At 72.6% G+C, this 166614-nt stretch carries 139 protein-coding genes, 1 tRNA gene and 2 pseudogenes; 78 read left to right on the top strand and 64 right to left on the bottom strand.

Features of this window, described 5'->3' with window-relative positions:
- Positions 1-145 precede the first annotated feature (145 nt).
- Entirely contained in the window at positions 146-1684 is a 1539-nt protein-coding gene (locus ACFYM0_RS05265) for a S8 family serine peptidase (RefSeq protein ID WP_388496712.1), read from the bottom strand.
- A gap of 225 nt (positions 1685-1909) precedes the next feature.
- Between ACFYM0_RS05265 and malX the strand changes: the two genes are divergently transcribed.
- The 5 genes from malX (at position 1910) to ACFYM0_RS05240 (ending at position 9091) form a co-directional block, all read left to right on the top strand.
- The gene (gene malX / locus ACFYM0_RS05260; RefSeq protein ID WP_388496709.1) at positions 1910-3517 is read left to right on the top strand and encodes a maltose/glucose-specific PTS transporter subunit IIBC; all 1608 of its coding nucleotides are present in this window, start codon (positions 1910-1912) and stop codon (positions 3515-3517) included.
- Between the two features lie 4 nt (positions 3518-3521).
- Entirely contained in the window at positions 3522-4745 is a 1224-nt protein-coding gene (locus ACFYM0_RS05255) for a MalY/PatB family protein (protein WP_388496706.1), read from the top strand.
- 419 nt (positions 4746-5164) lie between these two features.
- On the top strand, positions 5165-6031 hold the full coding sequence (locus ACFYM0_RS05250; protein ID WP_388496703.1) for a SigB/SigF/SigG family RNA polymerase sigma factor: 867 nt from the start codon (positions 5165-5167) through the stop codon (positions 6029-6031).
- A 181-nt stretch (positions 6032-6212) separates the two neighbouring features.
- Positions 6213-7286, top strand: coding sequence for a glycine betaine/L-proline ABC transporter ATP-binding protein (locus ACFYM0_RS05245; protein WP_388496700.1), 1074 nt, complete (start codon positions 6213-6215; stop codon positions 7284-7286).
- Positions 7286-9091, top strand: a complete 1806-nt coding sequence (locus ACFYM0_RS05240) for an ABC transporter permease/substrate binding protein (protein ID WP_388496698.1) — start codon at positions 7286-7288, stop codon at positions 9089-9091. The genes ACFYM0_RS05245 and ACFYM0_RS05240 overlap by 1 nt, the downstream gene beginning before the upstream one ends.
- 105 nt (positions 9092-9196) lie before the next feature.
- On the opposite strand, the gene ACFYM0_RS05235 is transcribed toward ACFYM0_RS05240, so the two are convergent.
- Positions 9197-11410 carry an MMPL family transporter gene (locus ACFYM0_RS05235; RefSeq protein WP_388496695.1) on the bottom strand — a complete coding sequence of 738 codons (2214 nt, stop codon included), beginning with the start codon at positions 11408-11410 and terminating at the stop codon, positions 9197-9199.
- Positions 11411-11621: 211 nt separating this feature from the next.
- Between ACFYM0_RS05235 and ACFYM0_RS05230 the strand changes: the two genes are divergently transcribed.
- The 3 genes from ACFYM0_RS05230 (at position 11622) to ACFYM0_RS05220 (ending at position 14041) form a co-directional block, all read left to right on the top strand.
- The gene (locus ACFYM0_RS05230) at positions 11622-12893 is read left to right on the top strand and encodes a sensor histidine kinase (protein WP_388496693.1); all 1272 of its coding nucleotides are present in this window, start codon (positions 11622-11624) and stop codon (positions 12891-12893) included.
- Positions 12890-13558 carry a response regulator gene (locus ACFYM0_RS05225; RefSeq protein ID WP_388496690.1) on the top strand — a complete coding sequence of 223 codons (669 nt, stop codon included), beginning with the start codon at positions 12890-12892 and terminating at the stop codon, positions 13556-13558. The genes ACFYM0_RS05230 and ACFYM0_RS05225 overlap by 4 nt, the downstream gene beginning before the upstream one ends.
- A 153-nt stretch (positions 13559-13711) precedes the next feature.
- Positions 13712-14041 (top strand): hypothetical protein, encoded by a 330-nt coding sequence (locus tag ACFYM0_RS05220; protein WP_388496688.1) that lies wholly within the window; start codon positions 13712-13714, stop codon positions 14039-14041.
- Positions 14042-14142: 101 nt separating this feature from the next.
- Here ACFYM0_RS05220 and ACFYM0_RS05215 read toward each other — a convergent pair whose 3' ends face one another.
- Complete coding sequence (locus ACFYM0_RS05215; RefSeq protein ID WP_388496685.1) at positions 14143-15477, bottom strand: chloride channel protein; 1335 nt, start codon at positions 15475-15477, stop codon at positions 14143-14145.
- 236 nt (positions 15478-15713) lie between these two features.
- Here ACFYM0_RS05215 and ACFYM0_RS05210 point away from each other — a divergent pair, with 236 nt between their 5' ends.
- The 4 genes from ACFYM0_RS05210 (at position 15714) to ACFYM0_RS05195 (ending at position 21602) form a co-directional block, all read left to right on the top strand.
- Positions 15714-18914 carry a TIM-barrel domain-containing protein gene (locus ACFYM0_RS05210; protein ID WP_388496683.1) on the top strand — a complete coding sequence of 1067 codons (3201 nt, stop codon included), beginning with the start codon at positions 15714-15716 and terminating at the stop codon, positions 18912-18914.
- Between the two features lie 204 nt (positions 18915-19118).
- Positions 19119-20030 carry an aminoglycoside phosphotransferase family protein gene (locus tag ACFYM0_RS05205; RefSeq protein ID WP_388496681.1) on the top strand — a complete coding sequence of 304 codons (912 nt, stop codon included), beginning with the start codon at positions 19119-19121 and terminating at the stop codon, positions 20028-20030.
- 108 nt (positions 20031-20138) lie between these two features.
- Complete coding sequence (locus ACFYM0_RS05200) at positions 20139-20543, top strand: hypothetical protein (RefSeq protein WP_388496678.1); 405 nt, start codon at positions 20139-20141, stop codon at positions 20541-20543.
- A gap of 144 nt (positions 20544-20687) precedes the next feature.
- Positions 20688-21602: a LysR family transcriptional regulator gene (locus ACFYM0_RS05195; RefSeq protein ID WP_388496675.1), complete on the top strand. Its 915-nt coding sequence runs from the start codon at positions 20688-20690 to the stop codon at positions 21600-21602.
- A 12-nt stretch (positions 21603-21614) separates the two neighbouring features.
- Here the strand turns inward: ACFYM0_RS05195 and ACFYM0_RS05190 are convergent.
- Both ACFYM0_RS05190 and ACFYM0_RS05185 read right to left on the bottom strand, forming a co-directional pair.
- Positions 21615-22856 (bottom strand): annotated as a pseudogene (locus tag ACFYM0_RS05190) (MFS transporter); the annotation flags it as partial.
- 38 nt (positions 22857-22894) lie between these two features.
- On the bottom strand, positions 22895-23500 hold the full coding sequence (locus ACFYM0_RS05185) for a TetR/AcrR family transcriptional regulator (protein WP_388496672.1): 606 nt from the start codon (positions 23498-23500) through the stop codon (positions 22895-22897).
- 113 nt (positions 23501-23613) lie between these two features.
- Here ACFYM0_RS05185 and ACFYM0_RS05180 point away from each other — a divergent pair, with 113 nt between their 5' ends.
- Positions 23614-23874 carry a DUF6158 family protein gene (locus ACFYM0_RS05180; RefSeq protein WP_388496669.1) on the top strand — a complete coding sequence of 87 codons (261 nt, stop codon included), beginning with the start codon at positions 23614-23616 and terminating at the stop codon, positions 23872-23874.
- 23 nt (positions 23875-23897) lie between these two features.
- On the opposite strand, the gene ACFYM0_RS05175 is transcribed toward ACFYM0_RS05180, so the two are convergent.
- Positions 23898-24077, bottom strand: coding sequence for a DUF6126 family protein (locus ACFYM0_RS05175; protein ID WP_388496667.1), 180 nt, complete (start codon positions 24075-24077; stop codon positions 23898-23900).
- A 104-nt stretch (positions 24078-24181) separates the two neighbouring features.
- Between ACFYM0_RS05175 and ACFYM0_RS05170 the strand changes: the two genes are divergently transcribed.
- On the top strand, positions 24182-24742 hold the full coding sequence (locus tag ACFYM0_RS05170) for a helix-turn-helix domain-containing protein (protein WP_327256818.1): 561 nt from the start codon (positions 24182-24184) through the stop codon (positions 24740-24742).
- Positions 24743-24801: 59 nt separating this feature from the next.
- Positions 24802-26325, top strand: a complete 1524-nt coding sequence (locus ACFYM0_RS05165) for an MFS transporter (RefSeq protein ID WP_388496664.1) — start codon at positions 24802-24804, stop codon at positions 26323-26325.
- A 50-nt stretch (positions 26326-26375) separates the two neighbouring features.
- Here the strand turns inward: ACFYM0_RS05165 and ACFYM0_RS05160 are convergent, their stop codons facing one another.
- The 3 genes from ACFYM0_RS05160 to ACFYM0_RS05150 are packed head-to-tail and all read right to left on the bottom strand — an operon-like array spanning position 26376 to position 29694.
- Positions 26376-27518, bottom strand: coding sequence for a serine hydrolase domain-containing protein (locus ACFYM0_RS05160; RefSeq protein WP_388496662.1), 1143 nt, complete (start codon positions 27516-27518; stop codon positions 26376-26378).
- Positions 27515-29182 (bottom strand): carboxylesterase/lipase family protein, encoded by a 1668-nt coding sequence (locus tag ACFYM0_RS05155; RefSeq protein WP_388496659.1) that lies wholly within the window; start codon positions 29180-29182, stop codon positions 27515-27517. Before ACFYM0_RS05155 ends, ACFYM0_RS05160 begins: the two co-directional genes overlap by 4 nt.
- Entirely contained in the window at positions 29182-29694 is a 513-nt protein-coding gene (locus ACFYM0_RS05150) for a DinB family protein (RefSeq protein ID WP_388496656.1), read from the bottom strand. Before ACFYM0_RS05150 ends, ACFYM0_RS05155 begins: the two co-directional genes overlap by 1 nt.
- Before the next feature lie 184 nt (positions 29695-29878).
- Here ACFYM0_RS05150 and ACFYM0_RS05145 point away from each other — a divergent pair, with 184 nt between their 5' ends.
- Both ACFYM0_RS05145 and ACFYM0_RS05140 read left to right on the top strand, forming a co-directional pair.
- Positions 29879-30919, top strand: coding sequence for a hypothetical protein (locus ACFYM0_RS05145; RefSeq protein WP_388496653.1), 1041 nt, complete (start codon positions 29879-29881; stop codon positions 30917-30919).
- 77 nt (positions 30920-30996) lie between these two features.
- Entirely contained in the window at positions 30997-32040 is a 1044-nt protein-coding gene (locus tag ACFYM0_RS05140; RefSeq protein ID WP_388496650.1) for a PHP domain-containing protein, read from the top strand.
- A gap of 41 nt (positions 32041-32081) precedes the next feature.
- Here ACFYM0_RS05140 and ACFYM0_RS05135 read toward each other — a convergent pair whose 3' ends face one another.
- Positions 32082-32837, bottom strand: coding sequence for a VOC family protein (locus ACFYM0_RS05135; RefSeq protein ID WP_388496753.1), 756 nt, complete (start codon positions 32835-32837; stop codon positions 32082-32084).
- A gap of 214 nt (positions 32838-33051) precedes the next feature.
- Here ACFYM0_RS05135 and ACFYM0_RS05130 point away from each other — a divergent pair, with 214 nt between their 5' ends.
- The 4 genes from ACFYM0_RS05130 to ACFYM0_RS05115 all read left to right on the top strand — a co-directional run bounded on the left by ACFYM0_RS05130 (position 33052) and on the right by ACFYM0_RS05115 (position 37115).
- On the top strand, positions 33052-34110 hold the full coding sequence (locus tag ACFYM0_RS05130; protein ID WP_388496647.1) for a GNAT family N-acetyltransferase: 1059 nt from the start codon (positions 33052-33054) through the stop codon (positions 34108-34110).
- A gap of 40 nt (positions 34111-34150) precedes the next feature.
- Positions 34151-35122 (top strand): isopenicillin N synthase family dioxygenase, encoded by a 972-nt coding sequence (locus ACFYM0_RS05125; protein ID WP_388496645.1) that lies wholly within the window; start codon positions 34151-34153, stop codon positions 35120-35122.
- A 115-nt stretch (positions 35123-35237) separates the two neighbouring features.
- Entirely contained in the window at positions 35238-35771 is a 534-nt protein-coding gene (locus ACFYM0_RS05120) for a GNAT family N-acetyltransferase (protein ID WP_388496643.1), read from the top strand.
- Between the two features lie 177 nt (positions 35772-35948).
- The gene (locus ACFYM0_RS05115) at positions 35949-37115 is read left to right on the top strand and encodes a hypothetical protein (protein ID WP_388496641.1); all 1167 of its coding nucleotides are present in this window, start codon (positions 35949-35951) and stop codon (positions 37113-37115) included.
- Positions 37116-37151: 36 nt separating this feature from the next.
- Here ACFYM0_RS05115 and ACFYM0_RS05110 read toward each other — a convergent pair whose 3' ends face one another.
- Entirely contained in the window at positions 37152-37913 is a 762-nt protein-coding gene (locus ACFYM0_RS05110; RefSeq protein WP_388496638.1) for a DUF1524 domain-containing protein, read from the bottom strand.
- Between the two features lie 205 nt (positions 37914-38118).
- Positions 38119-38652, bottom strand: a complete 534-nt coding sequence (locus ACFYM0_RS05105) for a hypothetical protein (RefSeq protein ID WP_388496635.1) — start codon at positions 38650-38652, stop codon at positions 38119-38121.
- 102 nt (positions 38653-38754) lie between these two features.
- Here ACFYM0_RS05105 and ACFYM0_RS05100 point away from each other — a divergent pair, with 102 nt between their 5' ends.
- From ACFYM0_RS05100 to ACFYM0_RS05080, 5 genes are all read left to right on the top strand, one after another.
- Positions 38755-39543 (top strand): hypothetical protein, encoded by a 789-nt coding sequence (locus ACFYM0_RS05100; protein WP_388496633.1) that lies wholly within the window; start codon positions 38755-38757, stop codon positions 39541-39543.
- Positions 39544-39623: 80 nt separating this feature from the next.
- Positions 39624-39953 (top strand): hypothetical protein, encoded by a 330-nt coding sequence (locus tag ACFYM0_RS05095; RefSeq protein ID WP_388496631.1) that lies wholly within the window; start codon positions 39624-39626, stop codon positions 39951-39953.
- Between the two features lie 104 nt (positions 39954-40057).
- Entirely contained in the window at positions 40058-41419 is a 1362-nt protein-coding gene (locus tag ACFYM0_RS05090; protein ID WP_388496629.1) for an FAD-dependent oxidoreductase, read from the top strand.
- Positions 41420-41666: 247 nt separating this feature from the next.
- Positions 41667-42332: a molybdopterin-dependent oxidoreductase gene (locus ACFYM0_RS05085; protein WP_388496752.1), complete on the top strand. Its 666-nt coding sequence runs from the start codon at positions 41667-41669 to the stop codon at positions 42330-42332.
- Between the two features lie 166 nt (positions 42333-42498).
- Positions 42499-43161 (top strand): cytochrome b/b6 domain-containing protein, encoded by a 663-nt coding sequence (locus ACFYM0_RS05080; RefSeq protein WP_388496750.1) that lies wholly within the window; start codon positions 42499-42501, stop codon positions 43159-43161.
- On the opposite strand, the gene ACFYM0_RS05075 is transcribed toward ACFYM0_RS05080, so the two are convergent.
- Positions 43124-43597: a MarR family winged helix-turn-helix transcriptional regulator gene (locus ACFYM0_RS05075; RefSeq protein WP_388496627.1), complete on the bottom strand. Its 474-nt coding sequence runs from the start codon at positions 43595-43597 to the stop codon at positions 43124-43126. The two genes, ACFYM0_RS05080 and ACFYM0_RS05075, sit on opposite strands and share 38 nt — an antisense overlap.
- Before the next feature lie 126 nt (positions 43598-43723).
- Here ACFYM0_RS05075 and ACFYM0_RS05070 point away from each other — a divergent pair, with 126 nt between their 5' ends.
- Positions 43724-44134 (top strand): organic hydroperoxide resistance protein, encoded by a 411-nt coding sequence (locus ACFYM0_RS05070; protein WP_327256835.1) that lies wholly within the window; start codon positions 43724-43726, stop codon positions 44132-44134.
- Positions 44135-44191: 57 nt separating this feature from the next.
- On the opposite strand, the gene alc is transcribed toward ACFYM0_RS05070, so the two are convergent.
- Positions 44192-45322 (bottom strand): allantoicase, encoded by a 1131-nt coding sequence (alc, locus tag ACFYM0_RS05065; protein WP_388496625.1) that lies wholly within the window; start codon positions 45320-45322, stop codon positions 44192-44194.
- Positions 45323-45579: 257 nt separating this feature from the next.
- Here alc and ACFYM0_RS05060 point away from each other — a divergent pair, with 257 nt between their 5' ends.
- Both ACFYM0_RS05060 and ACFYM0_RS05055 read left to right on the top strand, forming a co-directional pair.
- Positions 45580-46659 (top strand): hypothetical protein, encoded by a 1080-nt coding sequence (locus ACFYM0_RS05060; RefSeq protein ID WP_388496622.1) that lies wholly within the window; start codon positions 45580-45582, stop codon positions 46657-46659.
- Positions 46660-46703: 44 nt separating this feature from the next.
- Positions 46704-48452, top strand: coding sequence for an Ig-like domain-containing protein (locus ACFYM0_RS05055; protein ID WP_388496620.1), 1749 nt, complete (start codon positions 46704-46706; stop codon positions 48450-48452).
- A gap of 184 nt (positions 48453-48636) precedes the next feature.
- On the opposite strand, the gene ACFYM0_RS05050 is transcribed toward ACFYM0_RS05055, so the two are convergent.
- Positions 48637-49401, bottom strand: a complete 765-nt coding sequence (locus ACFYM0_RS05050; RefSeq protein ID WP_388496618.1) for a dienelactone hydrolase family protein — start codon at positions 49399-49401, stop codon at positions 48637-48639.
- 115 nt (positions 49402-49516) lie between these two features.
- Here ACFYM0_RS05050 and ACFYM0_RS05045 point away from each other — a divergent pair, with 115 nt between their 5' ends.
- Positions 49517-50710, top strand: coding sequence for a cytochrome P450 (locus ACFYM0_RS05045; RefSeq protein ID WP_388496616.1), 1194 nt, complete (start codon positions 49517-49519; stop codon positions 50708-50710).
- An 18-nt stretch (positions 50711-50728) separates the two neighbouring features.
- Here ACFYM0_RS05045 and ACFYM0_RS05040 read toward each other — a convergent pair whose 3' ends face one another.
- A complete protein-coding gene (locus ACFYM0_RS05040; RefSeq protein ID WP_388496614.1) occupies positions 50729-51331 on the bottom strand; it encodes a YdeI family protein in 603 nt (200 codons plus the stop codon).
- 117 nt (positions 51332-51448) lie between these two features.
- On the opposite strand from ACFYM0_RS05040, the gene ACFYM0_RS05035 reads away from it, so the two are divergent.
- On the top strand, positions 51449-51799 hold the full coding sequence (locus ACFYM0_RS05035) for a hypothetical protein (protein ID WP_388496613.1): 351 nt from the start codon (positions 51449-51451) through the stop codon (positions 51797-51799).
- 52 nt (positions 51800-51851) lie between these two features.
- On the opposite strand, the gene ACFYM0_RS05030 is transcribed toward ACFYM0_RS05035, so the two are convergent.
- The 7 genes from ACFYM0_RS05030 to ACFYM0_RS05000 form a co-directional block, all read right to left on the bottom strand.
- A complete protein-coding gene (locus tag ACFYM0_RS05030) occupies positions 51852-52037 on the bottom strand; it encodes a DUF6381 family protein (RefSeq protein ID WP_284717145.1) in 186 nt (61 codons plus the stop codon).
- A gap of 98 nt (positions 52038-52135) precedes the next feature.
- Entirely contained in the window at positions 52136-52708 is a 573-nt protein-coding gene (locus ACFYM0_RS05025) for an HPP family protein (RefSeq protein WP_388496611.1), read from the bottom strand.
- Positions 52709-52905: 197 nt separating this feature from the next.
- Positions 52906-53706, bottom strand: a complete 801-nt coding sequence (locus tag ACFYM0_RS05020) for an NPP1 family protein (RefSeq protein WP_388496609.1) — start codon at positions 53704-53706, stop codon at positions 52906-52908.
- 116 nt (positions 53707-53822) lie between these two features.
- Complete coding sequence (locus tag ACFYM0_RS05015; RefSeq protein WP_388496607.1) at positions 53823-55109, bottom strand: serine hydrolase domain-containing protein; 1287 nt, start codon at positions 55107-55109, stop codon at positions 53823-53825.
- A gap of 69 nt (positions 55110-55178) precedes the next feature.
- Positions 55179-56027: a C40 family peptidase gene (locus ACFYM0_RS05010; RefSeq protein WP_388496605.1), complete on the bottom strand. Its 849-nt coding sequence runs from the start codon at positions 56025-56027 to the stop codon at positions 55179-55181.
- Between the two features lie 425 nt (positions 56028-56452).
- Complete coding sequence (locus ACFYM0_RS05005) at positions 56453-60502, bottom strand: helix-turn-helix domain-containing protein (protein ID WP_388496602.1); 4050 nt, start codon at positions 60500-60502, stop codon at positions 56453-56455.
- 174 nt (positions 60503-60676) lie between these two features.
- Positions 60677-61048 (bottom strand): hypothetical protein, encoded by a 372-nt coding sequence (locus ACFYM0_RS05000; protein WP_388496599.1) that lies wholly within the window; start codon positions 61046-61048, stop codon positions 60677-60679.
- Between the two features lie 275 nt (positions 61049-61323).
- On the opposite strand from ACFYM0_RS05000, the gene ACFYM0_RS04995 reads away from it, so the two are divergent.
- A complete protein-coding gene (locus ACFYM0_RS04995; RefSeq protein WP_388496597.1) occupies positions 61324-62490 on the top strand; it encodes an AI-2E family transporter in 1167 nt (388 codons plus the stop codon).
- A 30-nt stretch (positions 62491-62520) separates the two neighbouring features.
- Here ACFYM0_RS04995 and ACFYM0_RS04990 read toward each other — a convergent pair whose 3' ends face one another.
- Positions 62521-63159: a helix-turn-helix domain-containing protein gene (locus ACFYM0_RS04990; RefSeq protein ID WP_388496594.1), complete on the bottom strand. Its 639-nt coding sequence runs from the start codon at positions 63157-63159 to the stop codon at positions 62521-62523.
- Positions 63160-63320: 161 nt separating this feature from the next.
- Here ACFYM0_RS04990 and ACFYM0_RS04985 point away from each other — a divergent pair, with 161 nt between their 5' ends.
- From ACFYM0_RS04985 to ACFYM0_RS04970, 4 genes are all read left to right on the top strand, one after another.
- Positions 63321-64451: an aryl-sulfate sulfotransferase gene (locus ACFYM0_RS04985; RefSeq protein ID WP_388496591.1), complete on the top strand. Its 1131-nt coding sequence runs from the start codon at positions 63321-63323 to the stop codon at positions 64449-64451.
- Positions 64448-65830: a uracil-xanthine permease family protein gene (locus tag ACFYM0_RS04980; protein ID WP_388496588.1), complete on the top strand. Its 1383-nt coding sequence runs from the start codon at positions 64448-64450 to the stop codon at positions 65828-65830. The genes ACFYM0_RS04985 and ACFYM0_RS04980 overlap by 4 nt, the downstream gene beginning before the upstream one ends.
- Positions 65831-65908: 78 nt before the next feature.
- Positions 65909-66814 (top strand): hypothetical protein, encoded by a 906-nt coding sequence (locus ACFYM0_RS04975; protein WP_388496585.1) that lies wholly within the window; start codon positions 65909-65911, stop codon positions 66812-66814.
- A 55-nt stretch (positions 66815-66869) separates the two neighbouring features.
- Positions 66870-67121 (top strand): hypothetical protein, encoded by a 252-nt coding sequence (locus tag ACFYM0_RS04970; RefSeq protein WP_388496582.1) that lies wholly within the window; start codon positions 66870-66872, stop codon positions 67119-67121.
- Between the two features lie 133 nt (positions 67122-67254).
- On the opposite strand, the gene ACFYM0_RS04965 is transcribed toward ACFYM0_RS04970, so the two are convergent.
- Positions 67255-67875: an L-threonylcarbamoyladenylate synthase gene (locus tag ACFYM0_RS04965; protein ID WP_388496580.1), complete on the bottom strand. Its 621-nt coding sequence runs from the start codon at positions 67873-67875 to the stop codon at positions 67255-67257.
- Positions 67876-67991: 116 nt separating this feature from the next.
- Positions 67992-69365 (bottom strand): cytochrome P450, encoded by a 1374-nt coding sequence (locus ACFYM0_RS04960; protein WP_388496578.1) that lies wholly within the window; start codon positions 69363-69365, stop codon positions 67992-67994.
- Between the two features lie 321 nt (positions 69366-69686).
- Between ACFYM0_RS04960 and ACFYM0_RS04955 the strand changes: the two genes are divergently transcribed.
- Entirely contained in the window at positions 69687-71411 is a 1725-nt protein-coding gene (locus ACFYM0_RS04955; protein ID WP_388496577.1) for a chloride channel protein, read from the top strand.
- A 72-nt stretch (positions 71412-71483) separates the two neighbouring features.
- Here the strand turns inward: ACFYM0_RS04955 and ACFYM0_RS04950 are convergent, their stop codons facing one another.
- The 3 genes from ACFYM0_RS04950 to ACFYM0_RS04940 form a co-directional block, all read right to left on the bottom strand.
- The gene (locus tag ACFYM0_RS04950) at positions 71484-72326 is read right to left on the bottom strand and encodes a hypothetical protein (protein ID WP_388496575.1); all 843 of its coding nucleotides are present in this window, start codon (positions 72324-72326) and stop codon (positions 71484-71486) included.
- Between the two features lie 38 nt (positions 72327-72364).
- Positions 72365-72976 (bottom strand): NIPSNAP family protein, encoded by a 612-nt coding sequence (locus ACFYM0_RS04945; protein WP_388496572.1) that lies wholly within the window; start codon positions 72974-72976, stop codon positions 72365-72367.
- Between the two features lie 77 nt (positions 72977-73053).
- Positions 73054-73752: an N-acetylmuramoyl-L-alanine amidase gene (locus ACFYM0_RS04940; RefSeq protein ID WP_388496569.1), complete on the bottom strand. Its 699-nt coding sequence runs from the start codon at positions 73750-73752 to the stop codon at positions 73054-73056.
- Positions 73753-75388: 1636 nt separating this feature from the next.
- On the opposite strand from ACFYM0_RS04940, the gene ACFYM0_RS04935 reads away from it, so the two are divergent.
- On the top strand, positions 75389-76750 hold the full coding sequence (locus tag ACFYM0_RS04935; RefSeq protein ID WP_388496566.1) for a D-alanyl-D-alanine carboxypeptidase family protein: 1362 nt from the start codon (positions 75389-75391) through the stop codon (positions 76748-76750).
- A 16-nt stretch (positions 76751-76766) separates the two neighbouring features.
- Here ACFYM0_RS04935 and ACFYM0_RS04930 read toward each other — a convergent pair whose 3' ends face one another.
- The 8 genes from ACFYM0_RS04930 to ACFYM0_RS04895 all read right to left on the bottom strand — a co-directional run bounded on the left by ACFYM0_RS04930 (position 76767) and on the right by ACFYM0_RS04895 (position 83089).
- Positions 76767-77864 (bottom strand): sensor histidine kinase, encoded by a 1098-nt coding sequence (locus ACFYM0_RS04930; protein WP_388496563.1) that lies wholly within the window; start codon positions 77862-77864, stop codon positions 76767-76769.
- Positions 77857-78552: a response regulator transcription factor gene (locus ACFYM0_RS04925; RefSeq protein ID WP_388496562.1), complete on the bottom strand. Its 696-nt coding sequence runs from the start codon at positions 78550-78552 to the stop codon at positions 77857-77859. The genes ACFYM0_RS04930 and ACFYM0_RS04925 overlap by 8 nt, the downstream gene beginning before the upstream one ends.
- 63 nt (positions 78553-78615) lie before the next feature.
- Positions 78616-79320: a VanZ family protein gene (locus ACFYM0_RS04920; protein ID WP_388496559.1), complete on the bottom strand. Its 705-nt coding sequence runs from the start codon at positions 79318-79320 to the stop codon at positions 78616-78618.
- Positions 79321-79509: 189 nt separating this feature from the next.
- Positions 79510-80466, bottom strand: coding sequence for an ADP-ribosylglycohydrolase family protein (locus tag ACFYM0_RS04915; protein WP_388496557.1), 957 nt, complete (start codon positions 80464-80466; stop codon positions 79510-79512).
- A gap of 128 nt (positions 80467-80594) precedes the next feature.
- A complete protein-coding gene (locus tag ACFYM0_RS04910; RefSeq protein ID WP_388496556.1) occupies positions 80595-81005 on the bottom strand; it encodes an SgcJ/EcaC family oxidoreductase in 411 nt (136 codons plus the stop codon).
- Positions 81006-81085: 80 nt separating this feature from the next.
- Positions 81086-81493 (bottom strand): MmpS family transport accessory protein, encoded by a 408-nt coding sequence (locus ACFYM0_RS04905; protein ID WP_388496554.1) that lies wholly within the window; start codon positions 81491-81493, stop codon positions 81086-81088.
- Between the two features lie 124 nt (positions 81494-81617).
- Positions 81618-82358, bottom strand: a complete 741-nt coding sequence (locus ACFYM0_RS04900) for an LmeA family phospholipid-binding protein (RefSeq protein ID WP_388496551.1) — start codon at positions 82356-82358, stop codon at positions 81618-81620.
- Entirely contained in the window at positions 82355-83089 is a 735-nt protein-coding gene (locus ACFYM0_RS04895; protein ID WP_388496549.1) for a TetR/AcrR family transcriptional regulator, read from the bottom strand. The genes ACFYM0_RS04900 and ACFYM0_RS04895 overlap by 4 nt, the downstream gene beginning before the upstream one ends.
- 114 nt (positions 83090-83203) lie before the next feature.
- Here ACFYM0_RS04895 and ACFYM0_RS04890 point away from each other — a divergent pair, with 114 nt between their 5' ends.
- From ACFYM0_RS04890 to ACFYM0_RS04855, 8 genes are all read left to right on the top strand, one after another.
- A complete protein-coding gene (locus tag ACFYM0_RS04890; protein ID WP_388496548.1) occupies positions 83204-85489 on the top strand; it encodes an MMPL family transporter in 2286 nt (761 codons plus the stop codon).
- A 7-nt stretch (positions 85490-85496) separates the two neighbouring features.
- Positions 85497-86222 carry a ribonuclease H gene (locus tag ACFYM0_RS04885; protein WP_388496545.1) on the top strand — a complete coding sequence of 242 codons (726 nt, stop codon included), beginning with the start codon at positions 85497-85499 and terminating at the stop codon, positions 86220-86222.
- Positions 86223-86332: 110 nt separating this feature from the next.
- Positions 86333-87466, top strand: a complete 1134-nt coding sequence (locus ACFYM0_RS04880; protein ID WP_388496542.1) for a substrate-binding domain-containing protein — start codon at positions 86333-86335, stop codon at positions 87464-87466.
- Positions 87467-87581: 115 nt separating this feature from the next.
- A complete protein-coding gene (locus ACFYM0_RS04875) occupies positions 87582-88892 on the top strand; it encodes an ABC transporter substrate-binding protein (protein ID WP_388496539.1) in 1311 nt (436 codons plus the stop codon).
- Between the two features lie 159 nt (positions 88893-89051).
- Positions 89052-89939, top strand: a complete 888-nt coding sequence (locus tag ACFYM0_RS04870; protein WP_388496749.1) for a carbohydrate ABC transporter permease — start codon at positions 89052-89054, stop codon at positions 89937-89939.
- Positions 89936-90895 (top strand): carbohydrate ABC transporter permease, encoded by a 960-nt coding sequence (locus tag ACFYM0_RS04865; protein WP_388496536.1) that lies wholly within the window; start codon positions 89936-89938, stop codon positions 90893-90895. Before ACFYM0_RS04870 ends, ACFYM0_RS04865 begins: the two co-directional genes overlap by 4 nt.
- A gap of 86 nt (positions 90896-90981) precedes the next feature.
- Positions 90982-91959, top strand: a complete 978-nt coding sequence (locus ACFYM0_RS04860) for a hydroxyacid dehydrogenase (RefSeq protein WP_388496748.1) — start codon at positions 90982-90984, stop codon at positions 91957-91959.
- An 81-nt stretch (positions 91960-92040) separates the two neighbouring features.
- Positions 92041-93273 carry an alpha-L-fucosidase gene (locus ACFYM0_RS04855; RefSeq protein WP_388496534.1) on the top strand — a complete coding sequence of 411 codons (1233 nt, stop codon included), beginning with the start codon at positions 92041-92043 and terminating at the stop codon, positions 93271-93273.
- Here the strand turns inward: ACFYM0_RS04855 and ACFYM0_RS04850 are convergent.
- The 6 genes from ACFYM0_RS04850 to ACFYM0_RS04825 all read right to left on the bottom strand — a co-directional run bounded on the left by ACFYM0_RS04850 (position 93266) and on the right by ACFYM0_RS04825 (position 101145).
- A complete protein-coding gene (locus ACFYM0_RS04850; RefSeq protein ID WP_388496531.1) occupies positions 93266-95608 on the bottom strand; it encodes a family 20 glycosylhydrolase in 2343 nt (780 codons plus the stop codon). The genes ACFYM0_RS04855 and ACFYM0_RS04850 overlap by 8 nt on opposite strands.
- 185 nt (positions 95609-95793) lie before the next feature.
- Complete coding sequence (locus tag ACFYM0_RS04845; protein ID WP_388496529.1) at positions 95794-96840, bottom strand: TolB family protein; 1047 nt, start codon at positions 96838-96840, stop codon at positions 95794-95796.
- Positions 96837-98189 (bottom strand): MFS transporter, encoded by a 1353-nt coding sequence (locus tag ACFYM0_RS04840; protein WP_388496526.1) that lies wholly within the window; start codon positions 98187-98189, stop codon positions 96837-96839. Before ACFYM0_RS04840 ends, ACFYM0_RS04845 begins: the two co-directional genes overlap by 4 nt.
- Positions 98189-99535, bottom strand: coding sequence for a discoidin domain-containing protein (locus ACFYM0_RS04835; RefSeq protein ID WP_388496523.1), 1347 nt, complete (start codon positions 99533-99535; stop codon positions 98189-98191). The genes ACFYM0_RS04840 and ACFYM0_RS04835 overlap by 1 nt, the downstream gene beginning before the upstream one ends.
- Positions 99536-99789: 254 nt before the next feature.
- On the bottom strand, positions 99790-100515 hold the full coding sequence (locus ACFYM0_RS04830) for a hypothetical protein (RefSeq protein WP_388496521.1): 726 nt from the start codon (positions 100513-100515) through the stop codon (positions 99790-99792).
- A 60-nt stretch (positions 100516-100575) separates the two neighbouring features.
- A complete protein-coding gene (locus ACFYM0_RS04825; protein WP_388496518.1) occupies positions 100576-101145 on the bottom strand; it encodes a DinB family protein in 570 nt (189 codons plus the stop codon).
- Positions 101146-101434: 289 nt separating this feature from the next.
- Here ACFYM0_RS04825 and rox point away from each other — a divergent pair, with 289 nt between their 5' ends.
- Positions 101435-102859 carry a rifampin monooxygenase gene (rox, locus tag ACFYM0_RS04820; protein WP_388496746.1) on the top strand — a complete coding sequence of 475 codons (1425 nt, stop codon included), beginning with the start codon at positions 101435-101437 and terminating at the stop codon, positions 102857-102859.
- A 22-nt stretch (positions 102860-102881) separates the two neighbouring features.
- Here the strand turns inward: rox and ACFYM0_RS04815 are convergent, their stop codons facing one another.
- Together ACFYM0_RS04815 and ACFYM0_RS04810 are read right to left on the bottom strand one after the other, a co-directional pair.
- On the bottom strand, positions 102882-103748 hold the full coding sequence (locus ACFYM0_RS04815; protein WP_388496516.1) for a hypothetical protein: 867 nt from the start codon (positions 103746-103748) through the stop codon (positions 102882-102884).
- A gap of 25 nt (positions 103749-103773) precedes the next feature.
- Positions 103774-104130: a hypothetical protein gene (locus ACFYM0_RS04810; protein WP_388496513.1), complete on the bottom strand. Its 357-nt coding sequence runs from the start codon at positions 104128-104130 to the stop codon at positions 103774-103776.
- Positions 104131-104667: 537 nt separating this feature from the next.
- Here ACFYM0_RS04810 and ACFYM0_RS04805 point away from each other — a divergent pair.
- The 5 genes and pseudogenes from ACFYM0_RS04805 (at position 104668) to ACFYM0_RS04785 (ending at position 111741) form a co-directional block, all read left to right on the top strand.
- Complete coding sequence (locus ACFYM0_RS04805) at positions 104668-104913, top strand: hypothetical protein (protein ID WP_388496512.1); 246 nt, start codon at positions 104668-104670, stop codon at positions 104911-104913.
- 50 nt (positions 104914-104963) lie between these two features.
- Entirely contained in the window at positions 104964-106073 is a 1110-nt protein-coding gene (locus ACFYM0_RS04800) for a zeta toxin family protein (protein WP_388496509.1), read from the top strand.
- 246 nt (positions 106074-106319) lie between these two features.
- Positions 106320-109736, top strand: a complete 3417-nt coding sequence (locus tag ACFYM0_RS04795; RefSeq protein WP_388496506.1) for a DNA polymerase III subunit alpha — start codon at positions 106320-106322, stop codon at positions 109734-109736.
- Positions 109733-110560 (top strand): annotated as a pseudogene (locus ACFYM0_RS04790) (hypothetical protein); the annotation flags it as partial. The gene ACFYM0_RS04795 and the pseudogene ACFYM0_RS04790, both read left to right, overlap by 4 nt.
- Before the next feature lie 413 nt (positions 110561-110973).
- Positions 110974-111741 (top strand): carbonic anhydrase, encoded by a 768-nt coding sequence (locus ACFYM0_RS04785; protein ID WP_388496503.1) that lies wholly within the window; start codon positions 110974-110976, stop codon positions 111739-111741.
- Positions 111742-111895: 154 nt separating this feature from the next.
- On the opposite strand, the gene ACFYM0_RS04780 is transcribed toward ACFYM0_RS04785, so the two are convergent.
- On the bottom strand, positions 111896-112141 hold the full coding sequence (locus tag ACFYM0_RS04780) for a hypothetical protein (RefSeq protein ID WP_388496500.1): 246 nt from the start codon (positions 112139-112141) through the stop codon (positions 111896-111898).
- 108 nt (positions 112142-112249) lie between these two features.
- Here ACFYM0_RS04780 and ACFYM0_RS04775 point away from each other — a divergent pair, with 108 nt between their 5' ends.
- From ACFYM0_RS04775 to ACFYM0_RS04760, 4 genes are all read left to right on the top strand, one after another.
- Positions 112250-114169: a HelD family protein gene (locus ACFYM0_RS04775; protein ID WP_388496498.1), complete on the top strand. Its 1920-nt coding sequence runs from the start codon at positions 112250-112252 to the stop codon at positions 114167-114169.
- Positions 114170-114563: 394 nt separating this feature from the next.
- The gene (locus ACFYM0_RS04770) at positions 114564-115853 is read left to right on the top strand and encodes a M14 family zinc carboxypeptidase (RefSeq protein ID WP_388496745.1); all 1290 of its coding nucleotides are present in this window, start codon (positions 114564-114566) and stop codon (positions 115851-115853) included.
- Positions 115854-116008: 155 nt separating this feature from the next.
- Positions 116009-116926, top strand: a complete 918-nt coding sequence (locus tag ACFYM0_RS04765) for a MurR/RpiR family transcriptional regulator (RefSeq protein WP_388496497.1) — start codon at positions 116009-116011, stop codon at positions 116924-116926.
- 449 nt (positions 116927-117375) lie between these two features.
- Positions 117376-117576, top strand: a complete 201-nt coding sequence (locus tag ACFYM0_RS04760; RefSeq protein ID WP_388496494.1) for a hypothetical protein — start codon at positions 117376-117378, stop codon at positions 117574-117576.
- Between the two features lie 60 nt (positions 117577-117636).
- Here ACFYM0_RS04760 and ACFYM0_RS04755 read toward each other — a convergent pair whose 3' ends face one another.
- Entirely contained in the window at positions 117637-118122 is a 486-nt protein-coding gene (locus tag ACFYM0_RS04755) for a peroxiredoxin (RefSeq protein ID WP_388496492.1), read from the bottom strand.
- Positions 118123-118249: 127 nt separating this feature from the next.
- Positions 118250-119815, bottom strand: a complete 1566-nt coding sequence (locus tag ACFYM0_RS04750; RefSeq protein ID WP_388496489.1) for an oleate hydratase — start codon at positions 119813-119815, stop codon at positions 118250-118252.
- Between the two features lie 194 nt (positions 119816-120009).
- Between ACFYM0_RS04750 and ACFYM0_RS04745 the strand changes: the two genes are divergently transcribed.
- From ACFYM0_RS04745 to ACFYM0_RS04705, 9 genes are all read left to right on the top strand, one after another.
- Positions 120010-121026 carry a LacI family DNA-binding transcriptional regulator gene (locus ACFYM0_RS04745; protein ID WP_388496487.1) on the top strand — a complete coding sequence of 339 codons (1017 nt, stop codon included), beginning with the start codon at positions 120010-120012 and terminating at the stop codon, positions 121024-121026.
- Between the two features lie 218 nt (positions 121027-121244).
- The gene (locus ACFYM0_RS04740; protein ID WP_388496484.1) at positions 121245-122603 is read left to right on the top strand and encodes an ABC transporter substrate-binding protein; all 1359 of its coding nucleotides are present in this window, start codon (positions 121245-121247) and stop codon (positions 122601-122603) included.
- A 1-nt stretch (position 122604) separates the two neighbouring features.
- Entirely contained in the window at positions 122605-123582 is a 978-nt protein-coding gene (locus ACFYM0_RS04735; RefSeq protein WP_388496482.1) for a carbohydrate ABC transporter permease, read from the top strand.
- A gap of 12 nt (positions 123583-123594) precedes the next feature.
- On the top strand, positions 123595-124485 hold the full coding sequence (locus ACFYM0_RS04730) for a carbohydrate ABC transporter permease (RefSeq protein WP_388496479.1): 891 nt from the start codon (positions 123595-123597) through the stop codon (positions 124483-124485).
- A 153-nt stretch (positions 124486-124638) separates the two neighbouring features.
- Positions 124639-127164: a CBM35 domain-containing protein gene (locus ACFYM0_RS04725; protein ID WP_388496477.1), complete on the top strand. Its 2526-nt coding sequence runs from the start codon at positions 124639-124641 to the stop codon at positions 127162-127164.
- 175 nt (positions 127165-127339) lie between these two features.
- Positions 127340-129010: a glycoside hydrolase family 13 protein gene (locus tag ACFYM0_RS04720; protein WP_388496474.1), complete on the top strand. Its 1671-nt coding sequence runs from the start codon at positions 127340-127342 to the stop codon at positions 129008-129010.
- 262 nt (positions 129011-129272) lie between these two features.
- Positions 129273-129572, top strand: a complete 300-nt coding sequence (locus tag ACFYM0_RS04715; RefSeq protein ID WP_388496472.1) for a hypothetical protein — start codon at positions 129273-129275, stop codon at positions 129570-129572.
- A 55-nt stretch (positions 129573-129627) separates the two neighbouring features.
- Positions 129628-130212, top strand: coding sequence for a TetR/AcrR family transcriptional regulator (locus ACFYM0_RS04710; protein WP_388496470.1), 585 nt, complete (start codon positions 129628-129630; stop codon positions 130210-130212).
- Positions 130213-130346: 134 nt separating this feature from the next.
- A complete protein-coding gene (locus ACFYM0_RS04705; protein WP_388496468.1) occupies positions 130347-131726 on the top strand; it encodes an MFS transporter in 1380 nt (459 codons plus the stop codon).
- Positions 131727-131789: 63 nt separating this feature from the next.
- On the opposite strand, the gene ACFYM0_RS04700 is transcribed toward ACFYM0_RS04705, so the two are convergent.
- Positions 131790-131863, bottom strand: a tRNA-Met gene (locus ACFYM0_RS04700).
- 348 nt (positions 131864-132211) lie between these two features.
- On the opposite strand from ACFYM0_RS04700, the gene ACFYM0_RS04695 reads away from it, so the two are divergent.
- The 3 genes from ACFYM0_RS04695 to ACFYM0_RS04685 all read left to right on the top strand — a co-directional run bounded on the left by ACFYM0_RS04695 (position 132212) and on the right by ACFYM0_RS04685 (position 134734).
- Positions 132212-132415, top strand: coding sequence for a cold-shock protein (locus tag ACFYM0_RS04695; protein ID WP_053678014.1), 204 nt, complete (start codon positions 132212-132214; stop codon positions 132413-132415).
- Positions 132416-132767: 352 nt separating this feature from the next.
- Complete coding sequence (locus ACFYM0_RS04690) at positions 132768-134360, top strand: DEAD/DEAH box helicase (protein WP_388496465.1); 1593 nt, start codon at positions 132768-132770, stop codon at positions 134358-134360.
- A gap of 62 nt (positions 134361-134422) precedes the next feature.
- A complete protein-coding gene (locus ACFYM0_RS04685; RefSeq protein WP_388496463.1) occupies positions 134423-134734 on the top strand; it encodes an SCO5918 family protein in 312 nt (103 codons plus the stop codon).
- 108 nt (positions 134735-134842) lie between these two features.
- On the opposite strand, the gene ACFYM0_RS04680 is transcribed toward ACFYM0_RS04685, so the two are convergent.
- The 4 genes from ACFYM0_RS04680 to ACFYM0_RS04665 form a co-directional block, all read right to left on the bottom strand.
- Positions 134843-135169, bottom strand: coding sequence for a hypothetical protein (locus tag ACFYM0_RS04680; RefSeq protein WP_388496461.1), 327 nt, complete (start codon positions 135167-135169; stop codon positions 134843-134845).
- A 108-nt stretch (positions 135170-135277) separates the two neighbouring features.
- Complete coding sequence (locus tag ACFYM0_RS04675) at positions 135278-136291, bottom strand: TolB-like translocation protein (protein WP_388496459.1); 1014 nt, start codon at positions 136289-136291, stop codon at positions 135278-135280.
- Entirely contained in the window at positions 136288-137667 is a 1380-nt protein-coding gene (locus ACFYM0_RS04670) for an MFS transporter (RefSeq protein ID WP_388496456.1), read from the bottom strand. Before ACFYM0_RS04670 ends, ACFYM0_RS04675 begins: the two co-directional genes overlap by 4 nt.
- A gap of 165 nt (positions 137668-137832) precedes the next feature.
- Positions 137833-138699, bottom strand: a complete 867-nt coding sequence (locus ACFYM0_RS04665; protein WP_388496453.1) for a glycosyltransferase — start codon at positions 138697-138699, stop codon at positions 137833-137835.
- Between the two features lie 418 nt (positions 138700-139117).
- On the opposite strand from ACFYM0_RS04665, the gene ACFYM0_RS04660 reads away from it, so the two are divergent.
- The 7 genes from ACFYM0_RS04660 to ACFYM0_RS04630 all read left to right on the top strand — a co-directional run bounded on the left by ACFYM0_RS04660 (position 139118) and on the right by ACFYM0_RS04630 (position 148785).
- Positions 139118-140224 (top strand): Gfo/Idh/MocA family protein, encoded by a 1107-nt coding sequence (locus ACFYM0_RS04660; protein ID WP_388496452.1) that lies wholly within the window; start codon positions 139118-139120, stop codon positions 140222-140224.
- 82 nt (positions 140225-140306) lie between these two features.
- On the top strand, positions 140307-141326 hold the full coding sequence (locus ACFYM0_RS04655) for an NAD-dependent epimerase/dehydratase family protein (RefSeq protein WP_388496449.1): 1020 nt from the start codon (positions 140307-140309) through the stop codon (positions 141324-141326).
- Positions 141323-142504: a DegT/DnrJ/EryC1/StrS family aminotransferase gene (locus ACFYM0_RS04650; RefSeq protein ID WP_388496447.1), complete on the top strand. Its 1182-nt coding sequence runs from the start codon at positions 141323-141325 to the stop codon at positions 142502-142504. The genes ACFYM0_RS04655 and ACFYM0_RS04650 overlap by 4 nt, the downstream gene beginning before the upstream one ends.
- Entirely contained in the window at positions 142501-143286 is a 786-nt protein-coding gene (locus tag ACFYM0_RS04645) for a NeuD/PglB/VioB family sugar acetyltransferase (protein ID WP_388496445.1), read from the top strand. Before ACFYM0_RS04650 ends, ACFYM0_RS04645 begins: the two co-directional genes overlap by 4 nt.
- Positions 143283-144398, top strand: a complete 1116-nt coding sequence (locus ACFYM0_RS04640) for a DegT/DnrJ/EryC1/StrS family aminotransferase (protein ID WP_388496442.1) — start codon at positions 143283-143285, stop codon at positions 144396-144398. The genes ACFYM0_RS04645 and ACFYM0_RS04640 overlap by 4 nt, the downstream gene beginning before the upstream one ends.
- Positions 144399-144442: 44 nt before the next feature.
- Positions 144443-147742: a DUF4082 domain-containing protein gene (locus tag ACFYM0_RS04635; protein WP_388496440.1), complete on the top strand. Its 3300-nt coding sequence runs from the start codon at positions 144443-144445 to the stop codon at positions 147740-147742.
- Positions 147739-148785 (top strand): glycosyltransferase family 2 protein, encoded by a 1047-nt coding sequence (locus tag ACFYM0_RS04630; protein WP_388496438.1) that lies wholly within the window; start codon positions 147739-147741, stop codon positions 148783-148785. Before ACFYM0_RS04635 ends, ACFYM0_RS04630 begins: the two co-directional genes overlap by 4 nt.
- 56 nt (positions 148786-148841) lie before the next feature.
- On the opposite strand, the gene ACFYM0_RS04625 is transcribed toward ACFYM0_RS04630, so the two are convergent.
- Complete coding sequence (locus tag ACFYM0_RS04625; RefSeq protein WP_388496436.1) at positions 148842-149537, bottom strand: hypothetical protein; 696 nt, start codon at positions 149535-149537, stop codon at positions 148842-148844.
- Between the two features lie 83 nt (positions 149538-149620).
- Here ACFYM0_RS04625 and ACFYM0_RS04620 point away from each other — a divergent pair, with 83 nt between their 5' ends.
- Both ACFYM0_RS04620 and ACFYM0_RS04615 read left to right on the top strand, forming a co-directional pair.
- Positions 149621-151666: an O-antigen ligase family protein gene (locus tag ACFYM0_RS04620; RefSeq protein WP_388496434.1), complete on the top strand. Its 2046-nt coding sequence runs from the start codon at positions 149621-149623 to the stop codon at positions 151664-151666.
- 11 nt (positions 151667-151677) lie between these two features.
- Positions 151678-152580: a glycosyltransferase gene (locus tag ACFYM0_RS04615; RefSeq protein WP_388496432.1), complete on the top strand. Its 903-nt coding sequence runs from the start codon at positions 151678-151680 to the stop codon at positions 152578-152580.
- Positions 152581-152590: 10 nt separating this feature from the next.
- Here ACFYM0_RS04615 and ACFYM0_RS04610 read toward each other — a convergent pair whose 3' ends face one another.
- From ACFYM0_RS04610 to ACFYM0_RS04570, 9 genes are all read right to left on the bottom strand, one after another.
- Positions 152591-153412, bottom strand: coding sequence for a glycosyltransferase family 2 protein (locus tag ACFYM0_RS04610; RefSeq protein WP_388496430.1), 822 nt, complete (start codon positions 153410-153412; stop codon positions 152591-152593).
- 18 nt (positions 153413-153430) lie between these two features.
- Positions 153431-154558 carry a hypothetical protein gene (locus tag ACFYM0_RS04605; RefSeq protein WP_388496428.1) on the bottom strand — a complete coding sequence of 376 codons (1128 nt, stop codon included), beginning with the start codon at positions 154556-154558 and terminating at the stop codon, positions 153431-153433.
- A 5-nt stretch (positions 154559-154563) separates the two neighbouring features.
- On the bottom strand, positions 154564-156090 hold the full coding sequence (locus ACFYM0_RS04600; RefSeq protein WP_388496426.1) for an oligosaccharide flippase family protein: 1527 nt from the start codon (positions 156088-156090) through the stop codon (positions 154564-154566).
- Complete coding sequence (locus ACFYM0_RS04595; protein ID WP_388496424.1) at positions 156087-156872, bottom strand: chain length determinant protein; 786 nt, start codon at positions 156870-156872, stop codon at positions 156087-156089. The genes ACFYM0_RS04600 and ACFYM0_RS04595 overlap by 4 nt, the downstream gene beginning before the upstream one ends.
- Before the next feature lie 93 nt (positions 156873-156965).
- Positions 156966-158093 carry a non-hydrolyzing UDP-N-acetylglucosamine 2-epimerase gene (wecB, locus tag ACFYM0_RS04590; RefSeq protein WP_388496423.1) on the bottom strand — a complete coding sequence of 376 codons (1128 nt, stop codon included), beginning with the start codon at positions 158091-158093 and terminating at the stop codon, positions 156966-156968.
- Between the two features lie 4 nt (positions 158094-158097).
- A complete protein-coding gene (locus ACFYM0_RS04585; protein WP_388496421.1) occupies positions 158098-159354 on the bottom strand; it encodes a nucleotide sugar dehydrogenase in 1257 nt (418 codons plus the stop codon).
- Entirely contained in the window at positions 159354-160133 is a 780-nt protein-coding gene (locus ACFYM0_RS04580; protein WP_388496419.1) for a WecB/TagA/CpsF family glycosyltransferase, read from the bottom strand. The genes ACFYM0_RS04585 and ACFYM0_RS04580 overlap by 1 nt, the downstream gene beginning before the upstream one ends.
- Positions 160130-161299: a hypothetical protein gene (locus ACFYM0_RS04575; protein ID WP_388496418.1), complete on the bottom strand. Its 1170-nt coding sequence runs from the start codon at positions 161297-161299 to the stop codon at positions 160130-160132. The genes ACFYM0_RS04580 and ACFYM0_RS04575 overlap by 4 nt, the downstream gene beginning before the upstream one ends.
- Before the next feature lie 434 nt (positions 161300-161733).
- Complete coding sequence (locus ACFYM0_RS04570; protein ID WP_388496416.1) at positions 161734-162333, bottom strand: acyltransferase; 600 nt, start codon at positions 162331-162333, stop codon at positions 161734-161736.
- A gap of 357 nt (positions 162334-162690) precedes the next feature.
- Here ACFYM0_RS04570 and ACFYM0_RS04565 point away from each other — a divergent pair, with 357 nt between their 5' ends.
- Positions 162691-164211 carry a cellulose binding domain-containing protein gene (locus ACFYM0_RS04565; protein ID WP_388496415.1) on the top strand — a complete coding sequence of 507 codons (1521 nt, stop codon included), beginning with the start codon at positions 162691-162693 and terminating at the stop codon, positions 164209-164211.
- 69 nt (positions 164212-164280) lie between these two features.
- Here ACFYM0_RS04565 and helR read toward each other — a convergent pair whose 3' ends face one another.
- Positions 164281-166482: an RNA polymerase recycling motor ATPase HelR gene (helR, locus tag ACFYM0_RS04560; RefSeq protein ID WP_388496413.1), complete on the bottom strand. Its 2202-nt coding sequence runs from the start codon at positions 166480-166482 to the stop codon at positions 164281-164283.
- Positions 166483-166614: the final 132 nt, after the last annotated feature.

Genomic DNA, 166614 nt, shown 5'->3' with positions numbered 1-166614 from the left:
AACCCCCCCCCCCCCCCCCCCCCCCCCCCCCCCCCCCCCCCCCCCCCCCCCCCCCCCCGCCCCCCGGGCCCCCGCCCCCCCCCCCCCCCCCCCCCCCCCCCCCCGCCGTCCTGCCGTTCGGAACCTGCCGTTCGGAACCTGCCCTTCAGAACCGCAGCGCCCACCAGTCCAGGTACCCGGTGTTCCCGGCGAAGGCGTCGAACACGCGCAGGCGCCACACTCCGTTCGCCGTCTCCGAGGAGGCATTGACCGTGTACAGAGCGACGAGGTCGCTCTCCCCCCAGTCGGTGTACTCGTCCTTGACCGGGTACACCGTCCCGTCGGGTGCGATGAGGTCGATCCGCAGGGTCCCGGAGTCCGGGTGCTTGACAGCCACCTCCACGTCCAGCTTGGAGGGGGCCTTGCCCTCGACCCCGCTGACCGTGATCGGGGACCTGATGGTCTTCAGGTCCCCGACCGCGTAGTCCTTGGTGTTGGACACCCGTTTGGTGACCACTCGGTTCGCCACGCTGCCCAGGTAGAGGGTGCGGTCCGGGGAGCCGGGACCGCGGTCGAGCACCGCCCCGGTGGTGGCCTTGGACTTCAGGTAGCTCGCCACCTGGGCCGGGGTGGCGGTGCGGTTGAGGGAGAGGTAGACCGCCGCCGCTCCCGCGACGTGCGGGGAGGCCATCGAGGTCCCCGACATCGAGGTGCTCCACTCGTCGTCCCAGTACACGGCCGAGGTGATGTTGTCGCCGGGGGCGAACAGATCCACCCCCGAACCGTAGTTGGAGTACGAGGACCGCGCGTCGTGGGTACCCACCGCCCCGACGGTGATCGCCTGGGAGACCCGGGCCGGCGAGTGGGTCGAGGCGTCCTTGTCCTGGTTGCCCGCGGCCACCGCGTAGGTGATGCCGGAGGCGATGGAGCCCCGCACGGCCGCGTCCAGGACGCTGTCGGGGTCACCGCCCAGGCTCATGTTCGCCACGGCCGGCTTCACCGCGTGCCGGGTCACCCAGTCGATGCCGGCGACCACCTGCTCGGTCGTGCCCTCCCCGTTCCAGTCGAGGACCCGGACGGCCACCACCTTGGCGCGCTTGGCCACCCCGAAGGTGGTGCCCGCGACCGTTCCGGCGACGTGCGTGCCGTGTCCGTGCAGGTCCTCGGCGACGTTGTCGTCGTCGATCGCGTCGTAGCCGTACCGGGCACGCCCGCCGAAGTCCTTGTGACTGATGTTGACTCCGGTGTCGATGACGTACGCGGTCACCCCCACGCCGGCCGAAGAGGCGTACGTGTAGGCGTTGTTCAGCGGCTGCCTGCGCTGGTCGATCCGGTCCAGGCCCCAGGACGGCGGGGTCGGCTGGGTGGTGTCGAGGCGAAGCTTCCGATTCTGTGCGACCGTCTGCACGGCCGGATCGGCGGCGAGCCGCCGGGCCTGGCGCTCGGTCATCCGCACGGAATAGCCGTTGACCGCCGCGTCGTACGTCCGGCCCACCTTGCCGCCGAACCGCTCGACGAGGGACCGGCCCCGGTCCGTACGGGAACCCGCGCGCGCCGGGTCCAGCAGGACGAGGTAGCTGTCGGCGACGGCTCCGGGCGCACCGGCGTACAGGACCTCGCCCTCCGGCGGGGCCGCGGCCGAGGCCCCGGTGTCCACACCGAGCGCGAGCGCCGAGGCGAGTGCAACTGCGGCTCCGTACCGCATTGATAAGCGTGATCGCATGATCATGAAATCAGACCCCCCTGAGTCGTCCGCTCAGAGTGCTGCGTTCACAAGCTCCGCACAAGAGGCCCGAGGAGGCTCCGCTCCAGAGCCTCCGCAGGAGGAATCGGGCCCTGTGGATTGGGGCCCTTCTCCTCTTAGTCCCACCCATTCACAGAACGGAATCTTTATGTGCGACCCCCTCCGAATCCGGACGAAAGATCCACCATGAAGAAGACGAAGGCAGCGCTCTGGGAATTCCTCCAGGGCCTGGGCAAGACCTTCATGCTGCCCGTGGCCCTCCTGGCCTTCTGCGGCATCATGCTCGGCGTCGGTTCCTCGCTCTCCAGCCCGGCCGTCCTGCAGAACCTCTCCTTCCTGGACAACGAACCCCTCCAGCTGGCCTTCACCTGGATGTCCAACACCGGACTGGTGGCCTTCAAGTTCCTTCCCGTGCTCTTCGCGATGGCGATTCCGCTGGGTCTGGCACGTGAGGACAAGGGCGTCGCCGCCTTCTCCGGTTTCGTCGGCTTCGCCTCGATGAACCTCGCCGTCAACTTCTTCCTCACCACGCGCGGCGTGGACTTCGCGGACAAGGGCGAAATCGCGCACTACGGCATCGCCGACGTGCTGGGCGTCAAGTCCATCGACACCGGACTGCTCGGCGCGGTCGCCGTCGGTGTGATCGTGGCCCTGCTGCACAAGCGCTACCGCACCCAGCAGATGCCCGACGCGCTCGCCTTCTTCGGCGGCCTGCGCTTCGTCCCGATCGTCGCCGCCCTGGCCATGAGTATCGTCGGGCTCCTCGTCCCGCTCGTCTGGCCCACCCTGGGAAGCTGGATCGCCTCCGTCGGCACGGGCATCGCGCACGCCGGAGTCTTCGGCCCCTTCTTCTTCGGCATGGGCGAGGTGCTGCTCCGCCCCATCGGCCTGCACCACATCCTGGTCGCACTGTTCCGCTTCACCGACGCCGGCGGCGCCGGGGTGGTCTGCGGGGAGAACGTCAGCGGCGCCCTGAACCTCTTCTACGCACAGCTGTCCTGCCCCACCCCCTCCGGTGCGGCGCACACCGCGACGCAGTTCCTGTCCCAGGGCAAGATGGCCGCGTACCTCGGCGGTCTGCCGGGCGCCGCGCTCGCCATGTACCACTGCGCCAAGCGCACGATGCGTCCGGAGATCAAGGCACTGCTCGTCTCCGGCGTCGTCGCCTGCGTGGTCGGCGGGGTCACCGAGCCGCTGGAGTTCCTCTTCCTGTTCATCGCGCCGTGGCTGTACCTGATCCACGCGGTCCTGGTGGGCCTCGGTTTCCTGGTCTCCGCCGTCATCGGCGTGTACATCGGCAACACCGACGGCAACATCATCGACCTGCTGGTCTTCGGAGTCCTCCAGGGCACGACCACCAAGTGGTACCTGGTCCCGGTGATCGCCGCGATCTGGTTCGCCGTCTACTACTTCCTCTTCCGCTGGGCGATCACCAGGTTCGACCTGAAGACCCCCGGACGCGAGGACGAGCCCACCGAACCCGCGGCCGCCGCCGCGGACACCGAGGCCGAGGCCGACGCGGACGCGCCCAAGGCCGAGCTGGTCGCAGGCAAGTACGACCCGGTCGCCATCCTCGGAGCCCTCGGCGGCCCGGCCAACATCCACGCACTCGACAACTGCATCACCCGCCTGAGGATGACCGTCGGCGACGCCGCGCTGCTGGACGACGCCCGGCTGAAGAAGCTCGGAGCCATCGCCGTGGTCCGGCTCGACGACCACAACGTGCAGGTCATCATCGGCCCCCAGGTCCAGTCCGTGAAGGACGCCATCGCCAAGCTCACCCCGGTCGGCTGACCCGATGGGCACCTACGACTTCGACGCACCGGTGGACCGGCACGGCACCTGGTGCACCCAGTGGGACTACGTCGAGGACCGCTTCGGCGCTCCTGACCTGCTCCCCTTCACCATCTCCGACATGGACTTCGAGACCGCTCCCGAGGTCCTCGCCGCCCTGCGCGGCCGACTGGAGCACGGCGTCCTCGGCTACTCCCGCTGGCGCCACGAGGACTTCCTCTCCGCCGTCCGGCACTGGTACGCGACCCGCTACGACACCCCCGTCGAGCAGGACCGCATCGCCTACGCCCCCGCCGTCCTCTACCAGGTCGGCCGGATCCTGGACCTGTGGTCATCGCCCGGCGACGGGGTCGTGGTCCACACCCCGGCCTACGACGCCTTCCCCCGCCTCCTCGCCGCGCGAGACCGGGACGTGCGCGGGGTCCCGCTCCACGACTGGGACCGTCTGGAGCGGGAGTTGGCCCGCCCCGACACCACCGTGCTGCTGCTCTGCTCCCCGCACAATCCCACCGGCCACGTGTGGAGCGGGGCAGAGCTGGAGCGGATGGCCGAGCTGTGCGAGCGCCACGGGGTCGCGGTGATCAGCGACGAGATCCACTCCGACCTCGCGCACACCCCGCACCGCCCCTGGGCACTGCACGGCCGCCCCGGCAGCCGCTGGGCCATCGTGACCTCCGCCTCGAAGTCCTTCAACATCCCCGCACTGACCGGCAGTTACGGCATCTTCGGCGACACGGAGTCCTGCGAGCGCTATCTCACCCTCCTCAAGGACGCCGACGGGCTGTCCTCCCCGGCGGTCCTCTCCGTCGCCGGACACATCGCCGCCTACCGCGAGGGCGGGCCCTGGCTCGACGCACTCAACGCCTACGTGGCGGACAACCTGCGCATGGTCGGCGACCGCCTCGCCGACGCCTTCCCCGAGCTGGACTGGCATCCGCCCCGGGCGGGCTACCTCGCCTGGATCGATCTCCGGCCCCTCGCAGTTCCCGACGAGGTGCTCCAACGTGAGCTGATTCATACCGAGAAGGTGGCGATCATGCCCGGAACCGCCTACGGGCCCGAAGGCGCGGGCTTCGTACGCCTCAACGCGGGCTGTCCGCGTTCCAAGGCCGAGGCCGGCATCGAGGCCTTGATCCGGGCGCTGCGCACCACCTCGGGATCCGCCTCCGGATCCGCCCCCGGGGCCGCTTCCGCCGACGCCACAGGGCCTGCGGAGGCAGGGAATTGACCGGACGGCCGAGGGGATCGCGGCCGGACGGCCGATGTGCGACCGGAACGGAGCCCCGCCGCAAATGGGGCACGGATCCGGCTGGTTGATCTAGGAGGAAGGGGACTGGGGAACGGATCCGGAACCGGCTAGGGTGAACGCCCATCAAGGTCATGCGCCGCAAGCCGACCAGCCCAAGGAGCGACCCCGTGCCGATGCCCACCCCGTTCTCCCATACCGCCGGCCCCCTTCCCGGTCCCCGGACCGGGCCCCTTCCCGGCTCCCTTCCCGGGCCCCGCACCGGTACCCGTCCCGGCCCCTGCGCCGGCCGGCCGGCCGGCTCCGCCCCGGGCCCAGCCTCCGGCAGAGCCCCGGACCCCGCCCGGGGCAGAGAGCCCGCGGGCACCGTGCTCCCGCCCCGGATCGCGGAGCCCCGCGAGGTGGCCCCAGCGGACGCGCGCGAGCTGACGCGGCACTTCTTCCGCAGGCTCCACGAGCTGGACGAGGGCACCCCCGAGTACCGGTACGTCCGCGAGACCCTCATCGAGATGAACATCTCGCTCGTCCGGTTCGCGATGCGCCCTTTCCGCGGCCGCGGCGACGGAGGTGACCTCGAGGACCTCCTCCAGGTCGGCACCATAGGCCTGATCAAGGCCATCGACCGGTTCGACCCGGCCCGCGAGGTGGAGTTCGCCTCCCTCGCCATGCCGTACATCACCGGCGAGATCAAGCGGCACTTCCGCGACACCAGTTGGGCGGTCCGCGTACCGCGCCGGCTCCAGGAAATGCGCATCGACCTGGCCAAGGCGAAGGAGGAGCTGACCGCGCTCCTCGACCACCCGCCGACGGTCGCCGACCTCGCCGCACACCTCTCGCTCACCGAGGAAGAGGTCATCGAGGGGCTCGTCGCGGCCAACGGCCACACCAGCGGCTCCCTCGACGCCCCGGGCTCCGAACACGCCGACGGCCGCACCGAGGGCCACAGCCTTGCCGAGACGATGGGGGCCGAGGAGCCGGCGCTGGAGCGCGTCGAGGACATCCAGACGCTGGCTCCGCTGCTGGAACGCCTCAGCGACCGCGAGCGCCGCATGCTGGCGATGCGCTTCGGCGAGGAGCTCACCCAGGCCCAGATCGGCGCCGCCCTCGGCATCTCGCAGATGCAGGTCTCGCGCCTCCTGACCCGGGTGCTCGCGCATCTGCGGGCCTCGATGCTCGCAGACCCGGAGCGGTCCGGAGCCGGTTCCCCGCAGCAAGCGGAATCCGGTTGCACGGGTGCAGCCGCGGGTGCGGGTGGCGACGCAGCGTAAGTGACATGACTCACTTCACCGTTTGCAGAGGTTAAGCAGGGGCAGGAGCGCTGCTGGAGCGGACCCGTCCGCCGGCCGACGACGGCCGGATCGCGGGTGACGGGCGGATCCCGTCGCGCTCCACGGCCCGCCGGCCGCACGCAACCGGTGGGCCGTCTCCGGTACGACCCTTGAGGTGTATGTGTCCACGCTCATAGCCGAGCATGTGTACAAGGTGTTCGGTAAAGGACCCGACAACGGTGAGGCGGTCGCGAAGGCGGTCCGCGCGCTCGAAAGCGGCGCGACCGACCGCGACGGGCTGCGCGCCGAGGGAACGACGGCGGCGGTGATCGACGCCTCGTTCCGCGTCGAGCCCGGCCAGATCTTCGTCGTGATGGGTCTGTCGGGCTCGGGCAAGTCCACCTTGCTGCGCATGCTCAACGGCCTGCTGGAGCCCACCGCGGGGCGCATCCTCTTCGACGGCGAGGACCTCACGGCCCTCTCCCCGGCCGGGCTGCGCCGCGTACGCTCCACCAAGATCAGCATGGTCTTCCAGCACTTCGCCCTCTTCCCGCACCGCGACGTGCTGGAGAACGCCGGCTACGGCCTCGAGGTCCAGGGCGTCCCCCGGGCCGAGCGCGACCGGAGGGCGGCCGAAGCGCTGGCCCTCTGCGGGCTCGGCGGTTGGGAGAAGTCCTGGCCCGACGAGCTCTCCGGCGGCATGCAGCAGCGCGTGGGCCTGGCCCGCGCCCTGGCCACCGACGCGGACCTGCTGCTGATGGACGAGTCCTTCAGCGCGCTCGACCCGCTGATCCGCCGCGACATGCAGGACCAGCTGCTCGAACTCCAGAAGAGCCTGGGCAAGACCATCGTGTTCATCACCCACGACCTCAACGAGGCCATGCGGCTCGGCGACTCCATCGCCGTCATGCGCGACGGCCGCATCGTCCAGCAGGGCACGGCCGAGGACATCCTCACCCGCCCCGCCGACGACTACGTCGCCTCGTTCATCCAGGACGTGGACCGTTCGCGGGTGCTGACGGCCGACGCCGTCATGACCGGGGACCCCGGAGGACGGCCGGACTGCGGCTGCCCCACCGTCTCCGCAGACACCCCGCTCGCCGACGTGTGCGCCGTCAGCGCCCGGGTCCCGCACGACGTCGCCGTCACCGCCGAGGACGGCTCCGTCGTCGGCTCCGTCCCGCAGGGCCGCCTCGTCGCCTTCATCGGCGACGAGCGACGCGCCCCGCTGGACTGCGCGGAGGTGGCTGCCTGATGCCCCGCCTGAACCTCGGTTCCTGGGTCGACAGCGGTGTCGACTTCCTCCAGAGCCACCTGTCCTGGTTGTTCGACGCCATCGCCGCGCTCGTCACCGGGCTCTACGACGGCATCGAAGCCGTCCTGTCCGCGCCGAACCCCCTGCTGCTGGCCGGCGTCCTCGCCGTCGCCGCCTGGTGGCTGCGCGGCCTGCTCGCCGCCCTGCTCGCCTTCGCCGGCTTCGCCCTGGTCGACTCCGTGGCCCTGTGGCCCGAGGCCATGTCCACGCTCGCACTGGTCCTCGTCGCCACCCTGGTCACGCTGGTCTTCGCGATCCCGCTGGGCATCTGGGCCTCGCGCTCCGACAAGGTCAGCGCCACGCTGAAGCCCGTCCTGGACTTCATGCAGACCATGCCGGCGATGGTCTACCTCATCCCCGGCATCATCTTCTTCGGGGTGGGCGTGGTGCCCGGCATCATCGCCACCATCATCTTCTCGCTGGCGCCCGGCGTCCGGATGACCGAGCTCGGCATCCGCCAGGTCGACGCCGAACTCGTCGAAGCCGCGGAAGCCTTCGGCACCACCCCGCGCGACACCCTCGTACGGGTCCAGCTCCCGCTGGCGCTGCCCACCATCATGGCGGGCATCAACCAGGTGATCATGCTCGGCCTGTCCATGGTGGTCATCGCCGGCATGGTCGGCGGCGGCGGCCTCGGCGGCGCCGTCTACCGGGCCATCGGAAGCGTGGACATCGGGCTCGGCTTCGAGGCCGGCATCTCCATCGTCATCCTCGCCATGTACCTGGACCGGATGACCGGGGCCCTGGGCCGCCAGGTCTCCCCGCTCGGCCGCCGCGCCCTCGCCAAGGCCCGCTCCGCCGCCACCGGCACCGCCAAGGTGTGGAGCCACCGCCCGCAGCCCGTCTTCGCCGTGGCCTCGGCCGTGGTGCTGTCCCTGGTCGCGGGTGGCCTCGGAATCTTCGGCGACTCCGGGAAGGCGCAGGTCAACGCCGTCGGCGGGGCCGGGGTCGAGAACATCGGCAAGGGCCGCAAGCTCAGCATCGGCTACATCCCGTGGGACGAGGGCATCGCCTCCACCTTCCTCTGGAAGGAGCTCCTCGAGCGCCGCGGGTACCAGGTCGAGGCCAAGCAGCTGGAACTCGGCGCGCTCTTCACCGGGCTCGCCGGGGGGCAGGTCGACTTCCAGACCGATGCCTGGCTGCCGACCACGCAGTCCGAGTACTGGAAGAAGTACGGCAACAAGCTCGACGACCTCGGCACCTGGTACGGACCGACCTCGATCGAGCTGGCCGTCCCGTCCTACATGAAGGACGTCAAGACCCTCGCCGACCTGAAGGGCAAGGCGGGGGAGTTCAAGGGCCGGATCATCGGCATCGAGCCCAGCGCGGGCGCGATGGGCCTCCTCAAGGACAAGGTGCTGCCGCAGTACGGGCTCGACGGTGAGTACAAGGTCGTCGACGGATCGACCCCTGGCATGCTCGCCGAGCTCAAGCGGGCCTATGAGAAGAAGGAGCCCGTCGCGGTCGTGCTCTGGTCGCCGCACTGGGCGTACGCCTCCTACGAGCTGACGAAGCTCGAGGATCCCCAGGGCGCCTGGGGCAAGGGAGACGGCATCCACAACGTCGCCCGCAAGGACTTCGCCGCCGACGAGCCGGAGGTCGCCCAGTGGCTGAGCTCCTTCAAGCTGACGGAGGCCCAGCTCACCGGTCTGGAGGCCAGGATCCAGGAATCGGGCAAGGGCAAGGAACAGCAGGCCGTCCGCGCCTGGCTGGCCGAGCACCCCGAGGTCGCCAAGCTGGCCTGAGCCTGACTCTGAGCCTGAGCGCCGACGCGAGTGTGCGGGGGCCGGTGCGCGAAGCCCGTTCTGCGGAGCTTCGCGCACCGGCCCCCGCACGGTTCGGCCGGCGGCTCAGCCGGTCATGATCCGCTCGGGCGCCCGGTGCCCGCCGCCGCCCGGCACCGAGGCCTCGGACGTCGGGCGCTGCCTGATCGGCCACCACAGGGACCAGCCCAGGAGCGAGGCCAGGGCCGGCACCAGCACGAGCGACAGCACGAAGGCGGAGAGCAGGATCCCGAGGCCCGTGGCGAAGCCGATCTGCTGCGTCGCGGAGCCCTGACTCGCGGCCAGGCTCCCGAAGGACAACGCCAGCACCAGGCCCGCGGTCGCGATGGCGGGCGCCGTGTGGCGCACGGCCCGGGCCACGGCCGCACGGGCCGGACCGGGCCGGTCCATCTCCTCCTTGATCCGGTCGGTGATCAGGATGTTGTAGTCGGTGCCCAGCGCGACCACGAACAGGAACAGCACCAGCGGCAGCGAGAAGTCCACGCCTGGCCGGCCCGCCGCGTGCTGGAACACCAGCGTCGAGGCACCCAGCGTGGCCGCGAAGCCCAGACCCACGGAAAGCATCAGGACCACCGGAGCGAGCAGGCTGCGCAGCAGCAGGAACAGGATCAGCGCGATCAGGGCCGCGGCCACCGGGAAGACCACCTTCAGGTCCTTGTCCACGGCGGACGCGATGTCGGAGAAGATCGCCGCGGTACCGCCGACATGTGCCTCGGTACCCTTCGGCCGGTGCGCGGCCACCGCGTCCCGGACCGGGCCGGAAACCAGGTCGCGGGCCTCCTGTCCGTGCGGATCCGCGGTCGGGAACACGTCGATGCGGGCCGCCCGGCGGTCCTCGCTCAGCACCGCCGGCGCCACCTGGCCCACTCCGGCGACCGAAGCCAGCGCGCGGGAGAGACCGCCGAGGCGCTCGGCCGTCAGCGCGCCCCCGTCGGTGGCGGTCACGAACACGCCGGCCGGATCCGACACCCCTGCGGGCAGCGCGCGGGCGATCTCGGCCGCCGTCGCCGCCGAAGCCGTGTGCTCCCCGCCCGCACTGCTCTGCCCGTAGTCCATCCGCATCCCGATCATCCCCGCGGCCAGTGCCCCCAGCAGGGCCACCGAGGCCAGCACCAGGGTCAGCGGCCGCCGTGCCACCAGGCCGCCCATCCGGGCGGCCACGCCCTCGCGCGGCCGGCGCTTCAGCGCCCGTGAGGGCCAGAACATCCTGCGGCCGGTGACCGCGAGAATGGCCGGCATCAGGGTCAGGCTGCCGAGCAGCATCACCAGCACGGACACGGCGATGGCCGGGCCCAGCACCCGGAACTGGCCGAAGGTGGCCACCGCGAGCGTGGCGAACGCGGCGACGATGGTCAGTGCCGCACAGGTGATCGCCGTACCGACCCGGCCGGCGACCTCGGCCGCCGCCGCCCGGCCCGACTGCTCAGGGTGCTTGCGCAGGTGCTCGCGGAAGCGGAAGAGCAGGAAGAGGAAGTAGTCGATGCCGATGCCCACCAGCACCACGCTGATCAACTGGGGCGTGGACGCGTCGAGTTCGATCCCGGTCAGCAGCGCGGTGCCGACCACGACCCCGGCCGCCGCCCCGCCGATGATGCTGACGGCGACCAGCGGCAGCAACGCCGCCAGAACGCTGCGGAACACCAGCACGTGCAGCAGTACGATCACCGCGAGCATTGCGGCGCCCACGATCTTCGACCGGGTCTCCTCCGCGTCGGCGGTGTCCACGGTGTCCGCGAGCCCGGCGGTGAACCCGGTCCGCAGGTCCGCCTCCGCGAAGGCGGCCCGGGTGTGGTCCCGGAAGGCCCGGTACAGGTCCTGCATCCCGGGATCCATGGGATTGCCGGTCAGCTCGACCGACAGCAGCCGGAAGCTCCGGTCGGGCGCCGTCATCGCCGGGCTGATCCGGGGCGCCTGGGAACGGTCCTGCACCAGGAAGGGCGGGGTGTCCTCGGGCTTCGGCATGGCGATCCGCTGCCGGGTAAGCTTCGCCGCCTCGGAGTCGATCCGCCGCTCGTCGGCGGCGGTCAGCGGCGCACCGTCGGCCCGGGCCACCAGCATGGTCAGCGGGTTGGCATCGGGCTTGACCCCGAAGTGCTCCTCGGCGACCTTCAGCGCGGCCGCCGAATCGTAGGAGGCCGGAAGGAACTCGCCGGTGCTCGTCTGCGTGGCGCGGAACACCAGCGCCTGGCCGAGGATCGTCAGGGCGATGCCCAGCACCGCCCAAAGGGCTATGACCTTCCATGGACTTCGGGTGGCGAAGGCGGTCAGGGCGCGGATCAAGGAGTCCTCCGTAACGGGGCGGCGGCCGGGGGTCCCCGGCCTGCTCACCAGCTCATCAGCGGGCGCACCCCGAAACGTCAGGTCCCGGGAGGAGCTCGCACCCGGGAGCAGGGGCCGGTGCGGGCCCCCGACCAGGACTCTGGTCCTGGTCGGCACTCCTCCTCGGGGCCCGCAGTCCGGAGACCACCCGATGGGAAGATGGAATATGCCGATGATCAGAACGGACCTGAGTCCGAAGGATGCCCGGGCCCTGAACGGGGCCCGGATCCTGCACGGGGCCCGGGCCCTGAACGGAGCACGGATCTCGAACCGGATCCAGGCACTGAACTGGACCCGCAACGACGCGCTCGTGGCCATCGGAGCCGCCGTCGTGGACCTGACCGGCTTTGCGCTCGCCGCCGCCGAGGCCGGCCGGCCCCTCACCGTGACCGCCGTCGCCCTGGTGGTCCTGGCCGCACCCTGCCTGCTGGCGCGGCGGGTCCGGCCGGTGGCGGTGCTCTGCGCCGTGCTCGCCCTCGGCGTGGCGCTGAACCTGATCACGGCACAGGGCCCGCACTTCTCCGCGGGAACCATCGTCGCGCTGTACTCCGTGGCCCGCGTGCGCGGCCCGGCGGTCACGGCGGCGGCCGCCCTGGCGGCCGTGCCGCTGACGGTGCTCGGCAGCAGCGGCTACGGGGGGATCAGCAGGTTCACGGGCCTGCTCGGCAACACGGTCGCCGTCCTCCTCGTCGTCGCCGCCGCGCAGCTGGTGCGCCGCTGGCAGCAGGAGACCGAGGCCAAGCGCACCCTGCTCGCCGAACGGGCCGTGGCCGAGGAGCGCCGCCGCATCGCCCGCGAACTCCACGACATCGTGGCCCACCACATCACCACCATGCAGCTGATGGCCGGCGGAGCGCGGGCCAACCTCGCGCGCGACCCGGAGGTGGCCCGCGAGGCCCTGGTCACCCTGGAGGGGTCCGGGCGGATGGCGCTGCGCGAGATGCGCCAGCTGCTCGACGTGCTCCGGGCCGGGGAGGAACCGGAACGCACCCCGCCGGCCCCGCAGCCCGGCACCGGCGACCTGGACCGGATCGTCGCCGAGGCCGGGCTCGGCGGCCTGGAGACCGGATTCACCGTGGACGGGCCGGTCCGCCCGCTGCCGCCGGCCCTCGGCCTGACGGTGTTCCGCATCGTGCAGGAGTCGCTGACCAACACCCGCAAGCACGCCGGGCAGCGGGCCCGGGCGCACGTACGGCTGACGTATCTCCCGGACGAGGTGACGGTGGAGGTCCGCGACGACGGTGCGGGGGACCGGCAGCCGCCTTCGCGGGCGGCATCGGGTTCCGGCTACGGTCTGATCGGAATGCGCGAACGGGTCGCCCTGCAGGGCGGCACCCTGGAGGCGGCCGCCCTGGACTGCGGTGGATTCCGGGTGGCGGCGCGCCTCCCGGCCCCACCTGGTCCGGACGCGCCCGGGGGAGAAGGAGAGGAAGAACGCGGATGATCCGTGTGCTCATTGCGGACGACCAGCCGCTCGTCCGGAGGGGCCTGGCCCTGATCCTGACCCCCGAGCCGGAGTTCGAGGTCGTCGGCGAGGCCGGGGACGGGGCCGAGGCGGTCGCCCTCGCGGAGCGGCTGCGGCCCGACGTGGTCGTCATGGACATCCGGATGCCGGTCCTGGACGGGGTCGGAGCCACCGGGGAACTGGCCCGGCTGCTGCCGCAGTGCCGGGTCCTGGCGCTGAGCACCTTCGACATGGACGAGTACGTGGTCGCCGCCCTGCGGGCCGGAGCCTACGGGTTCCTGCCCAAGGACGTCTCCCCGGAGGAGCTGACCGCCGCGATCCGCACCGTCCACACCGGCGAGGCGGCGGTGGCGCCGCGCCTGCTGACCCGGCTGATCTCCACGTATGTACGGGTCCCCGCGCGGCCCGTCAGGCGGACGGCGGAGGTTCCGGCCGAACTCACCCCCCGGGAGCGGGAGATCTGGCAGCTTCTGGCCACCGGACTGGACAACACGGAGATCGCCGCGGACCTGGACATCAGCGTCTCCACGGTCAAGAACCACATCACCGGCATCTTCGGCAAGCTGGGCGTCCGCGACCGGGCCCAGGCGGTCATCGCCGCGTACGAATCGGGCGTGGTGGAGGTCGCGGAAGGGACGCGCTGAGTGCCAAGTCCGCGGGGAGGGACGGGAGGAGCCCGGGGTGCACACCTCTGACCTGCCGGAACATCCCCGGAACACTGGAGGATTCACCCGTGCGCAAAGGGGCAGGTCCATGGCACAGTGCGATCAGTCCAACCGCACGACCAGGGAGTCTCCATGAGCGATCCGCACTCCACGCAGCTCGCGGCCGCCCCCGAGTACCGGGCCGAGCCCGGGCGGCTGAGCCCGTCGGGCCTGCCGAGCCCGGCCCGTCGGCTGAGCCCGGTGAGTGAGTCGAGCCCGGCGGGTCAGCCGGGTCAGCCGGGTCCGCTTCCGTGCTGCCCGGTGTGCGAGGAAGCCCCCGAACGCATCTCGTGGCGTCAGCGTCCCGGGCAGCCGGTGCTTCTGGTCTTCGATCCCTGCGGACATCGGCACGGCTCGCCGGCGGCGCCGGTCCTGGCCGTGAGCCCGCTGCCCGAGACGGGCCGGCGACGGGCCCTCGCCTGAGCCCGCCCGCCCACCGGACGAGCCCGCCGCCGTCCGTGCGGGGAACGCGGGTGTTGCCGTAGCCGATGGGCGGCCGATGGGCGGGGGAGCGCACCGCCGGCTCAGGCGTCGGCGGGGGCGGGCCGGAGGTGGGCCGGGTCCGCGGGGCGCTGGTGGTCGATCAGGGCGGAGGCCAGCAGGGCCGTCACCGCCGAGAGCACCAGCAGCGGCATCAGGGTGGGTGCCTCCTTGCCCAGCAGGGCGGCGGCCAGGACCACGCCGGTCACCGGGAGCCGGGTACCGGCCACCCCGGCCGCGCAGATGCCGGCCGCCAGGGCGGGGCCCATGCCGAATCCGGGGAGGCTGCCGAAAGCGATGCCGATCGCCGCCCCGATCATGATGGACGGGAAGATGGGACCACCCCGGAGGCTGCCCAGGGCGATGCTCCAGCCGATCAGCTTGAAGACCGAGAGGGCGATCAGCGCGCCCACCGCCCAGGACGAGGGCTCGGCGGCCAGCAGGCCGACGGTGTTCTGGCCGGACAGGGCCACCTCCTCGGGGGAGCGTCCGGTGATCAGCGCGTAGCCGGTGACACAGAGGCCGACGGCCACCGCGCACAGGACGATCCGCTGCGCGGAGGTACCCGTCCAGGCATGCACGCGCAGGCCCCCGGACTTGCCCAGGGCGACCAGGACGCCGATCAGGGCGGCCATCGGAATGCCCCACAGGAAGTCGCCGGCGTCGGGCAGGCCGACGGCGGGTTCCCGGGGGAGGGTGAGCGCGCCGATGCCCAGGCCGGTCCAGTGCCCGAAACCGGTGAAGACCAAAGCGCCCACCCCGCTGGCGACCAGGGCGGGCAGGATCAGCACGAGGATGCGGGCGCCCCCGGCCACGAGGGCGGCTCCCTCCAGCACCATCACCACCGGGATCAGCGGACTGCCGAAGATGGTGCTGATGGCGGCGGTGGATCCGGCCATGCCCAGCACCGTGGCCAGTTCGGGCTCGGCGGCGCGCTTGGCGGCGCGGATGCTGAGCAGGGCGAGGCCGCTGCCCATCGCCATCAGGGGTGCCTCGGGTCCCAGCATCACGCCGAGGGGCAGGCAGGCCAGCGCGGCCAGGACCACGCTCAGGGTCTCGCGGGGCATGGTCGGCGGGCCGCCGAAGCCGTAGGCGGGGACGTGTCCGCCGGCGCCGGCCATCCGCGTGATGATCGGCGCGGCGAGCAGTCCGGCGAGGGTGAGCGTCGGCAGGCCCCACCACCACGGGGGGCGGGCGTAGCCCAGCAGGTCGGGTGCGGTGTGCCAGACCCAGTGCTGGAGCTCGTGTTCGAGGCTGACGAAACCGAAGGCGAACAGCGAGACCGGGATGCCGATGAGCGCCGAGAGGACGAGCAATCGCAGGGTCCCGGGGGCGAGGAGGAGCTGACGGAGCGATGCGGGCTGTTGCGCCTGTGCCATGAGTGCGGGGCCCTCCAGAAACGTCCGTGGTTCGTCCCAGGGTCGGTGCGCGGGGCGCGTCGCGCAGGGCGGGTGGGCCATACGAGTGAGGGATCGCCATCCGGATGCATGCTCAAAGATGCTCGTTGACCAGCCATTCCGAGCATCTTCCTTCAAATGAGGTCTCCGGGCCGCTATGTTGCCCGGTGCATGCCAAAAGGTGTGTCCGCAGTCCGGACCGCACGAGGAGCCGCCCCATGAGACTCATCAGCATCCGCAGAAGCCCACGGCGGCGGCGCGCCCCGGCGGCCGCGCTGCTCGCCGCGGTCCTCGCCGTGGCCGGTCTGGCCACCGCCGGCCCCCTCTCCTCACCGGCCTCGGCGAGGGCCGCGGCGCCGGCCCCGGCCACGGCCGGCAACGCCACCGGCGTCACCCAGTCCGGGAGCACCTTCACGATCGCAACCTCCGGCGGGGCCAAGGCCCGGGTGGTCGTCGCCCGCGCCGACATCTTCCGGCTCTGGCTCTCACCCGACGGCACCTTCACCAGCGACCCGGCCGGCACCGACCTCGCCCCCACCACCGACTTCGGTCCCGTGAGCGCCGCCTGGACCGACGCGGGCACGTACTACAAGATCACCACCGGTTCCCTGTCCATCCGGGTCAACAAGACCCCCCTGCAGTTCTCCGTCTACCGTGCCGACAACTCCACCCTCGTCTGGCAGGAGACGCAGCCCACCTCCTGGACCAGCAGCCAGACCACCCAGTACCTCGCGCGCGGAACCGACGAGCAGTTCTACGGAACGGGCCTGCGCCTGGGCGAATGGGCGCTGCGCGGCAAGACCGTCCCGATCGCCGTCGACAACAAGTGGCGCGAGAACAACAACGCCAGCCCCGCGCCCTTCTACGTATCGACCAACAACTACGGCGTGATGCGCAACACCTGGGCCCCGGGCTCGTACGGTTTCAACGCCCCCACCACGCTCACCCATGACGAGAAGCGCTTCGACGCCTGGTACTTCACCGGCAATTCCCTCAAGACCGTCCTGGACGCCTACACCGACGTCAGCGGCAAACCCTTCATGGCCCCGGCGTGGGGCTTCGAACTCGGCAACGCCGACTGCTTCAACGCCTCCAACCCGGCCTACCAGGGCGATCACAACCGGCTCCGCCACCAGACCACCCCGGACGTCGTCGGCTACGCCACGGACGCCCGCGCCGCCGACATGCCCTCGGGCTGGTTCCTGCCCAACGACGGCTACGGCTGCGGCTACACCGCGCCCCTGAAGTCCACGGTCGACGCCCTGAAGGCCAAGGGCTTCCAGACCGGCCTGTGGACCTCGACGGGCCTCGGCAACATCAACGAGGAAGTGGGAACGGCCGGTTCCCGCGGTGTGAAGACCGACGTCGCCTGGATCGGCGGCGGTTACAAGACGGCATTCGCCGGTGTCCAGCAGGCCGTCGACGGCATCGAGAAGAACTCCGACGCCCGGCGCTACGTCTGGACCGTCGACGGCTGGGCCGGCACCCAGCGCAACGCCGTCGTCTGGACCGGTGACACCAACGGCACCTGGGACGACATGCGCTGGCACGTCCCCGCCATCACCGGCGCCGGCCTCTCGGGCCTCAACTACGCCACCGGCGACGTCGACGGCATCTTCGCCGGCAGCCCCAAGACGTACGCCCGCGACCTCCAGTGGAAGGCCTTCACTCCGGCCTTCATGACCATGTCCGGCTGGGGCGCGACCGGTCCGACCGCCGGCTACCAGGACAAGCAGCCCTGGCGGTTCGCGGAGCCGTACCTCTCGATCAACCGCAAGTACCTCCAGCTGAAGATGCGGCTGATGCCGTACCTGTACACGATGAGCCGGACCGCGCACGAGACCGGCGTCCCGAGCACCCGCGCGATGGTCCTGGAGTACCCCGAGGACCCGGTGGCGCGCGGCAACCTGACCAGCGGCCAGTTCATGGCCGGCGACTCCTTCCTCGTCGCGCCCGTGGTCTCCGACACCTCCGTGCGGGACGGCATCTACCTCCCGGCCGGCACCTGGACGGACTACTGGACGGGCAAGACCTACGCCGGACCGGGCTGGCTCAACGGTTACCAGGCGCCCCTCGACACCCTGCCCCTCTTCGTCAAGGGCGGCGCCATCGTTCCGATGTGGCCGCAGATGAACTACACGGGGGAGAAGCCCGTCTCCACCCTCACCTACGACATCCACCCGCGCGGCGCCACCTCCTTCAGCCTGTACGAGGACGACGGAATCACCCGGGCCCACCAGAGCGGAGCCTTCGCCCGCCAGCAGGTCGAGGTCACCGCCCCCGCCTCCGGCTCCGGCACGGTCAACGTGTCCGTCTCCGCCCCGGCCGGCAGCTACACCGGCAAACCGGCCTCGCGCGGCTACGAGTTCAGCCTCCACGTGGCCACCGCCCCCACCGCGCTCACCGTGGACGGCGCCGCCCTCACCCGGCTGACCGGCAAGGCCGCCTACGACGCTGCGGCGACGGGCTGGTTCTTCGACTCCGCCGACCGCGGCGGCATCCTGTGGATCAAGACGGGTACGAAGTCGGGCGCGTTCAGCGTCTCGGCGAGCGGCACCTCCGTCCCGGCCGCAGACCCCATCCCGGTCACCTCCAGCCCCGTCCCGCAGACGGCCTGGACCCTGGTCTCCGCCGACAGCCAGGAGACCGGCGGCGAGAACGGCGCCGCCCGCAACGCCTTCGACGGGAACACCGGAACCATCTGGCACACCGCCTGGTCCGGTTCCGCCCCCGCGCCGCTCCCGCACGAGATCCAGATCGACCTCGGCGCCCGCTACACCGCCGACGGCCTCGGCTACCTGCCCCGCCAGGACGGCGGGGTCAACGGCCGGATCGGCGGCTACGAGGTGTACGTCTCGGACACCACCACCGACTGGGGATCCCCGGTGGCCACCGGCACCTTCGCCGACACGGCGGCCGTCAAACAGGTCTCCCTCTCAGCGAAGGCCGGCCGCTACCTCCGGCTGAAGGCGCTGACCGAAGCGGGCGGCCGCGGTCCCTGGACCAGCGCCGCCGAGATCACCCTCACCGGCCGCCCGACCCCGCTGCCCGCGGCCGCCACTCTGGTCAACGGAGCCTCGGCCACGTGCATCGACCTGCCGGGCAGCGCCACCACCTCCGGGACCCAGCCCACCCTCTACAGCTGCCACGGCGGCCCCAACCAGCGCTGGACCCTGCAGGGCGACGGCCGGCTGACCGGCCTCGGCGGAGTCTGCCTGGACGCCGCCACCGCCAACGCCGTCGCGATCCAGACCTGCAACGGCAGTTCCGGCCAGAACTGGCAAACCGGACCGGACGGCAGCCTTCGCAACTCCGGACAGTGCCTGACCCCGGCCGGCTCCGCCACGGCCAACGGCACCAAACTCACCCGGGTCGCGTGCGCGACGACCGCGGCCCAGCGCTGGACCTTCACTCCCTGACCCCGCGGGCGCGCCCCCGCGACGTGCCCGGCATCCCAATGAGAGCCGCCTGACACCCCCCACAGAGCCCGGCCCGGCACCCAGCCGGGCCGGGCTCCGGCACGCCGGGGCACGGCCGTTACCGTGGAGGCCGCGATCCCCGCAGCTCGTACCCCGTCACTCGTACCCCGTCACTCGTACGTCGTACCTTTCAGGAAGGTGCTCATGCCCGCCGGGAAAATGCACGCCGACGAACCCGACATCGACACCGACCTCGTGCGCAGGCTGATCGCCGGGCAGTTCCCCCGATGGGCGGAGCTTGCGGTCGAGCGGGTCGACTCCGCCGGGACGTCCAACGCCATGTACCGGCTGGGCGGGGACCTGGTCGTACGGCTGCCGCGCACGCCCGGCGCGGCCGGCGACGTCGGCATGGAGCACGTCTGGCTGCCGCGGCTCGCCCCGGACCTGCCGGCCGCCGTCCCCGCCCCCATCGGCCTGGGGCGGCCCGCCGACGGCTATCCCTGGTCCTGGTCCGTCTTCGGCTGGGTCCCGGGCGAGAACCCCGTGCCCGGCCGGATCGCGGAGCCGGACCTCCTGGCCGAGGACCTGGCGGAGTTCATCTCCGCACTGCACCGGGCCGATCCGGCGGACGCTCCCGCCTCCTACCGCTGCGAGACCCTGGCGGACCGGGACGCCGCGACCCGTGCCGCGATCGCGGAACTGGGCGCGAGCGCAGACGCCGACGTCCCGGCCGGGGCGGTGACCGCCCTGTGGGAGGAGGCCCTGCGTGCCGGGCCCTGGTCCGGGCCGCCGGTGTGGATCCACGCCGACCTGCAACCGGGGAACCTGCTCCTCGCGGACGGAAAGCTCGCCGCCGTCATCGACTTCGGCTGCGCGGGCCTCGGCGAACCCGCCGTCGACCTGATCCCGGCCTGGTACGTCCTGCCGGCCGCGGCCCGCCCCGCCTTCCGGGCCGCCCTGGACGCCGACGACGCGATGTGGACGCGTGCCCGCGGCTGGGCCCTGTCGATCGCCCTCATGGAACTGAACTACTACAAGGAAACGAATCCGGTCATGGCGGCCATCGCCCGCCACGTCATCGGCGAACTCCTCGCGGCGGTCCCGGGGCCCGAATGACCGGAACGCGCACGAGACCGGGCGGGAATGACGGGAACGCGCACGATCCGACCGGCCGTTCGGCCGGGGTATGGATGGTTGTCGGTGCCGGTTGCGAGCATGGGTGGCATGACGCCTTTCCTTCTGACCGACATCGACCGCGCCGTCCGCAGCAGTTGGAGTGCGATGACGTGCACGCCCGAGTACCGCGACCGGTGGACCCGGGAGAACCCGGCCCGCGACCAGTGCGGTGTGACCGCCATGGTCCTCAACGACCTGCTGGGCGGCGAGCTGCTCCGCGGCGAGGTCCTCGTCGACGGCGAGCGCGTGGACTACCACTGGTGGAACCGCCTGGGCCTCGGCATAGAGATCGACCTCACCCGCGAGCAGTTCGGCCCGGAGGAGAAGATCACCGAGGGCATCGTCATGCCCCGCCCCCCGGAGGGCGAGTGGCGCCGACTGCGCACGGAGTACGAGCTCCTGCGCGACGAGGTGATGGCCAAGCTCACCGGCGCCGCGAAAGAGACGGCCTAGCCGCAGCGGGTCGGCACCCGGCCCCCGCCCTCGCGATGGCGGGGGCCGGGTTGCCGCCCTGGGCCGTGAACTGATCGTCGGGCAGCCGGACATCCAAGTCAATCCTCCGGATTTCTCGTAACCCCCAAGGGATAGCTTGGGGGTGTGACCCTCGACGATCTCCGTGTCTTCGTCGCCGTATGCCGGGCCGGCAGCCTCAGCGCCGTCGCCCGCGACCTCGGCCGCACCCAGTCCGCCGTCAGCCAGCACATCCGCCGTCTGGAGAAGGAAACCGGCACCGCGCTCCTCGAGCGCCACCCGCGCGGGGTCTCGCCCACCGCGGCCGGCCTGATCCTCCGGGCGGCCGCCGCCGACGCCATCGCCGGACTCGACGGAGCCCTGCGCCGGCTCGACGACCTCGTACGGGGCGACGGCGGATCGGTCCGCGTCACCACCGGGGCCACCACCGTCCGCCACTTCATGGCGGAGGCGATCGTCACCTTCCGGCGCGGCCACCCCCGGGTCAGCCTGGAATTCCAGACCGAGAACTCCAGCCGGAGCTGCTTCGAGGCCCTCTCGGCCGAGGACCTCGACCTCGCGTGGATCACCATCGGCGCCCCCGTGCGGGGCATCGAGCAACGCCCCGTCATGCGGCTGCCCTGGGTCCTGGCGGTCGGCGCCGACGACCCCCTCGCCGCCCGCTCCCGGCTGGAGCCGGCCGACCTCGGCGCCATCCGTCACATCAGGCTGCCGGAGAACTCCGCCTCCCGCGCCCAGCTCGACGCCGCCCTCGCCGAAGCCGGCGTCCGGATCAGCTCCGACACCAGCGCCGCCGACTGGGACACCGCCCTCCTCCTCGCCGAACTGGGCCTCGGCCACGCCGTCGTACCGGCGCTGCCCGGCTGGCAGGTACCCGGATCAACCGGACCGCTGCGCCTCGTTCCGGTCCCCGCCCTGCCGCCGCTCGCCGTCGGCTGGGCCGTCCGGCGCTGGTCCGCCCTCTCCCCGCTCGCCCGTGCCTTCGCCGACGAGGTGGCCCGCAGCTGCACGGCCCGCGCGACCGCCCCCGGCCCGCCGTGACGCGGGCGGTCGCTTCGACGGCATCCGTGACGACGGCAGTCGTGACGCGGGCAGCAGTCCTGCGGCGGCCAGCCCGGCCAGCGCCGCGACCGAAGCCCCGGTCCCCGCGGCCACCGCGATGCCGAGGGCGGGGCCGACGTTCATCGCCGTCTGCTTGAGCCCGCCCACCACCCCCGCGTGTCCGGCCGGGGCGTCCCCGACCACCGTCCCGGTGGCCGTCACCATCACCGCGGCGAAGCCCGCGCCGAGCACCCCGAACCCCCAGCCCGGCCCCAGTCCCGTGATTCCGAGCGCCACCAGTCCGGTTCCGGCCATCGCCGTCCCGCGGGCCCCGAACCGGCGCAGCAGGGCCCCCGCCACCGGTGCGCCGACGACCATGGCGGCCGTCATAGGCAGCACGCGCAGCCCGGTCGCGAGCGGATCGAGCCCCGCCGCGTCCTGGAGCGCGAAGCTGGCCCCGAACAGCGCCCCGGACAGTGCGGCGGAGACCACGGCCAGCAGTGCGACGGACGCGGTCACCGGTACGGAGCGGGCCACCGGGCGCGGCACCAGGGGCTGGGCGGAGCGGCGCTCGGACCGTACGAGCAGGGCCGTCAGCGCGGCCGCAGCGGCGAACCCGGCCAGGGTCCGGGGTCCCGACCAGCCGTGTTCCGGTACGCCGGCCAGCGCGTGGACCAGCACCGCGAGGGCCGTCGCGAGGAGGGCCGCGCCGCCCGGCCGGATCCGGCCGGGCTCGGTGGGCGGGGGCGCGGGGACCCGTACGAACAGGGCCGCCGCCGCGATCGCGAGGGCGGCGGGGACGTTCGCCACGAACACCGCGCGCCAGCCGAAGCGTTCGACCAGTACACCCCCGAGCAGGGGCCCGGCCGCCGCGGCCAGACCGATCGCCGCGGTCCGCACCGCTACCGGCCCGCCGATCCGCCCGGGCGGGTACGCGAGCCGCAGCAGGGCGAGCGTGGCCGGCTGGAGCAGTGCCCCGAACAGCCCCTGGGCCGCGCGCAGGGCGATCACCCAGCCGGCCCCGGGAGCGAGCGCGATGCCCGCCGAGGCCGCCGCGAAGCCGAGTACGCCGGTGAACAGCAGCCGGGTGTGCCCGTACCGGTCTCCCAGCCGCCCGGCGAGGACCAGGAAGGCGGCCACGCTCAGCAGGTACGCGCCGCTCGTCCACTGCACCTCGGCCAGACTCGCGCCGAGGTCCCGCCGCAGGCTGGGCTGCGCCATGAGCAGGACCGTCCCGTCGAGGGCGACGAGCATCGCGCCGGCCGCGCTGACGCAGAGCGCGAGCCGGGGCCTCACGGGCGGTGCCCCGGCAGATGGGCGTCGAGGGCGGCGTCGACCACCCGGTCGACGGAGGCCGCCGGATCGCCGTCGAGGGCCAGGGGCAGGCTGCCCCAGGCCCACAGCTGCGCCACGCCGTGCAGATTGGCCCAGAGCGCGGCCGCGGTGATGCGGGGGGCTTCGGCCGCCGCGCAGCGGGCGACCAGGGAGACGAGCAGCTCGAACAGCGGCAGTGTGGAGTCCCGGAGCCGGGCCCCCGGCGGCCCGTCCTGCCCGCCGCCGTCCAGCAGGTCGTGGCGGAACATCAGCTCGAACATGCCGCGGTGCTCCAGCGCGTAGCCGACGTACGCGCGCCCCAGTGCTCGCACCTGCCCGCGCGGATCGTCCGCACCCGGGCCGGCCATGGCGTCGGGGATGCGGGAGCCGAGCTCCTCGAAACCGCGCCGGGCGATGGCGGACAGCAGTGCGTGGTGGGTGGGGAAGTACCGCCGGGGCGCCCCGTGGGACACCCCGGCGCGGCGGGCGATCTCGCGCAGCCCGAGCGCGGCGGTCCCTTCGCTCGTCACGAGCTCCACCCCGACGTCGATCAGCCGCTCGCGCAGCCCGCTGTCCTGATCCATGGACACTGTCTACCACCGAGCCGTAGACAGTGTCTATCTCCCTTCCTCGGTGATGATGGGATGAGCGCGGCCGGGCGAGGCGCCCGGCCCGGCCGAGGGAGAGGTGACCTGCCATGGCGGAGCGCGAGGCCCGTGAGGCCGGGCCGTCGGCGGGCGGGCTCGAAGAGGGCCGCCTGATGAAGGAGCTCGAAGCCATCCACCGCACGCGTCACGAGACCCTGCTGCACGGATCGGACGACGCGCTGGTCACGCACACCCGGCGGATGGAGGAGCTGGAGCGCGAGTACGTGCGCCGCCACCCCGAACGCGCCCAGACCACCGGCCGCACCCGCTCCGGCGCGCGCGCCCGCACGGGAACGGAAGAACAGGGCTGAAGCCCCGGGGTGATGGGGGGGGCCTACTTCTCGGCGTGCTCGCCCAGGACGAACAGCAGCCAGACGAACCCCGCGAACAGGTGCGTGCCGGCGATGTAGAAGAACGCGCGCAGCAGCACGCCGTTCTCCTTCCACTTCTCGTACTTCGCCGCGGCGGCGGCGGAGCGCGCCCGCTCGGAATGCTCGTCCTGGTCCGTCATCACCCGAACAGCGTACGGGCGCGTCCGTGCGCCCGTCTGTGCCATTCATGAATCAGACTTGCTTCATGTGAGACAAATTTGTATCGTTTGATACGAAGGAGGATCGCATGATGAACCAAGAAGAGCTACTGGACGGCGCCGCACGCGTGCTCGCCGGCGATCACAGTGCCTCCATGGCGCACATCGCCGCGGGCATCGGGACCAGCCGCGCCACGCTCAGCCGCCGCTACGCCACCCGCGAGGCACTCCTCAAAGCCGTCGCCGTGCGGGCCATCGAGGTGGTCGACGGGTGCCTCGCCCCCGCCGACCTGCCCGGCGACGCCGACGGAGCGGAGTTCGACGCCGCGCTCGAGCGGCTCGTCACCGGGCTGCTGCCCGCCGCGCACCTGTACGGGTTCACCTCCCGCGACGCCACCGTGCTCGCCGACCCCGAGTTCCGGGCCGGGATCCAGCGCCAGGACCAACGGGCCCTCGCCTTCCTCGCACTCGGCCAGCGCCTCGGCCGGCTCCGCGTCGACCTGCCCGCGTACTGGATCTGGTACTCGCTCTGGGGGCTCCTCGACGCCGCCGCCGAGGGCGTCCGCGACGGCCACCTCGCCCGGCGCGACATCGGCCGGCTCGTCCTCGCCTCCTTCCTCAGCGGAACCCGGCCGTCCCCGGCGGCCTGAGCCCGCACCCCCGAACCCCTCCCGCGTACGACCGTGAAACAACCGTGAACGGAACCCCCATGCACACCCCCACGCAGGACCCGCGCCGCTGGATCGTGCTCGCGATCCTCTCCGGCAGTCTCCTGCTCATCTCGATGGACACCACGATCCTCAACGTGGCCTTCCCCTCGCTCGTCGGCGACCTCCAGCCGGGCGCCGTACAGCAGTTGTGGATCATCGACATCTACGCACTCGCCCTCTCCGGGCTGCTGGTCACCGCGGGCGCCCTCGGCGACCGCTGGGGCCGCAAGCGGCTGCTCATGGCGGGCTTCGGCATCTTCGCCCTCGCCTCGCTCATCGCCGTCTTCTCCACCGAGGCCTGGCACGTCATCGCGGCCCGCGCCCTCCTCGGCGTCGGCGGCGCCGCGATCATGCCCTCGACCCTGTCGATCCTGCGCAGCGTTTTCACCGACGCCAAGGAACGCGCCTTCGCCCTCGCCGTCTGGGCCGCCGTGTTCGGCGGCGGCATGGCCTTCGGCCCCGTCGTCGGCGGGCTGCTCGTCCAGGACTACGGCTGGCACTCCGCCTTCCTCCTCAACCTCCCCGTCGCCGCGGTCATCGTCGCGGCCGGCTTGCGCTACCTTCCCGAATCCCGCTCCCCGCGCTCCGCCGGAAAGTGGGACTGGACCGGCGTCGGCCAGTCGATCGTCGGCATGCTCGCCCTCGCGGGCGGCATCAAGCAGCTCGGCAAGAGCGGTGTCGCCGACCCGCTGCCCTGGGCCCTGCTGGTCCTCGCCGTCGTCGCGCTGACCCTGTTCGTCCGCCGCCAGCTCCGTGTGGACAACCCGCTGCTCCAGGTCCGGCTCTTCACCAAGCCCGCCTTCAGCGTGGCCGCCACCGCGATCTTCCTGCCCATGGTGGGCATGGGCGCGATCCTGTTCCTGGTCACCCAGTGGTTCCAGTACGGCCAGGGATACACCCCGCTGGAGGCGGGCCTGCGCCTGCTGCCCGCCCCGCTCGCGCTGATCTGCGCCTCGATGGTCGCCCCGACCCTCATGCAGCGCTTCGCGATCCGCCACGTGCTCGGCGGCGGCCTGGTGGTCCTCGCGACGGGCATGGCCCTGCCCTGGACCCTCCAGCAGTTCACCGGCCTCGGCTATCCCGCCTTCGCCGTCGCGCTGACCATCATGGGCGTGGGCGCGGGCATCGCGACCACCGTCGCCTCGGTCACCCTCATCTCCACGGCGCCGGCCGACCAGGTCTCCAGCGCCGCCGCCATCGAGGAGACCTGCTACGAACTCGGCTCGGCCATGGGCGTCGCCATCCTCGGCTCCACCGCCGCCACGCTCTACCGGGGCAACCTCCCGGCCCTGGACCTGGATTCCGCCACCCTGGCCGCCGTACGGGACTCCGTGGGCGAGGCCGCCCACACCGCCGAACTGCTCGGCGGCGGCGTCGGCCGGACCCTGCTCGAGGCCGCCTCGCAGGCCTACACCCTCGCGATCACCCCGGCGTTCCTGATGGCCGGCGTCCTCGCGATCGCCGCCGCGGCGACCACCTGGACGCTGATCCCGCGCGACCTGAGGCCGACCGAGAACCACTGAGGGGAGCAGGGAGCAGAGCAGCGAGCCAGGGGAGCGAGGGGCCGGCCGGCCTATGCGCCGGCCGCGTACGCCCACACCGCGCGCATCTGCGGCGACGGCGACGGGCCGGTGAGCTCCCGCTGGGTCAGCAGGATGGTGACGGACCCCGTCGCGGGGACGATGTGGGCGGCGGTGCCGGTGCCGCCGATCCAGCCGTAGCGGCCCGGCACGTTCCACGGGTCGGCCGGCGTGACGTCGACCGACCCGCCGAACCCCCAGCCCTGGCCTTCCAGGAACAGTTCGGCCCCGGCCCGCTGGGCCGGCGTCAGCCAGTCGGTGGTCATACGCCGCACCGAATCGGACGAGAGCAGCGGGCCGCCGCCGTCGAGCAGCATCAGGGCGAAGCGGCGCAAGTCGTCCGCAGTGGAGACGAGTCCGCCCGCACCGGACGGGAAGGCGGGCACGGCGCTCCACTGCCCGTCGGGGGCGTCCACGAGGTCGAGCCCGCCGTCCTCGGCGGGCCGGTACAAATGCGTGAACCGGCCCGACTGCCCCGCGGGCACGGCGAACCCGGTGTCGGGCATGTCCAGCGGCTCGAAGATCCGCTCCGCCAGGAACTCCGGCAGTGAGCACCCCGCCACCCGGGCGATCAGCACGCCCAGCACGTCCGAGCAGGTGTTGTACAGCCAGGCCTCGCCCGGCTGGCACAGCATCGGGATCCGGCCCAGCGCGGCCATCCACTCGTCCGGCCCCGCGACCTCCTGAGGCCGCGGAGGGCCCTGGCGCAGCTCGCCGAAGAGCGGTGCGACCGCCGGGAGCGAGAAGTCGGAGGGGAACCCCCACCCCGCGCGGAAGGTCATCAGATCGGCCACCGTCACCGGCCGCTTCGCCGGGACCACGTCGTCGACCGGGCTCGCCGGTGTCCGTACGGCCACCGGTGCGGCGATCTCCGGCAGCCAGGGGGCGACCGCGTCGGTGAGCGCGAACCGGCCGTCCTCCACCAGCATCATGACCGCCGCCGCGGTGACCGGTTTGGTGAGCGAGGCGATCCGGAAGATCGAGTCGCGGACCATCGGGGCATCGCCCCCGGCGTCCGCACCGCCCACGGCGGCCACTTCGGGCTCCCTGCCGTCGCCGCGGTCCACCAGGGCCACCGCCCCCGGCAGGGTCTTGTCGTCCACGTACGGCCGCAGGACGTCGGTCAAACCGGTCACGAGCCCGCCCTTTCGAGATCGAGAGTCCGTCCTGCGGAGTCCCACAGCCCGCAGTGGTGCCGGGCCGCCGCGTCCACGGGGCGGATGCCGCCCGAGGGCCCCGGCGCCAGGGACAGTACGGCGGGGGAGCGCGGCCACCACGGCCCCGTACCGGGGGCGTTCGGATCGCCGGTCGCCGCGAACCGGGTCCAATAGCCGCCCATGCGCTCCGCGAGCACCCGCTGCGCGGCACTCATCGGGAGCCCGGTGTCGAAGAGGTACGGCAGCTCGGACCCGTGCGAGGCCCCGTACGGGAAGCCCGCCACCGGCGGCAGCCCGGTGAAGTCCGGTGCGCGCCGGTCGTCGAACCCGTAGTCGTACGTCGGCACGTGCCGCGCCAGCGCACGGCTGTCCCGCAGCTGCGGGCAGACGAAGGAGGCGTCCGTCAGTGCGGCGGCGAAGGCAAGCGCGGGCGTCGGATGGGCCGTCACCGGATAGGCGGCCTCGACGAGTCCGGCCCGCGCCCCGAACACGGCACGCAGCCGGGACCGGTAGGCCTGCGGGTCGGCGACCGGGTAGGCGGCCAGGGTCTGCCCGAGGAAGATCCGCATCTCGTCGCGGGTCGATCCCTGCACCACCGGGACCCGGTGGAACTCCCCGCGCTCCAGGGCCCGCCGGGGCTCGGTGGGGAGCAACGGGGTGCCGTAGGACACCGCGGAGAACAGCGTCATGAGTTCGGGTGTCGCCAGGGCCTCGGGGGCGAGCCGGCGCAGGCACCCCAGTACCTCCGGGGCCTCTCGCCGCCCGCAGCCGAGCCGTGCCGCCGCGGCGGCCCCCAGGGCCACGGTGCGGTGCTCCGGCGCGAACGGCTCGTAGGCGGGCAGCGCGGGGAGCAGCGAGTGTGCCGGGACGGTGAGCGAGCAGGAACCGCTCTGCACGATCGCCCGGTGGAACAGGCCGGCCGAGGCGGGGGAAGTGAGGTGCAGGCAGACGCTCAGGGCGCCGGCGGACTCGCCGAACACGGTGACGTTGCCGGGATCCCCGCCGAAGCGGGCCGCGTTCGCACGCACCCAGCGCAGGGCCGCCTGCTGGTCGGCGAGCGCGAAGTCGGGGGCGCCGTGGAGTGCGGGATGCCCGAAGAGCCCGAAGACGCCCAGCCGGTAGTTGACCGTGACGACCACGGCCCCGCCCGCCGACGCCAGCCGGCCCGGCCGGTACAGGTCCCCGGCGCCGTTCATGAACCCGCCGCCGTGGAACCAGACCATGACGGGACGGCCGGGGGCGTCGGAGACCGCCGGAATCGGGGCCGCCGGATTCGGAGCGGCCGGCTTCGGGGCCGTGACGTTGAGGAACAGGCAGTCCTCCGAGCCGCTCTGGCCACCCGGTCCCACCGCGGGCAGCTGCACGCAACGCGCCCCGGGCGCACCGGCGTCCCGTACGCCCGACCAGCGTGCGGCGGGCTCCGGAAGCCGCCAGCGCAGCGGCCCCGTCGGCGGAGCGGCGTACGGGACGCCCTCGAAGGTGCGGTACCCTGCGGCCTCCCGCCCGCGCACCGCCCCCCGGTCGGTCTCGACGACGGGCCGTTCGGCAGTGCCGGGGCCGGAGGGCGGGGTGGCCGAGGCCGCGGCAGCCGGGGCGGCGGCCGTGAGGAGGAGGGCCAGCAGCAGGGCTCCCGCGGACGCCATCAGCGGCCCCTCGTCAGCACGCCCCGGACGAAGGCCGCCTGCCCCGCGTGCTGGAGGTCGTCGCCGATCACGCTGACCAGCCGCACCCCGAGGGTCACCGGCGGATCCCAGCGCTCGTCGACCACCCGGTCCAGGTCGGCGGCGGACAGCCCCCGCAGGAACCGCTCCGTCTGCGCGTGGACGGCGTCGAAGTAGCCCAGCAGCAGCTCACCCGAGTCGACCCGGACGGCGCCCACCTCGCGGGCGGTGTGCCCGTAGCCGGTCGATCCGGCCGGCAGCGCCAGCCCGAACCGCTCGTCCCAGCCCTGCGCGTCCCAGACCTGATCCCAGCCGGCCGCGTCCGCCACGTGGTCGTCCTGGATCCGGGTCAGGTGCCAGACGAGCCAGGTGATCGAGTTCGCACCCGGCTCGATCCGCGCATCGAGCTGTCCGGGCTCCAGCCCCTCCACGGCCTCGTGCACCACGCCCTGGATCCGGCCGAACGCGTCGGCCAGTACCTCCGTAGCCTTCATGCCCCCACCATGCCCACGGCGGGCGCCGACCGGGCCCGCGGCACCGCGGGGGACCCCCGTTTGCCCGCCCCGAATGGCGCAGCGCGGCCGGGTGCCGCTGAATGTAACAAAGCGTGCGCTTCCCATGACGCACGATGACCGGCGTGCGATGTGTAGACCCGCGCGTCGGCGAACGGAGCTTTCCATGAATGACCCGATCACGCTCGCCGCGACGGAGTACGAAGAACCGCGCCGGCTCCCCGACACCACGCCCGCCCGGCCGCCGGCCCACGGCACGGACGACCTCGACTTCGGTCCCGAGCCCGACTCCGAGCCCGACTTCGCGCCCGAGTCCGGGACCGCTCCCGGGGGCCGGGCCGGATCCGGGGCAGGGGCCGAACCAGGCCCGGACCCCGGCCCCCGGACCGCAGGAGCGACCGCCCGCACCGTCCTGGAGACCGCAGCCACGGGCCGGCCGGTCCGGGAGGTCACCGACCTGGTGAACCTCCTCAAGGAATCCGGACAGGTCCCCAACCCCGGACACACGGCGCTGCGCGCGGCCGCCGTGGCCCGGCCCGTCCACGAGGTCCGCGAGATGGTGACCCTGCTGGGGGAGCCTCCGCACGAGCGGGTCGAAACCGACATCGCGCTGCGGGCCGCCGCCCTCGGCCGGCCCATCGAGGACGTGGCCCTGCTCGTCAGCATCCTCGGCACGGGCGAACAGCCCCCGCAGCGCCGCCCCGAGCCGGCGGACCGGGTACGGATCCCCGACCGCGCACCCGCCCCGCAGGCCCAGGCCCCGGCGCGGGGCCCGTCCCCGACACCGGCCCGGGGCCCGGCACGGCCGGGCAAGGGCGCGCTGCGCCACATACTGCGCTGGCCGGTGGCGCTCGCACTGCTCCTCTGCGGTGCGCTGCACGTCCCCGGTGATCTGGCGGCCCTGGCCTCCGGCGACCCCGGCGGGCTGCTCGCCCTGGCCGTCACCCTGCTCTGCCTGACCGCCGGCGCCCTGCTGGCGGTACGGGACACGGCCGGCGCGTGGCGGGCCGGCGCCGTGATCGCGCTCGGCGTGGCCGGGCTCCACGTGGTCGGCGGAGTCACCGGATTCGACCCGCTCGGCGGCGCGGTCGGCGGCTCCCTGGAGTGGGCCGGCATCACGGCGGTGCTGAGCGCGGCGGCCGGCGCCGTACTCGCCGGCGTGGCCCTGCAGTACCGTCCGGCGGCCGATCCGGCCGACGGCGCCTGACCCGGCCGGAGAGGGGGCACGGGCACGGACCCGGGCCCCCTCTCCGCCCGTCGTCGTCTCGCGGAGGAGGACACGCGATGGACCCGGTGGCCGCGCTGGACCGGATCGCCTTCCTGCTGGAACGCGCCCAGGAACCGACCTACCGGGTCCAGGCCTTCCGTACGGCGGCCGCCGCCATCCGCAGGATGAGCGAGGGAGAACCGGCCGAGCGGGCCGCCGCGGGCACGCTCGAAGCGGTCAAGGGCATCGGCCCGAAAACCGCCCAGGTCGTCCGCGAAGCCCTCGGCGGAACGATCCCCGCGTACTTGCAGGGGCTGGAGGAGAAGGCCGCGGCCCACCCCGTGGGCCCGCCGCCCAGCCCCGCGGCCCTCGCCCTGCGCGCCGCCCTGCGCGGCGACTGCCATCTGCACTCCGACTGGTCGGACGGCGGCAGCCCCATCGAGGCGATGGCCCGTGCCGCGGCCGCCCTCGGACACGACTGGGCGGTGCTCACCGACCACTCGCCGCGCCTGACCGTGGCCCGGGGACTGTCCCCGGAGCGGCTGCGAGAGCAATTGCGCACGGTCGCCGAACTCAACGCGACCTGGGCCCCGTTCCGGCTGCTCACCGGCATCGAGTGCGACATCCTCGACGACGGCTCGCTGGACCAGGAGCCCGGACTCCTGGCCGAGGTGGACCTGGTGGTCGGCTCCGTCCACTCCAAGCTCCGGATGGACGCCCGCGCCATGACCCGGCGGATGGTCGCCGCCGTGCGCAACCCGCACCTCGACGTCCTCGGCCACTGCACCGGGCGGCTGGTGACGGGAAGGACCCGCCCGGAGTCGGAGTTCGACGCCGAGGCCGTCTTCGCGGCCTGCGCCGAATCGGGCGCCGCCGTGGAGGTCAACAGCCGGCCCGAGCGGCTGGACCCGCCGCGCCGGCTGCTGCGGCTGGCCGTGGCCGCGGGCACCCTCTTCGCGATCGACACCGACGCGCACGCCCCGGGACAGCTCGACTGGCAGACCCTCGGCTGCGAACGCGCCCTGGAATGCGGGGTGACGGCCGACCGGGTCGTCAACACGTGGTCCGAGGCCGAGCTCCTCGACTGGACCCGGACCCGCCGGACGCCGCGGCCCGGGTAGATCCGGCAGACCCGGTACGTAGGTCAGTCCCCTCAGTCCCCTCAGTCCCCGTCGGTCCCGTTGTCCGTCCGGGACGAGGTGAGGGTGAACAGCGCCCCGTCCGGATCGCGCAGCGACACCCACCGCTCGGTGGCGCTCGACCCGGGCTCGGACACCGTGCGGCCGCCCAGCGCGACCGCCGCCTCCACGGCCGGCTCCAGCGCGGGAACCCGGAAGTGCACGTGCCAGCGCGGCCGGGTGTACGGGCTGTAGGAACCCGGCTCCACGGGACCGCTGTCGAGGCGCGCCACCGGCTCCCCGTCCTGGCGCAGCACGACGCGGTCCTCCTCGTAGGCGACCTCGCAGCATCCGGCGCGGCCGGTGGCCCACTCCAGCACCTCCCCGTAGAAGATCGCCGACTCGAAGGCGTCCCGGGTGCGCAGCTCCAGCCAGGCCGGGGCATGTCCCGAACCGACCCGCCAGCCCGAGGAGACCTGCCCCTCCCAGATCCCGAACACCGCCCCGTCGCGGTCCGCCACCAGCGCCCCGCGGCCACCCGACTCGAAGGAGACCGGGCCGACCGCGATCGTGCCGCTGCGTTCCCGGACCCGGTCCACCGCCACGTCGGCGTCGTCGACCGCGAAGTACGGGGTCCAGGCCACGGCCATCGCCAGATCCCCGGCCAGTGCCCCGATCCCGGCGACCGGCATCCCGTCCAGCTCGGCCACCGAGAAGGCCTCGCCGAGCCGCGCGGGCCGGAACCGCCAGCCCGCGACCTCACCGTAGAACCGCTGCGCCGCGCCGAGATCCCGGGCCATCAGGCTCACCCAGCACGGCGCCCCGAAGACGTCCCTCGTCGAAATCTCCACCGTTTGCTCCGCCCTTCACCGGGGCGCGGTCAGCGCGCCGTCCCAGCACAAGCAGTAGCGCCCGGGCCCGGGCCGTGGCCCGCAGGCGCGCCACCGGGACCACCGGCCGTGCGGCAGGGATATCCCCTTGGCGGCACCTGTGCGGGAGCCTAGGGTGCCGCCCATGAGGATCATGAATCACCAGGACGTCGACGCGGCCGTGTCGCTCACCACGAGGGCGTTGCGGGACGTGGCGCACCTGGACTGGCAGGTTCCGGCCGCCGGCCTGGAGTGGAGCTGCCGCGACACCGCCGTCCACGTGGCCGAGGACTTCACGGCCTACGCCGCCCAGCTCACGGTGCGCGCGGCCGACGCGTACGTCCCTCTGGAGATACGGGCCGAGGAGGGGACCGGACCGGCCGGCCTCGTCGACATGATCGAGGCGTCCGGCGGGTTCCTGTCGGCAGCCGTGGCCCTCGCCGGACCCGGTGCCCGTGCGTGGCACCCGTACGGCGGCGCGGGCGCGGACGGCTTCGCGGCGATGGGCGTCGTCGAGACCCTGCTGCACACCCACGACATCCTCGGCGGACTCGGCGTCCACGACTGGGAGCCGGACCCCGCCCTCGCCGAAGGGGTCCTGGACCGGCTCTTCCCCCACGTCCCGCGCGGCCGCGCGGCCTGGCCGACCCTGCTCTGGGCGACGGGCCGGGGCGAACTCCCCGGCCTGGTCCGCCAGACGACCTGGCGCTGGTACACCGAACCCGTCGAGACCGAGCGCCTCCTGCTCTGCCCCATGTCCCCGGCGGTCGCGGCCGACCTGCAAGCCGGCGGGACCGGCGGCTTCGCCTGGGTCGAGGACGGACCCGCCGACGACACCCGGGACGCCGGGGGGATCGTGACGAGGGCGCGCGAAGCGGGGACCTACCGTGCGGGCTGGGGACCGTACGTCATCGTCCGCACGAGCGACCGCAGGGCCATCGGCGGCATGGGCTTCCATGCCGCCCCGGACGCGGACGGGCGCTCCGAGATCGGCTACGACCTCGTCCCCTCGGCACGCGGCAACGGCTACGCCACCGAGACCCTGAAGGCACTGTCGTCCTGGGCCTTCGGGCAACCGGGCTTCACCCGGCTGGACGCCACGACCGACGAGGACAACGCACCCTCCCAGGCGGTGCTGCGGCGGGCCGGTTTCACCGAGGCCGGTGCGGGGGAGGGCCTGGTCCGGTACGTCCTACGGGGCTGAGCGTTCCCGCCGCGCCCCCCGGCTCGGAAGCAGGTTCCGCATGGTGAGTTCCCAGGTCCCCGTGATCGATCTCGGCCCGTGGCGCTCCGGCGGGCCCGAGGCGCGCCGGCAGGTCGCCTCCCGCGTCGACGAGGCGCTCCAGGCGGCGGGGTTCCTGCTGGTCACCGGGCACGGAGTCGACCCGGAGCTGCCGGGGCGGATCCGGGAGGCGGCGCGGACCTTCTTCCGGCTCCCGGCCGCCGCCAAGGCCCCGTACGCCGTGCCGGTCGGCGGCCGCGGCTGGCTCGGCCCGGGCGCCGAGGCCAACAGCTACGCGGAGGGCGCGGCCTCCCCGCCCGACCTCAAGGAGTCGTGGTCCTTCGCGGCGGAGGAGCCGACCGGGAACGCCTCGGTGGACGCCGAATGGTTCCGGCCGAACGCGTGGCCGGCCGAAGTGCCCGCGCTGCACGGGCCGGTGACGGAGTACCTGTCGGCGATGCGGTCCCTCTCCGACGAGCTGCTGGAGCTGCTGGCGGCCGCACTCGGCCTGGAGACGGACCACTTCACCCGGCACACCCGCCACCCCACCTGGGGGTTCAACCTCAACTGGTACCCCGGCACCGAGCTCCTCGGCCCGCCGCTGCCCGGCCAGTTCCGCATCGGCGCGCACACCGACTTCGGCACCGTCACCGTCCTCGACCGGCAGCAGGGCGCGGGCGGACTCCAGATCCACACCGACGCCGAGGGCTGGCAGGACGCCCCGTACGATCCGGCCGCGCTCACCGTGAACATCGGAGACCTGATGGCGCGCTGGACGGGCGACCGCTGGCGGGCGGGTCGCCACCGGGTCCTGCCGCCGCCCGCGGACGCGCCCGCCGAGGAGCTGATCTCGCTCGTCTACTTCTACGAGTGCGATCCGCACACCCGCGTGGAATCCCTCCCGGTGCCGCTGGGCCGGATCGCGCACGCGCCGGTCGACTCGCACGTCCACCTGAGGGCGCAGCTCGACGCGATCACCGTTCCGGAGGGGTAGGGGAGGGACGCGGCGGGGCGGCCGAGGGGCGGCGGCGGGGTGCCGGCCGGGTGGCGGGAGAGCCCCGGGGGGACCCGATTACCCGATGTCCGGCGCGTTCGGCAGGATGGGACTCATGACCGAGATCCGTACCCCCCGCCTCCTCCTCCGCCGCTGGTCCGAGGACGACCTCGTCCCCCTGTCGGAGATCAACGCCGACCCCGAGGTGATGCGCTGGATCGGCGACGGCGAGACCCTCGGCCTGGAGGAGACCGCCGAAACCATCGAGCGGTGGGAGGACGAGTGGGACGAGGAGGGCTTCGGGATCTTCGCCGTGGAGCTGCTGGCCTCCGGCGAGCTGATCGGTGCCGTGGGACTCTCCATGCCGTGGTGGCTGCCCGAGGTACTGCCGGCGGCAGAGATCACCTGGCGGCTGGGCCGCTCCTACTGGGGCCAGGGCTACGGCTCCGAGGCCGCGCACGCCACCCTGGAGTTCGCCCTCCAGGAACGGGGCCTCGACCGGGTCGTCGCCATCAACCGGGCGGGCAACGACGAGTCCGAGAACGTGATCCGCAAGCTGGGGATGACCGCTGAGAAGGACATCAACCACCCGGAGACCCACGCGCTCCTCAACCTCCACGGCATCGACCTGACGGAGTACGAGGGCTGAGCGACCCGAGCCCCCGAGCCGGCCCGCCTGACCCGGCCCGTCCCCGCATCGACCGATCGGCCGACCCCGCTGTCGGCCGCCGGGCCGAGCGGCCGGGCGGCCCCGCGAGGCGAGGATGGGCACGGGGGAGCGGGCGCACCACCGGCCCCGCCCCCGGAACCGAGAGGGGCCCCGCCCATGCCGCAGCACGACCGCCCGCACCCGCGCCGCCGCGCACGGGGAACCCGAACCGCCTTCGCGGCCCTCGCCGGAGCCCTGCTGCTGGGGGCCTGCTCGAGTCCCGGCGCCCCGCCGGCCGCCGCCCCCGCGGCCTCCCCGCTCCCGACGGCCGCGACCACCCCGGGCGGCACCCTCCTGGTCGCCGACTTCGGGGCCGACACCGTCACCTTCGTGGACCCGGAGCGCGGCGCGGTCGGCTCGGTGCAGGTCGGCCGGGCCCCGTACGGCCTGGTGGTCGGCGCGGACGGCCGGGCCTGGGTGGCCACGGCCGAGGGAGTCGCCGTCGTGGACACGCGGTCGCGGACCCGGCAGGCCCTGATCCCGTACCGGACCACCGGCACCGGGCCGGTGACCGGCGGCGAGTACCGGGGCGGCGGCATGGGCATCGCGCTCTCGCCCGACGGCGCGCACGCGTACGCCGGGGTCAACGTGCCCGGGACCACCGGCGTCCTGGAGGTCATCGACACGGCGGAGAGGGAGGTCACGGAGGTGGTCCCGGTGGGCCGGCGCCCCTTCGACGTGGACGTCTCGCGCGACGGCACGGAGGTGTACGTCACCGGCCACGACTCCTTCGACGTCACGGTGGTCCCCGTCGGACCTGCCGGAACGGGCGGAAGCGCCGCACCGACGCGGCCGCGCCGCATCGAGGTCGCCCCGTACGGGACGGAGGGAGGCCTCGGCTCCTGGCTGAAGCCGCACTACGCCGTCGTACGGCCGGCGGACGGGATGCTGCTGCTCCCCTTCGAGGGCGAGCGGCTCGCGGTGGTCGATCCGAGGACGGGCCGCACCACGGTGGAGGAGATGACCGCCGACACCCACCAGCACGGGGCCACGGTCACGGCGGACGGCCGGCTGCTGGTGGTCGGGACCGGGGCGGTGGAACCGGGCAAGGGCAAGGGTCCCTCCCTCACGGTCCGGTCCGCGGACGGCTCGGAGCGGGTGTACCCGCTGGACGGGCCGCACGAGGACGTGGCTGTGTCCCGGGACGGGCGGACGGCCTACGTCACCGGGGGCTACACCCGCGACGGTTACTGGAACGGCATCACGGTCGTGGACCTCGACAGCGGGAACAGCCGCCGCCTCGCGGCGGGATCGCGGCCCCTGGGCATCGCGGTCCTGGAGTGAGCGGTCCTGGAGCGAGCGGTCCCGGAGCGAGCGGCGTCAGGCCGCGCAGGTGTCCAGCATGGTGGAGAGCATCTTCTTCTCGGGCCCGGTGACGGTCAGGCCGTACACGGACTTGACGGTGGTCCAGGCCCGCCCGTACTGGCACCAGGCCGTCTTCGACGGCGGCTGCCACAGGTCGGGACTCTGGTCGCCCTTCGACCGGTTCGACGAGGCGGTGACCGCAAGCAGTTGAGGGCGCGTCAGGTCGTTCGCGAAGGCCTTGCGCTTCGCGGCGTCCCAGCCGGCCGCACCGGAGCGCCAGCCTTCGGCGAGGGGCACCATGTGGTCGATGTCGATCTTCGAGGCCTCGGTCACGACCACTTCGTCGTACAGGCTCTTCCACGTCCCGGACACGGCCTTGCACTGGGAGTCCCGGGTGACGTTGGTGCCGTCCCGCTGGAGGATGACCTCGCGGGTGTCGCACTTGTCGCCCTGCTCCGCCCAGTGCGTGAACTTGTCCCGGCTGTAGCCGGACATGGTTCCCGGAGGCGCCACCTTCAGCGCGGCCAGCTGGGTGCGGGCCACGGAGACGCCGACCATGCCGGGGAGCACGTCGCCGGAGGGGGGCTTCCCGTCGGTGGGAGCGGTGGGCGAAGCGGGAGCGGTGGGACCGGCGGAGGCGGCTGACGTGGCGCCGCCCGGCTTCGGGTCGTCGCCGGGATCCGCCCCGGTCCCGCTCCCCGTCCCGGAACAGCCTGCGGCGGCCAGCAGCAGCACGGCCGCCAGTACCGCACCGGGCACACGTATCTGACGTCCCATGACCCCACCCCGAACCCCGCCGCACACTGTGTCCCCGGAAGACTACCCATGCGGGACGGGGCCCGAAGCCAGGCTCGTTGGCCCGGCGGGCGGCGAACGCTCCCCGGGCGCACGCCGGGTGACGTGCGGGGGCGGCCGCCGGAGGGGCGGCGCGGGCCGGCCGCCTGCGGTGCCTTGGCGGCGCGGGGCCGCGCCTGGCGGGGTTTCAGGCGCCGTGGGCGCGCAGCCACGCCTCCAGGGCGGCGAAGTCGGCGTCCCCGAGTCCGATCCGGGGGTCGACCCGGTGGAGGAGTGCCGGGCCGGGGTGGTGGGCGGACACCCATCGGCGGTCCGCGTCGCCGATCTCGTCGTCGACCCACGCGAACGCCCGGCCCGCGGCCCACGCGACGAGGCCGGCGGTCTTCCAGTGGGTGCCGCTCCCGACGTCCTCGGCGGAGGGCTCGGGCCAGTCCGCCACCGGCAGGTCCGGCAGCCCGAGCCGAGGGGCGACGCAGGTGTTGGCGTCGTCCATCCAGGTCGTGGCCCAGACGAGTTCGCACGGCAGACCGGCGAGCCGCGGCCCGAGTGCGGGATCGAGCCGGCCGAGGAGGGGGTGCGGGCCGGCTCCGGCCGGCACTCCGGGGGACTCGTGGACCGGGTAGCCCTGCGCGGACCCGAACGGGATGAGGGGTCCGTCCACGTCCAGGAAGAGGAGGGGCCGTGCCACGAGGGAGGCCGGGGGAGTCGGAGGGTTGTTCATGCGACACAGCGATACCAGGCCCCGGGACCTGCGCAAGCGGCGGCCCGGGAGGGAACCGAGGCCCGCGCGGAGCCCTCTACACGGCCAGAAGGGGGAGATGACATGACAACGACTGCGGTATCCCGGACCGGGCGGACCGCCCTGGCCGGGCTGGTGGTGCTCCTGTGCGCCGGACTCGCGGCCTGCGGCACCGTACGGGCCGGGGAGGCGGCCGGTCCCGCCGCTCCCACGGCGGCGCCCGGTCCTGAGCGTTGCGACCTGGACGGGACGGCGGGCACGGATGCCGGCGCGGGCGGCGCCACTACCGCGCCCGATATCCCGACGGAGGAGCAGACGGGCGGATCCGCGGGCCCGCCGACGGACGAGGAGACGGGCGGATACGCCGGTCCCCCGACCGATGAGGAGACGGGCGCGCCCGACCCGCCCACGGACGGGGAGACCGGGGGCGATGCCGGTCCCCCGACGGACCAGGAGACGGGCGGCCCCGCAGGTCCCCCAACCGATCAGGACACCGGCGCGCCCGACCCGCCCACGGACGGCACCTCCGCGCCCGGCGCCGCCACCAATGGCGCGGGTCCCTGCGGCGCGGCCGGGTGGTTCGACATGAGGCGGGACTTCGTCGCCTATTACGCGGAGCACCGCACCGACGAGGACACGTTCATCTCCGCCGACGGCATCGGCGACGTCCGCGTCCGCAAGGTGCGCGGGAGGGGCCTCGCGGAGGTGACCTTCACCACCCGCTCGGTGGGCAAGGGCCGCGGTGACGACGCCCGCAGATTGGTACGGGTCTTCTCGGCCTGGCGGCACGAGGTGTACGGGGGCACGGACGCGGGCACCGTCATGGTTCGTACGCGCGAGGAGTTCCCCGTGACCGTCACGGAGGACTGGTGAACCCGGTCCGGCCCGGCTCGGAACGCCCGCCCACGACGATCCCCACGATCCCCCGAACAGGAAGCAGAGGCAGAACCGCCGTGACCGACGACGCCGCCAACGAACCGCACGTCCCCTCCGACGCGGAGCGCGCGGCCCGCTCCCGGGTGCGCGAGCAGGCCACCGGCCTGACCCACCACCAGACCGAGGAGGCGATCGAGGCCGCCGAGGCCGCCGCCGTGGAAGCCGCGGGCGACCTGGAGAGCGCCGACGCCGCAACCCGCGCCGCCGTCGCGGAATGGCGGCGCATCACGGAGCTGCTCTTCGATCACGGAGGTCCGTACTCTCCCGATACGGATGCTTTCGTCCAGGGGCAGCTCACGGCCCGCGATCCCCACGCCTACCCCAATCAGGGCTTGGGGGAGCCATAAGGCCTGGTTATAGGGGCATAACCGGGGGGCGGGTGCCGGGTTAGGCTGCCCTTAGCTTAGGGTTCCCTTGATCGAGTCTTTCGCCGTTCGAAGGGAACCCAGCCATGCCTCGCCACCTGCGGGTAGCAATCGTCGGTGCCGGCCCCGCCGGCATCTACGCCGCCGACGCGCTGCTCAAGTCCGAGGCGGCCGTCGACCCGGGCGTGTCCATCGACATCTTCGAACGGATGCCGGCCCCCTTCGGTCTGATCCGCTACGGCGTGGCTCCCGACCACCCCCGCATCAAGGGCATCATCACCGCCCTGCACCAGGTGCTCGACAAGCCGCAGGTCCGCCTCTTCGGCAACGTCGACTACCCGAACGACATCAGCCTCGACGAGCTGCGCTCCTTCTACGACGCCGTGATCTTCTCCACCGGCGCCACCGCGGACCGCGCGCTCACCATCCCGGGCGTCGACCTCGACGGCTCCTACGGCGCCGCCGACTTCGTCTCCTGGTACGACGGCCACCCCGACGTGCCGCGCACCTGGCCGCTGGAGGCAGAGAAGGTCGCCGTCCTCGGCGTCGGCAACGTGGCCCTCGACGTGGCCCGGATCCTCGCCAAGACCGCCGAAGAGCTGCTGCCGACCGAGATACCGGCGAACGTCCACGACGGCCTCAAGGCCAACAAGGCCCTCGAAGTCCACGTCTTCGGCCGCCGCGGCCCCGCACAGGCCAAGTTCAGCCCGATGGAGCTGCGCGAGCTGGACCACTCACCGAACATCGAGGTCATCGTCAACCCCGAGGACATCGACTACGACGAGGGTTCGATCACCACCCGCCGCTCCAACAAGCAGGCGGACATGGTCGCCAAGACGCTGGAGAACTGGGCGATCCGCGACATAGGCGAGCGCCCGCACAAGCTCTTCCTGCACTTCTTCGAGTCGCCCACCGAGATCCTCGGCGAGGACGGCAAGGTCGTGGGCCTGCGCACCGAGCGCACCGAGCTCGACGGCACCGGCAACGTCAAGGGCACCGGCACGTTCACCGACTGGGACGTCCAGTCCGTCTACCGCGCCGTCGGCTACCTCTCCGACGAGCTGCCCAAGCTGCCGTGGGACGTCGACTCCGGCACGGTTCCGGACGAGGGCGGCCGCGTCATCGAAGCCGGCGCGCACCTGGCGTCCACGTACGTCACCGGCTGGATCCGCCGCGGTCCCATCGGCCTGATCGGCCACACCAAGGGCGACGCCAACGAGACCGTCGCGAACCTGCTCGCCGATCACGCGGACGGCCGCCTGCTGACGCCGGCCACTCCCGAGCCGGAGGCGGTCGAGACCTTCCTCACGGAGAAGGAGGTCCGCTTCACGACGTGGGAGGGCTGGTACAAGCTCGACGCCGCCGAGAAGGCGCTGGGCGAGCCGCAGGGCCGCGAGCGCGTGAAGCTCGTCGAGCGCGAGGACATGCTCAAGGCGAGCGGGGCGTAGTCCGGACCGTCGCAACCCGGCCGGTCCCGCGGAGCGCGGGCCCGGCCGGACCGCTGTGCGGGGGTGCGGGCGTTCGGGTGCGTCTTACGGAAGTCTGACGGGCGGTCGCGGACCCTGGCCGCAGGGGCGGTGCAGGTGGTCGAATCGGCACGTGAGCAGAGCAGATCAGCAAGCCGGTCCCGATCCCGACTCCGCGTCCGACCCCGACGGCCGCGGTGCCCCCGTGGGCCGGCGGCTGGTCCTCGGCATGGTGGGGGTCGGCGCCCTCGGCCTGGTCCTCGCGCCGCGGCTCCAGTCGGGGTTCGACGCCGTACTGGGCGCGGCCGCCGACAAGGACCCCACCGGGCTCACCGGACTACTGCCGGGCGGCGGCGGGTTCCGGTACTACTCGGTCGCCTCCTCGGTCCCCGAACGCGGTCCGGCCGACTACCGGCTGACCGTCGGCGGCCTGGTCGAGCGACCGGCCACGTACACGCTCGACGCGCTGCGGGCCCTGCCGCAGACCCGGATCGTCCGCGACGTCCAGTGCGTCACGGGCTGGCGGGTCCCAGAGACCCCCTTCGAGGGCGTCCCGCTCTTCCGGCTCCTGGACGCCGCCGGTGTCCACCCCGAGGCCCGCGCGATCCGTTTCACCTGCTTCGACGGCACCTACACCGAGAGCCTCACGCTGCCGCAGGCCCGGCGCGAGGACGTCATGGTCGCCCTGAACATGCAGGACAAGCCCCTCAGCCACGCCCACGGTGGTCCGGTCCGCCTCTACGCGGCTCCCATGTACTTCTACAAGTCGGCGAAATGGCTGTCGGGCATCACCCTCACCCGGGACGTGCAGCCCGGCTACTGGGAGAAACTCGGCTACGACGTCGACGCCTGGGTCGGCAAGTCGAACGGACGCGACGATGCCCCGACCGTCTGAAATCCCGGCCGGTTCCCCGGCCTCCGACGCGGAGCGGGCGGACGGCATCGACGGCACGGACGGCGTGAACGGCGTGAACGGCGTGAACGACGAAGGCGGCGTGAGCGGCGAGGGCGGCGTGAGCGGCGAGGGCGGCGTGAACGACACGGCCGAACGCCCCGCCCGCCTGGGCCGGTTCAGTCCCGCCGAACGGTTGGTGCACCTGGCCACCGCCGCCCTGACCGGGGTGTGTCTGGCGAGTGCCGCCTGCCTCTACCTGCCGCCCCTCGCCGAACTCGTGGGCCGCCGCCACCTCGTGGTCACCGTCCACGAGTGGTCCGGACTCCTGATCCCGGCCCCCACCCTGCTGGGGCTCGGCTCCCGGGCCTTCCGCGGGGACCTGCGCCGGCTCAACCGCTTCGGCCCGCACGATCGCACCTGGCTGCGCTCCGCCCTGCGCCGCGACCACCGGCCGGGCGCGCGCCCGGCGGGCAAGTTCAACGCCGGGCAGAAGCTCTACGCGAGCTGGAGCGCGGGGGCGGCCCTCGTGATGCTCGGCACCGGTCTGCTGATGTGGTTCACCGGGCTGGCCCCGCTGTCCTGGCGGACCGGGGCCACCTTCGTCCACGACTGGCTGGCCATCGCGCTGACCGTGGCCGTCGTGGGTCACGTCATGATGGCCCTCGGTGATCCGGAGGCCCGGCGCGGTATGCGGACGGGCTCGGTGGCCGCAGACTGGGCGCGGCGCGAGCACCCGCTGTGGCGTCCGCACGGATCCTCCGCCGCGCGGCCGGAACGCGCCCCTGCTCCGGCTACTCCGGCGGAACCGCCGCGTCCAGGGCGGCGGTGAGCCGCCGCAGGCGGTCCTGAAGCTCCTTGATCTCGCCGAGTTCGAAGCCGGTCGCGGCCGCGATGCGCCGGGGCACTTCGACGGCCCGGGCGCGCAGGGCCGTACCGGCCTCGGTGGGCCGTACGTGCACGGACCGTTCGTCGGCGGCGCTGCGCTCGCGCACGAGCAGGCCGGCCGCTTCCAGCCGCTTGAGGAGGGGGGAGAGCGTGCCCGAGTCGAGTCGCAGGTGCTGCCCGAGCTGTTTGACCGGCATCTCCCCGTGTTCCCACAGCACCAGCATCACCAGGTATTGGGGATAGGTCAGCCCGAGGTCCTTCAGGACGACGCGGTAGAGCCCGCCGAAGGCGCGGTTCGCGGCGCCGAGCGCGAAGCAGATCTGGCCGTCGAGGCGCAGGAAGTCCCGGTCGGGGAGGGCGTCGGTCTGTTGCTCGGTCATGGGGGCAAGTGTACCCGCGGTCCCATGTCGGCAACTGAATTGTGCACAACTTAATTGTGTGCCATATTGATGGAGCGAGGCCGTCGGTCGACGGCCCGCCTCCGCCCCGTGAGAGGAACCCCCGAGATGGACGCGATCTACACCGCTGTCGCCACCGCCAACGGCCGCGAAGGCCGCGCCGTCAGCTCCGACGGCCAGATCGACCTGGCGCTGGCCATGCCGCCGGCCCTCGGTGGCAGTGGCCTGGGCACCAACCCCGAGCAGCTCTTCGCCGCCGGGTACGCCGCCTGCTTCGCCAGTGCCCTCGGGCTGGTCGGCCGCCAGGCCAAGGTCGACACCAGTGAGATCTCGGTGACCTCGGAGGTCTCCATCGGCAAGGACGGAGCGGGCTTCGGGCTGGCCGTCGTCCTGCGCGTGGAACTCCCCGAGAACCTGATGGGCGAGACCGGCACCCTGCTGGTCAAGCAGGCGCACGAGGTCTGCCCCTACTCCCGGGCCACGCGCGGCAACATCCCCGTCGAGCTCGTCGTCGAGTAGTCGGGCAATCCAGGGCGGCGGTTCCGGGCGGGATGCCCGGGCCGCCGCCCTGCCGTGTCAGTGCGCGGTGCCCGCCGCGCACGCCGCACGCGCCGCCCGGGCGGTGAGGGTGGCCGCTCCGGCGTCGGTGAGCCGGCCGTGCAGGCGCAGGCGGGCGAATCCGCCGTCGGGGTACACGTCGATCCGGGCGTGCGTGGCCAGGACCGGCGAGGCGAGCGGCAGCCGGTGCGGGCTGTCGGGCTCCAGCCGGGTGCGCGGCAGGACCCGCGTCCACGCGCCGTCCGCGCCGTCCTTGACGGACAGCGACACCCAGCCTGCGGCGTTCCCCTTCAAGTTCGCGGTGTCCACCTCCACCGCACGGATCTCGCACTGCCCGGCCAGCCGGTACGCGATCCAGTCGTTCCCCTTGTCGCGGCGTCGACGCGTTTCCCAGCCGTCGTCCTGCTTCTGCGACAGCCCCGGCATGATCGTGTTCCCGGGGGAGGAGTAGAAGCCGTCCGAGGCCTCCTCCACGACCCCGCCGTTGACCACGCAGGCCACGTCCCCGGTGCCGAGCAGGGCCAGCCACTGCGGGTCGGGCAGTACCTCGCCGTGCACCCGCAGACGTGCGATGCCGCCGTCGGGGTGCTGGTCGATCCGCAGGTGCGTCCAGCGGCGGCCGGACCCGACCGCGAACCCGTTCGCGGCGTGGCCGCGCACCGGGGTGCGGGGCACGATCTCCTCCCAGGCGTCCGCCCGTTCGAGGAGTTCGGCGGTCGAGGGCGTCCCCTCGAAGGCGGCCGCCCACACGCTGACCTGCTGCGGGTGGTTGCCGCGGAAGTGTGCGGTGTCGACGACGATCCCGTGGATGATGCCGGGGGAGCCGAGGCGGATCAGCGCCCAGTCGTGATCGCGGTCCGTCGGGAACGGCTCCTCCGCGCCCGCCCCGCGACGCCGCCGGGTCTCCCAGCCGTCCATCACCTTCCCCTTGTTGCCGTAGTCGTGCACGTCGAAGACGGCCGGAGTGCGCAGCAGGAGGTTCTCCCGCTCGGCGAAGAACTCGTCGTTGGCCGCGATGACCCCCGCGCCGAGCCGGCGGTCGGCGAGGTCCGTCAGGTGGGAGAACTCGAAGGTGCCACCGCGGTAGTCGGCGTACGGGTCGCCCGAGACGTAGGGCGCGGCGGCGAAGTCGGTGGTCGGGATCTGCATGCGTGGAGGCCTGCTTTCCGTTGTGGAGAAAGGGAGTTGGGACTCGGGGGATGCCTCGACTCTCGCCCACCGAGATTGCTCAGGTCCATCGATTGTTTTCGATCGTTCCTTTCAGGAGGGTTGAAAGGTGCAGGCGGGTGGGCCGGCCTGACTAAACCCCTTATCTGCTAGGTGAGACAGCTCGTTCTCGCTGTAGATGCGCGCCAAAAGGGCTGTTACAGTCCGCATGCGCGACTCTGGATGAGGGAGAAAATTACATGCCAAAGACAGTTCTGCGGCGCGCCGTCGCAGGAAAGTCACTGGTCATCGGCACCCTCCTGGCCCTTCTGGTGCCGGGATCGGCCTACGCCAACACCGTCGGCGTGACGGTGAAGACTCCGGGGGCCACCTCCGGACCCGCAGCGACCTTCGCCGAGATCTCCACCCACGCGGACTGCTCCTCGGGGCTCATATCCGGTGGCGGGATCAACCAGGCCATCGGCACCGGGACGTCGTCCAACGGCAACAAGGTGAACGGCACCTCGCCCAGCCCCGACGGCACCACCGAGTACCTCGGGTCCACGGGCGTCGTCGGCACCGACGTGACGCACTGGCTCGGCATCGGCGGCAGCGGGGGCGCGGTCAACGCCTCGTTCTCCAGCACCCCTTACGCGGTGTGCTTCACCAGCAACCTGATCAACCACACCCAGGTGGTGATGAACAAGGTCGCCGGCCCCACCGCGGCATCCACGGTGGGCCTCGTCACCGCCACCTGCCCGGCCAACACCCGCCTGCTCGGCGGCGGCGCCCGGATCACCCCGGCCGACGTCGGCAGCCTGAAGCCGATCGCCTCCTTCCCCACCTTCAACGACGCCGGACACGCCTACGGCCAGAAGGCGGCGGCCGACGGCGAGACGAACCCCGACTCCTGGACCGCCGTCGGCTGGAACGGTGGTGGCGGCGGCACCGGCAACACGACCTACGCCTACGCGATCTGCAGCGGCAACAACATCAACATCAGCGGCGCCACGGTCAAGGTGCGTTACAGCGAGGTCAGCGGACCGACCGCGGCCACGTCGGGCCAGACCGCGACGGTCGGCTGCGGCGGCAACGACGGCAAGCTGATCAGCGGTGGCGCGGCCATCAGCGGCGGCAGCGTGACGACCACCGCCTTCACCGGACCGGGCTCGCCGGGCGACCACCTCAACGGCAGCTACCCCAGCAACTCCGGCGGCACCCCGGTCGGCGACGGGACCACCACGGCCGCCTCCTGGACGGCCTACACCCACACGGGCGGCGGAAGCTCCCCCAACACCTACACCGACGCCTGGGCGCTGTGCGCCGACGACGGCGTCTGAGCGGCATGGCCGACCCCCGTCCCTCCACCACCCCGATCAGGACCATGACTTCACACAGACCTGCCCCCGGCTCCCGCCCCGTCTCCCGGACCGCATGGGTCCTCGGCACGGCCGGACTCCTCGCCGCCCTGGTGGCACCCCTCACCGCGGCCGCCGACCCGGCGGACACGACCGGCCCCTGCGGCCCGGCGGGCGTCTTCACCAGCTCGCCGCCCACCTGTACGTACGCCAGTGCGGGCGCGGACGTCTTCACCGTGCCCGCAGGAGTCAGTGCCCTCACCGTCGACCTGTACGGAGCCGAAGGCGGCAGCGCGGCCGGCTACGTCACTCCGAACCCCCCGAACGAGGGCGCACCCGGCGGCCTCGGCGGCCGGACCCACGCGGTCCTGGCCGTGACCCCCGGCCAGGCCGTCCAGATCACCCGGGGAGGCATCGGCAGCTCCGGCACATCCCGGCACGGCGAATACGCCCGGCCCGGCGGCTTCGGCCACGGCACCGGCGGTGGCGGCGCGCACGGCGGCGGCGGCTCCGGGGGCGGCGCCACCGACCTGCGCACCGGCGCCTTCGGACCGACCGACCGGATCCTGGTGGCCGGCGCCGGCGGAGGCGCCGGCAACGGCGGCCCCCTGCTGCGCGGCGGCAACGGCGGCGGGCCCGCCGGGGAGAACGGCGGCGAGGGCGGCGGTCCCGAGGGGGCCGGCGCCGGGGGCACCGGCGGAACCCTGACCCAGCACGGCACCGGCACCCGAACCAACCCGATCGGCGCGGGGGGAGGCAACGCGAGCGACATCGACCAGCACACCGGCCAGCCCAACCCCGGCTCCGGTGGCACCGGGGGCAACGGCGGCCGCGGCGGCAACGGCGGCGGCGGAGGTGGCGGCGGCTGGCGCGGAGGTGGCGGCGGCTCCGGCGGCGGCAACCCCGGCAACCTCTACGGAGCGGGCGGCGGTGGCGGGAGCGGCTACGCGGCCCCGGCCGAGGCCGGTGTCTCCGAGGCCTTCCTGGAGTCCGGGGTCCAGCACGGCGACGGCAAGGCGGTCGTCTCCTTCCGCTACGGCACCTCGACCACCCTCACCACGGACACCGCAACGCCGCTGTTCGGGCACGCCGTCGCCCTGACCGCGACCGTGACGGGCGCCGAACACCCGGACGCCGCCCCGGGCGGCAACGTCACCTTCTCCGAGGGGACCACCCCGCTCGCCACCGTCGCACTCGACGGGGGACGGGCCCGCTTGACCACGAGAGCCCTGCGCCCCGGCACTCACCGGATCAGCGCCACGTACACCCCGGACTCCGACCACACGGCGAGCTCCACCGGTGAACCGACCGCCGTCACCGTCGGATTCAGCCGGCCCTGCATCACCACCGAGCACCGCGGGCCGCTGACCGTGGCGGCCGGGGAATCGGTCTGCATCGGCTCCGGGGGAAGCCAGAGCGGCCCGCTCACCGTCCGGCCCGGCGGCGCGCTGTCCGTATCGGACGGCCGCGTCACCGGTCCGTTCTCGGCCGACGGGGCGCTCGCCGTGTCCCTCTGCGGATCCACGCTGACCGGCCCGGTCGGCGTACGGAACACCAGCGGTTCCGTGGTGATCGGTTCCGCCGTGGAAGCGGGGGCGGACCCGGTCTGCGCCGGCAACGCGTTCACCGGTCCGGTCACCCTGGAAGCCAACACCGGGGGCGTCGAGCTCTCGGGCGGCCGGGTCGCCGGACCGCTGCGCTGCGAGGCCAACGAACCGGCGCCGCGCGTCACCGGAACCACCGTCGTCGGGCCCCGGTCCGGCCAGTGCCGGTGACCTCGGCCCCGTAGCACCTCGGCCCCGTAGCGGGGGGGGGGGGGGGGGGGGGGGGGGGGGCCCGCGCCCCCCCCCCCCCCCGCGGGGGGGGGGGCGGCCGGGGGGCGGGCGCCCCCCCCCCCCCCCCGCCCCCCCCCGCCCCGGCGGGCGGCCCCCCCCCCCCCCCCCCCCCCCCCCCCGCCGCTCAGAACGTCCGGTCCAGCAGCGCGAACAGCGCGGACCAGTGCCGCTCGTCCGAAGCCGCGTCGTAGGAGCTGGTGTCGGCCAGGGTGTAGCCGTGCGCCGCTCCCTCGTACACCTCGGCCCGGTGGCGGACGCCCGCCGCCGACAGGGCCTTGCCCAGCCGGTCGATCTCCTCGGCCGGCAGCGTCGGGTCCTGGTCCGCGTGGCCGAAGTACAGCTCGGCGGTGACCCGTTGCGCCACCAGGTGCGGACTGTCCGCCGCGTCCGTGGCCAGGAACCCGCCGTGGAAACCGGCCGCGGCCGCCACCCGCTGCGGATAGGTACCCGCCGTGAGCAGGGCCAGCCGGGCGCCCAGGCAGTACCCCGTGATCGCCACCGGCCCGGCGGCGACCTCCGGGAGGCCCGCGAGCCGCTCCAGATAGGCCTCGGCGTCACGCATCGCCAGCTCCGCCGTCAGCGATTCGAGGACCGGGCCGATCCGGTCGAAGAGCTCCGGCTGCCGGCCGAAGTCCACGAACTCCGGAAGCTCGAACACCGGTGCGCGTCCGTGTCGGTAGAAGAGGTTGGGCATCAGGACGACATGGCCGGCCGCCGCGATCCGGTCCGCCACCGACTTGATGTGCGGGCGGATCCCGAGGGCGTTCACGTACAGCAGCACCCCGGGGTACGGGCCCGCGCCGTCGGGCCGGGCCAGATAGGCATCGGCGGTGCCGTCCCGGGTGACCACGTCAACGGTCGTCCGGACTACCTCGCGTGCGGTCGTCATGGCCGTCCCCCTCTTTCGTATGGCGAAGGCCGCAGACTACCGTGATCGGGCTCTTGCCCCGGAGTGTCCGGAAACCGCCCTCACCGGCCCCCAACTGGGGGCGTACCGTGGTCCGATGCCAGTAGTGGACATCAGTGCCAGCGCGCAAGAGTTCGATGCCGACCCGTATGCGTTCTACGAGAGGATGCGTGCGGCGGGGCCCGTCCACCAGGTCATCCTCACCCCGGACGAGACCGAGCCGAGCTGGATGATCGTCGGGCACGAGGAGGCGCGCCGCGCCCTCAACCACCCGGCCCTGTCCAAGGACTGGCGCACCTCGGGCCAGTTCCCGGACGCCCAGGCCGGCGCGATGAGCTCCAACATGCTGGAATCCGACCCTCCGCACCACACCCGCCTGCGGCGCCTGGTCGCACGGGAGTTCACCGCACGCCGGATGGAGGGCATGCGCACGCGCGTCCAGCAGATCACCGACGAACTGCTCGACGCGATGGCCGCCCGGCCGGAGCGCGGCGGCGACCTGATCGACTCGCTGGCGTTCCCCCTCCCGATGACCGTCATCTGTGAGCTGCTCGGCGTCCCCGACCTGGACCGGGCACGGTTCCGGTACTGGTCCAACGAGATCGTCACCCCCACCTCGCCGGCCTCGAACGCCGACGCGTACCGGGAGCTGGGGATCTTCCTCGCGGAGCTCATCGAGGCCAAGGCCAAGGAGCCCGGCGAGGACCTGCTCAGCGCGCTGATCCGGACCAGCGACGAGGACGGCGACTCCCTGTCCCGCGACGAGGTCATCGGGATGGCCTTCCTGCTGCTGGTCGCGGGCCATGAGACCACCGTCAACCTCATCTCCAACGGCGTACGGGCCCTGCTCGCCCACCCCGGCCAACTTGCCTCGCTGCGCGGGGACTTCGATGGACTGCTCGACGGAGCCGTCGAGGAGATGCTCCGCTACGACGGCCCCGTGCAGCACAGCACGTTCCGCTACGCCCGCGAGTCCCTGGACCTGGGCGGCACCACCATCCCGGCCGGGGCCACCGTGTTCGTCTCCCTGGCCGGCGCCGACCGCGACCCCGCCCGCTTCGCGGATCCCGCGGTGTTCGACATCGGCCGCGCCCCGCAGGGTCACCTGGCCTTCGGCCACGGGCTCCACTTCTGCATCGGTGCCCCGCTGGCGCGCATGGAGGGCCGCATCGCGATCCGCTCCCTGCTCGAACGCTTCCCCGGCCTGGCCGAGGACCCGGAGGCGGGCGCGCCGGCCTGGCTGACGGGCAGCCTCATGCACGGCGTGAGCCGCCTCCCGGTCCGCTGGTAGCCCCGGCGGGCCGGGAGGTCAGCCGCCGGCTCCGCGCGCCAGGAGGCGTACGGCCTGTTCCAGGCGGGCCCGTCGGGTCTCCGGGGTGAGGGCCTGGAGGAGGGGCAGGACGACGAGGTAGCGCCCGGTCCGGTCCAGGGCCTCGAAGGCCGCCCGGGCCGCCGGGTCCTGCGCCAGGGCCGCCGTCACGTCGGGCGGCACCTCCGCCGTCCGCTGGGAGGCGTAGGCCCCCGCCCAGCGGCCGTCCTCCTGGGCCTTGCGCACCTCGGCGAGGCCCGGTTCACGCATGCGGCCCAGCGCCGTCAGCTCGGTCACCTTGTCGACATTGACCTGCGACCACAGGCTCCGGGGCCTGCGGGGCACGTACTTCTGCAGGTAGTACCGCTCGTCCAGGGACCGGCGCTGCCCGGAGATCCACCCGTAGCACAGCCCGATGTCGACCAGCTCGTCCGCGGAGACCGAAGCGAGCCCGGACGCCTTCTTCGCCAGCTTGACCCACACGCCCTCGTGCCGGGTGTGGTGCCCGGCCAGCCAGTCCTCGAAGGCCCCGGCACCGGCGAACGCGATGACCTCCGCGCCGTCCAGCTCGTCCGGCTCACCCAGCTCACCCAGCTCATCCATGCGGGCCAGATTAGTGCCCGCCCCCCGGAGCGGAGCGGGCGTCCGGCTGCGGGATAATGATCGTCGGTGCGGCCCGGTTCGCGCCGGACAGTGCAGCGACACGAGATGGAGCCCCCGATGGACGTACGCCACTTCGAGCGGATCACCGCCTTCATCGAGGCGCGGCTCACCCCGCTCTTCGCCGAGGAGACGGGCAGCGAGAACGGCTTCGGGATGGACGACACCTCCCGCGCCCTGCGCGCCCTGCGCAACGCCGCACTGGAGGCCTCGGTGGCCAAGGGGCTGATCGAGCAGCGGGAGACGGCCGAGCCGGCGGTCCGCCGGGTCATCGACCAGGCGGTGGAGCACCACTGGGACGTGCTGCGGGGCATCGCCCGCCAGTGGGAGGACCACGCCGACTTCGTCCGCGAGTTCAAGCGCCACGCCTGGGAGCTCGACGAGGCCCCCGCGGCGGGCGTGGCCCCGTAGTCCGGGAGTCCGGGAGCCCGGCAGTCCTGTGGGCCTGTAGCCCGGCCGGGGTCTACCGCAGGTCCATCCCCGGGTCGTCGATGACGCGCTCCTGCTCGCTCTGCTCGCGCAGGCGGCGCGCCTTGTCCCGCAGTCGCCGGCTCTCGTCGGGGTCGGTCGAGCGGGTGGCGGCCTCGTCGAGTTCCTGCGCCTTGTCGCGCAGCTGCCGGGACCGGCCGTGGGATTCGCCTGCACTCATGATCACTCCTGGGCGCTGTGGGGGGACGCCGGGCGGACTTCAGCGAACCAGCACTACACCCGGAGCGCATCTCGAGCCACGGTCACGGTGACGCAGGGTCACCACCAGTAGGCGGGGTACCTCGGTGCCTTGCGGCGCACGCGGGAGGCGGCGTAGCCGGTCAGGACGATCAGCACGGTCGATCCGAACAGCAGCGGGACGAACCGGTCCGCCGCCGGGGTCTGGAGCACGACCACCACGGCGGTGGCGCAGGCGGGTGAATGCGGCGTGCGCGCGGCCATGACCAGCGCCAGCGTGACACCGGCGGCCACTGCGGCCGCCCAGGCGCTGCTCCCGGCCACGGCCAGCACGCCGTACCCGACGGCCGCCCCCACCATGTGGCCGATCACCACCCCGCGGGGCTGCGCCAGGGGCAGCGTGGGCGCGCTGTGCACGAGGGCGGCGCTGGCGGCCAGCGGGGGTATGAGGATCGGCTCGTGGATCATGGCTCCGATCGCCACGAGCCACAGCAGGACCGCCGTGACGGCGCTGATGCTGTGGATCGCGGCGGCGGCCGTGGGCCGGGCCGGTGCCCGGCCGCCGATCGTCCGGCGGCGGGGCACCCCGGGGACTTCGGCTCCGGGGGAGCCGACGGCGTCGGGGGACGGAGCGGGGTGGAGCGCGGTACTCATGGCGGCAGGTTTCCGGGCAGGGCGGCCGTCGGCCGGGCAGGGGCGGTACGGGGGCGGGCATGCCGTGTTCGACGGCCGAGCGACCTCGCGCCTCCCGGGGTGGCGGGGCGGCGCATTCCCGACATGACCCTAACCGGAGCCCCTCCGGCGTCCGCCCCCGGGTCCGCCCGGCGGCGGATGCCCGGGTCCGGCGGCCGTCACGCGTTGGGGTCGAAGGGGATCCCGGCCGGTTTGGCCTTGGCCAGGTGACCGTTGAACTGGCCGTCCTTGATCCCGAGCAGGGCGCTGCCGAAGTCGGCCTGGCTCAGCTTGTCGCGCAGCCCGGCGGGGTAGCCGTTCCAGCCGACCAGCGTCGGGTACTGCCAGGTCCCCTTGTGGTTCTCCGGCGGCTCGTCGTTGGAGTTCGCGGCCCGGAAGCAGTGCGTGCTCCAGCCGTCCTTGTGGTAGACGATCTTCGGGTGGGTGCCGTCGAACCGGATCTGCGAGGCGGCGTGCACCTTGAAGTTCCCGTGCTCCGAGGTGGAGACGTAACCGACCTGGTTGTTCTGGATCCACACCACGACGTGCTCCCAGTCGTGCCGGTGCCCGGCGCTGCCGGGGCCGAGCGAGACCTGGTCCTTCTCGAAGTAGAGCGCGTACATGACGGCGCACCAGCCGTTGTTGCACTTGGCGCGGGAGTAGCCGTTGGTGTTGTTCAGGTCGGAGAGGTCGCGGCAGCTGCCGTTGACGTCGCCGCCCATCTTCAGACCCCCGTTGAGGGTGCCGTCCGGACCGATGGCGGGGCTGGAGTAGCAGCCGTCGCGGTCGTAGTCGTAGGCGGGCTGGAAGGTCTGCTCCAGCCCGTCCGCGTTGGCGGGCAGGGCCGGGGGCGGAGCCGCGTACGCGACCCCCGGCACGGCGAGGACCAGCGTCGCGGCCCCCGCCGTGGCGGCGAGCATCCGGCGGGCCCGCCGGCCCGGCCCCCTGCGGGAACGCTTCACGGACGGTGCGTCGGGCATCGTGTCCTCCTCATCGGTCACACGGGCAACGCCCGTGCGGGAATGCGGAGTTCAGCTTTCCCGGCTCCCGCCCCCAGGCATAGGGGCGGGAGCCTCCCGGTGTCCGGGAATCGCCGTCAGCGGTTCTCGGGGAGGTCCGCCTCCGCGGCGGCCGGGGCGAAGGCGAAACCGCGCGCGGTGGCCGGGCCCGCGGCCGGAGCCTTACCGCAGAAAGCGGCCTCCAGCGTGCCGCCGAGGGCGGTGTTGGCCTGCCCGCGGTTGGAGGTGTTCGCCATGGCGGAGAGGGAGCGCTTGCCGTCGCGGGTGGTGAACGCGTAGGTGTAGAAGCCCTGCACCGTGCCCGTGTGCCCGTAGACCTGCGCACCGCAGGAGAGGTCGTAGCGGCGCAGACCCAGCCCGTAGAACCGGGTGTTCGTGGCGTCGGTCGGGGTCACGGTGAGCATGGCCTCCAGGGTGCCCGGGCGCAGCAGCTTCCCACCGAGCAGGGAGGACATGAAGGTGCTGAGGTCGGCCGCGCTGGAGATCATCGCGCCCGCGGACTGCGCCCAGGAGACGGTCTGTTCGGTGGAGTCGACCAGCGGGGCGCCGGCCTCGTCCGGGTGCAGGTAGCCGTTGGCGTGCAGACCCTTGATGGCGGTGCCGGGGTGAACGTAGGAGGTGTTCTTCAGCTTGAGGGGCTTGATGATGCGCCGCTCGTACTCCTTGGCCACCGGCCTTCCGGTGGCCTTCTCGATGAGCATCCCCACCACGACGAAGTTGGTGTTCGAGTACTTGTACGCCACCCCGGGCTCGGTGGTCCTCGGCTCGGCGAGCGAGAGGCCGACGAGCTCCTGGTAGGTGAACACCTTGTTCCGGACCGCCTCGAAGCCGGGCACCGTGTGCTCGAACATCGCGTTCGTGTAGTCCGCCAGGCCGCTCCGGTGGGTGAGCAGGTGGCGCACCGTGATCCGGTCGTCGGGCAGCAGGCCCGGCAGGTAGGCGTTGACCGGCCGGTCCAGCTCGATCCGTCCCTCGTCGACCAGTTGGAGGAGGACGACCGAGGAGAACGTCTTGGTGACGCTGCCGATGCGGAAACGGGCCCGCGTGTCCATCGCCGCGCCCGTGGTCCGGTCCCGTACGCCCTCCACCCGGGAGCGGACGCCGTCCGGACCGGTGAAGCGGGCCATCGCCCCGGGAGCCCCGGCCGCCGTCGTATTGCGCAACGCCTGCGTCAGCGCCTCCAGATCGGGTGCGCCGGCCGGCTGGGCCGGAGACTGGGCGGCCGAGCCGGGCGCGGTCGCCGCGTGGGCCGCGGCGGCGGGCAGCGTACCGCCGGCCACGACGGCGAGCAGGGCGGCGCCGACGGCCAGGCGCCGCGAGCGCGGGAGGGACGGCAGGGTGGACGGGGACGTGGACGTGCGCACGTTGCTCCTCGGATGGGCCGGGCGGGCCGGCGTGGGGGGTTTGTGGATCGTTTCCGACCTTACGGATGATCAACGGCAGGTAGGCACGTTTTCCAGCCAAGCCGCCCCGCGGACGTAAATGTTCGTCACCCAGGCCCGGTAATCCGGAAGGTACGACCAGACGTCATTGGTGTAGCCGTCCGAGGTCACCGACTCGGCGTGCTTCTGGCATTCGACGCGGATGGTCGTCGGCCCGGGGAAGGCGTAGACGCGCGCGGCCGCCGTGGAAGGCAGTTCCTTGGTCCAGACGCCGGTGCCCCAGGTCTGGAACACGTGTCCGGTGACCGGGCCGGTGTCCACGCGGACGGCCCCGTAATAGCCCTTCGACAGCCGGGCGTCGGTGACCTCGCTGACCATCAGCTTGGTGCCCGACTGCCGGGCCTCCGCCATCTTGCCCGCCCCGAGGTAGAGGGCGATGTGGTGCAGGTCCCGCGAGGTGCCCCACACGAGCAGGTCGCCGGGGAGCAGCGGCGCGAGCCCCTGGGAGGCGGTGAAGCGCGCGGCCGCACGGTGCGTGTAGTACTGCGAACTGGCCACCCCGTCGAGCGGGTCCGAGCCGGTGGCCCGTGCGTAGGCGTAGCGGACGAATCCCGAACAGTCGAAGCCGAGCCGTTCGGGATCGTGCTCGCTCGCCGGATCGGTGGGGTCCACCTGCCCGTAGGTGGCACCGGGCCCCGGGCCGTGACCACCGCCCCACGTGTACCAGACCCCCTTCTCCACCTGTTCGCAGGCGGCGGCGACGGCGCGCTCGGCCGCCGCCGAGGCCCCGGGGGCCAGGACCCGGCAACCGCTGTCGGCGGCCGCCGGGGCGGCGGGGGTGCAGAGGAGTACGGCCAGGAGCGCGAGGAGCGTTCCGATGAGACCTGTTCGGCGCAGCACGATGGGAGACCTCGTTTCACACGGCACGGTGGTGGTGAAGCACGGCCGTCCGCCCGGCACTTGGCCGCCGGCGCCGCACCCGTGACCAGCCTGTCGGCCGCCGCCGTGCCCCGTCGAGGGCCGGACGTGGCACCACCCGAACGGGCAACGGGAAACCCCGGGGGAAACCCATGCCGTGTCCGCCTACCGGGGTGCGACCTCCATGGGCCCGACCTCCATGGGCCCGACCTCCATGGGTTCGGCGAAAGGAACCCTCCACCGCGGTCGAGGGACGGCGCCGAGACTCGTCCGGTACTCCCTCCCACGGACGATCAGCCCGTCACGGACGGTCCGGAACGCCGCCGCACGGAACACCCCGCCGGCTTCGTGCGGGACGCACCCCACCACAGACACGGCGGCGGGCCGCCGCGTCCCGTCACCACCGCCTATGACTCCCCGGAGGGCCGGCAGCCGCGCGCCGCGCGCGCCGGCAGACCGGGCACCAGGGCCTGCCGCTCCCGCGGTCCCAGCCGGCCCGCGGTCCGGCAGATGTCCGCCAGCCGGGCGCCCGGATCCGGGTTCCACAGCCGTACGGTGCCGTCGTTGCTGCTGCTCGCCAGGGTCCGCCCGTCGGGGGAGAACACGACCCCCCACACCGCGTTGGTGTGCCCGGTCAGCACGGCCCGGAGCCGGTGTCCGGGCACGTCCCACAGCCGCACCGTACGGTCGTTGCCGCTGCTCGCCAGGGTCCGCCCGTCGGGGGAGAAGGCGATGCCCCGCGCCGAGCCGGTGTGCCCGGTCAGCACAGCGGTCACGCGCCGCTGCTCCGCGTCCCACAGCCGTACGGTGCCGTCGTTGCCGCTGCTCGCCAGCGTCCGCCCGTCCGGGCCGAAGGCGACGGCCCGCACCGCTCCCGCGTGACCGCTGAGCGCGGCGAGCGGGCGGCGCCCGGCCACGTCCCACAGCCGGACGGTCAGATCGTCCCCGGCGCTGGCCAGGGTCCGTCCGTCGGGGCTGAAGACGACGTCGTTGGCGAAATCGGTGTGCCCGGTGAGGGTGGCGAGGGGAGCGCGCGTGGCGGTGTCCCAGAGGCGTACGGTGCCGTCGGCTCCGGCCGAGGCGAGGGTGCGGCCGTCGGGGGCGAAGGCCACCGAGAACACGGTCCCGGTGTGCCCGGTGAGGGTGGCGAGGGGAGCGCGCGCGGTGGTGTCCCAGAGGCGTACGGTGCCGTCGGCTCCGGCCGAGGCGAGGGTGCGGCCGTCGGGGGCGAAGGCCACCGAGAACACCGTTTCGGCGTGCCCCGTGAAAGTGGCCTGAATTCGCCGTCCGGCCACGTCCCACACCAGCACCGTGTGATCGGCGTCGGCCGTGGCGAGGAGTTTCCCGTCGGGGCTGTACGCGGCGTGCCACACCTCGGTGAACGGGCGCGCCGTCAGCACCGGCCCCCGCAGGTCCCAGAGCACCACGGACTGGTCGAACGCGGCGGTGGCGAGCACCGATCCCGCCGGGTCCACGGAGACGGCGAGCACGTAGTCGGTGTGGCCGGCGAGCGACGCCGTGAGACGGCCGCTCCGGACGTCCCACAGCCGGGTGGTGCCGTCGCCGCCCCCGCTGACGACGGTGGTGCCGTCCGGCGTGTAGGCCACGGAGTTGACGTCGTCGCTGTGCCCGGCCAGCGTCGCGGCCGCGCGCCGCCCGCCGACGTCCCACAGCCGCACCGTACGGTCGACCCCGCCCGTGGCGACCGTACGGCCGTCCGGGGCGAAGGCCGCGCCCAGCACTTCCCCGGTGTGCCCCTCCAGAACGCCGGCCGGCTCGGCCCGCCGCGTGTCCCACAGGCGTACGGTCCCGTCGGCGCCGGCCGATACGAGGCTCCGGCCGTCCGGGGCGTAGGCCAGGGCGTTGACCCGTGCGGTGTGCCCGGTCAGGACGGCGTGCTCGCGGTGTCCCCCGGCCGGGTCCCGCAACTGGATGGTCCCGTCGGCGGCCGCGATGGCGAGGGTGTCCCCGTCGGGGGCGAAGGCCACCGCCCGGGCGCCCGCCGTACTCGGGGGCAGCACCGACACGGAGCCGCCGCCGCCCGCGCCGACGGACCAGAGCCGGACCGGTCCGTCCGTGGAACCGGCCGCCAGGGTCCGCCCGTCGGGGCTGAAGGCGACCGTGCGCACCCGGCCGGGTGCGGTGAAGGCGGCGACCGTGCTCCGGTCGGCCACCCGCCGCAGCAGCACCTTCCCGTCGGAGCCCGCCGTCGCCAGCAGCCGGCCGTCCGGTGCGAAGGCCACCGCGTTGACCGGCCCGCCGTGTCCGCCGAGCCGCGCCAGGAAGGGCTGCGACTGGGTGCTGAGCAGGGCGCCGCGCGCCTCGGGCGTCGCTTCGGCCCGGTAGGCCTCCTCGGCGAGCAGCATGGAGGCCTCGGGCTGTCCTGCGGACAGGGACAGCGACCGGGCGGCCAGCGCCTGGGAACGGGCGGTCCGCTCCTGGCCGAGCGCCCCCGCGCGCTGCTGGTAGGCCACCCCGCCGGCGGTCAGCGCCAGCAGGAGCAGGACGACGAGCGTGGCCAGCATCCTCTGGTGCAGGCGGACCCGGAGCCGGTCCTGACGGCGGCGGGCCTCCTCCGCGGTCCGGCTCGCGTCGAGGAAGGCCACCTCCCGGGGCCCCAGGCGGCTGCGGCCGTCCAGCTCGTCGGCCCAGGCGCGGGCGGTGGCGAGGCGGCTGCCGCGGTACAGCACCGACGGGTCGCGGGCCTCGCGCACCCATTCGTCGGCGGCCTGGGCGAGTTGCTGGTGGACGAGCAGCCCGGCCCGGTCGGCGTGGATCCAGCCGCGCAGCCGGGGCCAGGCGTGCAGCAGGGCCTCGTGGGTGATCTCCACGGTATCGCTGTCCGCGCTGATCAGCCGGGCCCGGACGAAGGCGTCGAGGGCGGCGGCGGCCCGCGCGGTGTCGGCCTGCCCCTCCAGCAGGGCGGTCCGGCTCATCCGGCGCCGGGTCGGCCCCGTACCGTCGGCGATGTGCACCAGCCGGACGAGGAGCCGCCGGACCATCCGCTGCTCGGCCGGGTACAGGCGGGCGAACACCTGCTCGGCGCTGCGTGCGACGGCGCCCTGGATGCCGCCGGCGTACTCGTACCCCGCGACGGTGAGCGTGGCCCCTTCGCGCCGCTGCCAGGTGGCCATCAGCGCGTGGGACATCAGGGGCAGGGCGCTGGAGGGGGCCTCGCCGGGCCAGGCGTCCGGGCCGCCGCCGGGGCGCGCCGGAGTGTCCCCCGCACCGGGGTCCCTCGCACCGGGGTCGCCGGCACGGGGATCCCCCGCGCCGGAATCCCGTACGCCCGCGTCCCGCAACAGCAGCGGGACCAGCCCCGGCTCCAGTACGAGCCCGGCGAGCTCCGCCGGGCGCGTGATGGACTCCCGCAGCTCCGCCACCGACATCGGGGGCAGGACGAACAGCCCGTCGCTGAACACGGCGGCCAGCTCCGGCAGGTCCAGGCACTCCCCGGAGAAGTCGGCCCGCACGCCGAGCACGACGAGGGCGGGGTCGTACCCGGTCCCGGACGGCGCGGCCGGGTAGGCAGCCGGGGAAGCGGACGGGGAAGCGGAGGGGGAAAGGCCCGGTGGCGCGGCCAGGGCGAGGAGCACTCGTACGAAGGCCCGGCGCTCCTCCTCGTCGGAGCAGAGGGTGAACAGCTCCTCGAACTGGTCGACCAGCAGCACCGGCCGCACGGTCGGGAGCCCGCGCCCGTCCGCGCCGGGGAGGGGGCCGGCGCCGTACGTCTGCCGGTGGACGGATTCGAGCAGTCGTTCCGGGTGGGTCCTCAACTGTTCCGGGTTGACGCGGAGATCGCCCCCCACCACTTTGCCGGTGGCGTCGAGCAGTTCCCGCAGCGGGTGCGCGGTGGGGGTGAACCGGACGACCGGCCAGCCGTCGGCCCCCGCCACCGGGAAGCCGCCGCTCCGCAGGGCCGGTACCAGACCGGCGCTGAGCAGGGAGGACTTGCCCGCGCCCGATCGGGCGACGAGGAGCAACGGGCCCTGGCCGAGCCGGTCGTGGACCCGCTCGACGAGGGCGGCCGTGGCCCGCTCCCGGCCGAAGAACCACCGGGCGTCCTGCGGGGTGAACGCCGACAGGCCGCGGTAGGGGCACGCGCCGTCCGCCTGCGGACCGCGCTGGTGGGGCGGACCGGTTGGACCTGCCGGACCGGTTGGACCGGTGGGACCGGCGCGGGATCCTGCCGGGGGCGGTCCGGACTCCTCGCCCTCCGGTACCAGCCGCAGGAGTTCGCCCCCGGCCCCGAGGGCCCGGTCGCAACTTCGGGCCACATCGAGGGTGACCGGCTTCGCGCCGGTCTCGATCTTGCTGAGGTAGCCCTTGCTGTAGTGCGTCTGGCGGGCCAGGTCGCCCAGCGACAGGCCGCGCTGCACGCGCAGCCTTCTCAACTCGGCGGGAAAGGCCGCCGCGGTTCCGCTCGCGCGGTCCGGATCCCCCAAGACGTCCCCCATGGCAATGTGCGCCCAGGCAGTGAGAGGCAGGTGTCCAGGCTAGCGCGGGGGTCGGACGGCCGACCGGCCGTGGATGCGGTGCGGCGTGAAACAGCGGCGTTCCGGAGCCCGGCCGGGGGCCGGACTCCGGAACGTCCTTGCGAGTGGCGAACGGACGGCCCCGTCCGTGGGCCGCTAGCGGTTGAGCGTGATCGAGTTGATCGGGCCGAGGTCGGCGTAGACCCCGGTGCCCTGGACGATGGGGTTGCCGCAGTTGACCCCGTTGGAGCCGGCGCACAGGCGTGCGGTGGCCCCGCCGTACTGGTTGTTGAGCACCCAGTGGTTGCCGTACTGGTTGCTCAGGTTGTGCGCTCCGTAGCTGTAGAAGACGTGGCTCGGGCTGACGGCCGGGTTCTGGTTCTGCGGATAGATGCAGACCGCCCCGTCCGGGCACCCGGCCCACGTGTCGGACGGCTGCGCGCCGGACGCTCCGGCGGCTCCGCTCAGGGCGACGACGGCGGCCGCGGCGGTGGTGAACGCGGCGGCGCCGCGGATCATCTTGCGCATGGTGGGTGTCCCCTCGGGTCTTGCTCCGTGCTGACACCTCGAGCCTGTCCCCGGCGGGCACTGGGGTCGACGGGTTTCCCGTCGCCCGTCGCAGGCCCGGCCCGGGAAACCCCCGGTGACCAGCGCACTCGCCGAAGGAGGGGCAACGGCCGTGCCTGCTCCTTCGGCCCAGCGCGGATGAGGCCTTCGGGCGAACGCGCTGCGCGGCGCACCGGGCCGCCGCCACCGGGGTGATAGCCCGAGGGGACCAACACATCCCGGAGGTGCGGCCGCACATGACCAGGCGACTCGTGACGCGGCCCGCCCGGCGGCTCCCGCCCGGCGGCCGCCCTCGTGGCGAAGGCCGGACCGGGCAGGACCGGAGCCCGGCGCGTGCGGGGTCCCCGGCCGCCGCCCGGGCGGTGACCCCGGTGGCCCCGGCCCTGCGGACCGCGGCCGGGTACGCATGGCGGCTGCTGGTCGTCGGCGCGGCGGCGTACGCGGTCTTCGCCGTCCTGGGACGGTTCCACGAGATCGCCCTGGCCCTCTTCCTCGGCCTGGTCGCGGCGGCCATGCTGCGCCCGCCCGCCGGGCTGCTGGCCCGGGTGATGCCCCGCGGGCTCGCCGTGGCCTGCTCGCTGATCGGCAGTCTGATCCTGGTGCTCGGCGCCCTTGCCCTGGTCGGCGAGGCCGTCGCGGGGGAATGGCCCGCGCTGGTGAGCGAGTTCCGGGTAGGGCTGGAGCGCATCCAGAACTGGCTCCAGGGTCCGCCGCTGCGGCTCGACGCGCACGCCCTGACCGATGCCCAGTCGAAGATCGGCGACTACCTCTCCAGCCACCGCTCCACCCTGCTGAGCACGGCGCTCAGTGGTGCGGGACGGGTCGTGGCGGTCTTCACCGTGCTCGCCCTGGCGCTGTTCTGCTCGGTCTTCTTCATCCACTCGGGCGACCGGCACTGGAGCTGGTTCTGCGGACAACTGCCGGTGAGCGTACGGGACCGGGTGGCCGTGGCCGGCCGCGCCGCATGGCTGACCTTCACGGGCTACACCCACGGCATCGTGCTCGTGGCCGCGACCAACGCCGTCCTCGTGGGCATCGCGCTCTACCTCCTGGGTGTCCCGCTGGCCGTCCCGCTCGCCCTGCTGGAGTTCGCCGCCGCCTTCGTCCCGCTCATCGGCTCCCCGGTGGCGCTCGGCGTGGCCGCCGTCGTCGCCCTCGCCACCAAGGGGCCGCTCGTGGCGGCTCTGGTGGTCGCGCTCATCGTGGTCATCGGCCAGATCGAAGGACACCTGCTGCATCCGCTGGTGATGAGCTGGGCGGTGCGCCTGCACCCGATGGTGGTGGCCCTGTCGGTGGTCGCGGGAGCCATCGCCGCCGGGATCGTGGGGGCCGTGGTGGCGGTGCCCCTGGTCTCGGTGGCCTGGTCCGTGCACCAGTCCTTGCGCAAGGCCCGCACGGACTGACGTACCGCCGCACCCGCGCACGGCCCCCGGTCAGCCCTGGGGGTCCACGACGGCCTCGACATGGTCGGCGACGGCGACGAGCAGCACCCGCGTGCCCGCCTCCAGCGCCCGCCAGCGGTGCTCCACCCCGCCCGTGAGGTACAGCGTGTCGCCGCGGCCCAGTCGGTGGGTCCGCCCGTCCACCTCCACCTCCGCGGCCCCGTCGGCGACGTACATCAACTCGTCGTTGCGGTGCCGGAACGCGCGATCGGCGTCGTGGTCCCCGGTGAACTCCAGCGCGTGCATCTGATGCTGGCCGCGTACGAGCGGACGGACCCGGGCCGTCGGATCCGGCCCGGAACCGGGCCCGGCGTTCAACCCGGCGTTCAACCCGGAGTCGATCCCGGAGCCGAACCCGGAGTCGAGCCCGGAATCGGCGTCGGCCCGCACGATGTCCACCCGGCGCGGGGTCTCCCCGGCCGCCAGCAGCTGCACCGCCGTGGTGTCCAGGGCGTCGGCCACCCGCTGGAGCGAACGCATGCTGGGGCGGGCCCGGTCGTTCTCGATCTGGCTCAGGAAGGGCGAGGACAGCCCGCTGCGCGCGGCCACCTCGGCGAGGGTGAGGTCCAGGGCCCTGCGCCGCCTGCGGATGCCCGCACCGATCCTCCGCTCGGACGTCTCGTCTTCCACCCGGCCGCACACCCCGCTTCTCTTTCCCCGCCTCTGACGATCATCTTCCCGCACCCGGCCGCGGGCTTCGCACTCCCTTCACAGTGCCGCAACAATGCACCGCTAACTTCAAAGGAGATTGTTCGCATCAAAGAAAGTTTCAAGCTCCGCAGGAGGACACCATGCCCCAGGTCGACCAGAACTCCCGCCGCCGCCGCGGCACCGGTCTCATCGCCCTCGACCCCACCGCCTCGGAAGGCGGGTACACCCTCTTCGCCCCGCTCACCGGCACCGGCGAGGTCTACCTGATCGACATCCACGGCGAGGTGGTCCACGAGTGGCGGCTGCCCTACCGCCCCGGCCGGCACGCCCGGATCCTCGACAGCGGGAACCTGGCCTACAGCGGCGTGCTCCCCGGCGAGGAGACCCTCTTCCCGATGTGGCACAAGTACCGCGGCGGCGTGATGCTCGAAGCCGCCCCCGACGGCACCGTCCTGCACGAACACCGCGATCCGCTCCAGCACCACGACGCCCACCACTTCGGCGGTGGCCGCGTGCTCTACACCGCGCTCGAACCGCTGCGGGGAGCCGACGCGGCGGGCGTGCTCGGCGGAGTGCCCGGCTCGGAGGCGGCCGACGGCACGGTATGGGCCGACACGATCACCGAGGTCGACGCCGACGGCTCCGTACGCTGGTCCTGGAGCGCGGCCGAACACCTCGACCGGGCCGAGTACGCCCTGCACCCCGACTACGCGCGCGAGCACTGGCCGCTCGTCAACAGCGTCCTGCCGCTCGCCGACGGGAACGTCCTCGCCAGCCTGCGCAGCGTCTCCGCCGTGGTCGTCATCAGCCGGGAGACGGGCGAGATCCTCTGGCGCACCGAGCCCGGGGTCGTCTCGCAGCAGCACGCCCCCACCGAGCTCGCCGACGGCAGGGTGCTGGTGTTCGACAACGGCGTCTTCCGGCCCGGATCGGACGTCCCCTACTCCCGCGTCATCGAGATCGAGCGCTCCTCCGGAAAGGTCGTCTGGGAATACCACGACCCGGCCAGAGAAGCCTTCTTCGCCCCGTTCATGGGCAGCGCCCAGCGCCTCGCCGGCGGCAACACCCTCGTCACCGATTCCCCGTCGGGCCGGCTCTTCGAGGTGACCCCGGAGGGCTACCTCTGCTGGGAGTACGTCGTCCCCCACTTCGGCGCCTACCAGGAGTCCGAGGTCCGCGGCCTGTTCCCGTCCGAACCCAACGCCGTCTTCCGCTCCTACCGGTACACCGCCGAAGAGCTGCCCTGGCTGGACAGAGAGGCCGCCCGGTGAGCGCCGCCCCCGCGAAGCCCGCACCGGTGAGCCCGGCCGCTCCGGTCGGTCCGGCGGACGAGCGGCTGCCGCTGCGCCGGCTGGCCCCGCTGTCCGCACAGCACGTCCTGGCCATGGTGGCCGCGCCCGTCTCCACCACGTTCCTGACCGGCCAGGCCCTCGGCCTCACCGCCGCCGGCACCGCCTCCCTGCTCAGCGCCACCCTCGTGCTCTGCGGCGCCGGCACCCTGCTCCAGTCCCTGGGGATCTGGCGGTTCGGGGCCCGGCTGCCGTTCGTCATGCTCCCCGGCGGGGCGGCCACCGCGCTCTTCCTCCAGATAGCCAAGGACCACGGCCCCGCGACCGCGACCGGCTCGGTGCTCCTCGCCGCGGCGCTGCTCTTCGCCGTCCTGCCCTTCTACGCGAAGGTCGTACGGCTCTTCCCGCCCGTGGTCATGGGCATCACCGTGCTGCTCATCGGGATCGCCATGATCCGGGTCGCCGCCCAGCTGGTCACCGGACGCCCAGGGACCCCCGGTTACGCCTCGCCATCGGCCGTGGTTCTGGCCGGCGCGACCATCGCGGCCACCGTGCTCTTCCTCCTGGTCCTGCGCGGGATCTGGCGGCAGACCGCCGTGCTCCTCGGCATGGGCGCGGGCACCCTCATCGCGCTCACGACCGGCCTCGGCCACCTCGCTCCCGCGGGCGGAGCCGGCGGGAACCTGACCCTCCCGGACCTCCTCCCGTACGGCGCACCGCACTTCGACGTGCTCGCCGCACTGCCCCTCCTCGTCTTCAGCCTCACCACCCTCGCCGAGATCACCGGGCAGACCGTGCTCATCAGCGAGACCGTGGGGCGCGAGAGCGACCCCGGGCGCGATGTGCCCCGGGTGGCCAGGGCCGACGCCCTGATCTCGGTGTTCGGCGGGCTGTTCGGCACCTCGCTGATGGTCACGAGCGCGGAGAACATCGGCATCGGACGTCTCACCGGCGTCCGCAGCCGCTTCGTGACCGCCGGGGCGGGAGTGCTGCTCATCGCCGTCGGCCTGCTGGCACCCGTCTCCCGGCTGCTGGCCGCGATCCCGGCGCCCGTCGTCGGCGGATCCGCCCTGGTGATCTACGGGATCATCGCCGTGATGGGCGTCGACATGCTCGGGCGGACCGCACCCGGCGCCGGCGGCGGTTCCACCGTCATCGCGCTGGCCCTCACCGCCGGACTGCTTCCGGTGGTTGCCCCCGACCTCTACCAGGGGTTCCCCACCTGGGCCCGGACGGTCCTCGGCAGCGGTGTGGTGGCGGGCACGCTCGCCGCCGTCCTGCTCCACGCCCTCTTCCGCGCCTTCGGGAGCGGCGGGCCGCCGGGCGGGACGTCCGCGCCGGAGGCCCACCCCGCGGACTGACGGCGCCGCTCCGCCGGGCCTGCGGCTATCCTCGCGCGGCGAAGCCGGGTACAACTGCTGTGCGAAGAGGGGAAGCCGATGCTGCGCGATGTGCGCGAGTGGTTCGACGGCGCGGCCGACGGAGAGATACGGGCACTCGAAGAGGTGCCCGGCATAGATCCGGAACGGCTGCGGGAACTGTGGTGTGCCGAGCCGGAGCTGATGCTCCGCCTCGACCGCCTGCACACGGCCGCGCAGCGGGCCTTCGAACGGCGTACGAGGGTGGCGGTCACCGAGGAGCTGATCCGTGCCCTGCGCGCCGTGGCCCAGGGGGCGGACGTGGCCCGGCTGGAGACGACGGTCGCGCTCGCCGGAACGCGGCTGCGGGCCGACGCGGCCACCGCGGGCGCGCGCGGCCTCAACACCGGTCTGACCTGCGGAATCGTGGTCAGCCCGGTGATCCTGGTCGTGGTCCTCGCGCTGGGGGCGTGGGTGCCCGGGATGTTCGGGGTGGAGCTCGGATGCCAGGAGCGACTGGCCCTGGCGGGGGCCCTGGTGTGCTTCTCGGGCGGCGCGATGGGCGCGGTCTTCAGCGTGATCGTCCGGCTGCGGGATCCCCGGCAGCTCATCCGCGACCGTGCGGGCGTCCGCGACAGTGCGGGCGGGGGCGACCCGGACGCGGATCCGGTCCAGTTGTCCCGGGCCCTGCGCCAAGAGGGCTGGTACCGGGTGGTGGTGGGGTGGTTCCTGGCCTCCGCGCTCTACCTGCTCGTCACCGGCGGGATCCTCACCGTGCTCACCCCGCCGGCCGCTCCGGCGGACCTGTGCGGGCCCGGCCCGCTCTCCGCCGACGGGCACGGGGCCCTGGTCAAGACCTGGTTCTTCTGGGGAGCCATCGGCTTCCTCGCGGGCCTGAACGAACGGTGGGCGCGCGGTCTGCTGCGCCACCCCTCGGCGCCCGGGGGCGAGGCGGCCGGCCCGGGGGAGGGCACCCGGCGCTCGTAGGGCCTGCCTGTCGTGCCGGACGGCATGATGCGCGGGATCCGGTTAGCGTCGGGGCATGAGTACCGAACCGCAGACCTTCGAGATCCTGCTGGTGCCCGAGCACGTGGTGGAGGGGTCGCCCGACGACGCCGTCCGCTCGGCCGTCGTCGCACCGACCGGCCAGAACGGCGCCTCCGGCTACCCCCGCTACTCGGGTGACGGGATGGTGGCCGACATCGATCCCCGCACCCGAACGGTGGAAGCACTCCTCGTGGACGGCTCCGAGCTCGACTACGGCCTCAAGCCCGTCCTGTACCGGCCCGCCTGACACGCCGTACGCCAGGCGGCCGTACCGTCGGGCCGCCCGCCGCAGGCCCGGCGGGCGGCGGGCGTGCGGGTGGTCACGCCCTGCCTCGCCGGCGGGTGAGCCCGCCCCGCCCCGCCTCGCCGCCCGGCCGCCGTTACTCGAAGCGGGCGGTGTCCCCGGCGCCGCGCCGGACGATCTCGGCCTCGCCGCTGGAGAAGTCGATGACCGTCGTCGGCAGCGTCCCGCAGTCGCCCGAGTCGACCACCATGTCCAGGACGTGGTCGAGCCGGTCCTTGATCTCCCAGCCCTGCGTCATCGGCTCCGCCTCGTCGGGCAGGAGCAGGGTGCTCGACAGCAGCGGCTCGCCGAGCTCGGCCAGCAGTGCCTGCACCACGACGTGGTCGGGGATGCGCACGCCCACCGTCTTCTTCTTCGGGTGCTGGAGCTGGCGCGGCACCTCCTTCGTGGCCGGGAGGATGAAGGTGTAGCTGCCGGGGGTGGAGGCCTTGATCGCGCGGAAGACGTCGTTGTCGATGATGACGAACTGGCCGAGCTGCGCGAAGTTCTCGCACACCAGAGTGAAGTGGTGGCGGTCGTCGAGCTGCCGGATGGACCGGATCCGGTCCACACCGTCACGGTTGCCCAGCTGGGCGCCCAGCGCGTAGCAGGAGTCCGTCGGATAGGCGACGAGCCCTCCGGCGCGGATGCCGTCGGCGATGCTGCTGATGGCGCGGGGCTGGGGGTTTTCGGGGTGTACGTCGAAGTACTTTGCCATCCGCAGAGCCTACGGGATCCGGTGGTTCGTGCCGGTCGTCGCGGGCGTCCCGGCCGGCCCGCTGTGTCGTCCCGCCCGCGGGGCTCGAGGCCCGGGCGGCCCGGGTGCGCGTTCCCTCACCGCCCGCGGGCCGCGCGGGCCGCGCGGGCCGCGAGCGTGGCCGGCGTCGGGCCGTCCGGACGCACGGTGATGCCGTAGGCCGCCTTGTCCGGGACGGACCCGAAGACCGGCACGTGCGCCGGCAGCAGGTGTTCCAGCAGCACCGTCGACTCGCGCAGCGCGAACTGCAGCCCGAGGCAGGCGCGGGGACCGATGCCGAAGGGCACGTACCCGCCCGGGACGGCCGGCCGGCCGCCCGGTGCGGTGAAGCGCAGCGGGTCGAAGCGCCCGGGATCGGGCCACAGCGCCGGGTCGCGGTGCGCCAGGTACGGGCAGACGATCACGTCGGTGCCCGCCTCGACGGCGTAGCCCGCCAGGACGTCGTCCTCGACGGCGTGCCGGGGCAGGATCCAGGCCGACGGGTACAGCCGCAGCGTCTCGCTGACCAGGGCCTGGATCGCCTCCCGGCGCTCCGCGGAGCCCTCGCCGCCCGCGGAGAGGGCCCGCTCGCGGGCCTCGGGACGGCGGTCGAGGAGCAGGTACAGCCAGGTCAGCGTGGTGGCCGTGGTCTCGTGCCCGGCGACCAGCAGCGTGACCAGCTCGTCGCGGATCAGCCGGTCGGTGTACTCGGGCCGCTCCGCGGACGCCTCCACCAGCATGTGGAGCAGCCCCGGCCCGTCGGGACCCGCGGAGCCCCCGCGGGCGGCGGCGATGGCGTGGTGGGCCACCGCGTCGATCCTGGCCAGATCGCCGGCGACCGCCTCCCCGGCGTCGGCGGAATCGGCGGGCAGCGTCGGCAGCGCCGCCACCACGGCCGCGACGGAGCCCAGTTCGCGCTCGGTGTCCACGTCCAGCGGGTGGCCGGTCAGGGACCGCCAGATGGTGTCGAGGGCGAAGCGCCGCATCTCCTCCCCGACGTCGAAGACCTCTCCGGTACGGGCGTACGCGGACCAGCGCCCGGCCGTGATCCGCGCGGCCTCGGCGATACGCTGCTCGTAGCGGCGCATCCCGGTCCCCGTGAACTGGGACTGCAGGAGCCGCCGTTGCCGCTTCCACGCCTCGCCGGTGGCGGAGAGCACGCCCTCACCGACCAGCAGCCGGGCGCGGTGCGAGCGTTTGACGTAGCGCTGCGGATGCAGGGCCAGCACGTGCTGGATCGCCCCCGGATCGGTGACCAGCACGGTCGGCCGGCCCGTCGACCCGCTGCCCGGCCCGCTGCCGGGGCCTTCGCCCAGCCGGAACGCGCCGACCCCGCCGAGCCGTCCGCACACCTCGGCCAGCAGCTCGACGAGCTGGCCTCCCCCCGCGCTCCAGCGCGCCACGACGGAGGGGTCCAGCTCGGGGACCGGGGGACTGGGGCGGTGGCCCGCGGGACCGGCTTCGATGGCCATCGGTGCTCCCCTGTTCGTCCGGTCGCCGGCTGCGGTGCGCCGGTGCTCCGCCCGCGCCGGGGCGGAGGCAGCACGGACTGTACGGGACCGGGCACGGGCGGGGGTCGGCCTTCGGCCAGGCGGCACACCGCCCCGGACAGCCGCGCGCCGGTCCGGCGGCGAACCGTGAACGGACCCACCACCGGCTCTACGCCGGGCGGGTGTACCTCCGGCCCGCCTCCGGGCCGCGGCGGGAGGCGGCCCGTTGGATGGGGGTCCGGGGGATCGTGGTCAGGGGCCGGGGCGCGCGATCGGTGGTGGATCGGTTCCTGAGGAGTGCAGATGGGTCCGTTCTCGGCGGACGGGGCACGGGACGCGCTCCACCGCACCCAGGCCGCGATGCTGCTGCCCGCGCTCCTCGTGGGCGCCGGGTCGGGACTCGGCGCGGTGGGCTTCCGCTGGCTGATCGAGATCTTCACCCGGGCGCTGTCCGGCCACGACGACTATTCCTCGGCCGGCCACGCCGACAACCCGTACGTGCCCTGGCTCGGACCGTACTTCGTGCTGCTCGCCCCCGTGGTCGCGGGCGCGCTCTACGGACCGCTCGTCTACCGCTACGCCAAGGAGGCGCGCGGCCACGGAGTCCCCGAGGTGATGTACGCGGTCGCCCGCGAGGGTGGCCGGATCCCGTCCCGGGTCGCGGTGGTGAAGTCCCTGGCCTCCGCGCTGTGCATCGGCGGCGGCGGTTCCGTGGGCCGCGAAGGGCCCATCGTGCAGATCGGGGCCGCCCTCGGGTCCACCGCCGGAGCCCTCCTGCGCGTGTCCGAGGACCGGATGCGGCTGCTGGTCGCCTGCGGCGCGGCCGGCGGCATCGCCGCCACCTTCAACGCACCGCTGGCCGGCGTCTTCTTCGCGATGGAGCTGATCCTGCGCGATTTCACGGCCCGCGCCTTCGGCCTGGTGGCGGTCTCCGCGGTCACCGCCAGCGTGATCGGCCGCGAAGTCCTCGGCGACGAAAGGTTTCTCGATCTGGCACCGGTGAACGCCGGCCATCTGGCCGCGTACGCCCTGTACGTACTGCTCGGTGCGCTGGCCGGGGTCGTCGGGGTGCTCTTCACCAAGGTGCTGTACGGGGTGGAGGACCTCTGCGACTCCGTCTGGCACGGCCCGGAATGGCTCCGCCCGGCAGCCGGCGGCATCGTGCTGGGCGCGATCCTGCTGGCACTGCCGGAGATGTACGGGGTCGGCTACCCGGTCCTCGGCAAGGCCGCGGTGGGCGGGTACGCGATCGGATTCCTGCTCGTCCTGCTCGTCGGGAAGATCGTCGCGTGCAGCGTCACCATCGGGATCGGCGGCTCGGGAGGCGTCTTCGCCCCCGGCCTCTTCGTCGGTGCCATGCTCGGCAGCGCCTTCGGACAGTCGATGGACCACCTCGCCCCCGGAGTGACCGGCTCGGCCACGACCTACGCCGTCATCGGGATGGGCGCGGTCTTCGCCGGTTCGGCCCGCGCACCGATCACCGCCGTCGTCATCATCTACGAACTGACCGGCGAGTACGGGATCATCCTGCCGCTGATGGTCGCCGTCGCCGTCGCCACCGGGGTCAGCCACGCGCTCAGCCGGGACACCGTCTACACGGCCAAACTCCGGCGGCGCGGAGTCGACCTGGACCTGACCGGCCCGGCCGCGATCGAGGTCCGGACCGCCATGGGACCACCGCCTCCCGCACTCGCGCCCGGCACCGGCCTGCGCGAGGCGATCACGGCGATGATCGAGGCGGGCGCCGACCGCCTCCCGCTCGTCGACCGGCACGGCCACTACGCGGGCTCGGTCGGCGCGCCCGCCCTCTCCCGGGCCCTGCACGGAGGACTCTCCGAGGGCACGCCCGTCGAAGTGCTACGGGACCACCCGCCGGTCCTGCTCGCAGGTCAGTCCCTGCAGGAAGCACTGCCGCTCCTCGCCGCGAGCGGGGGCGACGGACTCCCGGTCCTCGACGAGGAAAGGCTGCGCCTCCTGGGATGGGTCTCCCACCGCTCGGCCCTGCTGGCCCTGCACCCGCAGGCCTGATGCGGTGACAGGTCCGGGGCACGGGCCACTGCTCGAGGGCGCCGGACGGGTCCGTGTGCCGGGGAGCCGGTGTCAGGACGCGCCGATGGACCAGAAGACCCCGACCTCGTCGTCGGACACGGCGATGAGGCCCAGTTCGTCGAACAGGTCGAGGCCCTTGATGTACTCGCCCGTGAGGAACCCGTGGACCTCCGTCCCGTCGAGGCCGGCCCGGACGAAGTCCCGGGCGGGATCCGAGGCCGCGTCCCGGGCATTCGTCCAGAACTGCGCGTCCGGGCCGTAGCGGTCCAGCAGGAACCGCGCGTCGGCCAGCAGGGCGTCGAGATCAGGCCGGTGGCGGACGGGCAGCCCGTGGCCCCACTCCTCCGCCATGACGGCGAGCGCGGTGACGGCCCCCGCCGGCTCCAGCTCGTGCAGGCGGTCGCGGAACCCGGCGGCGGGCGGCGGCGCGAAGGGGTACGCCGGCACGGCGACGCGGGCGTCGTTGGTGCGGTCGCCGTCGATCCGCAGCCAGCCGCGCGGGTCCGGGACCTCACGGTGCATCAGGGCGAGCACGTCCTCGGCCCAGTCCCCGTGCCGGCGCGGGCCGGTGGCGAGGAAGACGTACGGGTCCTCCAGCAGGCGCAGGGCCGCCGCGTTCCAGGGGCTGCGGCGCCGCCGCAGCTCCACGAGGGTGCCGCCGACGCTGCGTGCGAACACGTCGGCCGGTGAGCGCGGGAGGCCGGCGAGCTCTGCGCACCCCCACCGCAGGAGCGCCGTGGCCACACCGTCCGCGGCGGCCGCGCCCAGCTCGCGCGGCGCCTCCGGAACGACCGACCGGTTCCCGTACTGGAGTTCACGGGCCGCCCGCCACAGGTCTTCCAGGTGGGCGTCGAGGAGGTCGAGGGCGATGCGGTCGTCGTCTGCCGTGCTCATGGTCCCACCCTAGGCTGCCTCTTCCGGATCTTGCTCCCCTACGGTCGCAGCCCCCGGACGGGCTCCAGCCGGAGCTGCCGCGGAGCCGACTTCAGCTGGAGCGAGAGGTCCGGCAGGCGCGGTGCCCGCCCCGCCGTGAACCAGAGCAGGACGTTCTCACCGGTCCGGACCGGCAGTGCGGGGAAGGTGTTCTCCGCGTGCTCGGTGAGGTGTACCGCCTGCGCGGGCGTTCCGGCGGCCGTCAGGGCGGGGCGCAGGTGCTCCTCGAAGTGGTCGGCGAAGACCGTGAGGTCCAGGGGATGGCAGAGGGTCGCGACGACGGGTCCCGTGGTGGCCGGGGCGGCGAAGCCCGGTCCGCGCAGCAGGAGCACGTCGTCCGAGTCGATCATGGTGGCGTTGGCCCGCTCGCGATGGGCCGGCCAGACGGGGCCGCCGTAGAAGGCCCGCAGCGCCCGCGCCCGCGCCGCCATGTCCGGGAAGCTGCGTAGCCAGACGAAGCGGTCCGGGTCGTCGAGGTCCCGGAACCGGCCGCCCACGGTGATGCCGGCCGCCTCCTGCCCAGCGACGAATTCCCGCTCGAAGAGGTCGACCAGAGTGTCCCGGGCGCCCGGGTGGAGGGTGTACTGCCGGAGTTCGACGATGGCGTTCATGGCCCGGACCCTAGAGCCGTTCCACTGACACCACCTGTCAGTGGAACGCGATGCCCCTCGCGGACCTTCCGACCGGCTCACTCTCCGCGGGGCAGTCGCTCGCGCACCCGGCGGATGATCTCGCCGCGCTGGCCGGACCGGAGGGGGCCGGGGCACGCGTGCCCGCCCCACGCGGCGCCGCCCATGGCGTGCACGCCCAGACCCGGCTGGTCCGGGTGCTCGCTGACGGCCGGCGGCCAGCCGTGCGAGCCGGCGCCCCAGGAGTAGATGCGGGCGACGGCGTCGACCTGAGCCTCCGTGAGCGACCGGGTCGCGAAACCGGAGGTCTCGACCGAGGCCCACGAGGCGTTGCCCTCCACCTGTGCCCAGGCCCGGTCCAGGACGGACACGTACTGCTCGGTCTCCCCGTCCCGGGAGACCCAGAAGTGCGAGGAGGTCTTGATCCCGGGGGTGTTGAACCGCTCGTACAAGGAGCCCTCGCCCTCCTGGACATGGAGCACGAGCCCGCGCTGCGCGTCGCGGTCGCCGGCGACGAAGTTGCGCTCCAGGGGGATCCTCGCCGCCCCGGGCATCCATCCGGATGCGGCGGAGGCGGTGGGCGAGGCCTCGGGCGTTGCGGCTCCTCCGTCCCGGCCGCGGTCGTCGTCGCCGGGTCCGGAGCCGCCGGACCCGGCGACCGCCAGAGAGCCGGCGGTCGTGGTGAGGAACAGCGCGCCGCCGCCGGCGAGCAGCCGTCGCCTCGACGGAGCCGTGGGATCAGGGGTACTGGAGCTCATGAGCGGTGTCCGGTTCCTGGTGGTGCGGTGCCGTGCGTGGGGGAGAGGGCGATTCTTCGGGGCGCTCATGATGGGGGCGTGATCGTTTGATGATCGTTCGACGACGGATCCGGCCCCGGCCCGGCCGGACGGATTGTGACCAACTGGTCATCCAGCGCGCATCACCTGCGCATATGAGGCACGGAGACTGGCTGCTGATCCAGAACGGCACGACAAGGCGGTGTACGGCATGACGGCGGTACCGGTGGAGGGCGAAACGCCCGACGCGACGAAGGACGAGCACCCGGCGAGGACGCCCGGGGCGCGCGACGCGCAGACACCGCCCCCCGCCCAACGGCCCGCGCCCGCACCCCGGCCGGGTCAGGATCCGTGCACCGTGCCCGCTCCGAGGGCGGTTCGCGAGCCGGTGGCTGCGGCCGGTGCCGCACCTGCGACTGCTGCGGAGGCAGAGCCCGGGCCCGGGCCGCGGCCCGCGGTCGCACCCGTCCCCACGTCCGGGTCCGACGCGGCGCCCGCGCTTGTGCCGGAGCCCGATTCTGCGGCCGTGCCGGAGTCGGTGGTCGAGCCTGCTGCCGAAGCCGAAGCCGAAGCCGAAGCCGGAGCCGGAGCCGGAGCCGGAGCCGGAGCCGGAGCCGGAGCCGGAGCCGGAGCCGGAGCCGGAGCCGGAGCCGGAGCCGGAGCCATGCCTGCTGCCGAGGCCGACGCCGAGGCCGAGCCTGCGTCCCGGACCCGTGTGGAGGCCGTGCTCGCGTCGGAGCCCGCGCCCGAGGCCGAGCCCGCTGCCGGGGCTGGGGCCGGATCCGGGGCTGCGTCCGGATCCGAGGCCGATTCGCCGGCCAAGGCCGTGCCCATGGCGTCGTCCGCTTCCGTGCCCGCGGCCGGCGGGGAGGCTGAGGCTGCGTCCGCCCAGGAGCCCGGCACCGCGTCCACACCCGGGTCAGAGTCCGGGCCTGCGGGGAGGGCCTTGCCCGCGCACGAGTCCGTGTCGGGGGAAGTTCCTGAGACCGCGTCGGCTTCGGCGTCCGTTTCCGAGCCGGCGCCGGGTGTCGAGTCCGGGGCTGCGTCCGCTCCCGATTCGGTGCCCGGGGCCAAGGTCATGCCCGCGCATTCGACCGGGGCCGATCCTCGGAGTGCGTCCGAGTCCACGGGTCTGCCCGCCTCGGGGCCCGTGTCGTGGCCGCGGCGCCGGTCCGGATCGGATCCGCGAGCCGTCCCCGAGGGGGCCTCCCGGGTCCCGCCCACCCCTGGCCCGCCGCCGCGGCCGGACACCGAGTCGGGTTCGGGTGCCGACCCGGAGCCGGGCACGGTGACGGCAGTCGGCACGGGCACCGGCACTGGCACCACCCCTGAGTCGGACTCCGAGAAGACGAGCAAGTTCATCGCGCTCAAACCGCTGGACGGGGCCCCCACGCGGGCAGTGCCCGCATGGGCATCCGCGGCGGCGCGAGGGTCCGCGCCGGTACCCGTGCGACCCGCCCCGGCGGCGCAGGCCCCGGCCGCGCATGTCCCGGCTTCGGGAACCGTGCCGGCTGCGGAGCCTGCCCCGGTTCAGGGAACCGTCCAGACTCCGGGACCTGCGTCCGCCCAGGCTCCGGGAGTTGCTCCCGCTCCGGCAACCGCGACGGCTCCGGGGACGGTGGCCACCGCTCCGGGGGCCGCCCCCACCCCCGAGGGGACCACCGAGCAGCCGTTGCCCGCGCTCGATCTGCTCGCCCAGCTCACCAACACCCCGCCGCCGCCCGCGACCCCCGGGCGCACCGTGGCCCGGCGGGTCCGGATCTGGGTGCCGCCGCTCCTCCTGCTGGTCGCCGTACTGGCCGTCGTACAGGCCCTGCGGCCGCTGCCCGACGCCGTGCTCACCAGTGCGGGCGCCGCGTCCTCCGTCACCCTCGACGGGCGGTTCGACGTGCCCTGGCCGGAGAAGGGCCAGGCCGCCGTACGGATCGGTGGCGCGGGCGACGTCGGCACCTTCGGGGAGCAGAAGCCCGTGCCGACGGCCAGCGTCGCCAAGGTCATGACGGCCTACGTGATCCTCAAGAACCACCCGCTGAAGAAGGGCGAGGACGGCCCGCAGATCGAGGTCGACGCCAAGGCCGTCGCGGACGGCACCTTCGCGAGCGAATCGCGCGTCACGGGTCTGACGGCCGGCACCCGCTTCTCCCAGCAGAACATGCTGAAGATGCTGATGATCCCCTCTGGCAACAACATCGCGCGCCTGCTGGCCCGCTGGGACACCCGAAGCGATTCCGAGGCCGCTTTCACGGAGAAGATGAACGCCGAGGCCAAGGCGCTCGGCATGACCTCCACCACCTACACCGACCCGAGCGGGCTCGACGCCAAGACCGTGAGCACCGCCGCCGATCAGCTGAAACTGGCGGAGGAGGTCATGAAGTTCGACGCGTTCCGGGCGATCGTCCAACTCCCCAACGCCGACGTCCCGGGGCTGCAGGAGAAGCTCATCAACAACAACGACGACCTGCTCATCGCCGGACTCAGCATCAAGGGCATCAAGACCGGCTCCAGTTCGGCGGCCGGTGGCGCACTGATGTGGGCGGCGTACAAGACGGTGGGCGACAAGACTCCGCTGATCCTCGGCACGATGCTTGACCAGCACGTCACCGGCGCCGACCCCGACGGCGCCAACAGCCTGAAACTGGTCAAGAAGAACAGCAAGAAGGTCATCGAAGCCGTCCGCGAGGCCATGATCTCGGCCGGCGCGGTCAAGAAGGGCCAGGTCGTCGGCTACGTCGACGACGGGCTCGGGACCCGGACCCCGGTGGTGGCCGCACGGGACGCGGCCGTCGTCGCCGTGCCGGGCCAGCGGCTCGAACTGGGTCTGGCCGTCGGGGAGAAGGGGCTTCCGGCGGAGGCGCCGTCCGGCACCGAGATCGGGGTCCTGACCATCGGCAGCGGGCCGGGCGCCCCGACGGTCCCCGTGGCGCTCGGGACGGATCTGTCCGAACCGTCCTTCGGTGCGAAACTCCTTCGCCTCGGCTAGCCCGTACGGGCGTTGCCTACCGCGTGCCGGGGAGCCGGACCGTCACGAGGAGACCGCCGACGGGGCGGGGGACGAGGTCGAGGGTCCCGGCGTGGGCGCGGACGATGCTGTGCACGATCGCCAGGCCGAGACCGACACCGGCGTGCTCGTCGGTGCGTACGCGGTCCGCCCCGCGCCGGAAGGGTTCGATGAGCGTCGGGACCAGCTCCGGCGGGAGCGGGGGGCCCGTGTTCTCGACCTGCAGCACGCTCGTGCCGTCGTGCTCCTCGGTGTGGACCGTCACGGTCCCGCCGGTGGGTAGGTTGTGGACGAGGGCGTTCTGGACGAGGTTCGTCACCATCCGCAGCAGGAGCTCCGCGGAACCGTCGGCCCGGGCCGGTCCACCGGTGACGTCGAGGGTGATCCGGCGCTGCTCGGCGAGGGGAAGCAGGGTTTCGGCGGCCTCCTCGGCGAGGAGCGAGAGGTCGACGCTCTCACGCGTGAAGTCCGCGCGGTCGCCGTGGCTGAGCAGCAGGAGGGCCTCGGTGAGGTCGATCGCCCGCGCATTGACGGCGTGCAGGCGTTCGACGAGCTCGTCGCGGCCCCGCGTCGGGTCCTTGCGGGCGACGTCGAGGAGCGCCCGCGAGATGGCCAGGGGGGTGCGCAACTCGTGGGAGGCGTTCGCGGCGAACCTCTGCTGCTCGGCCACGTGCGACTCCAGCTGCTCGAGCATCGAGTCGAACGCGTCGGAGAGTTCACGGAATTCGTCCTGGCGGCCCTGCATGTGGATCCGGTGGGACAGTGACCGGTTCCCGGCCGTCCGCGCCGCGTCCGTGATCCGGGTGAGCGGTGCGAGCATCCGGCCGGCGAGGATCCACCCTCCCACGAGGCCGAGCACCAGCAGGAACACCAGTACCGCGGCCGCCCTCGGAGCGAACACGCGCAGGAGGTTGGACCGGATGGGGAAGACGCCGTGGGCGGGCGCGTCCGCGGAGACGATGAGTGCCCGATCGGGGACGTACCGCAGCAGGAACAGCCACACCGCCGCGAGCAGCAGGACGCCGGCGACCATGAGGAATCCGGCGTAGCTGAGGGTGAGTTTGGAGCGAACGCTCAACCCGGGCGCCCTATCCACGGTCCGCTCCCTCGCGCACGGTCTCCGGCTGGGTGCCGATGCGGTAGCCGACGCCGGGCACCGTGGCGATGATCCAGGGTTCGCCGAGCCGTTTGCGCAGGGCGGAGACCGTGATGCGCACGGCGTTGGTGAGGGGGTCCGCGTTCTCGTCCCAGGCCCGTTCCAGCAGCTCCTCGGCGCTGACGACGCCGCCCTCGGCGGCGACGAGGACGTCCAGCACCGCGAACTGCTTGCGGGTGAGTGCGATGTAGCGGCCGTCGCGGAAGACCTCCCGGCGGAAGGGGTCGAGCCGCAGGCCCGCGATCTCGCGGACCGGGGGCCGGGCGTGCGCGCGCCTGCGGTCGAGCGCGCGCAGCCGCAGGACGAGCTCGCGCATCTCGAACGGTTTGGTGAGGTAGTCGTCGGCGCCGAGTCCGAACCCGGAAGCCTTGTCGTCGATCCGGTCGGCCGCGGTGAGCATGAGGATCGGGATGCCGCTGCCGGAGGCGACGATGCGGCGGGCGACCTCGTCGCCGGAAGGGCCGGGGATGTCGCGGTCGAGGATCGCGAGGTCGTAGGAGTTGACGGCGAGCAGTTCCAGGGCGGAGTCGCCGTCACCGGCGATGTCGGCGGCGATCGCCTCCAGCCGCAGACCGTCACGGACGGCCTCGGCCAGGTAGGGCTCGTCCTCGACGATCAGTACGCGCATGTCCGAAGCCTAGACACCAGGACATATCGTCGTCGTATGCGCGGTGGGCATCGGGTACGCGCGTCAGCCCGCCGGCGTCAGGACGGGCCGGGGCCGGTCCGACGGCGTCGGCGTTGCGGTGCGCCACCAGCGGCGCGAGGCCAGCCCGGCCAGGGCGGCGCCCGCGGCGTTGACCAGGACGTCGTCCACGGAGGAGACCCGGTCCAGCCGCAGGACGTACTGCGCGGTTTCGACCAGGACCGAGCAGCCGGCCCCGAGTGCCAGGATCCGGGGTGCGGAGGCCAGCGCCGCCCACCGCATCGGGGCGAAGAACCCCAGCGAGGCGAAGACCAGCAGGTTGCCGCCGATCCCGAGCGGCCCCATCGTGACCAGGTCCCGCAGGGGTACGAGGCTGAACCGGCCGGGGACGATCCCCGCTCCGGACCCCGGCATCATGGTCATCCACACGAACGGCAGCGTCCCGAGCACCATGCCGACCTCGGCCAGCGAGATCCGCCACGCCGATGCGGCGCCGGCGGCGCGCCGACGGCGGGCCAGGGCCCACACCAGTAGCAGGGCCGGCGGCACGGCGACGAAGGTCATGAGCACCACGCCGTTGAAGGTGTCGAAGCACCCGTGCCACCGCCCGGCCATGCACCGCGGAGCGGACATCAGGAGCGGTCCCCGCACGAGGTACATGACGCCCGCCACGCCGAGGGCCGCCACGCCGAGGAGTAGGAGCCTGCGGGTGCGGTGGGGCGGTGGCGACGGGGATGCGTTGTGGTTCATGTTCCCAGGGGAGTCGGTGGGCGGTTGCGACGGCGTATGCGATTTTCGATACGTCCGCGATACGCGAGATACGTGCGCTACGTGCGATCACGGCATCGGTGCACCGCGGCCGACAGCGGTACCTCGACGACGAAGAACAGGAAACAGGGCGTGTGATCCAGACTGTGCGCCATCGCCGCAGCCTAGTAGTCACATGATCTGCCGGGGCAGGGTCTGCGGAGCCGTCGGCTCGGGCGTCCACCCGCTCCACACCGCAATGGCCTCGCGGGCCGCGAGCCAGTCGGCGGGAACGGCGCCGGTGCCCGTGCGGGCCGCGACCACCCCGCCCGCGATCGCGCACGTGGTGTCGCGGTCGCCCCAGCCGCCGACGGTCTGCCACAAGGCTTCTGGCAGGTCGTCCGGATGCCCCGCGGCTGCCCATAGGGCGAACGGCACGGTGTCCGGCGCCGAGATCCGCCACCCCGAGCCCAGTACGGACGCGGCACGGCGCACCGGCGTATCCGCGGGGAGGCTCGCGGCCACGCGGAGTCCGGACCCGACATCGCTCCCCGGGACGTACCCGGCGACCTCCTCCAGGAACTCGGCGCGGAGCGGGGCGTCCCGGCCCGCGCCCGCTGCCGCCAGCGCGGTGGCCACCGCCACGGCGACGGCGCCCGCGGCAGCCTCCGGGTGGGCGTGCGTGGCCTGCGCGGACAGCCGGGCCTGCGCGGCGGCCTCCTTCGGGGCGTCCCGGAACCAGGCGCCGAGCGGCGCGACCCGCATCGCGGCGCCGTTGCCGTAGGAACCCTGCCCGCCGAACTGCTCGGTGGTGACGGCCCGCCACTGCTCGCCCGCGCCGATCCGCCCCAGCACCTCGTGCATGGACGCTCCGTACTTGCGCCCCGGGTCCCGCGCGTACTCGGCGGCGAACTCCCGCGCCAGAACGCCCGGCACGACCTCTCCGCGGGCCGCCAGGTGGGCGAAGAGCACGAACGCCATGGCGGAGTCGTCCGTCCACCGCCACGGAGTGGGCCTGAGCCGGCGCGCCGCCCACTGCTCCTCGACGTTCTCGCCGGAGAGGGTGAACCAGCTGTCGCCGAAGGCGTCGCCCATCACCAGCCCGTCCAGGGAGGCGCAGGCGGATCGGGCGTAGGGCGGGCTGCTCATCGGGGGTCCTTCGGACGGCGGACTGGTCGAGCCATCCTCTCCGTACGCGGATGCCGTGCGCGAGACGATTTGGGCCCGTCCGCTCGGTGCCCGTCGACTCGGTGTCCGTCCACTCAGGGCCCGTCGGCTTACGGCCCGTCCACGACGACCCCCGTGTTCTGGCAGGCGGTCAGCAGCCAGCGGCCGTCGGGCTGCTTCGCGATCACGTACAGCGGAGCGCCCTCGCTCTCCTCGCCCGGCGACAGGTAGCGCTGGCGGACCTTGACGGCCGCCACGTCGGGGCGGATGAAGAGCACGTGGACCACCTCGTAGGTGACCTGGCCGTCCCAGTTCGCCGCGGGCAGGACCTTGCGGGTGAACTCCGAGATCGCGTCGAGGCCGACGAGGACCTTGCCGTGGGCCGTCGTCCAGATCGCGTCCGGGTGGAAGAGACCGAGGAACTCCTCGGGGTCCTTGGTCCGCTGAGAGTGCTCGACGGTGGCGACGAGCCGGCCGATCGCTTCGATGTCCGCCGCGCGGGACGGGAAGGGTGTGGTCATGAGGATCACGGTCACACCTCAAGCGCGCTTGAGGTCAAGCCCGTTGCGGTACGGGCTGCCGGGTCGGCCGGCCGGACCGCCTACGGGACGGTGACCGGAGACTCCGCGACGCAGCCGCCGGCCGTGGCCGCTTCGCCCCTGGCCTCCTTGATGACCTTGCCCTTGTGGATGACCTTGCAGGTGAGGTCGGCGGTGTTGTCGGCCGAGCTGGGGGCGACGGCCGCGGGCATGATCCCGCGCAGGGTGACCGTCTTCGTCCACGTGGCGCCCGGCTGCTCGGCGGTCGCGAGGTTCGGCGCGGTGGCCGTGCCCCCTCCGTCGTGGAAGGAGATCGAGTCGACCGTCTTGCCCGTGACCTCGTAGGTGACCTCGTAGGTCTCGTTCACGGCCTTGTCGACGGCCTCGTCGACCGTCCCGCAGCCGGCGGTGGTCAGCGCCAAGGCGGCCAAGGCGAGGGCGGAGCAGGTGGTGGCTGATGATTTGCGCATGGCCGGAGAGTAAAGTTAAAGAATCCGTAAAGTCAATTCTGGTGCAGTCTAGACCTTAGGGGTGGGGGATTCGGGGGGTTGTCGAGCGTTTGCGAACCGGAAATGGTGAGGGGGGTGAAGGTGGCTATGCCGCCTCGCAGTCCTTCCCGTCGGTGTCCGATGCGGCGGACTTCGCGAGGGAGGCGTCCAGGCTGAGGCCCGCGCCGGTGGTCCGGGCTCCGGTGAGGCTGACGCCTTCGGGCAGGTCGCCGACCTCCACGGTCCGGGGTGCGAGCCGCTCGGCCAGGCCGGCGGCGCCCGGCAGTCCGCTGACGGTGGCTATCGGCAGTTCGCGGCCCAGCACGGTGACCGTCGTCGGGGTGATCGTGAGGCCGGCCGCCGTGGTGCTGGTGGTCGCGTGCACGGTGACGGGGAGGCCGAGGGTGCCCACGGTTCCGGTGAGGGTGAGCCCCTTCGCGTCGCCGCCGACCGTCAGGCCCTCGGCGCCCGCGGCGGCTTCCTCCGAGTCGGCCAGGCGCTTCTGCAGGGCCTCGTAGGGGATGGTGGCCGTTGCCCGCCCGCCGCTGATGCCGCCGTCACGCGTGACGTCGTACAGGTCGGCCTTGATGTCCATGTCGGTGTCGGCGCGGCGTACGCCCTCGGCCGCCAGGTGTACGGAACCCACCTGGCCGGTCAGCGCGCGGAGTCCGGCGAAGGCGCCGGAGAGTTCCGCGGTGACGGGCCCGCGGGCCTGGAGGCGGCAGCCCGCCGCACGCGCGATGCGGTCCTGGGCGGAGTGTTCGACGGCGACGTCGGCTACGAAGACGCCGACCAGTGTGATGACCGTCCCGGCGGCGATGAGGGCGGGGGTGCGGCGGAGCTTCATGGTGCGGCGGATCCGATCTGCTTCAGCATTCCGAAGGCCTCCAGCAGGAGGACGGAGGGCGGGGTGTCGGTGAAGGTGCCGTTCGCGCGGCGCCGGCGCTGGGTGCGCAGGACGGCCCGGACGGCGGACAGGGCGGCGCCCGCGATCACCCCGGCACGCAGGTCGGCCTCGGGGGTGTCGGCGGGGAGCCGGTCCAGCACGATGAGCGTGAGCCGGTTCTCGAATTCGGCGAAGAGCTGGACGAGTTGGGCGGCCACCACGCGCTCGTCGCCCGCGATCGCCACCGAGTGGGTCAGTGCGGTGAGGCTGGACGCCGCGAACGGGGCGACCGCGGAGATCAGCGCGTTGCAGACCGCGTCGAGCGGTTCCTCTTGCGGCGGGCGCCGGGCCAGTTCGGCCTCGACGTACGCGAACAGGTCGACGCTGTCGGGCAGGAGCAGCGCTTCCTTGCTGTCGAAATAGCGGAAGAAGGTCCGCTCGGAGACGTTCGCGCAGGCGGCGATGTCCGCGACCGTGGTGCCCGCGAAGCCGTGCTCGGCGAACAGGGCGGCGGCGCCCTCGCGCAGCAGCTTGCGGGTCCGCTCCTTCTTCCGCTCGCGCAGGCCGGACTCCACATCCGGTTCCGCGGCCGCAGCCGCGGCCTTCGCCGACCCCGACGCCGGCTCCGACTCGGATGCGGATTCGGGCGTGGACGTGGAGGCCGAGGAGGGTGCGGCTGGATCGTGGTTCACCGTCGAAGCCTAGCAATGCCGTCACCCCTGTCAATTGTCATGAATGACAATTGTCAGCCCTGACATTTTCTGCCAGGGTGCTTCGTGTCAGCCCTGACACTTCCTGGAGGCGTCGTGCATTCCCCCCTCGGCCGAACGAGCCGCCTCGGCCGCCTCGGCGGCTTCTGCGCCCGTCACCCCGTCTGGGTGATCGCGGCCTGGCTCCTGCTGCTGGCCGGTGCGATGTTCGGCAGCCGGCTCGCCGCCCCGGTCTACAGCGACCAGATCACCCTCCCCAGTACGCAGTCCCGTACCGGCGCCGATCTGCTGGCCGCGTCCGCCCCCGGGATCGGGGACCCCAACGGACGTGTGGTCTTCCACGTGGACTCCGGCTCCCTGGCCGGACACCGCCAGGCCCTCGACGAGAGCGCGGCCCGCCTCGCGCGGATGCCCCACGTCACCGCCGCCTCCCCGGTCGTGACCAGCGCGGACGGCCGTACCGCCTACACCACGGTGTCCTTCGACCGGCAGGTCAAAACCCTCGGGCACGGGTACACCAGCACGCTCGACACGGCCACCGCCGCGGCCCGCGCCTCGGGCGTGGAGGTCGCGTACGGCGGGGATCTGAACCAGGTCGTCCGGCCGCCGGCCGACGACAGGGCCCGCGAGGCGGCGGGCGTCCTCGTGGCCCTGCTGATCCTCCTGCTCGCCTTCGGCAGCGTCGCCGCCGCCCTGCTGCCCCTGCTCACCGCGGTGGTCAGCGTCGGTGTGGGCCTCGGTGTCGTCGGCATCGTCGCGGGCGTCGTCGGCTTCGCGACCGCCGCCCCCACCCTGGCCACCATGATCGGCCTCGGCGTGGGCATCGACTACGCGCTCTTCCTCACCACCCGCTTCCGCCAAGACCTCCTCGACGGGCACGACCCGGTCGACGCGGCCGGCCGTACCGCCGCGACCAGCGGGCGCGCGGTCGTCGTGGCCGCCGTCACCGTCGCGGTGGCCATGCTGAGCCTCTACACCTGCGGGCTGACCTTCATCGGCCGCATGGGGCTGGCCGCCACCATCGTCGTGGTCGTCACCGGGGCGGCCGCCCTGACCCTCGTGCCGGCTGCCCTGGGCCTGGTGGGGCGCCGGATCGACCGGTTCGCGCTGCGCCGACCGGTCGCCGAGACCTCCGGTGACCACGACGGCTGGCACCGCTACGCCGCCCTGGTCGCACGGCATCCGTGGAAGTTCCTGACGGCGGGCACCCTGCTGCTCGCGCTGTGCGCCGTGCCCCTGTTCTCGCTGCGCCTCGGCCACGTCGACGACGGTGCCGACCGGGCGGGCAGCACCACGCGCACGGCCTACGACTGGATCTCCGAGGGCGAGGGACCCGGCTTCGGCCCCGGGGCCAACGGCCCCTTCGTCCTGGTGGTCGACCTCCATGAAGCCACCGTCCCGGCCGACCGGATCGGCGCCGAACTCACCGCGGCGCTGCGGGACACCGCCGGGACGGCCGGGTTCACCCCGCTCGCGCCGAGCCCCGACGGCCGCCTGCTCGTCTCCACCGTCACTCCGGCCACCGGACCGCAGAGCGCCGGCACGGGCGGCCTGTTCACGACACTGACCACCGCGACCCTGCCCGACGCGCTGAACGGCACCGGCGCCGAGGGTTACCTCACCGGCTCCACCGCCGGCCAGCTGGACTTCCGCGACACCGTCAAGGACCGGCTGCCGCTCATCATCGCCATCGTGCTCGCCGCCGCGCTCGTGCTGCTGACCTTCGTGTTCCGCAGTGTGGTGGTCCCGCTCAAGGCGGTCGCGCTGAACCTGTTCACCACCGCCGCGTCCTACGGGGTCCTCGTCGCGGTGTTCCAGTGGGGCTGGGGGAGCAGGCTGATCGGGGTGTCGGAGCCCGTTCCCATCGAGTCGTTCGTACCGATGATGATGTTCGCGATCGTCTTCGGCCTGTCGATGGACTACGAGATCTTCCTGCTCTCCGCCATCGCCGGCTCCTGGCACCGCACCGGCGACAACACCCTCGCCGTCGGCACGGGCCTGGCGGCCACGGGGCGGGTCATCTCCAGTGCGGCGCTCATCATGACCGCCGTCTTCCTGTCCTTCGCGGCCTCGCCCACCGTCGTGGTCAAGATGCTCGCGGTGGGCCTGGCGGTGAGCGTGGTCCTGGACGCGACGGTGGTGCGGCTGGTGCTGGTCCCGGCGGCGATGTTCCTGATGGGCCGGGCCAACTGGTGGCTGCCGCCCTTCCTGGACCGGCTCCTGCCGCGGCCGTACACGGAGGAGCGGCCGGGGGCGCCGGCGGAGTCGTCGCCGGAGCCGGGCACGGCCGGGTCCACGGCGGCGGGGACGGCAGCGGGCACGGCCGGGTCGACGGCCGCGGGCACAGCCGCGGGCAAGGGCAGCGGTCGGGGTGAGGCATGATCGGGGGATGTCTGATCGCATCATCGCCGCCTGCGACGGGGCGGCCAAGGGAAATCCCGGGCCGGCCGCATGGGCCTGGGTCATCGCCGACGCCCACGGGCACCCCGAACGCTGGGAGGCCGGGCCGCTCGGCCGGGCCACCAACAACGTAGGTGAACTCACCGCTCTGCAGCGGCTGCTGGAGGCCGTGGCCCCCGGTACGGCCGTGCAGGTGCGGATGGACTCCCAGTACGCCATGAAGGCCGTGACCCAGTGGCTCCCCGCCTGGAAGCGCAACGGCTGGAAGACGGCCGCGGGCAAGCCGGTGGCCAACCGCGAGCTCGTCGAGAGCATCGACGCCCTGCTGACCGACCGGGACGTGGAGTTCCGCTACGTCCCCGCGCACCGCGAGGACGGCGACCACCTGAACGCGATCGCCGACCAGGCGGCCAGCGACGCGGCCGTCAGCCAGGAGCCGGCCGGCACCGCGCTCGGCCACGACTCCCTGCCCGTCCCGGCGCCGGCCCGCAGCACCCCGGCCCGCAGCACCTCCGCCCGCCGTCCGGCCGGAGCCGCGTCGGCCAAGAGCGCGACGGCCGCCAAGAGCAGGACCTCCGGCCGGGCCGGGGTGACCATCAAGGCCAAGTTCCCCGGCACCTGCCCCTGCGGGAAGCAGTACGCGGCGGGGGAGAAGATCAGCAAGCTCGGTTCGCGCTGGGGTCACCCCGACTGCGGCGGCGCCGACGCGGAGTAGCTTTCAGCCACGTTCCCCATGCAAAGCTTTCGTTCGAAAGAAAACGGAAGTTTCGGCTTTCGCGCGCTACGCTGACCTCGGCCAGGGACGCAGTCGAGGGGAGCTCCACCGTGCACGCAGAGGAACGACAGCAGGCGATCCTGCGCCGGGTCCGCGAAGCGGGATCCATGCGTGTCACGGACTTCGCGGCGGAGCTCGGCGTGTCCGTGGTGACGGTCCGCAAGGACGTCGAAGTCCTCGCCGAACGCGGCCTGCTGGCCCGGGTGCACGGCGGCGCGATGCTGCCTGAGGACTGGGCGGAGACCGCGCCAGTGACCGCCGCCCCGGCGGCGGCCGGCGCGGCCCCGGCCGCTCCCGGCGGAGCGGTCGCCGCCGGACCCGGCGGGGGCCCCGGTTCCAAGCGGCCGCTGGTCCTCGGGCTGATCGTGCCGTCGTCCGCCTACTACTACCCCGAGGTGATCAAGGGGGCCAGGGAGGCGGCGGACGCCCTCGGGGTACGGCTGACCCTCGCCGTGTCCACGTACGACGTGGACACGGAGAAGACGCAGGCCGCGCGGATGGTCGCGGACGGCGTCGACGGGCTGCTGATCGCGCCCTCCGCCGACGACGGGAAGCCGGGCGGTCAGTGGTACGAGGAGCTCGGCGTGCCCGTCGTGCTCATCGAGCGCCGCCCCGAACAGCAGGCCTCCGCCGCCGAGCACGTCGGCACGGACCACGGATACGGAGCAAGGCTGGCGGTGGGCCACCTCCTGGACACGGGACGCCGCAGGATCGCCCTGGTGATGCGCGGCGGGACCCCCACCGCACCCTGGATCAAGAAGGGCTACTACGCGGCGATGGAAGAGGCCGGCCCCGAGGTCGCCGAGCACGCGCTCTTCCTCGACCTCGCGCAGCTCGGGGCGGGTGACGCCGCCTACGAAGAGGTGCTGGCCGCCTTCGTGGAAGCCGTGCGGGAAGGCCGGGTCGACGCCGCCCTGGTCCATCCCGACCATGAGGCCATGGTGCTGATGCAGCGGCTGCGCGGTGCCTCGCTGGTGGTGCCGGGCGATGTCGCGCTGGTCTCGTACGACGACGAAGTGGCCTCCCTGGCGGACCTGCCGCTGAGCGCGGTGGCTCCCTCGAAGCACGAAGTCGGGGTCACGGGCGTGGAGTTGCTCGTACGGCGGCTGCGCGAGCCGGGCCGGCCCAGGCGGCGGATCGCCATCCTCCCCGAGTTGCGGGTGCGTGCCTCCAGCGAGGCCTGACAGGTACTTGGCTTTTCTTTCTCAAACTTTCCTTTTCTATTGACTCCCTTCTCCTCTGGCCGAATGATGTGCATCACCTCGCCGCATCGACGGCTCGCATCTGAGGAGCAGAGCAGTGAAGCTCACTTCCCGTACCTCCCGCGCCGCCCTCGCCACGCTCTCGCTGGCCTTCTTCGCCACCGCCTGCGGTGGGAGCGAGGGGGGCGCCGCGCCGAAGGCCGACGCTCCCAAAGAGCCGGTCAACCTGACCTATTGGGGATGGACCGGCGGTGCCCAGCAGGTGGTGGACGCCTTCAACGCGTCCCACCCGAACATCAAGGTCACCTACTCGGCCATCACCGGCGGACCGGACGGGTACGCCAAGATCAGCAACGCGATCAAGGCCGGGAACGCTCCCGACGTCGCGGGCATCGAGTACCCGACCCTGCCGGAGTTCGTCAGCCAGGGATACCTGGCTGACATCAGCGGCCCGGCCGGCCCCACCGTGAAGGCGAAGTTCCCCCAGGGCGTCCAGGACCGGGTGACCCTCGGCGGCAAGACCTGGGCCGTGCCGTACGACGCCACGCCCAACCTCCTCTACTACCGCAAGGACCTCTTCAAGAACGCCGGCGTCGAGGTCCCCAAGACCTGGGACGAGTACAAGACGGCCGCCGAGAAGATCAAGGCCGCCGACAAGAACGTGCGCATAGGCGGCTGGGGCAACGACGACGCCCCGCTGCTGGCGGCGCTCTCCTGGCAGGCCGGTGCCAAGTGGTACGGCACCGAGGGTGACGGCTGGAAGGTCGACATCAACGACGCCTCCTCGCAGAAGGTGGCCTCGTACTGGCAGGGCCTGGTCAAGGACGACCTGGTGATGAACCTGAAGATCAACGGCCCGGAGTTCGCGAAGGCCAAGGCCGACGGAGTCATGGCCAGCTTCATCGGCGCCTCGTGGAGCGCGGGCGGCACGATGACGGCCCTGGCCAAGGACTCGGGCAAGTGGGGCGTCGCCCCGCTCCCGCACTGGGGCACCCCGGCCACCGGCATGTTCGGCGGCACCAGCTACGCCGTCACCAAGGGCAGCAAGCACGTCAAGGAAGCGGCCGAGTTCGCCGCCTGGGCGGCCACCAGCCCCGAAGGCGTCAAGGCCCGCCTCAGCAGCCTGAAGGCGCCGAGCAGCAGCCTGCCCGCCAGCCCCGAACTGCGTCCGATCGCCGCCGCGGCCTTCGACGACAAGGGCTTCTTCGGCGGCGACAAGGTCTACGAGATCGCCGGCGCGCAGGTCGACACCATCGTCCCGGGCTGGGTCTGGGGCCCGGTGCAGACGGCCACCAACACCGCCATCCAGGACGCCGCGCTCAAGGGCACCCTGACCGACGGACTCGCGGCCGGACAGGCCGCCGCCGAGGCGGCCATCAAGGGCCGAGGGCTCAACCTCGCGCAGTAGGCGCCGCGCGGGGCCCGAAGCCCTCCCGGCACCCGGGCCCCGCCCCCGCCTCGCCCCTGCGCCCCCTCCAAGGCTCTTCCAGTCCGTTCCTCCGCAGCGCACCACCAAGGAGACCCGGTGGCAGCACCACTCACTCGTTCAGCGCGCGGCGCCGCGCCCGTGGGCCGGCCAGGCCAGGGCAGGGCGGTGCTCGTCTTCCTCGGCCCGTTCTTCCTGCTCTTCACCGCGGTCCTGATCCTGCCCGTCGTGTACGCGCTCTGGATGAGCTTCTTCACCGAGCAGTCCTCCGGTCTCGGATTCGGCGGCACCGAACGGGTCTTCAGCGGGCTCGGGAACTACACCAAGGCGCTCGGCGACCACGGCTTCACTTCCTCCTTCCTGCACGTGGCCGCGTACTGCGCCGTCTACATCCCCGTGATGATCGGCGCCGCGCTCGCCCTGGCCCTGCTGGTCGATTCGGCCGCGGCCAAGGCCAAGCGCCTCGTCCAGTTCGCCGTCTTCATGCCGCACGCGGTCCCCGGACTGATCGCGGCGATCATCTGGACCTACCTCTACACCCCCGGCCTGAGCCCGGTCCTGGACTGGATCGAAGCGGCGGGCGGCCACTGGGACTTCTTCGCCGCGGGCAGCGTCCTGCCCTCGCTGGTGAACGTCGCGGCCTGGCAGTGGGTCGGATACAACATGATCATCTTCTTCGCCGCCCTGCAGGCCGTGCCCCGCGAGGTCATCGAAGCGGGCGTCATGGACGGCGCCGGTGAACTGCGCATCGCCCTGCAGATCAAACTGCCGATGATCCGCTCCGCCGTGTTCCTCACCCTGCTGTTCACCTGTGTCGGCGTGGTCCAGATCTTCGGCGAGCCGATGCTCCTCTCGAAGCGGGCCGGCTCGATGGGCTCGGACTGGTCTCCGATGATGTTCATCTACAAGGCGGCCTTCGAGCGGCACGACTACGGCCTCGCCTCCTCCGCCTCGCTCATCGTGGCCCTCGTCGCCGGCACCCTCTCCTACGTCGTCACCCGGATCGGAAAGCGAGGTGACTCGGCATGAGCACCCAGACGGCCCCCTCGGCCCCGCCCGAGGCCGCTCCCGGCAGCGAGCCGGCACCCGCACCCGGAGCGCCGCCCGCCCGGAGGGCGGACCGGAAGACGGCCGGGAGGCCGCGCCGGAGCGGTGCCATGGCCTCCAGGACCGTGGTCAACGCCGTGCTCCTGGTGGCGGTCCTCTACACCCTGATGCCGCTGACCTGGCTCCTGATCGCCGCCACCAAGAACCACGCCGACCTCTTCGGGACGGCCGGATTCGGCCTCGGCGAGTTCCACCTCTTCGACAACCTCCGGGCCGTCTTCAGCCATGACGGCGGCATCTTCGGCCGCTGGCTGCTCAACAGCCTCCTCTACTCCGTCGTCGGATCACTGGCGTCCTCGCTGATCAGCGTCGCCGCCGGATACTGCTTCGACAAGTACGAGTTCCGCGGCAAGGGCGCGCTCTTCGGTCTCGTCCTGACCGGCACCCTCGTCCCCACCGTCGTCATCACGCTCCCGCAGTACCTCCTCGCCTCCGAGGTCGGCATCGTCAACACCTACTGGTCGGTCCTCATCCCGGCACTCGTAAACCCCTTCGGCGTGTACCTGGCCCGGGTCTTCTCCGAGGGCTACGTACCCGGTGAGGTCCTCGAGGCCGCCCGCATCGACGGAGCGAGCGAGCTGCGCGTCTTCCGGTCGATCTCGCTGCCGATGCTCCTGCCCGGCTTCATGACCCTCTTCCTCTTCTCCTTCACCGCGAGCTGGAACAACTTCTTCGGCCCGCTGGTCATGCTCAACGACCAGCACCTGTATCCGGCGGTGCTCGGCATCTACAGCTGGAACCAAGTCGTGCTCCAGTACCCGGAGTTCTACTCCCTCGCCATCACCGGATCCCTGGTGGCCGTCATCCCGCTCGCCCTCGCCTTCGTCGGCCTGCAGCGGTTCTGGCGCTCCGGCCTCTCGGCGGGAGCGGTCAAGTGACGAACCCCGGCCTCCCCGACCCGACCAACCTCCCCGACCCGACCCGCCGGCCCGGCGGGCCCCGCAAGCCCCGCACCCTCCTCGTCATGAGCCCGGAGACGAAGGCGGCCCTGCTCGACGAGCGGGCCCTCGCCCGGCTCGGCGCCACGGCGCTCCTGGACCCCGACCTGCTGGTCACCGACTTCGCCGCGGCCGACCCCGCGCGGCTGCGCGAAGCAGAGGTCCTGCTCACCGGCTGGGGCTGCCCGCCCCTCACCGAGCGGGCCCTCGACCTCCTCCCGTCCCTGCGCGCGGTGGTGCACACCGCCGGAACCGTGAAGGGGCTGATGACGGAAGCCGCCTGGCGGCGCGGACTGTCCGTCACGAGCGCGGCCGAGGCCAACGCCCAGCCCGTCGCCGAGTTCACGGTCGCCGCGATCGTCTTCGCCAACAAGCGCGTCCTCACCACCGCCCGGGCCTACCGGGAGGCCCGCACCCAGCTCAACCCGCTCACGCTGTACCCCGGAATCGGGAACTACGGCCGAACCGTCGGCATCGTCGGCGCCTCGCGCATCGGCCGCCGGGTCATCGAGCTGCTGCGCCCCTACGACGCCCACGTGCTGGTCCACGACCCGTACCTGGCCGGGGACGAGGCGAGGGCCCTGGGGGTGGAGCCCGTCCACCTGGACGAACTCGTGGGCCGCAGCGACGTGGTGACCGTGCACGCGCCGCAGACCCCCGAGACCCGCCACCTGATCGACGCCCGCCGGCTCGCCCTCATGCGCGACGGCGCGACCCTCGTCAACACCGCACGCGGCACGCTGGTCGACACCGAGGCACTCACCGCGGAACTGGTCTCGGGCCGGCTGCACGCCGTCCTCGACGTCACCCACCCCGACGTGCTGCCGGCCGGATCGCCCCTCTACGACCTGCCGAACGTGCTGCTCACCCCGCACATCGCCGGATCCCTCGGCAACGAACTCGGACGTCTCGCGGCCTGCGCCGCCGAGGAGTTGGAGCGGTACGCCCGAGGGCTTCCCTTCGCCCACGCCGTCCACCCGGCGAGCCTGGCCCACTCGGCCTGAACGCCCGCCGACGAACCCCGAAAGCCCCCCATGACGCCCGGTCCCTCAGCCCCCCTCGCCGGCCCCGCCGACACTCCCCTCGTGCCCACGTCCGGACAACTCGCCTGGCAAGAGGCCGGATTCGGGATCTTCCTGCACTTCGGCATCAACACCTTCAACGGTGTCGAGTGGAGCGACGGGACCCTGGACCCGGCCACCTTCCGGCCCGCGCACCTCGACGCGCGCCAGTGGGTGCGCACCGCCGCCGAGGCCGGAGCGAAGTACGTCGTGCTGACCGCCAAGCACCACGACGGCTTCTGTCTCTGGCCGACCGAAACCACCGCCTACTCCGTGGCCTCCTCGCCCTGGAAGGACGGAGCGGGCGACGTGGTCGCCGAACTGGCCGAGGCCTGCGGGGAGGCGGGCCTCGGCCTCGGGCTGTACCTCTCCCCCTGGGACCGCAACGCGGACTGCTACGAGGAGCCCGCCGCGTACGACTCCTTCTACCTCCGCCAGCTCACCGAACTCTGCACCCGCTACGGCCCGTTGTGTGAGCTGTGGTTCGACGGTGCGGGCTCCGAGGGGCGCACGTACGACTGGGACGCGGTCATGGCCGTGATCGACCGGCACCAGCCCGACGCCATGGTCTTCAACATGGGCCGCCCCACGATCCGCTGGGTCGGCAACGAGGAGGGGCTCGCCGCCGACCCCTGCCACTACGTCACGCACTCCACGGGCATCAGCCTGTACGACGAGCGCCGGGCAGAGCTCGACTCGGCCGCCTACCTGCCACCCGAATGCGATGTCCCGCTCCGCGCCGACTGGTTCTGGCAGCCCGGGAACCACCACACCCTCAAGAGCCGCGAGGACCTGCTGGAGATCTGGTACTCCTCGGTGGGCCTGGGCGCCGGCCTGCTCCTGGGCGTGCCACCCGACCGGCGCGGACTGATCGACGACGCCGACAGGGCGCGGCTCCTCGAGTTCACCGGAGAGCTGGAGCGGCGCCTCGGCGATCCGCACTCCGCCGTGCTCTCGGTCGCGGTGCTCCCGGCCGGCGTGCTCCCGGCCGAGGGGGAGGAGCTCCTCGCGGACTTCGGCCGGTCCGTCCGCGTCGACCACGTGGAACTGCGCGAGGACCTCACCGGGGGCCAGCGCGTGAACGGCCACGAGATCTGGGCGGACGGCCGGCTGATCGCCTCCGGCCACACGGTGGGGGTCCGGCGCGTTCACCGTCTGGAGCCCCTCACCGTACGGGAACTGCGGATCCGGCTGACCGGAACCGGGGCCCGGCTGACCGCGGTGACGGCAGCCGGACCGCGGCCCGAGCTCAGCTGACCTGCCAGCGCTGGTAGACCGTACCGCCGGCGGCCTGCTGGCTCGCCAGGGCCCCGTCGGCGCCGGACGCGGTGGTCAGGAGCAGCCCGCTCTTCTTGTTGGCCACCGTGTAGTCCCCGGAGCCGAGCGGGGTGAGCAGCCAGCGCTGGCTGTCGCCGCTGCCGCAGGCCGTCTGGACCACGGCCGCGCCCGCAGCGGTGGAACCGCCCGCCACGTCCGCGCAGAGTCCGGACGAGCCGTTGGTCATGGTGTAGCTGCCGTCGCCGGTGAGGGCGAGGCGCCACTGCTGGTTGGTGCCGCCGTGCGGGGCCCAGGTGATCAGCTGGGTACCGGAGGCGGTGGAGCTCGCCGGGTCGTCGAGCGCCTTCCCGGCCGAGGCGAGGGTTCGGATGCCGCTCAACTGGCCTCCGTACACCTCGAATTCGTACAGCGAGTAGCCGTAGGTGGTGCCGCGCTGGGTGCCGTACACCCGGATGTAGCGGCCGGAGCCGGAGAGGCCGGTCAGATCCTGGACCCCGCCGGTGCCCGTGGTGGTGGAGTACGCGGTGCGCCAGGTGCTCTGGTCGTCGGAGAGCTGGATCTGGAAGCCCTTCCCGTACGCGGCCTCCCAGCGCAGGACCACCCGGTTCACGGCCTGGGAGGACCCGAGGTCCACCTGCAGCCACTGCGGATCGGCGTACGCACTGGACCACCGGGTGCCCGGGTCGCCGTCGGTCGCCAGCGCGGCCGGGAAGTTGACGGTCTCGGTGCTGGACGCGGTGGTGGGGCGGTTGCGGGCGAGGTTGCCCGGTTGGGCGAGTCCGGGCCAGGCGGGGTTGTGTCCGATCGCGGCCACGATCGGTGTGAACGCCGCGTAGGTGGCGACCGGCTTCGGTGAACCCCAGGTCTGCTGGGCGAGGCCGCGCAGCGGGTACATGATGCCGGCGGCGATCTGCGTCTCGGTCTCGGCGTTCGGGCTGTCGCACCACACGTGGACCAGTGAGCCGCGGTTCTTCGAGGGGTCGGTGATGGTGTTGCCGCCCTCGAAGCGGTCCGGGGTCCAGGTCTCGTACATCCACTTCGTGTCCGGTTTCGCACCGCCTAGCACGTAATAGGTCGGCGTCCAGGACTCGTTGGCGATCGTGTGTCCGGCGTTGACCAGCTGCTGGGGGGTGAGCCCGTAGCTGTACCAGTACTCGACGAGGATGCGGGCGTCGGGCGTGACGGTCCCGTCGCCGGCCTTGATGCCGTCGTTCCACATGCGGGTGGTCTTGCCGGCCGCGCGGACCAGGGCGTCGGACCAGTTCACGAACCCGTAGTAGGTGTCCTTGGCGGTGGCGTTCGCGCCGTAGTGGGCGCGGGCGTAGCTGAGCAGCTGCGGGTACCTGGCGTAGTCGGTGACGTACTCGTCGGCGCCGATGTGCCAGTACGGGGCCGGGAACAGCGGCAGGTACTCCTCGACCAGGTCCTTGATCAGGGTGTAGGAACCGGGCAGGGACAGGTCGATGAACTCGGAACTGGCGGTGCCCGAGCTGTCCTTGAGCTTGAGCTCCGGGTGGGAAGCCAGGATCTGGTTCATGTGCCCGGGGGTGTCGATCTCGGGGACGATCGTGACGTGGTACTTCTGCCCCAGTGCGATCAGGTCCGCGATGTCCTGCTTGGAGTAGTGGTCGGCGGAGACGATCTCCGGGTGCGTGGAACTCTCCAGGCGGAAGCCGAAGGTGTCCGACAGGTGGAAGTGGAAGTAGTTGAGCTTGAGGTAGGCCAGCTCCTTGATGTGCTGCTTGACCCAGTCGACGGTGAAGAACTTCCGCCCTTGGTCGATCATGAGCCCGCGCTCGGCCTTGGTGGGCCAGTCCACCGCCGTTCCGCCCGGCACGGAGGTCGACTGGCGCAGCAACTGCAGTACCGAACGGGTGCCGTTGAAGGCTCCGGTGTCGGTCCCGGCCTGAAGGGCGAGGGACTGGCCGACGGTCATCCGGTACCCCTCGGCGGGCAGCGAGCCGTCGCCCAGGCTCAGGCCGATGTCACCGGGCGAGGGGCTGCCGGTGACGACGGCCACCGGACGCCCGGCCAGTGCGCCCAAGTCCTCCGCAAACGTGGCGGCTTCGTCGGAGAGCTGCGCGGTGTGGGCGGGATCGACGACGATCCGGCTGGTGCTCGTGAAGCCGTACGCCCCGCTGCCCGCCGTCCACTGCCGCAGGGCCGGCACCGTCTGCGGCGGCGCGGCGGCGACGGCCGCCCCCGCCCGCAGGGGCTCGGCGCCGGCGGCGGACGGCAGGGACAACGCGGCCAGGGCCAGGGCGGAGGCGGTCAGGAATCTGAGCAGACGCATGGCGAGTCCCCAGGTGTTCACGGCGGCATCTCCCTCCGGCCGTGACCGCCGGAGGGAGTGGCCACAGTGCAACGCAATGACAGGTCTATGTCAATAGATGCTCGAAGCGGCGGCCGAATGAGCATCATCGAGCACCGGCGCCCGGATCGCCGCGCGCCGGCCGTACCCGCCGGCCGTACCCGCCGGCCGGACGCCGGACGCATCCGCTACGGCATCTCGGCCGCACCGGCCACCGCGACCGGGGACGATCCGCCCGTGACGGACAACCGGGGTGCTCCGGTCCCGTCCGCGGGGACGGTCCAGACGTCGCTGGCGCGTCCGTCCGCGCCCGGCAGGGCGTAGGCGACCGTCCCGTCGTCCGTCCAGGCCGCCTGGTCGTCCACGCCGCGCGTCTCGGCGAGCGGGGTCTCGGCCATCGTCCGCAGGTCGAGGACGTACAGCCGCCAGGGTGCGGCCGGGTCGTCGGACACCTTCTTCTTGAAGGCGACCCGCGTGTTGTCGGGAGACAGGGAGGGGCATTCGACGTTCTCCCGCAGCGTCCTCGCCGACCAGTCGCCCATGTTCCCCTCGACGAGGTACGTACGCCCCTTCGTGGAAACGGTGGCGTAGAAGCGGCTGTCGTCGCGGGCGAAGCTCACGCCCCAGTAATTGACGTCGGGGGAATGGTGGCGGACACCGTCGATGGTGAGCGGTATCTCCTCCAGTGACTTCACCAGGTATCCCGTGCGCAGGTCCAGGACGGCCGTCCGGGTGGAGAAGCCGGTCGTGGAGTACGAGTCCCCGGTGGCGAACACGGTCCAGGCGAGCATCTGCCCGGACGCGGACACCCGGGCCCGGGTCGGAACCCCGGGCAGGGTCTTCCGGCTCACTTCGCGCAGCTGTCGGTCGAGGACGACGGCGTACGTCTTCGGCAGCACCCCGGGCTCGGCGCGCAGGCAGAGGGCGGTGCCCCCGGCGGCGTGGAACCGGTCGCAGACGGGTCCGCCCGCGGTGCGGTCGGCGCCGCCCGCCGTCGCGGTGAGGGGCTGGTGCGCCACCCGTCCCGTGGCGGTGTCCCGGAAGTACAGGGCGGGACCGTCGAGGGTGAAGGAGGCTTCGGCGGCGCCTCGTTGACCGGCCGGCCGGTTCCCGGCGTGCAGGGCGTACCCGGTGGCGGAGCCCGCGAGGAGGACGACCGCGGCAGCCGTGAGGGCGGATCGGGCCCGGCCGCCGAGCCGCCGCGCGGGCGCCGGGGTGATGGGCGGTGTGGTCATGAGGTGCTCCTCTCACTGGTGGGGGACTGCGCCGGCGCCAGGGCCGGGGTGGCCGTATCGCCCGTATCGCCCGGAGCGTGCGCATCGCCCGCATCGACCGCCGCGCCCGGATCGCGCGGCAGCAGTGCCCAGCCGCCCGCCAGCGCGGCGAGCAGCAGCGCCGCGGCCCCCCAGAGCGCGGGCCGCGGCCCCCACACCGTCCAGGCGGCGCCGAATCCCGCCGCGGCGAGCATCCGGGCCAGGGCCTGGCCGGTCTGGAGCACGGCGAGCCCGCCCGCCCGGCCCCCGGCGGGCAGGACCGGCCCGGCGAGGGCCATCAGCACCCCGTCGGTGGCGGCGTAGAACACCCCGAGCAGGGCGAGGACGGCCGCGAGGAGCAGCGGCGCCGGCCCGCCGGCCGGGGCGAGCAGGACGAGGTAGGCGCCGAGCAGGGCGAGGTGTCCGTACAGGAACGGCCGTCGGCGCCCCACCCGGTCGGCGATCCGGCCCACCGGGACGGCCAGGAGCAGGTAGCCGGCGGCCGCGCCGAGCGGCAGCAGCGGGAACCAGCCGGGGTCCAGGCCCAGTCGGCGCTGGAGCAGGAGGTAGACGAAGGCGTCGCCGATCGTGGCGCCGCCGAGAAGGGCGGCGGCCCAGAGGATGCGCCGGAAGGCGGGGTCGCGCAGCGCGCCGAACGCCTTGCTCCGGGGCGGAGGCGGGCCGGGCGCCGTGGCCGGGCGGTGGTACCCGGGAACGTGGAGGACCAGGATCAGCACGCCGAGCAGGCCGCAGCAGAAGCTGGCGACGAACACCGCGTCGTACGCGCCCGCGGTCGCCCAGAGCAGGGCGAACGCGGCGAGCGGACCGAGCAGGGCGCCGGTGGTGTCCATGGCCCGGTGCACGCCGAAGGACCGGCCGAGTTCCTCGGGAGGGCTGCTGAGGGTGATCAGGGCGTCGCGGGGCGCCGTACGGATGCCCTTGCCGACCCGGTCGGCGGCCAGGGCCGCCGCGATCCCGCCGGTGGCGCCGCCCGCGAGCAGCAGGCCGAGCCGGGAGCAGGCCGAGACGGCGTAGCCGATCCCCGCGACGTGCTTGTACCGGTGGCCGCGGTCGGCGAGGTGTCCGCCGAGCAGCCGGACGACCGCGCCGGCTCCTCCCATCAGCCCGTCGAGGAAGCCGAATTGGAGGGGGGAGAGGCCGAGTCCCAGGACGAGGTAGAGCGGCAGCACCGCGCTGACCATCTCGGAGGAGACATCGGTGACGAGGCTGACCGTGCCGAGCGCGAGGACGGCGGCGGGGACGCGCCGGCCCGCCCCCGTGGTGGGGGGCGGGGCCGGAGCGGCCCGGCGGCCTGTGGTGGCCAGGTACATCAGTGGCAGGTGTACTTCGGGCTGGTGTCCTTGACCGTGCCGTCGGTGGCGACGTACGTCCAGCTGTAGGCCGAGTCGGTGAAGTCCAGCTTCAGGACCCCGTAGGTACCGCTGATCCGCTTCTGGCTGTTGGGCTGGACGTCCTCGATGTCGTACGGGTCGGCGCCGCCCATGCCGCCGACGATCTCGGTGATCCCGTCGGCGGTGGCGTTGCCGTTCGGGTCCTGCGGGGCGAACCGCTCGTAGTGGTGGTCGTGGCCGCCCAGCACGAGGTCGGCCTTGGCGCCGTACAGGATGTTCCAGACGGGCTTGCTCACCGGGTCGTTGCCGTGCCCGCCGGAGGAGTACAGCGGGTGGTGCCAGTAGGCGGCGATGCAGCCCTTGGTGTTCGCGGCGAGGTCGGCCTTGAGCCAGTCGATCTGGGCCTTCTGGTCGAAGGAGTTGGAGTCGAGGGCGATGAAGTGCCAGTTGCCCTCGTTGAAGCTGTAGTAGCTCTTGCCCTGGGGGTAGGCGACGGCCCCGAAGTAGGCCTTGTAGCCGGCGAGCGGTCCGGCGGGGTCGTAGGTCTCGTGGTTGCCGGGCACCGGGCGGGTCTTGTCCTTGAACGCGCCCCAGGAGGTGTCGTAGTAGTTCCGGTAGTCGGAGAGCCGGGCGTCGTCGTACTGGTTGTCGCCCATCGTCAGATAGAACTTCGGGTTGATCTTCTGGGCCTGCGCGGCGGTCTTGGGGTGGGCGCAGGAGCTGTCCGAGGCGGTGCACTGGGCGGCGATGTCACCGGCGGCGACCACGGTGAAGGCGCCGGTCGGCGGGGGAGTCCCGTCGAGGGTGCCGTACACCTCGACCTCGTACAGGGAGTACCCGTAGGAGGTGCCGCGGGCGGTTCCGTACACGCGCAGGTAGCGGCCGCTGCCGGAGAGGCCGGTCCAGTCGTCGGTGCCGCCGTTCCCGGCCGTCTCGTTGGCGAGCCGGGTCCAGGTGGTGCCGTCGGCCGAGATCTCGACCCGGTACGTCTTGGCGTACGCGGCCTCCCAACGCAGCGCCACCCGGGTGACGTTGGCGTTCGCGCCGAGGTCGACGCGGATCCACTGCGGGTCCTTGCCCTCGACGCTGGCCCACCGGGTGGTGGTGCTGCCGTCGAAGGCGTTCTGCGGACCGAAGCTCGAACTCTCCACGGAGGAAGCCGTGGCGGTCTTGCCGCGCGAGATGAGGGGGTCGGCGGCGGCGCCGGCCCGTTCGGGATAGGCGAGCAACAGGCCGCCTACGAGGAGCAGTACGGCGGTGATGACCACGCCGATCGTGCGGCGCGATGTGTAAACATGAGGTGAGCTTGGGGTGTTCAGGCGCATTCCTGACTCCCTGGCCTGGTGGGTGGCGAGAGCTGGCACCGGTACGAGACCCCGCACCCCTGACCGGGTGCGGGCAGGGGTGGGCGTGGTCACAGCGGCCGGGTCAGAGCTCTCACTGAGCGCGTCATGCCCACGGATGCGGGCACCGCGCCGAGCCGCCGAAGCGGGATGCTAGCAAACAGGAAACTTTCCTACCAGTCATTCGCGGCAGGAGCTTCGGGAGCTTCGGGAGTGGTCAGGAGCTTCAGTCGCGTTCAGGAGATCGCGTACCACTGGCTGGCCCAGCCGGTGTTGATCGTGCTGGTGGACTGCTCGGCGAGGTTCACGCCGGCCGGGAGCGAGGTCTGACCGGTCAGGACGGTGCTGTAGCGCAGGCTCGGCGGGTTCAGACCCGCGTTCACCGAGATCCCGGCGCCCGTGGCCTTGAGGGTGAGGGCGTTCGTGGCCCAGTCGCCGTTGAGGAGGAGGGCGATGAAGTACGTGCCGGGGGCGGCGGCGAACGGCTTGGCGAGCGGGAACGGCTTGGCTATCGCGTCGGTCATCAGCTGCGGGGAGATGTCCGCGGTGGACGCGACCAGAGTGCCCTTGGCGTCGTACACACCGAGGTAGCAGTTGGACAGCTGGGCGTTGGGGTCGATGCCGGCCAGCCCCAGCCAGATGTTGGACCAGGTGAGCTGCTCGCGCAGCACCATCCGGACCAGGGTGACCCGTCCGCCGACCCCGGCGGCGGACTGGGCGGTGACGTGCCCCGCGTCGTTCGGATCCCCGGTCCAGGCCAGCAGGTTCTGGTCCTGCGGCCGGGGCCCCTCGTACCCGGCGCCACCCGGTACCGGCGCGGGGGAGGCCACTGCCGACGGGGAAGCGCCGGCTGCCCCCTTCCCGGCCGTTCCCCCACCGGACGCCGAGCAGCCGGACAGGGCGAGGGCCGCCGCGATCACGGCGGCGAGGCCGGCCGAGGCGGTGGTGGTACGGGTGCGCATGGTCCCCCCATGAAGTGCTGATGTACGAAGGAAGCCATGGTCACACGGGCTGCGCCCGCGTCACTGGCCCACCCTCCCGTCGACGCATTCGCGCAACAGGTCGGCGTGTCCGCAGTGACGCGCGTACTCCTCGATCCGGTGCACCATCAGCTCCCGCACCGCGATCCGGTCCTTCCCCAGCCGCTCGCCCAGATCCGGGTGCGCTGCCAGCGCGGCGTCGGTCGCGGCCTGCTCGCGCTCCAGATCGGCGTACGCCCCGTCGACCGCGGCCTGCTCGGCGACGGCTCCGTCGAAGTCACCGTCGCGCTTGCCGTACAGCTTCGGCAGCGGATCGCCTTCGGTGATCCAGTTCTGCCAGTCCCGTTCCACCTCGGCGAGGTGCCGCATCAGACCGAGCAGCGACATCGTCGACGGCGGGACCGAGCGCCGGGACAGCTGTTCCGGATCCAGGCCCTCGCACTTCATCCGCAGGGTCAGGCGGTAGTCCGTGAGGAATTCCTGCAAGGTGGCGAGCTCGCCCTCCGAACCGCCGGCTCCGCTGTTGCGGGGGTCGTCGTCCGGGTCGGCCCACATGTCGGGGTAGACGGTCGCCCGGGTCCATCGCTCGCCTTGATCGCTCATGCGGCCCATGGTCGCCCGCGAGGGACCGGGCCCGCCAGCGGATTTCCCCCAGGAACGCAGAAAGGCAAGGAGGTTTTCCACTCCTTGCCACTCTCAACTTATAGCGCACCGGGGGGCTTGCGGCAAGGCCCTGGTGGTGCCGCAAAATCACTGACCGAAGGCGGACCCCCGTGGAAATGGTGATTGCGTGACGACCGAAGTGCCCGACGCGACCAACGCGACCGATACGGCCGCCGCGACCGAGGTGAGGGGTATGACCGACGTGACCGACGCAAGCAACCCGACGGGCGTGAGCGACGTGACGGACGTGACCGTGGTCGGTGGTGGACCGACCGGTTTGATGCTGGCCGCAGAGTTGCGCCTGCACGGCGTCCGCGTGGTCGTGGTGGAGAAGCTGACCGAGCCGACCGGTGAGTCCCGCGGCCAGGGTCTGCACACGCGCAGCGTCGAGCTGATGGACCAGCGCGGGCTACTGGACCGATTCCTCGCCGTCAGCGAGAAGTTCCAGGTCGGCGGCCTGTTCGGCGGCATCATGAAGCCGTGGCCGGACCAGCTGGACACGGCGCACCCGTACGGCCTCGCGATCCCGCAGCCGGTCACCGAGCGGCTGCTCGGTGAGCACGCACGCGAAGTCGGCACCGAGATCCGGCACGGCTGCGAAGCGGTCGGCCTGAGCCAGGACGAGGACGGGGTGACCGTCGAGCTGGCGGACGGCACATGCCTGCGCTCGCGCTACCTCGTCGGATGCGACGGCGGCCGCAGTGCGGTGCGCAAACTCCTCGGAGTCGGCTTCCCGGGCGAACCCGCCACGGTCGAGACCCTGCTGGGGCACATGGAGGTGGCCGCGGATCCGGAGACGATCGCCGCGGTCGTCGCGGAGGTCAACAAGACCCAGCTCCGCTTCGGCGTCCACGCGGGCGAGGACGGCTCGTGCCGCATCATCGTCCCCGCCGACGGCGTGTCCGAGGACCGCAGCGCGCCCACCCTGGAGGAGTTCAAGCAGCAGCTACGGGCCTTCGGGGGAACCGACTTCGGCGTGCACTCGCCGCGCTGGCTGTCCCGCTTCGGCGACGCCACCCGGCAGGCCGAGCAGTACCGGGTCGGCCGGGTCCTGCTGGCCGGCGACGCGGCGCACATCCACCCGCCGACCGGTGGCCAGGGACTGAACCTCGGCGTGCAGGACGCCTTCAACCTCGGCTGGAAGCTCGCCGCCGCCGTCAACGGCTGGGCCCCGCACGACCTCCTCGACAGCTACCACGCCGAACGCCACCCGGTGGGCGCCGCCGTACTGGACAACACCCGCGCACAGATCACGCTGATGGGGAGCGACGCGGGGCCCACCGCGCTGCGGAAGCTGTTCGCGAAGCTGATGGACTTCGAGGAGGTGAACCGGTACGTGACGGGGATGATCACCGCGGTGGAGGTCCGCTACGACTTCGGCGAGGGCCACGAACTGCTCGGCCGCAGGCTGCGGGACGTGGAGCTGAAGCGCGGGCGCCTGTACGACCTGATGCACGCCGGCCGCGGCCTCCTGCTCGACCAGACCGGCCGGCTCTCGGCCTCCGGGTGGGCCGACCGGATCGATCACGTCGTCGACGTCAGTGGGGAACTGGACGTGCCCGCCGTACTGCTGCGCCCGGACGGCCACGTGGCATGGGTCGGCGAAGACCAGCACGACCTCGACGCCCACCTGCCGAAGTGGTTCGGCGCCGCCACGGCCTGAGCGCGCGGCCGGCGACCGGCTCCTACCGGTACTGGTTCCTGTACTCCTCGCCTGACGGGCCGAAGTCCATGAAGGGCGTGGCGAGGAACGCGATGAGCAGGAGCACGCCGACGATGCCCGAGGACAGGGGAAGGATCCCCGGTATCCACCGCCCCGCACCGTCGGCGCGAACGGCCTTGCCGGGGTCGTGCGGGTCGTAGCTGACCTCGAGGCTGTGGCGGCCGCTCGAGTCGAGGAACCTCCACGTGTTCCCGTCCAGGTCCGAGTACAGGTAGAGCCACGGCTGAGCGGCGTCGCGGGCGTGGTCGGCCGTCACCGTGATGCCGTGCCGGGGCAGGCGCCAGGGCCTGAGGCCCTCCGGGGCCAGCAGCCAGGCGGCGATCGTGAACGTGAAGCCGATGCCACCGGAGAGGACGGTGAAAACGACGTTGACGGGGTCCGCGAAGTTCACGACGATCACGCTCATGGCGATGATGGCGAGGAAGGACCCCGCCACGAGCCACTTGAGCTTCCGGTGGACCGCTTCCCTCGGGGTCCTGGTCTCCTGCTCGGGCTCGGTGGTACGGGTGATGACGAGGGCGGAGCCGTCGACCACGACGGAGCCGGAGCCGGCGGCGCCGGCCGGCGGAAGCGCGGCGTTCACCGCCCGGGCGAAGGCGGTGGCCGCGGCCTCGCTGACGTCCTCGACCCGGTAGACGGTCGGCGCGGTCGCCGCGGGCGCCGTGAGCCTGACCTCGACGGACCGCCCTTCCGCATGGACGTGCGCGATCGCCGCGAAGGGGATGCGGTGCTCCTGGGGCGCCCGGCGCAGGACCAACTCCTGTTCTGCGACGCGGAGATCCGTCCCGTTCCTGCCGTGGAGGACGGGTGCGGAAGGTGTGATCGACATGGCCGGATTCTATGCGCGAGCCGCGCTAACTCCGTACGGTGAGCAGCTGCCGCCAGCGTGGCTGCTCGGCGATCAGGCTGGCCGCGACCAGCACCGTCACGGCGGCGGCGGCCCACGTCGGCCAGGCCGCCCAGGACGAGACGACGGCCACGCCCAGCTGGAGCAGGACGAAGCCGACGGTCACCGCGCCGGGCACGGGGACGAGGATCTGCTCCCTCGCCATCCCGTTGTCGCCCGGGGTGGCGAAGAGGGTCAGTACGGCCAGCAGCAGGACGACCGACACCACGGCGAGCAGCACGGAGTACGGTGCGAGCGCCCAGGGAGCGGCAACCCAGGCGGCCAGCATGCTGAGGAAGCGGAGCGGGTCCGCCAGGCGTGTCACATGCCGACTTTCCCACACGATGCGGCGGTGCGGGGAGCTTCTGGCATCGTGTAAATACCCCGCAACACAAGGGAATTGGTCGCGTTTGGTCGCGTCATGAGCAGCCCGTCGGAGCGGCGCCGGATCTCGAACGCGCCGTACGGTGCGGGGTCGCCCGTGTCGGCCGGCACCCGCAGGTACCGTTCGGCCCCGGCCAGGTCGCCGGCGTCCGGGTACCCCTCGGCCCAGCGGTCCTCCGGGCCCGGTTTTCCGGCAGTGAGCCGCCGGGCCCGGTCCGCGTCCAGCGGGAGGAGGGTGAGGCGTCGGGTCTGCAGAGGGTCCATCCTCCAGGGGATAGCAGCCGCGCTCCGCGTACCGCATCCGGATTTCCGCTGCCCGGGGCCTGCGCCGACGGCGGCAGCCGCTCCCAAGCCGCTCCCAACTGTCGCTCCCGGGCGGCGGGGTGCCCGGTCATGGCGATGCGCGGGCACTCCCCGGCCCCGGACGCGTTCTGGCATGATCGCCTGATCCGCCGACCGGGACGAGAGGGTGCCAGCCGTGACCGACAAGCCGTCACTGCGTGACTACATCGACCGCTACGCGGCGGGCGAGATCCCCCGCGACGAGGCGCTGGAGGCCATCGCGGCCTGGGACTTCGACGAAGAGTGGTTCGACCCGGCCCACACGGCGCCGACGCACCAGGACAACACCCTGGCCGTGGTCAACCAGGCCCGGGGGCTCGGAAAGCTGACGGCGGAGGACATCGAGCGGATCCGGGTGCGCCTGGCGCGCCGAGGGCTCTGACCGCGGCCTCTGACCGCGGATCGTCGGCGTCGAGCAGGGAGGGAACGAGCGTGCTGTTGGCGGGGGAACACGAGCAGCCGGTCTACCGGGAGCTCCAGCAGCGGATGGGCCCGGGTGGAGACCTTTCGGTGGCAGGGGAGTTCGACACCAGGAACCGCCACGCGGCGGGGGGTCTGTGGACCCCTGATCGGGCGCTCCTGCACGACGCGGTCATCGAGCGCTTCAAGGACCGGTGCAAGGGGAAACCGCGGGACGGCCACGCCGTGCTCATGACGGGCGGAGCGCCCGGCTCCGGCAAGGGCAGGGCGCAGCGCGGTCTGTCGCAGTGGCAGGCGCAGGACACCGAACTCGGTGACGCGCTGCGCCGTGTGCACGGCGTGGACCTCGAGGACTACGTCCTTCTCGATCCGGACGAGTTCAAGGTGTCGCTCTTCGAGCAGGGCGGCGCACCGGAGCTTCCCGCGCACCTGGACCGGCTGTCCGACGGCCGGCCGCTGTCCCCGTCGGAGAAGGCTTCCCTGGTCCACCGGGAGTCGGGCCACGTCCAGGACGTGATCGAGCGGTGGGCCCGCGGTGAGGGCTACAACCTGCTCTACGACCAGTCCCTGCGGGCCCTCGGGTGGACTTCGAACCTCTTGGCGGACCTGCGGCGCGAGGGCTACGACCAGCGCGTCGTGCTGTCCGTGGAGGTCCCCGAGCAGCAATGTCTGGAGCAGAACGCCGCCCGGTGGCTGTCGGGCAGGCGGGAGTTCGATGCCGGGCGCGACTGGTACGGCGGCCGCATGGCGCCGGAGGGCTTCATCAAGGGCCTCTACGCGGACAGCGCCACGGGCCGCGGGTACTCCGTCGGCCGGGAGAACGCCGAGAAGCTGGCCGAGGAGGGTCTGGCCACCGGGCTGATCACCACCGACAGGGGCGACTTCGGTGCGCGGCCCGCACCGACGGCCGCCGCCGCGGCCCCGGCTCGTACGGGTGAGCGCACTCCCGCGCCCGCTTTCCGGCAGGGTGACACCGCGGTGCGGGTGACCAGGGGCGCCGGGTTCCTGCCCGGTGTGGATGTCCCCCGTACCCATGTACCGCCCCCGAGGGGCACGTCGGGCCCGGCCGTTCCCCCGCCGCCCGGGCCAGGGCCCGCGCGCGGTCCGGGCGTCGGTCTCTGAAGGCACCTGCTGCCCGTGCCGGAGACGGGATTCCCGGCCAGGGAGTCCCGGCCCGGGTGTCACGCGCGCCCTGAGGCGGCAGGAAGCGGAACGCGCGGGAACGGTCTGTGACGCCTGCTCCACCTGGGGTAATGCCTTGACGTGTGTGTCGAACAGACTATCGAATACGGTCTACGCTGGAGAGACCGGATGGGGAGCCGGGTGTCGACGATCGGGGGCTGATCAGGAGCTGGAGGTGGTGACGCGATGTTCGCGCACCTGCATGTCGCCTCCGGCTATTCGGTGCGCTACGGCGCGGCGCTGCCCGGACGGCTGGCCGAGCGGGCGGCGGAGCAGGGCCTGCGGGAGCTGGCGCTGACCGACCGGGACACGGTGTCCGGGGCGGTGCGGTTCGCGCAGGCCTGCGCGAAGGCCGGGATCCGGCCGCTGTTCGGTGCGGACCTCGCGGTCCCGCTCCTGGCTCCGGCGGGCCGGGCACCGTCGAAGGGGCGCACCCCGGCCCGGGGCGGTGCCTTCGTCGCGGACTCCGCACCGCGGGTCACCCTGCTGGCCCGCGACGCCACCGGCTGGGCCAACCTGTGCGCGCTGATCACCGCCGCCTGGGCCGCCCGCGCGCAGGCCGGCAGCGGGCAGCCGATCGTCCCCTGGCCCGCGCTCCAGCAGCACGCCGAGGGGCTGACCGTACTGCTGGGACCGGCCTCCGAGCCGGTCCGGGCGCTCGCCGACGGCCGTCCGGACCGGGCGGCCGAGCTGCTCGCACCGTGGCGGGAGGCGTTCGGGCCGCACCTGCGGCTGGAGGCGGTGCACCACCGCCGCACCGGCACGGGGCCCGGCTCGCTCCGGCTGGCCGCCCGCACGCTCGGACTGGCGGCCGACCTCGACCTGCTAGCCGTCCTGACCAACGCGGTCCGCTACGCGACCCCGGACCAGGCGCCGGTCGCCGACGTACTGGACTCGGCCCGCCTGCTCACCCCCATCCGGCCCGACCGCACCTGCAACGGCGAGCGGTCGCTGAAGAGCGCCACCGAGATGGGCGAGCTCGCCGAAGAAGTCGCCCGGGCGGCCGGACAGGAGAACGGCGGGGCCGCACACCTGCTGGCCACCACCACCCGTACCGCCTCCGAGTGCCGCCTCGACCCGTACGCCGACCTCGGGATCGGACGCGTCCACTTCCCCGAGGAACACGTCATCGGTCTGGCCCCCGGCACCTCCGCCCGGACCCTGCGCGAACGGTGCGAGGCGGCGATGATCCGCCACGGCTACGACCGCTCCGCCACCATGCGGACCCGCCTGGAGGAGGAGCTCCGGGTGCTGAACACGCTCGGCTGGCCCTCGTACGCCCTGACCGTGGCCCAAGTGGTCGACGACATCCGGGAGATGGGCATCCGGGTACAGGCCCGGGGGTCCGGCGCCGGCTCCCTGGTGGTGCACCTGCTCGGCATCTCCTTCGCCAACCCGCTGGAGCACGGACTGCTGATGGAGCGGTTCGTCAACCTGCGCCGCCGCACGCTGCCGGACATCGACATCGACGTGGAGTCCGCCCGCCGCCTGGACGTCTACCGCCGGATCATGGACCGGTTCGGCACCGAGCGGGTCTGCACCCTCAGCATGCCGGAGACCTACCGGGTGCGGTGGGCGATCCGCGACGCCGGACTGGCCCTCGGCCTGCCCCCGGACGAGGTCGGACGCCTGGCCAAGGCGTTCCCGCACATCGCCGCCCGCTCGGCCCGCACCGCGCTGCGCGAACTCCCGGAACTGCGGGAGGTCGCCGCTCACGCGGAGCGCTACGGGCGCCTGTGGGACCTCGTCGAAGGCCTCGACGCACTCCCGCGCGGCACCGCGATGCACCCCTGCGGCGTCATCCTCTCCGACGCCACCCTCCTGGGGCGGACTCCGGTCGTCCCGACCGCCACCGAAGGCTTCCCCGCCACCGTCTTCGACAAGGAGGACGTCGAAAAGGACGGCCTGGGCCTGCTGAAGCTCGACGTCCTGGGCGTACGGATGCAGAGCTCGATGGCGTACGCGGTCCGCGAGATCGAACGCACCACCGGCGAGCGCATCGACCTGGACGACCGCACTCAGGTGCCGCTGAGCGACCCGGCCGCCTACGAGCTGCTGCGCGAGGGAGAGTCGCTGGGCGTCTTCCAGCTGGAGTCCCCCGGCCAGAAGGACCTCCTCGGCCGGCTCCAGCCGGAGACCTTCGCCGATCTGGTGGCCGAGATCTCGTTGTTCCGCCCGGGCCCGGTCCAGGCGGACATGATCCGCCCGTTCCTCCTCGGCCGGCACGGCAAGAAGCCCGTCACCTATCCCCACCCCGACCTGGAGCGGTGGCTGAGCTCCACCTACGGGGTGGTCATCTACAACGAGCAGGTGGCGGGCCTGTTCGCCACCATGACCCGGAGCGACCTGGCCATGGGCGAGGAGGCGCGCCGTGCCCTGGCCCAGCCGGAGCGTCTGCCGAAGCTCCGGACCTGGTACCGGCAGAGCGCCGGCGCGGCCGGCTACCGGCCGGAGGTGATCGATGCGGTGTGGCGGATGCTGGAGAACATGGGGGCCTACGGCTTCGCGAAGGCGCACGCGACGGCCTTCGCGCTGCCCACCCTGCAGTCGGCCTGGCTGAAGGCGCACTACGCGGCGCCGTTTTACGCCGGGCTCCTCGAACACGACCCCGGCATGTACCCGAAGCGGCTGGTGCTGTCCGACGCCCGGCGCCGCGGCGTGCCGATCCTGCCGCTCGACGTCCAGTACTCCGCCACCGGCTACCGCACCGAGCGGCTCCCGGACGGCAGGCTGGGACTCCGGCTATCGCTGGCCGACGTCCAGGGCATCACCGAGGAGCAGGCCGCCCGGATCGAAGGGGGCCGTCCGTACACGGACCTCGCCGACTTCTGGGCCCGTGCCCGGCCCTCCCGCCCGGTGGCCGACCGCCTCGCGCGGATCGGCGCCTTCGTCACCCTCGCCTCCGGAACCGGCCGCCGTGACCTGCTCCTGCAGATCGAGGAGCTCCACCGCCACCAGCGGACCCCCATGGGAACCGGTCAGCTCACCCTGACCCCGGCCGGCGCGGGCCCGTACCCCGGGCCGAGCGGTCTGCCGGTGATGACGCCGAGCGAGGAACTGGACGCCGAGCTCGAGGTCATCGGCATGGACGCCTCCCGGCACCTGATGGAACCGCTGCACCCGCTGCTGGCCGAGCTCGGTGTCACCCCCTCCCACCGGCTGAAGGACCAGACGTCCGGCGGGACCGTGCTGGTGGCCGGCGCGAAGGTCGCCATCCAGACCCCGCCCATGCGCTCCGGACGGCGCACCATCTTCGTCTCCCTGGACGACGGCAGCCCGGCCGGTCAGATCGACCTCACCTTCTTCGACGACACCCACGAGCAGGCCGCCTACCCGCTGTTCCACCACTTCCTGCTCCTGGCGCGCGGCACCGTGTCCCGCCGGGGCAAGTCCGTCTCCGTCATCGGCACCCACGCCTGGAACCTCCAGGACATCGCCGACGCCCACCGGGACGGCGGCCCCGCCGCCGTCCGTACGCTGCTGGCCGGCGAGCCCCCGCACTCCGACGGCGACGCCGCTCCGGCAGCCGGGCCGGCTCACGGCGGGCAGGCCGGTGGCGGTGCCGGGCGGCTGTGGCACGCGAGCCAGGGGAGCGCCGGATGACCAGTACCAGTACCAGTACCAGGGCGGCGATCGTTCACCTGCGCTTTCACCGCGTCGGCTTCGAGATCTACCGCGAACTGTTCACGGTGCTCGGTGACATCACCCCCGTCGTCCAGGCACTCCCTCCGGACGGCGCGCTGCTGGATCTGACCGGTGCCACGCGCTACTTCGGGCAGTCCCCGGTGGAGCTCGCGGACCGGCTCCAGACGCGGCTCGCGGCCCGGTACGGGCTGGTCAGCACGGGCGGGATCGGTCCGAACCGGATCCTGGCCACCCTGGCCGCCGACACCGCCCCGCCCGGTACCGTCCGGGTGCTGCCCGATGATCCGGCCGAACAGGAGCGGTTCCTGCACGGCTGCCGGGTGCGGGCACTGCCCGGGGTCGGGTCCGTCCTGGAGCGCTCCCTGCTCCGGTACGGGATCGAGACGATCGGCGACCTGGCCGCGCTCCCGCTGTCCACGGTGCAGCGGATCGCCGGTGCTTCGACCGGTCGCCTCCTGCACGAGCGGGCTCAAGGGGTGGACCTCCGCACCGTCATCCCGGCCGGACCTCCCGCCACCATCGCCAGTGCGCGGCGCTTCGACCGGGACGTCCTCGACCCGGCCGAGGTCCGCCGCGCCCTGCTCGGCGCGGCCACGGATCTCGGATCCCGGCTCCGGATCGCCGGACAGGTCGCCCGAACGGTCGAGCTGCAGGTCACCTACGCCGACCGGTCGGCCACCACGCGTTCGCGCACGCTGCGCGAACCCACCGCGCACACGCCCTGCCTCCAGCAGACGTTGTACGGACTGTTCTCCGCGCTCGGGCTGCAACGGGCGCGCGTGCGGGCGGTGAGCGCCAGGGTCGGCGAGCTGACCGACTCGGCCGGCGCCGCCGAGCAACTGACCTTCGACCGGCACACCGAGAACGCCCGCGCGCTGGAGCCGGTCATCGACCGGGTCGGCCGCCGCTTCGGCGCCGGCGCCGTACACCCGGCCTCGCTCCTGACCCCGCGGCCGGCACCTCGGCGGTCCTTATCGGGCGAGCGTCCCGCGCAGGGCCCCGCCTGCGCGCGGACGCCCCCACCCCGAGGCGGGATCCGGGTACCGGCGGGTTTGGAGCTACGTGCAGGCCGGCCCCGCGGCCGGCAGGTGTTCCCCACAACTGCGCCGTCCCGATCGAGCCGGGCTCCGGGAGGAACCCGCCATTTCCGTCCGGGGGCGGCCTCGGTGGGCCGGAGCGGGGTTAACGTCCCCGAATGTCCTCGAACACACAGGCGCCTTCCGCCAGTTCACCCAGCCGTCGCGGCCTCCTGCGTACCGCCCTGGCCGGCACGGCGGCCGCCGGGTCCGTCCTCGGGCTCGGCTCCGTCTTCCCTGTCTCCGCCTCGGAGGCCCCCGCCGGAGCTTTGGACGGGACCTTGGACGGGGCCCGGCCGCAGACCCCGGAGGAGGCGCTGCGGCGCCTGGCGGCCGGGAACAGGCGCTGGGCGGCGTACCGCCAGCAGCACCCGCACGAGTCGCGTTCCGTACGCCTCCAGGTGGCGCGGGAGCAGCACCCCTTCGCGATCGTGCTGGGCTGCGTCGACTCCCGGGTGCCCCCGGAGCTCGTCTTCGATCAGGGGCTCGGTGATCTGCTGACCGTACGCGCGGCGGGCGAGGTGCTGGACGAAGCGGTGCTCGGCAGCATCGCGTACGGGGTCCTGGAGCTCGAGGTCCCTCTGGTGCTGGTCCTCGCCCACCAGTCGTGCGGGGCCGTCGGCGCCGCGGTCCACGCCGACGAGACGGGTGCCGAGCTGCCCGCCCACATCCAGTACCTGGCCGAGCAGATCCGGCCCTCCATCGACCACGGCCGGCACGGTGAGGCCCGGGTCGCCGCCACCATCGACGCGCACGCGCGCCGGACCCGGGGCCTGCTGGCGGCGGAGCCGGACCTGGCCCGGAGGATAGCCGCCGGCCGGCTCGCCGTGGCGGTCGCACGCTACGACCTGGTCGACCAGAGGGTCCGCATGCTGCGCACCGAGTAATTGCCGTTCGCATATCATCGCCGCCACGCAAAGACACCCCGGACCGATTGACGGCCGGGGTGTTTGTCTGCGTATATTTGATGTTTCACATCGAAGCAGAGCTGAGACGTGAGAAAGCTTATGAGGACACCTTACCGCGTCAGGAGTGGAATTGTCAACCGAAGAATTCCGGAATGAGCAGCAATTCATCACGGCTCTCTACGCGCGCCTCGACGACCTGCGGGAGCAGGCCGAACGCGCCGTGCAGGGTGCGCTCGGCGAGGCCGGCGGCGGGTTCCAGGCGCGCCTGGAACGGGATGTCGTGGTCGCTGAGCAGTCCGGTCTGCTTTCCGCTCTGAACTCGGGCGAAAGCGGTCTGTGTTTCGGCCGGCTGGAGTTCTCCGACGGCTCGGACCACCACATCGGCCGCATTGGAATCAGGCAGGACGACGGGGAGCGCACCCCTCTCGTACTCGATTGGCGAGCCGATGTCGCACGGCCGTTCTATCTCGCGACCGGATATTCCCCCATGGGGCTGCGCCGGCGCCGCCACATCACCACCCGGGGCCGCGAGGTCACGGCCCTGCACGACGAGATCCTCGACCTCGCCGACACGGAGCGCACCGGCCACGAGGGGGCCGACGCGGACGCCGTGCTGCTCTCCGCGCTCGACGCCGCCCGGACCGGCCGGATGCACGACATCGTCCAGACCATCCAGGCCGAGCAGGACCGCATCATCCGCTCCACCCACCGCGGCATCCTGGTGGTGGAGGGCGGCCCGGGCACCGGCAAGACCGCCGTGGCCCTGCACCGTGCCGCTTACCTGCTCTACGCGCACCGCGAGCTGCTCGCCAAGCGCGGCGTGCTGATCGTCGGGCCGAACCCGGCCTTCCTCGGCTACATCGGCCAGGTCCTCCCGGCCCTCGGTGAGACCGGGGTCCTGCTCGCGACCCCGGGCGAGCTGTTCCCCGGAGTGCGCGCGGGCGCCGCCGACCGCCCCGGCGCCGCCGCCGTCAAGGGGCGCGCGGAGATGGCCGGGATCCTCGCCCGCGTCGTGAGCGACCGGCAGACACTGCCGGAGACCGTGCCCGCGGGCAGCGGCGAGGACGCCGACGTGGTCCCCGAACCGGCCCTGGAGATCGACCACGACGACTACGGGACGCTGCTGCTGGACCGGGCCATGGCCCACGAGGCCCGGGACAGGGCCCGCGCCACCGGGCTGCCGCACAACCTGGCGCGCCCGTACTTCGCCTTCCGGATCATCGACGCGCTCACCGAACAGCTCGCCGACCGGCTCGGCGCCGACCCCTACGGCGGCCCCAACCTGCTCGGCCCCGACGACATCGCCCAGCTGGGCAAGGAGATCGCGACCAGCGCCGAGGTGCACGCCGCCATCGACACGCTGTGGCCCCCGCTCACCCCCCGGCAGCTGATCTCCGACTACCTCGCCGAGCCCACCCACCTCCCCGAGCGGGAGGCCGAACTGATCCGGCGTACGACGACGGACGACACGGACTGGACCCCGGCCGACGTCCCGCTGCTCGACGAGGCCGCCGAGCTGCTCGGAGTCGACGACACCGCGCGGCGCGCCGCCGAGGAGCGCGAGCGCCTCGAACGCGTCGCGTACGCGCAGGGCGTGCTGGACCTGTCGGCCGGATCGGACTCCTACGAGTTCGAGGACATGGAGAACGAGTTCCTCGCGGCCCACGACATCATCGACGCCGAGCGGATGGCGGAACGGCAGGAGGAGGCCGACCACCGCAGCGCGGCCGAACGGGCCGCCGCCGACCGCACCTGGGCCTTCGGGCACGTCATCGTGGACGAGGCGCAGGAACTGTCCGCCATGGCCTGGCGCCTGCTCATGCGGCGCTGCCCGACCCGTTCCATGACGCTGGTGGGCGACCCGGCCCAGACCGGCGACGAAGCCGGCTGCGGTTCCTGGCAGCAGATCCTCGCGCCCTACGTGGAAGACCGCTGGGAGCTGGTGCGCCTCGGCGTCAACTACCGTACGCCCGCCGAGATCATGGAGCTGGCGGCAGCCGTGCTCCGGGCCCGGCACCCGGGCTTCGAGCCGCCGAGCTCGGTCCGTGCCACGGGGCGCCGGCCCTGGGTGGCGCGGACCGACGACCTGGCCGCGGCGGTGGCCGACGCGGTACGGGAGGGCGCGCCGGCCGAGGGCCGCCTCGCGGTGATCGCCCCGCGCCCGCTGCACGAGGAACTGGCGGCCGTACTGCCCGGGGTGCGGGCGGGGGAGGAGCCCGATCTCACCCGACCGGTGGTCCTGCTCGCGCCGCGGCAGGCCAAGGGCCTGGAGTTCGACACGGTGATCGTCGTGGAACCGGCCGACCACGAACCCAGCGACCTCTACGTGGCCCTGACGCGCGCGACCCAGACCCTGGGCGTGCTCCACACCGGCCGGCTGCCGCAGGGCCTGGACGAACAGCAGTAGACGGGCCGGTGCCGACGGGCCGGTGTCCGCAGGCCGGGCTCTACGGGCCGCCCCGCGGCGGCCCGGCCTGGCCCTGCTCGTCGCAGGGGAGCCGGTCCGCCGGGTAGTCGGCCAGGAAGTCCCGGACCGACTCTTCTTGATCTCCGACATCTGCGTGGGTTCCACCACGATCACGCCGGCGAAGGGGCGGTCCACGTCCCGGATGATGAGCAGGGTCGCGTTCCCCCGGCCATGGCCGGCCATTCCTTGTACTCGACGGCCCGCGCGTAGTGCCGTTCGGCAGAGGCGCGGAGTCCCGTAGCGGAGGAACTCACCCGGCCACCCGGGTGAGTTCAGGAGCGGACCCCTGCCGCCGCGGTCCGGATCCCGCTACAACCGGGGCGTGATCGAGAAGATGACGGCGCGCGGCCTGTCCGCACTCGCCGCGACCCTGACTGCCGTGCTCATGGTGGCCCTGGCCCCCGACCCGGTGCGTGCGGCCGAAGGGGCGCCCCGTACCGGCTTCGAGGCCACGTACGGAGCGCACTGGACCAGCGAGTCCCAGGAGCGTGAGCTGCTCCGAGCGGTCGGCCGGCACGGCGAGCGCGCCACCGTCCGGACCATCGGTACGACCGCGCGCGGTCGCCCGCTGCGGCTGGTGAGCCTGGGCCGGGGCCCCGTCACCGTGCTGCTGGTGTGCAGCCAGCACGGAGACGAGCCTGCGGGGCGCGAGGCCTGCCTGAGCACCGTCCGGGACCTCGCCCTCGCCCGGGACGCGGCCGCCCGGCGCTTCCTGGAGACCGTCACCCTGCTCGTGGTCCCGACCGCGAACCCGGACGGGCGGGCGGCCAATACCCGCCCCAACGCAGGGGGCACCGACATCAACCGTGATCACATGGCCCTGGCCTCGCCCGAGGCGCGGGCGATGGCCGCCGTGCTGCGCGACCACCGGCCGCACCTCGTGTACGACCTGCACGAGTACCGGGCGACACCGGGGACGTACGACAAGGACCTCTTCGACCTCTGGCCGCGCAACCTCAACACCGACCCGGCGGTGTACGCGCAGTCCCGCGCCCTGTCCGCCGCGTACGTACGCGGTGCGGCCCACGCCGCCGGCCACTCCACCGGCACCTACGGCATCCGCACCGACCCCGTCACCGGCACCCCCGTCGGGCAGTCCGCGGGCGACGGCCAGGAGCGGATCCTGCGCAACACGGCGGGCGTCAAGCACGCGGTCGCGCTGCTGATCGAGAGCCGCATCGAAGCGCTCGCGGGCCCGGCCGGGGACGCGGAGCGGGCCGATCCCTCCCTCAACCGCCGCCGCCGGGTCGACTCCCAACTGGCAGCCCTGCATGGCCTGTTCGCCTACGTCTCCACGCGTACGGTCCCCCTGGCGGCGGCCTCGGACGGAGCCCGCCGGGCGGCCGGGAGCGCGGTGGGCCCCGTCCCGCTGGGCGGCGCGGACAACGCTCCCGCCGCCGGGGGCGAGATCCTCACCGACCCGCCCTGCGGCTACCGGCTCACCGCGGACCAGTACGCCTCGGCCGGCAGTCGCCTCGCCCTCCACGGCGTGCGGGCCGTACCCGCCGCGGGAGGCGGCGCGTTCGTTCCGCTGAGCCAGCCCCTACGGGCCCTCGTGGTGCTCCTCCTCGACGGCCGGGCCCCGCACCGGATCGCAACGGGGCAGCCCGCGCAGACCTGCTGACGTTCCGTCACTTCGGGCGGAGGTGGTGGATCCGGTGCGGACCGCGGGCGCCCGGGACCTCCCCCCGCGGCCGGCCGCAGGGGGAAGCGCGCTGGTCAGCCGGATGCCGTGAGCTATGTTGGGATCACGGAGTGGCACGAAAGGGAGGTCCGCCGGTGTCATCGGGGCAGCAGGCGCGCGCACAGGCGGCAGCGATCACACCCAGCGGGCAGGCGGTCGACCACGAGCGGGCCCCGGCCGACCGGGTCCGGGCGCTGTTCGACGGGCATCCGCTCTCGCCGGGCCAGCGCCGGATCGCCCAGTACCTCGTCGACCACCTCACCGAGGCGGCGTTCCTCTCGATCACCGAGCTCGCGGAACGGGCCGGCGTGAGCCAGCCTTCCGTGACCCGCTTCGCCTCGGCCCTCGGCTTCAGCGGCTATCCGGCCCTGCGCGACGTGCTCCAGCCGATCGCGCTCAGCGCGGTGGCCGGCGCCCCGGACAGTCCCGAACAGACCCGGCGCAACGAACTGCAGGCGGCCGTCGACGCCGAGATCGAGAACCTGCGCACCGTCCGGCAGCTGCTCGCCGACACCGACCAGGTGCTCGACATCGGGCGCGAGCTGGCCCGGTCGGTGCCGCTGACCGTCCTGGGGCTGCGGATCTCCGTCTCGCTGGCGGAGTACTTCGCGTATGCGGCCCGCCGGATCCACCCCGACGTGCGCCTGGTGACCGGCGGCGGCAGCGTGGCCTCCGACGCGCTGCTGCAGGCCCGGGCGGCGGGCGGGAGCTGGGTCCTGGCCTTCGCGATGCCCCGGCACGCCAAGGAGACCCTGGCGGCGCTGCGGGTGGCCCGCGGCGCGGGGCTGCGGATCGCGCTGATCACGGACCGTACGCTGGGGCCGCTGGTGGACGAAGCGGATGTGGCGCTGACGGCCGGTACCGGTTCGCGGCTGGTCTTCGACTCGTACTCGGCGCCGGGCGTCCTGTCGGCGGCGCTGCTCCAGGCGATGGCGGACGCGGACCCCGAGCGGACCCAGGCCCGGCTCGAAAGCTATGAGCAGGCCGCGGACCAGCACGGCTTCTTCCTCTAGGGCTCGACCGGGGGCCCGAGGGGGGCTTGTGGGGGTCGGCCGGAAGGGGGTGACGAAGTGGCATGAGCTGCCATATTCACAGCACGCTTGCACATGAATATTTTCATACCCTTGCGTACTCAACGGTATATATGTTTACTGATGGCGGCGCGGTCATCCGTCGAGATGCCAAGGAAGGTGTCCCCACACCCTCCTAGAACCAGACGCCGGGGCGTGACGTTTCTCCTCCTCACATCACGCCAGGTGTCCCGTCCGGCTTTCGGATCCCGCAGCGCCTCTGCGGCCTCGGCCAACCCCTGGGCCGAGGCCGCCCAGTACCTCTCTCCACCGGAGATCGGCACATTCGTCCGATCGGCTTGCTCTCGGCCCTGTCCGGCGGTGTGACGGGACAGGCGGGCGCGGCCTCTTTAGGTTCGAGGGTGCTCACAGACCCCTCGAAAGGTGGATCCATGCGTTCCGTCCGCTCCGTGCTCTCCGTTGTCGCCGCCGGTGTCATCGTCCTCGGCTGCGCCTCCGCCGCCGCTGCCGATGTGACCGTCAACGCCCCGTCCGAGAAGTCGTACACGATCGTCTTCGGGGACTGGCTCCAGTTCGCCGCCGACGACGTGTTCAACGCGGGCCTCAACAACACGGTGGGCTCCAACAACTGAGCCCGGGCTCCGCGGTCCCCGTTCGTCCGGCCCCCGCCGGGCGGCCGGGGCCCCGGCGCGTCAGCCGGTGGCCACGCCGACGAGCTGTTCCGCGATGGTGTCCGCGGAGGGGAACCTCATGCCCAGGGTTCCGACGTGCTTCCAGTGCAGGGTGCCGTCCGGCGCGATGACGAAGACGGCCCGCCGCAGACCGATCACGGGAGCGGCGATGCCGAAGGCACGGGCCACCGTGCGATCGGTGTCGGCGAGCAACGGAATCCGCAGGCCGCGGGCCCGGGCGAAGGCTTCGTGGCTGTCGACGCCCTGCGGACTGATGCCCCACACCTGGGCGCCGCACGCGGAGAGCGCCTCCAGCCCGTCGGAGTAGGAGCACAACTGGGTCGTGCAGACGGGGGTGTTGTCGCCGGGGTAGAAGGCGAGAACGACCGGGTTCCCGCGCTGCTCACCGAGCGCGTACTGCCCGCGGGTGAACACGTCCTCGCTGAGCAGGCCGCCGGGGAGCGAGAAATCGCCCACCACATCGCCCACGTCCGGGATTCGGGTCACGATGGCCGCACCTCTCTGTCGTCGAGGGGCGTACGGTACCCGGTCGCGCCCGCCGTGTCGCCGCCCGGAGACCGGGGCCGGGCGACGGGGCAGTGAGGACGGCGGGTGCGGCCGGCGCGATTCGGGCTCAGTGGCGGTGCATCGTGTGCAGGGCTTCGAGGAGCACCTTGGGATCGTGGCCGCCCTTGTAGACCGGCGGCGGCTGCCGGTCCAGGTGCAGCAGCCGGGCCACCGCGGTCCACGCGGTGCGCACCGAGTACTCGACGGTGAACACCACGTCGTCGGGGACCTCGGCGTACTGGCCGATGAAGGCCAGGTTGGTGGAGCCCTCCGGGACGACCTCCGGCCGGTCGCCGGCCTTGCGCACCAGGAACTGGCTGGTGATGTACGGCATCAGCGCCGGAACGACGACCGAGGACTCCAGGATCTGCTCGCTCTGCTCGAGGCGCAGGTGGCCGAGCACCTCGGCGAGGATCTCGCGGCCCGTGCACTCGGCCATCGTCTTGCCCACGTGGTCACCGGGCTTGTCCGGGAACAGGGCGTACCCCCACCAGACGTAGGTGCCCTCGGGCTGCTCGTGGAAGTGCGGCTGGTGGTTGAGGACGATGGTGAGCAGCCAGCCGGAGTCCTTGAAGGTGATCAGCCCGCCCTTGCCGGCCTCGCTGCCGGAGAACTCCTCCATGGCCTTGAAGAAGGTCGGGTCCTGGGTGGTGACGGTGAAGGAGCCCCAGGTGGAGTCCGAGACGGAGGAGTCGAACACGGAGGGGTCGCCCAGGTGGGGGCGCTTGGCCGCCAGGGTCTGCCACAGGCGCCACGAAGCGTCCGGCGCGGAGGTGTCCAGTACGGCGGGGGTGTCCGTGGACCCCAGGGTCGAGTTCGCGGTCATCGATCCGTTGGTGACGAACACCAGGTCCTCGGCGGCGACGGGGATCCGCAGGTCCGCGTCCTCCCGCGTACAGGTGAGGGCCGTGACGGTGGTGCCCTCGCCGTCGGCCAGCTCCACGTCGGTCACGGTGGTGTTCATCGAGAACACGACGCCGTTGCTCCGCAGCCAGCTCTGGAGCGGGCGCACGATCGAGTCGTACTGGTTGAAGCGGGTGCGGTAGATGCCCGACATGGTGTCGAAGGTCTTGAAGAGGTGCACGAACCGGTTGAGGTAGCGCCGGAACTCGATCGCCGAGTGCCAGGGCTCGAAGGCGAAGGTCGTGCACCACATGTACCAGAAGTTGGTGGTGAAGAACGCGGGGGTGAAGCAGTCGGAGATCCGCTTGCCGTCGAGCCGGGACTCGGGGGAGGCCACGCACGCGACCAGGTCCAGGCGGTCGCGCTCGGAGAACCCCATCGAGCGGGTGTCGACCCGCAGACCGGAGGAGTCGACCAGGCGGGCCTTGTCGTTCCAGGCGAAGTCCTCGTGGAAGGCGAAGGTGTCCTCCGTGACCGAGGTGTCCGCGGCGTCCAGCGAGGGGATGGAGCGCAGCAGGTCGTACGTGCACTCGAAGTGCAGCTCGAACATCCGGCCGCCGCGCATGGTGTAGCCGTTCTCGGGGTCTCCCGCGGCGTCCAGGCTTCCGCCGGTGCGTCCCTGGGCCTCCAGGATCGTGATGTCCGAGCCGGCGAAACCACCCTCCCTGATCAGCAGCGCCGCCGCCGACAGGGAAGCGATGCCGGCACCCACCAGATAGGCCTTGGCCACGATGTGTCTCCTCGCCCTGGCCGCACGCACCCCGGTCGGCCGTACGGTCACCCACCCAGGCGACCACTCCCTGTGCCCCACCGCGACTCGGGTGCGCCGTAGGGCGGGTGCCGGGCGAGAATCCGCGCACCCTCTTGCAAGAATTTTGCGTCCGAGGGACTGGTTTTTGCGCACCCGGCTGGTAGCTTGGCCGCGTGAGCACCCAGAGGCTAGCCCAGGTGGCCGAGATGGCCGGCGTCAGCACGACTACGGTGAGTCGCGTACTCAACGGCAACAGGGACGTGGCGCCCGCCACCCGCGAGGCGGTCCTGACGGCCGTCGACGTGTGCGGGTTCGAGCGCCCGGTGGAGTTCCGCAAGGAGCGGGCCCAGCTGGTCGGGCTGGTGGTGCCCGACCTCCAGAACCCCGTCTTCTCCGCGGCGGCGGAAGCCCTCGCCGGGCTGCTCAACGGTCAGGGCCTGGTCCCCGTGCTGTGCACGCGCACAGCCGACGGGGTCTCGGAGTCCCACTACGTCGACATGCTGCTCGGCCAGAACGTCGGCGGCATCGTGTTCGTCGGCGCCAGCTACACGGACATAGGTGAGGCCCAGGGCCGCGAGCTGCGCCGCCGTGCGATTCCCGTCGTCCTGGTGAATCCGGCCGACGAGAACCCGGGCGTCGCGCAGGTCTCGGTGGACGACGCCGGGGCGGCCGAGCAGGCACTGGCGCACCTGTCGGCGCTCGGCCATGAGCGGATCGGGATGATCGTGGGGCCCTCCGGGCACGTCCCGTCGGTCCGCAAACTCGCTGGTTACGCGGCATTCAATGCCCGGCGCGGGGTTCCGGCGGGGGAGTGGCGGCCGCTCGTCGCCCACGCGCTCTTCTCGATGGAGGGCGGTGCCACGGCGATCGCCCAGCTGCTCCCGCGCGGGGTGACGGCGGTGGTCTGCGCGAGCGATGCCCTCGCGCTCGGCGCCATCCGCGGCGCGCGCCGCCGGGGCTTGGGCGTGCCGGCCGAGCTGTCCGTCGTGGGCTTCGACGACTCGCTCTTCATGGTCGCCACCGACCCGCCGCTGACGACGTCCCGCCAGCCGGTCGCGGCCATGGCCTCGGCCGCGGCGCAGTTCCTGTCCGAGCAGATCCGTACCGGGGTGGGCCTGTCCGCGGAGATCCTCTTCGACACCGAACTCATCGTCCGGTCGTCCACCGCGCCCCCGTCACCGGGGCGCTGACGGGGGCGCGGGTGCGGAGCGGAAAGGAGAGGGCCCGGCGGCAGCCGGGCCCTCTCCGCGTATCGGGGGGAGGCCATCGAGGTGACGGCCGGACGTCACAGTCCGTCACATCCAGGATTCCTGATGCTTAATGTCTTGCGTAACATTATTGACTTCTTGCGTTCACGGCTTCTACTGTCGCGCCATCGAAGCCCGACCCGCTCGGAAGGCCTGTTCGCATGGATGGCATCACCAGACGTCGCGCCCTGTTCATCTCCACCGCCCTCGTGGCGAGCCTGGGAACCGCCGCCTGCGGCGGCACGCCGGCCCCGGCCGGCGACAAGGCAGGCGGGGTGGTGACGATCACGGTCAACGGCATGCCGGCCACCACGCAGGCCGCCGACCGCAAGGACTTCGAGGAGCTGGTCAAGCAGTTCGAAGCGGCGCACCCGAAGATCAAGATCGATGCCCGCGAAGGCCAGATGGATCCCAAGACCTTCGCGGCGAAGCTCGCCGGCGGCCAGCTGGAAGACGTCTACTACGTCTACTTCACCGACCCGGCAGGCCTCATCCAGCGCAAGCAGGGCGCTGACATCACCCCCTACCTCGCCGGCGTCCCGTACCTCTCCGACATACGTCCCGAGCTCCAGAAGGTCTTCCAGGACAAGCAGGGCAAGACGTACGGCCTGCCCACCGGGAACTACTCCATGGGCCTCGTCTACAACCGCGAGCTCTTCCGCAAGGCGGGCCTGGACCCGGACCGGCCGCCCACCACCTGGGACGAGGTCCGCGCCGCCGCGAAGAAGATCAGTGCGCTCGGCGAGGACACCGTGGGCTACGCCGACTACAGCAAGAACAACCAGGGCGGCTGGCACCTGACGTCCTGGCTGTACTCCTTGGGCGGCGAGGTCGCCACCGAGGAGAACGGCAAGTGGAAGGCCGCCTTCGACAGCGACGCGGGCCACAAGGCGCTCCAGACCCTCCACGACATGCGCTGGACCGACCGGACCATGGGCACCCGCCAGCTCCTGGAGATCGGCGACGTCCAGAAGATGATGGGCTCCGGCAAGCTGGGCATGTACATGGCCGGACCCGACAACATCCCCACCATCGTCAAGCAGTTCGAGCGCAAGTACGAGGAGTTCGGCCTGACGGCCCTCCCCGGCACGGCCACCCTCGGCGGCGGCGACGGCTTCATGTTCAATCCCAAGGCCACGCCCGAGAAGATCAAGGCCGGTCTGCAGTGGGTCCAGTGGAAGTACCTCAACCCCGACCGGGAGGAGGAGAACGTCACCAAGTTCTCCGGCCTCGGCGTCCCGATCGGCCTGCCCCAGCCGAACCTGTTCGCGGGCGCCGCCCAGCAGAAGATCCAGGCCATCCACGCCGAGCACGCCAACGTGCCGCAGGAGAACTACAAGCCGTTCGTCGACCGCAGCCCCCAGGTCGAGGTCAAGGTCGAGCCGCCGAACGCGCAGCAGCTCTACACCGTCCTGGACGGTGTCATGCAGTCCGTCCTGACCAAGGAGGACGCGGACATCGACACCCTGCTGAAGGACGCCGCCGCCCGCGCCGACTCCATCCTCGCCACGGTGAAGTGACATGTCCGTACTCCCCGATCCCGCGGCCCCGGCCCGGTACCCCAGCCGTCTCCGGGACCTCCGGCGCACCCGAGCCGCGGGTGGAAACCGGGCCGGGGGCCGGGCAACGGGCCGCGGTCGCCGGCTGCGGGAGAACCTCGTCGCCTACCTCTTCCTCTCCGCCGGGCTGATCTGCTTCGCGCTGTTCGCCTGGTACCCGATCGTCCGCGGCGTCCTCCTCGGATTCCAGCAGGTGACCTTCGCCCAGCCGGCCGAGTGGGTCGGCGTGGACAACTTCCGCCGCCTCTTCGCCGATCCGCTCTTCGCCACCGCGTGGCGCAACACCGGCTACTTCACGCTGCTGGCGCTCGTCTTCGGCTTCGCCGCCCCGTTCGCCACGGCCGTCGTCCTGAACGAGCTCCGGCGCGGCCAGTCGTACCTGCGGCTCACCGTCTACCTCCCGGTGATGCTCCCGCCCATCGTCACGATGCTGCTGTGGCGCTGGTTCTACGATCCGGGCCCGGGCCTCTTCAACAACGTGCTCGGCGTCCTGCACCTGCCCGCCCAGCAGTGGCTGGAGTCGGAACACCTCGCGATGATCTCCCTGGTCCTCGTCTCCACCTGGGCCAACATGGGAACCACGACACTCATCTACCTGGCGGCCCTCGGCGGCATCCCCGGTGAGCTCTACGAAGCGGCCGAACTCGACGGGGCCTCCATCCGCCAACGCCTGTGGCACGTCACGATCCCGCAGATCAGGTTCATCCTCCTGATCACCCTGCTGCTCCAGGTCATCGGCACCATGCAGGTGTTCGTCGAACCCTTCGTCCTCACCGGCGGCGGCCCCAACGAAGCCACCGTCACCATCCTGCTGCTGCTCTACCGCTACGCCTTCGTCTACAACGACTTCGGACTGGCCAGCGCCATGAGCACCCTGCTCTTCGTCGTCCTGGGCCTCTTCGCCGCGCTCTACCTGCGCCTGACCCGGACCAAGGACTGAAAGGAGGGCCCCGTGGCCGCCACCGAACCCCGCTCCCGCACACTCATCGCGCCCGCCGAACTGACCAGGCCCGTCGGCCGGTTCCTGCACCGCTTCGTCCTGGGCGCGACCCTGACCGGATTCACCCTGGCCTTCGTCTTCCCGCTCTACTGGATGACCACCGGCGCCCTCAAGTCCTCCGCGGAGCTGGCCCAACCTCACCCCACGCTGCTCCCGAGCAGCTGGCACCCCGAGAGCTACACGGAGGCCTGGACGAACACCGGCCTCGCCGGATACTTCTCCAACACCCTCCTGCTCGCCTTCGGAGCCCTGCTCTTCCAGCTCGTCATCGACGTCTCCGCCGCGTACGCGCTCTCCAAGCTCCGCCCGCTCCTGGGCAACGCCGTCCTCGCGATGATGCTGGCCACCCTGATGCTGCCGGTGTCCGCCCTGCTCGTACCCGCGTACCTCACCGTCGTGGACGTCCCCCTCGTCCACGTGAACCTGATCAACACCCCGTTCGCGATCTGGCTGCCCGCCGCGGCGAACGCCTTCAACGTCTTCATCCTCAAACGGTTCTTCGACCAGATCCCCGCGGAACTGCTCGACGCGGCCCGGATCGACGGCGCGGGCACCGTGCGGATCCTCGTCTCGGTGATCCTCCCGCTGTCCCGTCCGGTGCTGGCCGTCGTGTCGATCTTCGCCGTGGTCGGAGTCTGGAAGGATTTCCTCTGGCCGATGCTCGTCCTGCCGGACGAGAGCAAGCAGCCGGTCACCGTCGCCCTGAACCGCCTCGCGGAGTTCATGCCGGCCAACCAACTCCTCGCCGGCATGGTCATGGCGAGCATCCCGCTGCTGGTCCTCTTCCTCGTCTTCCAGCGGCACATCATCTCCGGCCTCACCGCCGGAAGCCTCAAGGGCTGATCACTCCCCGGGTCTCCCCGGCACCGCCCCCACCCCCGCACTGCCCGCACCCCTCCTCCTCGACACCGCCGCAGCGACGGACCGCCGCGGCGGCCCCCACCGCGCCCTCCGGCCCCCGCGCACAGGGCGCGCCTTCAGAAAGGACACGCCGCCGTGTCTTCTTCCCGAGGAACCCGCACCAGAGCCGCACGCCTCATCTCCCCGTTCCTCCTCACCGCCCTGGCCGCCACCGGCCTCACCGGAACCCTCGCCGCCGCCTCGTACGCCGTCGCCGCCACCCTGGAAGCGGAGTCGGCCACCCTCTCGGGCGGGGCCCGAGCCGAGTCGGCTCACTCCGGTTTCACCGGCGCCGGCTACGTCGGCGGCTTCACGGACGGGAACAAGGGGGTGGCTTCCGCGTCCTTCGCGGTGCAGTCCGCCGCGGCCGGTACGGGCTCGGTCGTGATCCGGTACGCCAACGGCACGGGCGCGGCCCGGACCCTGAGCCTCTACGCGAACGGGGCCAAGGTCCGCCAGGTATCGCTCCCCGCCACCGCGAACTGGGACACCTGGACCACCCGCGAGGAGCCGGTCCCGCTGGTGAAGGGGGCCAACGCGGTCGCGCTGACCTTCACCACCGCCGACTCCGGCAACGTCAACCTCGACAGCCTCACGCCCACCAGCCCGACGGGCACACCCACCGACCCACCGCCCGCCTCCCTCAGCCACCAGGCCGAGACCGCCTTCGCTTCGGGCGGTCCCGCCTCCGCCTCCGCCGTCCCCGGCTTCAGCGGCGCCGGCTACCTGACGGGCTTCACCGCCACCGGTGCCCGAGCCGTCTTCTCCGTCTCCGCGCCCACCGCCGCCGCCCGGCAGGTGGCCGTCCGCTACCACACCCCCGGGGCGAACGCCGCGACCATCACCCTGACCGTGAACGGTGCCCCCGTACGCCGCCTCACCCTGCCCGCCACTTCAGGAGCCTGGGCCGGCTTCACCACCGACGCACCCCTGCGTGCCCAGCTCAACACCCTCACCCTGCGCACGGAGACCGGGGACAACGGCGACCTGCAACTCGACGGCATAGAGGTCACCGGCTCCGCAGCGAACGCGGCCCGCGGCGCGACCCTCCCGTACACGGTCCACGAGGCCGAGTCCGGCACGACCAATGCCTCCGTCACCGGGCCGGACCGCACCTACAAGACCATGGCCTCCGAGGCGTCGGGCCGCCGGGCCGTCGTACTCGACCAGACGGGGGAGTACGTCCAGTTCACCCTGGCCAAGGCCGCCAACGCCGTGACCGTGCGCTACTCGATCCCGGACAACGCCGCCGGCACGGGGAACAGCACCACCCTCAGCCTCTACGCCAACGGCGTCCACTCCAAGGATCTCGCCCTCACCTCCAAGTACAGCTGGGTCTACGGCGCCTACCCCTACGGCAACGACCCCGCGCAGGGCGACGCCCACCGCTTCTTCGACGAGGCCCGCACCCTCACCGGTGACTTCCCCGCCGGCACCGTCCTGAAGTTCCAGAAGGACGCGGGGGACACCGCCGCTTCCTACGCCATCGACCTCGTCGAAATCGAGACCGCCCCGGCGCCAGCCACCATGCCCGGCACCGGCTTCGTCTCCGCGGCCGCCCTCGGCGTCACCGCGAACGACGACGGCGACGACACCGCCGCCCTCAACGCCGCCCTGTCCACGGCCACCGGCCAGGGCAAGGGCCTGTGGCTGCCGGCCGGCACCTACGACATCTCCGGATCCGTCAGCCTCGCCGGAGCCGTCCTGCGCGGCGCGGGCGAATGGCACACCACCCTGCGCGGCAGGAACGGCAAGGGCGGCCTCTTCGGGCGCGGCGGCACCAGCACCGTGCAGGACCTGGCGATCACCGGAGAGGCCGACCACCGCGACGACGGCAACAGCGACGCCGCCGTGGAGGGGGACTTCGGCTCCGGATCCACCCTGCAGAACCTCTGGATCCAGCACAGCAAGGTCGGCCTGTGGATCGACGCACCGACCCGGGGCCTGCTCGCCACCGGCCTGCGCATCCGCGACACGTACGCGGACGGGGTCAACCTGCACAAGGGCACCACGGGCAGCGAAGTCTCCCAGAGCAGCATCCGCAACACCGGTGACGACGCCCTCGCGATGTGGTCGGAGGTCCAGGCCGTCACCGATTGCGTGCTCCGCTTCAACACGGTCCAGCTCCCGCTGCTCGCCAACGGAGCCGCGATCTACGGCGGCAGCGGCAACCGGATCGAGGACAACCTGGTCGCCGACACGGTGACCGGCGCCGCGGGAATCGCCGTCAGCACCCGCTTCGGCATCCCCTTCAGCGGACCGGCGACCGTCCAGCGCAACACCATCGACCGGGCCGGTGGCTACGAGCCCAACTGGGCCAGCAAGCTCGGCGCCCTGTGGGTCTACGCCGACACCTCCGAGATCACCACCCCGGTGATCCTCCAGGACAACGACATCCTGGACAGCACCTACAGCGGCCTGCTCGTCTCCTGGCAGAAGAACGTCGGGAACCTGACCGTGAAGAACACCAGGATCGCCAAGGCCGGCGGCTACGGCATCGAGATCAACGCGGCCGGATCGGGCACCTTCAGCGGGGTCACGGTCACCGACGCCGCCACCGGCGGACTGAGCCTCGCCGGCGGATTCGCCGTCAGCCGAGGATCCGGCAACTCGGGCTGGTAGCGCCACCGTCCGACCTCTCCCCCCCCGGAACCCGGGGCCCGGTCACCGCGGACACCCCGCCCGACCGGGCCCCGTACCCCGGCACCGCCTGCCCCCCGCCCCCCGCCACCCTGTCGCCACCGCCGTCCGGCCCCGCGCGCACCACCCCGCCCTACCTACCGCACCAGGAGACCCCGTGTCCCAGAGCGCCCCCCGCCCCGCCGTCACCCCCTGGTGGCGACACGCGGCGATCTACCAGATCTACATACGCAGCTTCGCCGACGGGAACGGCGACGGCGTCGGCGACATCGCCGGAGTGCGCGAGCGGCTCCCGTACCTGCGGCAACTGGGCGTGGACGCACTCTGGTTCAACCCCTGGTACGTCTCTCCGATGGCCGACGCCGGCTATGACGTGGCCGACTACCGCGACATCGATCCCCTCTTCGGCACGCTCGCCGAAGCCGAGGAGCTCATCGACGAGGCCCACGGTCACGGCCTCCGGGTCATCGTCGACCTCGTCCCCAACCACTGCTCCGACCGGCATCCCTGGTTCGCGCAGGCCCTCGCCGCCGGCCCCGGATCCCCCGAACGCGAGCGCTTCTGGTTCCTCCCCGGGCGCGGCACGCACGGCGAACTGCCGCCGAACGACTGGAACTCGTACTTCGGCGGCCCCGCCTGGACCCGGATCACCGAGGCCGACGGAACCCCGGGCCCCTGGTACCTGCACATGTTCGCCCCCGAGCAGCCCGACCTGAACTGGGAACACCCCGACGTCGCAGCCGAGTTCGAGGACGTCCTGCGGTTCTGGCTCGACCGGGGCGTGGACGGCTTCCGCATCGACGTCGCGCACGGACTCGCCAAGAAGCCCGGCCTCCCCGACGTCGGCGAGAACCCCGACCCCACCGACCTGCCCTACCAGGACGTCGACGCCGTCCACACGGTCTACCGCGACTGGCGCAAGATCCTCGACACCTACCCCGGCGAACGCGTGTTCATCGGCGAGGTCTGGCTCCCGGAGGCCGAGCAGTTCGCCCGCTACCTGCGCCACGACGAACTCCACTCCGCCTTCAACTTCGACTACCTGTGCTGCCCTTGGGACTCCGGCGCCCTGCGCAAGGTCGTCGACGCGACGCTCGCCTCGCACGAACCGGTCGGCGCCCCGCCCACCTGGGTGCTCTCCAACCACGACACCATCCGCCACGTCACCCGCTACGGACGCGCCGACACCTCCTTCGACATGGGCGACAAGCGGCTCCTCGACCCCAGCGACACCGCACTCGGCCGCCACCGGGGCCGCGCCGCCGCCCTCGTCTCCCTCGCCCTGCCCGGCGGCGTCTACGTCTACCAGGGCGACGAACTCGGCCTGCCCGAGGTCCAGGACCTGCCCGACGAGGTCCTCCAGGACCCCACCTTCGTCCGCTCCGGCGGCGCGGACCGCGGCCGCGACGGCTGCCGCGTCCCCCTGCCGTGGGAGTCCGGCGGCCCCTCCCTCGGTTTCTCCGCGCCGGCCGCGGGTCATGTCCCGGCCGCGCCCTGGCTGCCCCAGCCGGAACGGTGGGCCGAGTTCAGCGCCGAGGCCCAGCACGAGGACCCGTACTCCGTCCTCACCCTCTACCGCCAGGCGCTCGCACTGCGCGGCGCCGAACTGGCGGGGCTGCCCGAGACACTGGCATGGACCGACGCGGGGCCGGACGCCCTCTGTTTCGACCGGCCCGGCGGCTTCCGCTGCCTCACCGCCTTCGCGAGTCCGCTCCCGCTTCCCGGCGGCGCCCGCGTCCTGCTGGCCAGCGGCCCGCTCGGCACCGGTCCGGACGGCCGGCCCGTACTGCCCCGGGACACCACGGTGTGGCTGCGCATGGCCGGGTAGCACGGGCACGGGCGGGTGGCGCCAGGGCGGCCCCGCGACGCGGGCACCATCCGCATCGTGAGATGTGGTGTCACATGGTGGCGGCGGCGTGCCAGACTCTTCCGCATGCGCCAGCAGAAGATTAGCGCCGGCGTGCCGGCCCGGAGCTGAACTGAGACCACCCCAGCAGCCCACCGCCCGCACGCAGACCTCTCGCATCCGCGAGGGGTCTTCTTGTTTTCCGGGACCACGCACTCCGCCCCAGGACAGGAGCCCACCCCTCATGACCCGCAGCGATGTTCTCCCCGCCGTCGACGACGCCGTGCGCACCGGCGACACCGCCTGCCACATGCTGACCATCACCGTCCGGGACGGAGGCCACGCCCTCACCCGCATCTCCGCGATCCTGAACAACCTCGCCGTGCGGACGCTTTCCTTCCGGGCCGCCGACGGCGGCGGCCTCGCGGTGTGCGAGATCGTGGTTCCCGTCGCAGACTCGCCCCGCGCCCAGGCCAAGCTCAGGCGCTGCGTCGAGGTGGTCGAGCTGAGCGCCCACCCGGCGGGGGAGCCCCGGGCCATCTGAACGAGCCGCACGGATTACTTGACTGACCGTTCCAATATCTCGTACAGTACGGGATGTGGCCAGGACCAAGGAATTCGATCCGGACGCCGCGCTGCAGTCGGCTCTGGAGCTGTTCTGGCGGTGCGGCTACGAGGCGACGTCGATGGCGGACCTCGTCGAGCAGCTCGGCATCGGCCGGGCCAGCATGTACGCCACCTTCGGGAACAAGCGTGAGCTCTATCTGAAGGCGCTGGACCGCTACAACGAGCAACGCGACCCCGGCCTGCTGCGCGAGCTGTCCCAGCCGGGGCCCGCGCTGCCGGCGGTGCGGACGGTGGTACGCCGCTTCGCCGCGGAGTCGAGCACCGACGAACTGCGGCTGAACGGCTGCTTCGTGACCAATACGGCCACGGAGCTCGGTGTGCACGACCCGGCGGCGGCCCGCAGGGTCGAAGCGAGCTGGAGCCACGTCGAGACCCTGCTGCACTCGGCGCTGACCAGGGCCCAGGCCCAGGGGGAGCTGCCCGCGGACCGTGATCCGCGCATGCTCGCCAGGATGCTGCTGGTCCTGATGCAGGGCATGCGCGTCGTGGGCAAGGCCTCGCAGGACCCGGCCCGGGCGCGGGACGCGGCGGAGCAGGCCCTGACGCTGCTCGACTGACGGCCCGCGACCGGCCGGCCGCGTGACCGCGTGACCGTGTGACCGTGTGACCGCACGACTGTACGGCGCCTCCCTTCGGGGAGGTTCTTTCAAGGCTTCATTCTGGAATGTACGATCCAGTTCAAGGGGGAGTAATGACCGTCACGCAGACCGCACACACCACGAAGACGCTCACCGCGTCCGGATCCGGGGCGGCCCGCCCGGCGTCCGGCCCGGCCTTCGCACTGCTCGGCACCGTGCAGATGACGCTGATCTTCGCGCTCACCTCGCTCATCGTTCCGCTGCCCGCGATCGGCCGTGAATTCACCCTGGGCCGCGATGACTTGATGCTCCTGAGCGCCGCCTACGGGCTGAGCTTCGCCGGCCTCCTGCTCTTCGGGGGCCGCCTCACTGACCGGTTCGGCGGGCGCCGGGTACTCACGGCCGGACTGCTCCTCTTCGCCGTGGCTTCTCTCGCCGCTCCGTTCGCCCAGGGCTCCGGGACCCTGCTCACCGCCCGCTTCGCCCAGGGGGTGGGTGCCGCACTCACCGCACCCGCCGCCATGGCGGTCCTGAGGGCGGTCTTCCCCGAGCCCGCCGCGTTCGGACGGGCGATGGCGACCTGGGGCGGGCTGTCGGTGCTCGGCGCGACCGCCGGGAACCTCCTCTCCGGAGTCATCTCGGCCCTGACCACCTGGCGACTGGCCTTCGCGGTCCCGGTCGCCGTCGCCGTCGCCGCACTTCTGCTGGCTCCCCGGCTGCTGCCCGCCACCCCGGCGGGAGAGGGCCGCTCGCTGGACCTGCCGGGCGCCCTGCTGGCCACCGCCGGAATCAGCCTCGCCAGCTACGGCTTCGTCCTCACCGACGTCCAGTCCTGGGGGTCGACGGGAGTCCTGGTCACCCTGCTCACCGCGGCGGCGCTCCTGCTGGCCTTCCCGCTGGTGGAGCGCCGGGTCCGTGACCCCCTGCTCCCGCTCGGATTCCTCCGCGACCGGCGCCGGGTCCTCGCCCTCGCGGCCATCGGCCTCACCGCCGCCGGCACGGCCGTGACCTTCGTCCTCCTCTCCCTCCACCTGCAGCAGGAACTCGGCTGGTCGGCGCTGCGGACCTCCGCCGCGTTCCTCCCCTTCGCGGTGGCGCTGCTCGTGGCCGGCCGGGTGGCGGGCCCCCTCGTGGCCCGGTACGGAGCGCCCCGCGTCACCACCGCCGGACTCGTGATCGCCGCGGCGGGGCTCGCTCTCCTCGCGCTCACCGGCCTGGCCGCGGAGATCCCGTACGCCTACGGCCTGCTCCCCGGCCTGCTCCTGCTGCCCGCCGGTACGGCGGCCGCCTTCGCGGGGGCCGCGGTGCTCGCCACGGACGGGGTGGAGCCCCACCAGGCAGGACTCGCCGGCGGGGTCATGAACACCGCGATGGAGCTCGGCCCGACCGTGGTCTTCGCCGCAGTGCTCTCCCTGGGCTCCGACACGGTCTCGCTCGCCGCCACGGCGGTCGCCTTCGCCGCGGCCGGCTTCCTCAACACCCGCATCAAGTAGATCCGGCCCGGAAACGAGTTCGGCCCCCTTGACGCCTGGGCGTCAAGGGGGCCGAACCTTTTGTAGCGGGGACAGGATTTGAACCTGCGACCTCTGGGTTATGAGCCCAGCGAGCTACCGAGCTGCTCCACCCCGCGTCGTTGTGAACATCACTGTACGGGATCCGGGGGTCGCTCCCGACCACCACCGAACCGCCGCCGGAAAATCCCTGCCCACCGGGACGGAAAATATATGCGGGCGGGATGAGAATTTCTTGAGCGGTGAACGGGCGCGTTTTATTTTCACGCCGATCCGACCCCGGCGTGCTACTGTGGTTTGAGTTGCAGTTGTGGTTCCCAAAATTTCGAGCAACTCTGCCCACTCCTCTTCGCAGGAGCAGGGCGAGTGTTCTTCTTTTTCCGGCGTTTTCCGGGCTGGGCAATCATCGGCGACTTGAGGTTCGCACAGTGCGGATCTCTGGGCTGTGCCCCGAAGGAGATAAAAACATGGCTAATGGCACCGTGAAGTGGTTCAACGCGGAAAAGGGCTTCGGCTTCATCGAGCAGGAGGGTGGCGGTCCTGACGTGTTCGCCCACTACTCGAACATCGCCTCGCAGGGCTTCCGTGAGCTTCAGGAAGGCCAGAAGGTCAGCTTTGACATCGCGCAGGGCCAGAAGGGCCCGACCGCCGAGAACATCGTCACCGCCTGACGTTCACGCGTAACCGCGTAGCTGGGGCCCGCACCTTGGGGTGCGGGCCCCAGCTCGTTGCGTTTCAGGATCTACGGGCCGTCCGGGCCCGCGTGAGCGGCGCGATGGGGAAACCTGTCCCAGCGCCCCACCGTTCGGCCGATGGATGCACTCCTCGGCTCCCCACCCGCATGCGGCGCACATTCCGCCGGCACATAGGGTGATAATCATTATCTGACCGGTCGATCGAAGTTCGATTCGACTTCGTCATATCTTTTTTTATGCTCCGGCTCATTCTTGTGAATCCTCGTGCGGCCAGATTTACGCTGCCGAGAACTCCTCGATGTGCGCCGTATCGAGGAAGGTTCTCTGCATGAACCGCACGACCCGCATGAATGACCGCTCTTCGTCCTCCCGTTCGGGTGGATCCGGCAGCTCCTACGGCTCCAACAGCTCCTACGGTGGCTCGTACGGGGGCTCCTCCGGCTCCTCCAGCCGTTCCGGCAGCCGCTTCGGCTCCTCGGTCCCCAGCCGCTCCGGCGGGGGCCCCAAGCGCTCGGGCGGTGGCGGCTACGGTCGCCGTCCCGTCGCACCGCAGGGCGAGTTCGCCCTGCCGGTCACCGTGGTCCCCGCGCTGCCCGCCGTCGAGGCGTTCGCCGACCTGGCCATGCCGGCCCAGCTGCTCACCACGCTCACCCGTGAGGGCATGACCACCCCCTTCCCGATCCAGGCGGCCACGCTGCCCAACGGCCTCGCGGGCCGGGACGTCCTGGGACGCGGCCGCACCGGCTCGGGCAAGACGCTGGCCTTCGGCCTCGCGCTGCTGGCCCGCACCGCCGGACAGCAGGCCGAGTCGGGCCAGCCGCTCGCGCTGGTCCTCGTACCCACGCGTGAGCTCGCCCAGCAGGTCACCGCGGCCCTCACGCCCTACGCCCGCGCGGTGAAGCTGAGGATCGCCACCGTCGTCGGCGGCATGCCGATCCACCGGCAGGCCGGCGCACTGCGCGCCGGAGCCGAAGTGGTCGTCGCCACCCCGGGCCGGCTGAAGGACCTCATCCAGCGGGGTGACTGCCGGCTGAACCAGGTCGCGATCACCGTCCTCGACGAGGCCGACCAGATGGCGGACATGGGCTTCATGCCGCAGGTCACCGCGCTCCTCGACCAGGTGCGTCCCGAGGGCCAGCGGATGCTGTTCTCCGCCACCCTCGACCGCAACGTCGACCTGCTGGTCCGCCGCTACCTGACCGACCCCGTCGTGCACTCCGTCGACCCCTCGCAGGGCGCGGTGACCACGATGGAGCACCACGTCCTGCACGTGCAGAACTTCGACAAGCAGGCCGCCACGACCGAGATCGCCGCCCGCGAGGGCCGCGTGATCATGTTCCTGGACACCAAGCACGGCGTGGACAGGCTGACCGAGCACCTGCTGAGCAACGGGGTGCGCGCCGCGGCCCTGCACGGCGGGAAGTCGCAGCCCCAGCGCACCCGTACCCTCACGCAGTTCAAGTCCGGGCACGTCAGCGTGCTCGTGGCGACGAACGTCGCGGCCCGTGGCATCCACGTCGACAACCTCGACCTGGTCGTCAACGTGGACCCGCCGACCGACCCCAAGGACTACCTGCACCGCGGCGGCCGCACCGCCCGCGCAGGCGAGTCCGGCAGCGTCGTCACGCTGGTCCTCCCCAACCAGCGCCGCGACATGGTCCGTCTCATGCAGGCCGCGGGCATCACCCCGCAGACCGCTCAGGTCCGCTCCGGCGAGGCCGAGCTGAGCCGGATCACCGGCGCCCAGGCGCCGTCCGGCGTCCCGGTCGTCATCACGGCCCCCGTCACCGAGCGGCCCAGGGGTGGCGCCGGCGGCGCCTCCCGCGGCCGCCGCAGCCGGCCCGCGCAGGACCGGCGCAGCAGGACCGCCGCCACCGCCCGGGGGCCGCAGCGCCAGTCCCCGGCCACCACGGCGGCTTAGGTAGCCCCGCCCGGATCCTGCCGGACCGGGCACGGACGGTTCTCTTCTACCTGTGAGGCAGCATGCGCTTCGTCATCGCCCGCTTTCCGTTCGACCTGACCAAGGCCGGGGTCCTGGAATCGATGAAGGGCGTCAAGCCCGAACCGATCACCGGTGACTCGGTGGTCATAGGGCGTCGTTCCTACCCCGTGAAGCAGGTGGGCGCCGTCGTCACCCGCCAGGACCGCCGCGACTTCACCGCCGCCGAGGTCATCAGGGCCCTGACCGCCCTGGGCTTCACCTGCCGCGCGCAGGAAACGGTCCCGGCGCCCGCCGTCGGCCTGACCCCGCTCCAGAAGGCGTCCGCCATGCTGGGCGCCCCCTCGAACGTGTAGCGGGAACAGCGGGAACAGCGGGAACAACGCGTACGGAGCCCAGGGCCCCGGTCGGCCACCACCGACCGGGGCCCTGGGCCGTTCCGTACGCCCCGGCTCATGCCCGGCTCATGCCCTGGTCCAGCGCGGGCCCGCCGCGGTGGGGGCCGGCGGGGGTTCGGCCCCGTCCAGGCGCAGGCTGCGCAGCGTTGCGTCCGTCTCGCGCTGGAAGTGCGCGTAGGTGATCAGCCGCTCCCACAGCGGGTCGGGACGGCCCGGAACGGTGGCCCCGCGCGCCTCCCACTCGCGGGCGAGCTGTTCGAAGACGACCGCCCCGCCCGAAGGGACGGCGCTGCCCGACTGCTGCCGGGGGATGCCCCGTGCCATCGCGGCGGGGGCGCGCTCGGGTGCCCGGTGCCGGGCCGGGGACGGGGAGACGGCGTGTGGAGTGCCCATGCCCGCCCCAACGATTCTGCGGCCCCCCGGGCACGCCTCCCGCCCCGGCGGGATGGAGCGCACGGCCCGAGCGGGAGAGCGGACAGCCCGGCAGACGAGCCCGGCCGGTCAGCCCAGCCGGGTGGGGGAAGAGGCCGCCGGTGCCAGGATGCGGGGTGATCCGGTGCCGTCCGCCGGGACCGTCCAGAGGTCCGTGGTGTCCACGGAGCCTTCGGTGGGCAGGGCGTAGGCCAGGGTCCGGTCGTCGAGCCAGAGCGCCTGGTCGTCCACGCTGCGCTTCTCCGCCAGCGGGTGCTCCCGCAGCGTGCTGAGGTCCAGTACGTGTTCGCGCCACAAGGACGCGCCGCGCTGGACCCGCTTCTTGTACGCGATCCGGGTCTCGTCGGGGGACAGGGAGGGGCATTCGACGTTCGAGGCGAGGGTGGTGACGCTGCGCCGCGCGATCGACCCCTTCACCAGGTAGGTCTGGCTGTTCGTGCCCAGGGTGGCGTAGAAGGTGTCGTCGTCCTTGGAGAAGGTGACGCCCCAGAAATTGGCGTCGCTCGCGCTGTAGGGGCGGCCGTCCAGCTCGATGGCGAACTTCTCCAGATCAGGTTCGAGCGCCCCCGTACGGGTGTCCGCGATCGAGGTCCGGGTGGAGAAGAACGCGGAACCGTAGGACTCCCCGGCGACGAAGACCGTCCAGGCGGCGAAGCGGCCGCTCGGCGAGACCCGGGCCCGGGACGGGGTGCCCGCGAGCGGGAACGCGCGCACCGTGCGCAGCTCGGAGTCGACGATCAGCGCCCGGTTGTCCTGGGCGAGCGCGCCCGGGGAGGAATTCAGGCACACGCCGGTGCCGGCCGAGGCGTGGAAGCGCAGGCAGGTGAGGCCCGATGCGGTCCGCTCGTCCTGCCGGGCGCGGTCCGGTACGGAGACCAGGGCTCCGCGGTGCGGGCCCTTCGCGCCGTTGAGGAAGGCCAGGCCGTCGCGCCGGTCGAGCGTGACCTTGCCCGGGGCGGCCGTCGGGTCGCCCGCGCGGGTCTGCTCGGACCGGGCGGCGGCGCGCACCACCAGCACGCCGGCCACGCCTCCGAGGAGCAGCACGGCCAGGGCGAGTACGAGCAGCCGGCGTGAGCGCGTCATCGGTGTCCTCGGGGGCGTCGGGGTTGCGGGGCCCCGGCGGCGGCGCCGTCCGGGGCCGTGGGGCGGAGTACGAAACCGGCGACGGCCGCGCAGCAGCACAGGCCGGCCGCCGCGGCGGCGAGCGCCGGGCCCGAGCCCAGGACCGTCCACGCGGCGCCGAAGGCCAGCGAACAGCCGAAGCGGGACAGGGCCTGGCCGGTGCCGACGAGCGCGATGCCGGTGGCCCGCAGCTTCGCCGGGACGGCCGCGGCGACGGCGGCGGGCAGCACCCCGTCGGTGGCGGCGTAGAACATGCCGTGCAGGGCGAGGACCAGGTAGGGGAGCGCGGGCAGGTCCGGAGCCCACAGGAGCAGCCCGTACCCGGTCAGCAGGAGGGCGTGCCCGGTGACGAACACGGTGCGGCGGCCGATGCGGTCCGCGAGGGCGCCGGCCGGCACGGCCAGCAGCAGGAACACGGCCGCGGTGCCCAGGGGGAGCAGCGGGAACCACCGCTCGCCGATGCCGGTGCGGTCCTGGAGCAGCAGATAGAGGAAGGCGTCGCTGACGGTGGTGAGCCCGAGCAGGGCGGCGCAGCCCGCCAGGGCGCGCAGCCGGGGGAGCCGCAGCAGTCCCAGCGCGTCGCGCAGGTTCACCGCGTCCGGCTTCGGGGAGGCGGCCTGGGGCGGAGCCGCCCCGGGAGGAGCGGGCTGCCGCGGAGCCGGTACCGGGGGAGCGGCGGGCTTCGGGCGGGTGGGTCCCGGCTCCGCGCCGGACGGGACGAACAGCAGGAGCACCACCACGCCCAGTGCGGCCACGCAGGCGCTGACCCCGAAGACGGCGTCGTAACCGTCGACCGTCACGCTCAGGATGAAGAAGGCGGCGAGCGGCCCGAGCAGGGCCCCGGTGGTGTCCATGGCGCGGTGCACGCCGAAGGCCCGGCCCTGCGACTCGGGCGGCGTGGAGAGGGAGATGAGTGCGTCGCGCGGGGCGGTGCGCAGGCCCTTGCCGGTGCGTTCCAGGGCGAGGATCAGCGCCACCGGGCCCAGGCTGTGGGCGAGCAGCAGCAGCGGCTTGCACGCCGCGGACAGTCCGTAACCGATGCCGGCGATCAGCTTGTGGTTGCGGATCCGGTCGGCGAGGTGGCCGCCGGTCAGCTGCACCAGCGCGCTGACCCCGTTGTACAGGCCGTCGAGCGCGCCGAAACCGAGCGGGCTCAGGCCCAGTCCGGCGACGAGGTAGAGCGGCAGGACGGCGGTGACCATCTCCGAGGAGACGTCGGTGATCAGGCTGACCGAGCCCAGTGCGAGGACGGCCGAGGCGACCGCGGGTCCGCGGACGGGGGATCCGTCGGCGGTGGACTTCGCGTCCTCGGGCGCGGAGCGGTCCGCGAGGTACATGCTTTCGAACTCCCGGTCCGGCTTGCGTCTGTGCGGTGAGCCAGTCGTACGTGCGAATGGCACCCTAATGGTTGTACGGGCCAACTGGGCTGCTTACGGAGGGATTCGGCCGCTCCGGACCGTGGGGCAGCTCCGTCCTGCCGGCCGCTCGGCTCCGCCCGTCACTCAGTCCTGTCGGCTGCTCTCGTCGCGCAGCCAGGTGGAGAAGTCCCCGGTCCGGATGGCTTTGCGGGCTCCCCGGCGGGCCGCGAGGGCCGCCACGACGAACACCACCACCCCCGGCAGCAGCCGCGGCTGTGCCCGGAGCAGTGCCCGCAGGTCTCCGGTGCCGGTGCGCGCGGACGGCGGGGGCGCCGCGGGGCCGGAGGCCCGCGCCGCCTGGAACCGCTCGAGCTCGGCGGAGGAAGTCGCGGCCCGCACACGGCGTTTGATCAGGTCGCCCCAGGTGCGAGGCGGGAGCACCACGACCCTGGCCGACTCCACGACCCGGCGCTCTGCCGGTGCGAAGGCCAGGGAAGCGGCCAGGTCGTCGGCCATCAGCGGCGGCAGGGCGGCGAGCCGGGCGTGCCCCGGCTCGGTCACCGCGATGACCCCGCGCCCGAACAGTCCCTCGCGGACGGCCGGCAGCAGCTGCCAGACCCGGTAGTAGGCCCGGACCGGCCAGGCGCAGCCGGTAAACGGAATGTCCCGGCCGGGGGCCGCCGCGAGCAGGGCCGGGTCGGTGGCGAGGGTGTCGGCGAGGGCCCGTACGTCGGCCGCGCCGACCACCACGTCCGCGTCCACGTAGAGACGCGGGAAGCCGCGCGCGTGCTCGTCGCCCACCCGAAGTGCCCGGTGTTTGGACGGAGTCGGGATCTCGACCACCCGTACGCGGGGGCCTCGTGCGGCGGCCACCGCGGCGGTGTCGTCGGTACAGCCGTTGCACACCACGACGATGTCGGGGCCCGTGGCCGGGGCCCCGTCCAGGAGCGCGTCGAGGAGCCGGCCGATGACCCGGCCCTCGTTGTGGGCCGGGATCACGATGCTGGTCACCCCGGAAGTATGCATGCTCGAACGCCCGTACCGACCGTTTCCTCCAACTCTCCCCGGGGGTACGCCCCGTGGTCTAGATTGAACGCAGCCGACCGGATTGGGCGTGCTTCGGCAACGCCGGGGTCCACGCTGCGATCCAGTCGGCGCAGGGTAGTTGGGGCAGGTTACGGGTTCGGCGGCTTGGGGGAACAGGCCGCCTGTCCGTGGCCGGCCGGCGCTAGGGGTGCCGGACGGCCGGGGGGCGGAAGTACGTGCAACACGTACGGCATCGGTCGTGGGGGCCATCACCGTCGGGCGGGTCACGCACGGGTCGCGCAGGCGCCCGGCATGCCCTCGACGGCACCCCCTTCCTTCGCACGCGTTCCGGCCATGGGTCGTCGACACGCCCGCGGGCGTGCGCGGAAGGAAAGGGAACGCTGTGAAGGACACCGCGAAGGACGCCGGGCGGGACGCCACGGGCGCAGGTGCGGGTGCGGGACGGACCGAGCCGTTAGGGGTCGCCGTCGTCGGAGCGGGCTACTGGGGCCCCAATCTCGTCCGCAATTTCCAGTCGAGTCCGGAGTTCCGGCTCCGCTGGCTCTGTGATCTGAACGTGGACCGGGCACGGCAGGTGCTCGGCGGGTACTCCACGGTCCAGGCGACCGAGGACTACGCGGCGGTCCTGGCCGACCCCGCCGTCGACGCCGTCGCCGTGGCCACCCCGGCCGGCACCCACCTCGACGTCGCCCTGGCCGCCCTGCGCGCCGGCAAGCACGTCCTCGTGGAGAAGCCGCTCGCCGCCACCTACGAGGACGGACTGCGGCTGGTCAACGAGGCCGAGGAACGCGGCCTCACGCTGATGTGCGACCACACCTACTGCTACACCCCGGCGGTGGGCCGCATCCGGGACATGGTCCGCTCCGGCGAACTCGGCGACATCCAGTTCGTGGACTCGGTGAGGATCAACCTCGGGCTGGTCCAGAAGGACATCGACGTCCTGTGGGACCTGGCCCCCCACGACCTCTCGGTCCTCGACTTCATCCTCCCGGACAACGTCCACCCGGTCGCCGTCGCCGCCCACGGAGCCGACCCGATCGGGGCCGGCCAGTCCTGCGTGGCCTACTTGACGCTCCAGCTCAACACCGGCGCCATCGCGCACGTGCACGTCAACTGGCTGTCCCCGGTGAAGGTCCGCACCACGATGGTCGGCGGCTCCAAGCGCACCCTGGTGTGGGACGACCTCAACCCCACGCAGCGGGTCGCGGTGTTCGACCGGGGGGTCGACCTCACGGCACCGCAGGAGATCGGCGCGGACGAGCGCCGCGACATGCTCGTCTCCTACCGGACCGGCGACATGGTGGCACCCGCGATCGGCGAGAAGGAGGCCCTGCGCAGCATGGTCGAGGAGTTCGCGGCGGCGATCAGGACGCGGCGGCCGGCGCTCACCGACGGCCGGGCCGGACTCCAGGTCCTCGACATCCTCGAAGCAGCCTCCCGCAGCCTGGAGTTCAAGGGCGCCGTCGTCGGACTGCGCACCGGTCGTTGAGCGTTGAAAACGCCGCCCGGGACGCGTGCGGCGCGCCGGGCACAGCAGGGAACACCATGACCGACTCAGTAGGGGCAGGGCGTTGAGCAGCGTACGAGGCAAGAGGATTCTGGTCACCGGCGGAGCGGGCACGATCGGCTCGCACCTGGTGGACCTGCTGGTGGACAACGGGGCACGCGAGATCGTCGTGCTCGACAACTTCGTACGGGGACGCCGAGCCAACCTGGCCCGCGCACTGCCCAGCGGAGTGGTGGACCTGGTCGAGGGCGATATCCGGGACATATCGGCCGTGCGCAAGGCGACCGAGGGCGCCGACCTGGTCTTCCACCTGGCGGCGATCCGGATCACCCAGTGCGCCGAAGAGCCGCGGCTGGCCAACGAGGTGATGGTCGACGGGACCTTCAACGTACTCGAGGCCGCCGCGGCCGCAGGCGTGGGCAAGGTCATCGCCTCGTCCTCGGCCTCGGTCTACGGGATGGCGGAGTCCTTCCCGACCACCGAGCGTCACCACGCCTACAACAACGACACCTTCTACGGGGCCGCGAAGGCCTTCAACGAGGGCGTGCTGCGCAGTTTCCACGCCATGTACGGGCTGGACTACGTCGCACTGCGCTACTTCAACGTGTACGGCCCCCGGATGGACATCCACGGGCTGTACACCGAGGTGCTGATCCGCTGGATGGAGCGGATCGCCGCGGGCGAACCGCCGCTGATCCTCGGCGACGGCACCCAGACCATGGACTTCGTCGACGTCCGGGACATCGCCAGGGCCAACCTGCTGGCCGCCGAATCGGACCTGACCGACGAGGTGTTCAACATCGCGAGCGGCTCCGAGACCAGTCTCCTCGACCTGGCGAACGGCCTCCTGGAGGCCATGGACGCCGAGGGGATGGCGCCGGAGCACGGCCCGGCCCGCGCCGTGAACGGGGTGACCCGCAGGCTCGCGGACACCTCGCAGGCCGCGGACCGCCTCGGCTTCACGGCCGAGATCGACCTGCGCAGCGGGCTGCGGGACCTGGTCGACTGGTGGCGTTCCGAGCGCGCGGAGGCCGCAGTGACCGCGGAGACCACGGGCGCGACCGACGCGGAGGCCGGCCGATGAGCGCCCGGGACACCGGCGCGGCTCCGGCTCCGGACCCGGCACCCGCGCGGATCCCCGTCATGATCCCGTGGCTCGGGGAGGACGAGGCGCGGGCAGCCGCCGACGCGGTGCTGTCCGGGTGGGTGGCCCAGGGACCCAGGGTCGCGGAGTTCGAGCGGGCCTTCGCCGAGCGGGTGGGCGCGGAGCACGGCATCGCGGTGAGCTCGTGCACCACCGCCCTGCACCTCTCGCTCATCGCGCTGGACCTCGGTCCGGGCGACGAGGTCGTCGTCCCCTCGCTGTCCTTCATCGCCACGGCCAACGCGGTGCGCTACGTGGGAGCGCACCCGGTGTTCGCGGACGTCGAGGAGACCACCGGGAACCTGACCCCGGCCACCGTGGACGCCGTTCGCACCCCGCGCACCAAGGCGGTGATCGCCGTCCACCAGGGCGGGGTCCCGGCCGACGTGCACGCCCTGCGCGCCGCCTGCGCCGACTGGGGCCTGGCCCTGGTGGAGGACGCCGCCTGCGGCATCGGCGCCACCGTCGGCGGCAAATCAGTCGGCCAGGGGGCACTGCTGGCCGCCTGGTCCTTCCACCCCCGCAAGGTGATCACCACCGGCGAGGGCGGCATGGTCACCACGGACGACGCCGCGTGGGCGGAGCGGCTGCGCCGTCTGCGCGAACACGGCATGAACGTGTCCGCGGCGCAGCGGCACGCGAGCAGCAAGCCGATCGCCGAGAGCTACCTCGAGGTCGGCTACAACTACCGGATGACCGACATCCAGGCCGCGGTCGGCCTGGTGCAACTGGGCAAGCTGGACGAGATCGTGGCCCGCAGGCGCTCCCTCGCCGCCCGGTACGCGCGGCTCCTCGCCGGTGTCCCGGGCCTGACCCCGGTCCGGGACCCCGGTCACGGCGAGGGCAACTTCCAGTCGTACTGGGTGCTCCTGGCCGAGGACTTCCCCGTGGGCCGCGACGAGCTGCTCGCCGTGCTGGCCGCGGCCGGGATCTCGGCCCGGCGCGGGATCATGGCCTCCCACCTGGAGCCGGCGTACGCCGACCACGGTGCGGCGGCGCTGCCCGTGACCGAGCGGATCACCCGCGACTCGCTGATCCTGCCGCTGTTCCACACGATGACCGAGGAGCAGCAGGACCGGGTGGTGGCGGTGCTGCGCGAACAGGCCGACGGCGGATGAGCGGGCCGCACGGTCCCCAGACCGAGACCGCGCCGACGAGCCTGCTGATCGTCGGCGCGGGCGGGTTCGCCCGGGAGACGGCGCAGGCCGTACGGGACGCGACCGCCGCGGACCTGGCGGCGGACCGGGTCCCGCGCTGGCGGCTCGCCGGGCACCTCGACGACGATCCCGCCCTGCACGGCCGGGACGTCGACGGCGTGCCCGTGCTGGGCGGCAGCGCCCTGGTGCACGAACGCACCGACGCCCGCGTGGTGGTGTGCGTCGGCAGCCCCCGCGACTACGGGGTACGCGCCCGCCTGGTGCGGCGCCTGGCGCTGCCCGCGAGCCGGTACGCCACCGTGGTCCACCCCACGGCGGCGCTCTCCGGTTCCTCGGTCCTCGGGCCGGGCACGGTGCTGCTCGCGCACTGCGTGCTGACGGCCGCGGTACGGGTGGGGGCCCACGTCGCGGTCATGCCGCACGTGGTCCTCACCCACGACGACGAGGTCGGGGACTTCGCGACCCTGGCCTCCGGGGTCCGCCTCGGCGGCGGGGTACGGCTGGGGCGCGGTGCCTACGTGGGCGCCGGCGCGCTGGTCAGGGAGTACACGAAGGTCGGCGCCTGGTCGCTGACCGGGATGGGAAGCACGGTCCTGGCCGACGTGCCGGCCGGCGAGGTGTGGGCCGGGAGCCCCGCCCGCCGGCTGCGCGAGGCGGGGGGCCCGGCGCTCGAAGAGCTGCGGGCCGATGAGTCGGAGACCGGCCGCAGGCCGGAGACACGGATGGGGAGCACAGCCGCATGAACCAGATACCGCTCGTCGACCTGAAGGCCGCGCACGCCGAGGTCGCGGACGAATTACGTGCGGGATTCGACCGCGTGCTGGCAAACACCGCCTTCATCGGCGGCGAGGAGGTCCGGGCCTTCGAGCGGGAGTACGCGGCCTTCGCCGGGGTCGGGCACTGCGTCGGCGTGGCCAACGGCACCGATGCCCTGGAACTGGCCCTGCGGGCCAGCGGGGTGGGCGTCGGCGACGAGGTCGTGCTGCCCGCGAACACCTTCATCGCCACCGCCGGAGCGGTCGCCCGGATCGGCGCCCGGCCGGTACTGGCCGACTGCCTCCCCGACACCCTGCTGCTGGACCCGCAGGCCGCGCTCGACGCGGTCACCCCGGCCACTCGCGCGGTGGTCCCGGTCCACCTGTACGGACAGTGCGCCGACACGGCCTCCCTGGCCGCGGGCCTGCCCTCGTACGCCAAGCTCGTCGAGGACGCCGCGCAGAGCCAGGGTGCCTCCCGCGAGGGCCGCACCCCCGGCAGCGGCGGGATCGCCGCGACCAGCTTCTACCCGGGCAAGAACCTGGGCGCCTACGGGGACGCGGGCGCGGTGGTGACCGACGACGAGGAGGCCGCCGACCTGGTCCGGGCGCTGGCCAACCACGGTGGCGTAGCCAAGTACCGCCACGACGTGGCCGGTTTCAACAGCAGGCTCGACGGTTTGCAGGCCGTGGTGCTGCGGGCCAAGCTGGCCCGGCTCGCCGAGGGGAACGAGGCCCGCCGGGCAGCCGCCGCCCGCTACGACGGGCTGCTGGGGGACCTGGCGGCCACCGGACGCCTCACCCTGCCGGTCACGGCGCCGGGCAACGTCCACGTCTGGCACCTGTACGTCATCCGGGTCAGCGGCGCGGACCGCGACGCGGTCGTCGGCAAGCTCAACGCGGAGGGCATCGGAGCCGGCGTGCACTACCCGGCCCCGGTCCACCTCACCCCGGCCTTCGCCCACCTCGGCCATGGACGCGGGGCCTTCCCGCACGCCGAGCTGGCCGCCGACCGGATGCTGTCCCTCCCGCTCTTCCCGCAGATCACCGCCGCCCAACAGCAGCGGGTCGTGGACGCGCTCTCAGCAGCGCTGCGCTGACGCTCCGGCGTCGAATCACCAAGCCCCTCCCAAATGAGGTTCGGATGAACAGAAGGACAAGGCTGCTGCGGTACGGGCTCTTCACCGTGGTGGCGGCGCTGATGGCGGCGGCGCTGCCGCCATCGGTGGCGGTCGCGGCGGACCCGTGCGGCCCAGGCTCCAACGCGATCGTGTGCGAGAACTCGAAGGCGGGCACACCGATGTCCGACTGGTTCGCGCCCAGCGCCTACGGCGACATCAAGGGTTTCCCGGCCAAGGAGAGCGTGCAGGCGGGCGAGACCCTGCAGTTCAAGGTCCAGTCGCCGACGGCCTACAAGGTGTCGGTCTACCGGCTCGGCCACTACGGGGGTGACGGCGCCCGCCTGATGTCGACCCCGGCCCAGGCCGCCCAGACCTACCCGGCCAACTTCCCCCAGGGCGGGAACCCGAAGAGCTGCACCACCAAGCCCTCCACCGGCCTGGTCGACTGCGGCAACTGGCCGGTCACCTCGACCTGGACGGTGCCCTCCGACGCCGTCTCCGGCCTCTACATAGCCAACTTCGACCAGGCGGACGGCAACGGGGTCATGCCCTACCCGTTCGTGGTCCGCAACGACGCCAGTCACTCCGACATCGTCGTACAGACCAGCGACCAGACCTGGCAGGCGTACAACAACTACGGCGGCCAGGACCTGTACGACGGCGGCGGTCCCGCGCCCGACGGCCGTGCCTACGAGGTCAGTTACAACCGGCCGATGGACATCGGCGGGGAGAACGGGATCTACGGATCCGAGTACCAGATGGTCGCCTGGCTGGAGCGCAACGGGTACGACGTCAGCTACATGTCGGGCATCGACATGTCGACCAAGGGTGCGACCCAGCTGCAGAACCACAAGGTGTTCATGTCCTCGGGGCACGACGAGTACTGGACCCAGGACCAGTTCACCAACGCCCTGAACGCCCGTCACGCGGGCGTCAACCAAACCTACTTCGCCGGGAACGAGGTCTTCTGGAAGACCCGCCTGGCCCCCAGCATCGACGGTGCCAACACGGCCAACCGGACCCTGGTCTGCTACAAGGAGACCAAGCTCTCCTTCCCGCAGCCCAACGGCATCCCCGACCCGAGCGGGATCTGGACCGGCACCTTCATGGACCCGGCCAGCGCCACGAACGGGCGGCCCTACCAGCCGCAGAACCAGCTCACCGGCTCGCTGTTCAGCGTGAACGGCTACCGCAGCGACGCGATCACCGTCCCCGGTGCGTACGCCAAGATGCGCCTGTGGCGGGGTACCACCGTCGCGAACCTGACCCCCTCCCAGACCGCCACCTTCCCCGTCGGCACGCTCGGCTACGAGTGGGACAGTGACGTGGAGGACGCGGCGCGCCCGCCCGGGCAGATCGCGATGTCCTCCACCACGGTGGACATCAACGACGGCAAGTACCGCCTCGACTACGGGAACACCTACGGAAACGGGACCGCGACGCACAGCCTGGTCGCCTTCCGGGACCAGGTATCGAACGCCCTGGTCTTCGGCTCCGGCACCGTGCAGTGGTCCTGGGGCCTGACCAACATGCCGACCGGAAACCCGGACGACGCCGTGGTCACCGAGGACAAGCGGATGCAGCAGGCGACGGTGAACATCTTCGCCGACATGGGGGTCCAGCCCAAGTCCCTGCAGAGCAACCTGCTCGTGGCCACCGCCTCCACGGACACCACCGGACCGGTCATCACGGTGACCAGCCCCGCGGCGAACGCCACCGTGCCCGCGCTGCGGCCCGTGAACATCACGGGCACCGCCTCCGACAGCGGCGGCGGAGTCGTCGCCCGGGTGGAGGTCTCCACCGACGGCGGAACCACCTGGAAGGCCACCACGGGCGTCGGGTCCTGGAGCTACAAGTGGACTCCGACCACCCCCGGTTCCGCGCAGATCAAGGTCCGTGCGGTGGACGACAGCGTCAACATCGGCGCCACCACCACCGTGCCGCTGACCGTGGGACCCCAGCAGTGCCCCTGCACCGTCTGGCCCGCCGCGGCCGTGCCGGGCACCGTCAACGCCGGTGACGGCAGCGCCGTGGAACTCGGCGTGAAGATCCGCTCCTCGGTGCCCGGTTCGATCACGGGCGTCCGCTTCTACAAGTCCCCGGCCAACACCGGCACCCACACGGGCAGCCTGTGGAGCAGCTCCGGCCAGCGCCTGGCCACGGGCACCTTCACCAACGAGACGGCCTCGGGCTGGCAGCAGCTCAACTTCTCCTCGCCGATCCCCGTCAAGGCCAACACCACCTACGTCGCCTCCTACTTCGCCCCCAACGGCGGCTACTCCTTCGACACCACCTTCGCCTCCTCCGACGCCGGACTGGCCCCGTTCACCGCGCTGAAGAGCGGCACCGACGGCGGCAACGGCGTCTACCGCTACAGCGGCACCGGCGGATTCCCGTCCACCGCCTCCTCCGGCAGCAACTACTGGGTGGACGCGGTCCTCGACACCGCCACCGCGAGCACGACGCCCCCGACCGTCACCTCGACCAGCCCGCAGTCGGCGGCGACCGGCACCGCGATCACCGCGACCGTCAAGGCCACCTTCAACTCGGCCGTGGACGCCGACACCCTGGTCTTCACCGTCAAGGACCCGGGCGGCGCCACCGTCCCGGGCAGCAAGGTCCTCGACGTGTCCAACAGCGCCACCTTCACCCCGTCCACCGAACTGGCGCTGGGCACCACCTACACGGCGTCGGTCCAGGCCGCCGACCTGTGGGGCAACGCCATGGCCGCGCCGGTCACCTGGACCTTCACCACCAGCACGAGCCCGCCGGCGGTGAACTGCCCCTGCACCCTGTGGGGTCCGAACGCCACCCCGACCACGGCCAACGTCAACGACGACACCAACTCCGTGGAACTGGGCACCCGTTTCCAGTCCACGGTCGCCGGCTACGTCACCGGTGTCACCTTCTACAAGGGTCCCGGGAACACCGGCACGCACACCGGCAGCCTCTGGTCCGCCTCCGGCACGCTCCTGGCCACCGGAACCTTCGGCAGCGAGACCCTGTCCGGCTGGCAGCAGCTGCACTTCACCACCCCGGTGGCCATCACCGCGAACACCGAGTACGTGGCCTCGTACCACGCGCCGAACGGCAAGTACTCGGTGGACGGCGGCTACTTCACCGCCGCGCACCGCTCCTACCCGCTGGTGGCCCCGGCCGACGGCGGCGGCGCGAACACCGGGAACGGGCTCTACAAGTACGGGGCGGCCACGGTCTTCCCGAACAACACCTTCGGATCGGTGAACTACTGGGTCGGCCCGGTCTTCACCACCACGCCCCCCGCCGCACTCGGCGAGGGGTCCACGGAGGTGTCCGGCCAGTGAGCACCGTCAGCGTGGTGATCCCCTGCTACAAGTACGGCCATTTCCTGGCCGACTGCGTCAAGAGCGTCCTGGACGAGCAGGAAGGCGTCGACGTACGGGTACTGATCATCGACGACGCCTCCCCCGACGACTCCGCGGAGGTCGCCCGCGCCCTCGCGGCGGCCGACCCCCGGATCGAGGTCCGGGTCCACGAGAAGAACCAGGGGCACATCGCCACCTACAACGAGGGTCTGCTGGAGTGGGCGGACGGGGACTACGTCGCCCTGCTCTCCGCCGACGACCGGCTGGTCCCCGGCGCCCTGGTGCGCGCCGCGGCCCTGCTCGACGCCCACCCGCAGGCCGGTTTCGCCTACGGCAGGCCGCTGCGGTTCCAGCACGGCGGGCCGCTGCCCGCGGCCCGTACCCGGAGCACCGGCTCGGTGGTGTATCCGGGCCGGTGGTGGCTGGAGCGGCGCTTCCGGGAGGGCACCGGATGCATCACCTCACCCGAGGTGGTCGTGCGCACCAGCCTCCAGCGCAAGGTCGGGGGCTACGACCCGGAGCTTCCGCACGCCGGGGACATCGAAATGTGGATGCGGCTCGCGGCCCACGCCGACGTGGGCTACGTCCGGGGAGCCGACCAGGCCTTCTACCGGGTCCACGGCAACAACATGTCCACCACCGACTTCGGAGGGCAGCTCGACGACCTGCGCCAGCGCCTCGTCGCCTTCGACTCGGTGCTGGAGAAGTGCGGCGGCCTGCTCCCGGAGGCGGGCCGGCTCTCCACGGCGGCCCGCACCCGGCTCGCCCGGTACGCGCTGCGGCGCGCCTACCGGGCCTACGACCGCGGGCGCACCGGGGTGGTCCCGGTCGAGGAACTGGAGGCCTTCGCCGCCGAATGCCTGCCCCGGTACACCTCGCTCGCCGAGTACGGGGCACTGCGCCGGCGGCGGCGCATCGGGGCCCGCGTGATGCCGTACCTCCAGCCGCTGGTGCTGTCCGCCGTCGCCGACCGGGGGCGCGAATGGCTCTGGTGGCAGTCCTGGAAGCGCCGAGGGATCTGATGACACCGCACCACCGCCCCGATGCAGGGGCGTGGGCGGCCGGGCGGCCCGCTGGATCAGCGGGCCGCCGCGGCCGCCGGCACGGGGCTCTCGCCCCGCTCCGGCCCGCCGTCCCCGGCGTCGGCGCGTTCGCGCCGGCGCCGGGCGCGGCCCGCCAGGAACCGATCGGTCCACAGCGCGCAGGCCACCCCGGCGACCAGGGCCAGGACCGCCGTCCCGGCCAGTCCGCGGCTCTTGGTCCCGAGCTGCGCCACCGCGGACGGCGGAACGAGCAGGGTGACGCTCATCCGGCCCGCCGCCGGAATCCGCTGCTCGGCCTGCATGTCCGAGAGGTGCTTCCCGTAGACCTCGACGACCTTCAGCACGGAACGGTCGGCCGTGGCCGGGTCCGTGTGCTCCGCCTGGATCTGAAGGGAGGGAATCAGATAGCGCGGGGTGACGCTCGTACCGCTGTTGCGCGGGATCAGCCGGTAGGTGCCCACCACCCCGGCGGCGCGCAGTTCGGCCTCTCCGTCGGAGGAGTCCAACTGCTGTACGGCGGCCAGGGAGACGGCGGCCAGCGGCGGCTGAAGGTTGGCGAGCTGGTTGGGCTGGTTGCTCGTCACCGGCGGCTTCAGGACGACGATCGCGGTGCTCACGTAGGTCGTGGTGGGCCGGAGCACCTGGAGCGCCCCCGCCGCCGCGAGCACGGCCGCCAGGACCAGAACGTACCAGCGGCGGCGCAGCGTGCGGAACAGCTCACCAGGCGACACAGGATTCCTTCCGTCGTGTTTCGATCTTCCCAGGACGCCGGGCAACACGCCAACGGTTCCATGGTGGTTGGGAAGGATCGTTCATGAACATCGGTGAGATAGGAGCGGTACTGCGGCGCCGTTGGTACGTGATGGCGCCCCTGACGCTGTGCGGGGTCCTCGCGGGCGCGCAGCTGTACCAGTCGGTACCGGTGTCCTACCAGTCCCAGAGCTCGGTGGCCCTCCTCGACTCCACGGCCGTGGCCCAGTTGGCCCCCGCCTTCGGCAACCCCATCGCGAACGCGGGCGGTTCGCTCGTGGTGACCGCCGACGTGCTCATCAGGACCCTGTCGGGCGCCGACGCGGCGCGGGACCTGCACGGGCTCGGGGTGACCGACCCCTACACGGTCGGCTTCGCCGCGAACGCCTCGGGCCCGATGCTCACGCTGACCGTCACGGGCACCAACCGGGCCAGGGTGCTCAAGGAGACCAGTACGCTCACCGACTTCGCCGGGGAGCAGCTCAACGCGCTCCAGGCGGCGGCCAAGGTGCAGCCCGCGTACTTCGTGCAGACCGCACCCGTGGTGCTGCCGCAGACCCCGAAGCCACAGCTCAAGGCCCGCTACCAGCAGGTGCTGGCCGTGGTCATCGCCGGCCTGGTCGCCGGTTTCACCGCCTCCTTCGTCATGGAGAGCCTGCTGGCGGGCCGCCGGCGGCGGCGCGAGGCCGCCGAGGCCGCGGCCGGTACGGCCGCACCGCGCGGGCGCCGCCGGACCCGCCACCGCGAGCTGGACGCCACCGCCCTGCTCAGCGGCTATCTGGGGCTGGCCTTCTTCATTCCCTCGAACCTGACCCTGCCCGGCCTCGGCGGCGTGGGCACCCCGGCCAACGTCTTCGCGCTCCTCGCCCTCTTCTGGTACCTCGCGACCTGGCTGACGGGCCGGATCAGACCGGCCCCCGGCACCCGGCTGCCCCGGGTCGTCATGTGGCTGCTGGCGGTCTCGGTCCTGGCCTCGTACCTGGCGAATGCCTCCAGGGGAAGCTCGCACAAGGAGGTGCTGGGAGCCGACCGGGGGCTGATCGGACTGCTGGTCTGGGTATCGCTGGTGGTGCTGATCTCCGCCGGGATCCAGGACCGGGCACGCCTGGACGTACTGCTGCGACGGGCCGTCGTCATGGGGGCCGTGGTCGCGGCCATCGGCTACTACGACTTCTTCACCGCGACGAACATCGCCGAGAAGATCAGCATCCCCGGGCTCCAGTCGAGCGTCGCGCAGATCACCACCCTGGACCGCGGGGCGTTCACCAGGCCGCGTTCCACCACCGCGCAGCCGCTCGAGTTCGGAGGCATGCTCGCCCTGCTGCTGCCCTTCGCCATCCAGCAGGCCTTCGATCCGGTCCGGGCGCACCTGAGCCGCTGGCGCCGCTGGGCGCCGGTGGCGCTGATGGGCGGCGCCCTGCCGCTGACGGTGTCGCGGACCTCCATCATCGGGGCCCTCATCGTGGTGCTGGTGATGGTGCCGCGGTGGAAGCCGCAGCGCCGCTGGACCACCTTCGGTCTGCTGCTCGGCTCGGTGGCCGTCTTCAAGGTCCTGGTCCCCGGACTGATCGGCACGATCACCACGCTCTTCGCGTCCTTCGTGTCGAACTCGGACAGCAGCACCCAGGCCCGCACCGTGAAGTACAGCGCGATCGTGCCCTACTTGGAGGAGCGCCCGCTGTTCGGCCGGGGCCTGGGCACCTTCACCCCGGACCTCTACTTCTTCACCGACAACCAGTACATGCTGACCCTGGCGGAAATGGGCCTGCTGGGCCTCCTCGCGCTCCTGGCGCTGTTCCTCACCGGAATCCACCAGGGCGGCGCCATCCGCCGGCTCGCCGCCGACGAGTCCGACCGGGAGCTCGGCCAGGCCTTCTTCGCCTCGGCCCTCGTCGCCCTGGTCAGCGCGGCCACCTTCGACGCGCTCAGCTTCCCGATGTTCGCCGGGATGTTCTTCCTGACGATCGCCGCGGGAGGCAGCTACCTCGGCTTCATCCGGCGCTCCGCGCCCCAGCCCCGAACCTTGGAGAACCCGTGCCCTCCGACCGCACACCTTCCGGCCCCGCAGCCGACCGCAGCCCGGACCGGCCTGATGCAGCCGGCCCCGTAGCCGTCCTCGTCGTGACCTGGAACAGCGCCAAGGTGATACCCGGGTTCCTCGCTTCCCTGCCGCAGGGCATGGCCGGGGTCGACTGGCGGCTGGTCGTCGCCGACAACGACTCCGCCGACGACACCGTCGAGGTGATCCGGTCGCTGGCGCCGGAGGCCACGATCGTCCAGACCGGCCGCAACGCCGGCTATGCCGCCGGGGTGAACGCAGCCCTGGAAGCCGCCGCCGGATGGGACGGCGGCTTCAGCGTCGGCCTGGTCTGCAACCCGGACCTGCGGATGCGGGAGGGTTGTGCGCGGCACCTCGTCGGCGGCCTCGGCGACCCCGTGGCAGGCGGGCGCCGGGTGGGGATCAGCGTCCCGCTGCTGTACGAGGAGGACGGGACGCTCCACCACTCGCTGCGCCGGGAGTCCCGGGTGACCCGGGCCCTCGGCGAGGCCGTGATCGGCAACCGGCGCGCGGGACGCTTCCCGCGGTGGAGCGAACTGGTCACCGATCCGGCCGCCTACGGGAGGCGGACGGTCGCCGACTGGGCGTCCGGCGCCATGATGGCGCTCTCCCGGGAGTGCCTGGACGCCTGCGGAGCCTGGGACGAATCGTTCTTCCTGTACTCGGAGGAGACCGAGTACTGTCTGCGGGCCGGGGACCACGGCTTCGTCACCCGGCTCGAACCGGCGGCCTCGGCCGTCCACCTGGGCGGGGATTCACAGGTCTCCCCGCGCCTGTGGACTCTGCTGACCCTCAACCGCGTACGCCTCTACGGCCGTCGGAACTCGGCGCCCGCCACCGCGGCCTTCCGCGCGGCCGTGCTGCTACGGGAGACCTCCCGGGCGGCGCTCGGCCGCCCGGCGAGCCGGGCCGCGGCGCGGGCCCTGGCCAGCCGGACCGCACTGCGCGCCACCCCGGGGCCCTGACCGGGCGGCGCTATACGGCGGGGGAGGGCCCGGTGGGCGCCGGGCCGTCCCACGCGGTCCAGAAGCTCTCCGGGTTGACCAGGTAGCGGACGGTCGGCCGGGGCAGGTGGCGGACCTCGTGGCGCCGGCTGTAGCGGCGTACGAGCTCCCAGTCCTCTCGGGGCAGGACCTCGGGGGTCCGCCGCAGCCGGCTGAAGTGCAGGGCCGGGGTGCGGCGCGCCACGAAGGCATTGGTGTCGAGGAAGGCCTCGTGCGCGGAGCGGCGGCGGTCGAAGGGCACGGACAGCACGTCCCGCTGGGTTCCGTCGGGGAGCATCCTGCGCAGCGCCGTGTACACCGCGTCCGGCCCGCCCGGGGACTCCAGCACCGTCAGGGCCTGCTCCAGATGGTCCGGCTCCCACAGGTTGTCGTCGTCCAGGAAGGCCACGTACCGCGAGCGGCTCAGCCGGATCCCGACGTTGCGCACGACTCCGGCGGTGGCCGTGTTGCGGGTTAGCGACACCGCGAAGAGGCGCGGATCCGAGGGGAGTTCGGGCAGCCCGGCGCCGTCGTCCACGACGAGGACCACCTGGTCGGACACGGTCTGCGCCAGGGCAGAGGCCACCGCGGCGCGCAGAGCCTCGGGGCGCCGGTGGGTGGCGATCACGGTGGCAACCAGGGCGGACGGCGACCGCTCCAGGAGCGAGCCGAGCCGGCTGGTCTCGGCGTTCTCGAAACGGCGCAGCCGCAGGGCCGAGGGGGCCAGCAGGAGCTTGTTCCTGGCCTCGAAGAGCACCAGCCAGCCGAAGGCCCGCTTGAGCAGTTCCCAGGGGGCGCGGGCGATGCGGCGCATGTCATGTCCTCTCGGTGGTCAGGGGGAGGGTTCGGGTACGACGGGGCGCCCGTCCGACATGCGGTTGCCGCGCCACACGTTCCCCGCGCCGCCCGCGTTCCACGCGGCGACCGCACCGTAGAGCCCGCTCTTGGGGTGGTACTGGGTGGAGAACACGTTGTCCGTGACCTGGATCCCGGTGGCTCCCGGGCCGCCCCCGTAGAGCGCGTACGCCCCTCCGGCCAGCCAGTTGCGGTCGACGATGACGTTGGAGACCACACCGGTGTCGGCGAACAGCCCGAGTGCGGCGCTGGCACCCTTGTCGATGGGCACGGAGTTCAGCAGGGTGTTGTGGCGGACCGTCAGCCGGCCCTTGTTGCCGCCGCCGCTGATCACGGCATCGGTGTGCTGCCACTCCCCGCCCAGGTTCCGGAAGGCGACGATGTCGTGCACGTAGTTGTCGTGCAGATCGCCCTGGCCCATGGACAGGGCGTTGCCGAACACCGAGACGTCGCACCAGCCGACCTCGACGGAGCTCTCGCCCATGTTGGACACCGCGTAGTTGACGCCTCCGTTGTCGGGGCCCTTGCCCGGCACGGCGGTGATCGCGGTGTGCAGGACACGCAGGCCCTTGAAGCCCGGACGCAGGTTGACGCCCCACCAGTTGGTGGAGGTGATCCGGCTGTCGATGATCGTGACGTTGTCGGCGTACACGTCCAGCGAACCGTAGATGTCCCAGCCCTTGATGACCGTGCCGTCGGTCTTGACGGACATGTTCCCCGTGTCGTGCCGCTTCAGCGCGATCCGGGGGCCGGTCGAGCGGGCGTCGGGAAAGCCGCAGGCGCCGGGCGAGGTGGCGTTGCAGGCGGGGCCCGGTGCGGACGCGGGCGGTGCGCTGCTGCCCGGCGGGGGAGTGGGCGACGGGGAGGCCGAGGTCGCTGAGGGACTCGGGCCGGCCGTCGCGGACGGCGAGCCGGAGGGCGCGGCGCTGGGCACGGGCAGGGGGAGGGGCTTCTCCTCGCCGGGGCATTCGAGGGCGCTCTCCGGGCAGGAACCGGCCGTCGGCTCGCTGCGGCCCGTCCGCTCGGCCTGGTAGAGGGTCAGGGCGGCGATCGTTAAGAACCCGGCCAGCAGCCAGGCCCACATGCGTCTGCGAAGGCGTGCCATGGATGTCAGTCCTTCGTTGTCGTTTTCGGAGCGGCCGCGGCGGCCGGTGCGGTGCCGCGGAGGAAGCCGAAGCTCGGCAGGACGCACACGGCATAGCTCAGGCAGGCCGCGGTCGTGATCGCGAGCAGGGCGAGGACGCCGTCGCCGAGCAGCCGTTCCAGACCGAGGGCCACGCACGTCATCACGGCCCCGGCCAGGAAGGGCCAGGCGCAGGCGCGCGCCACGGTGCCCAGCCCGACGCCGCCCCGGTGCAGGGCGAAGAGGAACACCGGCACCACGACGGCCCCCGCGACCAGGACGTGGCCCTGGGCCACCCCTTCGATCCCGTTCGCGCCCGCGCCGGCCACCAGCACCGGGACCAGCACGGCGAGCCACAGCCCCTGGACCCCGATGAGGGAGCGGCGGTGTCCGATGGCCACCAGGCAGTCGTAGGCCAGTTCGCAGCCGATCCGCACCAGTCCGAGCCCCATCAGCCACGGCAGCGCGGCGGCGGCGGGCAGCCAGCGCTCCCCGTAGACCAGCTCGACGATCGGACCGGCGAGGGCGGCCAGCAGGACGCAGAGCGGGACCGTGCCCGTCATCACCACACCGAGGGCCCGGCCGAAGCCGGCGGCCAGTGCGCCGGGCCCCCCTCCGGTGCCGCTGTCGGCCAGCCGGGAGAACCCGGCGAAGGAGACCCGGCGAGCCGCCTCGGAGATGATCCGTACGGGCCAGCCGGAGATGTTGAAGGCCAGCACGTAGAAGCCGAGGGCCAGCTGGTCGAGGGAGGAACCCACCACCATGGTGTCCACGTTGACGACCCCGAGCGCGAGCATGCTGGCCCCGGCGAGGGGGAGCCCGAAGCGCAGCAGGGCACGGGCCTGCTCCCGGTCCCAGCCGAACTTCAGGGTGCCGGGCGCGGCCAGGCAGCAGCCGGCGAGCGCGGCCACGTTGCCCGCGACGGAGCCCCAGGCGAAGCTCATCGCACCCCACCCCTGGACGGCCAGCAGCAGGGTCACCGCGGTACTGAGGACGAAGTTGACGGCGTCGATGGCCATCCGCCGGCCCTGCTGGAACTCCCGGGTGAGGAAACCGGCGGGCACCTGCGAGAGCCCGTCGAGGACCACGCACACGCACATCACCCGCAGCACCCCCGAGGCCTCGGGGGAGCCGAGCACCCGGGCCACCAAGGGGGCCGCCGCGAACAGGCCCGCGTACAGCAGCAGGCTGGAAGCGGCGCTCAGGGTGAGGACCGTCGGGGCGAAGCGGCGGGGGTCGCCCTCCCAGCGCACGATGGCGAGGGAGACGCCGAGCTCGTTGGCGGAGAGCAGGACCAGCAGGACCGTCTGGGCGATCCCGTAGACGCCCCAGGCCTCGGGACCGAGGAAGAAGCGGGCGAGGATGATGCCGGTGACGAAATTGCCCAGGCGCATCACCATGGTGTTGACCAGGCTCCACCGGGCGGCGGATCCCACCTTGCGCGCCAGGGACGGAGCCCCGGGCGGGACCTCGTGCGGGTCCTGGGTGCCGGTGTCGGTGGTGGGCGCGGTCACGGCGATGCCTTGGAACGGAAGGCCGACGAGGGCAGGACCTTGAGCGCCATCGTCGCCGTGGGGTCGACGGCGCCGATCCGCTGCTCGTCGGAACTCGAACCGGAATCGGGACCGGCGCCGGGGCCGGGGTTCTCGGGCGGATCCTGGTCGGCGGCCGGCGCCTTGCGCCGGCCGGGCTTGTCGGCCTTGCGGCGCCGGGCCTCGACGAAGAAGGTGGCCACCAGGCTGAGGACGAAGCCCAGGGCCGCCGCCATGACCAGGTACTGGAGCCGGGTCTTCGTCTGCGCCTCGGGCTTCTGCGGGGGCACGATCGTCGCCATGCGGATCATCGCCTCGGGGGTGACCGACTGCTGGGCCTGGAACTCCAGGAGCCGCTTCTCGGCGTACGCGGTGAAGAGCTGGTCCGACTTCAGGACGGCGGCCGGGTCGGTGCCGGTGACGCTCAGCCACATGAAGGGCCCCTGCGCGTTGTCGGCGATCTTCGCCTCGTACAAGCCGGTGAGTCCCTGGGCCTTGAGGTCGGCCTTGGAATCGTCGGAGTTCAGGTTCCGGGCGAGTCCGTCGGCCATGCCGGTGAGCGAGGCCTGGGTGCTCAGGAAGGGGTTGCCGTCGAAGGCCACCGTGGCCTTCTTCGAGTTCAGGAGGGTCACGGTGCTCTGCGACCGGTACTCCACCGGGACCAGCAGGTACACGCCGGTGATGAGCGCGGCCGTGAGCAGCAGCCCGGGCAGCAGCACGTACCAGCGCCTGCGCATGACCCGCCAGATCTCCGCGAGGTCCATCAGCCTTCTTTCGGTACAGGTGGAACGGGGGTGGAAACGGTGCTGTGGCCGGAAGGGCTCGCCGTGCGCCGGCAAACCCCCGCGACCACAGCGCTAGACGGCGGGCGCGGTGCCCGGGACGAGGTCGGTGGGCCGCGGCCGGGTCGCCGCGCTCCCGCCCTCCAGGAGCACCTGCGCGATGCGCTCGCTCGCGCGGCCGTCCCACAGCTCGGGACAGCGGGGCGCGGGCGGATCGTCGAGCACCCGGTGCACCGTGGCCGTGATGCGGTCCGGATCGGTGCCCGCCAGGACGTTGGTGCCCTGCTCGACGGTGATCGGGCGCTCGGTGTTCTCCCGGAGGGTCACGCAGGGCACGCCGAGCGCGGTGGTCTCCTCCTGGATGCCGCCGGAGTCGGTGAGCACGACGCGCGCCGAGTCCTGCAGGGCGATGAAATCGAGGTATCCGGCTGCCGGTACCAGCCGGATGCCGCCCGGTACGCCGATCTCGGCCAGCCGCTCGGCCGCCCGGGGGTGCACCGGCAGCAGCAGCGGGCAGCGGCCCGCGATCTCTCCCAGAGCCTTCAACAGGCCGCGCAGGGCGTCCGGATCGTCCACGTTGGCCGGACGGTGCAGGGTGACCAGGCCGTACCCGCCGCGGGTGAGCCCGTAGCGGTCGAGGACGTCGGAGCGCCGGGCCCGGTCCAGATTGGCGAGGAGCGTGTCGATCATGACGTTGCCGACGACGTGGATCTGGTCCTCCCGGTACCCCTCCGCCCGCAGGTTCGCGGCGGCGTCGGGGGAGGGGGCCAGCAGGTAGTCGCTGAGCCGGTCGGTGGCGACCCGGTTGACCTCCTCGGGCATGCTCCAGTCCCGGCTGCGCAGACCCGCCTCCACGTGGGCCAGCAGCGGCCCGGCCTTCGCGGTGACCAGGGCGCAGGCCAGCGTGGAGTTGATGTCCCCGACCACCACGACCGCGTCCGGGACCAGCTCGCCGAGCAGCGGCTCGAAGGCCTCCATCACCCGGCCGGTCTGGGCGGCGTGGCTGCCGGACCCGGCTCCCAGATAGCGGTCGGGGGTGCGGATGCCGAGGTCGCGGAAGAAGACGTCGTTCATGGACTCGTCGTAGTGCTGGCCGGTGTGGACGAGGACGACCTCGGCGCCGCGGCGCTCCAGGGCGTCCATCACCGGCTTGATCTTCATGTAGTTGGGCCGGGCCCCGGCCACACAGATGATTCTGGGCATGGAGTCAGAGCACCTCCACCGTGGGTCCCGACAGCCGGTTGCGGCAGTCGAGGATCAGCGAGGCGTGCTCGGTGATCATCGGGTAGTCGAAGGAGTCGTGGTCCGTGAGCAGCACGACCACGTCTGCGGCGGCCAGTTCCTTGCGGGTCGGCTCGACCCGCGAGAGGCGGGCGTCGACCTTGATGCTCTCCACCACGTGGGGGTCTGCCGCGCGCACCTTCGCTCCCATGTCCAGGAGCAGCTGGGAGACGCGTACCGCCGGAGACTCCCGGGCGTCGCCGGTGTTCTTCTTGTACGCCAGTCCCAGGAGCAGGATCCGGGAGCCGTTGACCGAGCGGCGCTTGGCGTTGAGCGCGTCCATCACGCGACGCGCCACGTACTCGGGCATGTGGCTGTTGATGTCGTTGGCCAGCTCCACGAAGCGGAAGTTCTGGCCCAGCTCGCGCTGGACCCGCCACGACAGGTACGAGGGGTCGATGGGCAGGCAGTGACCGCCGACTCCGGGACCCGGCGTGAACTTCATGAAGCCGAACGGTTTGCTGGAGGCGGCCTCGATGGTCTGCCACACGTCGATGTCCAGGTGGCGGGCGAACATGGCTATCTCGTTGACGAGGGCGATGTTCACGTGCCGGAAGGTGTTCTCCAGCAGCTTCGCCAGCTCGGCCTCCTTGGGGGAGCGCACCGGCACCGTGGTGTCGACGAGGCCCGCGTAGAAGGTCTCCACGGCCTTGAGCGAGAGGGCGTTGACGCCGGAGACCACCTTCGGCGTCTGCTGGAAGCCCCACACCTTGTTGCCGGGGTCGATCCGCTCGGGGCTGTAGCCGAGGTGGAAGTCCACGCCGGCCGTGAGGCCCGAACCGTCCTCCAGGATGGGGCCGAACAGCTCCTCGGTGGTGCCGGGGTAGGTGGTCGACTCCAGCACGACGGTGGCACCCGGCCGCAGGAACCGCGCCAGGGTGTGCGCGGACTCCTCGATGTAGCGCAGGTCGGGGGCACCGTCCTGCAAGGGGGTCGGGACGGTGACGACCGCGACGTCGAAGCCGCCGCAGTCCCGGGCCTGGTCACTGGCCTGGTACGTGCCCAGTTCCAGCGCCTTGCTCAGCCGGGCGGAGGAGACGTCCTCCACGTACGACTCGCCGGCGGCGAGGCTCTTGACCCGCCGCGCGTCCACGTCGTAGCCGACCACCTGGTGTCCGACCTCGGCGGCCCTGACGGCCAGCGGAAGGCCGACGTATCCCTGTCCCACGACGACGACGCGCATCAGTGACTCCTGTTCGCGGAACCGGCAGACGGTGTGGACGGTGTGCGGCGGATGAGTTCCCGGACCGTCATGAGGAGGAAGGCGGCATTGGTGGTGAGGTAGCGCTTGCCCAGGCGGCGCGGTTCCTGGAGGGTCCGGTAGAACCACTCGAGCCCCATCCGCTGCCAAACCAGGGGGGCGCGCTTGGTGATGCCGGCCAGGATGTCGAAGGAGCCGCCGACGCCGTGCACCACGTGGGCGCCGGTGCGCTTGCCGTAGCCGGCGGTGAAGATCTCCTTCTTGGGCGAGGTCATGCCGAGGAACAGCATCCGGGCCCCGCTCGCGGCCACCGCGTCGGCGATCTCGCCCTGCTCGGAGTCCTCGAAGTAGCCGTTGCGGCTGCCGGCCACATGCAGGGCGGGGAACCGCTCGGCGATCCGGGCGAGCATGAGGTCGAGTACGTCCTGCCGTGCGCCGAGCAGGTGGACGGGGATCTCCGCGGTCTCCGCAGCCGCAAGCAGCCGCATGAACAGGTCGATTCCCGCCACCCGTTCGGGCAGCCGGACCCCGAGGACGCGGCCGGCCCACACCACGGCCTGGCCGTCGGCCAGGACGAGGTCGCAGCCGGCGACCGCCGCGGCGAGGCGGGGGTCGCGGCGCATGTTGACCAGCTTGGCCGCGTTGACCATGCCGATCTCGATCTGTTCACCGCGCCGCACGGCGTCGAGGCACCGCTGGACCGTCTCGTCCATGGTCAGGGGGTCGAGCGCCACTCCGAAGAGCGACTGTCTGTGGTTCATCTCCCGAGCCCCCCGAGCCAGGCGTGGAGCAGCCAGCCGAACTCGTAGGGCCTGCACTCGCGGTCCACCGCCAGCGGGCGGAAGATCCGGTCGAGCGGGGCCAGCCGGGCCCGCGGGGCGACCCTGGTGGTGAGTCCGCGGGCGGCGCGCACGGCCTTGGCGGGATCACCGCGGTAGACCTTGCGCCAGGTGACCCCGAACTCCTCGAGGATCATGGGTTCGCGCGGGGTGCCGTCGGGCCCGGCGATCTCGGGCACCTCCGTCATCCAGCGCAGACCCCGGCGGATCTCCGCCCCGAAGTCCGTGCCGCCCGCCTCGGCCAGGTCGAAGAGGGCCGTCGGGGCCATGGCGTGCTGGTGCACGCTGTAGACGGGGTAGCCCTCCACCACACCGCCCGTGCGGGCGTCGTAGTGCCACCACCACTGTCCGCCGTCCCCCTGCAGGGCGCAGATCCGGGCGGCGCAGGCGTCGGCGGCCGCGAGGGCCTCCGGGTCCGCGCCGCTCGCGTGCAGCCGGGCCAGGGCCTGGAGCGGATAGGTCTGGTCGGCGAAGCAGGCCACGTGGGAGCGGTATCCGGGGACCAGCCCCGGCCCGGTGGCGTGCGGGAACAGCGGTCCGTTCCCGACCCGGGCCGCCAGCAGGCGGTCGCGGGCGGCCGCCAGCCGGTACTCGACGTCCACCGAGGTACGGGCCGCGGTGAGGGCGGAGAGCACCCAGGCGGCTTCCACGGTGTACTGCGGACGTCCGGGCACGTCCAGTTCGGCCACCCTCGCCACGGCGTCCGCGAGTTTGGGATGACCGGTCTCGGCGGCGGCCCAGGCGATGAGCGCGGCGTCGCCGAGGTTGGTCACGGCGGGCAGCCGTTCCACCAGGAGCGCCGTGAACTCCCCGGCGCTGCGGCCGTCGAAGAGGGCGCGCTGGCGCTCCTCGGGGAGGAACCGTGCCCCCAGCGCGGTGATGGCCGCGTACCGGGTGCTGGTACCGCGCCGTTCCACGCGCCTCACGCCTTCGGGGGAGACGGTCCCCGCCCGGGTGAAGACGAAGGTCTCCGCGCCCGGCAGGTACATCTCGGGCAGCCCCGCCTCGGCCAGTGCGAGCAGCCGCTCGGCGAGGGCGTGAAGCGACGGGTCCTCTTGGGCCAGTGCTTCTAATCGTCTGGCGGTCACCGGTTCCCCACCCCGGTCTCCCGCGTGTCTTGCTCGCCCTGTATGTCCGAGCTGTAGCCGTACGGCTCCAACACACCTACCCCCTCTGGAAAATCGTTCCTAGGACAGACCCGGCGGTCGTCGTTCGGCGGAGGGGACTGCGCATGACGGTGCGCGTGCCTGCGGCGTGTTCCCCCGATGGCACGAGCGTCCGGAGCCGCTGGATCCCCCTCCAGCGAAGTCCCGGATCGGGGCGCGCGCGGACGGCGGCGGACGGGCGCATGGTCCTGCGCCGGCCGTCACCTTGTCTGCGATTGCCCTCGTCGTGTACAACCCCCCACTGAACACAGCCTGTTGCCTGCTCAGATCCCGTGTACAGGGACAAGGTATGCCCAAGGATGTTCATTGATTGTGGTTTTGAGGAAATGCCATTGACCCAAATTGCCGACGTTGCGTCAGGTGAGCTCGGCCAGCGTTCCGTCGGTCTCCTCGTGCAGGGCGCCGGTGCGCGGGCACTCCCAGATGTCGGGCTCGCCGTCGCGTTCCACCAGGCGGACCCCGGCCCGGCCCACCCAGCCGATGCGCCGGGCGGGAACCCCGGCCACGAGCGCGAAGTCCGGTACGTCCCGCGATACGACCGCGCCGGCCGCGACGAGCGCCCAGCGCCCGATCCGGACCCCCGCGACGCACACCGACCGGGCCCCAAGGGAAGCCCCCTCGGCCACGATGACCCCGGCCGCCTCCCAGTCGCCGCCGCGCTTCTGCCGGCCATCGGGATCGACGGCCCGCGGGTAGAAGTCGTTGGTGAGCACGGCGGCCGGGCCGATGAAGACTCCGTCGCCGAGTTCGGCGGGCTCGTAGACCAGCGCGTAGTTCTGCAGTTTGACGTTGTCCCCGATCCGTACGCCGGGACCGACGTACGCCCCGCGTCCGACGATGCAGTCGCGTCCGAGCCTGGCGTCCTCCCGCACCTGCGCCAGATCCCAGATCGTGGTCCCCTCCCCGAGTTCGGCCGTCTCGTCGACCTGGGAAGAGGGTTGAATTCGGACACTCACGGGGCGGTCCCCTTACGGCTCGCGAGGAGTTCGGACGCACAGCGCATGGACGCACATCGCGTGGATGTACGTCGCATCGGGGTACGTCGCATTGAGGTACGGAGGGAGCATATGCGGCATCGGGCCCGCTCGTGCCGGAGATCAACCGACTGTTCACTCAGTGGACTTGGCGGCACCGGGGCCGCGGCGGCGACCAGCTGCCTTAAGGACGCCCGATCGCTTCCTTAAGTGGAACCTAAGGTTCGCGATCGCCATCCAGAATCGATCAAATGTCCGTTTCGGGGCGGCTAGCGTGCTGCCGCACCCCCGAAACCCCCGAAACCCCCGACCCCCCGGCAATTCAGAGGCAGGCACGCGATGGGCAGCACGACCGGTCACCGGCGCAGGACGAGCACGAGGGCGAAGGCCGTGGGCGGGACGGCGGTGGCAGCGCTGATCGCGGCCGCCGCCTTCGCTTTCACGGGTACGGCCCAGGCCGCCTCGGTCGGCGCGGTCTACACCAAATCGAGCTCCTGGAGTGGTGGTTACACCGGAACGTACGTGATCACCAACAACAAGAGCCGGGCGCAGACCGGTTGGACCCTGGAGTTCGACCTGCCCGCGGGCACGACCCTGAACTCCCTGTGGAACGGCTCGCACACGGTCAGTGGACGCCGTGTCACCGTGAAGCCCGCGGCGTGGAACAAGGAGCTGGCCGCGGGAGCCTCCGTCACGATCGGCTTCGTCACGAGCGCGAGCGGCACCCCGGGCAACCCGACGGCCTGCCGGATCAACGGTGCGAAGTGCTCGGCGGACCAGGGCTCGACACCCCCGCCGGGCGGCCGCCCCACCACCGTCCCGACCGTCGCCCCTTCCGCCGCGCCCACGCAGGCGCCGACGGCCGGTACGAGCGCTCCCACGACCCCCACGGCGCAGCCGACCAGGCCCACCCCGCCCACCGCGACGGCCACCCCCACGACCCCGCCCCCGACCGGAAACCCGGCCGGCGGCGCCCGGTTCGCGCCGTACGTCGACACCTCCCTCCACCCCGCCTACGACCTGGTCGACACGGCGGCCAAGACCGGCGTCAAGGAGTTCCACCTCGCCTTCATCACCTCCGGCGGCGGCTGCGCCCCGCTCTGGGGCGGGGTCACCGAGCTCGGACACGACAAGGTCGCCGCGCAGATCGGCGCCCTGCGGGCCAGGGGCGGGGACGTACGCGTCTCCTTCGGCGGCGCCGCCGGGCACGAACTGGCCCTGAACTGCGGCTCCTCGAAGGAACTGGCCGCCGCCTACGGCAAGGTCGTCGACCAGTACCGGCTCACCAAGGTCGACTTCGACATCGAGGGTGCGGCCCTGCCCGACACGGCCGCCAATACCCGCCGCGCCCAGGCCATCGCCCTGCTCCAGGCCGCCCACCCGGGGCTGGACGTGGCCTTCACCCTGCCCGTGATGCCGGAAGGGCTCACACAGCCGGGCGTGGCCCTGTTGGCGGACGCGAAGAAGGCCGGCGTGCGGATCCACGGCGTCAACATCATGGCCATGGACTACGGCCCCGCCTACAGCGGTGACATGGGCCGGTACGCGATCCAGGCCGCCACGGCCACGCAGGCGCAGATCAAGGGAGTGCTGGGCCTCTCCGAAGCAACGGCCTGGAAGACCGTCGCGGTCACCCCGATGATCGGCGTCAACGACGTCACGAGCGAGATCTTCACCCTCGCCGACGCCACCCAGCTCGTGGAGTTCGCGAGCGAGAAGGGAATCGGCAGGCTGGCGATGTGGTCCGCGACCCGCGACCGGCAGTGCCCGGCCGGGGTCGTGAACTACGCGGACGCGACGTGCAGTTCGATCCTCCAGCAGCCCCTGGCCTTCACGAAGGCCTTCGCGACCCTGCGCTAGGCCGTCTCTTTCGGATCTTGCGTGGCCCGCGCCGCCCGGCAAGATCCGAGAGAGAGAACCCAGGCCGTCTCAGGAGGTCGTGAGGATGACCAGGCGCTGGGTCGCGCGGGTCATGGCGACGTAGCGGTCGACGGCGCCTTCGATGCCCTCGCCGAAGCCGTCCGGGTCGAGGAGGACGACCAAGTCGAATTCGAGGCCCTTCGACAGGGTCGGCGTCAGCACGCGGATCCGGGAGCTCGCAGGGAACGCGCTCTCGTCGACGGCAGAGCCGGAGATGACGCAGGCGACCCCGTCGTCCTGCGAGTCGAGCCAGTCGCCGAGGACCGTGGCGAGGTCCGCGGCGCGGCCGCGCGTGACGGGAATGCCGCTGCTGCGGACGGAGGCCGGCACGTTCGCGTCGGGGAGCGCGGCGCGGATGACCGGCTCGGCCTCGGCCATGACCTCTTCCGGGGTGCGGTAGTTGACGCTCAGGGAGGCCATGGTGATCCGGTCGAGCCCGGCCCGTTCGAGCCGGTCCCGCCACGACTCGGTGAACCCGTGCCGGGCCTGCGCGCGGTCCCCGACGATCGTGAAGCTCCGCGACGGGCAGCGGGCCAGCAGCATCTGCCATTCGGCGTCGGTCAGTTCCTGCGCCTCGTCCACGACGATGTGGGCGAACGGGCCTGCGAGAAGGTCGGGTTCGGCGCCGGGCAGTGCGTCCCCGTCGATCAGGGCGTCCTGCAGGTCCCGTCCCCGCAGCATCCCCACCGCGCCCTGGCTCTCGTCGATCTCCGTGTCCTGGAGCAGCCGGTCGATGACGTCGGACCTGCGCGCACGCTCGGCGGCGACGGCGGCTTCGTGCCGGCGCTTGCGCACGGAGGCCTCGGCGTCGCCGAGCCGCTGCCGGGCCGCGTCCAGGAGCGGCAGGTCCGCCGCCGTCCAGGCCTGGGCGTCGGCGCGCTGGAGGAGGGCCACGTCATCGGGTCCGAGCCACGGAGCGCACTTGCGCAGGTAGGCGGGCACCGACCAGAGGTCTCCGACGAGCTCGCCCGCATCGAGCATCGGCCAGGCCCGGTTGAGGGTGGTGATCAGGTCCCGGTCCTGGAGCAGCGAACGGCGGAGCAGGTGGGGCGGGACGTCGCTGTCGTCCTGGTCCATCAGGATCGTGAGCAGCTCTTCCAGGATCTGGTCGCGCGCCTCGTTGTGCGGGGTGCCCGGTTCCACCGCCTCGAACGCGGCCGCCCAGTCGTCGGCACCGAGCCAGAGGTCCGACCAGTGGCTGGAGACCGTCATCCCCTTGGTCGGCGGCTCCTCGTAGATGCGCACCGCCGCCTCGACCGCCTTCACCAGGTCGGCGGACGACTTGAGGGCGGCCACGCGCGGGTCGGCCTCCACCCCCGCGCCGGCACCCTCGTCGACGAGGTCGCGCAGGGTGCAGGTCTGCACGCCCTCCTCGCCGAGGCTGGGCAGCACGTCCGAGACGTAGGCCAGGTAGGGCCGGCTCGGACCGACGAACAGCACACCGCCGCGACGGTGCCCCAGCCGGGGGTCGGAGTACAGCAGGTGGGCGGTGCGGTGCAGGGCGACGACGGTCTTGCCCGTACCCGGACCGCCGTCGACGACGAGGGCGCCCCGGGATCCGGCCCGGATGATGGCGTCCTGGTCGGTCTGGATGGTGGCGAGCACGTCGCGCATCCGGTCCGACCGGTTGGAGCCCAGGCCGGCGATGAACGCGGACTGGTCGTCGAGCGCGGCGCGCCCTTCGAGGCCCTCCGCGGAGAACACCTCGTCCCAGTAGTCGCTGATCCGCCCGCGGGTCCAACGGTACCTGCGACGGCTCGCCAGGCCCATCGGGACGGCGTGCGTCGCCGCGAAGAAGGGTTCGGCCGCGGGGGAGCGCCAGTCCAGCAGCAGCCGGTTGCCCGCGCTGTCGGTGAGGCCGAGGCGTCCGATGTACACGGGCGCGGAGCCGTCGGCGGGGACGATGTGCCCCAGGCACAGGTCCAGCCCGAAGCGGCGCAAGGTGCGCAGCCGGCTGGTCAGGCGGTGGATCTCCGTGTCGCGGTCCATCGCCTCGCGGCCGACGCCGCCGGGGGCCTTGCGCGTGGCCTCCAGACGGTCGGACAGTTCGGCGATCGTCTGCTCCAGGCAGTGCGAGACGGCCGCGAAGTGCCGTTCGTCGCCGTCGATCAGCGCCGGGTCGGCCTTGGGGGAGAGACGGTCGGGAAGTTCGAACGCACTGGTGGCGGTCGCCGTCGACCCGACGGAACCGTGTGAACCAAGAGCTGACATATCAGCACGCACTGATTGAATCTCCCATTTTCCGGCAAGTTCTGGCCTAGGTCCGCGATTTTGCCCCAGTCGGGGGGCCTTGCCGCAAGCCCCCCAGTGCGCTATATGTTGTAAGTGGCAAGGAGTCCGTAC

This window comes from Streptomyces sp. NPDC006487 (assembly GCF_042870555.1).
Taxonomy (GTDB): domain Bacteria; phylum Actinomycetota; class Actinomycetes; order Streptomycetales; family Streptomycetaceae; genus Streptomyces.
Note: the sequence above shows the minus strand (reverse complement) of the source record. Positions and strands in the feature narration are given on the sequence as shown.

Bases quoted from the DNA above. Each gene is read 5' to 3' on its own strand.
- ACFYM0_RS04915 (WP_388496557.1), bottom strand. From the start codon at position 80,466: ATGAGCAGCCCGCCCTACGCCCGATCCGCCTGCGCCTCCCTGGACGGG.
- ACFYM0_RS05125 (WP_388496645.1), top strand. From the start codon at position 34,151: ATGGTGAGTTCCCAGGTCCCCGTGATCGATCTCGGCCCGTGGCGCTCC.
- ACFYM0_RS04815 (WP_388496516.1), bottom strand. From the start codon at position 103,748: ATGTCGATCACACCTTCCGCACCCGTCCTCCACGGCAGGAACGGGACG.
- ACFYM0_RS05170 (WP_327256818.1), top strand. From the start codon at position 24,182: ATGATGAACCAAGAAGAGCTACTGGACGGCGCCGCACGCGTGCTCGCC.
- ACFYM0_RS05155 (WP_388496659.1), bottom strand. From the start codon at position 29,182: ATGGCGTCCGCGGGAGCCCTGCTGCTGGCCCTCCTCCTCACGGCCGCC.
- ACFYM0_RS05265 (WP_388496712.1), bottom strand. From the start codon at position 1,684: ATGCGGTACGGAGCCGCAGTTGCACTCGCCTCGGCGCTCGCGCTCGGT.
- ACFYM0_RS04775 (WP_388496498.1), top strand. From the start codon at position 112,250: ATGGGGCTGCGCCGGCGCCGCCACATCACCACCCGGGGCCGCGAGGTC.
- ACFYM0_RS05000 (WP_388496599.1), bottom strand. From the start codon at position 61,048: ATGCGCAAGATGATCCGCGGCGCCGCCGCGTTCACCACCGCCGCGGCC.
- ACFYM0_RS04925 (WP_388496562.1), bottom strand. From the start codon at position 78,552: ATGCGCGTACTGATCGTCGAGGACGAGCCCTACCTGGCCGAGGCCGTC.
- ACFYM0_RS04940 (WP_388496569.1), bottom strand. From the start codon at position 73,752: ATGAGCTCCAGTACCCCTGATCCCACGGCTCCGTCGAGGCGACGGCTG.
- ACFYM0_RS05045 (WP_388496616.1), top strand. From the start codon at position 49,517: ATGCCAGTAGTGGACATCAGTGCCAGCGCGCAAGAGTTCGATGCCGAC.
- ACFYM0_RS04950 (WP_388496575.1), bottom strand. From the start codon at position 72,326: ATGAGCACGGCAGACGACGACCGCATCGCCCTCGACCTCCTCGACGCC.
- ACFYM0_RS05150 (WP_388496656.1), bottom strand. From the start codon at position 29,694: ATGAAGGCTACGGAGGTACTGGCCGACGCGTTCGGCCGGATCCAGGGC.
- ACFYM0_RS05070 (WP_327256835.1), top strand. From the start codon at position 43,724: ATGGACGCGATCTACACCGCTGTCGCCACCGCCAACGGCCGCGAAGGC.
- ACFYM0_RS05120 (WP_388496643.1), top strand. From the start codon at position 35,238: ATGACCGAGATCCGTACCCCCCGCCTCCTCCTCCGCCGCTGGTCCGAG.
- ACFYM0_RS05200 (WP_388496678.1), top strand. From the start codon at position 20,139: ATGACGCCTTTCCTTCTGACCGACATCGACCGCGCCGTCCGCAGCAGT.
- ACFYM0_RS04565 (WP_388496415.1), top strand. From the start codon at position 162,691: ATGGGCAGCACGACCGGTCACCGGCGCAGGACGAGCACGAGGGCGAAG.
- ACFYM0_RS05090 (WP_388496629.1), top strand. From the start codon at position 40,058: ATGCCTCGCCACCTGCGGGTAGCAATCGTCGGTGCCGGCCCCGCCGGC.
- ACFYM0_RS04945 (WP_388496572.1), bottom strand. From the start codon at position 72,976: ATGAACGCCATCGTCGAACTCCGGCAGTACACCCTCCACCCGGGCGCC.
- ACFYM0_RS04670 (WP_388496456.1), bottom strand. From the start codon at position 137,667: ATGTACCTCGCGGACCGCTCCGCGCCCGAGGACGCGAAGTCCACCGCC.
- ACFYM0_RS04985 (WP_388496591.1), top strand. From the start codon at position 63,321: ATGCCCCAGGTCGACCAGAACTCCCGCCGCCGCCGCGGCACCGGTCTC.
- ACFYM0_RS04860 (WP_388496748.1), top strand. From the start codon at position 90,982: ATGAGCCCGGAGACGAAGGCGGCCCTGCTCGACGAGCGGGCCCTCGCC.
- ACFYM0_RS05005 (WP_388496602.1), bottom strand. From the start codon at position 60,502: ATGGGGGACGTCTTGGGGGATCCGGACCGCGCGAGCGGAACCGCGGCG.
- ACFYM0_RS05255 (WP_388496706.1), top strand. From the start codon at position 3,522: ATGGGCACCTACGACTTCGACGCACCGGTGGACCGGCACGGCACCTGG.
- ACFYM0_RS04605 (WP_388496428.1), bottom strand. From the start codon at position 154,558: ATGGCACGCCTTCGCAGACGCATGTGGGCCTGGCTGCTGGCCGGGTTC.
- ACFYM0_RS05105 (WP_388496635.1), bottom strand. From the start codon at position 38,652: ATGAACAACCCTCCGACTCCCCCGGCCTCCCTCGTGGCACGGCCCCTC.
- ACFYM0_RS04900 (WP_388496551.1), bottom strand. From the start codon at position 82,358: ATGAAGCTCCGCCGCACCCCCGCCCTCATCGCCGCCGGGACGGTCATC.
- ACFYM0_RS05220 (WP_388496688.1), top strand. From the start codon at position 13,712: ATGAGCGATCCGCACTCCACGCAGCTCGCGGCCGCCCCCGAGTACCGG.
- ACFYM0_RS04685 (WP_388496463.1), top strand. From the start codon at position 134,423: ATGCGCTTCGTCATCGCCCGCTTTCCGTTCGACCTGACCAAGGCCGGG.
- ACFYM0_RS04640 (WP_388496442.1), top strand. From the start codon at position 143,283: ATGAACCAGATACCGCTCGTCGACCTGAAGGCCGCGCACGCCGAGGTC.
- ACFYM0_RS04635 (WP_388496440.1), top strand. From the start codon at position 144,443: ATGAACAGAAGGACAAGGCTGCTGCGGTACGGGCTCTTCACCGTGGTG.
- ACFYM0_RS05050 (WP_388496618.1), bottom strand. From the start codon at position 49,401: ATGACGACCGCACGCGAGGTAGTCCGGACGACCGTTGACGTGGTCACC.
- ACFYM0_RS04785 (WP_388496503.1), top strand. From the start codon at position 110,974: ATGTCCTCGAACACACAGGCGCCTTCCGCCAGTTCACCCAGCCGTCGC.
- ACFYM0_RS05210 (WP_388496683.1), top strand. From the start codon at position 15,714: ATGAGACTCATCAGCATCCGCAGAAGCCCACGGCGGCGGCGCGCCCCG.
- ACFYM0_RS04955 (WP_388496577.1), top strand. From the start codon at position 69,687: ATGGGTCCGTTCTCGGCGGACGGGGCACGGGACGCGCTCCACCGCACC.
- ACFYM0_RS04865 (WP_388496536.1), top strand. From the start codon at position 89,936: ATGAGCACCCAGACGGCCCCCTCGGCCCCGCCCGAGGCCGCTCCCGGC.
- ACFYM0_RS05115 (WP_388496641.1), top strand. From the start codon at position 35,949: ATGCCGCAGCACGACCGCCCGCACCCGCGCCGCCGCGCACGGGGAACC.
- ACFYM0_RS05165 (WP_388496664.1), top strand. From the start codon at position 24,802: ATGCACACCCCCACGCAGGACCCGCGCCGCTGGATCGTGCTCGCGATC.
- ACFYM0_RS05205 (WP_388496681.1), top strand. From the start codon at position 19,119: ATGCCCGCCGGGAAAATGCACGCCGACGAACCCGACATCGACACCGAC.
- ACFYM0_RS05215 (WP_388496685.1), bottom strand. From the start codon at position 15,477: ATGGCACAGGCGCAACAGCCCGCATCGCTCCGTCAGCTCCTCCTCGCC.
- ACFYM0_RS05140 (WP_388496650.1), top strand. From the start codon at position 30,997: ATGGACCCGGTGGCCGCGCTGGACCGGATCGCCTTCCTGCTGGAACGC.
- ACFYM0_RS04580 (WP_388496419.1), bottom strand. From the start codon at position 160,133: ATGAACCACAGACAGTCGCTCTTCGGAGTGGCGCTCGACCCCCTGACC.
- ACFYM0_RS04735 (WP_388496482.1), top strand. From the start codon at position 122,605: ATGTCCGTACTCCCCGATCCCGCGGCCCCGGCCCGGTACCCCAGCCGT.
- ACFYM0_RS04920 (WP_388496559.1), bottom strand. From the start codon at position 79,320: ATGAACCACAACGCATCCCCGTCGCCACCGCCCCACCGCACCCGCAGG.
- ACFYM0_RS05040 (WP_388496614.1), bottom strand. From the start codon at position 51,331: ATGGATGAGCTGGGTGAGCTGGGTGAGCCGGACGAGCTGGACGGCGCG.
- ACFYM0_RS05020 (WP_388496609.1), bottom strand. From the start codon at position 53,706: ATGCCCGACGCACCGTCCGTGAAGCGTTCCCGCAGGGGGCCGGGCCGG.
- ACFYM0_RS04975 (WP_388496585.1), top strand. From the start codon at position 65,909: ATGCTGCGCGATGTGCGCGAGTGGTTCGACGGCGCGGCCGACGGAGAG.
- ACFYM0_RS04905 (WP_388496554.1), bottom strand. From the start codon at position 81,493: ATGCGCAAATCATCAGCCACCACCTGCTCCGCCCTCGCCTTGGCCGCC.
- ACFYM0_RS05145 (WP_388496653.1), top strand. From the start codon at position 29,879: ATGAATGACCCGATCACGCTCGCCGCGACGGAGTACGAAGAACCGCGC.
- ACFYM0_RS04740 (WP_388496484.1), top strand. From the start codon at position 121,245: ATGGATGGCATCACCAGACGTCGCGCCCTGTTCATCTCCACCGCCCTC.
- ACFYM0_RS05060 (WP_388496622.1), top strand. From the start codon at position 45,580: ATGCCAAAGACAGTTCTGCGGCGCGCCGTCGCAGGAAAGTCACTGGTC.
- ACFYM0_RS05025 (WP_388496611.1), bottom strand. From the start codon at position 52,708: ATGAGTACCGCGCTCCACCCCGCTCCGTCCCCCGACGCCGTCGGCTCC.
- ACFYM0_RS04830 (WP_388496521.1), bottom strand. From the start codon at position 100,515: ATGCGCACCCGTACCACCACCGCCTCGGCCGGCCTCGCCGCCGTGATC.
- helR (WP_388496413.1), bottom strand. From the start codon at position 166,482: ATGTCAGCTCTTGGTTCACACGGTTCCGTCGGGTCGACGGCGACCGCC.
- ACFYM0_RS04840 (WP_388496526.1), bottom strand. From the start codon at position 98,189: ATGTACCTGGCCACCACAGGCCGCCGGGCCGCTCCGGCCCCGCCCCCC.
- ACFYM0_RS04690 (WP_388496465.1), top strand. From the start codon at position 132,768: ATGAACCGCACGACCCGCATGAATGACCGCTCTTCGTCCTCCCGTTCG.
- ACFYM0_RS04610 (WP_388496430.1), bottom strand. From the start codon at position 153,412: ATGCGCCGCATCGCCCGCGCCCCCTGGGAACTGCTCAAGCGGGCCTTC.
- ACFYM0_RS05075 (WP_388496627.1), bottom strand. From the start codon at position 43,597: ATGACCGAGCAACAGACCGACGCCCTCCCCGACCGGGACTTCCTGCGC.
- alc (WP_388496625.1), bottom strand. From the start codon at position 45,322: ATGCAGATCCCGACCACCGACTTCGCCGCCGCGCCCTACGTCTCGGGC.
- ACFYM0_RS05035 (WP_388496613.1), top strand. From the start codon at position 51,449: ATGGACGTACGCCACTTCGAGCGGATCACCGCCTTCATCGAGGCGCGG.
- ACFYM0_RS04760 (WP_388496494.1), top strand. From the start codon at position 117,376: ATGCGTTCCGTCCGCTCCGTGCTCTCCGTTGTCGCCGCCGGTGTCATC.
- ACFYM0_RS04770 (WP_388496745.1), top strand. From the start codon at position 114,564: ATGACGGCGCGCGGCCTGTCCGCACTCGCCGCGACCCTGACTGCCGTG.
- ACFYM0_RS05100 (WP_388496633.1), top strand. From the start codon at position 38,755: ATGACAACGACTGCGGTATCCCGGACCGGGCGGACCGCCCTGGCCGGG.
- ACFYM0_RS04695 (WP_053678014.1), top strand. From the start codon at position 132,212: ATGGCTAATGGCACCGTGAAGTGGTTCAACGCGGAAAAGGGCTTCGGC.
- ACFYM0_RS05185 (WP_388496672.1), bottom strand. From the start codon at position 23,500: ATGGATCAGGACAGCGGGCTGCGCGAGCGGCTGATCGACGTCGGGGTG.
- ACFYM0_RS04960 (WP_388496578.1), bottom strand. From the start codon at position 69,365: ATGGCCATCGAAGCCGGTCCCGCGGGCCACCGCCCCAGTCCCCCGGTC.
- ACFYM0_RS04585 (WP_388496421.1), bottom strand. From the start codon at position 159,354: ATGCGCGTCGTCGTCGTGGGACAGGGATACGTCGGCCTTCCGCTGGCC.
- ACFYM0_RS04970 (WP_388496582.1), top strand. From the start codon at position 66,870: ATGAGTACCGAACCGCAGACCTTCGAGATCCTGCTGGTGCCCGAGCAC.
- ACFYM0_RS04845 (WP_388496529.1), bottom strand. From the start codon at position 96,840: ATGACCACACCGCCCATCACCCCGGCGCCCGCGCGGCGGCTCGGCGGC.
- ACFYM0_RS04995 (WP_388496597.1), top strand. From the start codon at position 61,324: ATGACCAGGCGACTCGTGACGCGGCCCGCCCGGCGGCTCCCGCCCGGC.
- ACFYM0_RS05055 (WP_388496620.1), top strand. From the start codon at position 46,704: ATGACTTCACACAGACCTGCCCCCGGCTCCCGCCCCGTCTCCCGGACC.
- ACFYM0_RS05180 (WP_388496669.1), top strand. From the start codon at position 23,614: ATGGCGGAGCGCGAGGCCCGTGAGGCCGGGCCGTCGGCGGGCGGGCTC.
- ACFYM0_RS04595 (WP_388496424.1), bottom strand. From the start codon at position 156,872: ATGGACCTCGCGGAGATCTGGCGGGTCATGCGCAGGCGCTGGTACGTG.
- ACFYM0_RS05135 (WP_388496753.1), bottom strand. From the start codon at position 32,837: ATGGCCCGGGATCTCGGCGCGGCGCAGCGGTTCTACGGTGAGGTCGCG.
- ACFYM0_RS04885 (WP_388496545.1), top strand. From the start codon at position 85,497: ATGTCTGATCGCATCATCGCCGCCTGCGACGGGGCGGCCAAGGGAAAT.
- ACFYM0_RS05130 (WP_388496647.1), top strand. From the start codon at position 33,052: ATGAGGATCATGAATCACCAGGACGTCGACGCGGCCGTGTCGCTCACC.
- ACFYM0_RS04835 (WP_388496523.1), bottom strand. From the start codon at position 99,535: ATGCGCCTGAACACCCCAAGCTCACCTCATGTTTACACATCGCGCCGC.
- wecB (WP_388496423.1), bottom strand. From the start codon at position 158,093: ATGCCCAGAATCATCTGTGTGGCCGGGGCCCGGCCCAACTACATGAAG.
- ACFYM0_RS05240 (WP_388496698.1), top strand. From the start codon at position 7,286: ATGCCCCGCCTGAACCTCGGTTCCTGGGTCGACAGCGGTGTCGACTTC.
- ACFYM0_RS05030 (WP_284717145.1), bottom strand. From the start codon at position 52,037: ATGAGTGCAGGCGAATCCCACGGCCGGTCCCGGCAGCTGCGCGACAAG.
- ACFYM0_RS04680 (WP_388496461.1), bottom strand. From the start codon at position 135,169: ATGGGCACTCCACACGCCGTCTCCCCGTCCCCGGCCCGGCACCGGGCA.
- malX (WP_388496709.1), top strand. From the start codon at position 1,910: ATGAAGAAGACGAAGGCAGCGCTCTGGGAATTCCTCCAGGGCCTGGGC.
- ACFYM0_RS04705 (WP_388496468.1), top strand. From the start codon at position 130,347: ATGACCGTCACGCAGACCGCACACACCACGAAGACGCTCACCGCGTCC.
- ACFYM0_RS05225 (WP_388496690.1), top strand. From the start codon at position 12,890: ATGATCCGTGTGCTCATTGCGGACGACCAGCCGCTCGTCCGGAGGGGC.
- ACFYM0_RS05110 (WP_388496638.1), bottom strand. From the start codon at position 37,913: ATGGGACGTCAGATACGTGTGCCCGGTGCGGTACTGGCGGCCGTGCTG.
- ACFYM0_RS04795 (WP_388496506.1), top strand. From the start codon at position 106,320: ATGTTCGCGCACCTGCATGTCGCCTCCGGCTATTCGGTGCGCTACGGC.
- ACFYM0_RS04910 (WP_388496556.1), bottom strand. From the start codon at position 81,005: ATGACCACACCCTTCCCGTCCCGCGCGGCGGACATCGAAGCGATCGGC.
- ACFYM0_RS04650 (WP_388496447.1), top strand. From the start codon at position 141,323: ATGAGCGCCCGGGACACCGGCGCGGCTCCGGCTCCGGACCCGGCACCC.
- ACFYM0_RS05230 (WP_388496693.1), top strand. From the start codon at position 11,622: ATGATCAGAACGGACCTGAGTCCGAAGGATGCCCGGGCCCTGAACGGG.
- ACFYM0_RS04965 (WP_388496580.1), bottom strand. From the start codon at position 67,875: ATGGCAAAGTACTTCGACGTACACCCCGAAAACCCCCAGCCCCGCGCC.
- ACFYM0_RS04620 (WP_388496434.1), top strand. From the start codon at position 149,621: ATGAACATCGGTGAGATAGGAGCGGTACTGCGGCGCCGTTGGTACGTG.
- ACFYM0_RS04825 (WP_388496518.1), bottom strand. From the start codon at position 101,145: ATGGGCCGCATGAGCGATCAAGGCGAGCGATGGACCCGGGCGACCGTC.
- ACFYM0_RS04715 (WP_388496472.1), top strand. From the start codon at position 129,273: ATGACCCGCAGCGATGTTCTCCCCGCCGTCGACGACGCCGTGCGCACC.
- ACFYM0_RS05085 (WP_388496752.1), top strand. From the start codon at position 41,667: ATGGTGGGGGTCGGCGCCCTCGGCCTGGTCCTCGCGCCGCGGCTCCAG.
- ACFYM0_RS04675 (WP_388496459.1), bottom strand. From the start codon at position 136,291: ATGACGCGCTCACGCCGGCTGCTCGTACTCGCCCTGGCCGTGCTGCTC.
- ACFYM0_RS04645 (WP_388496445.1), top strand. From the start codon at position 142,501: ATGAGCGGGCCGCACGGTCCCCAGACCGAGACCGCGCCGACGAGCCTG.